The sequence below is a fragment of the Streptomyces sp. NBC_00012 genome (assembly GCF_045040875.1).
In the GTDB taxonomy this organism is placed as follows: domain Bacteria; phylum Actinomycetota; class Actinomycetes; order Streptomycetales; family Streptomycetaceae; genus Streptomyces.
Genome location: NZ_CP108309.1, coordinates 1,372,327 through 1,603,012, shown reverse-complemented (window position 1 = coordinate 1,603,012; position 230,686 = coordinate 1,372,327). Strand labels below are relative to the sequence as shown.

The following is a 230,686-nucleotide window of genomic DNA, read 5'->3' as shown; positions in this document are numbered from 1 at the left end:
CGCGTATCTGCTCGCCTCCACGATCGGACTGCCGATCTACGGAAAGCTCGGCGACCTCTTCGGCCGCAAGGGCGTCTTCCAGTTCGCCATCGTCGTCTTCGTCATCGGCTCCGCGCTCGCCGGCTGGTCCCGCACCATGGACGAACTGATCGCCTTCCGTGCCGTCCAGGGCATCGGCGGCGGCGGGCTGATGATCGGGGTCCAGGCGATCATCGCGGATGTCGTGCCGCCCCGGGAACGCGGCCGGTTCATGGGGCTCATCGGCGCCGCGTTCGGCCTCGCGTCCGTGGCGGGCCCGCTGCTCGGCGGATTCTTCACCGACCATGCCTCCTGGCGCTGGTGCTTCTACATCAACGTCCCGTTCGGTCTGGTCACCCTCGCCGTCATCACCGTCGTACTGAAACTGCCCAGGCCCATCGTCCGGCCCCGGCTCGACGTCCTCGGGGCGCTGCTGCTCGCGGCCGCCTCCACCTGCCTGGTGCTGCTGACCAGTTGGGGCGGGACCGAGTACGCGTGGGGCTCGCGCACCATCCTGGGGCTGGGGGCCGGAGCCGTCGGAACGGCCCTGCTGTTCCTGGTCGTCGAGCACCGGGCGGCCGAACCCATCATCCCGCTGCGGCTGTTCCGCGACTCGATCTTCAATGTCACCGCGCTCGTCGGGGCGATCGTCGGGGTGGGACTGTTCGGCGCCGCCAGCTATCTGCCGACCTTCCTCCAGATGGTCGACGGGGCCTCGGCCACCGAATCCGGGCTGCTGATGCTCCCGATGATGGGCGGCATCGTCATCTCGTCCGTCGTCTCCGGCCAGCTGATCTCCCGCACCGGCCGCTACCGCGTCCACCCGATCCTCGGCAGCGCGATCTCGGTGGTCGGGATGTGGCTGCTCTCCCGCCTCGAAACCGACACCCCACGCCTCGAATACAGCATCGCGCAGGCCGTGCTCGGCATCGGGATCGGGCTGATCATGCCGGTCCTGGTGCTCGCGGTGCAGAACTCCGTCGCGCCCGCCGACATCGGCTCCGCCACCAGTGCCAACAACTACTTCCGGCAGATCGGCGGCAGCGTCGGCGCCGCAGTCTTCGGAACGCTCTTCGCGGGGCGCCTCGCGGACGCGCTCGCCGTCCGCCTGCCGTCCGGCGCAGACCTCCCCGACCCCGAGTCGATCACCCCGCAGCTGGTCCACGCGATGGAGCCCGCGCTGCGCGACAGCTATGTCCAGGCGTACGCCGACGCGATGCCGCGGATCTTCCTCTACCTCGTGCCGGTGCTCGCGCTCGGCCTGTTCTTCGCCTTCTTCCTCAAGGAGAAACCGCTGGTGTCCCATCACAGCCCCGAAAGCGCCGCCGAGTCCGTGACCGTTCCGGCCGCCCGCACCACCATCACGGCCACGGCCACCGAGGCCGCCGTTCCGCCGCCGCCCGTCTATCTGTCGGGAGTGCCGGTGTGCGGCAGCGTCCAGCACCCCGACGGCACGAAGGTCCCGCGCGCCGCCCTCACCCTCATCGATGTCCAGGGCCAGCAGGTCGGCCGGGGTGCGAGCGGCGACGACGGGCGGTACGCGCTGAGCGTGCCGGGCGCCGGATCGTACGTGCTCATCGCCGCGGCCGGCGGGCACCAGCCGCAGGCGGTCAGCGTCACCGTGGGCGAACGTCCCGTCGAGCTCGACGTGGTGCTCGGCGGGGCCGGACGCCTCGCCGGGACCGTGGTCACCGCCGACGGCATCCCGGTGCGCGACGCCGCCGTCACCCTCACCGATGTCCGCGGCGAGGTCGTCTCGTCCACCCGCAGCGGTCGCGAAGGCGGCTATGTGATCTCGGAGTTGGTGGCCGGGGAGTACACCCTCGCCGCCAGCGCCCCGGCCTTCCGGCCCGCCGCGCTGCCGGTGAGTGTGCAGGCGGCCAGGGAGACCCGGCAGGACATCGAGCTGGCCGGCGGCGCCGTGCTGCGGGGCATCGTACGGGCGGGTGGCGGCCGGCCCGTCGAGGACGCCCGGGTCACGCTCCTGGACGCGGCGGGCAATGTGGTCGACACCCTCACCACCGGCCCCGACGGAGCGTTCCGGTTCGTGGACCTGTCCACCGGCGAGTACACGGTGATCGCGGCCGGGTATCCGCCGGTGGCCACCGTTCTCCAGGTGGCGGGCGGCGGACGCACCGAACGCGACCTCCAGCTGGGTCACGAGGACTGACCGTCCGGAGGGGCGACGGGCCGGCCGGCGGCTTGACCGGCCGGTCCGGCACCGTGGCCGGGCCGCTCCGTGCGCGTCCCGGTGCGCCGGGCGCACCACCTCTTGGAGCGATCCCGCCGATGACCGGCGGACGCCGGACACGGAGCCGTACCGTGGAGCCACGAACCGCAGAACGTCGCGGTGGGGAAGGAGCCTTCCAGCCATGGAGCCCCAGGTGCCGCCGCAGCGGACACCGTCGCCGCGCGACGCAATGACGGGCCGGGTGCCACTGGCCGTCGCGGTGGTCGACGCGGACGGCCTCGTCTCCCACTGGTCGAGCGGTGCGAGACGGCTCTTCGGCGTCACCAGGCACGAGGCGGTGGGTTGCCCTGCCGGTGAACTGCTTCCCATCTCCGGTGTGTTGGGGCGGGTGGAGGAAGAGGGCCGCTCCGGGTCCAACCCCGGACCGCCCGGCGGGCTCGGCTCCGGACTCGACGGACCGCCCGGCGGGAACCTCTCGTACCCGGCGTCGGGCCGGGCCCGGATCGATGAACCGGGAAGCGGCCGGATCGACGTGTTGTGGTGGGCCTATCCACTGGTCGGCCCCGGTGCCGAGCGACTCCTGGTGCTCGCCGCGGACGCCGGCCGGCTGGGCGGGTGCGACAAGGAGGACGGCCGGGACACCGGGACGGTCGTCCCCGCGTTCGCGCTCCACGCCGATTTCCCCGGCTACCGGGAGCTGGCAGGCCGGCTGCCCGAGATCCTGCCCAGCATGAGTGTCGGCGAGGCCACCAGGATCGTCGCCCAGGTACTCGAACTCGGCTACCCCGTACTGGAGTTCATTCATAGCAGCCAGGTCCCGGTCACCTCCGACTGGGGTGTGCCGCGACGCACCTTCGCACTCCCCGCCCGGCTCCGGGGCGGCGACGGCGGCGGTGGACCGCCCGTTCCCCGCACCGTTCCCCCGCCCCGAACCGGACCTCGAATACGCGGCGGTCCGCGAGCGGTTGGAGTTCCTCGACGAGGTCAGCGGCCGCATCGGCACCTCCCTCGGCCTGGAACGCACCATCCGCGAGGTCACCAGCGCCGCCGTACCCCGCTTCACCGACTTCGCGGGTACGCATCTGCGTGCCGCGGTCCTGGCCGGCGAGGGCTTCCCGGACGGGCCGCCCGACGTCACCACCGTCTGGCACCGGGTCTGGGTCGAGCACAACGACGAGCCGGGCCGCTGGGACGACACCGTCCCGGTCGGCGAGTCCATCGCGTTCCCCGAACACACCCCGTTCTTCCGGTGCATGGTCACCGGCGAGCCCGTCCTCGTCCCGTACGTCAGCGAGGAGATGAGCAACCGGATCTCCGGCGAGTTCGAAAAACGCGACCTGCGCCCGCTGATCACCCACCGCTCCCTGCTGATCGTGCCGCTCAAGGCCCGCGGCGTGGTCCTCGGCTTCATGGTCCTGATGCGCCGCCCCGGCCGTGAGCCCTTCGACGACATGGACCGCACCACCGGCGCCGAACTGGCCGCCCGCGCCGGGCTCGTACTCGACAACGCCCGGATGTACACCTACCAGGAGAACGTCGCGGAGACGCTCCAGGACAGCATGCTGCCCCAGGTCGCACCCCGGATGGCCGGCTGCGACATCGCCACCCGGTACCTGCCCGGCGCCCGGCTCGGAAGGATCGGCGGCGACTGGTTCGACTCGGTGAAGCTGCCCGGCTCCCGGACCGCGCTCGTGGTCGGCGATGTGATGGGACACGGCCTCAACTCGGCAGCGATGATGGGGCAGTTGCGTACGGCCGTGCTGACCATGGCCACGATGGAGATGCCACCGGCCCGACTGCTGCGCAACCTCGACGACCTGGCGCAGCGCCTGGGCGAGCAGTATCTGGCGACCTGCCTCTACGCCGTCTACGACCCGATCCGTTCCGAGGTCCAGATCGCCAACGCCGGGCACATCCCACCCGTGCTCGTGCGGGCCGAGGACGGCCGGGCCGAACTCCTCACCCTGCCCACCGGTGCCCCCATCGGAGTGGGCGGCGTCGCCTTCGAGACCGCGACCGTACGGGTGCGGCCCGGCGACCGTCTGATCCTGTGCACCGACGGCCTGGTCGAGGTGCGCGGCCAGGACATCGGGGCCGGGCTCGCCGCGCTCTGTGCCTCGGCGGCCCATCCCGCCGCCTCCATGGACGACGCCTGTGACACGATCATCCGCGCTCTGAACCCGAGCGGTGGACGCAAGGACGACGTGGCACTGCTGATGGCCCGGCTGAACGGCATCCCGGACGGCGACGTCGCCGAGTGGCAACTGGCGCTGGACCCACGCGAAGTGGCGCGGTCGCGACGCCTGGTGCGCGGGATGCTGCTCGACTGGGAGCTGCCGGACGCGGTGGAGGCGGCCGAGCTGATGGTCAGCGAGCTCGTGACCAACGCCGTGAAGCACGGCCGGTCCCATCACATCGTGCTCCGACTGGTCCGCACCGGCGCCCTGCTGTGCGAGGTCGGCGACGACGAACCCGCCCCGGCCACGCTGCTCGACGCCGCCTCCCACGACGAGTCCGGCCGTGGCCTGCTCCTGGTGAGCAGCCTCGCCCGCGAGTGGGGCACCAGCGCCACGGCGTACGGCAAGACCGTCTGGTTCGAACAGGCACTCGGCGGGATCCCGGGCCCCAGGGCCTGACGCCGAACTGCCGCGCAGTGTCCGGCGGTTTGACGACGGGCCCTGGCTCGCACACCCGGTGAAGTCCTCGTCATGAGCGGGTGGATGCTGTCCGGGGACTTGCCGTGACCGTCCCCGGACGGTAGTCCGGTCCTGAGCGGAACACCGCACGACGAACGGACCCGGGAGCGCGCATGGACGTGTCACAGCACTACCGCGAGGCGTGGGAGGGTTTCTGGTCCGCCACCTCGGACATGCCCGGCGAGGTGATCTGGGACTCCGACCCGTCCCTCACCTCCGTACCCGACACCGAACTCCTGCTGCCGCACGCCGACACCTCGCTGCCCGTGGCCGACCTCGGTTGCGGAAACGGTACGCAGACCCGCTACCTCGCGACCCGGTTCGCCCGTGCGATCGGTGTGGACCTCGCGCACGCGGCCATCGCGCACGCCCGCCGCGCGGACTCCGCGGGCGTCGCCGAGTTCGCCCAGCTCGACCTCGTCGACGCGGAGGCCGTGGCGGCCCTGCACAAGCGGATCGGCGACACCAATGTGTATATGCGTGCGGTGATCCACCAGAGCGAGCCCGAGGCCAGGCCCGCCGTCGCCGGGGCGGTCGCGGCGCTGCTGGGGGAGCGGGGGCGGGCCTTCGTCGTCGAGCCGACCCCGGCCTCCAAGGACGTGCTCCAGCTGGTGGCACAGGGCCCGGACGGCCCGCCGGAGAAGCTGCGCCGGGTCCTGGCCCACGGGCTCAAGCCCGCGAGCGCCACGGAGGAGGAGGTGCGGCGGCTGCTCCAGGAGGCCGGCCTTGCCATGCTGGCCGAGGGCACGACCGCCCTGGCCCAGACCGAGTACCTGCCCGACGGAACCCGCGTCGGGCTGCCGTCACGCTGGTTCGTGCTGGCGCCTGCGGAGCGCCGGAACGGGGACCGGCGGTAGCGCGGCGGACCCGATTCCGGCCCGTTGGGGGAGGCGGGCCGCGGCCGGTCAGCCGGTGGTCCCGCGCCGCCGCGCCGCGGCGGCCAGGGCCGGCCTGCGGTAGTCGGCGTCCAAGGGATTGAGGGTGACCCCGGGCGGGACGATCTTGTCGATGCGGTCCAGGATCTCGTCGTCGAGAGCGAGCTCGGCGGCGGCGAGCTGGTCGGTCAACTGGTCGATGGTGCGTGGCCCGAGGATCACCGAGGTGACGGCCGGATGGGTCGCCGCGAACGCCAGCGCCAGGTGCGTCAGCGAGACGCCCGCGTCCCGTGCCACCACCAGCAGTTCCTCGACGGCTTCGGCCTTGCGGCGGTTGCCGGGAAGTTCGAGGTCGAACTTGTAGGCCACCACGCGGCGGAACGCGTCCATTTCGATCGGCTCGCCGTGGCGGAACCGCCCCGTGAGCCAGCCGCTGTTGAGCGGGCTCCAGGTCAGCACGCCCAGTCCGTGCTTCTGCGCGGTGGGCAGCACGTCGTTCTCGATGCCGCGTACGAACAGCGAGTACGGCGGCTGCTCGGTGTGGAAGGGAATGTGGTTGCGCCGGTCCGCGGCCCACTGGGCCTCGACGAGCTGCTCGGCGGGGAAGTCGGAGGTGCCGATGGCCATGATCTTGCCCGCGCGCACCAGGTCGGACAGTACGGACAGTGTCTCGTCGATGTCGGTGGCCGGGTCGGGGCGGTGTACCTGGTAGAGGTCGATGTGGTCGGTGCCCAGCCGCCGGAGGCTGCCCTCGACGGCCCGGGTGAGCCAGCGCCGGGAGTTGCCGCGCCGGTTCGGATCGCTGTCTCCCATCCGGACCGGGAAGTGGCCCTTGGTCGCCAGCACGACCTCGTCGCGTCGGCCGTGAATGGCCTTGCCGATGATCTCCTCGGCCTCGCCGCCGGAGTACTGGTCGGCGGTGTCGATGAAATTGATCCCGCCGTCCAGCGCCGTGCGGATCAGCCGGATCGCTTCGTCGTGGTCGCTGTTCCCCCAGGCACCCAGGCGCAGGGTGCCCAGGGCGAACTTGCTTACGGAGATGCCGGTGCGGCCGAGAATCCGGTGCTGCATGACTGCCCCCTGATGTCGTGTCCCCGTGGAGGGATTGCAGAGTTGCAACCCCGTCGACGCCATGAAGGTATTACATGCAACATTGATGTTGCAAGTAGTGGCTTTAATGGAGTGTTGATGTAGCGTTTCGCCATGACGGTGCAGAAGCAGCAGACGAAACGGCCGCTCAGGGCGGACACCGAACGAACGGTGCGGGCCATCCTGGAAGCGGCCGAGCGGGTCCTGGCCGCCAACCCGGCGGCGACCATGGAGCAGCTCGCCCGGGCCGCCGGGGTCGCCCGAACCACCGTCCACCGCCGGTTCGCCACCCGTGAGGCGCTCCTGGACGAGCTCACCGGCTGGGCCGCCCGCCAGTTCGCCGAGGCCGTGGACGCCGCCCGCCCGGACGCCGCCCCGCCGCTCGTCGCTCTCTACCAGGTCACCGCCAACGTCCTGCGCGTGAAGACCGACTGGTCGTTCGCCATGAACCGCACCGCAGGGGACGGTCACCCCGAGGCGGCCCGTATCCACGCCGAGGTCCGGGCCGACTGCGCCCGGCTCTTCCGCCGCGCCCAGGAGGCGGGCGTGCTCCGCCCCGACATCGATCTCGACTGGACGCGGCGCGTCTACTACGCCCTCATCCACGAGGCGGCCAAGGAAGGAGTGGCGGGCGGGGACGCCGACACGCTCGCCACCCGTGTCGTGGACACCCTGCTGCGTGGCGCCGGGGATCCGGGCGGACTCGCGGGAGCCTGATCGGCTCCGGCGGGAATCACGGGCGAACGGCTGCCGTGTTCGCATGGTGACGTCATGGGGGAGGAGCCGGGCAGCGTGCCCCCGCGGGTGGGCGGCGAGCGCGCGTCCCTGAACGGCTTCCTCCAGCACCGGCGAGCAGCCCTTGCCGTGAAGTGTGCCGGGCCCACCGGCGCGCAGCCGGACCGCGCCCGGGGCCCGGCGGTGGCGGTCAGGTCCGGTCCGTCGCCGGTGTCCGTCCCTCGGCCCGGTCGCCGTAGCGGTGGGCCCACGGCAGGGCCTCCTCCAGTTGGGCCGACACACCGAGCAGGAGATCCTCGCGACCCCATCCGGCCGTGAGCGAGACCCCGAGCGGCAGGCCCTGCGAACTCCAGCCCAGCGGAAGGCTGATGGCCGGGAAACCGGTGGCGTTCGCCAGGACGGTGTTGCCCGTGAAAGCGGTCATCGCGGCCAGCTCGGCCGCCGGGTCCGCGTCGTTGCGGAGCCGGCCGACGGGCATCGGCGGAGCCGTCACGGTCGGGGTGATCACCACGTCCGCGTCCGCGTAGCGGAGTGTCCAGGCGCGGGCGCGGGCCTGCACGACACCGATCGAGGCGGCCAGCTCGGCCGAGGTGAGCTCCAGTGCGCGGGCGCGGAGATGACGGACGATCGGACGCAGGGGCGCCCCGTCGAACGCCATGGTCCTGGACCCGACCAGCGCCGTGAACATCACCCGGAATCCCTCGGTGAGCTCGGGGTCCGGCGCCTGGTCCCGGGCGAACACCTCATGGCCCAGCCCGGCCAGCGTACGGGCGGTGAGCTCGGCGGCGGCGGCAACCTCGGGATCCACCGAAGAGCCCGAGACCGACCCCTGGGCGAGCGCGATCCGGAGCCGTGGCACGGGTGCGTCGCAGGCGCGCTCGTAGCTGTCGACCCGGGGCGGATGCACGGTGCCGACGCCGGTACGGGTGGTCAGCGCGTCCAGGAACGCGGCGGTGTCGCGGACCGTGCGGGCCAGCGGGCCGCGCACGGAGAGCCCCATTCCGTCGTTGCCGGCCGGGCCCGCGGTGACGAGCCCGCGGCTGGGCTTGAGTCCGACCACCCCGCAGGCGCTCGCGGGGGAGCGCACCGAACCAGCGGTGTCGCTGCCCTGCGCGATCGGAACCAGGAGCGCGCCGACCGCCGCGGCCGCGCCTCCACTGCTGCCGGCCGCGCTGCGGGTCGGGTCGAAGGGGCTGCGCGCCGGGGCGGACACCTCGGGCTCGGTGTAGCAGGCCGCCCCGAACTCGGGCACGGTGGTCTTGCCGAGGCTGATCAGCCCGGCATCGGCCATGACCTCGACGATCTCGTCGTCGTGCCCGGGAACCCAGTCGCGGAACAGTGCGGAGCCCAGCGTGGTGCGCACCCCCGCGGTGGCCTCCAGGTCCTTGATCGCGGTGGGTACGCCGAACAGGCGCGGCAGTCCGGCGCGGTCCGTCGAGCGCAGGACGCGTTCGGCCCTTGCCGCCGCGGTGTGGGCGCGGTCGGCCGACACGGTCGTGAACGCTCCCACCCGGTCGCCGTCCCCGATCCGGGCCAGCAGATGGTCCACCACCTCGGTCGGGCTCGTTCCTCCGTGCTCGAAGGCGGCGGCCAGCTGTAGAGCCGTGAGGTCGTGCAACTCCGTCATGCGCGCTCCCATTGAAGTTTCGTTACGCGTATCGATATGGTGCGGGCATGGTGGTCGAGAAGGCAAGCACTCCCAAGAACGGCCGTCCCCGGGCGGTGACGCCCGACGCGATCCTGGACGCGGCGACCGAGCTGGCCGACGACCGGGGGCTCGACGCGGTGACCTTCCGCGCGCTGGCCGACCGGCTGGAGGTGTCACCGATGGCGATCCACCGCACGACGGGCGGCATCGATGCGCTCCAGCACGCGCTGGTGTCCCGGATCGTCGGCGAGGTGACCCGGTCGGTGGACTGGCCGGACGACTGGCGTGGCGTGGTCCGGCTGTTCGCCGACACGCTCCACGACCTGCTCATGCGGCACCCCGTCATCCTCGAGGCGCACCGCCGCGCCTCCCTCGTCGGGCCCGGAGCCGACGATGTCGCGTACCGGGTGGTGGCCGCGCTGCGCAGCGCGGGGCTCGACGAGGAGGCCGCCGCGTACGCGTACGGCACCCTGCACGACTTCGTCACCGGCCATGTGGCGATCCGCCTCGGCCGTGGCGATCTGGAACTGCACCAGCTCCCGCCGGAACGCCGGGCCGCGTCGGTGTTCGCGGACCACCACGACTACGACCGCCGGTTCTCCTTCGGCCTCGACTTCGTCATCGGCGGGATCGCCGCTGCCGCCACCCCCGTATCCCCCGAGGAGCAGAGATGACCCCCTCCCCGCAGGACCTGCCGAAGACGCCGGGCGCGCCGGAGACGGAACGGCCCGAGGCGGAACTGTCCGAGACGGAACGGCCCGAGACGCACCGTCTGACGGCCTCTGGCGGGCGCCGCATCGCGTACTGCTCGTACGGCGACCCCGCCGCCCCGCCCGTGATCGTGCTCCACGGCACCCCCGGCAGCCGCTACGAGGGGCTCGCGCTGCGGCGGGCGGCGACGGACGCGGGCCTGCATCTGGTCTTCCCGGACCGTCCGGGCTATGGCGAGACCGATCCCGTACCCGGTCGCGGCTTCCACCGCTGGAACGACGACTTCGTGGCCCTGCTCGACCACCTCGGCCACGAGCGGGCCACGCTCGTGGCGATCTCGGGCGGCGGCGGGTACGCGCTATCGGCGGCCCAGAAGCACCCCGGGCGGGTCACGCGGCTGATCCTCGCGTGCGCCGCCGTCCCCGGAGCGCCCCGCGCGGCGTACGCGCGCCGGATCCCGCTGGTCAAGTGGCTGAACCGGATCGTCGTCTGGGCCCCGGCGATCGCGCGGCCGATGCTCGCGGGGAAGGGGATCTTCAAGAAGGCGAGGCGCGAGCCGAACCTCGACGCCTGGCCCCGCTCCGACCGGCTGATCATGAGTACCCCCGCCTTCCGGGCCCTGTCCGACGTGGACACCGCCGAAGGCCAGCGCCAGGGTGTGGACGCGGCCATCACCGACCTCGCCGGCTACTCCCGTCCGCTGCCGGACCCGCTGGGCTCGGTCTCCGTACCGACCCTGTTCCTCCACGGCGAGGCGGACGGCAACGTGCCCGTCGAGGTGGCGCGCTGGGCGCACGCGCAGATTCCCGGCGCCGAGCTGCGCACCGTCCCCGAGGGCGGGCACCTGTTCCTGCTCGCGGACCCGGAGCCGCTTCTTCGGGAACTGACCTGAGCGGTGGGCCCCGTGATGTGAGGATGGCCGCCATGACATGGACGGCACCTCGCATCGAACGTACGACGGCAGACGGCGACCAGCTGAACGTCCCGGGCACCGCGGACGAGCGGGTCATGCTGGAGGGCTGGCTCCAGTGGCACCGGGAGACGCTCCTCACCAAGTGCGCCGGGCTGACCGCGGCGCAGCTCGCCCGCACCGCCGTCGAGCCCTCCGGCCTCACCCTCCTCGGCCTGGTGCGGCACATGGCGGAGATCGAACGCTGGTGGTTCCGCCGGAGCTTCAACGGGGAGTCCGTCGGTGACGTCTTCACCGGTCCGGGCGACGGCGACGAGGGCATCGAGGGCGTCGACGCCGCCCACGCCGAGCGCGACTTCGCCGCCTTCCGCGCCGAGATCGAGGCGTGCGAGGCCGCCGTGGCGGGACGCGGACTCGACGAGACCTTCGGGTACGCCGCCCGTGGCCGGACCGTCAGCCTGCGTTGGGTGTATCTGGTGATGATTCAGGAGTACGCCCGCCACAACGGCCACGCGGACCTGCTGCGCGAGCGGACAGACGGCGCCACGGGTGACTACCCCGCACCGGAATGACGGTGTCCGGTCCCCCGCCGGGGGACCGGACATTCTCCGCCGACGAGGCGTACGCGCCGCGCCTCAGATGCCCCGGCCGGGGTCCGCCTCGGCCGGATACACGGCCGCGAAGGCCGACCGGAACACGGCGTCGACCTCCGGGCCGCTGAGGCCCTGCGCCCGCGCCTGGTTCAGCCACTCGGCGAGCGAGGTGCGCAAGGGGGAGTCCGCGCCGGCCTGGGCCGGAGCGAGGGAGCGGGTGATGAAGGTGCCCGCCCCCTGCCGGACCTCGGCGAGCCCCGCGCGCTCCAGCTCGCGGTACGCCTTGAGCGTGGTGTTCGGGTTGACCTTGGTCTCGGCCGCGACCTGAGCGGCCGTGGGCAGCCGGTCACCCTCCTCCAACGCGCCCATGCGCAGCGCCTGTTCGACCTGCCGCACGATCTGGAGGTACGTTGCCACCCCGCTGCGCCGGTCGATGCGGAATACGACCACTGCCTTCACCTCCCGTTCGGCTGCCGCGATCCTGTGAACCTGCCGCGGCAGGCCCCAGTGCCTCTCGTTTGGATCATGCCGGGCTCGCGTGCCCCGCTCCCTGATCCGGCCTGATCCAAACGAAAGACCCTAGAGGGGGCGACGGGACACCCGCCACAGGACGAACGCGGTGAGTACGGCGGTACCCGCGAGCAGGATGCCCGCACCGGTCCACTGCATGGCCGGCATCTGGTCGAAACCGAGGTACTCATAGACATTGTTGACGATGCCGTGCTCCTTGACGCACGCGTCGGAGGCCTTCTCGGTCTCCTTGGCGCACAGGCCCCAGCCGTAGAGATGGCCGTCGGCGGAGCCGATCCAGCGGTCCACCTCCATCGACTCGTTCAGCCGCGAAGGCATGTCCGCGTCGAGCGGGTAGGTGATCGTGCGGGTCGGGGCGAGGTGGACGATCATCATGTCCCAGGCGACCCCGAAGGCCCCGGCGAAGACGAAGGTGATCGCCATGGACATCAGGACGCGGCGGGCCAGCACGCCGATGGTGATGCCCGCGGCGGTCATGAAGAGACAGAGCGCGGGGAGCACCGGGCCGGTGGCATCGAACATCGATCCGTCCGACCACTGGCTGGGGAACACCGAACGGTAGGGCTTCCACCACCAGGTGAACAGCGCCGAGAGCACCACGGCGGTGACGAGCACGGCCGCGTAGGTCCAGGCGAACTTCGTCGCCACCCAGCGGCCGCGCGACACGGACTGGGTGGTGACCAGCTGCGCGGTGCCCTGCTCCTGGTCTCCCGCGATCAGCGGGGCGCCGACGAAGACGGCGAGGATCAGCGGCAGCCCGCCCAGCACGGTGATGATGAGACCCGGACCGTCCGAGTCGAACGTCGGCTGCGCCAGATCCTTCCCCGGCCAGCCCGCGGCGTCCAGGACGTCCTTCATGCGGCTGCGCTCGTAGACGATCCAGATCGGGCCGAGGACCGTCACGGCGAGCAGGGTGAGCAGCGCGGCCCGGTGCTGGCGCACGACGAGCCAGCTCAGCCCGCGCAGCATGCGGGGCCCGGGGGTGCGCCCGGTCCGGGGCGCGTCGGTCAGGGTGGTGCTCATGAGGTGTGGCTCCCTTCGGCCTGGATGCGGGCTCCGGGCGTGAACAGCGGGGGCGTGCCCGGCGAGCGGAGATGCGCCAGCAGCACCTCCTCCAGGCTCGGTTCGGCGACCACCCAGTCACCCGACAGCGGGCCGCTCGGGCGGACCAGCGCATGGAACTGCCGGCCCTGGACGCGGTACTCGATCACGGTGTGCGGTGCCAGCGCGGCGGCCGGGTCCCCGTCCGGGGCGAGCCCGGTCACCAGGGCGTGGGCCGGGACGAGCGCGTCCGCGTCGCCCGCCATCCGGATCCTGCCGTCGGCGAGGACGAGCAGGTAGTCGCACATGTCCTCCAGCTCGGAGAGCATGTGGGAGGACATCACCACGGTGGTCCCGCGCTCGACGGCCTCCGACATCAGCAGGGTGCTCATGTCGTGGCGGGCCAGCGGGTCGAGGTCGGACATCGGCTCGTCGAGCAGCAGCAGGTCGGGCCGCTTGCCGAAGGCCAGTGCGAACGCGACCCGGGTGCGCTGGCCACCGGAGAGCGTGCCGACCCGGGCGTCCATCGGCACCTGGCCGGACCGCACGATCCGTTCCGCCGCCGCCATGTCCCACCCGGGGTTGAGCTCGGCGCCCATGCGCAGCGTCTCGGCCACGGTGAACCGCTTGAACAGCGGCTTGTCCTGACCGAGGAACGCGAACTTCGGCATCGCCTCGGGGTCGTCCACGGGCACACCGAAGATCCGGAGGTCGCCTCCCGTGGGCTGCACCTGCCGGGTCGCGATCCCCAGCAGGGTGCTCTTCCCGGCTCCGTTGGGGCCGACGAGTCCACAGATCCGGCCGGCCGGCAGCCGGAACGAGATGTCCTGCAGCGCCCAGCCGCGACGGTAGCGCTTACCCAGGCCGCGGGCCTCCAGGGCCCAGGCACCGGATGTGCCGTCCGGGGTGAATGCGTCTGCCATGCACTTCGCCTCAATTCCATTAGTCAATTAATGGAATCATGGTCTGGGGTGGTGGAAAGTGTCAAGGCGCGCCGGGTGGCCTACCCGGTGGGATGTCCGTGATGCGCCCGTTCGGGGTGTGCGTCGCACTCTCTTCGGAGGACTGGACCATTGAACGTCTCTGCGGCTCTGGCCTGGCGGTTCCTTGGCGCGTAGCGTGACTCGGCATGAAGATCCTCATCAGCGCGGACATGGAAGGCGCCACCGGTGTGACCTGGCCGGGCGATGTGCTGCCGGGCACTCCTCAATGGGAGCGGTGCCGTTCCATGTTCACCTCCGACGTGAACGCGGCGGCACTCGGCTTCTACGACGGCGGCGCCGACGAGGTCCTCGTCAACGAGGCCCATTGGTCCATGCGCAACCTCCTGCTGGAGCGGCTCGACGACCGGGTCCAGATGCTCACCGGCCGGCACAAGTCCCTCTCCATGGTCGAGGGCGTCCAGCACGGTGACGTCGACGCCATCGCCTTCGTGGGCTACCACACCGGCGCCGGCGCGGAGGGGGTCCTCGCCCACACCTATCTGGCGAACTCCATCACCGGGGTCTGGCTCAACGGAGCCCGCGCGAGCGAGGGACTGCTGAACGCGCACGTCGTGGCCGAGTACGGCGTGCCCGTCGTCCTCGTCACCGGCGACGACCTGACCTGCGTGGACGCCGAGGGCTACGCGCCCCGGGCCCGCAAGGTCGCCGTCAAGGACTACGTGTCGCGGTACGCGGCGGTCTGCCGCACCCCGGCCCGTACCGCCGCCGACATCCGTGCCGCGGCGAAGGACGCCACCGCGCTCGCCGTGCGGCACACACCGGTGGAGGGTGGACCCTTCACCGTGGAGCTGGAGTTCGACGCCGAGCACCTGGCCCAGGCGGCCACCGTCGTCCCCGGCGTGGCACCCGGCGGCGAACGGCGCGTCGCCTACACCAGCGCGACGATGTACGAAGGAATCCGCACGTTCAAGGCGGTGACGACGATCGTGTCGTCCGCCGTGGAGGAGCAGTATGGCTGAGGCGACCGGTCCCCGGGAGAGCGTCGACCAGCAGGCACTCGACGAATCGGTGGTGTTCACCTCCGAGCTGATCCGGATCGACACCACCAACCGCGGCGGCGGCGACTGCCGGGAGCGCCCGGCCGCCGAGTACGTCGCCGAACGGCTGGCCGCCGCCGGTCTTGAGCCCACCCTGCTGGAGCGCACCCCCGGACGCACCAATGTGGTCGCCCGGATCGCCGGCACCGACCCGTCCGCCGACGCCCTGCTGGTCCACGGCCACCTCGACGTGGTCCCGGCCGAGGCGGCCGACTGGACCGTGCACCCCTTCTCCGGCGAGGTCCGCGACGGAGTCGTCTGGGGACGCGGCGCCATCGACATGAAGAACATGGACGCGATGGTCCTGGCCGTCGTACGCGCCTGGGCGCGGGCCGGCGTCCGGCCCCGCCGCGACATCGTGATCGCGTACACCGCCGACGAGGAGGCGAGCGCGGAGGACGGCTCCGGCTTCCTCGCCGACCGGCACGCCGGGCTCTTCGAGGGCTGCACGGAGGGCATCAGCGAATCCGGCGCCTTCACCTTCCACGCCGGACCCGGCCTGCCGCTCTACCCGATCGCCGCCGGTGAACGCGGCACCGCCTGGCTGAAGCTCACCGCACACGGCAAGGCCGGGCACGGCTCCAAGGTCAACAGGAACAACGCGGTCAGCTCGCTCGCCGCCGCCGTGGCCCGGATCGGCAAGCACGAATGGCCCGTCAGGCTCACCCCGACGGTCCGCGCCGCGCTCACCGAGATCGCCGCGCTGCACGGCATCAGCCCTGACCTCGACGCCCCGGACTTCAACGTCGACGAGCTGCTCGGCAAGCTCGGCCCCGCCGCCGACCTGGTCGCGCCGACCGTCCGCAACAGCTCCAACCCCACCATGCTGGAGGCCGGGTACAAGGTCAATGTGATCCCGGCCCACGCCACCGCCTTCGTGGACGGCCGGATGGTGCCCGGCGGCGAGGACGAGTTCCACGCCACCCTGGACCGGCTGACCGGCCCCGACGTCGACTGGGAGTTCCACCACCGCGAGGTCCCGCTCCAGGCCCCCGTCGACTCGCCGACCTTCGCCAAGCTGCGCGCCGCGATCGAACGCTTCGACCCGGCCGGCCACGCCGTCCCGTACTGCATGTCGGGCGGCACGGACGCCAAGCAGTTCTCCCGGCTCGGCATCACCGGCTACGGCTTCTCACCGCTGAAGCTGCCCGTCGGCTTCGACTACCAGGCGCTGTTCCACGGCGTCGACGAACGCGTCCCCGTCGAGGCCCTGCACTTCGGCGTCCGGGTCCTCGACCACTACCTGCGTACTGCCTGACCGCTACAGGGGGAATCGATCATGCTGCCCACCGGGGCTCACGGAACCTGGCCGTCGCCGATCGACGCCGCGCTCGCCGCCTCCCACGACGGACGCCCGGAGTGCGTCGGCACCGTCGGCGACGAGGTGTGGTGGACGGAGCCGCGCCCGGCCGAGGGAGGCCGCCGCGCGCTGGTCCGCCGCCGGGCGGACGGGAACACCGACAGCGTGCTGCCCGCACCGTGGAACGTACGGACCCGGGTCGTCGAGTACGGCGGAGTGCCCTGGGCCGGGACCGCACGGACCGAGGGCGGCCCGCTGATCGTCTTCGTCCACTTCGCCGACCAGCGGCTCTACGCCTACGCCCCCGACGGGCCCGGCGAACCCGTGCCGCTCACCCCGGCCACGGCCACCGGCGGCGGACTGCGCTGGGCCGACCCGCAGCTCCACCCCGACCGGGGCGAAGTGTGGTGCGTCCTGGAGGAGTTCACCGGCGAGAGCCCCACCGAGCTGCGCCGGGTGATCGCAGCCGTACCCCTGGACGGCTCGGCCGCCGACGACCGTACCGCGGTACGTGAACTCACCGACGACAGCAGCCGGTTCGTCACCGGGCCGAAGCTCTCGCCCGACGGGCGGCAGGCGGCCTGGATCGCCTGGGACCATCCCCGGATGCCGTGGGACGGCACCGAGGTGATGATCGCGGACGTCGCCGAGGACGGCACCTTCCACCACCCCCGGTCCTTCGCCGGCGGCCCCGAGGAATCGGTGCCGCAGATCGAGTGGGGCGCCGACGGGCAACTGCTCCTCGCCAGTGACCACAGCGGCTGGTGGAACCTCTACCGGGCCGATCCGGACCGGGGCATGGTCGCGCTCTGCCCCCGCGAGCAGGAGTTCGCCGGACCGCTCTGGAAGGTCGGGCTCAGCTGGTTCCGGCCGTTGGACAACGGGCTGATCGCCACCATCCACGGCAAGGGCACCACCACGCTCGGCGTCCTCGACCCGCAGACCGGCGAACTGGCCGATGTCGCCGGCCCCTGGACCGAATGGGCCGAGACGCTCGCCGTGCACGGCAGCCGGGTCGTCGGCGTCGCGGCGAGCCCGTACAGCGCGTTCGAGGTGGTGGAGCTGGACACCACGACCGGCCGCACCCGCGTCATCGGGGCACCGCACCGGGACGCCGTCGACCCCGCGTACTACCCGCGCCCCGAGGACCGCACCTTCACCGGGCCCGACGGACGCGAGATCCACGCCCACATCTACCCGCCGCGCAACCCCGACCGGACCGGCCCCGAGGGCGAGCGGCCGCCCTACGTGGTCTGGGCACACGGCGGCCCCACCAGCCACGCCGCACTCGTACTCGACCTGGAGATCGCCTACTTCACCTCGCGCGGCATCGGCGTCGCCGAGGTCAACTACGGCGGCTCCACCGGCTACGGCAGGGCCTACCGCAACCGGCTGCGCGAGCAGTGGGGTGTCGTCGACGTCGAGGACTGCGCGGCCGTCGCCTCGGCGCTGGCCGACGAGGGCACGGCCGACCGGCGGCGGCTCGCCATCCGGGGCGGCAGCGCCGGCGGCTGGACCACCGCGGCCTCACTGACCGGCACCGACGTCTACGCCTGCGGGACGATCATCTACCCCATCCTCGATCTGACCGGCTGGGGAACGGACGAGACCCACGACCTCGAGTCGCGGTACCTGGAGTCCCTGGTGGGCCCGCTCGCCGAGGTCCCGGAGCGCTACCGCGAACGCTCGCCGGTCAGCCGCGTCGACCGGCTGACCTCCCCCTTCCTGCTGCTCCAGGGGCTGGACGACCCGGTCTGCCCGCCCGTCCAGTGCGAGCGGTTCCTGAGCGCGCTCGACGGACGTGGTGTCCCGCACGCCTACCTCACCTTCGAGGGCGAGGGACACGGGTTCCGGCGCGCCGACACCATGATCCGCGCGCTGGAGGCCGAACTCTCCCTGTACGCACAGACCTTCGGGATCGACCGGACCGACGTACCGCGGCTGGAGCTGAAGAAGTGACCCTCGCACCGCTGACCCGCCCGGCCCGGCTGCGCGAGGGGGCCAGGGTCGCCGTCGTGTCACCGAGCGGGCCGGTGCCCGCCGACCGCCTCGAAGCGGGCCTGGACATCCTGCGCGGTTGGGGCCTGGAACCCGTCGTGGCACCGCATGCCCGCGACGTCCACCCGGAGCTGGACTACCTCGGCGGCACGGACGGGGCGAGGGCCAGGGACCTTCAGGAGGCCTGGTGCGACCCGGCCGTGGACGCGGTGATCTGCGCCCGGGGCGGGTACGGCGTGCACCGGATGGTCGATCTGGTCGACTGGGCGGCGATGCGCGCGGCCGGGCCGAAGGTGTTCGTCGGCTACAGCGACATCACCGTGCTCCACGAGGCGTTCGCGCAGCGCATGGGGCTCGTCACCCTGCACGGTCCGATGGCCGGCACCGAGACCTTCCTCAAGGACCCGGACACCCAGGAGTCCCTGCGGGCCACCCTGTTCGAGCCCGAATCGGTACGGAGCCTCGGCCTGCCCACGGCGCGGGCGCTGGTCCCCGGCAGGGCCCGCGGGGTCACCTACGGCGGGTGTGTGAGCCTGCTCGCCGCCGACCTCGGCACACCGCACGCCCGGACCTCGGCCCTGGGCGGGCTGCTGGTGATCGAGGACACCACCGAGGACCCGTACAGCATCGACCGCATCCTCACCCAACTGCTGCGGTCCGGTGCGCTCGACGGCGTGGTTGGGGTGGCCTGCGGCTCCTGGGCGGGCTGCGGTCCGTACGAGAAGGTCCGGGCGGTGCTCGCCGACCGGCTCGGCCCGCTGGGCGTACCCGTCGTCGAGGAACTGGGCTTCGGACACGGACCGACGGCGCTCACTATCCCGCTCGGCGTGCCCGCCGTGCTGGACGCCCCGGCCGACGGTGGCCCCGCCACCCTGACGGTCGAGGTGCCCGCACTGCTCTGAACGGGCCGGAGCGGCAAAGAAGTTGAGCAGTGTTCACGAAACGCCCCGTCGGGCGTTGACATCACTATGACACGTGTCACAGCATGAGCGCGGTCCATTACTTACCGGTTGGTAAGTCGCCCTCGGTGTGGAGGTCTTCGTGTCGCGTGCTGTTTCCCGCCCCCGGTCCGGGTACCGGACGCTCACCCGGAAGTCGGCAGCGTACGTGGCCGGAGCCGCGCTCGCCGCACCGCTGGTCCTCACCGGTGCGGCGCGCGCGAGTGCGGCCGAACCGCCCCAGCACACCGTCACCCCGCTGAAGTTCACCATCCAGGCGGGCGGCCGTTCCTGCACCGTCGACGCCGATCTGTACCGCCCCGCCGGGGTCGACGCGCAGCATCCGGCCCCCGCCGTGCTCGCCACCAACGGCTTCGGCGGCAGCAAGTCGGACGGCAGCACCGACGCCATCGGCAAGGCCTTCGCCTCCCGCGGCTATGTCGGCCTGGTCTACTCCGGCCTCGGCTTCGGCAAGTCGGGCTGCCTCATCACCCTCGACGACCCGGCCATCGACGGCCGGGCGGCCGCCGGGCTCATCGACTTCCTCGCCGGGACCCGCGCCGCCGACGACGGCACGAAGGCGGACTACGTCACCGGGGACGGCAAGGGCGACCCCCGGGTCGGCATGATCGGCGGCTCGTACGGCGGCGCCATCCAGATGGCCACTGCGGCCGTCGACCGGCGCGTGGACGCCCTCGTACCGCTGATCACCTGGAACGACCTCGCGTACGCGCTCGCCCCGAACAACGCCGGTACCCGCGAGGGCGTCTCGTCCGACACCGCCGGGGTCTTCAAATGGCAGTGGACCAACGGCTTCTACCTCATGGGGGAGGGGCAGACGATCCTCAACGCGAGCCTCGACCCGTCCCGGTTCAACAACCTCACCTGCCTGCACTTCGCCTCCCGGGCCTGCGAAACCATCCGGCTGCTCAACTCCGGCCGCTACCCGGCCGACCGGACCGCCGAGATGCTCGAATACGCCCGCAGCGTCTCGCCCGTCGACTACCTCGGCAAGGTCAAGGCGCCCACGCTGCTCGTCCAGGGCCAGGCCGACAGCCTGTTCAACCTGAACGAGGCCACCGCCACGTACGAGACCCTGAAGGCGCAGGGCACCACGGCCAAGATGATCTGGCAGGCCTGGGGCCACAACGGCGGGCAGGTGCCCGGCGAACTCGACCTGGGCAAGGGCAATCTGGAGACCAGCTACGTGGGGCAGCGCGTCCTCGCCTGGTTCGACCGCTACCTCCAGCACCGGCAGAACACCGACACCGGGCCCGACTTCGCCTACTACCGCGACTGGCGCAGCGGATACGGCACCGCGGACTCCGTGCCTGCTCTCTCGCAGAAGGTGTACCTGTCCGGCGACGGCAAGCTCGTCGACAACCGGTCCAAGGTCGCCCGGGGCAGCCGCCAGTACGCCAACTGGCTCATCCCCACCAGCCATTCGGAGAACTCGCTCGCCGGACTCCTCGGGCTGCCCGACCCCAAGCCCTATGACACCAAGGGCACCTACCTCGGCTGGACCAGCGCCCCGCTGACCTCGCCCCTCGATGTCGTCGGCGCCCCGAAGGCCACCCTGAAGGTCGTCTCGCCGAAGACGGAGCGGGTCCAGAACAGCGGTGACGCCGCAGACAAGCTCGTCCTGTTCGCCAAGGTCTACGACGTCGCCCCGGGCGGCGGCAGGACGCTCGTGAACCGGCTGGTCTCCCCGGTACGGGTGCCGGACGTCACCCGCCCGTTCACCGTGCAGCTGCCGGGCGTCGTCCACCGGTACGAAGCGGGCCACCGGCTCGAATTCGTGATCGCGGCGAGCGACAGCGCCTACTCGGGCAACCGGGGGATCAAGCCGGTCACGCTGGTCAGCGCCCCCCAGGACACCGGTGTGCTGGAGCTTCCGGTGGTCGGCGGCCGGCTGAAGTGACGTGGACCGGTCGGGTTCAGGCGGGCCCGGCCCGTCCGGACCGGCACTGCGACATCAGCCGCGACGGACGCCGGGCCGTCGTCGACACGACCGGCCCCTTCGACGCTCCGGGCCGGGGCTGGCAGGACGCGGGACAGGTTTCCGACGTGGTGCTCGTCGACATGGCCACCGGCGCCCGGACACCCCTGGCGCGGACGGAGGCCGACCGGCACCCGAGGCACCCGCACCCGGTATTCACGCCCGACGGCACCGCTGTCCTGTACAACCACGGCGATCCGTCGACCGGCGAGGTCGCGGTGGCCCGGGTTCCGCTGCCCCGGGAGGATTCCAGCCCTTAGGCTCGCCGTATGTCCGAGAACCACAATCTGGCCGAGGGGCGCCGGGTGGCGATCCGCGCCTACACCCCGGCCGACGCCGAGGAGTTCACCACCCGGACGCGGGAGAGCCGGGACATGCACAGCCCCTGGCTCTTCCCGCCCGACGACCCGCGCGCGTATGCCGCCTACGCGGGGCGGCTGATCGACGACCCCACGAAGGCGGGCTTCCTGGTCTGCGAACACGGTGGCGGCAGCGGGGCCGCCGGTGGGATCGCGGGGTTCATCAACATCAACAACATCGTCATCGGCGCGTTCCGCTGCGGCGCGCTCGGATACGGGGCCTTCGCCCACGCGGCCGGACGCGGTCTGATGGGCGAAGGGCTCGGCCTCGTCATGCGGTACGCCTTCGGGCAGCTCGGGCTGCACCGTCTCGAAGCCAACATCCAGCCCGGCAACGAGGGCTCGCTCGCCCTCGTCCGGCGGGCCGGGTTCCGTCTCGAAGGTCTCTCGCCGGACTTCCTCTTCATCGACGGATCCTGGCGCGACCACGAACGGTGGGCCATCACGGCCGAGATGGCCGACGAGAAGTCCTGAGCGCGCCGGGTGCCGGCCAGGCCCCGTCCACCGTCGTGGAGACGATGGCGCCGGCTTCCGGCCCGGCCTGCACGACCGTTCTTCCGTCCTGCGCCCAGACCCCCGAGCCGCCCGATGTCCGGTCGTACGTCCCACTCGGGCCCGCCGAGGTGGCCGGCACCGCCCATACCCCGTGGGTGAGCGACGCCCGGCTCATGTGCCCGTCGCGGCGGGCGGCCTGTGCGGGCCCGGGTCCGAAGAGGGGGCTCGCCACATAGGCGTCGATGCCCGGCGCGGCCGTGTCGGCTGCTGCCCGCACGGGTCCACTCCACCGGCCGACCCCGGGTTGGGCAAGTCTTTGCCGATGGCCGATTCGGGATGCCCGCCGGGCCCACGAGCCGTTCCCCGCATGGGTTCCGGAGCATGGCTCTCCGTACAGGAAGCGGAAAATCGCGGCCGAAAGTATGGGGGCGCGCCGCCGTCCGGGTAACGACCGTGTTGACCGTACGCAATCCCAGGCAGACGCTCGTCATATAGCTGCTAGATGCAACTGGTTCTGCCGGGCTTCGCCTTCGGCACGCCGTCCGGAGTGCGCGGGCGGCACCGTGCGTACGAGGCTCTCCCGGGCGGACCGGATCGGGAGGACGCACATGTGTGGCATCACCGGCTGGGTCTCCTTCGACCGTGACCTACGGGCGGCGGAGGCGGCCGCGACGCTGGACGCGATGACGCAGACCATGGCCTGCCGGGGCCCCGACGACCGGGGGACCTGGACCGTCGCCCACGCCTCACTCGGACACCGGCGGCTCGCGATCATCGACCTCCCCGGCGGACGCCAGCCGATGACCGTCGACACGCCGGAGGGAGCGGTCGCCCTCGTCTACTCCGGCGAGGCCTACAACTTCACCGAGCTGCGCGGCGAACTGACCGCCCGCGGGCACCGGTTCACCACCGACTCGGACACCGAGGTCGTGCTGCGCGGCTACCTGGAGTGGGGCGAGGCCCTCGCCGAGCGGCTCAACGGCATGTACGCCTTCGCGCTCTGGGACGGCCGCCACGACCGGCTCGTCATGATCCGCGACCGGATGGGTGTCAAGCCCTTCTACTACTGGCCCACCTCCGACGGTGTGCTCTTCGGCTCGGAGCCCAAGGCTGTCCTCGCCAACCCGCTGGCCAGGCCCCGGGTGACGCTCGACGGGCTGCGGGAGCTCTTCAGCGTCGTCAAGACCCCGGGCCACGCCGTATGGGACGGCATGCACGAGGTGGAGCCCGGCACGGTCGTCACCGTGGACCGCGGCGGCCTGCGCCGGCACGTCTACTGGCGGCTGGAGACCCGACCGCACACCGACGACCGGGACACCACGATCGCCACCGTACGGTCACTGCTCGACGACATCGTCCGCCGGCAGCTGGTCTCCGACGTGCCCCGCTGCATCCTGCTCTCCGGTGGACTCGACTCCTCGGCCGTCACCGCGCTCTCCGCCCGGCAGCTCGCCGAGAGCGGTGAGAAGGTCCGCACCTTCGCCGTCGACTTCGTGGGACGCACCGAGAACTTCATCGCCGACGAGCTGCGCACCACCCCCGACACCCCGTTCGTGCACGACGTGGCCCAGCAGTCGGGCACCCTGCACCGGGACATCGTGCTCGACCCCGAGACCCTCGCCGACCCGGAGGTACGGGCCCGGATGATCCGGGCCCGGGACCTGCCCATGGGCTTCGGTGACATGGACGCCTCGCTCTATCTGCTCTTCCGGGCCATCCGTGAACACTCGACCGTCGCACTGTCCGGCGAGTCCGCCGACGAGGTCTTCGGCGGCTACCTCCAGTTCTTCGACGAGCGGGCCCGCAGCGCCGACACCTTTCCCTGGCTGGTACGGATGGCCGAGCACTTCGGCGAGGACTCGGACGTGCTGAGGGAGGACCTCGGCCGGGCCCTCGACCTGGAGGGCTACGTCCGCCGGAGTTACGAGGCCGCCGTCGCCGGCATCGAATGGCTCGCCGGTGAGAGCGACTTCGAGTACCGGATGCGCAGGATCTGCCACCTCCACCTGACCCGGTTCGTGCGCGTGCTGCTCGACCGCAAGGACCGGGCGAGCATGGCGGTCGGCCTGGAGGTCCGGGTGCCGTTCTGCGACCACCGGCTCGTCGAGTACGTCTACAACGCGCCCTGGGCCCTCAAGTCCTTCGACGGCAGGGAGAAGAGCCTGCTGCGCGAGGCCACCGCCGATGTGCTGCCCCGGTCCGTGTACGACCGGACCAAGAGCCCCTACCCGTCGACCCAGGACCCCAAGTACGCCATGGCCCTGCAGGGGTACGCCCGTGAACTGCTCGCCCGTCCGGACCACCGGGTGTTCGAACTCGTCGACCGCGACCGGCTCCGCCGGGCGGCCGACCACCACGCGCCCCAGGTCACCTCGGCGTCCCGCCGCGGCCTGGAGCGCACCCTGGACCTCGCCACGTGGCTGGACCTGTACGACCCCGAACTGATCCTCGGCTGATCGGCCCGCCCCGGGCAGGCGCTATCCGCCGGCGCCTCCCCGCCCACGGTCCAGCCAGGCGCCGAACTCGCTCTCCCGGACCAGCCGGCCGAGCTTGCGGTACTCCTGGATCACGGCCGAGACGATCTGCTCCATGCCGATCGGACTCTCCGATTCCGCTGCCAGATAGGCGGCGGTCACCGCGCAGGCGCGGATGGACCCGCCGGCCAGCTCGAAGCGGCCCGCGCAGAACTCCAGATCGAGCCCGGCCCCGCGCGGGACCGCCGTCCCGAGGCAGCGGTCCCACAGGGCCAGCCGCTGCCGGGCGTCCGGCATAGGGAACTCCGCGATCACATCGAGGCGCCGGGTGAACGCCTCGTCGAGATTGCCGCGCAGATTGGTGGTGAGCACCGCGATCCCGTCGAAGGACTCCATCCGCTGGAGCAGATAGGCCGACTCCACGTTGGCATGCCGGTCGTGCGCGTCCTTGACCTGCGAGCGCTTCCCGAAAATGGCGTCCGCCTCGTCGAACAGCAGGATGCCGTTGACGTCGGAAGCCTCGACGAAGATCCGTTCCAGGTTCTTCTCGGTCTCACCGACGTACTTGTCCACCACCGTCGACAGATCCACGACATAGAGCTCCATGCCGAGCTCCGACGCCACCACCTCGGCGGACATGGTCTTGCCGGTGCCGGACTCACCCGCGAACAACGCGATGATGCCGCGCCCCCGGCCGCCCCCCGGCCGCATCCGCCACTGACCGAGCACCTGCTCGCGGTGGCGGGCGCGCAGGGCCAGTTCGGACAGCTCGCGGCGGGTCGCGGCGGGCAGTACGAGGTCGTCCCAGCCGACCGCCGGCTCGATGCGACGGGCGAGCCGTTCGAGTCCCGCACCGTTCTGTGCCCGGACCGCGGCGCGCAGGTCCCGCACGTCCACCGGGCGGTCCTCCAGCACAGCCAGCCGGGAGGCCACCGTCGCGGCCTTGCGCACCTGCTCGGAGTCGAGCCGGTACGAGGCGGTGGCCTCGATGAGATCCTCGTCGGCCGCCCCGCCCCCGGCGGGCAGCCCGACGGACGTGCCGGCCTCCGTGAGTGCCTGCCGCCACCGCCGCGCGAGGCCCGCGGGGCCGGGGGAGTGGACCTGGACCGGGACCGGACTCTCCCCGGCCCACAGGGGGTCCCAGCTCTTCTTCCCGTACGCGACCAGCGGAGCACCGCCGACCGCCGCGCACAGGCCCCCCAGCAGCCGGGCCCGCTCGGGGCGTTCGGGGGCGAGCGCTTCGAGCGGCCCGAGGACGATCCCGCCGTTGCCCAGCCGGGCCTCGGCCGCCAACGTCCGTACGGCTTCCGCCGCTTCGGGAAGGGCGGCGAGCTCCGCGATGTCGACCACCAGGGGACGGCGCCCTGCGGCGAGCAGCGCCTCGACCGCCAGCCGGCCGGGGTCGCCGCCCCGGTCGAGCAGATGCACCAGACCGCTGCCCGTGCCCAGCGCCGCCGCGACCCGCAGGACCTCCGGTCCGGTGTCCGCCCCGGTACCGGGGCCTTCGCCGGGGCCGACCGCGCGGACCAGGCCGCGCAGCCTTCCGTCGATCTCGTCGTCGCCGAGCAGATACGCGCTGATCCGGTCCGGCACCCGCAGCACCCGCGAGAGCAGCGGGCGGTCGGCATCGCGGATCTCCAGCAGCCCGCCGGTGACCAGCGGTGCGGACGGCGAGAAGCGGAAGCGGCCGGAGCTCGCGGCGGGCAGTCCGCAGAGTTCGAGCGCCAGGCCGATGGTGGGCCTGCGCCGGGTGAGGTCGTCGTTGAGGTATCCGTAGAGCTGCTCGAACCGGCTGTCGATGTCCGGGGCCAGTGCGACAAGCAGGAGGTCCACGTCCAGCTCCACCAGGCCGAAGCTCTCGGCGAGCCGCCGGATCCGGCTCCCGGGCGGGGACTGCGGAGACGGCCCGGAGCCGTACTCCGGTACGGGCGCGAACGCGTCGCGGGCCGCCGCGATCCGCCCGGCCGCCTCGGGGGTGAGGTACTGCCCCCGGTACGGATCGTCCGGCTGCGGGTCGGCGGCCCGCCGGACGGCCACGGCGTTCCTGACCCGCTTCTCGACGTGGACCAGCCGCTCCCAGAGGTCCTCGATCGCCGCCGTCGGGGCGTCGGCCGGTTCGCGGACGGCACGGGTGCCCTGTGCCGTGGTCACCGGGCCGCGCCTCCGCGCCTGCGCCGACCGGGCGGCAACTGCCGTTGTCGCTGCGCCGCGAAGCCTTCCTGACCGCCGGGGTCGGACGCCCCGTCGTATCGCAGCCGGCGTCCCGGTTCCGCACCTTCGCCGTCCCGGCCGGGCGTGCTCCGCACCACCAGCCCCTCGGTGACCGGCGGTCCCGCGGACGTGCGTTCACCGGCCAGCGGCGCCCACACCCGCAGGTCGATCGCGGCCTTGAGCTCACCGCCGAGCGCCGACCAGACGTCCGAGGCGGACGGACCGTCGATGCCCGGACCCGCCGCCTCGATCTCCACGGTCAGCCCCAGCTCGGCGAGGCTGCCGGTGTGCATATGGGCGGGCAGCGCGTCCGACCGCACGAGGCAGCGCAACGCCTCGGAGAGCAGCCGGTGTTCGTCCTGCGGGTGATTGGTCCAGGCGGTCACCAGGTACGTCAGCTCGTACCAGCGGGGCGGGGTCCGCCGGCCGATCACGACCCCCTCGTCGTCGTGCTCCTCGGCCGCGCCGGTACGGCGGCGGCCCGCGTCCTCACGGATGCGATGCAGGAAGACGCTGATCGTGGGGGCGTTGCGCCGGGCGGACCAGTCCTTCGTCGGCGCGTCGAAGACCAGGTCGACGCCGCTCTCCTGGAGTCCGGCCTCGACCAGCAACAGCCGCAGCCCCTCGTCCACTTCGTGGATCATCGGCGCCCCACCTCGTCCGGCGGGACGATGGTCCCGGCCACCACCAGGAAGGGCGTGGTGACGGAGCCGAACCCCGGTCCCGAGGCGGTGATCGTGCGCGGCCCCGTCTGGTCCTTCGCCAGGATCAGCAGCTGCGCGATGAACGTACCGTCGCGGCGCGGGAAGGCGGGCGGCGCGGTCGCCGTGATCCCAGGTTTCCAAGTGAGCTTCACCGGTGCGCCGGGCGGGAAGTCCTTGCCCCGTACAGAGGTGACGAACCCCGGCTTGCCGACGGCGGGCACCGCGATGATCCGGGGCTGCAGGATGCGCAGCGGCTTCCTGGAGACGTTGTCGCGGGTGTCGGCGTCGGTGCCGGTCGTCGTCAGCGTTCCGGTGATGGTCGCCCGCAGCGCCCGGTCGGGCTTGAGGACGACACGGACGACCGTGGAGGCACGCGGTGCCAGGTCGGGCAGTGTGCACACACCGGCCGTGCAGCCCGGCGGCAGCGGACCCGCCGGGATCCGTGCGGGCAGCCCGAGCCTCAGCCGCAGGCCGGTGGCGAGCGCGTTGCGGCCGTTGCGCACGGTGTACGTCACCACCACCCGGCCGCCGACGTAGCCGGGGCTGGGCTGTGCCCGCACCGTGACGCCGGGCCCCGCCTCGGGCTCGGGCGGCTGGGGAGCCGGCGGCCGGGGCGGTGTGGGCGACGGGGTGGGGGTCGTGGGCGCGTCCTGGACCGGGACGACGGTCCCGGTGGCGTTGTCCGTGGGGTTCGGGTCGACCACGGCTCCGGTGACCGACCAGCCGATCCGCTGGTCCCCGCTCGTCACGCCGGTCAGCCGGGCGGTGACCTCGATGCTTTCCCCGGGCCGGAGCACGCCCAGGTCGCACTGGGGCGATGCGGCGGCGCAGGTACCGTCCGGGGTGGTGAGCTCCTCCAGGCGCACGCCGGGCGGGACGTCGGCGGTGAGCACGGTGCCGGGCGATGCGGCGGGGCCCCGGTCGGTGACGGTGACCGGCACCGTGACGGAGGAACCGACCTCCACCGAGGGGCCGGTGGGCGGCGCGGTCAGGGCCAGGTCGACCGACTGCTGGAAGGCGGGCTCCTTCTGCCGCCCGCCGAGCCGTTCGCCGAACGGCGTCAGGGTGCCGGAGGCGAGGTCGAGCATGGACAGCTGCTCCGGGGAGTTCGGCGCGACCTCCCTGCGCGAGCTCAGCACCAGCCGTTCCGCGTCCGGCGACCAGGCCACGTCGCGGGGCTGGAAGGGCCCGGTCAGCGTGGTGTCCGGGATCTCCTGATGGCAGGCGTCGGGGTTGTTCCGCTGGACGGACGGCAGTACGACCCGGCAGTCGTCGCCGCTCAGCGAGGTCACGACGACGCCGGAGCGCTCGTTGACCCGGCCGCCGCCGTCCTTGCGGTTGAAGGCGATCCTGCTCCCGTCGGGGGAGAAGGCGGGGCTGTCGTCGATCTTCTTGCATTCGCCGGGGCAGATGGTGACGCTGAGGTCCCGCTGCTGGTCGAGCGCCGCCACCGGCACCGTCCAGACGTGCTTGATGCCGCCCAGGCCCCGGATCACATGGTTGCGGGTGAATGCGAGAGTGGTGCCGTCCGACGACCAGGTCGGCTGCGCGTCACCGCCCGCCAACTGCCCCTCCGGCGGCACGATCCTGCCCGTGATTTCCCCCGTGGTGGCGTCCGCGATGAGAATGCTGCTCGGCCCCGCGGCCTCGCCGACCCCGCCGGGCGAGGTCCTGGTGAACGCCAGCTTGGTGCCGTCCGGCGAGAAGGTGGGGTCGGTGTCCCAGTCGCGGGGACCGCGTCCCGCGAGTGGCATCACCTTCTCGTTCTCGCCGTCCGCGTCGACCAGCCAGATCCGTTCGACCCGCTTCGTCGGCTCCCCCTCGAAGCGGGTCACGACGATGCGTCTGCCGTCCGGTGTGTAGTTCTGCCGCTCCGTCCACGGGTCGTAGTCCGCCGCCGGGTTGAACAGGGGGTCCTTGGCGGGGTCGGTGTTCTCATTGGCCGCCGGGTCCTCCTTCAGGATGGAGCGCCCGAGGTCCCGGGGGTCCGAACCGTCCTGCCTGACGTCCTGGAGCGTCACGTCGTTCGCCAGGAGAGGGGTCCGCCGGGCCACGACGACGGTCCCGGAGTCCATGGATCCGGTCCAGGTGGGCGATTCGACCGCCCGGTCCTCGCCGAGCCGCAGGCTCGGCTCGTTCCCGTCGAAGGCGGTCGTCCGGTAGACGTGGTCGTAGTCCTTGCACCCGCAGGTCGTGTCGGGGCTGAGGAAGACCAGGTCGTTCCCGTCCGGCAGCCAGGCGGCCGAGCGGGTGCGCCAGCCGGCCTGGACACCGGCCAGCAGGGGACGGTCGGTCCCGATCCCCTCGGTCACCCGGAGCCGGGGCCCGGTCTCCTCGTCCGCGGTGAGGGTGTACGCCACCCGGGCGCGGTGGGTGTCGTCGTCCACCGGGTTCCACGCCGGCTCGGTCGCGTCGCCGGCCGGGCCGTCACTGATCACCCGCGCCGCGCCGCCCGCCACGGCCATTTCGAATATCAGCCCGTTCCGCCCGGGACCGGAGTCGCAGGAGTACGCGATCCGTGAGCCGTCCGGGGAGAACGTCGGGGAGGTCTCGTTGTTGGGGGTGTCCGTCAGCCGCCGCAGGCCGGAGCCGTCGATCCCGACGGTCCACAGCTCACGCTGGACCACATCGCCCGGCCCCCGTTCCGCGGAGTCGAACACCACGGTCCGCCCGTCCGGGGAGAGTTCGGGATGTGCCGCGTCCCGGTCGGTGGTGAGTCTGCGCACCGCTCCGCCCGCGTCGCGCACGTACACCTGCGGCCGCACACTGTCGCGCAGGCTCGTGAAGACCACCACCTCACCGCGCGCGGAGGGATCCTGGTCGTAGTGGGCCGGTCCGGGGCCGAACAGCGGTGCGGTGGTGGCCGGGTCGGAGACCCGGCCGAGGCTGCGGTGTTCGGTACCGGCGTAGGTGATGCGTCCGGCATCCGCGGGGCTTTCGTCCGCCGCCGCCGCGATTCTCGGCGCACCCTGGGGGGCGGACGCGGAACCCGCCACCAGCAGCGGTGCCAACAGCACCACAGCGCCTGTCAGTCGGCCCAGCCGGGTATTCCTCGCCGGGCCAGCGGTGCCGGTCACGGCCCACCTCACAGTTCTGTCGATGACTCTCCACCACGAGCATCCCGCTCGCGCGGCGGCAAATACAGGTCCCGAGTACCCGGCCGGGGGGAAGGGACGGTTGCCCTTTGCGGCGCCTTCCTGCCCCGCCCGGCCGCTCCTGCCGCCGGAACCGGCGCGCCCCCGTGCGGCGACGTCGCCACGCCGTCCGCCCGGGAGCCCGCACCAGGGCTCAGATGAGTCCGTGTCGCATGGCGTAGCCGACGGCATGGGCCCGGTTGCGCAGTTCGAGCCGGGTCGCCACCTCGTGCAGCACGTTCTTGACGGTGCGTTCGGAGTACGAGGTCTTCTGCGCGATCTCCGCGGTGCCGTAGCCCTCCGACACCAGCCTGATCATCTCCGCCTCCCGCGTCGTGAGGGTGGAGAGCGAGAGTCCCCGGGGGTCGAGGACCGTGCGCTGGAGGCTGCTGACATGGGTGAGGAGCTTTCCGAGCAGGTCGCCCGGCAGCACTCCTTCTCCGTTGGCCATCGCAGTCACCAGATGGACGAGACTGTCCTGGTCGGCCTCCCCGCGCCTCAGCACGGCTGCGACACCGCACTCGATCATGGTCTGGAGCGCACCCGATTCGAAGAAGCCGACGACGAGTCCGGTGCGGGTCGAGGTGTTGCGCTGGAGGCGGTTCAGAAGCTGGACGGTGGGCTCGTTCACCATGTCCACCACCACCAGGGAGACTTGGGCCCGGTCCGCCTCGGACTCGGCTATCAGCTCTATTTCGGGCCGTGGACGTAATTGATGCACCACACCGGTCTGCAGGATCAGGTCCTCCGCGTAGACCGCCACGGAGACTCTGCCCCCGGAGGCCGCGGGGGTGCCCCCACCGGGGGCGTACGCCGACGCGGCGGACCTGTGGAACAGGCCGCTGCCCACTGCTCGGTCGTTCGTTTCTGCTGCTGTCGTCGTCATTCTTCTACGTGCCCGTCTTCCTCGGCTGCTTCCGTCCGATACGCCTGGTTCCGATCTCGACCGCGTCGCCCTCCGGCAGGGTGACCGGGCCCGGGGAGGGCTCGCCGGGGCATCGTGCCGTTGGGCCGCCGGGGCACCACCCGTGCCCGTTCGTTGCCCTCGCGTCTCTGCTGCACCGCCGGGGGTTCGGCCTAACGTCGCATCGTGACCACATCTGCCGAACTCGAAACGCCCACGGTGACGGTGTCGCCCGGCACCGAAGCGACGACGACCCTGACCGTGCGCAACGACGGCGACATCGTCGAGGCGTACACGCTCGAAGTGGTCGGCGACTGCGCCGCTTGGAGCACCGTCGAGCCGGCCCGCGTGTCCCTGTACCCGGGCACCTCCGAAGTGGTGACCGTACGGCTCGCGCCGCCCAGATCCCACGAGGTCCGGGCCGGCGAGATACCCCTGGGCGTCCGCGTCCTGCCCGCCGAGCACCCCGAGTCGGTGGCGGTCCCCGAGGCCACGGTGATCGTCGGGCCCTTCCACGAACTCCGGGCGGAGCTCGATCCGCGCCGCCGCTCCGGCTGGCTGGGCGCCCGCTTCCGGGCCGCGGTGCAGAACAGGGGGAACACCGCGGTCGATGTCGCTCTCGTCGGCAAGCAGGCCGGGGAGGAACTCCGCCTGTCCTTCACCCAGGGCCAACAGCGCCTGGAACCCGGTGAGTCCGCGGAGGTGGGCCTGCGGGTGCGGGCCCGGAAGCTGATCTGGTTCGGGAAGCCGGTCGCCTGGCCGTTCGAGGTCGAGGCGGCCGAGAGCACCGAACGGGACAGCGACGGCGAGCAGCCCGGCCGCACCGAGACGCTGCCCGGTGAGTTCGCTCAACTGCCGGTGCTGCCCCGGTGGTTGCTGATCGTCCTGGCCGCGCTGCTCGCACTGCTGCTCGCGTGGTTCGCGCTGGTGAGGCCCGCGGTGCGGAGCACCGCGAAGCAGGCGGCGAACGAGGCCGCGCAGGAGAAGACGCCTCCCGGCGGGAAGCAGGATGCGACAGCGGGCGGCACGGGTGACCCGACCGGTGGCCAGGGCCAGGACAAGGGTGACGGGAAGGGCAAGCCGAATTCCTCCGGGGGCGCCGGCTCGGGCGGTTCCAGCTCGGGATCGGACGGTGGGACCGGGGACACCCAGCAGAGCTCGGCGACCATCGACGTGCAGACCGGGTCCGGGGCCGAGAAGAAGGGGACCTACCGGGTTCCGGAGGGCAAGGTGTTCGGGATCACGGACATCGTGGTGGCGAACTTCCAGGGCGACGAAGGAGTGCTGACCATCTCCTTCGGTGAACGGAAGATCACCACCATCGCTCTGGAGACCTTCCGCAACCAGGACTATCACTGGGTCACCCCCATCCAGATTCAGCAGAACGACACCGTCACCGCGTCCGTGACCTGTAACAAACCTGGCACCCCGGCGACCGGAACCCAGGCTTCCAAGTGTCATCAGGTGCTCAATGTCAGCGGTGTGCTCAGCGACCTCGCACCGTAGAAACAAAGCGTCCGTCCTCCTGCTTCCCCCGCGGGGGAAGACAACAGCAGGATTCCCGATCGAGGAAACCTGGTCTGCCGGCCTTTGGCAGTTTCTCTTTCCTGTGCACACAAGAGGCGGACCAGGTCGTCCGGGTTCCCGTGACACCGGCAGTGGATGAGGAGTTTCACGTCACAGACCCCTCGGGGAACGCCGGAAGGTCAGGGTGCGCAGGTCGAGGGCGAGTTCGGTCGCCTGATCCCGAACGGACAGGTGGTTCCTGCGAATTCTGGCTGATTTTCGTCGATTTCCCTGCCGGTCGACATCTTCCATAAATACGGCGTTCATGTCGCTGTCACGCGGCCGGAGCCGGAAATGCGGCGACCGCCGAGCCCCGCCCGCAAAGGGAAGAATTTCCTGCCCCACGGGTGCCTGGGAAGGCAGCACCCTTGCCCCGTGCCCAGGACTTTGAGACCTACTGTCCGCCACCACCGCCGGGGAAGACTCGGCGGCGAACGAATGACCACGCGAAGGAGCAAGCATGCCGTCGTACCTCACCCCGGGTGTTTACGTGGAGGAGGTGCAGTCCGGTGCGCGGCCCATCGAGGGAGTCGGCACCGCGGTCGCAGCCTTCGTCGGTTTCGCGGAGTCCGGCCCTTTCCACCAGCCGACGCTGGTGACCAACTGGGACCAGTACGTCCAGACCTTCGGCACTTTCACCGCCGACACCTATCTGACCCCCGCGGTCTACGGCTACTTCGCCAACGGCGGCGGCGCGGCCTACATCGTGCGCATCGGCGGTCCCGCGCAGGACCAGGCGCAGCAGTCCGTCTCCGGGTCGGCCGCGCCCGCCGCCCTCGGGGGGTTCCAGGTCTCCGCGCGGCCCGGCGCGAGCGCGGACCTCTCCGTCGAGGTCGCCGACGCCGAGGGCGAGAATCCTCCGGAGGACCGGTTCCGGCTGCTGGTACGGCAGGCCGGCAAGGTGGTGGAGACCTACGACGCCTCCAGCCGCAAGAACGTCAAGGGCTACCTCGTCACCCAGGCCCGGCAGTCCAAGCTCATCAAGGTCACCGAGCAGCCCGGCGCGGCGCAGACCCGCCCCGAGAACCAGAGCGTCTCCCTCGCGCCCGCCGCTGCCGCCCCCGGAGCCGGTGTCGCACGGCTCGACCCTTCCGAGTACGTCGGCGACGCCGCCGCCCGCACCGGGTTCGCGGGGCTCGAAGCCATCGACGAGATCACCATGGTCGCCGTCCCGGACCTGATGAGCGCCTACCAGCGCGGGGACATCGACGCCGACGGCGTCAAGGCCGTCCAGCTGGCGGTGATCTCGCACTGCGAGCAGATGGGCGACCGGGTCGCCGTCCTGGACACCCCGCCGGGCATGAACGCCCAGCGCGTCCGTACCTGGCGCAACGAGGACGCGGGATACGACTCGCGCTACGCCACCGTCTACTACCCGTGGGTCAAGGTCTTCGATCCGGCTACCGGCCAGAACTCCCTGGTGCCGCCGAGCGGGCACGTGGCCGGCGTCTGGGCCCGCAGCGACGGCGAGCGCGGTGTGCACAAGGCCCCCGCCAACGAGGTCATCCGCGGCGCGCTGGACCTGGAGATCCGCCTCAGCAAGGGTGAGCAGGACCTGCTGAACCCGATCGGCGTCAACTGCGTGCGCGCCTTCCCCGGGCGCGGCATCCGGATCTGGGGCGCGCGAACCCTCTCGTCCGACCCGGCCTGGCGCTACCTCAACGTACGCCGCCTCTTCAACTACCTGGAGGAGTCGATCCTCTTGGGCACCCAGTGGGTGGTGTTCGAGCCGAACGACGACCGCCTGTGGTCGAGCATCCGGCGCAACGTCACGGCCTTCCTCACCGAGGAGTGGCGCCGCGGCGCACTCTTCGGCCGCACGGCCGAGGAAGCGTTCTACGTCAAGTGCGACCGCGACAACAACCCGCAGGAATCGATCGACCTCGGCCAGGTCGTGTGCGAGATCGGCGTGGCTCCGGTGAAGCCCGCGGAGTTCGTGATCTTCCGCCTCGCGCAGTTCTCCGACAGCACGAGCCTCGTCAACGAGTGACCCGACAGGGTCCGCAAACGGAACAGGTGACACAGAGTCATGGCAGAGGGCGACGCTCTTTCCACCCACGTCTTCGGCGTGCAGCTCGGCGGCTATCTCGTGGAGTCGATCCAGGAGATCAGCGGCCTGACCGTCGAGGAGGAAGTCGTCGAGGTCCGTCAAGTGACCGCCGAGGGCAAGCAGATCATCCGCAAGCAGCCCGGCGCACGCCAGGCGGGCGAGGTGACGATCACCCGAGGACTCGACAAGAGCAGCGAGTTCACCAAATGGATCAAGGAGACGCTCAACAACGGTGCTGTCGACACCGCGCGCCAGAACCTGACCATCGAGATCAAGGACTCGAAGGGTGAGACGGTCCGGCGCATCCAGTTGATGCAGGGCTGGGCCAGCAAGTGGGAGGGCCCCTCGCTGAAGGCCGGCGAATCCAGTGCCGCGACGGAGACGGTGACCATCACCTTCGAGGAGATCGTGGTCGAATGAGGCGCAGGACCGTTACGTCGGGCGGGCTCGACGAAGTCCTGGACAGCCTCGCCTCCACCCCGTCCGCCGCGCAGGAGGAGACTCCCGCACCGGCCGCGGCACGGGCCCGGGAGCGTGACCGGGACCAGCAGGAGCTGCGTACGGAGTTCGAGTTCGAGCTTCCGCGCGGCTACGTCGACGACGAGGGCCAGGTCCATCGGCACGGTTCGATGCGGCTCGCGACGGCACGGGACGAGCTGCGCCCGCAGATCGACCTGCGGGTGAAGGAGAACCCGGCGTATCTGTCGGTGGTGTTGCTGAGTCAGGTGATCACTCAGCTCGGCAGCATCACCGATGTGCACGCCGGGGTCGTCGAGCGGATGTACGCCACGGACGTGGCGTTCCTCCAGGACTTCTACCGCCGGATCAACAGCGAGGGCCACACGCACGCCGCGGTGACCTGCCCGCTGTGCCACGGATCGTTCGAGGTGGATCTCTCGGGTGGGCGCCTGGGGGAATCGTGACGTACGCGCTTCCCCGGCTGCGGGAGGAGATCGCGTACGTCGCCTACCACTTCCATTGGCCACGAGAGGACATTCTCGACCTCACCCACGCCGAGCGTCAGGAGTGGGTACGGGAGATAGCGCGGATCAACACCCGCGTCAACGAAGGCGGGTGATCGTGTGGGTCTCGGGAACTGGTTCCGCCGGGGGGACCGCCGGCAGCCTCCGGCGCCCTACCGGGACGGGGCCGGAGCCGGTGCCGACCCCGGACCCGTTGCTGCCGTCACTCCGGAACCGGAGGCCGACCGGAGCCACAGCGTGGCAGGTCGGCCGGACGGTGCCGGGGACGGCGGCTGGGACGGCGGCTGGCGGCGGGTCGCACCGCCGGCGGTGACCGTCGCCCGGTCCACGATCGGGGTGAGCGACGGTCTGCGGTTCCGGGACGGACTCGCCTCGTGGCAGAACCTCGCGTTCGCGGGCGAACTCGGCCATGCCGTACTGCCGTCCGCGCCGGTGGGCCTGATTCACGGCGTCGCCCGTCCGGGCGGCGCGCGGTCCACGGCCCCCGGCGGACCGCTGCTGCTGCGTGCCGCCCGGACCGGGACGGACGGGGAGACGGAACCCGCGGCGGGCCCGGCAGCCGCGACGGCGGGCAACACGACCCGCAGCGGCAGGGCAGGCGGGCGGCCGGCCCCCGCGACCGTCCAGAGGTACGGCGCCACGACGTCCACTCCGTCCTCCGGGAACGGGGCACCGGGGCGGCACAACCGTGGCGACGCTGCGACCACGCGGGAGACCACGTCAGGGGCGACCCGGGCGAGCGGTACGCCATCGGCTCCGGAGCCCGACGCGGCGCGGGGACCGGCCACCTCGTCGGCGTCGCGGCAGACCGCGGGCACCGCACCGGCACCGGTTCCGCTCCAGCAGGCCCGGCCCGCCGCCGTACGTCCTCGGCGTACCGCTCCGCCCCTGATCATCGCCCGGCGCCCGGCGATGGCCTTGCGGCGGATCGCCGGGGTCCTGCCGCCCATGGCTTCCGCACCGGCCACCCCCGTCACCACCGTCGGCACCGCGTCCACCGCCGCCGTGCCGACGGACCTCGCCGTCGATCAGCCTGCTGCCACTGCCACTGCCACTGCCACTGCTGCCGCTGACAAGCCGACTGCCGCAGCGGTACGTCCCGCTCTGGGCAAGCCCCTGCGGGAGCTGCCCATCGGGGCGGTGGCCGCCGGCGCGACGGCGCCGGGCGGGGTTGTGCCGTCCGCCCCGGCGGGGCAGGAGGCAGCCGGCATGCCCGTGCTGCAACGCCAGGCGTCGTCGGACGCGGCGGCTCCTGCTGCGATCACGCCGTCGCCGGAGGCGACGAAGCCATCGGTGCGTCAGTCGCCGTCCTCGGACGGTCGGGTCCCGAAGGCCCAGGCTCCGCAGCCGTCTCAGCCGTCTCAGCCGTCTCAGCCGGATTCGTCCGGCCCACCGGCTCGCGCCCGTGGCGGGATCGGCGCCCCGCTCACCTCGCTTCCGTCGACCGCCAGGCTCGGGAGCGACGCACCGCTGCTCGGTGACCGCCGCAGGGCGCAGCCGGAAAGCACGGGCCCTCGGCGGAACACGGCGTCGGCGGGAGGGCCCGGAACGGCCCCGCTCCAGCTCTCGCCCTCGGTATCGGCCGAGCCGGCGTCGAAGGCCCTGAACGCGCCCGCCGAGATGCCGGTGCGCTCGCCAGGCGTGCCCGCTCGGCCGGGCGCGTCCACACCGGAATCCGCCGCCGTCCAGCGCGCGGCGGACCCCACACGTCCGAACACGCCCCTCGTTGCCCCGTCTCCGTCCGCACCCGCTGCGCCGGTACGTGTCCGGAGGATCGCCCCGGAGCGGGAGAAGGGACGGTCAACCGGACCCGCGGCCGGCCCCGGGGGATCGACGCCGGCCGTTCAGCGGTCGCGGGCCCTCCTCGCGGCCAGGGCCCTGGACGTGAGCACCGGCTCGGCCGAGGGCTTCTCGGGACCGACGGCGGCGGGCGGCAGCACGGCCCGGCCGGTCGTGGCAGCCACCTGGCGTCGTGATGCACCGCAGTCCGGACATGATGCTTCGCCGTCGCAGGGGCCGGCGCCGTCACCGGGGCGCGGGAGCACGCGTACCGGGGAGCACCGCGCACAGCCGGACGCAGCACCCGGGCGATCGGCTCCTCACGCACCCACCCGCCCCGCCGGACCCACTCCGCCCCACCGGCCCCGTGGGACCGGCCCAGGTCCGGCGCCCGGTGGGTCGAGCGCCGGCGGGCCGGCACCCCGGGGCGCGGTGCCGGGTGGCACCGTCCAACGTCTCGTGTCCGGAAGCCCGTCGCCCGGCACCATCCGGAGCAGCGGGACGCCCTCGGGCCGCACGTCCGCCGGTGACCCCGGCCGCGTCACACGACCCGGAGCGGGAGCCGGAACCGACCGGAGCCCCGGCCGAGGACCGGCGGCAGCCCGCTCGCTCCTGCGGCTCGTACAGCGTTCGCCACGCGGCGGCGTGACGACGCCACCGTCGTCGCCCGGCGTACTCCCTCCGGGGCAGGGCCCCGCGGAGTCGCAGCCCGCACCGCCGCCCCCGGCACCCCGCAGCCCCGTACCCGGCACCCCGCCCGGGGCGCCCACCATGACGTCCGCACCGTCCGCCACCCGGCCGGTCCCGGTTGTGCGCCCGCATCCGCCCGGGACGGGCCGGCCAGGAGCAACTGCTGTACCCGTCCAGCGAATGGCATTCCCGGTGGTGCCGGAATCGGCTGCCCCCGCGACCACCGGACCGGTGCCCGAGTCCGTCATGTCCGCGACCACCGGACCTCCGCCCCTCGCGGTACGGATTCCACAACGCACACCGAACCCGAACCCGCCCCCGACGCCGGTCGCGAGTCAGCCTCCGGCCGCCGGGGCCCGCGCCTCCTCCGCCACGGCCGAGGTGCTTCAGCGCGCGGCGGCCGACGCCGGGATCACCGGCGTTCCGGTGCGGGCGGCCCCGGTGCAGCGCGCCGAGCCGCCGGGCAGGACCAGGCCGACCGGACCGGCGGCCACCGCGGAGCCGCCGGCCGCGCACCGGGTCACCGGGGCGGACATCGAGGAACTGGCCCGTCGGCTGATCGATCCGGTGAGCCGGCTGATCCGCGCGGACCTGCGCAGAGGGCGGGAACGTACCGGACGGCTGCACGACGGCCGCCGCTGACAACGGTCCGGCTCCCTCCGCAACGTACGTGGCAACAGCAGAGAAGAAGAGAAGCACATGACGGACAACATCTTCGCGACGAGTGTGTTCTTCAAGCTCGTCATCGGAGGAAGCGACCTGGGGGCCTTCCACACCTGCTCGGGTCTGGGCGCCGAAGTGGAGATGGAACAGTACGCCGAGGGCGGCAACAACGGTTTCACCTGGCAGTTGCCGGGGCGGATCACCTGGACCAACATCACACTGACCCGCCCCGTCACCGCCGACACGCTCAAGATCGCCCGATGGCTGAACGAGACGATCCAGCGGGTCGAGCCCAAGGACGGCGAGATCGTCGCGCTCCGTCCGGACCTCAGCCGCATCATCAGCTGGCAGGTGCACGGCATCGTGCCGGTCCGCTGGCAGGGGCCGTCCTTCGACCCCGCCAGCTCCCAGGCGGCGATCGAGACCCTGGAGATCGCGCACGAGGGTCTGGAACCGTCCTGATGTGTCGTCATGTCCCGTGCCGCACAAAGGCCGTAGTCACAGGTAGCAGAGAAGATCGGGAAGGAGGAGCGCAATGTCACCCGCTGTCCGTACGAGCCGTGCTCGCGCCCAGCTGACCATCATGGAACCGCCGACCACCGTCGGCGCCAAGCCGGGCGGGAACCTCGCCCGGCTCACGTTGCAGTTCAACCCCGCGAAGCTGTCGCTGAGCAAGAGCACCGAGTGGCGGCGTACGCCGTCCCGGATGGCCGGGCAGTCCGCGCTGCCCGAATTCGTGGGCAGCGGGCCCCGGTCGTTGTCCCTGGAAGTCTTCCTGGACTCCACCGCCACCCATGACAACTCGGTGGAGAAGGCGGTGGAACAGCTCATGACGGCATGTGTCCCCACCCCGAGCAGCCTGGCCCGCAAGACGCCTGCCAGCCCCTGGGTCCGCTTCGACTGGGGCACGTCGAAGACGACCTCGTTCGACGGCGTGATGTCCAACCTCTCCGTCTCGTACACCTTGTTCGACGTGGACGGGAAGCCACTGCGCGCCACCTGCTCGCTCTCGATCGAGGAGGCGAGCGTCGATCCGGCCGGCCAGAACCCCACCTCGGGCTCGCGGGAGGCGCGCCGTACCCACCGGGTGGTCGCCGGTGACAGCCTGCCGCTGCTCGCCTGGCGGGAGTACGGCGACGCCACCGCGTGGCGCACCATCGCCGAGGCCAACGACGTCGACGACCCGATGCAGTTGATCCCCGGCAGGGAGCTGGTCGTGCCCGGACTGGAAGACCACGCTCCGGAGGGTGGCCGGTGACCGCCGCCGGCCGTTCCTTCGCCGCGGACCCGATCGTCGAGGCCCCCGGTGAGCTGCCTGCGGCCTGGGCGGCCCAGCTGGTGAGCTGTGTGGTGGACGAGAACGTCGGCCTGCCGGACACCGCCGTGCTGATGTACCGGGACCCCGATCACAAGCTGCTCACCGCCACCGGAATCACCATCGGCACTCCGCTGAAGATCTCCGTGGTCACCGTGCAGGAGCGGGTGCGCGAGCGGCTGTTCACCGGCGAGGTCACGGCTGTCGAGCTGGACAGCGACACCACCGGTTCGTTCACGGTGGTGCGCGCCTTCTCCAAGGCACACCGGCTCCAGCGCGGCCGGAAGGTGGTGGCCTTCCGCAACATGAAGACCGCCGACATCGTCCGCAAGGTCGCCTCGGGTGCCGGGCTGGCCTGCGGAAAGATCGAGGCCGCCCCGATCACGTACAAGCAGCTGACCCAGCCCAACGTCTCGGACTGGGAGTTCCTCCAGTACCTCGCGGGCGAGAGCGGTGCGCACGTACGGGTGGACGACAAGGGCCTGTTGCAGTTCGTGAAGCCGAAGCCCGCGTCGTCGGCACCCTCGCCGTCCACTTCCGCCACCCGCCACCCGATGGTCCTGGAGTACGGGCGCAACCTGCTGGCCCTACGGGCCGTGCTGACCGGTGCGGACGGGGCGGACAGTGTGGAGGTGCGCGGCTGGAACGTCGACACCAAGACGCGGCTGGTGGCCCGCGAACAGTCCATCCGCAGCGACACCGTGTCCCCCGGGATGAGCCCGTCGGTGGCAGCCGGAGCGTTCGGCCCGAACGCGCGGATGACGGTCGCCGACACCCCGTACCGGACCCAGGCCGAGGTCAGGGCCGTGGCCGGATCGGTGGCCGCCTCGGTGAGCTCCGGATTCGGCGAGATCGAGGCCGTCGCCGAGGGCAACCCCCAGCTGCGGGCGGGCCTGCCGGTGGCGCTCGGCAACGTCGGGCCCGCGTTCGCCGGGCGCTACACGGCGACCGCCGTGCACCACGTGCTCGAACCGCACGGTGGTTACCGCACCACCGTGCTGGTGAGCGCGGCGCCCGACCGCTCGCTGGCGGGACTGACCAGCGGCTCCGACGCGCCCGCGCGCGGCCCGCGCATGCCGGGGCTCGCCATCGGCGTGGTCACCGACATCCGCGAGGGCAAGACCGAACGGGGCTGGGTTCGGCTGAAGTTCCCCTGGCTCGACGACACCTATGTGACCGACTGGGTCCGGACGGTGCAGTGGGGCGGCCAGGGCGGCGGCGGGGTGTTCAGCCCCGAGGTCAACGACGAGGTGCTCGTCGGGTTCGAGCAGGGGCTGCTGGACAGCCCCTATGTGCTGGGCGGCCTCTACAACGGGGTCGACAAGCCCTCGCCCCACGACGTTCCGCTGGTCGACCCGACCAGTGGCAAGGTCAACCGCCGTTCACTGGTGTCCCGTTCGGGCAACCGGCTCGAACTGCTGGACGCCCCGCGCGGACCGTCCGGTGTCCGGCTCGCCACCGGCGACAAGCGGCTCGACATCACACTGGACGAACGGCGGGGCGAGATCGCCCTGACGGTGTTCGCCCGCGGCGGCACCCGCGCGTTGAGCTCGGTGACCCTCTCCTCGTCCGGGATCACCCTCGACGCCGGTACGGGGGACGTGAACATCAAGGGCAGCTCGGTGACCGTCAACGGCAAGACGGGCGTCACGATCGACGGCGGACTGCTCGGCGTGCTCAAGGCCAAGCTCATCAGGATCAACTGACACCCCCACCAACTCTCCGACACCCCCATCAACCCTCCGACACCTCCAGAAGTCCCTTTCCCAGCAAGGAGAAGACCGGCCATGCCCCCCGCAGCCCGCACGGGCGACAGCACCGCCCACGGCGGCCTCATCGGCACCCCGCCCCCGGGTGCGGTGGCCGTCGCCACCGTGCTGATCGGCGGCCGGCCGGCGGCCGTCACCGGGAGCCTGCACGTGTGCGTCGTTCCCCCGCACGCCGCGCTCGGACCGGGGAACGTGATCATGCCCAACCCGGCCGCCGCGGTCACCGGCCAGGTCCTGATCGGCGGGCTGCCCGCCGCCCGGATGAGGGACAACACCAGCTGCGGCGCGCCCATCATCAGCGGTGCGCTGAACGTACTGATCGGGGGCCCGGTGTGAGTGGCGGCGGATTCATCGGACGCGGCTGGGGCTTCCCGCTGCGGGTCGGCGCCACGGGCGGCATCGGCATGGTCGAGCGGGACCGGGAGATCGAGGAGGCGATCGGACTGGTCCTCGGTACGGCGCCGGGCGAGCGGCCGATGCGCCCGGAGTTCGGCTGCGGCATCCACGACTACGTCTTCGCGCCCGGTGACGGCGCCACCGCCGGGCGCATCGCCCAGGAGGTCCGCACATCACTGGAGCGGTGGGAGCCGCGCATCGAGGTGACCGACGTGGTGATCGCGTTCGACGCCATCGAGGAGGGCACCCTGTACATCGACGTGCACTACACCGTGCGGGCAACTAACGACCTGCGCAACCTCGTCTTCCCCTTCTACACCATTCCGTCCTCCGAGGGCTCCGAAGAATCGGGAGTGCGCTGATGGCCCTGCCCGCACCCAACCTGGACGACCGGCGCTTCCAGCAACTCGTCGACGAGGCCAAGCGGTACGTCCAGCAGCGCTCTCCCGAGTGGACCGACCACAATGTGTCGGACCCCGGGGTCACGCTCATCGAGACCTTCGCGTACATGGTCGACCAGCTGCTGTACCGGCTGAACCGGGTCCCGGACAAGAACTACTCGGCCTTCCTCGACCTGCTGGGCGTCACGCTCTTCCCGCCGACGGTGGCGCGGGCGGAGGTCGACTTCTGGCTCTCCGCGCCGCAGCCGGAGACGGTGCGGCTCCCGGCGGGTACGGAGGTCGCCACCTCACGCGGCGAGGCCGAGGAAGCGGTGGTGTTCTCGACCTCCGAGGAGCTGCCGGTCGTGCCGAGTTCGCTGATCCGGCTGGTCACCGCTCCGGTGTCGGGCGATCAGACCGACCGCACCGCACCGCTCGGCGCGGGCAAGGACATCCCGTGCTTCCAGCCACGGCCGGAACCCGGTGACGCCCTGCTGTTCGGGCTGCCCACCGCCGTCCCCCGGTGCATCGTCGCGGTGCGTCTGGACAGCCGGGTGGAGGGCGTCGGCGTCGACCCGCGCCAGCCCCCACTGGTCTGGGAGGCGTGGGACGGGGCCCGTTGGGTCACCTGCCGGACCGGCACCGACAGTACCGGCGGGCTCAACAGGCCCGGCGAGATCATCGTGTTCGTCCCCGCCGGGCACACCGCCTCGGTGACCGCGGGGGTCCGGGCGGGATGGCTGCGCTGCCGGGTCACCGCGCCGGAGCCGGGCCAGCCGTTCTACTCCGAGTCGCCGACGATCCGGGAGGCCGAGGTGTTCACCGTCGGCGGCACGACGGGCGTGGAACACGCGGAGACCGTCCTCGACGTTCCGCTCGGCACGTCCGAGGGCGTCGCCGGGCAGCGGTTCTCCGTGAGCCGGGCGCCGTTGCTGCTGGACGGGGAGCCGCCGGTCGTCCAGGTGTCCTCCGCGGAGGGCTGGCAGGTCTGGACCGCCGTGGAGCACTTCGGCGCCTCCTCGCCGCACGACCGGCATGTGCGGATCGACGCCGCCTCCGGCGAGTTCGCGTTCCCGCCGGAGGTGCGCGAACCGGACGGCACGATGCGCTCCTACGGTGCGGTGCCCGAGAAGGGCGCACAACTGCGGGTCCCCCGCTACCGGACCGGCGGCGGGGCGGCCGGGAACGTCGCCCGCGGCGCCATCTGCGTACTGCGCAGCTCGGTGCCGTACGTGGCGGGCGTGGACAACCGCGAGGCGGCCCGGGGCGGGGTCGACGGCGAGACCGTGGAGAACGCGAAGGTCCGGGCGCCCAACATCCTGCGGGTGCAGGAGCGGGCGGTCACGGCCGGGGATCACGAGGCCATCGCCCGCGAGGCCGCACCCTCCCTGCGCAGGGTCCGGTGCGTGCCCGCCGTCGCGGGGGAGGGGGGCGCGGTACGGGTACTGGTGGTGCCCGACGCGGTCATCGACGAGGGCGGTCAGCTGCGGTTCGAGCAGCTGATCCCGTCCGACTCCGTGCTCTCCACGGTCACGGCACGGCTCGACGAACGGCGCCTGGTCGGCACCCGGCTGGTGGTGGAGCCGCCCGCGTACCAGGGCGTCACGGTGGTCGCCAGACTGGTGGCGAACGGAGCTGACGTGGACCGGGTCCGCGCGGACGCGATCGCGGCGCTGTTCGGCCACATCGACCCACTGCGTGGCGGGGCGGACGGGACCGGGTGGCCCTTCGGCAGGCCGGTGCAGTACGGCGAGATCTTCGCCGTGCTCCAGGGCGTGCGGGGGGTGGGCCTGGTGGAGGAGGTGCGGCTGTTCCCCGCGGACCCGATCACCGGCCGGCGCGGGGCGGCGGTCGACCGGATCGATGTCGCCCCTGGCGCCCTGGTCTTCTCGCACCAGCACCAGGTCGAGGTCATCGCGAGCACGGCCGGTGACGGCTCATGACCAGGGCTGCGGTACCCGGGCTCGCCAGCCGCTATCCGATCGGCGGGCTGCTGCCGGCGCTGTACGCGGACGACGACCTGGCCCAGCGCTTCACCGCGGGCCTCGACACCGTCCTGGCACCGGTCCTGTCCACCCTGGACAACCTCCCGGCCTACTTCGACCCGTCGCTGGCCCCGGCCGACTTCCTGCCCTGGCTGTCGTCCTGGGTGGCGGCCGAGGTCGATCCGGCGTGGCCCGAGGAGCTGCGGCGGGCCGTCATCGCCCGCGCCGTCGAGCTGCACCGGTGGCGCGGCACCCGCCGGGGCCTGATCGAACAACTCCGGCTCTGCTTCGGTGTGCACGCCGACATCCGGGACGGCGGCGGCGCCGTGTGGTCGTCACAGCCGGGCGCCGCGCTGCCCCCGGCCCCGACCGGGGAACTGCTGGTACGGGTCTGGGCGCCGCGCGGCGGACCTGTGGACGCGAACCGCGTCCGGGACGTCGTCGCCGCCTCGTGCCCCGTACACCTCACATGCCGGGTGGAGATTCTGCCGGGCCCACCGGACGAGACAGGAGGCTGACACGATGCGCTCGTGTCCGGCGTGCGGTACCGCCAACCGCGAGGACGACGAATTCTGCGGGAACTGCGGCTCCTACCTGGGCTGGTCCTCCCGGACGCCGCGAACCCCTCCCGCCACGACGGAACCGGCCGCCCCCGGGGCGGAACCTTCCGCACCCGTGACGGGACCGGCAGCCCCCATATCGGGACCGGCAGCCCCCATATCGGGACCGGCAGCCCCCGTGACGGGACCGGCCGGCCAAAGGGCGCAACCTTCCGGCCCTGCAACGGGACCGGCCGCCCCGGCAGCGGATCCTGCCGGTCCGTCAGCACCGGCGCGCCCAGCCGCCGAGCCCGCGACGGTCACTCCGCCAGAGCCCGCGACGGTCACTCCGCCTGAGCCCGCGACCGGCACGGTCCCGGCGACCGGGACCCCTGCGGCCGGAGCCTCGCCCTCCGCACGCCCGGAGCCGCCGGCGCCGGAATCCGCCGCACCGCCCGCACCGGTACCACCCGATCCGGTACCACCCGCAGCGGCACCGGCACCGCCCGCGCGACCGGTCCAGCCGGCCCCCGTGCGCCCGGAACCGCCCGCGCAGCCGGCCCCCGTACGTCCGGAACGACCGGCTCCGGACGAGTCCGTGGGCGCGGTGCAGCCGGCCGAGCCGATCACCCGGCGGCCCGTCGTGCGGCCCGTGACGGCGGACGAGGAGCCGGACGGGCCGCCGTGCCCGGCATGCGGCACCCCGAACCTGCCCGGACGCAAGTTCTGCCGTCGCTGCGCCGCACCGTTGCAGAGCAGGGAGCAGTCCGTGCCGCTGCCGTGGTGGCGCACGGTGTGGCCATTCCGCCGCCGGGTGAGGAGCGGATCGGGCCGGGCGCTTCGGCGGACCGTGCTGGCGCTGGTGGTCGTCGGGCTGCTGTTCGCGGGTTTCCTGCTCGTACCGGCCGGGCGCTACGTATTCGAGGACGTGCGGGACAAGCTCGGCGGAACGGCGGAGATCAGCCCGGCCAAGGCCACCGCGAGCGCCCAGGCCCCCGGCCACCCGGCATCCGCCGCCATCGACGGGCTGACCAACAGGTACTGGGGCGCACCCGCACTCGGCTCGTCCCTGACGTGCGCCTTCGACAAGCCGTTCAGGCTGGTGGGCGTCGTGGTGTACACCGGTGTGTCGACGAAACCCGAGGAATTCCGGCAGGGCGCCAGGCCCACCGAGGCCGAGCTGATCGTCACCACGAAGGACGGCGAGGCCCGGAAGAAGGCGGTGACGCTCACCGACAAACCGGGCCGGCAGACGGTACGGACCGGCATCAGCGATGTCGTCTCCGTCCGGCTCGTGCTGAAGGCCGCCGCGGGCCAGGGCGAGGGACGGCCGATCGCGGTCGGGGAGATCGAGTTCTTCAAACGCACCTGAACGACACCGCGCGGACCTGAACGACACCGCGCCGAACCGGATGAAGAACAAGCTCAGGCCGCGGCGGAGCGGGGCTGTCCGGTGGCGCGGTCGTCGAGCAGCGCCACGCCCATGGGTGTCAGCGCGTGCCGCACACAGTTGCGTTGACGACTGCTGGAGATCAGACCGGCATTGCGCAACACAGCCGCGTGCTCGCTCGCCGAGGACAGTGAGACTCCTGCCCGCCGGGCCAGTTCGCTGGTCGTGCAGCTGCGGCCGAGGGATTCCAGTACCGCTGCCCGGGTGTGCCCGAGAAGCCGCGCAAGGGCCTCCAGGCGCGCGTGCGTCGGCCCGGTGAGCGGCGCGGACCGCGGCTCCGGGATCCGCGCCGGGTAGACGAGGGTCGGCGGCAGCGAGGCGTCGGCCAGCGCGACCGGGGTCCGCCGGCAGAAGTACGACGGGATCAACAGCAGCCCCCGGCCCCGCAGGTGCACTTCCTTGTCGACCGGATAGTCCGCCTCCAGCACCGGCGGCCGCCAGCGCATGACGGGTCCGAAGGTCCGGAGCATCCCGCCGAGACGGTGCCCGCGGGTCCTGCGGCGCCGTCGCGCGACTTCGGCCGATCGCGGACCCTGGCCCTGTTCCTGGTCCTCGTCGTCCTGATGGCCGGGACGGTCTCGTACGACAGCGGTCGCGAAGGCCGCGGCAGTCCGGTCCGCGGCGTCTCCGTCGGAGAACCGGGCGGCCGGCAGCGGTTCGAGGGTCCCGCCTGGGCGCTGTCGCCGCGCCGCGTCCCCGAGGAGTTCTACGGTCTGACGCTCAACACCGACACGGGGGAGATGCCCGGTTCCCGCGCGGGATCCGTCCGGCTGTGGGAGAGCGGAACCCGTTGGGGCAGCATCGAGCGCCGCCGGGGACGCTACGACTGGACCACGCTGCAGCGCCTGGTCGACGCGGCCGAACGAAAGCGGCTGCCCGTGCTGTTCACCGTCGCGGGCACCCCGCTGTGGGCCGCGAAGAACGGCCGCAGGTCCGCATACAGCGACTCGCTCGCATCGCCCCCGGACGACCTGACCGTATGGGACCGCTTCGTCGAGGAGCTCGCGACGCGTTACCGCGGCCGTATCGAGGCGTACGAACTGTGGGACTACCCGAGCCACCGGCTCCACTACGCCGGAACCATCCGGACCCTCGCGGAGATGGTCGAGCGCGCGGCCCGGATCATCCGCCGGGCCGACCCCGGCGCCACGGTCGTCTGTCCGTCCTTCGGGGATCTCAGGCAACCGCGTGGTGAGCGGTTGCTGCGGGAGTTCGCGCGTACGGGTGCCTACGAGACGTGCGACGCGGCGGCGCTGAAGATGCCGCCGCGCAAGGCCGACGGGCCTCCCGAGGAGATCATCGATCTGGCCGCGAGCGTGCAGCGCACGCTCTTCGAGGAGGAGCAGTCGGATGTCGCGCTGTGGAACACGGGCCCCGACAGAAGCGTCGCCCTGAGCGCGCCGCTCAGCGCCCGGCGCGCCCGTGACTACGCGGTGCGCTTCTATCTGTCCGGGCTCTACGCCCGCAACTTCGGCATCCGGCGGATGTACTTCTACAGCTGGGGCAGCTCGACGGTCCCCCTCGTGGTTCAGCCGGTGGGCGGCCCTCCGACGGAGGCGGGACGCCGCATCGCACGCCTCCAGCGGCGGCTGGACGGTGCCCGGATCGTGTCCTGCGGCCGCGGCGCCGGCATGGGCCTCGCGCAGAGTGCGTACACCTGCCGCTTCGAGCGGGACGGCGCCGAGCTGGCCGTGTACTGACCACGAAGGGGCGGACCGAGGTGTCCCTGCCCGATGGCGCGGGCGCGTGGCGGCTGCATCACATGGACGGCAGCACGGCAGCACGGCCGACGGCCGCGGCGGCACCCGGATCGGCTTCGGCGAGGAGCCGTTGTTCGTGGAGCACCGCGCGGCGTGACAGCCGCCGGGGCGCTGCGCGCGACCCGGGCGTCAGGCGGCCCCCGAGCCGAGCCGCCCCTTGTAATTGATCTTCATGGTGTCCATGTCCGTCACCGTGGACCGCAGTGCGCCATGGCCGTACCCGTGCTCGTCCAGGTAGGTCTCGGCCCGGTCCTCGGCGATCGCGGCCGCCAGCTCCTCGCCGTCCTCGGCGTCGGAGACGACCACGTACCGGAAGCTGAAGTGCTTCAGCACACGGTCGTACGTGAGCGAGCCCTCCTCGCAGAACTGCATCGCGGTCAGGCCGTGTTCGTCCACCTCGGACAGCAGCCGGGCGCGGGCCTCGTCCGTCAGGCCGTCCCAGGTGCCGCGCACGATCACTCGGTAGGTGTGCTGTGTGCTCATCGTGTTCCGCTCCGCGTTCCGTCCGGGCATGCCGCACCGGCCACTGCCACCGATACCCGTCGAGGGCCAAGGTTACGGTGACGCGGGCGGGGCGCACCCGATTTTTCGGGCGGGGCGGGGCGGGGCGCGGGCCCCGAAGCCGCCCCGGTGCGTCTTTGCCGAAGTCTGACAGCGAAGCCCCTGGCCGGAGCGTTGCCGAACGTGTTCCATGGTCATCGGGGGCGCCCGGACCTGTGGCGGCCCGCGTGAGGGAGCGAGGTTGCCTTGGCCACGACCGTACGACGTGCCGTACTGACCCTGCCCGCCGGGCCGCTGGGTCCGGAGAATCCGTTGCCCGCGTTGCGGCCGCTCGACGAGATGCATGTGGTCGACGAACGCGACCGGGCCGCACTGCCACGTGACATGGCACGCCAGATCGGTTTTCAACCGCTGTCCACCGTGCTGCCGGTGCGCATCCTCGACGGCTACGGGCGTGAGCGCACCCCCACCGCACTCGACGCGATCGTCATCGAGAACGACCGGCTGCGGGCCACCGTCCTGCCCGGTCTCGGTGGCCGCGTCCACTCGCTCCACCACAAGCCGACCGGCCGGGAACTCCTCTACCGCAACCCCGTTCTGCAGCCCGCCGACTTCGCGCTCAACGGCGCCTGGTTCTCCGGCGGCATCGAATGGAACATCGGCGCCACGGGCCACACCGCACTGTCCTGCGCCCCGCTCCACGCGGCCCGGGTGCCCGCGCCCGACGGGGGCGAGATGGTCCGCCTCTGGGAGTGGGAGCGGCTGCGCGACCTGCCGTTCCAGGTGGACCTGTGGCTGCCCGAGGACTCCGACTTCCTGCACGTCGGCGTACGGATCCGCAACCCGCACGAGCACACCGCGCCCGTGTACTGGTGGTCCAACATCGCCGTACCCGAAGGCGAACGAACCCGGGTCCTCGCCCCCGCCGACGAGGCCTGGCACTTCGGGTACGAACGGACCCTGACCCGGGTCCCGGTCCCGGTGTCCGGCTCCGTCGACCGGACGTACCCACTGCGCGGCGACTTCCCCGCCGACTACTTCTACGAGGTGCCCGACGGCGCCCGCCGCTGGATAGCCTCGCTCGACGAGGACGGTCACGGGCTCGTCCAGACGTCGACCGATCTGCTGCGCGGCCGCAAGCTGTTCCTCTGGGGCGCCGGCGCGGGCGGGCGGCGCTGGCAGGAGTGGCTCACCGAGCCCGGCACGGTCGGATACGCCGAGATCCAGGCCGGACTCGCCCGTACCCAGCTGGAGCACGTCCCGCTCGAACCGGGCGCCGAGTTCAGCTGGCTGGAGTCGTACGGGCCGCTGTCCGCGGACCCGCTCACCGTGCACGGCGAGGACTGGGCCGCGGCCCGTTCCGAGACCGAACAGCGGCTCGCCGAGGCGCTGCCGCGCGCCGATGTCGAGGCCGCCTACGCCGCCTGGCGCCCCTGCGCCGACACCGAGCCCGGTGAGTCGCTCGCCACCGGCTCGGGCTGGGGCGCGCTGGAGGTCAGGCGGGGCAAGTACGAGCTTCCCGGCACCCCGTTCGCCGACTCCACCCTCGGCGAACAGCAGGGGCCCTGGCTGGAGTTGCTGGACCAGGGCACGTTTCCCGAGCCGCGCCGGGTGGTCCCGCCCGGACCGTCCCTGGTCTCCCCGCACTGGCGGGACATGCTGGAGACCGCCCCCGCCGAACCCCTCACCGAGTACCACCTCGGCGTCGCCCAGTGGCATGCCGGTGACCGCGCCCAGGCGGTCCGCAGCTGGGAGCGCGGGCTGGTTCTCGCCCCGTCCCGCTGGCCGCTGCTGCGGTGTCTCGCCGTCGCCGCCGAGGAGGGCCGGCAGTGGGACCGGGCCGCGGACCTCTACGGCGAGGCCTTCGACGACCTGTGCGCGGAACGCCGCGACGACGGCGAGGCATGGACGGCGGCCGCGGCGGCGCTGGGCCGGGAGGCGGTGGAGGCGCTGCTGACGGCCGGGCGCACCGCCGCGGCCCGGTCCGTATGGGCCGGCCTGCCTCCGGCTGTCCGGCAGCGCGGCCGGTTCCGTCTGCTGGAGGCCCGGCTGCTGATCGCCGAGGACGACCGGGCCGCCGCCCGGGCCGTCTTCGACGAGGGCTTCGAGGTCGAAGATCTGCGCGAGGGCGCGCAGATCCTGGACGAGGTATGGGCGCGGCTCACGGACGAGCCGTTGCCCGACAGGTACAACTTCCGTATGCGCCCCAAGAGTTGACGGGGCGGCACTGCTGCCGTCCGGCCGTCACGGGCCGGACGGCAGGGTCCGGTCGACGTACTCGAAGACCGAGCCGTCCGGGTGCACGGCGATCAGATTGCGGCCCACCGGCGTCGGTACCGGTCCCGCGATGACGCGGGCACCGACGCGGGTCAGGGAGGCGTGCGCGTCGTCGACGTCCTTGACCGCGATCGTCGCCGTCACCTTGCGCAGGATCTCCAGCTCCGACTCCGGGCCGCTCATCAGGAGAAAGCAGCTGATCGCGGCGACCGAGACCCCACCGCGCTCGAAACGGAGCGCCGAACTGCCCGTGAGGTCCTCGTAGAAGGCCACCGCGGCCTCCAGGTCGTCGACGCAGATACGCAGCGTGGTTCCCAGAATGTCCATGCGGACAAGGGTAGTTGGAGGCACCTGGGTGCGTGATCGATTCGGCCCGGGGCGGCGTGCTCAGGCCCGGCAGAGCACCTCGCCGTGCGGGACCATGAACCAGGCGTCGTCCCTCGTGCCCCACTCGCGCCACGCGGCGGCGATCTCCGCCAGCTCCTCGGTGCTCGCACGGCCGCCCTCGACGGCGATCTTCGCGTACACCGAGCCCACCGTGCGGTCCGCCCACAGGCCGCTCCACCAGACCCTGCTCTCCGGGGTGGCGAAACACCAGTTGGCGGCGGTCGGGGTGATGTCGGTGAAACCCGCCCGGCGGGCCCAGGAGAGCAGCCGGCGGCCCGCGTCCGGCTCGCCGCCGTTGGCGCGGGCGACCCGGCGGTACAGATCCAGCCAGTCGTCCAGGCCGGGTGCCTCCGGGTACCAGGTCATCGCCGCGAAGTCGCTGTCGCGGGCCGCGACGATGCCGCCGGGGCGGCAGACGCGCCGCATCTCGCGCAGCGCCTGCACCGGGTCGCCCACGTGCTGGAGCACCTGGTGGGCATGGACGACGTCGAAGGAGTCATCGGGCAAGTCCAGGGCGTGCACGTCGGCGGTGGTGAACTCGACGTTTTCCAGGCTCCGTTCGGCCGCGACCGCGGCCGCCTGGGACAGGATCTCATCGGTGGTGTCGACGCCGGTCACCCGGCCGGGAGCCACCAGCGCGGCCAGATCCGCGGTGATGGTGCCCGGTCCGCAACCCACGTCCAGCACGGCCAGACCTGGGCGGAGCTCGTCGATCAGGTAGGCCGCGGAGTTGGCGGCGGTGCGCCAGCGGTGCGAGCGCAGCACCGACTCGTGGTGGCCGTGGGTGTAGACGGCGGTCTCCTTCGGCATGGCCGTGGATCCTTTCTCGGAACGCGACCCGAAGCGTTCCGGGCGTGCCGGAAACGCGAGCCGCGAAGCGGTGATCGGTACGGCAAACGGTACGCCGGAGTGTCGGAGTTTGAGATACCCGTCTCGGTATATGGGCGATGTGCACTCGCGTCCTGACTCCGGGACGGGGAGAGTGGACGCATGGCATCTGCTTCCGTCAGCGAAATCCTCGAACGCCACGGCGAGGCGCTCCGGCTCTTCACCGACCGGGTGCACGCGGTGCGCGAGGACCAGTGGTCCGCACCGACGCCGTGCACCGAGTGGACCGTCCGTGACCTGGTCACCCATCTCACCTCCGAACAGCTCTGGGTGCCGGCGCTCGTCACCGGGCGCCGCACCGTCGCCGAGGTCGGCGACGCCTTCGACGGCGATGTGCTGGGCGACGACCCCGTGGCCGCGTGGGACCGGGCGGCGGGCGGGGCGCGCAAGGCGTTCGAAGCACCGGGTGCGCTGGAGGGAACGGTGAACCTGTCGTACGGGGACAGCGCCGCCGACGCCTACTGCGCGCAGATGGTGGCCGACGCCGTGGTGCACGCCTGGGATCTGTCCCGGGCGATCGGTGCCGACGAGCGGCTGCCCGCCCGGCTGGTCGACTTCGCCCGCCGTGAGGTCGGACCGTACGCGAAGGACCTCTCGCAGAGCGGTCTGTTCGCCGAACCCGTGGAGACCGCGCCCGACGCCGACCCGCAGACCCGACTCCTCGCACTGCTCGGCCGACAGGCCTGAGACCTGCCGGGCGGGCGGCAAGGCTTGTGCGTGAGGTCCTGGTGCCGTGCCTGCCGTGCCTGCCGGGCCACGGACGCCGGCCGCCTGCCTCTCTCCCGTCTCCAGGACGCCCTGTGCCTGGAGGTGCCCGGCGATGACCGTGCCGACGACGGCTGTGAGTGCGACGTACGTGGGCGCGTGCGTCCGAAGGTGATTACTCAACTGAGTGGCTGTCAGCATGAGTTGAACGTACCTCTCGGACGGGAAAGCCTTTGTCGCCGAGTCGGCAGGCTCCTCGAACCACGCCGCTCAGCCGGGCGCTCGACAGGCCCGGCCCCGGACGACCACCCGGCACGAGGAACCGGAGCCGGGCACCCCGCCACGGCGTGGGCGGAACCGGCCGACGGGAGAGCACACTCATCGCCCTGCGACTGTCGAGCGGCCGGAGAACGGGATTAGTGTGTGTGCGATATTCCGGTCACGAGAGGCAGAAGTGAACACACCGCACCTGGACGTCGCCGTGCACGAGCGGGCCGAGCTCGGCGAGGGCCCGACCTGGGACCCGGCCACCGGCCGGCTGATCTGGGTGGACATCGTCTCCGCGCGCGTGCACACCTACGACCCGGTGAGCGGCCGTCGTACGGTGATGGCGACCGAACAGCACGTCGGTGCCGCCAAACCGCGCACCGGCGGCGGGTTCGTGGTCAATCTGCGCGACGGCATCGGTCTGTACGACGCCGACGGCGCCTTCCGCTGGCTGGTCCACGATCCGGCGCCGGGCCGGCGCGGCAACGACGCGGCGGTCGCGCCGGACGGGGCGCTGTGGGTGGGCACCATGCGCTACGACGCGGCCCCGGACGGCGGCAGCCTCACCCGTGTCGCGGCGGACGGCGCGGTGACCGCCGTGCTGCCCGCGGTGGCGTGCGGCAACGGCATCGGCTGGAGCCCGGACGGGCGGCTGATGTACTTCATCGACACGCCGACGCGCCGTATCGACGTCTTCGACTTCGACGGGGAACACGCGGTGAACCGGCGCCCGTTCGCCACCGTCGAGGAGGGCGCGGGATTTCCCGACGGGCTGACGGTCGACGCCGAAGGGGCCGTCTGGGTCGCGCTGTGGGACGGTGCGGCGGTGCGCCGGTACACGGCGGACGGTGCCCTGGACCGGATCGTCGCAGTGCCGGTCAGGCGCCCGACCGCCTGCGCCTTCGGCGGCCGGGACCTGAACGACCTGTACATCTCCACCGCCCGCACCGGGCTCACCGCCCCGCACCCGCTGTCCGGTTCGCTGCTGGTGCTGCCGGACGCGGGGCGCGGAACGTTCCAGGCGGCCTTCGCCGGCTGACCCCGCCCCATCGGGGCCCCGCCGCTCCGTCGGCGGGCGCGGTCGGCCGAACCCTCGTATAAAGGGCCCTGAGTGCGAGACGGCGCGACAGGGTGACGGGGCGGCGGCGAAGGAGGCCCGGATGGCGCGGCAGCGGACCGAACGGCCCGGACGGGCCGGGGACGGCGCGCGCTCCGTACGTGAGGACCGCGGCCCCGTCCGGTACGGGCCGCCCGCCCCCGATCCGGGTCTGCCGGTGCTGCCGGAGCTGGCGGAGGTGCTCGCCGCGGCGGCGGGCCGGGGTGAACCCGAACCGACCGGTGGAGGCCGGGACCTGCGCACAGCCGCGGCCGCCTACTGGGAGCGGCGCGGGCTGCCCGGCAGCCCGGAGCGCATCGCCGCGGCCCCGGGCGCATCGCCGCTGCTGCTCGCGCTGATCGCCGCGCACGGCGGCGACGTACTCATGCCGCGCCCCTGCCCCGCCACCTGGATCCCGCAGGCCCGGCTGCTCGGCAGGCCCGCCTATCATGTGCCGACCCCGGCCGAGTGCGGTGGCGTGCCCGATCCGTACGCGCTCCTGGAGACCGTGCGCAGGGTGCGCGCCGAGGGCGGCCGGCCCCGGCTGCTGCTGATCTCCGTCGTCGACGACCCGACGGCCACCGTCGCCCCGCCGGAGCTGGTGCGCGAGGCGTGCGAGGCGGCGATCGCCGAGGGGCTGCACGTCGTCAGCGACGAGACCTGGCGCGACACACTGCACCGGCCGCACGACACGGTCCTGCTCAGCCCGGCCGAGATGTGCCCCGACGACGTCACGGTCGTCTGCGACCTCGCCGGAGCGCTGGCCCCGTCCGCCTGGCCGGTCGCGGTCGCCCGGTTCCCGGACACCGAACGGGCGGCGGTGCGCCACGCCCGTACGCTCGACATCCTCACCGCGCTCGGCGCGCTCGTCGCGGGGCCGGTCGCCATGGCCGCCGCCCACGCGCTGCGCGAACCGGCTTCCGTGACGGACCGGGTCCGCCGGGCCGCCGCGCTCCAGGCGCGGATCGCCGGCGCGGCCCACCGCGCGGTCCTGGCGGCGGGCGCGCTGGCCAGGCCGCCGCAGGCGGGCCGGCACCTGTACGCCGATCTCGGCCCGCTCAGATCCCGGCTGGCGGGCCGTGGCGTCACGGACTCGCTGGAGCTGGAGGAGTACCTGACGGAACGTCTCGGCGCCCCGGCACCGGGCGGGCACCGGTTCGGTGACGAACTGGGGGCGCTGCGGGTGCGGCTGGGCACCGGGTCGCTGCTCGGGTCCGCCCCGGAACAGAAACTGGAGTCACTCACCGCTGTGGCGCCCCTGGAATTGCCGCATGTGGCCGAGGCCCTGAGCATTTTCGCAACGGCCCTCGACGAACTCCGATGAGAACTGCGAGACGGGAGTCTCTCGATGACGGAACAGACCGAGCGCTCCCGCACCGGGACCGCGCAGCCGCACCGCGCAGCCCACGGCCGGATCGTCGGACCGCGTCCGCTCGGTGAGGTCCGGGAATGGCCCAGGAGCTTCGCGGACCGGCTCACCGCGCCGCTCCCGGGTGTCATGGGCATGTCCCGGCTGGCCCGTGAGCACGCCCTGCGGCCCAACGCCGAAGGACTGCGCGGCATCCACCGGCTCCCGTACGCCCCCGAACCGCTTCCGGCCATGCCGACGGGCGGCACGTCCGTCACCTGGGCCGGGCACGCCAGCTGGATCATCCGTGCCGGCGGACTGACCGTCCTCACCGATCCCGTCTGGTCCCGGCGGATCCTCGGGACCCCGGCCAGGATCACCCCGGTCGGCGTCCGCTGGGAGGACCTGCCGCCGGTGGACGCCGTCGTCATCAGCCACAACCACTACGACCACCTCGACGCCCCCACCCTGCGCAGACTGCCCAGAAACACCCCGCTCTTCGTCCCCGCCGGGCTCGGCCGCTGGTGCCGCCGTCGCCGCTTCACCTGTGTCACCGAGCTCGACTGGTGGGAATCGGCGGAGCTCGACGGGGTCCGCTTCGACTTCGTGCCGGCCCACCACTGGTCCAAACGGACCCTCACCGACACCTGCCGCTCCCTGTGGGGCGGCTGGATCATCACCGCCCCCGGCCCCGACGCCCGGCGGATCCACTTCGCCGGGGACACCGGTTACGGGCACTGGTTCGGCGAGATCGGCGGCCGGTACCCCGGGATCGACCTGACCCTCCTGCCGATCGGGGCGTACGAACCACGCTGGTGGCTCGGTGACGTGCACACCGATCCGGAGGAGGCCGTGCAGGCGTACGAGGACCTCGGCGCACGTGCGATGGCGCCGATGCACTGGGCCACCTTCCTGCTCTCCGCCGAACCCGTGCTCGAACCGCTGACCCGGCTGCGTACCGCCTGGCAACGGGCCGGGCACCCCCGCGACCGGCTCTGGGACCTGCCGATCGGCGCCTCGCGGGTGCTGGAGCCGGCCCCCCGCACGATCAGTGGCTGAACCGTGTCCGCATGTTCCGCCACACCGCGGGCGCCGCACTGATGAGCAGCGTCAGACCCACCGCCGCGACCACCCCCTGCCACGGCTCGGGAAAGAGCGAACCGCCCAGGATCCCGATCAACTGGTACGTCGCCGCCCATGCCAGACACGCCGGCACATCACCACGGGCGAACCGCCGCAGCGGCATCCGGCCCAGCAGGCAGGCCAGCATCACCGGAATCCGCCCGGCGGGCACCAGCCGGGACAGCACCAGCACCATCGCCCCGTGCTCGTCCAGCTTCCGCTGCGCCTGCGCCAGCCGCTCCGGAGCGGCCCGGTCCCGGATCGTCCGCAGCCACTTCGAACCGTTCTTCGACCGCACCCCTCGCTGGCCGAGCCAGTACAGACAGACGTCACCGAGGAACGCCGCGGCCGAGGCCACCGCGAAGACGATCAGCAGCGAGAACGGCGACGACTGATGCAGCGCCACCACCGCGGCCGAACTCACCAGCGCACCCGTCGGCACCACCGGCACCAATGCCCCCAGCGCCACCAGCAGGAACAGGGACGGGTAGCCGACCGCCTGCTGCGTCGACTCCGGGGGCAGCTGGCTCACGACCTCCTGGATCACCTGGCACCCTCCGGCCGCACGTGCTCGCCGTGGGACAGCCGGTGCACGGCCACCTCCGGAGCCAGCAGCGCCGCCTTGCGAACGAACTCGTCACCCGGCGAGTGGAACTCGTGCGGCCGGATCCCGTCCATGCCGATCGGCCAGTACGTGCCGTAGTGCACCGGTACGGCCGACCGCGGTGCCAGCCAGGTCAGCGCCTGCGCCGCCCGGCCCGCGTCCAGATGACCGTGGCCCAGATACGGGCCCCAGCCGCCGACCGGCAACAGCGCCACGTCCACCGGCCCGACGGCCTCGGCCATGCCGTCGAAGAGCCCCGTGTCCCCGGCGAAGTACGTCCGCGCCTCGCCCTCGACCACGAAGCCGAGCGCGGGGGAGCGGTGCGGGCCCATCGGCAGCCGCCTGCCGTCGTGCATCGCCGGAACCGCCCGTACCCGCACCTCGCCGACCCGGACCTCGTCACCCGCGGCGACCTCGGTGATCCGCAGCCCGCGCTTCGAACCCAGGCCCCGCAGCCCCGGCACCGAGCGCACCGCGCCCAGCGGCACGATCAGCCTGCTGCCGGGGGCGAGCCGGGCCAGGGACGGCAGATGCAGATGGTCGGAGTGCAGATGCGAGACGAGCACGACATCCGCGACCGTGGCCTCGGGACCGGGCAGCTCACCGCGGCGGCGGCGCAGATGCGCCATGCGTCGCACGAAGAGCGGATCGGTCAGCACCCGGACCCCGGAGTCCTCGATGGTGCAGGTGGCATGACCCCACCAGGTGACTTCCACCGGCACGCGACGCCTCCTCGTTCCCGGGCTCCGGAATACTGCCCCCGGCACCGAGCCTAGGGCCTCTCGTTCGGATCACGCCGGGGGCCGGGGGCCGGGGGCGCGCAGGCGTCCCGGGCCCGCGCTCCGCACTCCTGCCGTCCCGGCACGCGCCTTCTTGCGCCGGGGGCCGGGGGGTAGGGTCGTCGGTACGCCTAGCACGGGGGGACGGTCATGGGGGACGTGACGGACGTACGGGTGGCGGCCATCGCCAGCCTCACACCGCTGGAGGAGCTCGACAGCGACCCGTTCCTCGTGGACACCCGGGGCCAGCAGGACATGTGCGCCCGCTGGGCCGCGGACAAGGGCTACGTCGTCACCCGGCAGCTGCGGCTCTACGGACTGCGCCCCGACCACCACGCCCTGTGGGCCGATGTCGAGAGCGGTGACGTCGAACTGTTCGTCGCCGCCAACGACCGCGTGCTGGCACGGGCACTCACCTCGGTGCCGGAGTTCGCCGCGGAGTGTGAGCGGCGCGGCGTGCGCCTGGAACTCGCCGGGCTGGACGAGCCGCCGTACACCGCCCGTACGAAGGCGAGCGTGCACCGCAGGCTCTCCATGCCGACCGCCGGCTACGACGGCTGCTGACCCTCCGGCCGCCGTGACCCGCGGCCCCGCTGTGAAAGGCTGGGGCCGAGGCCCGGAACGGCGGGGGCCGGACGTGAGGTGGAAACGGCGTGGGTGACGGGCGATGGCGAACAGCCGGCAGCGCCCTGATGCGAGTGGTAGTGGTGTGGGCGGTCTCGACGCTCACGATGCTGGCACTCGCCGGGATTCTGCCGGACTTCCAGCTCCAGTCGGACGACGGCGACAGCATCACCAAGACCGCGTTCACCGCCGCCTGGGGCGCCGGAGCGTTCGGTCTCCTCTCCGCTCTGGTCTGGCCGGTCGTGGTCAGGGCGCTGCTCATCGTGCCCGCGCTGGTCCTCGGGCTGCTCGTCTTCTTCCTGAACGGCTCGCTGCTGCTGCTCGCCCTGCGGCTCATCCCGGACGGGCGCGGCGCCGCCAACCCGGAGACGGCCGTCGTCGTCGCGGCCGTGATGTCCGCCGTCGCCTCGGCGACCTCCACGGCGCTCGCCGTCCGCGACGACAACGCCTACCGGCGCAGGCTCTCCCGGCTGGCCGTCCGCCGCCGGCGCCGCACCGGAACGGACTGCGGGCGCAGCGGACCGCCGGGCACCGTCTTCATCCAGCTCGACGGCGTCGGCCACGACGTGCTCGCCCGCGCCGCCGACGAAGGGCTGATGCCGACCGTCGCGCAGTGGCTGGCGGACAAGGAGGGGCACCGGCTCACCCCGTGGCGCACCGACTGGTCCAGCCAGACCGGGGCCAGCCAGCTCGGCATCCTGCACGGCAGCAACCACGACGTTCCCGCCTTCCGCTGGTACGAGAAGGAGACCGGCGACGTGATGGTCTCCAGCAGACCCGCGAGCGCCCTCGAACTCCAGCGCAGGGCCATCGCACGCACTCACGACGGCGGGCTGCTCACCCTGGACGGCGCCAGCCGCGGCAACCTCTTCAGCGGCGGCGCCGACCAGCTGGCGCTCGTCCTGTCCATGGCGGCCCGGTTCGGCAGGGGCCGACGCTCCAGGGCCGGATACTTCGCGTACTTCTCCGACCCCGCCAACGCCGTGCGCACCGCGCTGTCGTTGGTCGCCGAGGTCTGCCGCGAGATCGGCCAGTCGACCCGGGCGCGGATACGGAAGGTCACGCCCCGGATCAAGCGCGGCGGGCTGTACCCCTTCATCCGGGCCTTCGCGACCGTCGTCGAACGCGATGTGGTGGTCTCCGCCGTCATCGGGGACATGTTCGCCGGCCGTACCGCCGTCTACGCCGACCTGGTCGCCTACGACGAGGTGGCGCACCACTCCGGACCGAACAGCCGCGACGCGGAGAAGGTCCTCGCACGCCTGGACCGCTCGCTCGCCCTGATCGTCAAGGTCGCCGAACACACCCCGCGCACCTACCGGATCGTCCTGCTCTCCGACCACGGGCAGAGCCCCGGGGAGACCTTCGCGGGGGCGTACGGGCTGACCCTCAAGGACCTGGTGCGGGCCGGCTGCGGGCTGCCCGTGTCTCGACGGGCGCAGCGCACCCGCAGCGCCTCGGAGGCGCGTGACGCGGTACGGATCGCCCTGCACCGGCCGGTCGCCGAGGGCGTGGCGGAACCTTTCGCGACGCCGTCCGACCCGGTGGTCCTCGCCTCCGGGAACCTCGGCCTGATCTCCTTCCCCGACATCGGGGGACGCGCCTCGCGCGAACAGCTGGACCGCAGCCACCCCGCCCTGCTCGGCACCCTCGCCAACCATCCCGGCGTCGGCTTCCTGCTGGTCCGCAGCGAACGGCACGGATCGTTGGTGCTGGGCCGCGGCGGGGCACAGATCCCGGTGTCGGAGCTGGTGGACGGGGAAGGGCCGCTGGCCCCGTTCGGCCCCGGAGCGGCCGCGGCGGTGCGGCGGACCGATACCTTCCCGCACGTCGCCGACATCATGGTCAACTCGATGTACGACGGCGCCACGGGCTGTGTGCACGCCTTCGAGGAGCAGATCGGCTCGCACGGCGGCCTGGGCGGCGAGCAGTCCAGGCCCTTCCTGCTGTGGCCGGCCGACCTGTCCGCTCCGGTGGCACCGGACACGGAACTGGTCGGCGCCGAACAGGTGCACGAGGTGCTGCGGCGCTGGCTCCGGGAGTGCTCGGGACCGCAGATCCCGCTGTCGGCGCCGGGCGCGGTGGCGGGCGCCGACGAGGAGGACGGAACGGCTCAGGCAGCCGGCTGAGGGGCGTTGTCAGTGGTGGGCGGCAGGATGGGGGCCATGACGAACTCAGCTGTTGCGCTCGCCGACACCGCCGCCTACGCCGCCGCCGTCGAGGAGGCCTCGCGGGCCGCCGCCGCGTACTACGCCACGGGCGAGAGCACGCTCGACGACGACGCCTACGACCGGCTGGTGCGGGGGATCGCCGCATACGAGCAGCAGCACCCCCAGGAGGTGCTGGACGCCTCCCCGACCGGCAAGGTGGCGGGCGGCGCCGCGACCGGGGACGTGCCGCACACCGTTCCGATGCTGTCGCTGGACAACGTGTTCTCGGCCGAACAGTTCGTCACCTGGACGGCGTCGCTGGAGCGCCGGATAGGCCGCCCCGTCGCCGCCTGGAGCGTGGAGCCGAAGCTCGACGGACTCGCCGTCGCGGCGCGCTACCGGGCGGGCCGCCTGGAGCAGCTGATCACCCGGGGCGACGGCACCGCGGGCGAGGACGTCTCGCATGCGATCGGCACCGTGGTGGGCCTGCCCGAGCAGCTCGCCGAGCCGGTGACGATCGAGATGCGCGGCGAGATCCTCATGACGACCGAGCAGTTCGAGCAGGCCAACGCCGTACGCACCGAACACGGCGGCGCCCCCTTCGCCAACCCGAGGAACGGCGCCGCGGGCACCCTGAGGGCAAAGGACCGCGCGTACACGGTCGAGATGACGTTCTTCGCCTACGGAGCCCTGGCCCTGCCCGACTCCGGCGAGCTCACCGACACCCTCGCCGAACTCCCGCACAGCGAGGTGCTCGCCCACGCCGCCCGGCTCGGCGTGCACACCGCGGCGGACACGGACGTGGCGCCGCGCACCGTCACCACCGTCGAGGAGGTGCAGAGCCGGGTCGAGGAAGTCGCCGCCCTGCGTGCCTCGTTGCCCTTCGGCATCGACGGCATCGTGATCAAGGCCGATCTCGCCGCCGACCGGCGCGAGGCCGGATCCGGGACCCGGGCGCCGCGCTGGGCCATCGCGTACAAGCTCCCGGCCGTCGAGAAGGTCACCCGGCTGCTGGCCGTCGAGTGGAACGTGGGCCGGACCGGCATCATCGCGCCCCGCGCCGTCCTGGAACCGGTCGAGATCGACGGCTCGACCGTCAGCTACGCCACGCTGCACAACCCCGCCGACATCACCCGCCGCGATCTGCGCCTGGGCGACCGGGTGATGGTCTACAAGGCGGGCGACATCATCCCCCGGATCGAGGCCCCCGTCGCCCATCTGCGCACCGGCGACGAGAAGCCCGTCGAATTCCCCGAGTCGTGCCCGCAGTGCGGATCGGAGATAGACACCAGCGAGCAGCGCTGGCGCTGTGTCCGGGGCCGCGACTGCCGGCTCGTCGCCTCGATCTCGTACGCGGCGGGCCGCGACCAGCTCGACATCGAGGGCCTCGGCGCGACCCGGGTCGTCCAGCTCGTCGACGCAGGTCTGGTGGCCGACTTCGCGGACCTGTTCACCCTCGACCGGGAGCAGCTGCTGGGCCTGGAGCGGATGGGCGAGACCAGCACCGACAATCTCCTGGCCGCCATCGAGACGGCCCGGACCCAGCCGCTCTCGCGGGTCTTCTGCGCGCTGGGCGTACGCGGCACCGGCCGCTCCATGTCGCGGCGCATCGCCCGGTACTTCGCGGACATGGACCGGATCAGGGCGGCCGACGCCGAGGAGCTCCAGCGGGTCGACGGCATCGGCAAGGAGAAGGCCGCGGGCGTCGTCGCGGAGCTGGTGGAGCTGGCCCCGCTGATCGAGAAGCTGGTGGCCGCCGGGGTCAGCATGACCGAGCCCGGCGCGACGCCGCCGCCCGCGCCGGGGGAGGAGAGCACGGATGCGACCGCCGCTGCGGACGGGGAAGGCACCGGTCTGCCGCTGGCAGGGATGACCGTGGTGGTCACCGGAGCCATGACCGGCGCACTGGAGAAGCTCTCCCGGAACGAGATGAACGAGCTGATCGAGCGGGCCGGCGGGAAGTCCTCGTCCAGCGTCTCCAAGCGAACCTCGCTCCTGGTCGCCGGGGAGAAGGCCGGATCCAAGCGCACCAAGGCCGAGGACCTCGGCGTCCGGATCGCCGCGCCGGACGAGTTCGCCGAACTGATCGCCGCCTTCCTGCCGTCGGGGGTGTGACGCACGGCAGCCCCCGGCCCTTGGATTTTGCTCGGGAGTGGCTTTCTTTGCCTCCCTATTGCATAGTGAGGGCTCGGCCATGCCTCGCTATCAGTGGGTTCATGGGTGGTTTGCGTGGCTGCGGTGACAGGGCGGGGAGGGACGATGCGTTCTCTGCACGACGGACGGCGACCCGTCCCGTCCGTCCGCCGGGACCACCGGGGCATCACCCGTGGCCTCGCCCTCGATCTCGGCAGCTCCCGCACCAGAGCCTGGGTGCCCGGACACGGCGTCCTGGCCGACACCGACGTCCGCGGCGACTTTGGCACGGAGTCCGGGCACGGCACCCCGGTCCGGAGGGGGCGCATCGTCGACCCCGAGTCCTGCGGCCGGCTGCTCGGCCGTATCGCCGACACGGCACTGGGTACGGACCGCACCGGCTCTGTGATCGTGGTCAGCCACCCCGTCCTCGCCGGCGCCCGGCACCGTGCCGCGGCGGCCGAACTGATCGCCGCCCTGGGGCCGACGACCGTCATCGCCCTCGACAGCGCGCGGGCCGCCGCCGCATCCGCCGGGCCACCGGCCGGCGGGCCCCTGCTCGTCGTCGACATCGGCGCCGGACTGACCGAGGCGACCGTGCTCGTCGACGGGCAGGTCCGCGACGCCCGCCAGGCCGAGACCGGACTGGACGACCTCGACCCGGCCCAGCCGCCCACCGCCGTCGTCCGCACCGTCCTGGACCTGGTCATGGAGATGTGGAAGCAGGACCGGCACGGCGCCGTCCTCGGAGCCCTGCGCAAGGGCCCGTTGCTCGCCGGGGGCGGTGCCGCCCGGCCCGACATCACCAACCGGATCGCGGTCCGCCTCGGCGTACCGGTCCGCCTCGCCGACGACCCGGCGACCGCGGTCGTACGCGGCGCCGGCCTGGTGCTCAGCTCCGTGCTCCGCCAGGCCGGCGCGGCACCGGCCCTGACCGGCCGAACCGGGTGACCCCCCTCCCGGGGCCGCCCCCGGGGAATGTGCCCCCGAGGGCACGGCCGGGCGCCCCGGCACACCGCGGCACCGCGCTGGCCGCCCGGCTGCTCCTCGCCGCCCTCCTGCTCGCCGTCCTCACCGTCGTCGGCGGCACCCCCGCAGCCGCCGCATCCGTGCTTCCCGCCCGGCCGGCCGCAGGGGTGCCGCCCTCCGCCGCGTACACACCCGGCGCCCATCAGCCCACCCAGCACACCGACCGGACCGCCCGCACCGGAACCGGCGCGGCCGGCACTGTCCACGACACCCGGCGCAGCCGCACGGCCACGGCGACCGACCACCACCGCTCCCAGCCGCCGCCCGCACCCCGGCCCCGGGCCGGCAGCGACCAGGCCCGCACCGCACACCACCTTCCGCCGCCCGGCCCCGACCTCCTGCTGCCCGGCGCACCCGGCGTCCACGCACCGCACCGGACCCACCGCCCGGCCCCCGCCGCACCCCCTCGTGCCACCGACCGCTCCCGCGTCACGCTCCCCGGCGTACGCGGGCCTCCGTGGACGGCCGTTCACCGGCCACCGGTCCTGCCACCGGTCCCGTCCCGCTGAACCGCCGTCCCGTCCTCGCCGAGGTGAGGGCGCCCGGCGCCCCCTCGGAGGAAACCCATGACTCGCGCCACCACGGTGCGAGCGGTTCTGGCTGCGGCCGTGCTGCTCGTCTCCGTGCTCATCACGCTGACCATGTCACCCAGACTCGGCCTCGATCTTCAGGGCGGCACCAGAATGGTGCTCCAGGCCAAGGACTCGGACACCGCGAAGGCGGACCGGGACAGCACCGACCGCACCCTGGAGGTGCTCCGCCAGCGCATCGACTCCCTCGGCGTCGCCGAACCCACGCTGACCCGCTCCGGCGAGGACCGGATCATCGTCGAACTCCCGGACGTCCAGGACCCGCGCAAGGCCGCCGAGGTCATCGGCAGAACCGCACAGCTCAGCTTCCACGCCGTGCAGGGGCCGGGCGCACAGGCCGAGGAGAAGCCCGGCGCCTCCCGCACACCCAGCGGCGAGAAGTCCGGCGACGGGCCGACGCTTCCCGATGAGCAGGGCCGCGCCCTCGACCTCGGCCCGGCCAGGCTCTCCGGCGCGGGCGTCAAGGACGCCACCGCCGCGTTCGACGCCCAGCAGGGCGCGGGCTGGACCGTCTCCCTCGACTTCCACAAGGAGGCGGGCCGGGACTGGACCCGGCTGACCGGCGAAGCCGCCTGCCACCCGGTCCAGGACGACCGGCGCCGCGTCGCCATCGTCCTCGACCAGCAGATCATCTCCTCGCCGCAGGTCTCGCCCACCGTCGGCTGCAACGCCGGCCTGCCCTCCGGCTCCACCCAGATCACCGGATCGTTCAGCGCGGACGAGGCCCGCGAACTGGCCCTGCTGATCAAGGGAGGCGCTCTGCCGCTTCCCGTCGAGATCGTCGAGCAGCGGACCGTCGGTCCGACGCTCGGCGCCGCCGCCATCGACGCCAGCGCACGGGCCGCCCTCATCGGCGCCGCCGCCACCGCGCTCTTCATCACCGTCGTGTACCGGCTCTTCGGCGCCCTGGCCGCCGTCGCGCTCGGCGCCTACGGACTGATCTCCTACGCGGCACTGGTGGCCCTCGGCGTCACCCTCACCCTTCCGGGCCTCGCCGGATTCGTCCTCGCCATCGGGATGGCGGTCGACGCCAATGTGCTGGTCTTCGAGCGGGCCAGGGAGGAGCACACCGAGCATCCGGGCCGGTCGCTGCGCTCCTCGCTGACCGCCGGATTCCGCGGCGCCTGGAGCGCCGTGGCAGACTCCAACGTGACGACGCTGATCGCGGCCGGACTGCTCTTCTTCCTTGGCTCGGGACCGGTGAAGGGCTTCGGCGTCACCCTCGCCATCGGTGTGCTGGCCTCCATGTTCTCCGCGCTCGTCATCGCCCGCGCACTCACCGAGATCGCCGCGGGATCCCGGTTCGTCGGCGACTACCGGGGCGTCAACGGCATCTCCGGCCCCGGCCGGGTGCGCACCTGGCTGACCCGCCGCGACCCGCAGCTGATGCGGTCCCCGCGCCGCTGGCTGCTGATCTCCACGGCACTGGTCGCCGTCGCCGTCCTCGGCATCTTCGTGCGCGGCGTCAACCTGGGAGTCGAATTCACCGGCGGCCGGCTGGTCGAGTACTCGACCAGCCGGCCCGTCGACGTGGAGCGGGCCCGCACCGCCCTGGCCGGTGCGGGTTTCGGCGACGCGGAGGTCACCACGGCGGGCGCGGGCGACCTCTCGGTACGGACCGGGAAGCTCGACAACGACGGCGAACACGCCCTGCGCGCCGCCCTCGCGGAGGAGGGCGGCAAGACCACCAAGGTCCGCGACGAACTCATCGGCCCCAGCCTCGGCGACGAGCTGCGGCGCAACGCCCTGATCGCGCTCGGCATCGCCGTCCTCGTCCAGCTGGCTTATCTGGCGGTCAGGTTCCGCTGGACCTTCGCGCTGGGCGCGGTCGCGGCACTGGTCCACGACGTCATCGTCCTGGTCGGCGCCTTCGCCTGGCTGGGGCGCACCGTCGACGGCATCTTCCTGGCGGCACTCCTCACCGTCATCGGATACTCCGTCAACGACTCGGTGGTGGTCTTCGACCGGGTGCGGGAACTGTGGGCGAAGGCCCGTCGCGTACCCGTCGACGAGGTCGCCAACCGGGCCGTCCTCCAGACGGTCCCGAGAACGCTCAACACCGGCATGGGCGCCCTCTTCATCCTCACCGCGCTCGCCGTGCTGGGCGGTGACTCGCTGGCGGACTTCGCGCTGGCCCTGCTGATCGGCATCTGTGTGGGCACGTACTCCTCGGTGATGACCGCAGTCCCGGCCGCCCTGGTCCTGGAACGGAGCAGCAAGGCACCGCCCCCCGCCCGGAAGCGGGCCCCGGGCCGCCGCTCCGGTACGAGAACGGCGCGTCGGGACCCGCTGGACAACGGAGCACGCGTGTAGCGCCGCTGCGCCTCCCGGCCCGCCGTGCCGGGAGGCGCACTTGCGTCGGTCGTGGTGTTCCACCAGACCGGGGCGCAGAATTCCGGGCAGACGCCCCCGTGATCGGAGTGTGCCCGTGCCCATGCCCGTCGTGCTGCGTGAGGCATGGTCCACCGTCGTTCCGGACCTGGACGACCGTCATGGACCGCTGCCGCCCCTGATGCTCGCCCTGACCGTCGTCACCGGTCTGGTCGACGCCGTCAGCTATCTGGAACTGGGCCGGGTGTTCGTGGCGAACATGACCGGCAACGTGGTCTTCTCCGGCTTCGCCATCGCCGGAGCCCCGGGGTTCTCGCTCGCCGCTTCACTCGTCGCGCTCGCCGCGTTCGCGGTCGGGGCACTGCTCGGCGGCCTGATCGTGCACCACACCCTGACGCACCGCGGCCGGATGCTGCTGTACGCGCTCTCCGTGGAGACCGCCTGTGTCCTGGCCGCGCTGATCGTCACCGCCGCCTCCGGCCACCCCTTCACCGGCGGGGTCCGCTTCGCGCTGGTGGTGCTGCTCGCTCTGGGGCTCGGCGTGCAGAACGCGGTCTCCAGGGCACTGGCGGTTCCCGACCTCACCACGACCGTGCTGACCCTCACCATCACCGGCATCCTCTCCGACAGCCGGTTCGCCGGTGGGGGCGGCAGCCGGGCCGGACGGCGGGTCCTCTCGGCCGCCGCGATGATGCTCGGCGCGGTCGCCGGCGCCATGGCCGTACTGCACGGGCACCCGAGACTTCCGCTGCTGCTCGCGGTGGCCGTCCTGGCCTGTGTGACCGTCGCCGCGATCGCACCGGCGCGCTCCGGGGCACCGTGGACCGTTCCGGTCGTCAGGAAGTGAGCGAGCGCAGACGGTCGGCGGTGGCCCGGTCGGCGGGCAGCAGCGTCTCGATCGCCAGCTCGGCCACCGTCACGTCCATCGGTGTGTTGAACGTCGCGATGGAGCAGACGAAGGAGAGCACGTCCCCGTTGTGCTCGATCAGCAACGGCAGCGCGAAAGGAAGCGACGGAGCCGTCCCGGAGCCGGCGCCGCCGGCGCTCTCCGGTACCGGATAGCCCGCGACCTCCTCGTACACCTCGCGCAGTTCCGCCGAACGGGCCAGGGCGATCTGACGCTCCATCTGGGCCAGCAGATCGGCCCGCCATTCCCGCAGATTGCGGATGCGCGGGGCCAGGCCCTCCGGGTGCAGGGTGAGCCGCATGGCGTTCAGCGGCGGTACGAGCAGGTGCTCGGCCACGCCGTCCATCAGCATCGCCATGCCTTGATTGGCCGCCACCACGTTGTACGTACCGTCGACGACCAGCGCCGGATACGGGTCGTACGCCTGGAGCAGCCGCTCCATCCCCTCGCGCAGCGTGTCCAGCGCCGGGTCGTCGAACGCGGTCTGCGCGTAGCGGGGTGCGTAACCACCCACCAGCAGAAGGGCGTTGCGTTCCCTGACCGGGACGTCGAGATGCTCGGCCAGCCGCAGGATCATCTCCTCGCTGGGGCGGGAGCGGCCCGTCTCGATGAAGGAGATGTGCCGGGCCGAGGAATCGGCACGGAGCGCCAGCTCCAGTTGGCTGATCCGGCGTTGCTCCCGCCAGCTGCGAAGCAGCGGCCCTACCCCCGTGTCAATCGCCACAGTCGTCATACCCAGACCGTAACGTCACCGGCACCGCCGACCGGCACCGATCGTCGATGAGGAGTCGCCTTATGCCCGCCGCACCGCTGTCGCAGCAGGAGATCGAGGACCATCTGGGTGAACTGCCCGGCTGGTCGCTGGAAGGGGACCGGATCACCTGCACCTACCGGCTCCACAGCCACTTCGCCGCGCTCGGGCTGACCGCGCACGTCGCCGCGATCCAGGACGAGCTGAACCACCACTCCGATCTGACCCTCGGCTACAACACCGTTTCCCTCTCCGTGAACACGCACGACGCGGGCGGCGTGGTCACCGAGAACGATCTGCGGCTGGCCGCGCGGGTGACGGCGATCGCCGACGGGCACGGGGTGCGGTAGCCGCGGCGGTGCTCGGCGCACCCGGCCAACTCCCTGGCCGCGCGAGCTCCCCGCGGGAACCACGGCGCCCGCGGCCCCGTCCCGGATCCGGCTTCGCGTGTTCCGGGACGGGGCTGTGACGCGGGTCGGCGCCACGGGGATGGTTGCCACCCCCGACACGTGCGGATTGCGCCGGCGCCGGCGTCACCCCGATCGCGGTCGTCTCCACAGCAGGGCGATCGCCAGGAGGCCTGCCAGGCAGGGTGCCATCCCGGCCCAGCCCAGCACCGGCGGCAGGCCTGTCGCGCCGGAGGTGTCCTTGGTGAGCAGCCCGGTCAGCCCGAAGCACATGCCGAGCGCGAACATCGCGGTCGCGGCGGGGCGGGCCCACCGCTTGCCCGTCCTGACGGCCCAGGCCGTCCCGAGCCGGGCGAGGACGCCCAGCGCTCCGACGGCGGGCAGCAGGACCAGGTAGGTACTGACGGCGGAGTCGACCCGCGCGGGGGTGTACGTGGGATAGCCGGCCCGAACGTGGTCGGCCAGCAGGTGGGTGGTGGCGCGGTCGGCGTATGGGGCGAGGACGGTGAGGCCGAGCCCCGCGCACATCGCCGCGACGGCACCTCGCTCCGCGGATGTCGTGGTCATCAGAGTGCGTTCCTTTGTGTCGTGCCGGGTCGTGCGGCGCCGGCGTTCCGAGGACCTCGGAGAGGGCCCGCGAGCGGTGATGATCACCGTCCCTCCGTCACTCGGCCAGAGCCGCGCGGAGGAACTCGTGGATCTCCGCCCGGGCTGCCGCTGCCTGCTGCTCCACGCCCGGCATGGAGAGGAACGCGTGCCTCGCGCCCGGGTATTCGGTGAGCCGCACGGACGTCCCGGCCGCCCGCAGCCGCTCGGCGTAGCGACGGCCGTGATCGGCCACCGCGTCCTGGGTCGGCACCACCAGGAGTGCCGGGGCGAGCCCGCCCAGGTCGTCCGCGTACAGCGGTGGGAATGCGCGGGCGTCGGTCCCCGGTGGGACGGCGAGCCGCTGGAGGAGCCGCAGTTGCGGCAGCGCGTGGGTCGGACTGTATGCGTACTCGGCGATCGACGGGTAGTCGTACATGGTCCCGGTCACGTCGACTGCGGGATTGACCAGCACCTGCGCCTTGAGCCGCAGGCCGGCCTCCCGGGCCCGGATCGCGGTCAGGGCGCTGATCAGCGCGCCGAAGCTCTCGCCGAAGACGGCCGTGCGCGCCGGGTCGACGCCCCACCGCGCGGCGTGCCGCACCATGTGCCGGAGCACGTCCCAGCCGTCGTCGGCGGCGTTCGAGAGCGGGCTGTCCGGTGCGACGAGGCGGTGCTCGACCGAGACGACGAGCGCGGGCAGGTGCGCGGCGAGGTGGCTGTTGGTCCAGTCGCACTGCACCGCCGTGCCCACGAAACTGCCTCCGTGCACATGGACCACGAGCGGCAGGCCGGTTCGGGTGCCGGCCTCGCCGTCGCCCGTCGACGCCGGCCGGTACACCCGGACCGGAAGGTCGCGGCCCGGCAGTGCTAACTCCTGCCACTCGATGGCGGCGGCGGGGTCCGGCTCGCCGGTGATCGCCCGAGCCGCACCGGACGCCCGGAAGCGGTTCTCGGCGTCGCGGTAGGCGATCAGTTCCTCGGTCGTCATCGCCGGGAAGTCCGGCTCCGGCGGCCGCTTCACAGCCGTGGTCTCACTCATGCCTCCGTCTCTCCTTCTCTCTTTCCTCTTCCGGCCGGGCCTTGGGCCAGCATGTGTCCTTAGTATGCACGCACTGCGTGCATTGGCAAGTGCATTGCTAAGCGCATGGGCAAGTGCGTGGACTAGACTGAGCCCGGACGAGAGGGGCGAGATGGCAGGCCGAAGGCGTTGGTCGACCGAGGAGATCCTGGACACGGCGGCGGAGCTGCTGCGAACGAGCGATGCCGAGCTGTTCAGCGTGCGCAAGCTCGCCGCGGTGCTCGGGACCGACTCCTCCAGCCTCTACCGGCACTTTCGCAACAAGACCGAGCTGCTGCGCGCGGTCGCCGACCGGATCCTGGCGGCCGCGATGGAGGGCTACCGCCCCGAGGGCGACTGGAAGCAGCGCATCACCGCGACGGCCCTGCGCCTGCGGGAGGCATTCGGCCGGCACCCCCAGCTCGCCGCGGTCTGGGGGTGCTACGCGTCCGGCGGCACTGGTTCCCGGCTGGTCATGGAGGAGGTGCTACAGGCATTGCGGACCTCGGGCCTGCCCGATGAGGAGATTCCGCTCCGCTACCACCGGATCGCGATCCTCCTCGCGGCGCTGATTTCCTCCGAGGCCGGCATCGGCACCCTCACCCCCGGCGAATACGAACAGGGCATGGAGCAGTTCCGTGTCGCGGTCCTGGGCGCCGACCCCGACCGCTTCCCCGCCCTGGCCCACTTCGCCCGCGAGATCCGCCCCCTCGGGGCCGACCGCCGCGCCGCATTCGAAGAGATCCTCGCCGCCCACCTCGCCCGGATCGAGGCCGCGATTCCCTGACGCGCCCTCGCGCACCAGCGGCCGCCTGGCGGCGTCGCGGCGCACCGGCACGGGTGCCCATGACGGCTGAGCTCATGGGCGTCGGTGTCCGGGGCTGCCTGGCTGAACGTGCAGAGGTCCGCGCCCCTGCGGGAGGCCGTGTCACATCGCCGCGCCGAACCGTGGATGCGCGGCGAGCCAGCGCGTGTAGCTCTCGCTGAGCTCGACCGCCTCCGCGTAAGCCGCCCGGGTGTGCCCGCTCACCGCGCCCGCCGCCGCGTCGGCCGCCGCCGACCGCGGATGCCAGCCCAGCAGATGGCGCCAGCTGAGCGGCGAGCCGGTGATCGGCCGTGTCACCACCCCGGGCGTCGGCGGGAACGTCGCCCGGCACAGTCCGACCGCCCGGCCCACCTGTACGAGGTGGACGACGGAAGCCGTGTCCGTCTCGTACACCGAGACCGGACTGAAACCGGCCCGTGCGCAGGCGCTCACGAAACAGTCGGCGAAGCAGCCCTCGCCCGGTACGTCCGCCCAGCACTCGTCCGCCAGGGCGGAGAGGCTGAGCTCCTGCGCACCGGCCAGCCGATGGGATTCCGGCAGCATCACGAAGACCGGGTCGATGCCGATCACCTGCCAGGTCAACCGGTCGGGCACGGGCGGCGGGCTCTCCCCACAGGCCCCGATGAGCGCGAAGTCGAGCCTGCCGTCCACGAGTTGGGAGGCGATCTCGCCGACCGACCAGGAGGTGTACGTCGACACGGGTGCGGCCGGGTGCGCGGCGGCCAGCCGGTCCACCAGGCCGCCCAGCAGCGGTCCGTGCGTGCCGCCCAGCCGGAAGCGCTCCATGGTCCCCCAGGCGTTGGCGAACCGCACCGCCTCCGCCTGGAGTTCGCTCACGGCGGGCAGCACCACCCGGGCCCGCTCCAGCACCAGCTCACCGAGGAGCGTGGGCCGGGCGCCGGTGTGGTCCCGGTCGAAGAGCGGGCCGCCGAGCGCCTTCTCGATCCTCCGCAACTGTGCGCTCAGCGCGGGCTGGGCGAGCCCGAGGGCCGCGGCGGCCTTGGTCAGGCTGCCGGTGTCGGCGATGGCACGTACGGTTCGCAGATGGCGCAACTCCACCTCCATAAACGCAAGTTATGGGTCCGGAGGCCTACCGGCAATATGCAGGTGTCCATTCGGTGGCGGAGTGTCCGCAACGGAGGCGTACTCGGCCCGGCCCGGCACCTCGTCCACCTCCGGTCAGCCGTCGGTGAGCTTGACCAGCTGCACGCCGCTGTATGCCGGTGTCCCGTCCCGGGTGACGACCGCCCGGACGGTGACCCACCCGGTGGCACCGCCGGGGTCGGGGGCGAGCCACACACTGCCGTCGGCGTCGGTCACGAGGTGAGCGACCGGCCGGCCCTCGACTTCCCAGTCGATGTCCGCACCGGTCAGGTCGACCGGTGTGCCGTCCCAGGCGGCGAGGGTCAGCGCGGCCCGGGCGGTGCCGGCGGCGGGGAGCTCGGCGGGCGTGGCGGTGAGCCGGAGGTCGGCGTGGATCGTGTCGGTCCGGTACCCCGCCAGATCCGCCGGGTACCAGGCGAGTTCGGGAACGAACCGGCCTTCCGTCCAGCGCGCGAGATGACCGGGCCGGTGGTGCGCGTCGTCGATCAACGCGTACGTCGGGGTTCCGTGCTCGGAGGCGACGAAGCCGTGCGGCGCGACGGTCACGGTGCCCAGGGTGCCGGGCAGCGGCAGCGCGCGGGGCTGGAGGTCGTGGCTGGCGACGATCTCCACGCCCCCGTCGAACACGGTCCGCGACACCTTCAGATCCTCGGTGAGGTACCGGAACGCCGTCATCCGCCGTCCGAAGTACCGCCCGGCCACCCGTCGCTGGACCAGCGAGAGACCCTTGAGCATCTCGAACCCGCGCCCCGCCCGGAAGTCTCTCTCCATGTGCTGTGCCTGGTAGTGCAGATTGAGGCCGAAGGCCAGCGCCCAGCTCAGGTTCTCGGTGGTGTCGACGCCGCGGTCGAGGTTGTGCGGGTAGAACGCGACCTTGTCGTGCAGGACGGCGGTCCCCAGCGGCCACTGCTGCACGACCGTGCCGTTGCGGTTGGGGCCGTCGTACGTGCCGGCCCGGTCGCCCTGCATCGTGTTGAGGAAGAAGCCGAGGCTCGACGTCAGGGTCTGGAAGAGCCGGTCGCCGCCGACCCCCTCGGTGCCGATCGGCAGGATCGCGGCGGACTGCGCGGTCTGCTCCACCAGCTCCTCGCAGTACGCGTACGGCGGAGCGCAGAAGTCGGCCGAGTAGTCGTACTCCCGGCGCGCGATCTCGTCCTGGAACATCATGTCCAGTCCGTGGGTGTCGCGGAACGTACGGAGCTGGTCGAGGATCAGCGCCCGGGGAGCCTTGCGCCAGCCGCCGATGAGGTACCCGAGGTTGTCGGTGTGCGTCTTGGTGACCAGCTTGCCGCGCCCGTCGCGGATCCCGATCCGCTCGACGCCGCCGAGTTCCGCCACCGCTTGGCTGTCCGGGTGCCACCACGTGGGGTTGGTGTAGGCGCTGGCGTAGTGCCCGCGGTCGTGGATGGTGTCGATGAGGCGCTGGAACCCGGCGGGCCCGCCGAGGTAGTCGAAGGTGAGGAAGTCCGGGTAGTGGTGGTCGTGCTGCCCGTCGGAGTAGTAGCTGGCCAGCTCGACGCTGTACGGCCCGCCGGGCACGGCACGCAGGTAGTCGAGCGCCGCTTCCGGCCGGCCCGTCGCCCAGGTGCCGCCGGTCGGCTGCCACAGGTCCACCTTGAGGTGCACCGCGTCGGGCAGCCCGGCGTGCAGCCGCGGGCCGAGCTTGTCCGGCAGTCCGCGCCAGGAGTCCATCCCGTTGTCCGCCCGGTAGGCCGCGAACAGGTCGAACGCGGTGCCCCCGGCGGCCAGCCGGGTAGCGGGCAGGCCCCCGGAATCGCCGGGCGCGATCCAGGCGTCCACCCGGTGCATCAGCCCGGTCAGGGCCTCCTCACGGGCGCGGGCACCTACGAAGCCGAACTGCGTCGGCCGGTAGGGCTTCACGCTCGCGGGCTGTACGGAGTACACGCCGAGCGCGGAGTCTTCCTCCTCGAACAGGATCAGGTCGTGGGTCGCGGTGGGCATGCCGTAGTTGGCGTAGAAGCCACCGGCGAGCATCGTCCGGGTGTGGGCGAGCCCGCCCCACTTCGGCGCGATGCCGAGCATGGTGCCGTCGGCGGGGATCACCCGGTGGGCCACCTCGGGGCAGGTGACCCGGAGGATGGGGCGGGACCAGAGGTTGCGGACGGCGGTGGGGCGCAGTTCGAGGTGTCCCGCACGGAGCCGTACCGCCACCTCGGCGGCGAAGAACCCGGGCACGGTGAGCCTGACCCTGGCCTCGTCGGCGGCGACCCGGGCGACGTCGGCCGTGGCCTCGTCGGAGAAGACTCCGGTGCCGTTGTCGTAGTGCACGGCGAGCGGCAGCACACCGGGGGACTGGACCCGGCCGCCGGACGTCCAGTCGAGCAGCCGGCCGCGGCCGTCGATGAGGACCCGGTCCGTGCCGTTGGTCAGTTCCAGCGCGCCGGCCCGGCTCCAGCCGGCCACCGGCCCGCCGTCGCCGGCCACCTCCACGGAGTCCACGTCCAGCACGAGTGGATCGGCCGACTGCTTGTCGTCGGGGAAGAACACCAGCACGAGCCGGCGCAGCGGGTGGGTGAGTCGGCCGTCGCCCTTTCCGCTCCACGTCATCCGGGCCAGCCGCTGCGGCTCGAACGTGACCCTGGTCCGCCCGTCGAATCCGGCCGGGTCGATCCTGCTGGCGAGCGTCCCCCACTCCTCGCTGTCCCCGTCGAAGAGCTTCAGCCAGAGGTTGCCCTTCTTCGGCGTGACCCCGGTGAGCCAGACCGACACCCGGCCGAGGCCGGGCACGTACGGGCTCGGGAAGGCCACCGAGAACTCGCTGTACGTGCCGGCCATGGTGACCCGGGCCTGCCCGGCCGTGCCGGTGGCCGCGAACGTGGTGTTGTGCAGCGTGGTCGGCGGCAGATCGTGCGTCACGCCGTCGATGACGAGGCGCACGGTCCCGGCGGAGGAGGCGTCGTCGCCGGGGGCGGGCGCGGCGACGGCGGGCGCGGCCGCGGACAGGCCGACGGCCGGTGCGGACACGGCGGCGGTTCCGGCAAGGAAGGTGCGGCGCTTCATGGGTACGCTCCGGCGTCGGCTCGATGGGGGCGGGCGAGTGCACCGTATGGGCTCGGGTATGACGCGTCAACACTGTTGCCGGGCAAGCTTATTGGGCGATGCATTAGTGCGCTAAGGCTTGTCCGGCGGTAGTGCTCGTGGCATCGGTCCGGCGGCTGCCCCGCCCATCAGGGGAAAGGGTCCTCGGTCGGAGATCCGTCACGCCTCGGGAGCGGTCTCGATCCTGTGGCGCTTGACGCGTGAATGTTTCGCCGTGCGGCACGGGTATGACGCGTCATGTGTGCGACTTGCTGAACCGGCAAGGGAACTTGCCAGGTGGATTGGAGGAGGTGAGGCTGTCCCCATGAGTCAGCACACCGATCACGGCCGACACCAGCACGCCTCCCACGGCCACCGCCACGGCGCGGCCCATGGGCACCACCACGACAACGGCGACCTCGACTGGGACGTCATGGGGCCGATGCTGGAGCAGGAGGCCGAAGTCAGCCGACCGCAGTACGAGGAGGCCGCCCGCTGGATCGCCGGGCTTCCCACGGCACCGAAGGTGCGCAGGGTGCTCGACATCGGCAGCGGACCGGGCGTGATCTCCTGCCTGCTCGCCGAGGAGTTCCCCGAGGCGGAGGTCGTCGCCGTCGACGCCACCCCGGCGCTGCTGGAACGCACTCGTGCCCGCGCCGAACGGCTCGGCCTCGGCGACCGGGTCCGTACCCGGCACGCCGACATCCCCGGCGACCTCGAGGGGCTCGGGGAGGCGGATCTCATCTGGGTGGGCAACGCCCTGCACCACATGGGCGACCAGCGCGCCGTCCTCGCCGGATTCGCCGCACTGCTGCGCCCCGGCGGAACGGTCGCCCTGGCCGAGGGCGGTCTGCAGCCCCGCCGTCTTCCGCGCGACATCGGCATGGGGCGGCCCGGTCTGGAGGCCAGGCTGGAAGCGATCAACGCGGACCGGTTCGAGAACATGCGGTCCGCGCTGCCCGGCACCAAGCGGGAGGCCGAGGACTGGAGCGCACTGTTCACCGCGGTGGGGCTGGAGCCGCAGGGCACCCGCAGCTTCCTGCTCGACCTTCCGGCACCGCTCCCCGGCCCGGCACGCGACCATGTCGTCGCCGAGCTCACCCGTCGCCGCGAGATGTTCGAAAAGGACCTCTCGGCCGAGGACATCGCCGTACTCGACCGGCTGCTCGACCCCGAGGACCCGGCCGGACTGCGTCGGCGCCCCGATGTCTTCCTGCTCTCGGCGCGCACCGTGCACCTGGGCCGCCGGAGCTGACGCCGACCGGATCCCCGGCTCACGGCCCATCGACGGATTGGAGTGGTACCCGGGGTCCGGACAGGACATCTCGTCCACTGGCACGGGGTGTGCGGCATGCCCAGGATGAGGCTTCGCGATCGCGGCCATCAGCGGCCCGGTGCGTGACAGGCCTTGTCGAGAGGGAGCCGAATGCAGCACACCCCAGCCACCCCGGACACCGGAGCGACCCCGGCGGCCGCCCCGTCGCAGACGCGCATTCCGGACGGTCGCCCGGTGGGAACGCCCGTTCCCGGCCCCCTGTCGGGTGTCGTGGTCGCCGACTTCGGGCGGGTGCTGGCCGCTCCGTACGCCACGATGCTCCTCGCCGACCTCGGCGCCGACGTCATCAAGGTGGAGCGTCCCGGCGCGGGCGACGACACCCGGGCCTGGGGGCCGCCCCACGCCCATGGGGAGTCGACGTACTTCCTGTCCGTGAACCGCAACAAACGGTCCTTCGCCATCGATCTCGGCACACCGGAAGGGCGCCGCGACGCCCATGCACTGGTGCGCCGGGCCGATGTGCTCTTCGAGAACTTCCGTCCCGGCACGATGGACAAGTACGGACTCTCCTACGCGCAGGCCGAGACGCTCAACCCCGGCATCGTCTACTGCTCGGTGACCGGATTCGGATCCGGCGAAGGCGCCGGGCTGCCCGGCTACGACTTGCTGCTGCAAGCGGTCGGCGGGCTGATGAGCGTCACCGGGCCCGCGCCGGGACAGCCCGTCAAGACGGGTGTGGCGCTCGTCGACGTGCTCACCGGACTGCACGCGGCCGTGGGCGTCATGGCGGCGCTGCGCCACCGCGACGCGACCGGTGAGGGTCAGCACGTCGAGGTCGATCTGCTGTCCTCGCTGCTGTCGAGCATGGTGAACCAGGCGGGTGGCTACACCCTGGCCGGTCAGGTGCCGGGCATCCTCGGCAATCGTCACCCGTCCATCGCTCCGTACGAGGTCTACCGGGCGGCGGACCGGCCACTGGTCGTCGCCGTGGGCAACGACCGGCAGTTCCACGCTCTGTGCCGGGGCCTGGGCGCCGAGGAGCTGGCCGCCGACCCCCGGTTCGCGTCGAACGCGGACCGGGTCGCACACGTCGACGCGCTGGCCGGGGAGATCTCCACGCGGCTCGCCCCGCGCACCGCGGCCGAGTGGTTCGACCTGCTCACCCCGCTCGGTGTGCCCTGTGGCCCGGTGAACGACCTCGCGGGCGCCTTCGATCTCGCCGAGCGCCTGGGCCTGTCGCCGCAGGTCACACCGGCCGACGCGGACCCCGACGACCCCATGCGCCTGGTGGCCAACCCCATCGGGCTGTCCCGCACCCCGCCGCGCTACGAACGGCGGCCGCCGCGTGTCGGTGAGCACACCGAGGACCTCAGGCGCTGGCTGGACGACTGACCTGGGCATTTACGGCATCAGTGTCTTGCCCGGCCCGTGTCAAGGCAAGACACACTGCCGCCAGGGTGAGTGGGCATCAGAAAGTCCCCTGTGCAGGCTAATGGCAATTCAACGCACCTGCGAACAGGGGCAGTTGGAACTCATCTAATGATGTGAAAATCGCATATTGCGTATTTCATGTAACCCGACTGGCGCTCGGGCGCCGGCCTTCGACGTGTCTGAAATGACACGTATTCGGATCGTCAGTAATTTCATCCGCAGATCGACCGCATCGGTCGGTCTCTCTGAGACAGGAGAAGCGACATGATTACGCGTTCCACGATCGTTACGGCTGCCGTCGCGGCCGCCGCGGCCCTGGCCGCCACCGGCATCACCTACGCTTCGGCTGCCACCACCGAGCCGGCTCAGGCGGCTGCCCCGGCCGTCCAGCAGGCTGCTCCCGTTTCGGCTCTCGGCGGCGGCGACGTCGGCAAGGGCAACGAGGGCAAGGGTGGCAACGAGCGAGGTGGCGGCGGCTACGGTGGGGGCCGGGACCACTACGAGGGCCGCATCCACATCAACGAGCGGACGTACAGTGACGAGCGCGGCGGCTGCGTGACCGTGGTCAGCGGCCTCGGCTCCAAGACGCTCAACATCCGCAACGACAGCCGCCACACCGTCGAGGTGTTCCGCGGGGTCACCTGCGACAACGGCGCCCCCATCGCCACCGTCGGACCGCACAGCGACAGCAACGGGGTGCACCCGGGCCACGTCGAGGGCGGTGTGTGGGTCAAGAACGGTGTCGTGGGCAGCTTCCGAGTGATCGAGCGTCACTACGACGACGACCGCGGTGGCAGGGACTGGTAAAACCGAGTCACTCAGGTGACGTAGAACCCCGGCCCGCCGTAATCGGGCCGGGGCTCCATTCAGGCTATCCGACCGGGTCGCCCCGGTCGGATAGCCTCACCTGAACGACCACCACAGGTTCGAACACCTGCTAGGCCATATTAAAGCCGGACGGCGAGGCTCTGCCAGCCGGCCGGTACGGCCCTTGGCAGGGCCCGGCGACCGGGCGGCAGAACGTGGCGTCGGCGCGGCAGACGCCGCCCATGTCCCAGCCGCCGGGGGGTCGGCGGGTCGTCTTGACCCAGGCGAGTGACGGCCCGGGGCGGGACGGCCCCGAAGGGCCGCCGGAACGGCGGTCCGTACTACGCACAGCCGCACATGTCCCCGTGCGGGCCTGTATCCGGCCTATGCACCGGTGGCGTCCCGCACCGGCTCCAACCGCCACCACTGGCCGGGGGAGTCGGTGTCCTCCCACTGCTGGACACGCGCGCCGCCCACCTTGCTGCCGTCGGCCACTTCGAGGACGAGCCCGCTGATGAAGCTGACCAGGGTCACCACCCCCGGCGCCTCCAGATGTCGCTCGATCAGCCACTCCTGGGCGCCGTAGTTGTTGGCCCGCCACTGCTGGATCACGGCGCCGTTCTCGGTGGAGGCATTGGCGACGTCCAGGCGCTTTCCGCTGTGGACATTGACCAGGTAGTGGAGCGCGGCGCCCTCGTGCACGGGCGAGAGCTGCCAGTGCTGGGCCGCCGAACCGCTCTCCGCGCCCTGCTGGACCGGGGCGCCGCCGCCCTTGGCGGAGTCGCGCACCTCCAGCAGCAGCCCGCTGGCCACATTGCGCAGCCGGTAGTGGCCCGCCGCGACGACGGGCGCGGTGTCCCCGTTCATTTTCCGGTCCCTTCAGCCCCAGGGCTGTCCCGTGGCGGACCGCCGCCCGGCTCGGCAGCCGGGCGGCGGTCCGTTCCGCTGTGTTTCAGGCGCCGGCGTTGAACTCACCGGGGTTCGGGCCGAGGCGCTTGCCCTCGTCCAGTGCGGCGAACGCCGCCAGGTCGTCGGCGTCCAGCTCGAAGCCGAACACATCGAGGTTCTCCACGATCCGGGACGGCGTCACGGACTTCGGGATCACCACATTGCCGGTCTGGAGGTGCCAGCGGAGCACCACCTGGGCGGGCGTGCGGTCGTGCTTCCGGGCGATCGCGACGACCGTCGGGACCTCCAGGAGGCCCTTGCCCTGGCCCAGCGGCGACCATGCCTCGGTCGCGATGCCGTGCTTGGCGTGGAAGACGCGCGACTCGGCCTGCTGGAGCTGCGGGTGGAGCTCGATCTGGTTGACCGCCGGGATCACGGAGGTCTCGCCGAGCAGCCGCTCCAGGTGCTCGGGGAGGAAGTTCGACACACCGATGGCCTTCGCGCGCCCGTCGGAGTGGATCTGCTCGAACGCCTTGTACGTGTCGACGTACGCGTCCTTGGCCGGGGTCGGCCAGTGGATCAGGTACAGATCCACATAGTCCAGCCCCAGCTTGTCGAGCGAGGCGTCGAAGGCGCGCAGGGTCGAGTCGTAGCCCTGCTCGCTGTTCCACAGCTTCGTGGTGACGAACAGCTCTTCGCGTGCGACACCGGAGGCCGTGATCGCCCGGCCGGTGCCCCGCTCGTTCTCGTAGATCGCGGCGGTGTCGATGCTCCGGTACCCGGACTCGATGGCGGTGGCCACCGCCTTCGTGGCCTCGTCGTCCGGCACCTGCCAGACACCGAAGCCGAGCTGCGGCATCTCGACGCCATTGTTGAGAGTGATGGAGGGGACCTGGCTCACGAGCGGTCGATCCTTACGTCGTCGGTTGGTACTCGCAAGGTCAACGATCAACGACGGCCAGGCATTCCCCCCGCAGCCCGGGCGTCCACGGCCTGCGTCACCGCCCCTTCGGCGCCCCGCCACACCCTCCGGCCTCTTCTCCGCACGGGCCATTGACCGGGGCCCACCAGCACGCAACCCTTGAGCGCGTCACTGAACTACGGACACTCTTGTGAACGCGGCAACGCCGAGACCCTGAAGGAACGACTCCGAGTGAGGTCGAAGTGACGAACCCATCCAGGCGTGCCCTGCTCGGTGCGGCCATCGGCGGCGCCGTCGCCGCCACCGCCGGGCTCCCCGCCACCGCGCACGCGGCGAGCTGGAAGCTGCGCTGGTCGCCCTCGGCGGGCAGCGGCGGACTCGGCGCCTTCGAGACCATCGAGGACGACCGGGCCGATTCCCATCCGGCCGGGCAGCCGCACATCCTCGCCGAGGGCGACAACTTCCGGTTCAACATGCACACCGTCGACCGCGACACCTCGACGGACCGTCAGCGCCAGGAGGTGACCGGGCTGCGCACCGGGGCGAGTTCGTACCTCAAGTGGCTGCCCGGGGAGACCTGGCGGGTCACGTACCGCATGTACATTCCCGGCTCGCTGAAGGCGACCACCAGCTTCACCCACATCATGCAGATGAAGCAGCCGGGCACCGGCACCTCGCCGATCGTCGTGCAGTCCCTGCGCCGGGTGAACGGCGTGCAGACCATCGAACTCAAGCTGGCCGTCGCCGACATCCTCGTCGGTCGCACCGACCTCGTACCGCTCCAGAACAAGTGGATCGACGTCGACTTCCGGATCGCGATCGGTGACGGCGCGGCGGGGTCGGTCCGCTGGATCCTCAAGGACGGGGCGACCACGGTCGTCGACGGGTCGAAGTCCGGCGTCGACACGCTCCTCGCCGACCGGGTCCGGCCCAAATGGGGCATCTACCGGTCGCTCGGCGACACCTCGGGATCCTTGCAGGACACCCATCTCCTGCTCACCCGCATGCGCGGCTACCAACTGCTCTGACCGGCCCGTCCCGATGCCGGGCTGCCCGCATCCGGCCCGACCGGAGTGCCCCGTCCGGGATTTGGGCCCACGCAGGGCATTGACAGAAAGCTCCGCAGGGAATCCTATGCAGTGTCGGTTAGGAACCTTTCCTAACACCGAACCGGAAGGGATCACCGTGCACCCTGCCGCACCCCCACGCCGCTTGGCTGCTGCTCTCACAGGCCTCAGCTGCCTGCTCCTGCCTCTGCTGGGACATCTCCCGAACGCCTCCGCCACCGGGACCGACACCGTCCGGGCCGCCGCCGACGGCCCCGCAGTGCCTTTCGGCAGCCACCGATTCCCCTACGCCACAGGGACGCTGAAGCCCTCCGGTACGCAGCCGGCGCTCGACCAGGCCGTGATCAAGACGTACAACGCCTGGAAGTCCGCGTTCGTCAGGAAGAACTGCGGGAACGGCTGGTACGAGGTCATCTCGCCGGACGCCGACCACCCCTACGTCGCCGAGGCCCAGGGCTACGGGATGGTCGTCACCGCGACGATGGCGGGCGCCGACCCGGAGGCGAAGACCGTCTTCGACGGCATGGTCAAGTACGTGCTTGCGCATCCCTCGGTGAACAACGCCAATCTGCTCGCGGCCGAACAGGACGCCTCCTGCAAGAGTGTCGACGGCTCCGACTCGGCGACCGACGGGGACCTCGACGTCGCCTTCGGGCTGCTCCTCGCCGACAAGCAGTGGGGCTCCACCGGGACGTACGACTACAAGAGCCTCGCGGTCAAGCACATCAACGCCATCAAGAAGAGCGAGGTCAACCCGACCACGCACCTGACGCTGCTCGGTGACTGGTCGGACTCGGGGGAGTCCCACTACTGGATGACCCGCTCCTCGGACTGGATGATCGACCACTTCCGCGCCTTCAAGACCGCCACCGGTGACAGCACCTGGGACACCGTGCGCACCGCACACCAGAACCTGATCACCTCCCAGCAGTCCAAGTACGCATCCGCGACAGGGCTGTTGGCCGACTTCGTCGTCAATACCAACACCACCGCCAAGCCCGCCCCGGGCGAGGTGCTGGAAAGCCCCAACGACGGCGACTACTCCTGGAACGCCTGCCGCGACCCGTGGCGCATCGGCGCCGACGCCGTCACCAGCGGGGACAGCGCCTCGCTCGCCTCGGCCCGCAAGCTCAACTCCTGGATCAAGACCAAGACGGGCGGGAACCCGGACAAGATCGCCAGCGGTTACCACCGGGACGGTTCGGTGTTCGACAGCGGCAACGACATGGCGTTCACCGCCCCGTTCGTCGTGACCGCGCTGACCGACTCCGGCTCCCAGGCCTGGCTCGACGCGCTCTGGAACAAGCTCGCCGCCACCTCGATCGACCCGGATCTCTACTACGGCGGGAGCGTCCAGCTCCAGTCGATGATCGTCGCATCCGGCAACTACTGGGTCCCCTGAGGAGGCCGGGATGCAGATCGCGACGCTCACCACGCAACGCCGGAAATCAGCCGCCCTCACGGCCGTGCTGCTCTGCACCGCCCTGGTGCAGGCGGTCCCGCAGCAGGCATCCGCGGCCGCCACCCGGTACGAGGCGGAGTCCGCGTCGATCGTCGAGGGCGCCGCCGAGTCCAACCACTCCGGCTACTCGGGCACCGGATTCGTCAACGGCGACAACGTCGCCGGCAGCTATGTGGAGTTCACCGTCACCGCGGCCTCCGCCGGCACCGGAAAGATCGCCATCCGCTACTCCAACGGCACCGCGGACGCCAGGCCCGCCGATGTCGCCGTGGGCGGCACGGTCGTCTCGGCCGCCCGCGCCTTCGACGCCACCACCGACTGGAACACCTGGGCCACCTCCACCCTGACCGCCGCCCTCAAGGCGGGCAGCAACAAGATCCGGCTGACATCCACGACGGCCAACGGGCTCCCCAACCTCGACTACCTCGACGTCACGGTCACCCCGTCGGACACCGAGGCACCCACCGCACCCACGGCGCCCAGCTGCTCGGAGATCACCGAGAACAGCCTCACCCTCAGCTGGGGAGCGGCCACGGACGACGTGGGTGTCGTCGCGTACGACATCTACGAACACGGCAACAAGTTCGGCGAGGCACCGGGCACCGCCACCACGAAGAGCCTCACCGGGCTCACCGCCGACACCACGTACAACCTCACACTGTTCGCGCGTGACGCGGCCGGCAATGTGTCGTCGGTCAGCCCCATCGTGGACTGCACCACCTTGAAGAGCGACGACACCACCGCACCCTCGGCACCCGGCACCCTGTCCGCCTCGGGCCTCACCGCGAACAGCGTCGCACTGAGCTGGGGGGCGTCGACGGACGACAAGGCCGTCACCGCCTACGAGGTACGCAGCGGCAGCACCGTCTACAGGACCGTGACCGGCACTCCGCCCGCCACCACGACCACGCTCACCGGGCTCGCCTGCGCCAGCCCGTACAGCCTGGACGTCGTCGCCAGGGACGCGGCGGGCAACGCCTCACCGCCGAGCAACACGGTCACCTTCACCACCCCGGACTGCGCCACCGACGGCGGGGTGCCCTCCGGCATCGCCACCGTCTCCGGCGGCTGGTCCATCCCCTGGGGCACCTACTGGATGCCCGACGGCAAGACCGCGCTGGTGACCGAACGGGACAGCTTCAAGGTCCTCAGGACCACCCCCGACGGCACCAGGACCCAGGTCGGTACCGTGCCCGAAGCCGTCACGACCGACGGCGAGGGCGGCCTGCTCGGCGTCGCCGTCGACCCGAAGTGGTCCACCAACCACTACGTGTACTTCATGCACACCGCCTCCGAGGGCAACCGGGTCGCCCGGATGACCTACGACGGCAGCTCGCTCAGCGGGTACACGGTCCTGCTCCAGGGGATCAAGAAGAGCAGGTACCACAACGGCGGACGGCTCGCCTTCGGCCCCGACGGCTTTCTGTACGCGTCGACCGGCGAGGCGCAGACGCCCGACCTGGCCCAGGACAAGAACTCGCTGAACGGCAAGATCCTCCGGATGACCACGGACGGCAAGGCGGCCCCCGGCAACCCGTTCGGCAACTACGTCTACAGCTACGGACACCGCAATCCGCAGGGCCTCGCCTTCGACCGCAACGGCCGTCTGTGGGAGGCGGAGTTCGGCGACAGCAAGAAGGACGAGCTCAACCTCATCAAGCCGGGCAAGAACTACGGATGGCCCGTCTGCGAGGGCACCTGCACCACCACCGGCATGACCAACCCGAAGAAGACCTGGAACATCTCCGAGGCCTCACCCAGCGGGATCGCCATCGTCCGCAACGTCATCTACATGGCCGCGCTGAAGGGCGAACGGCTGTGGCGGGTGCCGATCACCGGTGACACCGAGAACCTGGGCACACCGAGCGCGTACTACGTGGGTACGTACGGCAGGCTGCGCACCGTCACCAAGGTGCCCGGACAGGACCAGCTCTGGCTCTCCACCACCAACTGCGACAACAAGGGGAACGAGCCCGACGGCTCGGACAAGCTGTTCCGCGTCTCGATCACCTAGCGCGTACGCCGGACGTTGTACGCGCTGTACCGCCGGGGCACGCCACGTCTCAGCGGTACAGCGCGTCGACCTCCGCCGCGTACGCCGTCTCGATCGCCCTGCGCTTCAGCTTCAGCGACGGGGTGAGCAGACCGTGCTCCTCGCTGAAGGGAAGCGCCAGGATCCGGAACGTACGGATCGACTCGGCCTGGGAGACCGCCGTGTTGGCGGCCACCACCGCCCGCCGGACCTCCATCTCCAGGCCCGGATCGCGCACCAGCTCCTCCGGCTTCAGCGGCGCCCGCCCCTGCATCCCGAGCCAGTGGTCCACCGCCTCCTGGTCGACCGTGACCAGGGCCGCGATGTACGGCCGGTCGTTGCCGACCACGATGCACTGCGAGACCAGCGGATGCGCCCGCACCCGCTCCTCCAGACCGGTCGGCGAAACGCTCTTGCCGCCCGATGTCACCAGGATCTCCTTCTTCCGCCCGGTGATCGTCAGATAGCCGTCCTCGTCCAGCGAGCCGAGATCCCCGGTGGCCAGCCAGCCCTCGCGCAACACCGCGTCGGTGGCCTTCGGATCGCCGAGATAGCCCCCGAACACATTGCCGCCGTGCAGCCACACCTCGCCGTCCTCGGCGATGTGCACGGTCGTCCCCGGGATCGGCAGCCCGACCGTGCCGTACCTGGTGCGCTCCGGCGGATTGGCCGTCGCCGCGGCGGTCGACTCGGTCAGCCCGTAGCCCTCGTACACCGTGACACCGGCGCCCCCGAAGAACAGGCCGAGCTGACGCTCCATCCCCGAACCGCCGGACATGGCGTGCCGGATCCGGCCGCCCATCGCATCGCGCACCTTCTTGTACACGACCTTGTCGAAGAACTGGTGCTGCATCCGCAGCCCGGCGGACGGCCCCGGACCGGTCCCGAACGCCCGCGCCTCCAGCGCCTCCGCGTACTTCACCGCGATGTCCACGGCCTTGTCGAACGGCCCGATCCGGCCCTCCGCCTCAGCCTTGCGCCGGGCGGCGTCGAAGACCTTCTCGAAGATGTACGGAACCGCCAGGATGAACGTCGGCCGGAACGACACCAGGTCCGGCATCAGCGCCCTGGCCGACAGCTCCGGCTGGTGGCCCAGCTTCACCCGGCCCCGGATCGCCGCCACCTCGACCATCCGGCCGAAGACATGCGCCAGCGGCAGGAAGAGCAGGGTCGCCGCCTCATCACCCGGCTTGGAGTGGAAGACCGACCTCCAGCGGGCGACCATGGTGTCCGTCTCGAACATGAAATTGGCGTGCGTGAGCACACAGCCCTTGGGGTGTCCCGTCGTCCCCGAGGTGTAGATGACGGTCGCCACCGACTCCGGCGTCACCGCGCGGCGGTGGCGGTGCACCACCTCGTCCTCGACGTCCGCCCCCGCGTCGGTCAGTTCGGACACCGCGCCGGCGTCCAGCTGCCAGAGCCGCTTGAGTCCGGGGAGACGGTCGATCACCGAGGCGATCGTCATGGCGTGGTCCTCGTGCTCGACCATGACGGCCGACACCTCGGCGTCGTGCAGCATCCACAGCACCTGCTCGGCCGAGGACGTCGGATAGACGGGTACGGACTGGGCGCCGACCGTCCACAGCGCGAGGTCGAAGAGCGTCCACTCGTAGCGCGTGCGCGACATCAACGCCACCCGGTCGCCGAATCTGACGCCGTGCGCGATCAGCCCCTTGGCCAGCGCCAGCACCTCGTCACGGAACGCCGCAGCGGTGACATCCCGCCATTGTCCGCTCGCGTCTTTCCGGCCGAGCGCGACCCGGTCCGGGTCTTCCTCGGCATGGTCGAAGACCACATCGGCCAGGCCGCCCACGAGGGGCGCGGCCGCCATGGGTGGGACAGTGAACTCGCGCAATGACCTGCTCCTTGTGGCGCTCCGCACAGCGCCGTGACGCTACCCCACCGGGCGGCGCGGCGGGAGAGCCACGCACCGGTGGACAACCTGGCATATGCACAGGTCAGTCACCTAAATCCGGCCAGAAGGGCAAGCCTCGGGCGTGGCCGGGACCGTAGGGTGAGCGGCGGGCGCCGGAATCTCCACCGAATCTGTACGCCACTGCCACTCCCGTTCCGGACGCATGCGCCGTGCTCTGCCCTCATCCGTCCCGAATCGGATGGTTCGGTCACATGACCTCTGCCGTCCATGGCTTCCCGTACGCACGGGCGGTCATGCGCTCTCCCGGCCGTTGACCGAACCGATCGTGCCGACGCCCCGGATCAGCCGGTCGCCGCCCGCCAGGATCGCCGCCGCCAGGGCGTCCGCGGCCTCGTGCGTCCCGTCGCGACGCGGGCCGTGCGACAGCACGAAGTCCACCCCGCCCAGCTCCGGCAGGCCCGCTCTGGAGGGCACCGGGGCCAGGCCCGGCGGGATCAGCCCACGGCTGTGCGCCATCACGCCCAGCCCCGCGTGGGCCGCCGCGATCAGCCCGCTCAGGCTGGTGCTCGTGCAGGCCACCCGCCAGGACCGGCCGTGCTCCTCCAGGACCTCCAGAGCACGGGCCCGGGTGATGCCGGGCGGTGGAAAGAGGACCAGCGGAACCGGGCGGTCCGGGTCGATCCGCAGCTGCGGTGCGCCGATCCAGGTCAGCGCGTCCTGCCAGACCAGCTCGCCGTGCGTGTCACCGGCGCGCCGCTTGGCGAGCACCAGATCGAGCCGGCCGGCCGCGAGCCGCTGGTGCAGCGTCCCGGAGAGCTCCACCGTCAGCTCCAGCTCGACCTCCGGGTGGTCGCGGCGGAACGACTCCAGAATCTCCGGCAGCCGGGTCTGCACGAAGTCCTCCGAGGCCCCGAACCGCAGCCGCCCGCGCAGCCGGGTGCCGGTGAAGAAGGCCGCGGCCCGTTCGTGGGCCGCGAGTATCGTCCGGGCGAAGCCGAGCATCGCCTCGCCGTCCACGGTGAGATCGACCCGGTGCGTGTCCCGGGTGAACAGCTGCCGCCCCGCCGCGTCCTCCAGACGCCGCACATGCTGGCTCACCGTGGACTGCCGTACCCCCAGCCGACGGGCGGCCCGGGTGAAGCTCAGCGTCTGGGCGACGGCGAGAAAGGTACGGAGCTGTGCGGGGTCGTACATGGCACCAGGCTATCGCGCACCGTGATGACAGTGAGAGCGGTGTACGGGATTCCCGATCGCCCCGATCAGGAGCAGCATGGACCGGGCACGACCAGAACCAAGAGAACATGTGGAGCACATGAGCCGCCGCACCCTGAAGCCGCCGTCCTGGCTGCCGCTCGACCCGTACATCCTGGCGCTGATCGGCACCGTCGTGCTCGCGGCGATACTGCCCGCGTCGGGGGCCGCCGCCCAGGTGGCGGGCGGTGCCTCGACCGGAGCGGTCGCCTTCCTCTTCTTCCTGTACGGCGCCCGGCTCTCCACCGCCGAGGCGCTGGACGGACTGAAGCACTGGCGACTCCATCTCACCGTGCTGATCTGCACCTTCGTGGCGTTCCCGCTGCTCGGGCTGGCGGGCCGGGGACTGGTTCCGTACGTCCTGACGCCGCAGCTCTACAGCGGCTTCCTCTTCCTCTGCCTCGTCCCGTCGACCATCCAGTCGTCGATCGCCTTCACCTCGATCGCCCGCGGCAACGTGCCCGCGGCGATCTGCGCGGGCTCCTTCTCCTCGATCGCCGGGATCTTCCTCACCCCGCTGCTCGCGGCCGCCCTGCTCGGCAACGACGGCGGCGGATTCTCGGCGGACGCGCTGCTGAAGATCGGTGTCCAGCTGCTGCTGCCGTTCGTCGCCGGGCAACTGCTGCGCCGCTGGATCGGTGGCTTCATCACCCGCCACAAGAAGGTCCTCGGCTATGTCGACCGCGGCTCGATCCTGCTCGTCGTCTACACGGCCTTCAGCGAGGGCATGGTCTCGGGCATCTGGCACCAGGTCACCCCGGCCCGGCTCGGGGCGCTGCTCGGCGCCGAAGTGCTGCTGCTCGCGCTGATGCTCGCGCTGACCTGGTACGGGGCGAAGCGGCTCGGTTTCGACCGGGAGGACCGGATCGCCATCCAGTTCGCCGGTTCGAAGAAGAGCCTGGCCTCGGGACTGCCGATGGCGAGCGTGCTGTTCGGGGCGCAGGCGTCCCTCGCCGTGCTGCCGCTGATGCTCTTCCACCAGATGCAGCTGATGGTGTGCGCCGTGATCGCCAAGCGACGCTCGCGCGACGCGGTGCGGGAGGAGCGGCCGGCCGGCGGACCGGTGGCGCCGGAGCCCGCCGTCGCGAGCTGACGGCGCGGCCCGCCCGGGGGCGCTGTGCCGGGCGGGCCGGTCGCCTCAGTCCCGTCCGGCCGTCGCCTCCAGGGCGATGCGGTGCTCGCCCGCGTACACGTTCATCGACGGGCCCCGCAGGAAGCCGACCAGGGTCAGTCCGGTCTCGGCCGCCAGATCGACGGCGAGGGACGACGGCGCCGAGACCGCCGCGAGCATCGGGATCCCGGCCATCACCGCCTTCTGGGCCAGCTCGAACGAGGCCCGCCCCGACACCAGCAGAATCGACCGGGACAGCGGCAGCCGGTGGTCGGTCAGGGCCCGGCCGACCAGTTTGTCGACCGCGTTGTGCCGGCCGACGTCCTCCCGGATGTCGAGCAGTTCGCCCGTCTCGGAGAACAGTGCCGCCGCGTGCAGCCCGCCGGTCCGGTCGAAGACCCGCTGGGCCGCGCGCAGCCGGTCGGGGAGGGCGGAGAGCAGCGCGGGTCCGACCCTGAGCGGGGGAGTGTCGGCGACCGGGTGCCGGGTCGTGGTGCGTACCGCGTCCAGGCTCGCCTTGCCGCAGAGCCCGCAGGACGAGGTGGTGTACACATTGCGTTCGAGCGTTATGTCGGGGACCGCGACCTCGGGGGCGAGCTTCACGTCCACCACGTTGTACGTGTTGACGCCTTCGGCCGTCGCTCCGGCGCAGTAGACGATCGACTGCACCTCGGAGCCGTCACCGATGACGCCCTCGCTCACCAGGAACCCCGCCGCCAGTGCGAAGTCGTCGCCCGGCGTGCGCATGGTGATGGCGAGCGGCCTGCCGTTCAGCCGGATCTCCAGGGGCTCCTCGGCGACCAGGGTGTCGGGGCGGGTGGAGACGGCCCCGTCCCGGATGCGGATGGTGCGGCGACGCTCGGTGACCCGTCCCATTGCGGTTGAATCCGATTCTGTACGTGGTGGAAGCCGGGCCGGGCTGGAAGCCGGACCGGCCCTTGTCCTGCTTGTCCTGCTGTCCTGCACATGGAGTGTGACATCGCAGCCGGTGTCGCAGCATGCGCAGGGAGCGGTGATCTTCGCCTGAATCTGCTGGTAGACAGAATATTGTCTACAATATGCCTTCCGAAGCGTCGGGGCTGTCGTCAAGTCTCCAACGGTCGGGCGCTATTCCTGTGGGAACACGTGCACGTGTACCGGGCGGTAGCGACCAAGACTGGATGGTTCCTGCCATACGTAGCGAGGGGACCCCGTACATGACCGGCTCACGTGTCGTGGCGCTCGGCCACTATCAGCCCGCCAAGGTGCTCACCAACGACGATCTGGCGGCCATGGTCGACACCAGCGACGAGTGGATCACCAGTCGCGTCGGCATCAAGACCCGCCACGTCGGTGGCCCGGACGAGCCGGTGGACGAGATGGCCGCGCAGGCGGGGGCCAAGGCGCTGGCCGCGGCGGGGCTCCAGCCGGCCGAGGTCGATCTGGTCCTGGTCGCCACCTCGACCGCGATCGACCGCTCGCCGAGCATGTCGGCGCGCGTCGCCGCCCGGCTCGGGATGGGCTCGCCGGCCGTGATGGACATCAACGTGGTCTGCTCCGGCTTCACCCATGCCCTCGCCACCGCCGACCACGCGATCCGGGCCGGGGCCGCCGAACGGGTCCTGGTCATCGGCGCCGACAAGATGGCGGACATCGCCGACTGGACGGACCGCAGCACCTGCGTCCTGCTCGGTGACGGAGCCGGTGCGGCGGTCGTCGTCGCGGAGCCGCACGGGGAGGGCCGGCCCGGGATCGGACCCGTGCTGTGGGGTTCGGTGCCGGAGATGGGGAACGCCGTACGGATCGAGGGGACGCCGCCGCGGTTCGCGCAGGAAGGGCAGTCCGTCTACCGCTGGGCCACCACACAGCTGCCGCCGATCGCCCGCAAGGTGTGCGAGAAGGCCGGTGTGACGCCCGAGGACCTCGGGGCGGTGGTGCTGCACCAGGCCAACCTGAGGATCATCGAGCCGGTCGCCAGGAAGATCGGCGCGGTCAACGCGGTCATCGCCAGGGACGTCGTGGTTTCCGGCAATACCTCCGCCGCCTCGATCCCGATGGCCCTGTCCAAGCTGGTGGAACGCGGCGAGGTCCACAGCGGCGCGCCGGTCCTGCTCTTCGGCTTCGGCGGGAATCTCTCGTACGCGGGTCAGGTGATCCGCTGTCCCTGAGGGGCGTGGCGTGCTCGGTAGCCTGTAGCCGACGAGCAATGGGTGCTCGTCGGCTGGAGGGGGACCGGGATGGTGTCCGCAGGACTGCCGCAAGGGGCTGTGCCGAAGCTGGAACGGCCCGGTCCGTTGCGCGAACGCGTCTATGAGACGCTGCTCGAACTCATGACGACGCGTGCGCTCCGCCCCGGCCAGCACTTGGTCGAGAGCGAGTTGGCAGGCCATCTCGGGGTGTCCCGTCAGCCGGTGCGCGAGGCGCTGCAGCGGCTGAACACCGAGGGCTGGGTCGATCTCCGGCCCGCCCAGGGCGCGTTCGTGCACGAGCCCACCAAGGAGGAGGCGGACCAGCTGCTCTCGGTCCGCACCCTTCTGGAGGCGGAGGCCGCGCGTCTCGCCGCGGCCGACTGCGACGAGGCCGGCGTCGCGGCCCTGGAAAAGATCTGCGCCAAGGGCGAGCAGGCCGTCGCCGACGACGACGTGGACCTCGCGGTCGCCACCGACGCGGCCTTCCACGCCAAGGTCATGGAGCTGGCGGGCAACGCCGTCCTCGCCGGGCTCGCGGGCCAGGTGGACCGCCGCGTCCGCTGGTACCGCACCCCGGTGGCACGTCAGCGCGGTATCCGGTCCTGGATCGAGCACCGCTCGCTCATCGCGGCGATCGCCGCGCGCGACGGACAGCGGGCCACGGAGATCGTGCGCTCCCACATGGAGAACACGCACGAGACGTACCACCGGCACGACGAGAGCTGACCGCCCCGATCCGCCGGACAGGCCCTGGCCGGGTCCGGCCCGTCGGGGCGTGTGCGTCGGGCAGCAGGCAGACTTGCCGGTGTGACGACACTGAGCAAAGGCGCCAACATACCGGTCGCGGCCCGCGAGGTCAGGGCCGTACTCGACTGGCCGGCGGGGTCCGGGGTCCCGGACGTGGACGCTTCGGCCCTGTTGCTGACCCGCGACGGACGGGTGCGGTCCGATGACGACTTCGTCTTCTACAACCAGCCGCGGCACGCGTCGGGCGCCGTGAGCCACCTCGGCAAACAGCCTGGCAGCGAATCGCTGGACGTCAGGTTGGGCGCGCTGGGGCCGGACGTCGACCGCGTCGCCCTCTGCGCCTCCGCCGACGGCGGCACGTTCGGCCAGGTGCCGGGGCTGTGTCTGCGACTGCTCGACGCGGCGTCCGGCGCCGAGCTGGCACGCTTCGACATCGCCGCAGGTACGGAGACCGCGCTGGTCGGCGGCGAGCTCTACCGCCGCGACGGCGGCTGGAAGTTCCGTGCGGTCGGCCAGGGCTACGCGAGCGGACTGGCCGGACTGGCGACCGACTTCGGGATCAGCGTGGACGAGGAACCGCCCGCGACCGTGCCCGGCCCGAAGCCCGTGACGACTCCGGGCCCCGCCCCCGCGCCGCCGTACACTCCTCCCGCGCCGCCGTTGCCTCCTGCCGCGCCGCCGTCGTGGCCCGCGCCGGAGCTCGCCGGGGGCGGCGGATCCGGCCCCCGGCTCACCAAGGGTGAGGAGCGGCTGCCCGTGGACATGCGCAAGCGCCTGTCGCTGCGCAAGCAACAGGTTCTGGTCAGCCTGAGCAAGCAAGGCGTACCGGACCTTCGGGCACGCGTCGTCCTCGTCCTCGACGCATCGGGTTCGATGGGCGGCCTCTACCGGAGGGGCACGGTGGCGGCTGTCGCCGAGCGGATGGTGGCCGTCGCGGCGCAGCTCGACGACGACGGCGAGATGCAGGCGTGGACGTTCGCCACCAACCCGGCCCGGCTGCCCGACCTGGCCGTGGGTGACCTGCCCGAGTGGCTCGGGCTGCACGTACGGGTGGGCCAGACCTTCGGCTTCGGCCGCAGGAAGCCGCCGAAGGGACTGGTCCCCGGTCAGATCGACATGCGTACGGTCGGCATCCAGAACGAGGAACAGAAGGTCATCGCCGAAGTGCGCGCCTTCGTGCGGGCGCATCCGGTGCCCGACCCGACGCTGGTCCTGTTCTTCTCGGACGGCGGTGTCCACCGCAACCGGGAGATCGAGCAGGAGCTGCGGGCGGCCGCCGAGGAGCCGGTGTTCTGGCAGTTCGTCGGACTCGGCAGCTCCCAATACGGTGTGCTGGAACGATTCGACACCATGCCGGGCCGCCGGGTCGACAACGTCGGCTTCTTCGCCGTCGACGACATCGAGAAGATCTCCGACCAGGAGCTGTACGACAGGGTCCTGTCGGAGTTCCCCTCCTGGCTGCGGGCCGCCCGGCAGGCGGGAATCCTGCGCTGAGCATCCGGCCGGCGGGCGTCGGCCCCACCGACCGGCTTTGTCCTCGGTGTGGAGAAAGTTGTAGTGGATTCCTGCGCAACTTCTTCCCACTCCCGGCAACCGCTGCTACGTTCCCCTCGAAAGCCCGACGTACAGGCCGATGTGGCGGGGAGGGGCGCGTGAGACGTATGACTGCACGACCCGCGAATGCGCATCAGGCGCGACTGCTGCGGCTGTTGCGTGACGGCGGGCCCAACTCCCGGGCACAGCTGGGGGATCAGGTGGATCTCTCGCGCTCCAAGCTCGCCGTCGAGGTCGACAGACTGCTGGAGACCGGACTCGTCGTGGCCGACGGCCTCGCCGCATCCCGCGGCGGGCGCCGCTCGCACAACATCCGGCTCGCGCCTCAACTGCGGTTTCTCGGCGTCGACATCGGGGCCACGTCAGTCGATGTGGCCGTAACCAACGCCGAGTTGGAGGTACTGGGCCACCTCAACCACCCGATGGACGTACGCGAGGGGCCCGTCGCCATCTTCGAGCAGGTGCTGTCCATGGCGGCCAAGCTCCGAGCCTCGGGGCTCGCCGAGGGTTTCGACGGCGCGGGCATCGGCGTACCCGGCCCGGTCCGCTTCCCCGAAGGCGTACCGGTCGCACCGCCGATCATGCCCGGCTGGGACGGCTTCCCGGTCCGCGAGGCGCTCAGCCAGGAACTGGGCTGCCCCGTCATGGTCGACAACGATGTGAACCTGATGGCGATGGGGGAGCAGCACGCGGGCGTCGCGCGCTCCGTGGGCGACTTCCTCTGCGTCAAGATCGGCACCGGAATCGGCTGCGGCATCGTCGTCGGCGGTGATGTCCACCGCGGTACGACGGGCAGCGCCGGTGACATCGGCCATATCCAGGTGGAACCCGAGGGCCGCGCCTGCGCCTGCGGCAACCGGGGCTGTCTGGAGGCCCACTTCAGCGGTGCCGCGCTCGCCCGCGACGCCGAGGACGCGGCCCGCTCCGGGCGGTCGGCGGAGCTCGCCGGCCGTCTCGAAGCGGCCGGGAGACTCACCGCCGCCGATGTGGCCGCCGCCGCGGCCGCCGGTGACGCCACCTCGCTCGACCTGATCCGTGAAGGCGGCAACCGGGTCGGCCAGGTCATCGCGGGACTCGTCAGCTTCTTCAACCCCGGTCTGGTGGTGATCGGCGGCGGTGTGACCGGCCTCGGCCACACCCTCCTCGCCAGCGTCCGGACCCAGGTCTACCGGCAGTCGCTGCCGCTTGCCACCGGGAATCTCCCCATCGTGCTGGGCGAGTTGGGACCGGCCGCCGGAGTGATCGGCGCCGCCCGGCTCATCAGCGACCACCTCTTCTCACCGGCCTGACCCCCGGGCCGGCAGCACAGGGGCGCACCCCCGGAAACACCGGGAGCGCCGGGAACACCCGCACCACCGCACCTGGTACAGCCCTGCCCGCTCATCGGCCTTCCCCGAGCTCCCGGCCGCGTCCCAACAGGCGCGTCCGGACAGGGGAGACCCCATTCGCCGAGGGGATTCGTCATGGCACCAGAACCACCCCTGCTCACCATGTCCGGCATCACCAAGTCGTTCCCCGGAGTGCGCGCCCTCGACGGCGTGGACCTGGAGGTCCAGGCCGGCGAAGTCCACTGTCTCCTCGGGCAGAACGGCGCCGGCAAATCCACCCTCATCAAGGTGCTCGCCGGGGCCCACCAGCCCGACGACGGCGAGATCGCCTGGCGCGGCGAACCGGTCGCGCTGAAGTCGCCCATAGCCGCCATGCGGCTGGGCATCGCCACCATCTACCAGGAACTCGACCTGGTCGAGGGCCTGTCCGTGGCCGAGAACGTCTTTCTCGGCCACGAACCCACCACCGCCCGCTTCGTCGTCCGCATCCGTGAGGGCCGCACGGCCGCCGCCGCGCTGCTGAAGCGGCTCGGCCACCCGGAGATCGACCCGGCCCGCCCGGTCGGCGAACTGTCCGCCGCCCAGCAGCAGATCGTCTCCATGGCGAGAGCGCTCTCGCACGACGTGCGGCTCATCGTCATGGACGAGCCGTCCGCCGCACTCGACCCGGACGAGGTCGACAACCTCTTCCGCACCGTCGCCTCGCTCACCGCCGACGGCGTCGCCGTCGTCTACATCTCGCACCGCCTGGAGGAGATCCGCCGGATCGGCGACCGGGTGACCGTGCTCAAGGACGGCCGGGCCGTGGCCGTCGGGCTGCCCGCCGAGTCCACTCCGACACGCGACATCGTTGCCATGATGACCGGCCGCAAGGTCGAGTACGTCTTCCCGCCCCGCACCACGGACCGTGCGGGCACAGCCGGGGCGGAGCCCGTACTGAAGGTCGAAGGGCTGACCAGGAAGGGGGAATTCGCCCCGGTGGACCTGGAGTTGAGGCCGGGCGAGATCGTCGGCCTGGCCGGACTCGTCGGCTCGGGGCGCTCCGAGATCCTGGAGACCGTCTACGGTGCCCGCAGGCCGAGCGCCGGACGGGTGACCGTGGCCGGCAGGCAGCTGAAGCCCGGCAGCGTCCGCGCGGCCGTCGCCGCCGGAATCGGCCTCGCCCCGGAGGAGCGCAAGGCGCAGGCCCTGCTGATGCTCGAATCCGTCACCCGCAACGTCTCCGTCTCCTCGATGTCCCGCTTCTCCAGGGCGGGCTGGATCGACCGAGGGGCCGAGCGCCGGGCGGCCCGCGAAGCCACCCGCGAACTCTCGTTGCGTCCCGACAACCCGGACACCCCCGTCCGTACGCTCTCCGGCGGCAACCAGCAGAAGGCGGTCCTGGCCCGCTGGCTGCTGCGCGGCTGCCGGGTCCTGCTGCTCGACGAACCTACCCGCGGTGTCGACGTCGGAGCCCGCGCCGAGCTGTATGCCGTGATCCGCCGGCTGGCCGACGAAGGCCTCGCCGTCCTGCTCGTCTCCAGCGAGGTGCCCGAAGTGCTGGGCCTCGCCGACCGGGTGCTGGTGCTCCGCGAGGGCCGCGTCGTGCACACGGCCGACGCCCGGGAGCTCGACGAGCATCGCGTACTCGACCTAGTGATGGAAGGGAGCCCGACGTCATGACGCAGCCCGTTTCCCCGACGCAGCAGGGCGGGCCGGACAAGGGGGCCGTCGCCCCGGTCTCCGGCCCCCGGAAGAAGGACGGCCCCGCACGCACCGGTGGCCTGCGCCCGGACGTCCGTAACCTCTCGCTCCTCGGCGTCCTCGCCGTACTGGTCGTCGTCGGTGGATTCACCGAGCCCGACGCCTTCCTGGACACCGGGAACCTTCAGCTGATCCTGACCCAGTCGTCCGTCATCGGTGTCGTCACCGTCGGGATGACCTTCGTCATCACCAGCGGCGGCATCGATCTGTCGGTCGGCGCGATGGTCGCACTCGCCTCCGTCTGGGCGACCACGGTCGCCACCCAGGAGTACGGCTTCGCGGGGATCCTGTTCACTGCGGTGATCGTCGGACTCGGTGCCGGGCTGGTGAACGGGTTGCTCATCGCGTACGGGCGGATGGTGCCGTTCATCGCGACGCTGGCCATGCTCGCCTCGGCCCGCGGGCTCGCCCTCCAGATCACCGACGGCAGGACCCAGATCGTCACCGTCAAGTCCGTCCTCGATCTGGGCCTGCCCGACTCCTACGTCCTCGGCATTCCGCCGCTGGTGATGATGTTCGCCGCGGTGACCGTCGTCGGCTGGCTGGTGCTGAACCGTACGACCTTCGGACGGCGCACGGTCGCGGTCGGCGGCAACGCGGAGGCCGCCAGGCTGGCCGGCATCGACGTACGGCGCCAGCGGCTCTTCCTCTATCTGCTCTCCGGGCTGTGCTGCGGCATCGCCGCCTTCATGCTGATCATCCTCTCCGGCTCCGGCCAGAACACCAACGGCAATCTGTACGAGCTGGACGCCATCGCGGCCGCGATCATCGGCGGCACCCTGCTCATCGGCGGCCGCGGAACCATCGTCGGCTCCGTGCTCGGTGTCCTGGTCTTCACCACCATCACCAACATCTTCGCGCTCAACAATCTGCAGAGCGACGTCCAGCAGATCGCCAAGGGCGCGATCATCGTCGCCGCCGTCCTGGTCCAGCGCCGCACATCGGCGCACGGCGAGACCTGACCCGCCACCGCCCCCACCACCCCTCCCGTTCGTCACACGCCACAACGCCACGCACCGGATGAAGGGTTCGACAGCCATGCCAGAAACCAGCCGCAGACGACTGCTCTTCGGCACCGCGGCCGTCTCCGCGGGCGCCCTGCTCACGGCCTGCACCAGCAACGACCCCAAGACCGAGGACACCGCCAAGAACACCGGTCCCGCCGCCGACGACAAGCCCGGCAAGCCCGTCACCATCGGTTTCGCGGGTCCGCAGGCCGACCACGGCTGGCTCAACGCCATCAACGAGAACGCCAAGTCGCGGGCGGGCAAGTACTCCGAGGTGACACTGGAGTCCACCGAGGGCTCCAACGACACCGCCGCCCAGATCGGCCAGGTCAAGACCCTCATCAACAAGAAGGTCGACGTCCTCGTCATCCTCCCGGCCGACGGCAAGGCGCTCACCCAGGTCGGCCTGGAAGCCATGCGGGCGGGCATCCCCGTCGTCAACCTGGACCGGATCTTCGCCTCCCCGCAGGCCTACCGGTGCTGGGTCGGCGGCGACAACTACGGCATGGGCCTCAACGCCGGCACGTACATCGGCGAACAGCTCAAGGACAAGGCGGACGCCAAGGTCGTCGAGCTCGCGGGGATCGACAATCTGGAGCTCACCAAGCAGCGCAGCCAGGGCTTCGCCGACGCGCTGAAGAACTACCCCAACATCAAGCTGGTGGCCCGTCAGGCCGCCGACTTCACCGTCGAGTCGGGCCAGGCGAAGATGGCCCAGCTCCTCCAGGCGCAGAAGAGGATCGACGCGCTGTGGAACCACGACGACGACCAGGGCGTGGGCGCGCTGCGCGCCATCCAGCAGGCCGGCCGTGACGAGTTCCTGATGGTCGGCGGCGCCGGGGCCAAGTCCGCGATGGACGCCATCAAGGCCGACAACAGCGTGCTGAAGGCCACCGTTCTCTACCCGCCGACGATGGCCGCGTCCGCCATCGACCTGGCCCGTGCGCTGGCCCAGGGCAAGGGCGTCGGCGGCCTGGCCGAGCTGGAGATCCCGACCGGCCTCACCCTCTACTCGGCCGTGGTCACCAAGGAGAACATCGACCAGTACCTGCCGACGGGCTTCAGCTGATCCGCCCCGCAGGGGGGTGCTGACCGACCCCCCTGCCGTATTCATCGAACGACCGACGAGGAGGAAGCCCCGATGGCCCGTAGGGAAGAGACGGATCAGGAGGCCGCAGCGCCACCGACGCGGCGGCCGGCGACGAGCGCGCCCGTGCTCGGAGTCGGCATGGTCGGATACGCGTTCATGGGCGCCGCCCACTCACAGGGCTGGCGCACCGCGGGACACGTCTTCGACCTGCCGATGAGGCCGGCTCTCGCCGCGATCTGCGGACGCGACCGGGCCGCGGTCGACGCGGCCGCCGCCCGTCATGGCTGGGCGGCGGCGGAGACCGACTGGCGCGCCCTCATCGCCCGGGACGATGTGCAACTCGTCGACATCTGCACCCCCGGCGACAGCCATGCCGAGATCGCCATCGCCGCCCTGGAGGCGGGCAAGCACGTGCTGTGCGAGAAGCCGCTCGCCAACACGGTCGCCGAGGCCGAGGCGATGACCGAGGCCGCGGAGCGCGCGGCGGCCCGCGGCCAGGTCGCCATGGTGGGCTTCAACTACCGCCGGGTGCCCGCGATCACGTACGCCCGGCACCTGATCGCCGAGGGGCGGCTCGGCACCCTGCGGCACGTTCGCGCCGCCTACCTCCAGGACTGGCTCGTCGACCCCGAATCGCCGCTCACCTGGCGGCTGGAGCGGGAACGCGCCGGCTCGGGCGCACTCGGCGACCTGGGCGCCCATATCGTCGACCTGGCCCAGTATCTGGCGGGGGAGCCGCTGGTCGGGGTGTCGGCGGTCAGCGAGACCTTCGTACGCGAACGGCCCCGGCTCGCGGGCTCGTCGGCCGGGCTGTCCGGAGCGGCGGACGCCGGTGCGCGAGGGGCGGTGACCGTCGACGACGCGGCGCTGTTCACCGGCCGGCTCGCCTCCGGGGCGCTGGCCTCGTTCGAGGCGACCCGGATGGCCGCCGGACGGAAGAACGCACTGCGGCTGGAGATCAACGGGGAGCGCGGCTCGCTCGCCTTCGATCTGGAACGGCTCAACGAACTGTCCTTCCACGACCACACCGAACCAGCCGCCACCGCGGGGTTCCGGCGCATCCTCGTCACCGAACCCCAACACCCCTACCTGGAGGCGTGGTGGCCGCCGGGCCACGCCCTCGGCTACGAGCACACCTTCGTCCACCAGGCCCGCGACCTGGTGCGGACGATTGCCGAAGGGACCTCCCCTGAACCGTCGTTCGCGGACGGACTCCAGGTGCAGCGGGTGCTCGCAGCGGTGGAGGCGAGCGCCGAGCAGAACTCCGTACACACCCCCGTGGTTCTCTAGGAGGCCTTGCCCATGCCCCGTCCCTTCACACTGTTCACCGGCCAGTGGGCCGACCTGCCGCTGGAGGAGGTCTGCCGGTACGCCCGGGACTTCGGCTACGACGGTCTCGAACTCGCCTGCTGGGGCGACCACTTCGAGGTCGACAAGGCGCTCACCGACCCCGGCTATCTGGACGGCCGGCGGCAGCTGCTCGACAAGTACGGACTGAAGTGCTGGGCGATCTCCAACCACCTGGTCGGCCAGGCCGTCTGCGACGATCCGATCGACGAGCGGCACCGGGGCATCCTGCCCGCGCGGATCTGGGGCGACGGCGAGCCCGAAGGGGTCCGCCGCCGGGCCGCCGAGGAGATCAGAGACACCGCGCGGGCGGCCGCCGCCTTCGGGGTGCGTACCGTCGTCGGCTTCACCGGCTCGTCGATCTGGCACCTGGTCGCGATGTTCCCGCCCGTTCCGCCGCACATGATCGAGCGGGGCTACGAGGACTTCGCCGAGCGGTGGAACCCGATCCTGGACGTCTTCGACGCGGAGGGCGTGCGGTTCGCCCATGAGGTGCACCCCAGCGAGATCGCGTACGACTACTGGACCACGCACCGCGCACTGGAGGCCGTCGGCCACCGGGCGGCGTTCGGGCTGAACTTCGACCCCAGTCACTTCGTCTGGCAGGACCTGGACCCGGTCAACTTCCTGTACGACTTCCGGGACCGGATCTACCACGTGGACTGCAAGGAGGCACGCAAGCGCCTCGACGGCCGCAACGGCCGGCTCGGCTCGCATCTGCCCTGGGGCGATCCCCGGCGCGGCTGGGACTTCGTCTCGGCCGGGCACGGTGACGTGCCCTGGGAGGACGTGTTCCGGATGCTCCGGTCCATCGACTACGACGGGCCGGTCTCCGTGGAGTGGGAGGACGCCGGGATGGACCGGCTGGCCGGTGCGCCGGAAGCGCTGGCCACGCTGAAGCGGTACGACTTCGATCCGCCCGCGGCGTCGTTCGACGCGGCCTTCGGGGGCAGCGACTGACGACCCGGCAGAGGGAGTTGTAGCCCCGGACCCCCGGTCCGGGCAGGGGCGGGGCCGGGAGGGAGCTCCACGGCCGCCCCGCGCTCACACCTGCCCTCGCCCCGCTTTGTCCTGACGCAGGAAAAAGTTGACCGGACCGCTGCGCAAGGGCTTTCCGTCCCGGACGAACAGGTCTACGGTCCACAACGTGTACACGACATGACTCGGGTCGCCGGTGTCCCACACACACCCCGGACGACCCGCGCGGCAGTCCCCGCGCAGCACGGCACGGCAGCACCCCGCCCGTACAACCGGCACACTCCGGAGGACACTCGTGCACAGAACCACCACCCGAAACAGGGACAGAACACGGCTCCGCGTCCGCAAATCCCTAGCGCTGTTCACGGGCGGTCTGCTCGCCGCGGCCACCCTGGCCCTGGGCGCCACGCCCGGAGCAGCCGCGACAGGTCCGTCCTCGCCGGCCGCCACCGACGCGGCGGCCGAGGAATTCCAGCAGGTCACCCTCGCCAAGGGGGTGGCGGAGACCGGCGAGCCCATGACGCTGGCGGTGCTTCCCGACCGCAGCGTCCTGCACACCGCGCGCGGCGGCGAGCTGTGGCTCACCGACAGCGGCGGCGACACCACGCTCGCCGGTGTCCTGCCCGTCTACTCCCACGACGAGGAGGGACTCCAGGGCGTCGGCGTCGACCCGGACTTCAGCAAGAACCGGGCGATCTACCTCTACTACGCGCCCCCGCTGGACACCCCGTCCGGCGACGCCCCCGAGAACGGCACCGCCGCCGACTTCGCCAAGTTCGACGGAGTGAACCGGCTCTCGCGCTTCGTCCTCAAGGAGGACGGGACGCTCGACACCGCCAGCGAGAAGAAGGTCCTCGACATCCCGGCCTCGCGCGGCATCTGCTGCCACGTCGGCGGCGACATCGACTTCGACGCGCAGGGCAACCTCTACCTGTCGACCGGCGACGACTCCAACCCGTTCGCCTCCGACGGCTACACCCCGATCGACGACCGGCCCGACCGCAACCCCGTGTTCGACGCCCGCCGCAGCGCCGGGAACACCAACGACCTGCGCGGCAAGATCCTCCGTATCAGGGTCGCCGACGACGGCACGTACACCGTCCCCGAGGGCAACCTCTTCGCCCCGGGCACCGACAAGACCCGGCCCGAGATCTACGCGATGGGCTTCCGCAACCCCTTCCGCTTCACCGTCGACAAGCCCACCGGCATCGTGTACGTCGGTGACTACGGGCCCGACGCCGGTGCGGCCGACCCCAAGCGCGGACCGGGCGGCCAGGTCGAGTTCGCCCGCGTCACCAAGGCAGGCAACTTCGGCTGGCCTTTCTGCACGGGCAAGAACGACCCGTTCGTCGACTACGACTTCGCGACCAAGACCTCCGGCGCGGCCTTCGACTGCGCCGCGCCCAAGAACACCTCCCGGTACAACACCGGTCTGGTCGACCTGCCTCCGTCCCAGCCCGCGTGGATCCCGTACGACGGCGCGTCCGTGCCCGAGTTCGGCACCGGCTCGGAGTCCCCGATGGGCGGACCCGTCTACCACTATGACGCCGCACTCGACTCTCCGGTGAAATTCCCCGAGGCCTACGACGGCAACTTCTTCGCCGGTGAGTTCGGCCGGCGCTGGATCAAGCGCATCGACCAGGACACCGACGGTACGGTCAAGTCCATCAACGCCTTCCCGTGGTCGGGAACCCAGGTGATGGACATGACCTTCGGCCCGGACGGCGCGCTGTACGTCCTGGACTACGGCACCGGCTACTTCGGCGGCGACCAGAACTCGGCGCTCTACCGCATCGAGAACGCCACCGGCGGACGCTCACCGATCGCCGAGGCGAGTGCCGACAAGACCTCGGGCACCGCACCCCTCAGGGTCGCCTTCTCCTCGGCCGGAACCACCGACGCCGACGGCGACACGCTCGGCTACAGCTGGGACTTCGGCGACGGCGGCACATCGACCGCCGCCAACCCCACGTACACGTACAAGAAGAACGGCACCTACACCGCCACCGTCACCGCCACGGACCCCACCGGCCGCACCGGCTCGGCCAATGTCCATGTGACGGTCGGCAACACCGCTCCCAAGGTGAAGCTGGAACTCCCAGGCGACGGGCAGCTGTTCTCCTTCGGCGACGAGATTCCGTTCAAGGTCACCGTCACCGACCCCGAGGACGGAACCATCGACTGCTCGAAGATCGAGGTCCGCTTCATCCTCGGCCACGACAGCCATGGCCACCCCATCACCTCGGCCCACGGCTGCACCGGCACCATCAAGACGGAGATGGACGGCGGGCACGACCCCAACGCCAACATCTTCGGCGTCATCGACGCCTCGTACACGGACGGCGGCGGAGGCGGCCAGGCCCCCCTGTCCGGCCACGACCAGTCCGAGCTCCAGCCCCGTCACCGGCAGGCCGAGCACTACAGCGACTCCCAGGGCGTCGCCCCGCAGAACAAGGCGACCGCCCACGGCGGCAAGACGGTCGGCGACATCCACAACGACGACTGGATCTCCTTCAAGCCGTACCTGCTCACCGGATCCACCAAGCTGACCGCGCGGATCTCCTCCGGCGGCGCCGGTGGCTTCCTCGAAGTCCGGACCGGCTCGCCGACCGGCAAGATCCTCGGCTCCGCACCCGTCCCGGTGACCGGCGCCTGGGACAACTTCCAGGACATCGATGTACCGCTGCGCGGCGCCCCGAAGACGTCCACCGAACTCTTCCTGGTCTTCAAGGGCGGTGCCGGAGCGCTCTACGACATCGACGACTTCGAGCTGTCCAACAGCGCCCTCGACAGGACCGCCAAGCGGGTCCTGGTCTTCTCGAAGACGGCCGGCTTCCGGCACGACGCGATCCCCGACGGCATCGCGGCGCTGAAGGAACTCGGCAAGGACAGCAACATCACCGTCGATGCCACCGAGACGGCCGGCCAGTTCACCACCAGTAACCTGGCCCGCTACGACGCCGTGGTCTTCCTCTCGACCACCGGTGACGTGCTCAACGCCGACCAGCAGAAGGCCTTCGAGAACTACGTGGCCACCGGCGGCGGTTACATGGGCGTCCACGCGGCGGCGGACACCGAGTACGACTGGTCCTTCTACGGCGGACTCGTCGGGGCGTACTTCTCCTCGCACCCCGCCATCCAGCCCGCCACCGTCCGCGTCGAGGACCACAGCCACCCGGCCACCGCGGACCTCGGCGACGAGTGGAACCGCACCGACGAGTGGTACAACTACCGCACGAATCCGCGCGGTCAGGCCAAGGTCCTCGCCACCCTCGACGAGACCACCTACACCGGCGGCACCATGAAGGGCGACCACCCCATCACCTGGTGCCAGACATACCAGGGCGGCCGCTCCTTTTACACCGGCCTCGGCCACACCAAGGAGTCCTACGCCGAACCGGACTTCCGCAAGATGCTCCTCGGCGGCATGCGGTACGCGGCCGGGCAGGTGAAGGCCGACTGCAAGCCCGACACCGGCTACCGGTCGATCTTCAACGGCAAGACGCTCGAAGGCTGGAAGCAGGCGGGCCCCGGGAAGTTCGACGTCGTCGACGGTGAACTCCGCTCCGAGGGCGGCATGGGCCTGCTCACCTACCAGGCCAAGGAGCTGGGCTCGTACTCGCTCAAGCTCGACTGGAAGATGCAGGGCGACGACAACTCCGGTGTCTTCGTCGGCTTCCCGGAGTCCGACGACCCGTGGTCCGCAGTGAACAACGGCTACGAGGTCCAGATCGACGCCACCGACGCGGCCGACCGCACCACGGGCTCGATCTACACCTTCAAGGCGGCGAACGCCAAGGCCCGTGACCAGGTCCTGCGGCCGCCCGGCCAGTGGAACAGCTACGAGATCAAGGTCCAGGGTGAGCGTCTCCAGGTCTTCCTCAACGGAGTGAAGATCAACGACTTCACCAACACCGATCCGGTCCGGAGCCTGAAGAGCGGCTACATCGGCATCCAGAACCACGGTGCCGCCGACCATGTGTCCTTCCGCAACATCCAACTGAAGGAACTGCCCTCGGCGTAGGGCACCCACCCCGGCGACGGCGGGCGAGGAAGGAACACCCTCTCCCGAGTAAGGGGCACGCTCCTGCGGGACAGGGCCCCCTCCTCCGAGGCAGGAGAACGCCTTCCCCGGAGGAAAGAACGCCCTTTCCCGAGGCAGGAGCACCCTCCTCGCCCGCCGATACCCGACCGGTCCTGTCCCTCCGCCGTACAGCGCCACCCGCTCTGCCCAGCCAGCACCCCCAGCCAGGGAGGCAGCCCGTGTCAGCACCCGCCGTACGTACCGGAGTCTGGTTCATCGGAGCACGCGGCTCCGTCGCCACCACCGCCACCGCGGGGTGTGCGGCGGTCGCGGCAGGGTTCCACCCGGCGGCAGGCATGGTCACCGAGACCCCGCCCTTCACCGGCAGCGGGCTGCCCCCACTCACCTCACTCGTCTTCGGCGGACACGACACGGCCGGCTGCCCACTGCCGAAACGAGCCGAGGCACTGGCCGCCGGGGGAGTGCTGCCGCACGGACTCCCGTCGGCGGTGCACTCCGAACTCGCCGCCGCGGACGCCGGGATCCGGCCCGGCGGACCACTGCCCGGCGACACCCGCAGCGACGAGGAACTCATCACCACCTTCGCCGCCGACCTCACCGACTTCACCCACCGCAACCACCTGGCCAGAACGGTCGTCATCAACGTGGCGTCCACCGAACCCCTCCCGGACCCCGGCGAACTACGGCTGCCCGCCAGCTCGCTCTACGCGGCCGCGGCGCTGCGGGCCGGCTGTCCCTACATCAACTTCACCCCCTCCACCGGGCTGCGCACCCCCGCTCTCCAGGACACCGTCGCGGACTGCGGACTTCCTCACGCGGGCCGCGACGGCAAGACCGGCCAGACGCTGCTCCGCTCCGTGCTTGCCCCGATGTTCGTGCAACGCGCCCTGCCCGTACGGGCCTGGTCGGGCACCAACCTGCTGGGCGGCGGGGACGGAGCGGCGCTGGCCGATCCGGGCGCGGCGGCCGCCAAGAACGCGGGCAAGGAACGTGTCCTCGCCGACACCCTGGGAACCGCGCCCGAGGGCGAGGTCCACATCGACGACGTGCCGGCCCTCGGCGACTGGAAGACCGCCTGGGACCACATCGCGTTCGACGGATTCCTCGGCGCACGGATGGTGCTCCAGACCACCTGGCAGGGCTGCGACTCGGCACTGGCAGCGCCCCTGGTCCTGGACCTCGCCAGGCTGGTGGCCCGCGCCCATGAGCGCGGGCTGAGCGGCCCGCTGCCGCAGCTCGGTTTCTATTTCAAGGACCCGGACGGTGGTCCGGCCGCGCTCTTCGAGCAGTACCAGGCGCTGCTGGCCTTCGCGGAGACGCTGCGGGAGGAACGATGACGGCAAGCGCCTGGGCGGAACTGCTTCGGGTGTCCGCGCTGTTCACCGTCCCCGGCGACGCGCTGGCCGGGGCGACGGCGAGCGGCCGGCGCCCCGACCGGGCGACCGCGCTCGCCGTCGGCGCCTCGCTCTGCCTGTACGAGGCGGGCATGGCACTCAACGACTGGGCCGACCGCGAGGAGGACGCCGTCGACCGCCCGCACCGGCCCATTCCCTCGGGGCGGATCGCACCCGGAGCGGCCCTCGCGGCGGCGGGCGCGCTGACCGCCACCGGGCTGGGGCTCGCCGCGCGGGCCGGCCGTCCGGCCCTCACGGTGGCCACCGGACTGGCGGCCACCGTGTGGGCGTACGACCTCCGGCTGAAGCACACTCCGGCCGGGCCCGCGGCGATGGCCGCCGCACGCGGACTGGATCTGCTGCTCGGGGCCACCGCCACGGGAGCGACCGGACGGACGACGGGGCCCGGGACGGCGCCGGATCCGGCTGCGCGCGGCTCCGTTCTCGCAGCCCTTCCGGCCGCCGGTCTGCTGGGTGCGCACACCTACGCCGTCACCGCCGTCTCCCGGCACGAGGCGCACGGCGGATCGACCACCGCACCCCTCGCCGGACTCGCGGCCGTCGCCGCACTGGGCGCGGCGGCCCTGCACTCCCGCCACGGGCGGCGCGAAGCCCGGGAGCCGGCTCCGCACACCGGACCCGGCGGACAGGACGAGTCGCCCCCGCCCCGCCCCCGGCGCCGCCTCCGTCCCCTGCCCCGCCTCCGTCCCCTGCCCCGCCCCCTTCCCCTCCCTCGTCCCCTTCCCCTCCCTCGTCCGGTGTTCCGCTCGCCGGAGGCGCTGTCCTTGCCCGTGCCCGGCTCCGGCCCTCGTCCGGTGTTCCGCTCACCGGCGCCGCTCGCCGTCACCGCCCCCGGCCTCGTGCGCACCGCGCTCATCGCCTCCTACGTCCGGACCGCCGCGGTACCGCTGCTGCACGCCGCGCTCAACCCCTCCCCGCCGCTCACCCAGCGCGCCGTCGGCGGCGGCATCCGGGCGATGATCCCGCTCCAGGCCGCCCTCGCCGCCCGCACGGGAGCGGTCGGCACGGCGCTCGCCGTCATGGGACTCGTACCGATCGCCCGCACCCTCGCCCGGAAGGTGAGCCCGACATGACGATCCGCCTCGGCTACGGCACCAACGGGCTCACCGACCTCCGCCTGGACGACGCCCTCGGACTCCTCGCCGACCTCGGGTACGACGGGGTCGGCCTGACCCTCGACCACATGCACCTCGACCCCCTCGCCCCGGACCTCGCCGCCCGCACCCGCCACGTGGCGTCAAGGCTCCAGGAGCTGGGGCTCGGTGTCACCGTCGAGACCGGCGCCCGCTATGTCCTCGACCCACGCCGCAAGCACGGTCCGTCCCTCCTCGACCCGGACCCGGAGGCCCGCGCCGCCCGCACCCGGCTGCTCGTCCGGGCCGTCCGCGTCGCCGCCGACCTCGGCGCCCACGCCGTGCACTGCTTCAGCGGCATCACCCCACCGGACACCACCCCCGACACCGCCTGGCAGCGGCTCACCGATTCCCTCGCCCCGGTCCTGGACGCCGCCGACCGCTCCGGCATTCCGCTGGCGATCGAACCCGAGCCCGGACACCTCCTCGCCACGCTCGCCGACTTCCACCATCTGCGCGTCCTCTCGGGAGACCCAGCACCGCTCGGGCTGACCCTCGACATCGGCCACTGCCAGTGCCTGGAACCCGCCATGCCCGTCGACTGCGTCCGCGAGGCCGCGCCCTGGCTGCGCCACGTCCAGATCGAGGACATGCGCCGCGGAGTCCATGAGCACCTCCCCTTCGGTGAGGGCGAGATCGACTTCCCGCCCGTACTCGAAGCACTCGACACCCTCTCGGACACCGGCTACCGGGGCCTCACCGTCGTCGAACTGCCCCGGCACTCCCACGCAGGTCCCGAACTCGCCCGCAAATCCATCGAGTTCCTCCGCAAGCACACTCCGTCGAGCCGCTGAACCGCCGAAGGGAGCGACGCCATGCCGATATCCCCGACGAACCCCCCGCTGCTGGCCCGCAAGGAACTCGACGCACAGCTCGGCGGAGCCGCGCGCGCCTGGCTGGACGAGGCGCTCGCCGAGGCCGAACACGCAGCCTCCCACCAGGACACCGAGCAGCCCGGCAGCCCCTTCGCCGTCCGCCCGTGGGAACTGCGCTACGCCACGGCCGGCCGGCACTGCGGACTCGAACACGCCGACTCCGTACGCGCCCTCCTGCTCATCGAAGCCGGTGCCACGCTGCCGGCTCTGACCAGGCTCTACGAACAGGGCACCGCCGCCGAACGACGCGCCGTACTGCTCACCCTGCACCGGCTGGACCTCGGCCCCACCGCCCTCCCGCTCGTCGAGGACGCCCTGCGTACCAATGACACCCGGCTGATCGCCGCGGCAGTCGGCCCGTACGCCGCCACCCATCTCGATGCGCACAACTGGCGCCACGCCGTTCTCAAGTGCCTTTTCACCGGGGTCGATGTCGAAGCCGTCGACGGACTGGCCCGACGCGCCCGCGGTGACGCCGAACTCGCCCGCATGCTCGGTGACTTCGCCGCCGAACGCATCGCGGCGAGCCGCAGTGTCCCCGCCGACCTCACCCGTGTCCTCGAACTCACCACCCCCGGTGCCGCCGCCCCCACGGAGGAGTCCTGATGCGCATCTTCGACCCGCACATCCACATGACCTCCCGCACCACGGACGACTATCAGGCGATGTACGACGCGGGGGTCCGCGCCCTGGTGGAACCCTCCTTCTGGCTCGGCCAGCCCCGCACCTCGCCCGCCAGCTTCTTCGACTACTTCGACGCTCTGCTCGGCTGGGAACCCTTCCGCGCCGCCCAGTACGGCATCGCCCACCACTGCACGCTCGCCCTCAACCCCAAGGAGGCGAACGACCCGCGCTGCGTCCCCGTCCTGGACGCCCTGCCCCGCTATCTCGTCAAGGACTCCGTCGTCGCCGTCGGCGAGATCGGCTACGACTCCATGACCCCGGCCGAGGACACCGCCCTGGCCGCCCAGCTCCAGCTCGCCGCCGACCACGGCCTGCCCGCCCTCGTGCACACCCCGCACCGGGACAAGCTCGCCGGGCTGCACCGCACCATCGACGTCATCCGAGAGTCCCGCCTTGCCCCGGAGCGGGTCCTGCTCGACCACCTCAACGAGACGACCGTGAAGGACGCCCTGGACAGCGGCTGCTGGGCCGGCTTCTCCATCTACCCCGACACCAAGATGGACGAGGAACGCGTGATCGCGATCCTCAGGACCCACGGCACCGAGCGGATCCTGGTCAACTCGGCCGCCGACTGGGGCCGAAGCGACCCGCTCAAGACCCGCAAGGTGGGCGACGCGATGCTCGCCGCCGGGTTCGGCGACGACGACGTCGACAAGGTGCTCTGGCGCAACCCCGTCGAGTTCTACGGGCAGAGCGGCCGGCTCCAGCTCGGCACCGCCACGCCCGAACCCCTCCACGAAGGAAACTCCATCCTGCGCGGCGGGGAGTGAGGCGATGCGCTTCCGCCACCCCGACGGCTCCACCGTCCACCTCTCGTACTGCACCAACGTCCACCCCGCCGAGACACTCGACGGTGTCCGCGCCCAACTGCGCGACCACTGCGAACCCGTCCGCAGACGCCTCGGCCGCGACCGGCTCGGCATCGGCCTCTGGCTCGCCAGGGACGCGGCCCGCACCCTGATCAACGACCCGGCCGAACTGCGGTCCCTGCGCGCCGAACTGGACCGCCGCGGCCTGGAGGTCGTCACCCTCAACGGCTTCCCGTACGAGGGATTCGGTGCCGACGAGGTCAAGTACCGGGTGTACAAACCGGACTGGACGGACCCGGAGCGGCTCGCCCACACCACCGACCTCGCCCGGCTCCTTGCAGGCCTGCTTCCCGACGACGCCACCGAAGGAACCATCTCCACCCTCCCGATCGCCTGGCGCACCCCCTTCGACTCGGACCAGGAAGCGGCCCGCACGGCACACACCGCGCTCACCACCCTCGGCGAACGCCTCGACGCACTCGCCGAACTCACCGGCAGATCCATCCGCATCGGCCTCGAACCCGAGCCGGGCTGCACCGTCGAGACCACCGCCGACGCCATCGCCCCCCTCACCGCCATCGGACACCCACGCATCGGCATCTGCATCGACACCTGCCACCTCGCCACCTCCTTCGAGGACCCCGACACCGCCGTCGACGCGCTCGGCGCGGCGGGCATCCCGATCGCCAAGGCACAGCTCTCCGCCGCCCTGCACGCCGAACACCCCCACCTCCCCGAGGTACGCACCGCACTCGCCGCCTTCGCCGAACCCCGCTTCCTGCACCAGACCCGCACCAGCACCGCTGCCGGACCGCGCGGCACCGACGACCTGGACGAGGCCGTCACCGGCCGGGCCCTGCCGGACGGAGCCCCCTGGCGCGCCCACTTCCACGTCCCCCTGCACACACCACCCGCACCACCGCTCACCTCCACCCTTCCCGTACTCCGATCCACACTGACCCGCCTGGTGGGCGGCGGACGCCCCCTCACCAGGCACCTGGAGGTCGAGACGTACACCTGGCAGGCGCTCCCGGCCGCGCTGCGCCCCCGTACCCGGACCCAGCTCGCCGACGGCATCGCCGCCGAACTCACCCTCGCCCGCGACCTCCTGGTCGACCTCGGCCTCAAGGAGCTCCCATGACCACCGCCGAGCAACCCACCGGGACCGCCACACCCACCCCTCTCCTCGTCATCGACGTCGTCGGCCTCACCCCGCGGCTCCTCGATCACATGCCGCACCTGAAGGCCCTGGGGCAGTCCGGCACCCACGCCCCCCTCGGCACCGTCCTTCCCGCCGTCACCTGCGCGGCCCAGTCCACCTTCCTCACCGGCACCACCCCCGCCGAGCACGGCATCGTCGCCAACGGCTGGTACTTCCGCGAGCTCGGCGACGTCCTGCTCTGGCGCCAGCACAACGGACTGGTCGCGGGCGACAAACTCTGGGACGCCGCCCGTCGTGCCCACCCCGGCTACACCGTCGCCAACATCTGCTGGTGGTACGCGATGGGCGCCGACACCGACATCACCGTCACGCCGCGCCCCGTCTACTACGCCGACGGCCGCAAGGAACCCGACTGCTACACCCGGCCGCCCGCACTGCACGACGAACTCACCGAGAAATTCGGCACATTCCCCCTCTTCCACTTCTGGGGCCCCGGCGCAGACCTCGTCTCCTCACAGTGGATCATCGACGCGACCCGGCACATCCTCGGCACCCGCCACCCCGACCTGGCTCTGTGCTACCTCCCGCACCTCGACTACGACCTCCAGCGCTACGGCCCCGACGACCCGCGCTCCTACCGGGCCGCGGCCGAACTCGACCGCGCCATGGCCCCCCTCCTGGACGACGCCCGCCGCGAAGGCCGCACCGTCGTCGCCCTCTCCGAATACGGCATCACCCGCGTCGACCGGCCCGTCGACATCAACCGGGTTCTGCGCCGCGCCGGCCTCCTGGAGGTCCACACCCAGGACGGCATGGAGTACCTCGACCCGATGGCCTCCCGTGCCTTCGCCGTCGCCGATCACCAGCTCGCCCACATCTACGTACGCCGCCCGGAGGACCTCGAAGCCACCCGCGCAGCCCTCCAGGATCTCCAGGGCATCGAGCAACTCCTCGACGACGAGGGCAAGAAGGCACACGGCCTGAACCACCCACGCTCGGGCGAACTGGTCGCCGTCGCGGACCCGGACGCCTGGTTCACGTACTACTACTGGCTCGACGATGCCCGCGCGCCCGACTTCGCGCAGCTCGTCGAGATCCACCGCAAACCCGGCTACGACCCCGTCGAACTCTTCCTGGACCCCCAGGACCCGTACGTCCGGGTCAAGGCCGCAGCGGCCGTCGCCCGCAAGAAGCTGGGCCTGCGCTACCGCATGGCGGTAGTGCCGCTGGACCCGTCACCTATTCGCGGCAGCCACGGCCGCCTTCCGCGGAGCGACGAAGAAGGTCCGCTCATCCTGTGCTCCACCCCCCACGCTTTCACCGGCCCCGTCCGGGCCACCGAAGTGAAGTCCTTGCTTCTCGATCTTGCCGGACTGCACTGACAACGTCCCGCCCCCAGAAGGAGTTCCCCCATGAGTCGCCGCACCCCCGTCGACGCCGAGCTCGCCCACAGGCTCAGCCGGCGCTCCATGCTCGGCGTGGCAGCCGGAGCCACCGCGGCCGCCCTCCTCGGCGCCGCCGCCCCGGCCGCCACCGCCCAGGGCCGGCCCCAGGGCGATCCCCTGCTGCCACCCGGCCGTCTCGGAATCCAGCTCTACACCCTTCGCGACAAGGTCTCGACCCTCGGCTTCGACAAGGTCTTCGCCGAACTGGAGGCGTACGGCTACGACGAGGTCGAGTACGCCGGCTACACCCAGGGCTCGGCCGGCGCCATCACGCTCGCTCAGCTCAAGCAGCTCACCCGCGACCACGGGCTCAAGGGCATCGGCAGCCACGTCGGCTACTACGACAACAACAACCCCAACGCCTACACCTTCGCGCAGAACCTCACCAAGGTCCTCGACGACGCCCAGGCCCTCGGCCTCAAGCACGTCGGCACCGCCTCGGGACCGTTCCGCTACGGATCGACGGTCGACGCCTGGAAACGCGCCGCAGCCGACTTCAACACCTACGGCGCCGCGGCCAGGGAGCGCGGCATGAAGTTCTACCAGCACAACCACGCCGAGGAGTTCTCCTTCGCCACCGACCGGCCCGACGTCCGCCTCTACGACGTGCTGCTCGCCGAGACCGATCCCGATCTGGTCTTCCTGGAGATGGACATCTACTGGGCCTACGTCGGCCAGTTCCGGTTCGGCAAGCGGGCCGACGGCACCCCCGACACCTTCGACCCGCTGCACTACGTACTGAAGCAGCCCGACCGCTACCCGCTCTTCCACGTCAAGGACGGCGAGCACGACATAGCGGCCCGCGACGGCTACCGCATGGTGGACGTCGGAGACGGCGACATCGACTACAAGAAGTTCCTCTCCGCCGTCACCAGGACCCACGGCGGCCGCCGTGACCACCACTGGCAGGTGGAACACGACCAGCCGATCGTCGACTCCTTCACCACGGCCCGCCGCTCGGCCGCCTACCTTCACACCCTGCGCCGGAAGGGCTGCTAGGCCATGGGCGCGCGGCGGCCCTCCTCACGAGCGGAGGGGGAGGGCCGCCGTCGCTCGTCCCACGGCGTCGCGGCAGCGGTCGACGAATGACGGAATGCCGCACGGACTTCGTCGTCCCGCACCCGGTGGGTGCCGTCCAGGGGGTGCGCGGCGCCGGCGCAAGCCATGACCTGCCTCTGGGCTCGCACTGTGCGTACGGTCGCGAACACGGTCCGTGGCTCAGGCGGATCCGGTGCCGCAGGAGTGCGCCGGGTGAGGCCGACGCGCCGCACTGACCACCGGAAACGCAGGTGAGAGGCACGCCGAACCCCTGGTATTGTTTTCCATGTCGCCGCGGGAAACCGGGGCCGACCACCTGGTCCGGGTGGCGGAATGGCAGACGCGCTAGCTTGAGGTGCTAGTGCCCTTTATCGGGCGTGGGGGTTCAAGTCCCCCCTCGGACACCAGTAGGAAATCAGTCAAGTGCCGGTCGGGAATCTTCCCGGTCGGCATTTTGCGTTGCCGGGCCTGTCCCGCCAGGGATCACGCGGCAGCCCCCAGCGCCTGGATCTCGCGCGTGACGCCGCGTCCGCACTCGTGTACCCAGTGTTCCTTCCTCTCGGCCGCCTCATCTTCCGTCGCGCTCGTCACGATCCGGTCTCGGACAGCGGGTGGGGTCTTGTTTCCGGCCGTGTAATCGTTTCCAATCTTCCGTGTAATCGATTCCACGGGTTCGGCCCGCTGGTTTCGAGGCTCACGGAAACCACAAGGAGGTGGTCCGGACATGACGAGCATCAAGGACGTCGCGGCTCAGGCAGGGGTCTCTGTCGCCACGGTCTCCCGTGTTCTCAACAGTCATCCCTCCGTCAGCCCGGACGCGCGGACCCGGGTCCGCGCCGCCGTCGACGCCCTCGGCTACCGGCCCAACGCCGTCGCCCGTTCGCTGCGCACCGATCAGACGCGCACCCTCGGCCTGGTCATCAGTGATGTGCTCAATCCGTACTTCACCGAACTGGCCCGCTTCGTCGAGGAGGAGGCCCGCGCCCTCGGCTACAGCGTCATCATCGGCAACGCGGACGAGCGGCCGGAGCTGCAGGACCACCACGTCCGCGCGCTCCTCGACCGAAGGATCGACGGGCTCCTCGTCTCTCCCGCCGACGGCGACTCCCCGCTGATGGCGGACGTGGCACGGGCCGGAACCCCGATGGTCTTCGTGGACCGCTGGATGCCCGGAGTCGACGTCCCCGTCGTACGCGCCGACGGCCGCCACGCGATCCGGGACCTGGTCGCCCATCTGCACGCGCTGGGCCGCCGCAGGCTCGCGATCATCGCCGGCCCCGCGGCCACCACCACGGGCGACGAGCGCGTCGAGGCCTTCCGCGAGGCGCTGCGCGCGTACGAGCTCGACCTGCCCGAGGTCTACATCGGCCAGGGCGACTTCCAGGCGGACAGCGGCCGGCGTGTCACCGAACGCTTCCTGGCGCTCCCCGAACCGCCCGAGGTCGTCTTCGCCGCCGACAACCTGATGGCGCTCGGCGCGCTGGACGCCATCCGCGCCGCCGGCCTGCGCGTCCCGCAGGACATCGGGCTCGCCGCCTTCGACGACATCCCGTGGTTCGTCCACACCGACCCGCCGATCACGGCGATCGCCCAGCCGACCGGCGAACTCGGCCGCGCCGCCGTCCGCGCACTGGTCGACATCGTCGAGGGCCGGTCCCCGCAGTCCGTCACCCTTCCCGCCCGCCTCGTCGTACGCCGTTCCTGCGGCGAGCCCGCTTCGGACCAGAGGAGCAACTTGTGAGCAAGCCGGACGAGTTGCTGCGCATCGAAGGCGTACGCAAGACCTTCCCCGGTGTGGTCGCGCTGGACAGCGTGGACTTCGACCTGCGCAGCGGCGAGGTACATGTCCTGCTCGGCGAGAACGGAGCGGGCAAGAGCACCCTCATCAAGATGCTCTCCGGTGCCTACCGCCCGGACAGCGGGCGGATCTTCGCCCGAGGGCGCGAGGTACGCATCCACGGCGCGCAGGACGCCGAACGGCTCGGCATCGCCACGATCTACCAGGAGTTCAACCTGGTGCCCGATCTGACGGTGGCCGAGAACATCTTCCTCGGCCGTCAGCCGCGCCGTTTCGGGATGATCGACCGGCGCCGCATGGAGGCGGACGCCGAGGTGCTGCTGCGCCGGGTCGGCCTGCACGTCTCGCCGAAGGCCAAGGTCCGTGAACTGGGCATCGCCCGGCTCCAGATGGTGGAGATCGCCAAGGCGCTCAGCCTGGACGCACGTGTCCTGATCATGGACGAGCCGACCGCGGTCCTCACCTCGGAGGAGGTCGACAAGCTCTTCCGGATCGTGCGGCAACTGCGCGAGGACGGGGTCGGGGTCGTCTTCATCACCCATCACCTCGAAGAGATCGCGGCACTCGGCGACCGGGTCACGGTGCTGCGCGACGGCCGGAGCATCGACCAGGTGCCGGCCTCGACGCCCGAGGCGGAACTCGTACAGCTGATGGTGGGACGCAGCATCGACCAGCAGTACCCCCGTGAGCGCCCGGACACCGGCGATGCGCTGCTCTCGGTGCGCGGTCTGACCCGCAACGGCGTCTTCCACGACATCAGCTTCGAGGTGCGCGCGGGAGAGGTGGTCGGCCTCGCCGGTCTCGTCGGCGCGGGCCGCACCGAGGTCGCCCGCGCCGTCTTCGGCGCCGACCCCTACGACGGAGGCACCGTCGACGTGCTCGGCGAGCGGCTGGCCAAGCACGACGTCACGGCCGCTATGGGCGCCGGAATCGGCCTCGTCCCCGAGGACCGCAAGGGGCAGGGCCTGGTGCTCGACGCCTCGGTGCAGGAGAACCTCGGGCTGGTCACCCTGCGCTCGGCGAGCCGCTCCGGGCTCGTCGACCTCAAGGGGCAGCGTCTGGCCGCCGCCCGGATCGCAAAACAGCTCGGCGTACGGATGGCGGGTCTCGGCCAGCACGTCCGTACGCTCTCCGGTGGCAACCAGCAGAAGGTCGTCATCGGCAAGTGGCTGCTCGCCGACACCAGAGTGCTGATCCTCGACGAGCCGACCCGTGGTATCGATGTCGGCGCCAAGGTCGAGATCTACCAGCTCATCAACGAACTGACCGCATCGGGTCACGCGGTCCTGATGATCTCCAGCGATCTGCCCGAAGTCCTCGGCATGAGCGACCGTGTGCTGGTCATGTCCCAGGGCCGGATCGCCGGAGAGCTCCCCGCACACGAAGCCACTCAGGACGCCGTGATGGCCCTCGCCGTGAGCGCGGCCCCCACGACCGCGTCCCCAACACATCCACCTGCAGACCTGACAAACCTGGCAGACCTGACCGGTTCGACCGGTCCGACCGATCCGGCAGTGAACGAAGAGGAGAGCCCTCGTGGCCACTGACACGCTCAAGAGCAATACGGGCGCCAGTGGCGCCGCAGGGCGCACGGTCCGCCGGCTCCTGCTCGACAACGGCGCTCTGAGCGCGCTGGTGGTACTCCTGGTGGCGATGTCGCTGCTGTCCGGCGACTTCCTGACCACGCAGAACCTGCTGAACGTCGGTGTACAGGCCGCCGTCACCGCGATCCTCGCGTTCGGCGTCACCTTCGTCATCGTCTCGGCGGGCATCGACCTCTCCGTCGGCTCGGTGGCCGCACTCTCCGCGACGGTCCTCGCCTGGTCGGCCACCTCACAGGGGCTGCCGGTCTGGCTGGCGCTCGTCCTCGCCGTCGTCACCGGCATCGCCTGCGGCTTCGTCAACGGGGCACTCGTCTCGTACGGCAAACTGCCGCCGTTCATCGCGACCCTGGCGATGCTGTCGATCGCGCGGGGTCTGTCCCTGGTCATCTCCCAGGGGAAGCCGATCGACTTCCCCGGCTCGGTCTCCGTGCTCGGCGACACGCTCGGTGGCTGGCTGCCCGTCCCCGTCCTCGTGATGGTCGTGATGGGACTGATCGCGGCGCTGATCCTGGCCCGTACCTACATCGGCCGTTCGATGTACGCCATCGGCGGCAACGAGGAGGCGGCGCGGCTCTCCGGGCTGCGCGTCAAGCGGCAGAAGCTGGCCATCTACGCCCTCTCGGGGCTCTTCGCCGCCGTCGCGGGCATCGTTCTCGCGTCCCGTCTGACCTCCGCGCAGCCGCAGGCCGCGCAGGGGTACGAGCTCGACGCGATCGCCGCGGTCGTCATCGGCGGCGCCAGCCTCGCCGGCGGTGTCGGCAAGGCGTCCGGGACGCTGATCGGTGCGCTCATCCTCGCCGTGCTGCGCAACGGGCTGAACCTCCTCTCCGTTTCGGCCTTCTGGCAGCAGGTCGTCATCGGTGTCGTCATCGCCCTCGCGGTGCTGCTGGACACCGTCCGCCGCAAGGCCGGATCCGGAGCCGCCGTACCGGGCGGTTCGTCCGCCGCGCCTGGCTCGCCGGGATCCGGCCGCAAGGGGGCGGGCGCGGTCAAGTTCGGCATCGCCGCAGTGTGCGTGGCTGTCGTCGTGGGCGGGGTGTCCTACTTCAACTCCGGCCCCTCCGGCGGCAACACCAAGGTGGGCATGTCGCTCTCCACGCTCAACAACCCCTTCTTCGTACAGATGAAGGCGGGCGCGCAGGCGGAGGCGAAGGCGGCCGGTGTCGACCTCACCGTCACCGACGCACAGAACGACGCCTCGCAGCAGGCCAACCAGCTCCAGAACTTCACGAGTTCGGGAGTGAAGTCGATCATCGTCAACCCGGTGGACTCGGACGCGGCGGGCCCGGCGGTCCAGGGCGCCAACAAGGCGGACATCCCGGTGGTCGCCGCCGACCGGGGGGTCAACAAGGCGCGGACCGCAACGCTGGTGGCCTCCGACAACGTCGCAGGTGGCAGGCTTGCCGCCAAGGCACTGGCCGATCGGCTCGGCGGCAAGGGCAGCATCGTCATCCTGCAGGGGACGGCCGGCACCTCGGCCAGCCGGGAGCGCGGTGCGGGCTTCGCCGAGGGCCTCAAGGCGTATCCGGGCATCAAGGTCGTGGCCAAGCAGCCGGCGGACTTCGACCGCACGAAGGGCCTGGACGTCATGACCAACCTGCTCCAGTCCCAGCCCGGGATCACCGGTGTCTTCGCCGAGAACGACGAGATGGCGCTCGGTGCGGTCAGGGCGCTCGGCAGCAAGGCGGGCAAGTCGGTGTCCGTCGTCGGATTCGACGGAACGCCGGACGGCCTGAAGGCGGTCGGAGCAGGCACGCTGTACGCGTCCGTGGCCCAGCAGCCGAAGGAACTGGGCCGGATCGCGGTGCAGAACGCGGTGAAGGCCGCGGAGGGCAAGAAGGTCGACAGCATGGTGAAGGTGCCGGTCAAGGTCGTCACCAAGAACAACGTCGCCGATTTCTCCTGACGCCGACGGCGAGTGAGCGGGTCCCGCCAGGACCCGGCGGGACCCGAGCAGTGCCTGAGCACGGAAAGCAGGAACCATGCACGAGAGCGAACACGATCACGACCGGTACGACCTGCTGGTCGTGGGCTCCGCCAACGCCGACCTGGTCGTCGGCGTCGAACGCCGCCCCGCCGCCGGTGAGACCGTGCTCGGCTCCGATCTGGCCGTCCACCCGGGCGGCAAGGGCGGGAACCAGGCGGTCGCCGCCGCCCGTCTCGGGGCTCGCACGGTACTGCTGGCCCGGGTGGGCGACGACGCGCACGGCCGACTGCTGCTGGAGTCGCAGAAGGCGGCGGGCGTCGAGACCGCCGGTGTCCTCGTGGGCGGGGCCCCCACCGGCGTGGCGCTGATCACCGTGGACCCCTCGGGTGACAACAGCATCGTGGTGTCCCCGGGGGCCAACGCCCGCCTCACCCCGGAGGACGTCCGGGCGGCCGGCCCGCTGTTCGATGCGGCCCGGGTCGTCTCCGTGCAGCTGGAGATCCCGTCGGAGACCGTTGCCGAGGTGGCCGGTGCGATGTCGCCCGGCAGCCGGCTGGTGCTGAACCCGTCCCCGCCCGCGCCCCTGCCCGACCGCGTGCTGGCCGCCTGCGACCCCTTGGTGGTCAACGAGCACGAAGCGCGCTACATGCTGGGCGAGGGCGCGGGCGGCACGCCCGAGGAGTGGGCGCGAGCGCTGCTGGGCCTCGGCCCGCAGTCGGTCGTGGTCACGCTGGGGGCGGCGGGAGCGCTCGTCGCGGACGGCCGCACGGGCGATGTCGTACCCGTACCGAGCCCCAGGGTCGAAGCCGTGGACACGACCGGGGCGGGTGACGCCTTCACGGCCGCTCTGGCCTGGCGGCTCGGCCTGGGCGAAGGGCTCACGGAAGCGGCCGCGTTCGCCGTGCGGGTGGGGGCGGCGGCCGTCACGAAGCGGGGCGCGCAGGCATCCTTCCCGACCGCACAGGAAGTCTCCGCGCTGTGAAGAAGGCAGGAATCCTCAACCGCCATCTCGCCGGAGCGCTGGCCGAGCTGGGCCACGGCGACGGCGTACTGATCTGCGACGCGGGCATGCCCATTCCGGCCGGCCTCCGTGTCGTCGATCTGGCCTTCCGGGCCGGTGTCCCGTCGTTCGCCGAGGTGCTCGACGGGCTGCTGGACGAACTGGTGGTGGAGGGCGCGACAGCGGCCCACGAGGTGCGGGAGGCCAATCCCGGGGCCGCCCGTCTCCTGGAGGAGCGCCTCCCGGCACTGGCCCACGTACCCCACGACGAACTGAAGGTCCTCTCGGCGGACGCCCGGCTGGTGGTGCGGACGGGGGAGGCGAGGCCGTACGCGAATGTGCTGCTGCGGTGCGGAGTCTTCTTCTGAAGGAGACTGCCGGCGAAGGGACACTCCATCAGTAACCCACGGCCGAGGTTGCCTTGGGGCGGACGTGACGTAGCGTTGCCCTTTTGGTGGTGTTCTAAGGAGCACCGCGCGGCACCGTTGTGCCCCATCTGCTGTGGGGCACCGAGGGGTTTTGGGATGAAGCTATGCTTCCTCGTCGAAGAGCTGTACCGGCATGACGGCATGCCGCTCGACGTCGTCCGGCAACTGACGTCGTGGGGGCACCAGGTGGATGTGGTGCGCCCCGGCGGTTCACTCCTGCGGATCTCGGAGGAGGTGCGGGCGGGGACCCACGACGCCTGGGTACTCAAGACCGTGTCCGGCGGTCCCGGGCTCACTCTGCTGGAGGCCGCGGCGGCGGTGGGCCTGACCACGGTGAACGACGCGCGTTCGATCCGCGCGGTGCGTGACAAGGTCCTCACCTCGGTCATCGCGCGACAGCACGGGCTGCCGGTCCCGGTCACCTATTCGGCACCGAGGGCCACGCTGTTCGCGGATGTGCCCGACGAGCTCTTCCCCCTGGTGGTCAAGCCCGCCGACGGCAGCTCGGGGCGCGGGGTGCGGCTGGTGTCGGACCCCGGGCGGCTGGCGGAGGCGGAGCAGGCGGACGAGGGCCAGCTCATCGCACAGCCCTACGTGTCCAATCCGGGCTCCGACCTGAAGGTCTACTGTCTCGCCGGTGAGTTCCACGCGACCGTGCGCCGCTCCCCGCTCCACCCGGACGCGTCGGTCGACGAGAGGGCCGTCCCCCTGTCCCCGGAGGTCGCCGCGGCGGCGGCGAAGGTGGGAGCGGTCTTCGGCCTCGATCTGTACGGCATCGACGTGGTGCTCGGCCCGGACGGCCCCGTGATCGTCGACATCAACGACTTCCCGAGCTTCCGCCAGGTGCCGGACGCCGCGTCCCGGTTGGCCGGAGCCGTCCTGGAGCTGGCCAGGACGGGCGGCGCCGGCCGGACGGGCGTGCTCGCTGCCGCCCCGCGCGTTCCCGTGCAGCCGCAGGCCGCCCGCGAGCGCTCCCATCCGCACCCCGTCGCCGGACTTGGTCTCGGCATCGAAGCGGACATGGTGGCAGCGGTGCCCGAAGGCGCGCAGATATGAGGGTGTGCCTGCTGACCGACAAGCCGGATCATCCGCTGCTCGCCGCGGTCGCTTCCGCGCTGGCCGAGGCGGAACACCGGGTGACGTTCCTGGACCCGGACACCGGAGCCGCGTCCCCGTCGCAGCTGGTGGCCCCGGACGATCTCGCCGATGTCTACCTCCTCAAGGCCCATACACCCCGGGCACTGGCGCTGGCCCACTTCCTCGAAGCGCTCGGCGCCCGGGTGGTGAACTCCGCTGCCGCGACGGAGCTGTGCCAGGACAGGAGCCGGATCGCCGCCGTGGCGGAGGACGCCGGCCTGCCGATGCCCCGGACACGGACCCTGGACGCGCTGTCCGAAGCCCTCCACGGGGCGGATCCGGCCGAGAGCGGCTATCCGCTCATGGTCAAGAGCCGCCACAGCCGACGCGCGGACCTGGTCGCCCGCGTGGACGGCCCGGACGGGCTCCGGGACCTGGCGTCGAAGTGGTCCGACGAGCCCGTCGTCCTGCAGGAGTTCGTCGCGAACAGCGGCTGGGACCACAAGCTGTGGGTGATAGCGGGAGAGGTGTTCACGGGGGTACGTCCCGCCCCGGTGGGCGCACCCCCGGACGGCGCGCGGCCCGCGCCGCTGGTCCGCGACCTGCCGCCGGACTGGACCCGGCTCGCCCTCCGTACGGGGGACGTCTTCGGCCTGGATGTCTACGGTGTCGACCTGCTGGACCGCGAGGGGGCGCCCGTCATCGTCGACATCAACGCCTTCCCGGGCATCCGCGGCCCGAAAGGCGCCCCCGAGGCGCTGGCAGCCCTGGCACTGAAATGTCCCGGCCGCCCAGCTCGGCACGCCTACGGTGTCTGACACACCCCGGCCTCCACCAGGAACTCGCTCGGCGCGCCCGACCACGACACATGCAGTCCGTCGCGGGCCCGCGTGCACGCGACGAACAACAGGCAGCGCTCCGCCAGCAGGTCCGATTCGTGCTGGAGCCGGTCGATGTCGGCCGGGGTCACCGCACGCGGATACGGCAGCGCACCCTCGCGCACGCCGATGACAGCGACGCACCGGAACTCCAGCCCCTTGAAGGAGTGCATCGTGCCGACCTGTACGGCGTCCGCCCCGGAGGGCGCATCGCCGCGCAGGCGCGCGACAGGGATGCCCGCGGCCGTGAGCCGCTGCACAGCCTTGTCGCAGTTCTTGTTGAACCGGGCGCTCACCCCGATCTCGCCCGGAGAGATCCCGCTGTCGAGCCAGCCACGGACGCGTGCGACGAGTGCGTCCAGTTCGGCTTCTTCCGATTCCGCCCCGTACGCCTCGGGTCCCTTGCCGTGCAGGGCCGAGCGATAGCCCAACAGGGTCTCGTTCGCGGAGTCGTCCGCCAGCTGGTCGAAGGGCCGGCCGACGAGCAGGGCGGTGGACCAGGAGAGGATCTCGTGCGTGGAGCGGTAGTTCTTGCGCATCTTCGCCGACCGGCCGGTCACCTTGATCCCGACGGCCTTCAGCGACACCTTCGAGTCGTAGATACGCTGGTGGGGGTCGCCCGCGATGAAGAGATCGTCGGGACGGGCCGGAGCCGCCGCACGCAACAGCCGCCACTGCGCGGGGTGCAGGTCCTGTGCCTCGTCGACGACCACGTGCCGGTATCGCGGACCACCGGCCTCCAGCAGATCCGCTGCCTCCGCGCACGTGTCGAGGTAGGTGCGAAGCCCATCGGCGGCGAGCCGATTGCTGAACTCCTCGATCGTGCGCCACACCAGCGCGCGGGCCGACGTGGGCAGCCCGCTGCCGCGTCCGCGCCGCTCGCAGCTCTCGTATTCGTCCAGGGTCCGCAGATTCTGCGCGAGGACGACGTGCTTGTACTCCTGCCCGAGAAACTGCGCAGTGCCGGTGAACCCGGTGGCCTTCGCGGCCTGCGCCCACCGAGTCTCCTCCTCGCTGCCCCGGAGCGGCCGCCGCGAGGTGGACACGACGCGGCCCGCGAACGCGTCGACGGTCATGATGTCCACTCGGTCCCGCAGCGCTTCGTCCTCCACCAGGGTGGCGAGCCCGGTCCGCAGCGCGCCCACCAGTGTGTTGGTGTACGTGGTCATCAGAATGCGGTCGCCGTCGCGCAGGTACCACAGCAGATGGCGCACCCGGTGCAGAGCGACGACCGTCTTGCCCGTTCCGGGACCGCCGGTGACCTGTGCCGGCCCGGAGTACGAGGCCCGGTAGGCGACCTTGTGCTGGGAGGGGTGCAGAAAGACCCGCCAGGCCGCGAAAGGCTTGTCGAGGATGTCGCGCAGCTCCTCGGACGCGGTGACGAGTGCGATCCGGGTCCTGGTGCGGTGGATGGCGGTCGCGAAGTCGCCGGTGTCCACGGGCGTGGTGTCGGCGGGTGAGGCGGAGAGGCTGACGGACACCACGTCCCGCCACACCTCCTCCACGGTGAAGCCTGCCGCGAGATATTCGAGGACTTCGCGCTGGTCCTGCGGGAAGTACGGCGCGAAGACCTCCAACTGTTCGGGTTCGGTGAGGGCACGGGCCTGGCGCAGGGTGGTTTCGTCGATGCCGAGCGCCACCAGGTCCCCGTCGGACACCTTCGCGAACAGCCGTCGGTCGGGAGCGGGCGCGATGCTCTCGTACACAGGGGTGAGCTCGTCGAGCATCGCGATGTCGCGGATCTCGACGGCCCGGGTCACGGTGTTGATGCTGGCCTTCTGCTTGACGGCCCAGTCGATCGCCTTGTCGTGCGGCATCACGCGCAGCAGTACGTAGGTGTCGCCGCTGTCGGGTGCGAGGACGACACCCCGCGTCCCCTGGTCGATCCGGATGGTCCGGATATGAGGATCACGGGCTCGCTTCAGACTCTCCAGCTTCAGCCCGGGATCCTTGAACAGCTGGTCCAGGGTGAGGCGTTCGAACTTCTCCCACGCGTCGAACACCCCCTGCTTGACGCTGCCCTGGAGCTTGCCGAGCTGGGCGCAGAAACCGATGTCGAACGCGAGATGAGGCATGGGGCGGACTCTCCGGGAAAGCGGGCGGAACGGGGAGGACGAAGGTCAGGTGGCCGGACCGTCGAGATCGAGGCCTATCAGAGCCAGCGCCTCGCCGACCTCTTCGGTCATCTCGTCGCCGGGTCCGAAGACCAGACACAGGTCGTCGTGCAACGGCCGAAGAATCCGATGGGCCTCGACCGCCTGCCCCTGGGCGAGCAGCAGCATTCCGATGTCGCGGCGCAGCTCGACGGCTTCCTCACTGAGATCGCCGTCGACCGTTCGTACGACGTCGAGGAGGCCACGCAGCGCGGCGAGTGCGTCGGTGACCTGGCCGAGTTCGGCACGGCACCGCGCGGCCTGGGCGCGGCAGGCGCGTGCGGGCTCGCCGGTGGGGCCGTTGGTGCGAGCGTAGGCGTCCGCCAGAGCGTCGAACTCGGGCAGAGCCGCCCGGTAGTCTCCGCCGAGCAGTTGGATCGCGGCCCGGCGGGTCCGCAGCTCCAGGACCTTCCGGCTCTCCGCCCCGAGGGCGCGTGCGGCCGGCTCGATGATCTCTCCCAGCACCTCGGCGGCCTGCGCGAACCGTTCCTCGTCCAGGAGCGCGTCGGAGTGTGCGTACGCCTCGTCGATCTCCGCACGCAACTGCGCGGGCACGGGTACGGGCGCGGCTTGTCCGGCAGCCGGGTCGGCGGCCACCGGCGCGGACCGGCCCGCACCCGCGCGGGCGCGGGGCGCGTACGGGTTGCGGAAGAGTCCGGTCGGGTCGGGCACCCCCGCCGGTCCGGCCTCGCCGGGCCCAGGTGTCCGGCCGGGCGGCGGCAGGAACGGCCGCAGCCGCTCGTACACCTCCTGCACATCGGCGGGCCGGGCCTCGGGCGCCTTGAGCAGCAGATGCAGGACGAGGTCCTCCAACTCCTGCGGCACCTCGGGACGCAGCACCCGCAGCGGAGTGGGAGCGGCGTTGACGTGCTGGTACATCACCATGTACTCGCTGTCCGCCGTGAACAGCAGGCGTCCGCCGAGCAGTTCGTGCAGCACGCAGCCGAGGGCGTACAGGTCGGTCTGCGGAGTGGTGCGCCCGCCGCGCACCTGCTCGGGCGCCATGTACTGGTAGGTGCCGATGGGGGTGCCGGTCGCGGTCAGCTTGGTGACGTCGGTCCGCAGGATTGCCGCGATCCCGAAGTCGAGGACCTTCACCGTCCCGTCGCGGGCGACCAGGATGTTGCTGGGCTTGAGGTCGCGGTGGATGACCGGTACCTCGTGCGCGTACGACAGCACGGTGGCGACCTGCGCCGCCACCGCCACCGCCCAACTGACCGGAAGCAGTCGATCCGGATGGATGTACGCGGACAGGGAGACCCCGTCCACCAGCTCCATGACCAGGAACAGCCGCTCGTACGTGTCGTCGAGCACCGCGTCGTACACCTGGGGCACGCCGGGGTGCTGGATCCGTGCGGTGATGCGGGCCTCACGGCGGAAGCGCTTGGCGAACTCCTCCGCCAGCTGCGGCGAGCCGCCGACGGCCTGCTGCCGGATCAGCTTCACGGCGACGGGCCGGTCGAGCACGGCGTCATAGCCGCGCCACACGTCCCCCATGCCGCCGTTGTCGAGCGGCTCCAGAAGCTCGTACCGGCCCGCGATCGGCTGCTGTTGCGGCACATTGCCCCCGTGTGTGCGTGCGCTGGCCGGTGCGCGCTGCTGGACCGGCTTTCGGCGTGGTGGAGCGCAAGTGTCCCTGGTGGGGCGATCTTCAGTCCAGCGACGACGGCCCGGATGCGCTCGGGGCGCCTCTTTCCGGTCACGGGGCGCCCGGGGCAGGGGGCGCCGGCCGTTCTACGGCGAGGGCTCCGCCACAACGCCCACCGAGCACACGGCCCACACCGTCTTGCCCGGCCCGTCCGCGCACGGATACCAGCCCCAGCGGTCCGCGAGCGCGGCCACCAGGAGCAGGCCGCGGCCTCCGATCGAGGAGTCCGACGGGTCGGTGAGGGCAGGAACCTTCTCGCCGCGGGTGTCGGTGACCTCGACGCGGACGGTGGAGCCTTCGGCGGACAGCAGCAACCGGAAGTCGCGGCCGGGCACGAGGCCGTGACGTACGGCGTTGGCGCTCAGCTCGGCGACGACCAGCGTCACCGTGTCGTGGGTGTCGCTGCCGTACGGGATGCCCCACGCGTCGAGCCGCTCACCGGCCAGGCGCCGGGCGAGACGGGCACCGCGCGGTGTGGAGCTGAAGCGCATCGAGAAGTGGTGCCAGGGGAACCGGGGTTGGTTGGTGCGAAGGGGGCGCACGGGGAGTGGCGAATTGCTGGTCATGGCTCCACGGTGCCGTTCGGTGGCGTAGCGTGACCAGAGGTGACGCGCCGTCGCGGGCTGCTTGTACGCGGGGGCGTTCGGCTTGTACGTGCGTGGGACAGGCGGTGGCGATGACGGTGACGCGGGGCGATACGGACGGGGACATGGGGTCGGGTTCCATTTCGGGCTTGGGTGTGGAGTCCGGGAAGCAGCCGGAGGACGAGCCGGGGTCCGGGGTGATGGCCGCGTTCGGACGGCAGTTGAAGCTGTTACGTCTGCGGGCAGGGCTGGACCGGACGGAGTTCGGGAAACGGGTGGGCTACGCGGCACAATCCGTCGCGTCGTTCGAGCAGGGGCGGCGGATTCCGCAGCCCGAGTTCATCGACAAGGCGGACACGGTGCTGGAGGCCGGGGGCTTGTTGCTGGCCCTGAAGGAGGAGGTTGCGCGGGCGCAGTATCCGCCGTTCTTCCGGGACGCAGCGCGGTTGGAGGCCAAGGCGCTGGAGCTGTTTCTGTACGCGGTTAGCGCCGTCCCCGGACTTCTCCAGACTGAGGAGTACACCCGCGCTCTGCTCGCGATGCGGCGGCCACTTCTGGACGAGGACACGATCGAGCAGCGTGTGTCAGCGCGTGTCGCTCGACAGGAGATTCTCAATCGGTGGCCGGCCCCCTTGATGAGCTTTGTGATCGAGGAGGCCGTTCTACGGCGGCCGTTCGGCGGAAGGCCAGTGCTGCGTGGAGTCCTTGAGCAGATTCTGCTTGTCGGTCATCAGCGCAGCGTCGAGATTCAGGTCATGCCGACCGACCGCGAGGACAACGCCGGACTGGATGGGCCGTTCACCCTGATTACTCGCAAGGGCGGAGACCAGATTGCATACCTGGAGGTGCAGGGGCGCAGCATCCTGCTGACGGACAGGGATGAGGTGCGCTCCGTAGCGGCGCGCTATGGGATCATCCGATCGCAGGCTCTCACTCCGCGGGAGTCGTTGGGATTCATCGAGAAGTTGCTGGGAGAACTATGAACACCACCGATACTCCTACCACGCGGGAGCTGGCTTGGTTCAAGAGCAGCTACAGCGGGGCCGAAGGCGGCGAGTGCGTGGAGGTCGCCTGGCGCAAGAGCAGCTACAGCACCGGCAATGGCGGTGAATGCGTGGAGTTCGCCGCTGCGGCCACGCACGTGCACATCCGCGACTCGAAGCAGCTCAGCGGCCCCATGCTGACCGTTGGACCAGGAGCATGGGCCGGATTCATCGGCCTCGTCGCCGGTTGAGGCACACAACGCCGGGAGGGCCCCGCTGCGCGCCGCACAGGTGCAACGGCGGGACCCTCCCCGTGTGCTGCGGGACTATTCGTCCACGCCCTCCTCGCGGCGGATCATCCGCCATGCCGCCCGGCGCGCACTGCGGTCCAGGCTGGACTTGAATCCCTTGTCGGGCCCGAAGTACTGCCGTCCCATGCCGGCGATCGTGTCGATGTGGTCGGCCATCTTGTCGGCGAAGACCTTGTCGAAGACCTTGCCGAAGTTGTCCTCATCGTTGGCGACGGCTGCCAGCCGGACCTTCTTGTCGGCCTTGGCCTCGTTGAAGGGCTGGATGACGTCCTGCTCGGTGAAGTCGGTGCCGAACTTGGCGTTGAACTTCTCGATCAGCTCCGACAGCAGCGACTTCTCGGCTTCCGCGGCGCCGCCCGCCCCCTCTCCGAACCCCTTGAGTTCTGCCGGGCCTTCGGAAGTGAGCGACTTGTCGTGCTCGCCGGTCTTCTCCACCCGCAGGTGACTGAGGTCGATCTCGCCTATGTCGACGCCACCATCGGCGCGGCGCGGGAGCCGGTTGAGGAGGTAACGGCCGTAGAGATGCAGCCGTTCCAGCTCAGCGTCGCGGTAGGGCACGATCTGGGCGAGGAACCCGTACTTGCGCACGTAGTCGTTCAGATCGGCGCGGAAGTCCTCGGCGGTCTCCACGTCGTCGTCCTCCTCGCTCTCAAGGAGCGGCGTGAACCGGGCGACGGCGGGGGACAGCAATCGGTACAACTCGGCGTGCAGCTTCTCCCACTTGGCCTGCGAGCCGGCCGCCTTCTCCTTCGCCGCGAAGTAGGCGGCGGCGAACTCGTCCATCTCCTGCTCGGAGATGATCGGCGCCGACATGACACGGCTCTGTGCGGTGTAGAGCAGGTTCGGGTCGGAGGGGAGCGTTGTCGCCTCCTCGAAGTACGGACGGAAGGCGTCTTGTATGTCCTGGGCGTCGTTGGCGAAGTCCAGGACCGCGAGGTCGGCCTGGGACTTGCGATCGGCGGTGCGGTTGAGACGAGATAGTGTCTGCACGGCGGAGATACCGGTCAGCTTCTTGTTGACGTACATGGTCGTCAGGAGCGGCTGATCGAAGCCGGTCTGGTACTTCTCCGCGACCACCAGGATCTTGTACTCCTGCTGCCCGCGCCCACCGGCCGCCACGGCCTTGTCGTCGGCACGGGTGTACGCGAACGCCTTCGGCAGCGCGCTCTCGGCGATCCCGCCGTTCTCCTTCGGCTCGGTCGTCTCCTCGTCGTCGATGGTGAGCGAGCCGGAGAACGCGACCAGGACCCCCAGGTCCGGGTACTTGGTGTCGTACTCCTGGTCCTTGATGTAGCTCTTGATCGCCCGTGCCATCTGTGCGGCGGACTGCCGTGAGGCCGTCACCACCATGGACTTGGCGCGGCCGCCGAGCCGGCCGCGGGAGTGCGCGAGGAAGTGCTCGACGATCACCGTGGCATGCTGCGAAACGGTGTGCTCGTGGGTCAGCGCGTACCGGGCGAGCAGGCTGTTGGCCTTGGCGGGGTCGACTTCGATCTCGTCCGGATTCTGGTTCACCAGCTTCCAGTACGTGTTGTACGTGACGTAGTTGCGCAGCGGGTCGAGGATGAAGCCTTCCTCGATGGCCTGGCGCATGGAGTACGTGTGGAAGGGGCGGTAGACGGCCTTGCCGTCGACGGTGTGCTCCGTGCCGAAGAGTTCGAGGGTCTTGGCCTTCGGGGTGGCGGTGAAGGCGAAGTAGGAGAGGTTCGCGGCCTGCGAGCGCTCTGTGGCCTTCTTCCTCAACTTCTCGTCGACGGTGACGGCGGTCGCGCCCTGATCTGCCGAATCGGAGTCCAGACCGAGGTCACGGAGCACGGCCCGCACGTCCGTGGCAGCGCCACCGGACTGCGAGGAGTGCGCCTCGTCCACGATGATCGCGAAGTTGGTGCCCTTGATCTCGGTCGGGTTGCGCACGATGTAGTCGATGAGTGCCGGGAACGAGTGCAGGGTGACCGTGACGATCTTGCCGGTGTCGCGTGACAGCGCGCGGGCCAGCTGCTCGCTCTTCGCCCCGTTCCTTTCGTCGACCTTCACGACCAGGCCCTCGGTCTGCGAGAAGCTGCCGACGGTTTCCCGGAGTTGGGCGTCCAGGTTGCGGCGGTCGGTGATGACGATGACCTTGTCGAAGACGGGTGCGCCGGGCTTGATGCGGCCCTTCTCCACGGCTTCCGGGTCGAGTACGCGCGGGTCGGTGTCCGCGTGCAGATCGCTGAGGCGGTGGGCGAGCCAACCGATGGTGTTGGACTTGCCGGAGCCGGCGGAGGCCATGACGAGATAGTTCTCGCCTACACCGTGGGTCGCCGCGTGCGCGGTCAGCTTCTTCACCACGTCCCACTGGTGGAAACGCGGGAAGATCGTCGACTTGGTGGTGCCGCCGCCGGGCGTCTTGGACTTCTGCTGGTGCACATAGCGCTGGAGCAGGTCGAGCCAGTTGTCCCGTGCCCAGACCTGTTCCCACAGGTAGGAGGTTGAGTACGTGCCGTACGCGGTCGGGGCCGGGTTTCCGGCACCACCCGGCAGGCCGGCGTCGTTGGAGCCGGTGTTGAAGGGGAGGAACCGGGTGTTCTTGCCCCGGAGCTGCGTTGCCACGAAGACGAGATCCGGGTCCACGGCGAAGTTCGCGATGACACGGCGCGTGAAGATCAGCTCGGTGGGGTCACGGTCGGTTCGGTACTGCTTCTTGGCATCCTCGACGCCCTGCCGGGTGAGCGGGTTCTTCAACTCGGCGGTGGCGACGGGGATGCCGTTGAGAAACAAAGTCAGATCGAGCTTGTTGCCCCAGTCGGCCTGCTTGGTGGCGTAGACGAGTTCCCGTACGACGGTGAGGCGGTTGGCGCGGTAGCCGTCGAGGACGGAGTCGTCGGCGACCAGATTCGGCTTGAAGTAGGCCACGCGGAGGCGGACGCCCCGGTCCTTGACGCCGTTGCGGAGCACGTTGAGCAGACCGTCCTCGCTGATGGCCTTGTCCAGGCGCCGCGCGAAGCCGTTCTGCGCGGCGTTGACGTCCTTGCCGTAGACGGCGAGTAGTTCGTTCCACTCGTTGATCTGCGTCTTGCCGAGGAAGGTGAACAGCTCGTTGGTGTCCAGCCCGAGATCAGCCTGGTAGTCCTCGGGCTGCGCCTCGCGCCAGCCGCGCTCGGTCATCGCGGCGACGATGGCGTCCCCGAAAGCGGCCTCGTTGTGGATGGGGCTCATGCCCGTACTCCGTCCGTTACGTAGCGGCCGCTGGCGGTGGAGACGTCGAACTGGCCGGTTACGGCGGCGGTGATGAGGGCTTGGCGGCGTTCGGCGAGTAGTTGTACTTGCCGATCCACGCTTGATGTTGCTTTGACACTCCATGCATCGATTTCGTCGCAGCGTCGCGAGGCAGTCGCCTGCTCGGCGGGGTCGGGCAGCAGCAACGGCATACTCAACAGGATTCCGGTATTTAGGTTCGGCATCGTGCTGCCGATTGCCTGCAGCCGGAAGTAGTGGCGCACTGCAGAGATTGTCAGATAGCGTCGCAGATATCCGGAGTGGAATGCGTTGTCTCTGAACCTCACTCGCAATGATCCTGTGCCGCAAACCCAGCCCTCTTGTTCAGATTGGACGATGCTCGCTCTCCCAAGTTCGCCGCGCCGCCCGAAGATCACATCACCCTCGCGCAACACATGGCGTGCCAGTCGGTCGCGGACTTTGGTTGGAACTGTGATGCTTGGGTCGGCAATTAGGCCGGCGGGTGTAATGTTTGCCGGATTAATTACAGGCCATGCGCCCTCGACGTAATCTTCGGCGTGCAATTGGCTACCGAAGGGGCCAGTTTGTACCTCGCAGTCGATTGATCGGAGCCGGGCTTCCAGCCAGTTGCTGGGGATCTCCCCGAGTGGGGTGTAGTCGGCCCGCTTGGTGCGCGGAGCCGGCAAGCCCCTTACTGCGAGGTCCATCTGGCTGGCTGCTCGCTCGGAGAGCAGGCTGAAACTCCGCTTGCGCAGCGCAGAGAGTTGCTCGATATGAGTGGTCTCTGCGTCGAGGAAGTCGGCAATGCGGCGCTGCTCCTCCAGTGGCGGCAGCCACGTCTGGTAGCCCCCTACCAGGTCCCAGGATGTGCGTGGCATTTTGGTTCCGTAGGCCGTGGTGTTCGCCCATTCCACCCATGGAGTTGACAGCGTTACATGCAGCAGGAAGCGGCTATCGATTTCCGGTCCGGGCCGTAGAACTAGTAGTTCGCTGGTGTTCGTACCCTCTGCTGTCGGTAGGTGAGACTTCGCCAAGTATGGGCGGAGCTTGCTGAACAACACATCTCCTGGGCGGTGGCAGATGCTGTCGTCTGCCGTTTTGACAGGTAGATCCTCGACGAGAAGTCGGCCGGTGCCACCTTCTATGTCTTCGAGGCCGAGAAATGGGTGCTGCTCGCCATCAGATTTTTGGATAACATTTCGGACGACCGATTTGAGGCGAACGTTCGTCATTCTGTCACCTCCGCCAGCAGCGCCTGGATCTCCGCCTCAAGCGACTTCAGTTCCGCGTCGATCTCCGCCAACGGCCGTGGCGGCTCGTACACGTAGAAGTGCCGCGTGAACGGGATCTCGTACCCCACCTTCGTCTTCGTGTGGTCGATCCACGCATCGGCCACATGCGGGTGCACCTCCCGCTTCAAGTACTCCTCCACGTCCTCACCCAGAGGCACGTTCTCGAAGTCGCGCAGTTCGCTGTCCGGTTCCGACACACCCTTGGCGGTCTGGACCTCCCCCTCCGGGTCCCGCACGCCCACCGCATCCCGCAGCGCCTTCGTGAACGGCGCCCCGGTCGGCCCCTGCACGCCGGCCTCCGCCATCGCGTTCCGTACCGCCACCTGAGCCTCGGACTTGGTTGCCCACTCCGAGCCCAGCAGCGGGCTCAAGGCATCTCCAAGCACTTGCGCCTCAGCGTCTGCCAGCTTCTGGGACTGCGCCTCTTCCTCTTCCGTCAGCTTCCGCCGGGCCTTCGCCTTTGCCGCCAGCTCCGGCTCACGTGGCAGGAATCGCTCCTCCGCCCACTTCTGCACCGGCTTCGACGCGAGCAGCGCCCCCAGCGTCTCCTCCGTCAGCTCGAACCGCAGCTTCAACGGCCGTTCCACCGTGATGCGCTGGTAGCCGAACGCCGAGTTCTCGAAGACCTTCACCTTGCCGTGCAGTGGGTGTTCCGCATCCGCCGCAGCTGCCACCGCGTCCCCGTACAGGCGGGTGATGTCGGCGATGTGGTTGGGCTTGTTGCCGGTTCCGTCGCCGAGTTCCTTGCGCTTGTCGCCGAGGGACTTGCGCATCTTCACCCACTGGTCGCGCGCGTCCAGCAACACGACCTTGCCCTTGTGCTGGGCGTCCTTCCGGTTGGTCAGGATCCAGAAGTACGTGGAGATGCCTGTGTTGTAGAAGAGTTGGTCCGGCAGGGCGACGATCGCCTCCAGCCAGTCGTTCTCCAGGATCCAGCGGCGGATCTCCGACTCACCCGAGCCGGCCGCGCCGGAGAAGAGCGGGGAGCCGTTGAAGACGATGGCGATGCGCGAGCCGCCCCCGCCGTTCACGTCCACCGGCTTCATCTTCGAGATCATGTGCTGGAGGAAGAGGAGCGAGCCGTCGTTGATGCGGGGCAGGCCCGCGCCGAAGCGGCCGGAGTCGCCGAGGTTCTTGTACTCGTACTCGACGTCCTCCTTGACCTTCTTCCACTCCACGCCGAACGGCGGGTTCGCAAGGAGGTAGTCGAACTTCACCCGCGCGTGACCGTCGTCCGAGAAGGAGTTGCCGAAGGCGATGTGTTCCGGGTCCTGCCCCTTGATCATCAGGTCGGACCGGCAGATCGCCCAGGATTCCGGGTTGAGCTCCTGGCCGTACACCTCCACCGTGGCGTCTGGGTTCAGGGCCTTGATGTGTTCCTCGGCCGCGCTGAGCATGCCGCCCGTACCGCAGGCCGGGTCCATGACCGTGCGCACGACGCCCGGCAGGCTGAGTGCGTCGCCGTCCGGGGCGATCAGCAGGTTGACCATCAGCTTGATGACTTCGCGCGGGGTGAAGTGCTCACCCGCGGTCTCGTTCGACTGCTCGGAGAAGCGGCGGATCAGCTCCTCGAAGATGTAGCCCATATTGTGGTTGGGGACGACCTCGGGGCGCAGATCCAAGTCGGTGAATTTGCCCATGACCTGGTAGAGCAGGTTCGCGCTGTCGAGCTTTCTGACCTGCTGATTGAACTCGTACTTCTCCAAGACCTCGCGGGCGTTGTCCGAGAAGGAACCGACGTACCGCTGAAGGTTCGCCGCCGCGCCTTGCGGATCGCCGACGATCTTCTTCAGGGTCAGGTTGCTCTTGTTGTAGAACGAGTGGCCCGATGCCCGCCGCAGGAAGTGATCCGTGTCGATCTCCTGGCCCTCGAAGCGGGCGGCCGTCTCCGCGACCTTCTCGCGCGTCGGCTCCAGGACGCACTCCAGGCGACGCAGCACCGTGAACGGAAGGATCACCTTTCCGTAGTCCGACTGCTTGTAATCGCCGCGCAGAAGGTCGGCGACGGACCAGGCGTGGTTCGCCAGCTCCGTGTGCTTGCTGCTGTTCAAGGGATTCCCCGGTTTCCTTTCGGACCCGCCCACTCCAACCGGAGCGGGTTCGGACAAGTGTGATGGATGCGTGAAGGCGGTGGTGTCGTTCAGGCCGAGCCGGACGGGACGGAAGTCTCGGCGCCGGTCGACGTCGGGACCAGGCCGCCCCCCGTCAGCCCGCCCGCCAGCAGGCGGGCCGTCTGCTCGGCCAGCTCCGTCGCGCGCCGGGCCTCCGCTCTCAGTTCGTGGACGCGGCGAAACGCCTCCCCGTACTGGCGCTGCTCCTCCAGCGGCAGGAGAGGGACGCGTAGCCGGCCCGGACTGACGTGCAGGATCGTGCTGCCTGTCGACGCACCGGCGAGGTTCTCCTCCGCACTCAGGAAGCCCGCGAGGAACCACGGGTCGAGTCGCGCCGGATCGGGGCGGAAGAGGTGGACCTGCCGGCCGAGGAGTGCCCCTTGGTCCGCCTCGCCCGCCACCCGGACCATCGGCCCGCTGCCGCCCGCGAGCGACCGGACGAGCACATCGCCCGCTGCGATCACTGGGCTGGAGTCCGTTCGCAGTCCGGACGGGGCGCCCGTCGGGCCCGTGCCGAGCGCGATGTCCTCGCCGGTCAGGACGGCGGTGGTGGTCGGTGCGGAAAGTGTGCCCTGTGGTTCCTTGGGCTCCTTCGAGTCGGGGGCCGTGCGCAGCAGCGTGAGCGCGCCGCCCCGTGCCAGGTCGGACGCCGTTGCCGTACGCCACTCCCGTGCTGCCGGGACGGCCGCCTGCCAGCCGACGTAGCCCGCTGCCCTGCTCAGCGAGTCCGCGGCGGCGACGAGGCGGAGGCGGCTGTCGTCCGTTTCCCGGGCGAGCTCCGCCGGTGCGATGTCGGTGCGGGAGACACGTACATGCCGGGCGGGGGACAGGTCGATGAGGTCGCCGATGAGGTCGACCACCGGGACGGCGCGCGCGATGCCGGGCACGTCGGTGAACTCGTCCGGGGCGTCCGCGAAGGCTGCCCACGCGGTGAGTACCCGGTCCGCCAGGGCCGTCCAGTCCAGGGAAGCCCGGCCGCTGCTCCGTGTGCCCCCGCGAGAGCCGGCCTCCGTCGCGCCCCCGGCCCGCGCCGTGCCGGGCTCCTCGGACGTATCGACGAAGAGCACGGATCTGTGATCCGGGCCGCTCGGCTCCGGCCGCTGCAGGACCCAGATCTGCAGCCCCACGTGCAGCGGGGCCGCCGCTCCGGCCGGCAGGGCGACGACCGCGCGCAGGGCTCCGCTGCGTACCAGCTCCATCCGCACGCGGCGGCCCGAAGCACGGGAAGCGGTGGCAGGCGGAAGGATCAGGACGGCATGGCCGCCCGGTACGAGATGAGCGAGTGCGTGCTGGACCCAGGCCAGCTCGGACTCGGCGCGCGCCGGTACGCCGTACGCCCAGCGCGGGTCGTAGGCCAGCTCGTCGTGGCCCCAGTCCCGGTCGCCGTAGGGCGGGTTGCACAGAACGGCGTCGACGGCGAGCCCGCCGAAGGCGTCGGCGCGGAGGCTGTCGCCGGTACGGACGGTCACCGTCGCGTCCGGGACGGTCAGCATCAGGGCCACCGCGCTGCGCCGGGCCTGGACCGGCACGCTGTCCTGGCCGTACAACTCCGTCGCGCCCCGCCCGGCGGCCGCAGTGAGCAGCGTTCCGCTGCCGCAGGCCGGGTCGAGAACCCGGGACAGCGACCCCGGTACCAGCCGGGCCACGAGATCCGCGAGCGGGGCGGGGGTCCGGTAGGTGCCGCTGGTGGTGCTGTCCTCCAGCTCCCGTTCCGCCAGCACGCCCAGCGCGGCTTCGCCGCCGTCGTGGCGTACGCACCGGACCAGAGCCCGCAGCGCCGGGGCGTCATCGGCCGAGAAGCGGGAGGCCTCCGCACCGGGGACGGTCTTGGCGAGCGTGGGGATCGCGTCGTTCGCGTGGGCGGCGAGATCGGTGTCCGGCAATTCGGCCAGGGCCGTCAGCTCGTCCGGCCTGCGACGGGCGGTGGTGAGGACGAGGGGGAGGAGGCGTGCTGCCGCGCCACTGCCCTGCGGGTGCAGCCTCAGCGAGGTGCGCAATTCCTCCAGCGGGCTGACCGCTGCCGTGTGACCCCGTGCGTCGAGCCAGGCGCGCACGGCCGGCAGGTCGTACAGCGGGCTGCTCTCGGTGCCTCCCGAAGGGGCGGGAAAGTCGTCGTGACGTCGGCGCCAATTGCTGACAGTGGCGCGTGTGACCCCCGCGATGCGTGAGATCTCGGCGGCTGTCACCTGTGCGGATGGCTGGGGCATGGCGCGAGTCCTGAGCCTCTCGGTAGGGAGCTGTTAACAAACTACACCAGCCGTCAAATCCCGCTAGCTGTTTGACAGTGCTTTCGCTGAGATGCTTATCTGGCGACGCTTCCGGGTGGTGGTCGCCATTCGAGCGACAAGCGATCCCTGCGGCCTGCCTGCCTGTCCGCCACCTCACCGATCCCTTGGGGGAACTGCCATGCGCCTCACCATGCCGACCGCCGTCGTCGAGGGAACCCAGCTCACCGTCATGCCGTTCCGTGCGGACGCCGTGATCGGGACCATGTCCGTACCGACGCTCGTCCAGCTCGTTCCCTCGCCCCGCCGAGAGGAGGACACGAAGACGCTCAAGGCCGCGTCCGGCGCCGTGCGCCGCCACGCCGAACTGCGATCGCTCGTGCAGCGGGCGCTGAAGTCCACGCAGAAGGGGAAGAACGTCGGCTCGTACGCCGAGTACATCGCAGACGGGGTGAAGGGCGAGCTGGGCGCCGGTTGGTCCACTCCGCCGATCACCTTCTGGCACGCCGGACCGCTCGCCGCGCTCAGTGACGAACTGCTGCCCGGCACCGGGTTGCGGACCTTGACCATCACGCCGGGCACATCCGTGGTCGCCATCGACGGCGAGACACAGACGACCGCATGGCACGAGCTGTACGACGACCCCGAGCGGTACGGGCTCACGTATGCCGAACTCGCTCAGGTGCGCGTGCCGTTCGAGCTGTACGTGGACCTGACCGTGGCCGATGCACGGCAGATCTTCTACGACCGCAACGTGCAGGGCGTCGTCGTCGCGAAGAACTTGGCCATGTCCATGGACCAGCGGGACTTCGCCACCCGCCTCGCGCACCGCGTAGCCGAAGCCGTCAAAGTCGACATCGACGGCAAGCCGGTACCGTTCACCAAGCTCGTCAACGCCAGTAAGCGGCAGGTGGGGAAGACCGATGCGGAGGTCATCACCCTGTCCGCGCTCCGGGCACTCGTGATCACGGCGATCTACGGGCGCGGCGGGCTGTCCCGCTCGGCAGAAACGGTCCACGAGGACGAACTGCCCACGGGGGCGAGCGCCGAGCAGGTCGAGCAGTGCGTCGTGCCGTTGCTGGCCCGCCTGATCGCCGACCGCAGCGAGCACTTCGTCTCACGCAGTGCCCTCACAGCACCGGCCGTGCTCGCCGGGCTCGGCATCGCCGTGCACCACACCGCGCCGTGGACCGACCCGGTGAACGCCCTGGGCGCCGACGAACTGCACCGACTTCTCTCCGACATCCGGTGGGAGCGCGAGGCCTGCTACTGGGACGGTGTGGCAGCGAAGTCGGGTGCCTCCGGACGACTCAACTTCAGCGGTGGTGTGAAGGACTCCGGCGGCCGGGTCGCCGACGCGATCCTCTACCCCGGAACCGAAGCCGGGCGCCGGATCCGCGGCCAGTAGGCGCTGGACCGCGCCGGCCCGCGCGGAGCTCGCGCGCCACAGCTCCGTGGCGCGTCGAAGGGGCAGAAGTACGGGAATGCGGGGCCGCGCGGCCGTCAGTTCCGGTTCGCGTAGACGATGAGGTTGTCCACCGGGTGGCCCCGGTCGTCGAAGGCGCCGTCGCAGGTGATGAGGCGCAGGGTGCGTGCGCCGGTGGCACCGTAGACCTTCTCGGTCGGGAATGCCTTCTTGCTGACGGTCTCGGTGGCGGTGACCCGGAAATGGAGTTCCGCGCCGCGGTTGTTGCGGACGGCTATGTCCGCCCCCTTGCCGATTTTCTTCAGGTCGTGGAACACGGCCTTGCCGTAGCGGGTGTTGTTGTGCCCGATGATGACCGCGGCACCGGGCTCGCCGGGAGTGGCGCCGCCGGTGTACCAGCCGGCGGTCATGCCCTTGTCGGCGGGTGGGACTTCGACGGTGCCGTCCTGGTTGAGACCGAGGCGCATCAGCTCGCTGTCGATGCCGAGCGACGGGATGCTGACGCTGACGGGGACGGCTGCCGGAGAGCGGGGACTGCCGGACTTGCCCGTCCCCTTCGAACCGGCCTGCCGCGGGGCGTCGGAAGCGGGGCTCGCGCTCTTGCCGGGTGCGGCGGCGGACGAGCCGTTCACGGACTCGGCGGAGCAACCGGCGAGAACGAGGCAGGCGAGCACCGGAAGCAGGGCGTGCCGGAGCGAGGGCGTGGTGTAGGACATGGGGGGCTCCAGGTCTGGGCGGAGAGCGGCAGTGGCGCCGCCCGGGAACGGACGGCGCCACGATGCGAAGCGAAGGGTGGTCGGTCAGCCGTTGCGCTGTGCGGCCGAGCGGCGGCGCAGTACGACGGTTCCCGCTCCGGCGAGCAGCAGCGCGGCGGCGGCGGATCCGGCGATCGTGGCGGTGCTGTCGCCCGAGGTACTGACCGTTCGCTCACCCGCGGCCACACCACCGCGCGGCGCGGGCACTGCCGAAGCCTTGGCGTCGGCCTTTTCGCCCCTGGTCACGGCGGGAGCGGGGCTGTCGCCGGCGGCCACACCGCCACGGGGCGCCGCGGACGGCCGGGCGCTCCTGGCGGGAGCGCTGTCGGACTTGTCGGCGGCCGCCGCGGCGGACCGCTTGACGGACGGAGCCGGCGAGGGCGCGGAGTCGGCGAAGGCCGCGGCGGACGGAACGAGCACCGCGCCCGCCGCGACGGCGGCGAGGACGGCGGTGCGCAGGGACAGACGGTTGGGCATGGGGATGACTCCATTCCAGATCGGCCTCGGTGGCGCCCGGCGTCCGGTTCGCCGTGGCTGGTCCGCGGTGGCTGGTCGCACCGGGCGCGAGGCATGCCGACAGGCTGGCGTGAAGTTATGAAGAAGCTGTCAGAATGCTGTCGTCATCGCATCAGAGCTGATCAGAGCCCGTCAGAGTCAGTCAGTGTCGGTCAGTCGGAGCTGGGCGGTGCCGGGCGGAGCTGGTCAGGGGCGTTCCGTTCCCCCGCTTTCCTGACCCACTGCTCCGGCTGCGCTCCTCCTGTCCGTCACATCAGCCGCATCCGCCGGCAGGCGGAGTGTGAACACCGAGCCCTGCCCCTCGACGCTCGTCGCGCTCACCGAACCCCCGTGTGCCTCCACCAGTTTCCGAACGATCGCCAGCCCCAGCCCGCTGCCCCCGGTGCGGCGGCTGCGGGACTTCTCGGCTCGCCAAAAGCGGTCGAAGATGTGTGGCAGGTGCTCGGCGGAGATGCCGCTGCCGGTGTCCGCGACCTCGACCACGACTTCCCCGCCGGACGACGCCCCGTCCGCCGATGCCTCTGCGCCGTACGCGCGCACCGTCACACGTCCGCCCGACGGGGTGTGCCGTACGGCGTTGGAGACCAGGTTGCCGATGGCCTGGCGCAGCCGGACCGGGTCGGCCCACAGCGCGGGGGAGGGGGCGTCGGCCACCGCCGGGAGCGCCGTGAGCGCGACCCCCGCGGTCTCGGCCCGTCCCTGGTGTGCCGCGGCGACCTGTGCCAGGACGTCCTCGATACGTACCGGTTCGGGGTGCAGACGCAACGCGCCCGCGTCCGCCGCGGCGAGATCCTGGAGGTCGTCGATGATGTGCTGGAGCTGAACGGCCTCCGTGTGCAGCGAGGCGATGAACGCGGGATCGGGCTCCGCCAGGCCGTCCTGTGCCGCCTCCAGCCACCCCCGGATGTTGCTCAGCGGGGTGCGCAGTTCGTGGGCGACGTCGCTGACCATGTCCTTGCGCTGCGCCTCCAGGCGCGCGCGGTGGTCGGCCATGTCGTTGAAGGCCGCGGCGAGCCGGCCGATCTCGTTGTCGTCGGTGACCAGCACGGGTGCGGAGTCCTCCCCGTCCCGCATCCGCTGCGCCGCGCCCGTCAGGGCGTGCAGCGGCCTCACGAGCCGGGATCCGGCGAGCACCGTGGCTCCGACGGTGAGTGCCAGGACGAGCGCCGCGGCGCCCGCGATCTTCGCGGTGTTGGCGGGCGAGAGGTCGAAGCCGGGAACGGTCGTGCCGCCCTCGTCGCCGATGAACAGCAGCGCGGGCGAGGCGACATAGGAACCGAGCTGTTCCCGGCGCGCCGTGTCCACGCACGAGGCGGCGGCACGGTCGTCCTCGCCGGTCCGGACGCTCGGCACGGGGCTGGGAGCTGCGCCGGAGACATCGGCGGCGACCTTCTGTGCGGAGCGGTCGCCCCAGGACAGATCACGATTGAGCCGTATGCCCGCGCGGCCCTGGCGTTTCAGGCAGGCGTCGGCGAGTGCGTTGAGTGTGGCCAGGGCCTTCCGCTCGGTCGCCGTCGGGGCGTCCAGGTCGTCGGACGCGCACCGGGTGTCCTGGACGCGGTCCGGGTCATTGCCCACGACCTGCACGCGCGGGCGTCCGCTCGGGCCGCGGACGACGTCCGCCGCGATTCCGACCCGGCTCAGGCACTGCGCGTTCCGGTCGGCGGCGCGCTGCAAGGCCGTACGTTCGGCGGCGGGCAACCGGAACGGGCCGACCGCGCGCGGGTCGACACGGTCGGCCGCGCCCCCTGTCCGGTCCACCGTCCGGGAAAGGGCCGTGTCCACGGACAGCGGGTCGACGATCGCCGACGCCTGGGGTGGCAGCGCGGGCGGTGACGGCAGGGAAGCGGAATCCGCCAGCGGACGGCGCTGCTCGGTGGTGAGTGCGATCCGCCGGCCGGACTGCCGTGCCAGATCGCGCACGGTGCTGTCGACGCCCTCCCAGGTGGGGTGGCCCGCGGCGTAACCGAGCAGGGTGTTGTAGATCCGGGCGTCGGCGGTGAGGTTCTGGCCCTGCTCCTGTTTGATCGCGCCGGAGGTGGTCTGCACGGCGAGCCAGGCCGTGGCGGCCACCGAACAGGCGGCCACCAGCGCGGACACCGCCAGCAGCCGGCCGAACAGGCTCTTGCGGAGCGGCGGCCTGGTCCGCCGCCGGTCACGACGCACGCGAAGCGTTCCTCGCCGGGTCCGTCAGCTTGTAGCCGACACCGAAAACGGTGAGCAGCCGGGCAGGCCGACGCGGCGCGGGTTCGATCTTCTTGCGCAGGTTCATGATGTGCACGTCGACCGTGCGGAAGCTGATGTACCGGTCGAAGCCGTGCAGTTCCTCCAGGAGCCGCTGCCGGGTGAAGACGCGATCGGGCTCGGTCGCCATGGCGGCCAGGATCCGGAACTCACCGGGTGTGCAGTCGACCGGCCGGCCGTCCACGGACACCTCGTGCCGGTCCGGGTCGACGACGAGCGCACCGACTCTCAACGCCCGGTCCGCCGCGGCGGGCCCGGTGACCTCCGCGCTCCGCCGGCTGCGCCGCAGCAGCGTCCGTACCCGGGCCATGAGCTCACGCGGGCTGTACGGCTTCGTCATGTAGTCGTCCGCGCCGAGATCCAGCCCCAGCAGCAAGTCGTCCTCGGTGCTCCGGGCCGTCAGCATCAGCACCGGAAGCTCCCGGTGCTCGGCGCGCAGCACGCGTACCACGTCCAGACCGTCGGCCCGCGGCATCATCACATCGAGCACCAGCAGATCGGGCTCCCGGTGCCGGACCTCGGCGAGCGCCGCGAGGCCGTCACCGACGACCGTGACCGCGTGGCCCTCGTGTTCGAGATAGCGGCGTACGAGTTCGGCCTGCTTCTCGTCGTCTTCCGCGACTATGACGTTTGCGCACACGCGGTTGATCGTAGATGACCACACGGAGACCACTCATGGCACCGGACGGCGCGGTCCGGTCTCATGCCTGCCGCACCGCTCATGGGGGCGGCAGTGGGAGTCCGGCGTGGGCGGCATCGAAATGCTCGGGCCTGAGCGCGTCCTCGCCGTGCTCGGCGGTGAACGCCCGGATGCGCCCGAGCGGGGACGACGGGGCGGGCGGATCGGTGCTCACGGTGGCGCCCAGGATCATCGCGCCGAACGCGATGCCCACCTCCTGCGGGTCTCTCATGTCCATGAACGCACCGTACAGCGGGGCACTGACAGCGCTCGTCCGGCGTCCAGGGGCGGAACGCCGGACGGACGCGGTGCGGGAAACCCGCACGGCGGCCGGTCTCCCCGGCTCGCTCCGGAGCGCTACCGGACCGACGCGACCACCGGGTAGTGGTCGGAGAGGTTGGTGTATGTGTAGCTCGTGCCCCAACTGGACACGGTCCAGGGCGCGCTCTCCTCCTTGACCACGTCGTTCGTCCAGCCGGACGGCTTGGCGTGCCCGGCGCGGTGCAGCACGTGATCGAGGTCCTCCCGGGGGTCGTCGGGGTAGCGGTCGGCGGCGATCGAGTTGTCCTGGGTGTCGAACGAGTACGGATGCCCGGTGCGGGTGGCGGCGGTCAGCCCCGCGTCGGAGAGCATCGAGGCGTACTCGGCGGAGCGCGAGTCGACGTTGAAGTCCCCGGCCACGATGACCTGTTCGGAGGCCGGAATGTTCTTGGCGTCGAGGAAGGCGCCGATCTGCTTGAACTGCAGGCTGCGCTTCGCGGCCGCCTCGCCCGCCTTGCAACCGGAGTCGGTCGACTGCGTGTGGGTCCCCACGACATGGACCCGTGCGCCGCCGACGTTCAGCTCGGTGTAGGCGAACCCCTTGTTGGACCAGCTGTCGCTGCCGCAGGCGTCCTTGTAGATGTGCTGCTCCTTGCGGACGATGGGCCACTTGCTCAGCACGGTGACACCCCCGTCCTCCGGAGTCACCGCCGAGTACGCCCCACTGGTCGCGTCCCAGCCGCTCTTGCTCCGGCCCACCACTGGTGTCTGGTACGGGTACTGGGCGGACGCGTTGCGCAGCAGTGCGTCGGACGCGGAGTTGTCGAACGCCTCCTCCAGCACGACGACGTCGTTGCCCTGGAAGAACGACGTCTTCGGTATCTCCGCGGCACGGTGGTCCTGGCCCCAGTTCGGGTACAGGTTCTCGCTGAAGATGAACGTGTTGTACGTGAGGACGCGCAGCGACGGAGTCTCGGCCGCCGATGCCTGCGGTGCGTTGGCGGCCAGCGTCGCCGCGGCGAGCGCGGCGGCCAGCGTCGCGCCGGAGATGCGGCGGATCGCGGGATTCGGCACAGGATCTCCTTGTGCGGGGGGAGGGGCGGAAGTGGTGGCGCCCATCAAAGCAGGGGGAGTTACCTGTGGGTAGACATCGGGTGCCGCCAGACTTGCCGCAACCGTACGAATGGGCACCGGCGCGCGGACGCACTGGCTCGCCCGGCTCAGCGCGGCGAAGGGCGCCGATCGGTTCCGTGGGGCTTCGGCCCTTGTCGCAGCCCCTGCCACCTGGTCTTCTGTACCACGGGCGCCGTGAGGCGACCCGGAAACCGAGCCCACGGGTGGGTTGTTCACATCCGGGCGGGCCGGTTCGGCCGAAGCGGGGAGAAACGTGGAATCAGTGACCGGACACGACGCACGGGGCACACTGCCCGCAGGGCTCGGCGACGCCCTGCGGTCCACCGCCGAAGAGATCGCGGCGGTGGTGCGCGGCTTCGCCGACACGAGCGTTCCCGTGCCCCGGTCGGAGTGGACCGTCGGGGAGGCCGCGGCGCATCTGGCGCAGGCCAACGAGCTGATGGCCGACCTCGCAGCCGGGCGGGAACGCCGTTACGGGGACGGGACGCCGCAGAGCCTGGCCGCCGCCAACGAACGTGCGCTCGCGGAATTCGACGAACGGGCTGCCGAGCCACTGGCGGAGCTGATCGTGGCGCACACGGACGCCTGCCTCGCCACCCTCGACGGGTGCGCGACGGAAAGCACCGGGGCCGATGGCGCGGCCGGGGCCGTGGTCACACCGCTGGGGCCGATGAGCCGGGCGGAGCTGGGCTCGTACCTGCTGACGCACATGCTCGGCCACGGCTACGACCTCGCCCGTGCGCGCGGTCACCGTCACATGATCGACCGCACCCGCGTCGAACTGTCCCTGCCGTTCCTCATCACGGCGATGCCGAGGGTCACCGATGCCACCGCCACGGCAGGGCTCAACGCCGGCTACACGATCCGGCTGTGGGGCGGCGCCCGATTCGGTGTCACATTCACCGACGGCGCCGCGACCGTCACTCCGCGACCGCCGGCCCGCCCGGACTGCACCATCCTCATCGAGCCGGTCACCTTCTTCCTGATGGCGCTCGGCCGCATCGACCCGTACGGCGCCATGGCCCGGGGCCGGGTGTTCGCCTGGGGCCGCAAGCCCTGGCTCGCGCCCCGGTTCCCGAGGCTGTTCAAGGCGCCCTGAGAACCGTGCTCAGGGCGCCCCGAGTCCTACGCCGGGTTCCCGTGGGACTCCATGAGCTCCTGGTGGGCGGCCATCACGTCCTGGGCGAGTACGGTGACCATCTCCTCCCTGGTGGGCGTCGTCCCGCCGGAGTGTTCGGCGTACAGCCGCAGATCCCGTTGCGCGGTGGCCTTCTGGCAGAGCTCGCGGGCGAAGCGGGCATTGCCCAGGGTGTCGGCCCTGCCCTCGTCCACGGCCGAGGCGAAGAAGCCGCCGAGTGCGGCCGCCGCCGCCTCGTCGGGCTCGTCCCCCTGACCGGACAGGACGGACCGGGCGATCAGGAGCAGTTCCTGCGCGGAGTAGGAGGGGAAGTCGACGCGGGTGTTGAACCGGGACACCAGGCCCGGGTTGGCGGCGAGCAGACCGGTCATCTCCTCGCGGTATCCGGCGAGTACGACGACGAGCCGGTCCCGGTCGTCCTCGGCCCGCTTCAGGAGCACCTGGAGCGCCTCGTCGCCGAACGCGTCGCCACCGCTGTACCCGCTGTTGGACAGCGCGTACGCCTCGTCGATGAAGAGCACGCCGTTCAGGGCGGAGTCGATGACCTTGCTGGTCTTGATCGCGGTGGATCCGAGGTGCTGCCCGACGAGGTCGACGCGCTGGGCCTCGATGACATGGCCGGAACGCAGCAGCCCCAGACCGGCGAAGACCTTGCCGATGATGCGGGCGACGGTGGTCTTGCCGGTGCCGGGCGGTCCCGCGAAGACGAAGTGCCGGGGCCGGGCGCCGCTGGGCAGGCCCTGCTCCTCGCGGAGCGCCGCCATGCGCAGTTGCGCGATCAGCGTCAGCACCTGACGCTTCACCGGCTCCAGGCCGATCATGCCGTCCAGCGCCTGCTGGGCCTGCGCGAGCAGGCGCGCCATCTCCTCCCGCGACAGCCCCTCCGTCCCGTCCGTCTCCGCCGGCCCCGAGTCCGGCCCGGCGCCCGGAGCGGCCACCGGGGCAGCGGGCACGGAAGGCGGCGCGGCCGTACGGGGCGGCGGGGGGCCGGCCGGGGCAGGGGCCGGGGAGGAAGGAGCGGGGGAGGAGGACGCGGGTGACTCCCCGGCCACGGACGAAGCCGTCGGAGCCGTGGAACGCGCCTGCGCCCGTACGTTCACGTCCAGGAGGTTCGGCGCACACCGGAACGCGTACTGGTACCGCCTCAGCGCCTCCTCCGGCCGGCCCAGCGACTCCAGGGACCGGCCCATGAAGTACTTGACCTCCGCGTCGAAACGGCTCCCCTGCTCCAGCTTCTTCGGCAACTCCGCCAGCACGTTCAGGGCCTCGTGGCAGACCCCCTGCGCGAACAGCGCCGCCCCCACGTACAGCTGCGCCTCGTCGTGCAGGAAGGCGTCACGGATGCCCGGGGCGAAACGGAGCACGAGGGCCCAGTCCTCCTTGAGGAAGGCATACCGCGTACAGACGAACCGGGTCTCGTCACAATCCAGTTGGGCCGTGGACAGCCCGGCCCAGGCCTCGTCGAGCTTCCCGGTGTCCAGCAGCGAGGTCATGGCCGCCACCCAGAGGTCACGGGCGTTCTCGAGCCGGAACGTGACGTAGTGGCCGAGCTGGAACCGGGAGCGGAGCGGCATCCCGAACTTCGAACGCAACGCGCCGAACGAGCCGGAAGCCCGGACCATGCCGTCCAGCGCCTCCTTCTGACGCTCTCCGGTCGCATGCAGCCCCAGCCATGCGTCCGCGGCCAGAGGATCGTGTGCGGCGGCGACCGAGAATCGTTCGGCGGCGGCCGCGTTGTTGCCCTGGTTCAGCAGGGCAACCGCCTGCTGCCAAGCCTGCTCGGCCTTCCTGGGCGAACCCCGGCCTGCGGCTGTTCCCTGCACAGTTACTCCCCTCGACGGGCCCCGGCCCGCGCGCCGACGGCCGACGGGGCTCGCCGTGACGACCTGGAACAACCGCCAGGATATCCAATACGAAGTGTCGGCCGGTGAACACACTCGGCGTCCCTTCGGCCGTGTGGACCGTCAATCCGCGATGTCCGGGGGAGAGCGGCCCGTCTGGCGCTAACGTTGATCCGCACGGTGACAGCGACGGTGCCGGGGAGGGCGCACCGCGCGGAACACCGGGAACGAGGAGTGCGCGACATGCTCGATCCCACTTCGGTGGCGGCGATTTCGGCGGTACTCGGTGCGGTCGGCTCGGGGATGGCCAACGAGGCCGGCAAATGGGCCTGGGAATCCACCGGAGGTGTCGTGCGGAGAATCGTCGGCCGGGAGGTCCCCGCACCCGTGGCCCCGGACGAACGGGACGATGTGGCCCGCATGGTCCACGACCGGATCCGCGCCGATCCGCAACTCGCCTCCTCCTGGGCCGCGTTCGCCACCCGGATGCGCCGCGACCCCGCCCCGCCCCGGGCCGCGCGGTCGAACCTCCCCGCCTCCATAAGGTTCTTCACGGATCGCAAGGAGGCGATGAAACAACTCCGGCGGGAAGCTTCCCGCCGCGCCGACGGTCGGCCCCGGCTCGCCCTGGTGCACGGTCCTGACGGCATGGGTTCCAGCACCCTCGCCGTGCACTTCGGCGCACAGCCGACCCGCCTCTTCCCGGACGGCCAGATCTACGCCGACCTCGGAGGCCGTGGCGCCGGTGGCGCGCGCGACGTCGGAACCGTACTGCGTGCCCTGCTGCGCCAACTGCGGGTGCCGGACGAGGAGATGCCGAGCGGGACCGACGAGCTCGGCGAGTTCTTCCGCCACCGAGTTGCGGACCTGGGACTCCTGATCGTCCTCGACCACGCGTACTCGGCCTCGCAGGTGCGGCCGTTCCTCACCTCCGCACCCGGGGTGTTCACGATCCTGGTCGCCCGCGCCCCCTTCCCCGGCATCGACGCCGTACGGGTGCCTGTCGGCCCGCTCTCGGACCGGGACGCGGTGCGGCTGCTCACCGACATCACCGACAAGTCCACGGTCGCCGCGGCCCGTGCCACCCTGCCGTCCCTGCTCCAGCGCTGCGGCGGGTCGCCGTACGCCCTGCGTGCCGCGGCGTACCAGCTCTCCGCGCCCACACCCCCGACACGTCGTGGCGAAGCGGCCGGAGACCCGGTACGCGGCGCCGCCGAGGACAACTACCGGCTCCTGACAGCGGAGTCCGCCAGGCTGTACCGGCTGATGGCGCTGCGTGACTGGCCCGCCTTCGACGTCGCCACGGCCGCCCGGACCACCGGCCCGGACCCCGACGCGGCGGCCGGGCTCCTGGAGGACCTGGCCGACCGGATGCTCCTGGAACGCGGCCCGGGCAGCGGCCGCTACCACTACCGCCACGCCGTCCGCGCGCACGCCGAGGCGGCGGCGATCCGGGACGACGGGATCGCGGCGTGCTCCGCGGCGCTCGCCCGCACCCTGAGCGCCTTCGCCGATCTGGCCGAATCGGCCGCCCACCAGGCGCTCCCGGAGAGCTGGCGTGTCCCCGCACCGGCCGAGGACCGCGCCGGGCAGACATACGCGGACCGGGGCGCCGCCCTCGACGCGCTGCTCGCGGAATCGGGCAACCTGGTCGAGGCGGTGCGCTGCGCCGAGGAGTCCGGCGACCCGGACACCGCCGTACGCCTGTGCCGCGCCCTGTGGCCGCTGCAGCTCAAGGCCGGCCACCACGAGATGCTGCTGCCGGCGCTCCGCATCGGCACCCGCCTCGTCGACACCCATCGCCCGATGAGCCCCGACGCCGGCGCGCTGCACGCGCAACTCGCCCACTCGCTCACCGAGTTGAAGCGCTGGCAGGAGGCGGGGACTCAGGCGCGGGAGGCGGCGGGGGCCGAGGCGGCGGCGGGCCACAGGAGGGGCCATGCCTCGGCCGTCGAATTCCTGGGGCTGCTGCGCCTGCGGCAGTGGCGGTACCAGGAGGCGTACGACTGCTTCGAGGAGGCAGGCGCCATCCTGGCCGCCATGGACGGGCAGGACGAGGGGATTGCCGACGTGCCGCGTGCCGTGGCCCTGCTGGAGCGTCATCGCGGACGGGCGCTGCGCGGGCTGGGGCGGCGCGAGGAGGCCCGGCGGAAGCTGGAGGCCGCGCTGTCGTGCTTCCGGTCGAGCGGCGACACGTACAACACGGCCCGGACGCTCACGGATCTCGCCGAGACCTGGCTGGACGAGGAGGACACCGAGGCGGCGCTTCCGCTGGTCGAGGCGGCGATCACGACCCTCGACGGCCAGCGCGCGACGTACCACCTGGCGCATCTGCGAAGCATGCAGGAGCGCTGCGTGGCCCCCTGATCCGGTGGACGCGTCCTCCTCAGCCGGCCGGGTCGGTCGGCGTCAGAGGATCGACGCGTATGCGATGGAGCTGGTCGCCCGTCCGCAGGACCAGTCCGTCGGCCATTGCCCGCGCCGGCCGCGCCCGGGCAGTGACCGCCTCCCGGCCGTCCGCGGCCAGCCAGGAGTGCAGGGCGGAGGCGTATGCGGCGGGGTCCGCGCCGGACACCTCCGCCGTATCGTCGTCGGGCACCGCCCTCATCCGGAGCGGTTCCTCACCACGTACCCGGACCACGCACTCGGACGGGCCGGTCACATAGGCCGCCACGGAGCAGCCCCGATGACGGCGGAGCACCTCGGCGGTCCAGAGCGACGGCGAACCGAAGCGCGGATCGTCGGGTTCGCCGTCCCGGAAGATGACGTCGGCCAGCTCCAACGAGTCCACCTCGCGGGTGTCCTCGTGCACGGCGACGTGCAGTTCGCCACCGTGATCCGGACCGGGACCGGACCGCTGCCCCGCCCAGCGGCTGACCGCGACCTCTTCCGGCCCGAGAACCCGGGTCAGGACCCGCAACGGCACGGTGACCGTACCGGCCTCGTACCCGGGCAGCGGGAGCGGTTCGAGCGTGGCGGGCCGGCTGGGCTCCGGCGCCCCCATCATCGAGTAGAAGAGCTTCCGGAGCCGGGCCGCGGATTCGCCCGGCACCGAGGTGGTGAACCCGGCCGGTCCGGGCAACGGCCGGTGGCAACGGATGAGTTCATCGATCTGCGCCGCCAGGGACGCGTCGGGGTCGAGCCTCGGTGCCTCCCGCATGAAGGCGGAGATCGGCGCGTCGGGGTCGAGGGCGTGGAGCGGCACGGCGCCCAGGAGCACCGGGGTGCCGAGGGCAGCCGCGTAGTAGGTGACTGATCCGTGGTCACCGATCACGGCATCTGCTGCCAGGAGGGCCTGTCGCCACCCCGTCAGTGGATCGATCAGCGCCAGCCCGCCGCGCCGTGCGCGATCGAGCCAGGCACGGATCTGACCGGGGCCGTGCCCGTGCCAGATGTTGGGATGCAGTACGGCGGCGAACCGGTACTCGTCCACGGGGAACTCGTCGGCGACCCGGGCGAGCAGGGCGGCGACGACATCGCCTCCGCACCAGCCGTCCCCCGGGACCTCCGTCCCGTCACCGAAGAGCGACTCGGAGTTCCAGGTCGAGTTGAGCACGACGAGCCGCTGACCGGGCCGGACTCCCAACGCGCGGCGGAAGCGTTCGCGGCGGGGCCGTGCGGCGAGCATCCGGTCGAAGCAGGGATCCCCGGCGAGCACGGCGGTCGGTGCGGCCTCGGGACAGGCGATGCGCAACCGCTCGAACTGCTCCGGGTGGGAGAGCACCAGGGCGTCCGCCACGGGGGTGCCCCGGCTCGACAGCAGCCACGGAGGCGCGAGCCCGAACACGGGCGCAGGCACCGCCCCCGCCCTCGATCCGGTGTCCGGTGTCCGGTGTCCGGTGTCCGGTGTTGCCAGCCTCTTAGTGTAGCCAATGCCGTGCGAAAGGATGGCCAACTTCCCGGTGAGAGCGTCCAGTTGACCGCCGAAGCTGGCGGAGACGACCAGGTCCGCCTTCGTCTCGGCCGCCTGCTCCCACGGCAGCACCGGCACTCCGGTGTCGGCAAGGAGCTCGGCCGTGCCGGCCGCGAACGCCGAGGAGCCTGTGCAGGTCACCAGCAATTGGACCCGCAGATCGTCGTCGAACAGAGGCAGCACATCGAGGAGCCGCGTCGCGGCGGTCACGTTGTGCACGACCACCAGCACCCGCAGGCACTTCCCCCGGGTCGCCCACCGCGCCGCGTCGTCCCCCACCGGCACCCGGACCCGCCCGCCCCGCCCGTACTCCATCCGCACGCCCCTCATCCGCCCCGGCCCACCCGCGGGCTCCGTGTCGCCCGTGCGACCGGCCACGCCAGTCAACCAGCACGGCGCCGTGCCGACCACCGAGGGGGGCGTCACACGGCCATCGCCACCGAGGACTTGCGCAGCGCGTCGGCGCGCGAGGCCCGACCGTGCCCGCTCCGGCTCCGGTTCCCGAAGACGATGACCCGCAACAGCGCGAATCGTCCGACCCCCGCCAGAGCGGACGCCGCCAGATAGACCGTCTGCGCGGCCAGGGGCGAGGGATGGGGCTGCACGGCGAACAGGCAGAGCAGCGCCCCTGTGGTGAACGCGTAGCTCACGGCGACCGTCGCCCCGGACCGGAGATGGACCCCCCACCCCTTGCGTTCGCTCCGGAACGAGATCCGTCGGTGCAACTCGGTCGCGACGACCGTGGAGGCGACAGTGACCAGCGCGTTCGCGACGGCCATCGGTATGCGCGCGCTGAGCAGCACGACCGCCGCGCTCGACACCAGCCCGACCCCGCCACCGCACACGACGAATCGCGCGAAGGCCGCGACGAGTGGCCGAACGGCGCGCGTCTGCCGACGCGTTGGGGCGGTCACTGACGGGCCTCCGGAAGGTCAGGGGGAACGGTGATTCGAATCCGCCCCAGAATCTACGGAGTCGGAGCCGTTCGAGCGACCCGATAACGGCCGGCTCCAGTGGGGGACAGCCCGGAGCCCGGCCCGGCCGGCCACGGGATCCACGCTCGGTGACGTATGCGGTCATAACTCTTGCGACGCCCAGGTAGGTTAAGGCCATGGCTTGATCACTTTCGCGTCCGGAGGTCTCCATGAGTGAGCAGCAGTCGTCCGTAACTCCTCCCGCCAGGCCGGTGTCGGACCGGATCGACACCACCAGGCCTCATTCCGCGCGCTTTTGGAACTACTTCGTGGGCGGCAAGGACAACTACGAGGTCGACCGTGAGGTCGGTGACCAGATCAAGGCCTTCTTCCCCGGGCTCGTCGACGTGGCGGTGGCGGGCCGGCAGTTCCTGCGGCGTTCGGTGAGCCACCTCGTTCAGGAGCGGGCTGTCCGGCAGTTCCTGGACATCGGGACCGGCCTGCCCACCGCGGACAACACCCACCAGGTGGCCCAGGACATCGCGCCCGAGTCGCGCATCGTGTACGTGGACAACGACCCGCTCGTGCTGACGCATGCCCGTGCGCTGCTGACCAGTTCGCCCGAGGGCGTCACCGACTACATCGACGCCGACCTCTACGACCCGGACGCCATCCTGGCCGAGGCGGCGAAGACGCTGGACTTCGACCGGCCCGTGGCCCTGATGCTGCTCGGCATACTCGGTCACGCGGGCGACTTCGCCAAGGCCCGCGAGGTGGTCGGCCGGCTGATGGCGGGGCTGCCGGCGGGCAGCTACCTCGTGATGTACGACGGAACGCGCACCAGCGAGGGCATGATCGCCGCGGAGAAGGCGTACATCGAGAGCGGCGCGGTGCCGTACTACGTGCGCGAGCCGGACGAGATCGTCACGCTCTTCGACGGGCTGCGGATCCTCGACCCCGGCTTCGTCCGGCTAAGCCAGTGGCACCCCGACGCCGACAGCGCGACCGTGCCCGCGGACGTCGACGCCTTCGGGGGTATCGGCGTCAAGGAGTGACGTGCTCCGGAGCCCGTTGCGGCTGGCCGGCCGTCGGATCACGTGTGTCCGCGCGGCCGGCCGGGCGTCTGCTGCGAGATGCTGGGGCAGGCAGCTGATCAGTACCAGGGGGAGTGCCGGATGACAGGACACGGATCCGGTGCGGACCGCATCGACACCACCAGGCCGCATCCCGCGCGGGTGTACGACTGGTTTCTCGGTGGGAAGGACAACTATCCCGTCGACGAGGAGCTCGGGAGACAGATCGCCGGGCTCTCACCGCACACGAAGCGCATCGCGCGACACAACCGGTGGTTCATGCACCGTGCGATGCGCTGGCTCGCGGGCGAGGCGGGGATGCGGCAGTTCCTCGACATCGGTTCCGGCATTCCCACCGAGCCCAACCTGCACCGGATCGTCCGGAACACGGCTCCCGACGCCCGGGTCGTGTACGTGGACAACGACCCAATCGTCCTGACCCATGCCGAGGCGCTGCTGAGCGGGGGTGCCGCAGGGGCGACGGCATACCTCGAAGCCGATGTGCGGGAGCCGGCAAGAATCCTCGAACTCGCCGCCGATGTCATCGACTTCGAACGGCCCGTCGCACTCTCCCTCATCGCACTCCTGCACTTCATCGACGACGGCGACAGCGGCGGTGAGGGGGAGGGGATGCGCGACGGGGCGTACGCGCTGGTGGAGCGGCTGACGGACCGGCTCCCCGCCGGGAGCTGCCTGGTGCTGTCGCAGCTCACCGATGACTTCGACCCGGAGAGCGTGGAGAAGGGGGTGGCCTCGTACGCGGCGGGTGGTGTGACGCTCGTGCCGAGGTCGCACCGGGGCGTCAGCCGGTTCTTCGACGGGCTGGAACTGGTCGAGCCCGGTCTCGTACCGGTCGTCGACTGGCATCCCGAGCTCAGCCTCGGGGAACTTCCGGTGGAGACGCAGCCGGTGCCGATCTACGGTGCGGTCGCCCGCAAGCCGTAGCGTGACGGACGCGGGGGCCGGGGACCGTCCGAAGACGGCCCCCGGCCCCCGCGCTGCCGGGCTTGTCGGCTACTTCCGCGGCTCGACCGTGAAGCCGCGCCCGGTACGTCCCGGAAGCCTTCGGGATGACCGCGGACTCGGGGTCGGCGGTGCCTGCGCTGGAGGCCACCTGCTTGCCGGCCGAGTCGTAGATGTACATGTCGAAGTCGTCCGTGGGCGTCTCCCATTGGATGGAGACGGGGACGCCGCCCTCGGGGTTGTCGTCCCACTGGCCCTCGGGCGGGTCGACGGTCAGGTCGAACCGGGCGCAGACCGCGTTGTCGGGGTCCTCGGCGGCCGTGCCGCACTTGGCGGGCGAGTCGACGGTTCCCTTCGCGTACACCGGCTCTGCCACGTCACCGTGTTCGTGGTGCCGTCCAGGGTGCCCGAAGGCGTGGCCGCGGCATGGGCCTGCGGGGCCGGGGCGGTCAGGGCGGTGAGGGCGAGGACGATCACCGACAGCGTGCCGACGGCTGCCTGGCCGGGACGGTTCTTGAGTATCCGCAAGCTGCCGGTGATGACGCAGAACGACCTGGGCGTCCGGCTGTACGGCCGGGAGCCCGCACGGCCGGGAGCCTGCACGGCCGAGAAACTGACCCCCCGTCGGGCGCCGTCGTTCGTGGGATACAGTTCCGGCAGGTCATGAGTTCCAGTGCACAGCCCCGGCTAACTGGACGGCACCCCGCTCCGCTGCGGGTGCTCCGGGTGACGACCGGCCCCGTGCGCGGCGCATGGGGAACAGCGGACCATCGGGGCAGAGCACCTGGGGTCCATGATCTCGGGAAGGCGAAGAACCATGCTCCCCCATCTCGTCCAGAACGACGACTGCACCGGCCATGGCCCCGGTCACCACGTCCACTGGATCCACGCCAAGAAGTGCCACCAGGAGCCCGGTCAGGCCGTGGAGCTCCTGCTCACCTCCGGTGACGTCGGCGCCGACGGCTGGATCGGGCTGCGCCCCGCGTTCGACCATGCCGAGGACCTGCCGAAGGTGTGGACACACGCTCCGGCGGCCCTCACGGAACTGCTCACGGAGCACCGTGGACGGGTCTTCTGGCTGCCGCGGTGGCACGCCCTGAAGCTGGTGGACTCCGCGGGCAGGGCCACGGCCCTGGTCAACGTCGGGTTCGAGGGCGGCCCGCTCTGCGCGACGACGGCCCCCGACCCGCGGCGGACCGTCGGCGGCACGAGTTACGGTCTGTAGCCGCCCTTCGCCCCGGCGTGCCCCTCACCGGCGCGTGGATCACCCCAGGGCGTCCGCCAGCACCCTGTCCGCCGCCGCGCGCGACTCCTGCCAGAGGGTGGTCACCGGCACCCACACATGGACGCCCTCCGGCATGCCCACGGAGGCCGCGCCGAACGTGACGCCCAGATGGGAGGGGTCCGCGGCCACGGAGAGGCTGCCGACGACGTGGCCCTCGGTGGCCGCCGGGTCCGCGGTCCGTACGGCGGCGTACGCCCGCTCGCCGGGGGCCAGCTCGTAGGGGCCGCTCCCGGCGGGCGGGACGGCCTCGGCGGAGCCGTCGAGGCCCCGGAAGGTGATCGTGGGGATCCGGTCCACCACGCAGGTCCGGCCGCCGTTGTTGACGACGTCGATCCGGGCCGTGTTCCGCTGTCCGCCGGGTGCGGCGTGCACGTCGAGGGCCTTCTCCTGGCAGGTCGCGAGGCGGCTCACGGTGCCGGTCGTCGCCGATGCCGTGGTGCCCGCCAGTGGCAGGGTGGCCGCGACGGCGAGTGCGGCGGTGAGAGCGGGGCGAAGACGCATGTTGTTTCTCCCGTTGGATCGACAGCCTGCGGGTACGGCCGGACGGCCCGCCGACCGGTGCGGCGGCCGACATGGACAGTGTGAACCGTATGACCTGATCTCCGCGACAGATCGGACATATCGGTTCGGTATATCCGGCGCGCAGCCGAGCCCCAGCCGCAGCCGCAGCGGAGTGCCGTATCCCGGCGACGCCCCGACGGCGCGGCGGACCGGCGCGGCGGGCGTGTGGCGGCTTCGGGCCGGAACAGCGGGCGTGTGGCGCTTCGGGCCGGAACCGCTCAAGGGGCGGGCCCGCGGAGGACCGGCTCGGCCACCGGGCCCGCCCCGTGCGCCGTCACCGTGTCCGGACCGTCGCCATCACTTCCCGGTCAGGTTGCAGCGTGAGCGATGGGACCGGCTCGATGACGCCCGGGTCCACGTCCAGCTCGAAGCGGCGGGCCAGCACGGCCAGGATCAGCACCGACTCGACCATCGCGAACCGGGCGCCCAGGCAGACCCGGGGGCCGCCGCCGAACGGGAACCAGGCGTACTCCGCGATGCTGTCGCCGTTCTCCGGGTCCCAGCGCTCGGGGCGGAACTCCTCCGGTTCGGGGAACCACCGCGCGTCACGCTGTGTCGCCCACTGGCTGGTCCACACCCGGGTGCCCTCCGGCATCGGCACACCACCGATTCGGGCACCGGCCTTCGCGACACCGGTGACCAGCCAGATCGTCGGGTAGAGGCGCAGCGTCTCCTTGACCACGGACTGGGTGTACGTCAGCCGCGCGTAGTCGTCGAACTCCGGCTCCCGGTCGCCGAGAATCCGGTCCAGCTCCTCGGCGAGCGCGGCACGCACCCGCGGATTGCGGGACAGCAGATACCAGGCCCACACCAGAGTGGAACTGGTCGTCTCGTGCCCGCCGATGTACAGCGTGACCGTCTCGTCGCGGATCTCCTGGTCGGTGAGGTGCTCACCCGTCTCGTCGACCGCCGTCAGCAGCCGGCTCAGCAGGTCGGGGCGTTCGTCACCGCCGTCGCGATGACGGGCGACGACCCGGCCCACCTCGGCGTCGATGACCGCCGCGGCCTTCTTGATCCGGGCCCGGCCGGGGGTCGGCACCCAGTCCGGCAGCAACGCGCCGATCCCGGCGAACTCCTTGCCGATCTCCTGCTGCGCCACATCCATCGCCCGGCCCATCGCCTCGGCGTCGGCCGCCGTGTCGACACCGAAGATGGTGCGCACCGCGATCCGCTGGGTCAGCGCCGCCATCTCCCTTTTGATGTCGACGCGTTCACCGCCCGACCAGGTGTCCGCCAGTTCCACCGTGCTGCTCGCCATCGTCGCCGCGTACGACCGCACCTGCTTGGGCCGTACGGAGGGCTGCACCAGCGACCGCTTCCGCCGCCAGTCCGTGCCGCGGGCGACCACCACGCCGTTGCCCATCACGGTCCGGAAGGCGATTCCCAGGGCCGGCTGGTCGAAGGAGCGTTCCGTCTCGGTGAGCAGCTCGCCTATGCAGTCCGGATCGGCTATGTACACACAGGAGTTGGGGCCGAATCGCCAGCCCACCATGTCCCCGTGGGAGCGCAGCCGCTCGAAGAAGGCGAGGGGGTTCTTTCCGAACTGCGGCAGACTCCCGAGGAAGGGCAGCCCCTTCGGGCCCGGCTCGATCCGGTGGCTCCGCGGCTCGGCGTCGATGGCCGGGCCGGTCTCCGTGGACATGAATGTCTCCGCTCCCTTGTGGCGCACCTGATTCGGTGCGCGGCGACCTGACTTCAGTGGTACCGCACGCCCTGGAATGAGTCATCGGCCTTGTGCGGTGCGTGAGTTGTCGAGAGTAGTCGCTGTCCGCCACCTCCGGCCGGGCCCGGGAGCCGGGGCCCGGCCGGAGGTGTGCCGGGCCCCTGTCGGGAGGTGCCCGGCGGTGCGTGGGTCAGACGCCCGGCGGGACCCGGGACGGGCGGCCGCCGCCGCGCGTGAGGGAGTAGCCGAACACGGCCGCGAGCGCTCCGAGCACGCCGCCGCCGACTGTCCACAGCCAGCGGTCGGTCCACCAGCCCGACGCCCAGCCGTCCTCCGGCTCGCTCCCGAGCGAGACCTTGGACGAGCTGTCGTCGTCACTGTCGGCCGAGTCGTCCGAGGCCTGCGCGACGGAGGACACGCCGGGGACCAGCGGCTCGGAGAGCGTGCCGTCCACATCGGCGGCGCCGCCCTTGTCGGCGGCCGTGACCTCGATCTCGGTCTTCACCGGAAGGCCCAGGTCGGCCGACGGGAGGTCGACGACGGTGAGGCGTACGTAGTAGCTGCCCGGCAGCGGGTCGTTGGCCCACGGCTCGGACCAGGCCCGGACGGTCCGCAGGACACAGGTCAGCTCGACCGCCGGAGCGTCGGCCGCGGCCTTGCCGGTCTGGCGTCCGTACATGCAGGCCTGGCGGCGCCGCAGCCCGTCGTACACATCGACCTGCCAGGTCGACGCGCCGTGCCGGGTGGCGCTCTCGGGCAGGGTGATCTTCGCCTTGACGGTGGCCCGCTGGCCCGCGTCGGCGGGGAACACCCAGTACAGGTAATCACCCGTGGACGCCCCGGCGGTGGCGAGCTGGTTCTGCTCGACCGCCGTCGCCGTGCGGAAGGTGGTGCCGGCCTCGGTGGGGCCGGAGCCCTCCTCGGAGGCGCTCGGGCTCGGGCTCGCCGACGGGTCGTCGGCCACCGCGGCGCCCGCCGACGTCAGAAGGGCGAGCCCGGCGAGCAGCGTGCCGGCCAGTACACGTGTCGTACGCATCATCAGTTGGTCCTCCAGACGGCGACGCGCCAGCGCGAGATCCAGCCGAAGACCAGGCCCGCGACCAGCCCGGTGAGCACCAGCACGCCCAGCAGCCACCAGCCGCGGCCGAGCCCGAACGCGGCCGCGTCGGCGGCGTCGTCCGGAGCGTCCACCAGGTCGACGGTCAGCTCGACCGGCATACCGGGCGAGGTCTTCACCGAGGCGGGCGCCGAGAAGGAGTTGCTGACCTGGAGACACACGGTCTCGGCGGCCGGCTTGTCGCTGTCCGCGTCGTCCACCAGGGGCTTCGGGTAGCGCAGGCCGGAGGAGATCGCGTCCGTACGGCCGGTGCCCGACTCGGAGCCCCGTACGATCTCCCGTCCGTGCACGGTCAGTGCGCGCATCAGCACGCCGTAGTCGTTGTTCACGGCGCGGTCGGCGAAGACGCTGACCGAGGCGCGCAGTTCCTGGCCGGGCAGCACGTCGACCCGGTACCAGCGGTGCTGGCCGAGCTTCTCGCGGTCGGTGTAGAGGCCGGCCTTGAGCTGCGGTGCCGAGGAGCAGCTGTCCGCACCCTCGGTGGCCACCGGGGTGACGACGGGCTCGGCGGCCCGGTCGACCAACTGCTTGACGCGGCCGGAGAGTTCATCGGCGTGCTGGACGGCGGTGTACGTTCCGCCGGTGGCCTCGGCGATACAGGTCAGCTGTTCGCGGATCTTCGCGTTGGGCACCAGGCCCAGGGTGTCGATGACGAGGTGGATACCGCGGGCCGCGATGTCACGTGCTACCTCGCACGGGTCGAGCGGGCCGCAGGTGTCCTCGCCGTCACTGATCAGCACGATCCGGCGGGTGGCGTCGCCGCCCTCTAGGTCGTCGGCGGCGCCCAGCAGAGCCGGACCGATCGGGGTCCAGCCGGTGGGGGCCAGGGTGGCTACCGCGGTCTTCGCCTCGGTGCGGTCCAGCGGGCCGACCGGGTAGAGCTGCTTGGTGTCCTTGCAGCCGACCTTGCGGTCGTCGCCCGGATAGTCGGCGCCGAGCGTGCGGATGCCGAGCTCGACCTGCTCGGGCACCGCGTCCAGCACCTCGTTGAACGCCTGCTTGGCGGCTGTCATCCGGGACTGGCCGTCGATGTCACGGGTCCGCATGGAGCCGCTGACGTCGAGCACCAGCTCGACCTTGGGGGAGGCTTTGGCGGGGGCTTCGTCGGCGGCGGCGGGGAGTGCCGTGCCGAGCCCGGCGGTCAGGGTGGCGAGCAGGATGCCCACCCCGGCCGTCAGCCTTTTTCTTATGATCATCGCCGGATACTAGTGAAGATCGCCGCGCTTCCCCAAACCGGTCCGGAGACCGCTGGGGAACCGTCAGAAACCGGCGAGCAGGGGCCCGGAGGCCCGTTCCAGTACCGATCCGACCCGCTCCCAGGTGGCCGAGTCCCGCCGGACGGGCGGCAGTCGGACGTCCTCGCCGGTGCCCCAGCCGGCGGCGATCGCGACCGGGTCGGAGCCGGTGGCCGCGGCGGCGGCCAGTGCGGCGGCGCCCAGGGCCACCGGTTCGCCGCTCCCGGGCACGATCACGGGACGCCCGGAGAGCCGCCGTACCGTCTCCACCCAGGCCCGCCCACGGGCGCCGCCGCCGATCAGCCGCAGTGGGCGCGCGGCCACCTCGGGATCGGCCGGGTCGAGACCGCAGGCCCGCAGCAGTTCGTCGAGTGCGCGCAACACGGTGACCACTGCGCCTTCGTAGGCGGCGCCGAGGAGCTGACGGGGTGTGGTGTCGTGCCGCAGCCCGGTGAGCAGGCCGGCGGCTGCGGGCAGGTCGGGGGTGCGTTCGCCGTCGAGGTAGGGGAGCAGCACCGCCTCGCCGCCGGGAGAGATGTCGTCGCGGTCCAGGCCGAGCAGGGCGGCGACCTTGTCCACGGCGAGCGTGCAGTTGAGGGTGCAGGCCAGCGGGAGATAGGTGCCGTCCGTCGCGGCGAATCCGGAGAGTGCCGGGGACGCGGGCCGGGTCCGGGTCGCCGCGAAGACCGTTCCCGAGGTGCCGAGGCTGAGGACGGGGTGGTCGACGAGCCCGGCGCCGCCCAGCCCGAGGCCGACGGCGGCGCTCATGTTGTCCCCGGTGCCCGCGGCCACGGCGGTCGTGGTGGGCAGCCCGAGGTCATCGGCCGCCCCGGCGGTCAGCGAACCGACGTGGGTCGCGCCGGCCGGGGCCACCGTGGGGAGCGACGCGGCGTCCAGGCCGAGGAGTTGGAGGATTCCGGGATCGTAGGCACCTGTCGCGATGGAGTACCAGCCGGTGCCCGAGGCGTCGCCGGGGTCGGTGACGGCGGTGCCCGCGAGCCGTTCGGTCAGGAAGTCGTGGGGCAGGCGTACGGCCGCGGCCGCGGCGGCGACGTCCGGCTCGTTCTCCTGGAGCCACCGCCACTTCGACGCGGTGACGGCGGCCACCGGTACCGACCCGGTCCGCGCGGTCCAGGCGTCCGGGCCGCCGAGCGCCTCGGTGAGTGCGGCGGCCTGCGGGGCGGAGCGGGTGTCGTTCCACAGCATCGCGTGGCGCAGCGGACGGCCCGAACGGTCGAGGACGACCAGTCCGTGCTGCTGTCCGGCGACCGCGATGCCGGTCACCGCCGACGCGGTGACCCCGGATTCCTTCAGCCCGGCGGCGACGGCGTCGCGCAGTGCCCGCCACCACGCCTCCGGGTCGCTCTCCCGGGCCCCCAGCTCACCGCGGACGACGTGCGGCGCGCGGCCGACGGCGAGCAGCCGGCCGCTCCCGGCGTCGACGAAGGCCGCCTTGGTGGACTGGGTGGAACTGTCCACGCCGATGACGACGGTACGAGGCGGCATGGCGCCCTCATTCCTGTGCAGCGGGCCGGTGCGGCGGGGGCCGCGCGGGTTTTGGTCGTGTGCAAAACAAAATACGCGACCGAGTCCCCGACGGGCAGTGGAAGTGCGAGGGGTTACGCCTCGGAAGAAGCCCATGCATCATTAGTCATGACAGTGAACAAATAAGGTTCGGGCGGCTCGACCGACCCCGGGACCGACGGCACCGAAGGCGGCCACACGATGACGGAACGCTTCACGCCCACCCCCGAGGACAGGTTCACCTTCGGACTCTGGACGGTGGGCTGGCAGGGACGCGACCCGTTCGGCGACGCGACCCGCGCGGCGATCGACCCGGCCGACTCCGTGCGGCGGCTCGCGGAACTGGGCGCGTACGGTGTGACGTTCCACGACGACGACCTGATCCCGTTCGGCTCGACGGACACCGAGCGTGAGGGGATCGTGAAGCGGTTCAGGCAGGCGCTGGACGCGGCCGGGCTGGTCGTCCCCATGGCGACGACGAACCTCTTCACCCACCCGGTGTTCAAGGACGGCGCGTTCACCGCCAACGACCGCGACGTACGCCGGTACGCCCTGCGCAAGACGCTGCGCAACATCGACCTCGCCGTCGAGCTCGGCGCCACCACCTACGTCGCCTGGGGCGGCCGCGAGGGCTCCGAGTCCGGCGCCGCCAAGGACGTCCGGGTCGCCCTCGACCGGATGAAGGAGGCCTTCGACCTGCTCGGCGACTACGTCACAGGGCAGGGCTACGACCTGAGGTTCGCCATCGAGCCCAAGCCGAACGAGCCGCGCGGCGACATCCTGCTCCCCACCATCGGCCACGCCCTCGCGTTCATCGAGCGCCTGGAGCGACCGGAGCTGGTGGGCGTCAACCCGGAGACCGGGCACGAGCAGATGGCCGGACTGAACTTCCCGCACGGCATCGCGCAGGCCCTGTGGGCGGGCAAGCTCTTCCACATCGACCTGAACGGTCAGTCGGGCATCAAGTACGACCAGGACCTGCGCTTCGGCGCGGGCGATCTGCGCCAGGCCTTCTGGCTCGTCGACCTGCTGGAGACGGCCGGTTACGCGGGCCCCCGGCACTTCGACTTCAAGCCGCCGCGGACCGAGGACCACGACGGGGTCTGGGCCTCGGCCGCGGGCTGCATGCGCAACTATCTGATCCTCAAGGAGCGCGCCGCCGCGTTCCGGGCCGACCCCGCCGTCCAGGAGGCGTTGCGCGCCTCCCGGCTGGACGAACTGGCCCGTCGCACCGCCGAGGACGGTGTCACCGGCCTGCTGGCCGACCGGTCTGCGTACGAGGAGTTCGACGTGACCGCGGCGGCGGAACGGGGGATGGCGTTCGAGGCCCTGGACCAGCTGGCGATGGACCACCTGCTCGGCGTCCGCTGAACCCGGGGCGCGCCCGGCAGGTTCTCAGCCGGCCGGGCGGCCCGCGTACGCCACAGGGTCGGCCAGCACCCCCGTCAGCACCAGCGCCGCGGCGCCCCGGGCCGCGTCACCCGCGACGGACGAGGCGCGCAGCCGTCCGCTCCCCGGGGACCAGAGCCCCGACACCACACGGCCGGTCAGCTCCTGGTCGGCGGGCGGCGACAGCCACGGCATCAGGTTCCGGTAGATCCCGCCGAGCACCACCGCGTCCGGGTCGAGCAGATTCACCGCCCCGGACAGCACCCGCCCCAGCATCCGGCCGGCCTCCGCGACCGCGGCCACCGCCCGTTCGTCCCCCGCGCGGGCGCGCCGTTCCAGCTCGGCCACCCCGGCGCCGCCGCCGGACTCCGCGATCCCGGCGGCCCGCAGCAGCGCCGCCTGTCCCGCGTACTGCTCCAGGCAGCCGCGCGAGCCGCACCGGCACTCCGGCCCCTCGGCGTCCAGCACCACATGCCCGATCTCCCCGGCGAAGCCGTGCGCACCGCGCAGCAGCTCACCGTTGACGACCAGCGCACCGCCGACACCGATCTCACCGGTCAGATAGAGGAAGCTGCGCAGGTCGTCGAGTCCGCCGAACCAGAGCTCGGCCAGCGCCGCCAGATTGGCCTCGTTCTCGGAGGCCACCGCCAGCGGCTCGTGCCCCGGGCGGGCACGGGTGAGCGCGGCGGCGAAGAGGTCCTCGGCCGGAACGCGGTTCCAGCCCAGGTTGGGCGCCTGGCGCACCGTACCGCCGGAGACCAGTCCGGGCAGTGCGAGCGCCACCCCGACCGGGAGGAGTTCCTGCTCGCGCGCCGACTCCAGGGTGCGTGCGGCGATGGCGGCCGCCCGCGCCAGGACCTCCTCGGGGGGCGCGCCGCGGTTGTCGAGGTGCTCGGTGAGCCGCACCCGTCCGGTGCCCGCCAGATCCACGACACACACCGACACGTAGTCGATGTTGACCTCCACACCCAGCCCGGCGGGCCCGGTGCGTGCCACCTTGAGCGCGGTGCCGGGGCGGCCCGCCTGACCGCTGAAGGTCTTGCCGGACTCGGTGAGGAAGCCGATGGCGAGCAGCTGCTCGACGAGCGAGGACACCGCGGCCCGGGTCAGCCCCACCCGCGCGGCGACCCCGGCCCTGGTCGCACCGCCCTCGGCCTCGTCGCGGACGGCGCGCAGCACCAGACTGAGGTTGCTGCGGCGCACCGTGTCCTTGTCGGCCTTGGGCCCCAGCGGTGTGACGTTGCTCTTCATGTCGGGACCGAGCCTATGCGATCCCCTGTGCGACCCGGCGTGCCGGACTTTCCGGCCACCGGACGGCCCGTTCGCCAGGGGCGTGCCCCTGTCGCGAACGGGCCGTCCGGTGCATGCGGGCCCGAGGCACTCAGGCCTCGGCGCCGCGCTCCTCGAGCATGTCCGCCATGAGCGCGATCTCCGACTGCTGGCCGCGCACCATCCCCGCCGCCAGGTTCCTGATCGCATCCGTGTCCGCCGAGTTGGCCGCGGCCTGAGCCATCTCCACCCCGGCCCGGTGGTGCGGGGTCATCAGCTTCAGGAACAGGACCTCGGCGTCCCTGCCCTTCGCCGCCCGCAGCGCGTCGAGCTCGGTATCGGTCGCCATGCCGGGCATCAGCGAACCATCGCCCCTCGGGGTGAAGGGGTGATTCATCCACTTCATCGGCGCGGCCGAGGAGGACTTCGCCCGGCCCCACATCTCCAGCCAGCCGAGCATCATGCCCCGCTGATTGGCCTGCGTGTTGATGATGTCGTAAGCGAGCCGGCGCACCGCCTCGTCGGACGTGCGGTCCCGGACGATGAACGACATCTCGACCGCCTGCTGATGGTGGATCGACATGTCACGGGCGAACCCGACGTCGACCGAGGTGTCCGAGGGGGCGGCCGCGACGGAGTCGGAGCCCGCGGACGAGGACGGTCGTACCAGCATGAGTGCGACCAGGCCCACCGCCAGCAGCAGCACCACACCGCCGGCCAGCGCCATCGGACGCGAGGATCGGGCCGCGGACATCACTGGGCGACCCCGCCCGTGCAGGCCGCGCCCGGCTCCGGGGTCTGCGGGCCCTGCACGTACTTGGTGAAGAACTGCCCCACGCGTGCGTCGGAGGCACCGTTCACCGTGACCTGCTTGCCCCAGGCGCTGAGCATGACCGGGGCGGCCTGGTCCTCGACCGGGCTCATCAGGGAGTAGGGCGTTGACTTGACCCGCTCACTGAGCTTCTCGATGTCGGCCGGCTTCGCCTTGCTCGTGTACGTGACCCAGACCGCTCCGTGTTCGAGGGAGTGGACGGCGTTCTCCTTCGGTATCGCCTTGGTGTAGACGTCGGCGTTGCAGTTCATCCAGATCGGGTTGTGATCGCCGCCGACCGGCGGGTTCATCGGGTAGCCGACCTTCTTCTCGACATGGTTCTGGGTGAGCTTGTCCCAGGTCCGCTCGCCCTTCACCGGAGCGGACTTGGCCTCGGTCTCGGCCTTGTCCTTGTCGTCGGCGGCGGACATCAGATAGCCGCCGCCCGCGACGAGCGCGGCGACCACGGCGACGGACGCGGTGATGGTGATGATGCGGCTGCGCCGCTCGCGGGCCCGCTCCTTGCGGCGGGCCTCCTCCAGCTTGGCGCGGCGGGCGGAGGCAGAGCTGTTCTGTTGCTTGGCGGAAGCCATGGGGGTCCTTCGGTTCAACAAGACTGATGGAGCTGAGGGCATGCGGAGTGCGCCCCCCGGTGTCCCGGGGAACGGGTCCTGCCTCTAGATCCGCTGAACCTGCAGACGGAGGTGGTCGACTTCCCGCACGGCGTCGTTGGACGGGCCGCGGATCGCGGCCGCGCCGGTCAGCGGGGCGACGGGAACGGCGACGGGGGTACCGGGAAGGGCTGCCGGTGCGCTCTGGCCCGGCAGCACGACCGGGGTCGAGTGCTCGGACGGGCCGCGGCAGGAGCTGCCCGTGCCCCGGTCCTCGGGGGCGTCGGCCACCACGATCCGCGCGAGCGCGTGGTGCGTGGGTGTGATGGTCCGGGCGACGGTCGCCGGGTGGGGGGCGGAACCGTGCGCGGCCGGGGCCGTGATCGAACAGCACGAGACCATGGCGAGCAGTACGAACAGCCAGCCGAGCACGGCCGACGTGCAGGTGCCCCGCACTCGTCGGTGGATCCGTTCGCTCAGCCTGTTCATGCCGTCATCGTACGCGGTGTGTGAACTTTCAAAGAGGGGTGGGACGGGGCGGGCGGGGTGGATGTTGTGACGAGTGCCCCCGGCACGATCGTCCGTGCAATTCGTCTCGAAGAGGCGGCCCGCGGGGGAGTCCGTCACGAGCGTGTTGCCGTTGGGCAGCCGCTGGGCGCTGCCCATGAACGGGGCGAAGAACGACTCGCGCGCCGGGTCGTGGTACTCCCAGGCAATGGTGCCACTCGCGCGCTCGATCTCGATGACGCGGCTGAACGGGACGTCCCGGTGCGGGCGGAAGACGCCGTTGTCGTGCGGTCCTCGGCCCGGCACGGCACCGGCCCGAGGGGGCGGGTGCCGTGCCATGATGCGCCCATGCCGTACTTGGTGCCGCCGCTCATTCCCCGGGGCCGCCTCGCGGACTCCGCCCAGCCGGCTCTCGTCGTCGCCGACGACCTGCGTCTGCGGCCGTGGCGGCGCGAGGACGCACCGGCGGTCGTCGCGGCCTTCTCCGATCCGGCGATCCAGCACTGGCATCTGCGCCGCGCCGACAGTGAGGACGAGGCGCGCGGCTGGATCCGGCAGTGGCAGGACGCCTGGCACGGCGAGACCGCGGCGCACTGGGCCGCCGTACGTCCTCGGGGGGCGAGCGACGGAATCGGGGAAGTCCTCGGCCGGATCTCGCTCCGCTCCATGATCCCGGCGGTCGGTCTGGCGGAATGCGCCTACTGGGTGCTGCCGGCCGCCCGCGGACGGGGCGTGGCGCCACGGGCCGTCTCCGCGCTCGCGCGCTGGGCGTTCGACGCCATCGGGTTCGAGCGGCTGGAACTCGCGCACTCCGTGCTGAACGAGGCTTCCTGCCGGGTGGCGGCCAAGACGGGGTTCGCCCTGGAGGGCACCCGGCGCCACTCCCATCTGCACGCCGACGGCTGGCACGACATGCATCTGCACGCCAGGCTCCGCGGGGACGACGCGGAGGGCTGACGAGGGCTGACCGCGGCGGAGGCGGTTCAGGCCGTTCGCGTCGTCCCGGCGCAGCCGCGACGCTCAGTCCCGTTCCACGTCCACCTCGGTGAGCCGCGCGTACCGTTCGGGGTCGGCGCGCCGGATGCGCAGCGCGACCACGAAGCCGGCCACGAGCACCACCGGCAGTGGCACCAGCAGCGCCGCGTTGACCGCACCCGTGCGCCCGGTGAGCAGGTCGAAGTGGAGCATCGCCAGCACCGAAAGGAGCGCGAGACCCACGAACGCGATCAGCGGTGCGACCGCGACCCGCCAGACCGACATGGAGTGCCGGTCCCGGCGGAAGAAGAAGCAGACGGCGAGCGCGGCCAGCGCCTGCATGATCATGATGCCGAGCACGCCGGTGCTGTTGGTCCACAGGAAGATCTCGGAGTACGGATCCGCGCCGATCAGCGCACCGCCTCCCACGACCACCAGACCGAAGACGGTCTGCACGACGACCGCCGTCACCGGCGAGCCCTGCCGGGGCGACACCCGGCCCAGCCGGCGCGGCAGCAGTCCCTCGCGGCCCAGGGCGTAGAGGTAGCGGGCCGCGGCATTGTGGAAGGCGAGGGTCGCGGCGAACGCGCTGACCACGATCAGCACATGCATGGAGTCGGCCAGCCACGGCCCGACGAACCGGTCGGCCGCGTGGAACGTCAGCCGCGGGCCGTCCGAGGACCGGGCCATCGAGACCGACTCGTCCGTGCCGAAGCCGCCCATCAGGATCCACACCCCGGCGGCGTAGAACAGTGCCAGGAAGCCGATGGCGACAAAGGTGGCACGGGGCACGGTGCGGTCCGGGTCGCGCGCCTCCTCGGCGTAGATCGCGGTCGCTTCGAAGCCCGTGAACGCGCCGATTACCAGGACGAACATCCCCGCCATGCCACCCGAGGAGGCCAGCACCGACGGGTCGAAGGACGTGACGTCCAGAGCGGCGGTCCCGCGGTCCGCCAGCACCCCGACGTCCATCACCAGCAGCACCAGGACCTCCAGGACCAGCGCCACCCCCAGCACCTTCGCGCTCAGCGTGACCCGCAGCCAGCCCAGCACCCCGGTGCCCAGCACACAGAGGGTCGACAGCGGCCACCAGGGCAGTTCCGCACCGGTGAGATCGCTCAGCGTCGTCGAGGCGAAGTAGCCGAACCCGGCTGCGACACCGGGGGCGATGAGGTTGTACGAGAGCGTCGCCAGGTAGGCGGTGGCGACGCCGAGCGTACGGCCGAGGCCTCGGGCCACGTACGCGTAGAAGGCCCCGGCGTTGCGCACATAGCGGCTCATCGCGGTGAACCCGGCGGCGAACAGCACCAGCAGCGCACCGGAGACCAGATAGCCGAGCGGGGTGCCCGGACCGCCGATCCCGATGGCGAACGGTGCGACACCGGCCAGCACGGTCAGCGGTGCGGCCGCCGCCACGACGAAGAAGACCAGATCGAAGGTTCCGATCTGCCCTCCGGCGAGCCTTCCGGAAGGCTCGCCGGAGGGCCGGGTGGTATCCCGGATGGCTGAGGGGGTGGCGGAGGCGGGCGGCGGGACAGCCGTCGAGGGTTGCGTCATCGGTGGTTCCTCAGGTGCGAACGGGCGGCTGGATGCCGAAACCGATGCCTTCTTCAGGCATGGGGCAGCGGAAAAGGCCAGTTCAGGGGCGGCCGAATTAGGCGCGGCGCTCAAGCTATCTGGTATACCGAATGCCGAGCAAGGGGTATGGAAGGTTTATGGAATCTGCGATGATCGCGGCACGGGAGCCGGAAGAGACCGGCTCCGAAGGGCAGGAAGCGAGTCCATGAGCGGCAGCCGAACCGCCGGCCGGACCGCCACCGGCACCATCGGTGCGGCACATCGGTCGCTGCGCGACCAGGTCTATGCGGAACTGCGCGAGAGGATCACCGACGGCCGCTGCCCCTCCGGGCACCGGGTCGTCGAACGGGAACTCGCGGACGAGCTGGGGGTGTCCCGTATCCCTGTACGGGAGGCCATCCAGCGGCTGGAGACCGAGGGGTTCATCGCGGCGCAGGCGCGCAAGGGCGCGTTCGTCGCCCCGCTCGGCCCGGCCGAGGCCGCGGACTTCTTCGACATCCGGGAACACCTGGAGGCGCTGGCGGCCTCGCTGGCCGCCCGCCGCGCCGACCGGGCCGGCCTGCGCACCCTGGAAAAGCTCCTGGAGCAGGCCAGCCGTGCCGCCGACTCCGCCCGCCGGACCCGCGAACTGGGCTCGGTCCACGCCGACTTCCATCAGCAGATCGTCGTCATGTCCGGCAATCCGCTGCTCCAGGGGCTGATGGCATCGCTCGACGGCCGGCTGCGCCGCCTCTTCAGCCTCACCTCCGAGCCGGGCGACGGTCCCGTGATGTGCGGGGAGCACGAACTGCTCTTCGAAGCGATCCGGAGCGGTGACGCGGAGGCGGCGGAACGGATCGCCCGCCGTCATGTGGCCGGGACGCGCGAGACCGCGATGCGGATGCTCGCCGCCGGCACCCCGGACCGTGAAGCCGCCGGCACCCCGGACCGTGAAGCCGGACCGGCCGCCGCGGATTCCGGCCCCCGGCCCCGGCCCCGGCCCTGACCCAGACGACCGGACCCGCGCACGACGTCGCGCACCACCGAAGGAGACCCCCGCCCCATGGCGACGCCCGCCCCCGCCCGCACCCACGTCCTGTTCACCGCCGTCCGTTCTGCCGACGGGCGCACCCGTGACCTGCTGGTCTCCGACGGCCGGATAGCCGCGTACGACCCCGCGGAGCTGCCCGACGGCTGTGCGACCGTGGACGCCGCGGGTGCCCTCGCTCTGCCCTCGCCCGTCGACGCGCACATCCACCCCGACAAGTCGACCTGGGGCGGGCCCTGGCTGAGCCGCGAACCCGCCGACACGCTCCGGGACCTGATCGAGGGCGACGTACGGGCCAGGGCCGCCTTCAAGGATCCGGTGGTGGAGCGGGTCGGGGCGCTCATGGACCGGGCCATCGCCCGTGGCACCCGCGCCATGCGGGCCCATGTGGATGTCGCCCCCGTCCACGGTCTGTCCGCAGTGCACGGAGCCCGGGCGGCGGCCGATGCCCGCAAGGACCTCCTCGACGTCCAGATCGTCGCCTTCCCCCAGCTCGGCCTGTTGAGCCGGCCCGGCACCGGCGAACTCATGGAGCGGGCCCTGTCCGAGGGCGCCGACGTCGTCGGCGGCCTCGACCCGATCGGCATCGACGGCGACATGGAAGGCCAGCTGGACTTCGTGTTCGGGCTGGCCGCCCGCAAGGGCGTACCGCTCGACATCCATCTGCACGACGGCGGACCGGCAGGCATCCGTCAGGTCACCGAGATCGCCCGGCGTACCGTCGCGGCGGGGATGCAGGGACATGTCACCCTCGGCCATGCCTTCGCCGTCGCCGAGCTCGACGGCACCGAACGCGAGTCCGTCGCCACATTGCTGGCCGAGGCCGGCGTCTCCCTGGTCACCTGCGCGCTGGGCGGTGACCCGGTGCTGGACCCGGCACGGCTGACCCCGCACGGCGTGCGGCTCGCCGTCGGTTCCGACGGTGTGCGCGATGCGTGGACACCGTTCGGCGACGGCGACATGATCGCCCGGGCCCATCTGCTCGCGTACCGCACGGATGCCCGCACCGATGCCGAACTCGCCGCCTGCTACGAGGCGGTGGCCCAGGGCGGCGCCGCCCTGCTCGGGCTGCCCGCCTCCCGGCTGGAGACCGGCGACCCGGCCGACTTCGTGCTGGTGGCCGCGGGTTCGCTGCCCGAGGCCGTCGTGGACCGACCGGTCCCGGCCATGGTCGTACGCGCGGGCCGGGTCATCGCCCGCGACGGCCGGCTGATGCGATGAGGGCGGGCCCGGCGTGACGGGGCCGGTCAGCCGCGATCGAGTGCCCGGTCGGTGAGGGCGCCCGCGCAGCCGGTGTAGCGGGCCGGGTCGGTCAGTTCGCCCAGGTCGAGACCGGCGAGTTCGGGCTCCTCGTCGAGTACGTCGGCGAGGACGTCGGCCAGGTCCGTGGTCTCCGCGCGGGCCCGGTCTGCGGCGCTGACCAGAACCTCCTCGGCGCGCCTGCGGCCGATCCGTTCGGCGAACACGGCGGCCAGTCGCTCCGAGACGATCAGGCCGTCGGTGAGCTGGAGATTCTCCCGCATGGCGTAGGGGACGACGCGCAGTGCGCCGGTGAGTTCGGCGGCGCGGCGCGCGGCTCCGCCGACGAGCCGCAGCAGTTCGCGCAGCGGCTCCCACTCGGCGTGCCACGCCCCGGCCGGCCGCTCGTCCTCGGCGACGAGCGATCCGTACAGCGTCGCCGCCAGGCCGGGGGCGCGACGGGCGGCGGCCGCGATCAGCGTGGCGTGCACCGGACCGGCCCGGTGCGCCATGACGGACGAACCGTCGCCCTGCCCCTCGGTGACCTCGCCGATCTCGGTCCGGGAAAGGCTGAGCACATCGGCCGCCGTCTTGCCGAGCGCACCCGCGGTGAAGGCGAGCGCGCCCGCCAGGTCCGCGATCGGGGTACGCAAGGTGTGCCATGGCAACAGCGGTTCGGCCAGGCCGAGTTCGTTCGCGAACGCCTGGATCAGGGGCAGCCCCGGATCGATCGCGTCGATGTCCTCGGTGGGCGCGTACGCCTCGAAGGCGGCCAGTGTTCCCGCCACGCCGCCGAGTTGGGCGGGAAGCGACTCCCGTACGACCGAGAGACGGTCCCTTGCGTCGAGGACCAGCGCCCGCCATCCGGCCGCCTTGAGCCCGAAGGTGGTCGGCACGGCGTGCTGGGTGAGGGTCCGGGCGGCCATCGGGGTGTTGCGGTGCGAGGTGGCGAGCAGGGCCACCGCGTCCGCGGTCCGCGCCAGATCGTCCAGCAGCGGAGCCAGGGTCCGTGCGGCGACCAGCATGGCCGCGGTGTCGAGGATGTCCTGGCTGGTCGCGCCCCGGTGCACATACGGCCGGATGTCCGGTTCCACCGCGGCGACGAGCTCCATGACCAGCGGGATGACCGGATCGCCGCCCGCGCGGGCGCGCAGCGCCAGATCCCGTACGTCGAAACGGCCCACGTCGGCAGCCGCGGCCGTCACCGCCGCCCCCGCCCCGGCGGGGGCGAGCCCGCAGTCGGACTGGGCACGGGTGAGTGCTGCCTCGGCGTCGAGCATCGCCTGCAGAAAGGCGCTGTCGCCGGTGGCCGTCTCGGCGGGGGAGCCGGCCCGCCCGGGGGCGAGCAGTCCGGCATCGCTCTCGTACATCGGCTGAACTCCAGGGTGCCGTGCTCGCCGCCCGCTGCGGGCGGATGTCGGACCGGTGGGTACGAAGAGGTTTCCGCGCACCGGCTGTGTCGGATGCCCCGGCAAGGCGCAGAGGTGCGGCAGCCGTCAGCCTTTGCCGCCCGACCGGTGGATGCCGAACACCGCGCCCTGCGGGTCCCGTACGACCGCGATCCGCGGCCCTTGCGGGATGTCCGTCGGCGGCATCAGCAGTTCGCCGCCGGCGCCCTGAGCCGTGGCGGCCGTCGCGTCGACATCCGCCACGGCGAAGTACGGCAGCCAGTTCGGCGGCGCCTCCGGCGGGAACCGGTCGTCCATGATCAGCATGCCGCCGAAGTCCTCACCGGCCACGCCCCACTGCGTGTACCGGTCCGACGCGGCGTTCACCGTCCACCCGAAGACCGCGGGGTAGAAGGCGAGTGCCGGGCCTGCCTCGCGGGTGACGAGCTCGACCCAGCCGAGCGCACCGGGGTCGTTCAACCGCTCGGCACCGGCGAAGGCGCGCCCCTGCCACAGCGAGAACACGGCGCCGGACGGATCGGCGACGACCGCGAACCTGCCCTGGTCGAACACGTCCATCGGGCCGACCAGGAGCGAACCGCCCGCCGACTTCACCCGCTCGACGGTGCCGTCCGTGTCGTCCGTGGCGAACGAGACCGTCCAGGCGGTCGGCTGACCCGGCTGATAGACCGGGCTGAGCGCGGCCACCCGCGCGTCGCCGAGGTGCGCCATCGTGTAGCCGCCCGCCTCCTCGCGCGGATCGGTCTCCGGGCGCCAGCCGAATAGCGCCGTGTAGAACGACTTGGCGGCCGGGATGTCGGGGGTACTCAGCTCGATCCAGCAGGGGCCGCTGGGCACCGGTTCGGTGAGCTTCATTCGGGTTCCTCCGTGGATGCGTGGGCGCGTGGACGCGTGCCTGTGCCCGCACCTGTCCGCCCTCGCGCAGTTGAACGCTATGACCTCGCGCGGGGTGCGGCCATCGGGGAAAAATATTTTACGGGTGTAATACCTGCTAAAGTGTTTGGGTGAGTGATACAACTATCCGGCCCCGGCGGCCCTCCGTCCGCAGACTCCCGCTGGCGACCCCGCTGCGTCTCGCCCGGCCCTCGGACATGTGGTTCAAACCGGCGCTGAGCGTGGTCGTCGCCACCGCCGTACCGGATCTGGTGCTGCTCGCCCTCGGCCGGCTCGACCTCGTGATGTACACGATGGCCGGTTCGCTCTGTGCGCTGTACGGCCACAACCTGCCGTATGCCCGGCGGGCCCGGGCGGTCGCCGGAGTCGTCGTGTCCATGGTGATCGGCATGGCGATATCCCTGGTCGCGGCCTCTCTCACCGGTTCGACCGCCGTGCTGATCGCGGTGGGGGCGCTGCTCGCCGCAGGGCAGAAGACGCTCTGTGACGCCACCCGCATCGGCCCGCCCGGACCGGTGATCTTCACGTTCGTCACCTCCGCCGCCCTCTTCGCCCCACAGCGTCTCGGCCAGGTGCCCGGCCATGTCGTGCTGACCCTGGCCGCGGGCGCCATCGCCTGGCTGGTCACGGTGGGCCCCGCGCTCCTGCGCCGGGAGGGCCCGGAGCGCCGGGCGACGGCCCGCGCCCTCGACGCCGCCGCGGCGTACCTGGCCGACCCCGGCCACCGCACCCGGCACGCCGCGGCCGCCACCGTGCACGCGGCCTGGCAGACACTGCTGGCCGCCGGACGCCCCACGCCCGTACGCCGGTCACTCGAACGGCTGGTCGTACGCGCCGAAGCCGCCCTCGCCGGAGGCACCCTCGGCGCCGCCCCGGCCGTTCCGGACCCGGAACAGCTCCGCGCCTGGGCCCGGCAGGCCCGCGCCCGCGGCCCCGTCCCCACCCCGCCGCCCGCCCCGGGCACGGCCGAGGAGCTGTTCGGCATCGACGCCGAACGGGCCGCCCGGCGCGGCGCGAGCCGTCGCGAGGCCCGCCGCGCGCTGCTGCGCAGCCTCGCCCCGGGCTCCCCGCTGCTGCCCATCGGCGCCCGCGCTCTCGTCGGCTGCGCCCTGGCCGGATACGTATCCCAGGCGGCCGGTGTCGGCCGCCCCTACTGGGCGATCGTCACCGCCGCCTCCTTGTACCAGGCCAATGTGACCCTGTCCTGGAACCGGGCCCTCCAGCGCACCCTCGGCAATCTGCTCGGCGTCCTCGTCTTCGCCGCGATCCTCCCGGTCAGCCGCACCGGCCCGCTGGCCCTCATCGGCTTCTGCCTGTTCTTCGCCTTCGCGGCCGAGGCCCTGATCACCCGCAACTACTGGCTCGGCTCCGTCGCCGTCACCCCGATGGCACTGCTGGTCCTGGAATTCGGCGGCACCCACCCGGCCGGTGAGCTCATCGGCGACCGGGTCCTGGACACCGTCATCGGCGCGGGGGCGGGCCTGCTCGCCGCCATGCTGGTGACCAACCGCCGCGCTGCCGGACGCCTGGAGAAGGCACTCGCCGCCACCGACCTGGCCCGCGCCCACGCCGTACACGCACTGGCCGCCCCGCAGCCGACACCCGCCGCGCTCGAAGCCGCCCGCCGCAGGCTGACCGGATCGCTCGTGGAACTGCGCGAGGCCGACGACACCGCCGCGGGCGAATGGTGGCAGCGTGCCCTGCCCCAGGAGCGGGTCCTCGCGGCCGAGCAGGCCGGACACCGTACGCTCGCCGCGACAGCAACACGGCGGGGGTCGATCGCCCGCGCCCCGGAGAACGGAGCGGTGTGACCGACGACATCGTCGCCTCGGTGGTACGGCAGTGGCAGGCCGTCAACCCGGAACTGGACACCGGACCGATGGAACTCATCGGCCGCATCAACCGCTGCGCCGCCCTGCTCCAGCAGGCCGAGGACGCCCCGCTGCGCGAGGCCGGGCTGACCCGCGCGGAGTTCGACCTGCTCGGTGCCGTACGCCGCACCGACCGCGAACTCACCCCCGGTGAACTGGCCAGGGAGACGTTCTCGTCCGGCGCCGCCGTCACCAAGCGACTGCGGGTCCTTCAGGAACGTGGTCTCGTCGACCGCCGCGGCGACGACCGCGACCGCCGGGTCAATCACATCCGCCTCACCGAGGAGGGGCGCGCACTGGTGGACATGCTGCTGCCCCGGCAGCTCGCGTACGAGCGCGCGGTGCTCTCCGGTCTCGACGAGGACACGCGTACCCGGCTCAGCGCCCAGCTCAGTGAACTGCTGGTGCAGCTGGAGGGGCGGATCGGCGGCGGCCGGCGCTGAACCGGGGCGGGTGCGCGGGTCCGTACCCGCGGCGCGGAAAAGAAAACCGCGCGGACGCCGGTGCGCCGCTGCTAGTGTCCACCGCATGAAGCGCGCTGCCATGACGACGACGCCGGAGAGTGTCCCGGCGCGCTGACAGCTGTGCAGTGAGAAGCCCCGGGGCGAGTGCCCCGGGGCTTCGCCTTGCGGTCACCCGCCCGACGACCGCGAGGAGACCGCCATGCACGACCACCGCAAGCTCGGCCGCGAGCTGGGCCTTTTCGACACCGACCCGCTGATCGGCGCGGGACTGCCCTACTGGCTGCCGGACGGCGCCGCCGTGCGCCACACCCTGGAGGAGTACGTCCGCACCGCCGAACGACGGGCCGGCTACCGGCACGTGTACTCGCCGGTGCTCGGCAAGCGGGAGCTGTACGAGATCTCCGGGCACTGGTCGCACTACAGCGACGACATGTTCCCGCCGATGGACCTGGGCGGGGAACAGGTCGTGCTGCGGCCGAGCCTGTGTCCGCACCACGCCGTCATCTACCGCTCCCGCGCGCACAGCTACCGCGAACTGCCGCTGCGCATGGCCGAGCTGGGCGGCATGTACCGCTCCGAGCTCTCCGGAGTGCTCGGCGGACTGACCCGGGTGCGTTCCATCCAGCTGAACGACGCGCACATCTTCTGCACCCCCGACCAGGTGGCCGAGGAGGCGAGCGCCGCGCTGGAGCTGATCGGCGCGGCGTACCGGGCGCTGGGCATCAGCCCGGCCCGCTACCGGCTCTCCCTGCCGGGCCCGGGAGGCAAGTACGTCGACGATCCCGGGATGTGGCAGAAGTCCACCGCCCTGCTGACCGAGGTCCTCGACCGCTCGGGGGTGCCGTACGAGGCGGCCGAGGGAGAGGCCGCGTTCTACGGTCCCAAGATCGATGTCCAGGTCGCCGACGGCGCCGGCCGGGAGTCCACCCTCTCCACCGTCCAGATCGACTTTCATCAGCCGGGCCGGTTCGACCTGCGCTACATCGGTCGCGACGGTGCGAAACACCGGCCGGTCATGATCCACCGCAGCATCATCGGCAGTGTGGAGCGAGCCGTCGCCCATCTGATCGAGGTGCACGGCGGGGCCTTCCCCGCCTGGCTCGCCCCCACCCAGCTGGCGATCCTCCCGATCTCCGACGCGGAACTGCCGGACGCCGAGGCGTTCGCCCGGAAATGCACCGATCTGGGGCTGCGGGCCGAGATCGCCGGGCCGGAACGCGGCACCCTCGGCGCCCGCATCCGGGAAGCCCGCCTGGCGCCCTGTCAGGCGGTGATCGGAGCGAGGGAGGCCGCCGAGGGACAGGTGGCGCTGCGTCTGCGCGGCGGAACCCGGCTGGAGCCGCAACCCGCGGACGGCGTGCTCGCACGGATCGCCGGCCTGGTGGACGCACACGCCGTCGAACTCCGGCTGTAGACACTGCGGGGGAGGGGGTCACCGGAGCGGACCGCCGGAGCGGGGCGGCGCGCTCCGGCGGTCCGCTCCGGCGCACGCTCGTCCGTGGCCGCGCGTCCGTGGCCGCGCGGGTGGGACCGCTCAGACCGTGGCCGACAGCGCGACGGACACGCGGAGTTCTCCGGCGAGGCGGACGAGCGCCGTGTCGTCGCCGCGATCGGCCGGTGCCGACGCCATCAGGGCGAGCCGGTCGCGCCGGCTCGATCCCGCCAGCGCCACGGCCACGGTGTTCATGCCCCGGACCGATTCCCCGCGGCTGAGCGCGTAGCCGAGGGAGCGGATCTCCTGGAGTTCGTCGAGCAGCGCGGAGCGCGAGACGACGGTGGACGGCGTGGCCGCGTACAGCTCCTCGCCCGGGTAGAGGGAGCAGACCTGCTCCGGCGTCATCCGGGACAACAGCAACTTCCCGCCCGACGTGGCGTGGGCGGGGTGTGTACTGCCGGGTTCCGGCATCACCCGCACCGGCTGCGAGGACTCGCGGCCGTCGGTGACGATGATCCGGTCACCGATCAGCGCGATGGACTGCACGGTTTCGCCGGTGCGCAGCACCGCGTCGTCCAGCACCACCGTGAGCCGCTCACGGACGGCCGGACCGAATCCCGCCGGGCGGCCGAGCCTGACCAGCTCCGGACCGGCCGAGTAGCCGCGGCCCGAGAAGTCCCGCGTCGCGAAGCCGCGTCCTTCCAGGGTGCTGAGGACCCGGTGCGCGGTGGACCGGCCGACGGAGAGCAGCTCGGCGGCCTCGGAGACGGTGAGCGTGTCGTGAGTGAGGAAGAGCTGCATCAACCGGAGCCCGGTGTCCAGCGATTCGATGGTGTAGCCCCGATCAGGCCCCATGGTGTGTCAGTTCCCCTTCGTTTCCGGTGTGTTCGGCGACGCGCGCGATGCCGGCCGTGCCGCCCGTCAGTCCGGCGACCGCGCCGTCCACCCGCCCCTGAGTCATGAATGTGCTCCTTTCGATCTGGTTCGATCGCATGTACGCCTGTCCTGGAAGGCGGGACGGTTTGCGGGACCGACAGGACACTGAGATCACCGAAATCGCTCCGTATCAACAATATTTTGTCCCGCTCTCCGGTACGAGTGGCTCGTCCCTTCACCGAATCGCCCCGACTGTCACTCCTTGTGTGCGTGCGACGGCGGTGCGTGCAAAAACTCGTGAGTGTATTACCGCTGGAGCGCTCGCGCAGGGGGTTGGGTGAATGTGCCGAAGCACTGATTCGATCTGACTAAGCTCACGCGCAGTGAAGTCGAGTTGATATGAATTCGAGCGCTTGTTCCCGACTGTCCTGCAAGCGTGCATACCTCCCGAATCAACCGCCAGAGGTCTTAGATGGTTCGTGTTGAATCACCGCCGAGCGACCGAGATTCCTCCGTCGCTCGCGCCGTGTTCCTGCCCGTGCTCCTGATGGGCGGCGCCACCGCCGCCGCGGCGGCACTGGTTTCCACGGCCGCGCGGATACCAGTCGTCTGGTGCGGTGCCGTCGCCACCGTGGTGGTCGCCGCCCTGAGCGTCCAACTCGCCCGCCGGGCGCGCGATCTGCGTTCCCAGCGCGCGGTGTACGAGCGGCGCTTCGCCGACCTGGAGCGGCGCATCGCCACCCATGACGACGAGACCGTGCGGATCAGCAAGGAGCTCCTGCCGGCCGCGATCCACCGGCTGCGCGTGGGCAATTCGCCCGAAGAGGTGCTCCGTGACGTCGTCGACGCGGACGAGCTCTACCGCGACCTGCCCGATGCCCAGCGCACCCTCGTCTACACGGTTCTGCACATCATCGACAACGAAGAGGCGATGCGTGACTCCGCGCAGCGCGCCTTCGTCAACGTCGCCCGGCGCGTCCAGGCGATCGTCCACCGTCAGGCGAGTGAACTGCGTGAGATGGAGGAGCACCACGGGCGCAACCCCGACGTCTTCGACGACCTGCTCCGCATCGACCACGGCACCGCACTGATCGGCCGCCTCGCCGACTCCATCGCGGTACTCGGCGGCGCCCGGCCCAGCCGTCAGTGGCCCAAGCCCGTACCGCTGTTCAGCGTGCTGCGCGGCGCCATGTCACGGATCCTGGAGTACCCCCGCGTCGATCTGCACTCGATCGCCAAGGTCGCCATCATCGGCACCGCAGTCGAGCCGCTCATCCACGCCTGTGCCGAACTCCTCGACAACGCCACCCGCTACTCGCCCCCGCAGACCCGGGTGCACGTCACCGCCGTCGAGGTGCAGACCGGCATCGCCATCGAGATCGAGGACGGCGGCGTCTCGCTCAGCGAGGAGGCCCGCTCGCGGGCCGAGAACATGCTCGCCAGGGCCCAGGCCGGCTCCAACATGAACGACCTCGGCGAGTCCCCGCGGCTCGGCATGGCCGTCGTCGGCCGGCTCTCGCGGATGTACGACCTGCAGGTTTCGCTGCGGCAGTCCGCGTACGGCGGTGTCCGCGCCGTGCTCATCGTGCCCCGCGCCATGATCACCACCGGACCCGCCCCCGGCATCGCCCACGGCATCGGCGCCACGTCGAGGCCCACCAGCGACATCGACCAGGAGGCCATGAAGCACGTCGTGCCGGCCCGCCGCAAGCCCCGTACCCCCGTGGCCCAGCGACCCGCCACCGGGCCGGTCGCGCCCGCCACCCGGCCGGCCCTCCCCGCCGCCGCCATGGAGAACGACGTCCCCGTGGTGACGGAGTGGACCGCGGGCGGGCTCCCGCAACGCCGCAGCCGAGGCCGGGCACCCCTGGGCTCGCACAACCTCCCGGCCCAGCCCGTCGACCCCACCGCAGGCCGGCGCAACGGCTACGCGAACGGCCACACCAACGGCCACGGACCCGGCGGCGAAGGCGGCAAGGAGCAGCCCCCCGGGCTCTGGCTGGAGGCCTTCACCAACGCGGTCAACGGCGTGCCGCAGGATCCGAAGACCGACGAAGACTCTGACGATGCGTGGGACAAGGGAGACCTGAAGTGATCCAGCAGCGGGGAAACATGGACTGGATGCTCAAGGAACTGGCCGACGACGTACCGGACATCCACCAGATCGTGGTGCTCTCCGCCGACGGTCTGCGCATCGCCCGGCACGGCGGCGACCCCGACGTCGCCGACCGCCTCGCGGCGGCCTGTGCCGGACTGCAGAGCCTGGCCGCCGCCGTCGCCTCCGAAATCCCCTACAGCGACGGGCTCATGCGGCTGGTCGTCATCGAGGTCACCGGCGGCTTCTTTTACCTGATGGCCGCTGGAACGGGCGCGTACCTCGCGGTGCTCGCCGGTGAGACGGTCGACGCGGGGCTCGTCGGATCGCGGATGCGTGACATGGTCGTCAGGATCGGTGCCCACCTGACGAGCCCGCCGCGCCACGACGGGCAGGCCGGATGAACTCTCCCCGACGAGAACGCCGAAAAGCCGATCCGGTACTGAGCGATCCGGAACGGCTGTACGTGATCACCGGCGATCCCGACGGCAGCGAGCGGGCGCAGCTCGACCTGGTCACGATGATCGTCGCGCAGGCACAGCCGACACCGACGGTCCAGCCCGAGCAGGCCGTGATCCTGCGGCTCTGTCAGGCACCGTTATCCGTCGCCGAGATCTCGGCATACCTCGGTCTGCCCTTCAGCGTGGTGACCTCGCTCCTCACCGAACTCCTCGCTGCCGGGCTCATCGAATCGCGCGCACCCATCGTCCGCGCCACTCTCCCGGACAGGTCCCTTCTCGAAGCGGTGATGCATGGACTTCAGAAGCTCTGACACGATCACCGGCCCCCGGCGCGAAGACGTCCTTCCCACCACGGCGACAGCTGCGGTGAAGGTCGTGATCGTCGGAGGGTTCGGGGTCGGCAAGACGACCATGGTCGGTTCCGTCAGCGAGATCCGGCCGCTGACCACCGAGGAGACCATGACCCAGGCCGGTGTCGGCGTGGACGACAACTTCGGGGTGGAGAGCAAGACCGCCACGACCGTCGCCATGGACTTCGGCCGTATCTCCATCAGTGAGGAGCTGATCCTCTACCTGTTCGGCACCCCGGGCCAGGAGCGGTTCTGGTTCCTGTGGAACGGGCTGTTCGAAGGTGCCCTCGGCGCGGTGGTCCTCGTCGACACCCGGCGCCTCGAAGTCAGCTTCGACGTCATCGGGAGGCTGGAGGAGCGTGGCGTGCCGTTCGTCGTCGCCATCAACACCTTCCCCGGGGCCCCGAAGCACCCCGTCGAGGCGCTGCGGAGCGCACTGGACCTCCCCGACGAGGTCCCGATGATCGACTGCGACGCCCGACTGCGCGGCTCCAGCCGCGACGTGCTGATGACCCTGATGCGTTATCTGCACAGTCTGGCTCTCCCGCTCGCCTGACCGCAGGACCAACCCCCTCGCGCATCTCCATCCTTCCGGTACTTGGCCTGATCCCTGGAGCGATCGTGACAACCCCATTCCACTACGAGCCCGGAGCGGCCCAGGGGCCGGTTCCGCCCCCCGGATGCCCGGCCCACGGCCTCGGCATCGGCCCCGGCGGACTGCGCCGGTTCTACGGCCCGGAGGCCGAGCGGGACCCCCACGGGCTCTACGACAAGCTGCGCGCCGAACACGGCACCGTGGCCCCCGTGTTGCTGCACGGGGACGTACCCGCCTGGCTGGTTCTCGGGCACAGCGAGAACCTGCACATGACCCGGACCCCCTCGCAGTTCTCCCGCGACTCCCGGCGATGGCGGGCCCTGCAGGACGGCAGCGTCGCCCCGGACCACCCGCTGGCCCCGATCTTCACCTGGCAGCCGATGTGCGTGTTCGCCGACGGGGCCACCCATGAGCGTCTGCGTGGCGCGGTCACCGACAGCATGGGCCGGATCGACACCCGCGGCGTCCGCCGCCACGTCAACCGCTACAGCAACCGGCTCGTCAACGACTTCTGCCAGCAGGGCCGTGTCGACCTGGTCACCCAGTTCGCCGAGCGGCTTCCGATGATGGTGATGTGCGCGATCATCGGCATGCCCGAGGAGTACAACGACCGGATGGTCCAGGCCGCCCGCGACATGACCCGCGGCACGGCGACCGCGGTCGCGAGCAACGCCTACGTGCTCGACGCGCTGACCCGGCTCGTCCAGCGCCGTCGGCGCGACCCGGCGGACGACTTCGCCACCTGGCTCGTCGAGCACCCCGCCGGGCTGAACGACCAGGAGGTCAGCGAGCATCTCCGGCTGATCCTCATCGCCTCCTACGAGGCGACCGCCAACCTGATCGCCAACGTCCTGCGGATGGTGCTCACCGACCCGCGGTTCCGGGCCAGGCTCAGCGGCGGTCATATGACGGTCCCCGAAGCGGTCGAGCAGACGCTGTGGGACGAACCGCCGTTCACCGCGGTCTTCGGCCGCTGGGCGGTCGGTGACACCGAGCTCGGCGGCAAGCAGATCAAGGCCGGCGACGCGCTGATCGTGGGCATCGCACCGGCCAACTCCGACCCGGTGGTCCGGCCCGATACGGGCGCCGACATGGCGGGCAACCGCGCCCACCTCGCGTTCAGCGGCGGCCCCCACGAATGCCCGGGGCAGGACATCGGACGAGCCATCGCGGACGTCGGCGTCGACGCCCTGCTGATGCGACTGCCCGACCTCGAACTGGCCGTCGAGGAGACCGAGCTGAGCTGGGTCGGCAACATCATGGGCCGGCACCTGGTGGAGCTGCCGGCCGACTTCGCCTCCCGCCCGCCGCAGGACGACAAGGAACCGCCGTCCATGGGCAGGCCCAACCCGCAGCGCCAGGACTGGGAGCTCCAGCCGACGGTCCGGCACACCGCACCCACACCCGGACGTGCCTCGTCCACCGTGCCGACGGATACGGCGTCCACGGCCACCGCCGTGGACGAAACCGGGAGCCCTGCCTCCGCGTCCGCCCCGTCCGCCGTCGGCCGGATCCCGCAGCAGCGCGGTGAATCCGCACCGGCGAGGCTGTGGCGGGCCGTCTCGCGATGGTGGAGCGGCAGCTGACCCGGCACACCTCCTCGGGAGTGAAGACGCACCGGTATCCGGCCCGGTGGCCCAGGACCTCCGGGTTCGCGGCCACCGGGCCGGACGCCGTCCCAGGCAACCGGGTGGGCGCCGCCGACCGTGGTCGTTCGGCCCCGGACCGGGCCCGCCCCCGTACCATGCGGAAGCGTGAAGCTGACAATTCTGGGCGGCGGCGGATTCCGGGTTCCACTCGTGTACGGGGCGCTGCTCGCCGATCACGCCGAAGGCCGCGTGTCCGCGGTAACCCTCTACGACACCGACGCCGACCGGCTCACCGCCGTGGCCCGGGTGCTCGGCGAACAGGCCGCCGGCGTCCCGGACGCGCCCGCCGTCACCGCCACCACCGAGCTCGACGAAGCGCTGCGCGGCGCCGACTTCGTCTTCTCGGCGATCCGCGTCGGCGGCCTCGAAGGCCGGGCCGCCGACGAGCGGGTCGCCCTCGACGAGGGCGTACTCGGCCAGGAGACGGTCGGCGCGGGCGGCATCGCGTACGGACTGCGCACCGTGCCCGTCGCCGTCGACCTCGCCCAGCGCATCGCGCGGCTCGCCCCCGAGGCGTGGGTCATCAACTTCACCAACCCGGCGGGCCTGGTCACCGAGGCCATGTCCCACTACCTGGGCGACCGGGTCATCGGCATCTGCGACTCGCCGGTGGGGCTCGGCCGCCGCATCGCCCGGGTGCTCGGAGCCGACCCCGACCGGGCCCGGATCGACTACGTCGGGCTCAACCACCTGGGCTGGGTCCGCGGACTGTACGTCGACGGCCGGGACGAACTCCCGGGACTGCTCGCGGATCCGGCGCTCCTCGGCTCCTTCGAGGAGGGCAGGCTCTTCGGCACCGACTGGCTGCGGTCGCTGGGCGCCGTCCCCAACGAGTATCTGCACTACTACTACTTCAACCGGGAAGCGGTCCGCGCCTACCAGGACGCCGAGCAGACCCGCGGTGCCTTCCTCCGGGAGCAGCAGGAGGGTTTCTACGCCCGGATGAAGGACCCCGCCACCCCCGCCCTGTCCGCCTGGGACCGGACCCGCGCGGAGCGCGAAGCCACCTACATGTCGGAGAACAGGGAGGCCGCCGGGGTCGGCGAGCGGGACGAGAGCGATCTGGAGTCCGACGGCTACGAGCAGGTGGCGCTCGCCCTCATGCGGGCCGTCGCCCGCAACGAACGGACCTCGCTCATCCTCAACGTCCGCAACCGCACCACGCTTCCGGTCCTCGACGCGGACGCCGTCATCGAGGTGCCGTGCCTGGTCGACGCCAACGGCGCCCGTCCCGTCGCCGTCGACCCGCTTCCGTACCACGCCGTCGGGCTGGTCACCGCGGTCAAGGCCGTCGAGCGAGCGGTGCTCGACGCGGCGGCGAGCGGCTCCCGCACCGCCGCCGTGAAGGCCTTCGCACTGCACCCGCTGGTCGACTCGGTGACCGTGGCCGGGCGCCTCGTCGACGGTTACCTCAAGGTGCATCCCCAACTCGCTTATCTGAACCGCCCGTAGCCGTTCCGGGCCGACAGGGCTGGAGCCATTCCGGTGTCGCGGAATCTGTTCAGCAGGAGCGGAGTTCGCTGCTCACCAGGAGGTGGAGCTGGGCGTCCAGCCACGCCCTCGAACGGGCCGCGAGCGCCTCCTGGGCCGGCAGGGCCCCGTCGTCGAGTGCCTCGACGAAAGCGCGCAGCAGCGTCGCGGCACGCGTCAGGCCGGTCCGGGACAGCGCGGTCGCCGCTTCGCCGATCCGGGTGCGGGCAGGAACGTTCAGATGACGCAGTCCGCTGTGCGGCACCGCCGACATGGCGGATATCGCCTCGTCCAGCGCCGCCGTCAGCGGATCGGACGGTCGTCGCGCCACCGCCGCCAGGGCCGTGGAACCGTCACCCGCGGCGAGATCGGGCACGACCGTCCCCGCCGGGGTGAGCACCCCGAGCGGATCGATCCGCACCCCGCTGCCGGACCGGTGCACCGAACCGCTGATGTGCGTGGCGCCGCCCTCCAGCGCATCGGCCAGGGCGTCCAGCGCACCGGGGCACTCCGGGCGGTACTCCGACGTCACCAGCGCGCGGCCATCCGCCGCATCGCGCACCACGGCTTCGAGCCGTTGTTCGGCGGGGTCGTAACCGACGCTTTCCACCCCGGACAGCGCGACGACATGGACCGCCTCCGCCTCGACCCGCGGCCGGATCAGCCGCGGCGGCCTGCTGCTCCAGCCTTCTGTCAGGGCGGTCAGATTCCGTACCAGCAACGGCTCGGGAAGTTCCGTCCAGGCGGCGCCGACCGGGGTGATGGTTGTCGTGCCGAGCCTGCCCCGGGCGACCGTCAGGGCATGGCTCGGGGTGCGCCGGACGCTCTCGCTGACCAGGCTTCCGGTGGCCAGCGAGGCCAGCGGGGTGGCGAGGACCCGACGGGTGGCCAGCCGGTGCGCAAAGAGCTCCTTGCCCTCGGGGGCCGTCCAGGCCTTGCGCAGTACGAGGACGGTGCCCGCGTTGGGATGGGCGAAGTACACCTGGGAGATCAGTGACTGCCCGGTGCCGCGGACGCGGCAGCCGAGCGAGACCAGCCGGACCCGGCGCAGCGGGGTGTCCCCGGCCTCGCGGGCGCCGAGCACGCCGGGATGCGCGGCGGCCCGCCGCCGGGCGTGCACCTCGGTGAGCAGCGCGGCGACCGACTCCGGGCGGTATTGGGCGGTGCGGTCGGCGTACGCCGTGAGCTGGTCGGCCAGCTCGGCGATCGCGCCCGCGGGCCAGTGCATCGACTCGGCGGTCAGCGCGGCACCGGCACGCGCGAGGGCTCCGCCATGCACCGGTCCGACATGGGCCACGCCTTCCGCCAGCAGCTCGTCCGCCAGCCCGAGCGCCGCGTCGAGCGCGGGCAGTGCCGTGGAAGGCGCGGCGGCACGGCCGCCGACCTGGACGGGTACGGAGCGCTCGCCGGTGCCCGTGGCGTCGGCGGCGCGGAACGCCCACACCGCGAGCGCCAGCACCTCGCCGCGCAGCGCGGCGGCCGCGTCCGTCAACGCGTAGGCGATCTCGCCGGGGACCGGGAAACGCACCGTGCAGGTGGGGAGCTCGACCCGGGGATCGGGGTGATCGGGGGACGGACGGTGCACCACGGCGGCATAACCCCGGTCGAAGGTGCGCCGTGCCGAGGCGACCGGGCGGGTGCCGGCTGCGTCAGTGAGCGCGTCGTCGTCGGTGCTGCCCGGGGACCAGTCGGTGAACGCGGCGGGGGCACTGTCCGGATCGGCCCCGGCGCTGCGCTGATGGGCCAGGACCAGGGCGATGAGATGGCGGCACACGCCCGGCGCGGCGCAGCTGCAGTCGCCCTCGTCCAGGCCGGTGCCGGGCGGCAGCGCCGTGGTGGTGCCGTCGTCGAACCTGGCTCGCACCGTGGTGTCCGGATCGGCCGTCAGGACGGGCACCGTCCCCGCGTCCAGCTCCTTCGTGGCACGTTTGACCAGGCCCCGGTTGGCGAGTGCCGCGAGCGTCTCAGGGGTGAGGGCGAGCAGATCGGGGCGCACGGCGGTGCCGTTCCCCGTAGCGGTCATCGGCTCGGTCATCGGCCCAGCCTCTCGGCGACGAACTCGGCGAGCCGGCCCGGCGTCATCGCCCCGACATGTGCCCCGGCGGCGGCCAGCTTCCCGGCCGTCACCCGGTCGTACTCCGGGTCGGCGTCCTCGTCGAGCGCGGCCAGCCCCAGCACGGTCGAGCCCTGCTCCACCAGCCCCCGCACCGCCCGCACCAGCCGGTACGGGTCGCCGCCCTCGTAGAAGTCGGTGATGAGCGCGACGACGGTGCGCCGCGGGTTCTCCACGAGACCCGCGCCGTACTCCACGGCCCGCGCGATGTCCGTGCCGCCGCCCAGCTGGACCCGCATCAGCAGCTCCACCGGATCGGTCACGTCGGAGGTGAGGTCCACCACCTGGGTGTCGAAGGCGACCAGGTGCGTCTTGAGACCGGGCAGGCCCCACAGACATGCGGCGGTCACCGCGGAGTGGATGACCGATCCGGCCATCGAACCCGACTGGTCGACCAGCAGGATCAGTTGCCACTGCGTCACATGGCGCTGGGTGCGGGAGTGGAAGTGGGCGCGCTCGATGAGGAGACGCCGCTCGGCCGGCTGGTAGTGGGCGAGGTTGGCCTTCACGGTCTGCCGGAAGTCGAAGTCCCTTGCCATCGGGACGCGGCTGGGCTTGCGGGAGCGGGTGCCGTGGAACGCCCGGCGGATCTCCGGCTGGAGTCTGGCCAGGAGCTGTTCGACCACCGACTCGACGATGCGCCGGGCGAGCTGAAGCACCTGTGGGTTCATCAGATGCTTGGTGCGCAGCACGGCGCGCAGCAGCGTCTGGCTCGGCTCGACCCGCTCCAGCACCGCGGGGTCGGTGACGATCTCCTGGATGCCGTACTTCTCGACGGCGTCGCGTTCCAGGCGCTCGATGGTCTCCTTCGGGAAGAGCCGATGGATGTCGTCGAGCCAGTCGACCGCTGTCACCGGTGACGGTCCGTCACCGCCGGTCCGGGGGGCCGAACCGGAACGGCGCACCCCCCGGCGGGTGAGCTCGGGGTCGCGGCCGTAGAGCCAGTCGAGTGCGGCGTCCCGGCCGGCGTCGGCCGGACCCAGCTGTCCGGTGTGCCGCTCGGCGGCGGCGCCGAGGACCAGGCGCCAGCGTTCCAGCCCCGCGTCGGGAGCCGGGCCGGAGCTCTCCTCGGGCCCGGGTGCCCGGCCGGGTGCTTGTTCGGGCGTGGTCATGGGGTGGCTTCCAGTTCGTAGCGGGCCAGCAGTCGGGACACGGACTCCTCCAGGGCGCGGGCCCGGCCCATCAGCAGGGGGTCCGCGGTGGTCCGCAGCAGGGAACGCGAGGAGCCGCGCACCCCGCGCCGTTCCAGCAGGCGGGCGGCGATCCGGTCCCGCTCGCGCGGCGGGAAGAACGTGAACGCCTGACGCAGCGCGGGCAGCCCGGACAGGAACTCGTTGTCGGACAACGCACTGACCAGGCCGTCCAGCACATCGATCAGCGACTCGGCGCCACCGCCCGGCCCATCGCCGTCGTCGCCCACGGCGCCCGTCACCTCGTCGCGGGCGAGCGCGAACAGCCCCGCCAGCCAGTCGCCGAGCGCATCCGTACCGGCCATCGCCACCGTACGCACCGCCTCGGCCGGATTCCCGGAGGCGTCCGGGGATCCCGGGACCCGGCCGAGGGACCGGGCCAGCCCGAACGAGGCCCCGCGCAGATCGATCGGTGCCTTCGGATCCTCCGAGATCCGCCCGGCGATCCCGGCCGCGACCTCCCGGGTGACGGAGAGCAGCTCCGGTGCGTGCAGTACCGCGTCGCGCACCGCGACCACGGCCCGCAGACGGGGGAAGTCCACGCCCGACGAGCCGCGCGCACCCTCCAGGAGCCAGAGCAGCCGCTCGATTGCCCCGTCGATCACCGCGGCGAGCAGCGGACCGCGCGCCATGCCGAAGACCCGGTCGTGCCGCCACAGGCCGAGAGCCGTGGCGAGCACCTCCCCGAGCGGGCCGCTGACCTGCAACTCGCCTACGCAGGAGGAAAGCTCATCGAGCAGCTGCTCCGAGAATCCGTCCATGCCGCACAGCACGGCGTCGAACAGTGCCCTCGCCAGGCCGTCGGCCTCCGTCGCGCCGCTCCGCGTCCGCTCGGCGAGGGCGACGGCCGCCGCCTCCGCCAGAGTGGCCCCGTACGCCCCGGCTTCCACCAGCGCGGCCTCGCGTCCCAGGACGGGCTGTGCCTCCCAGCGCTCGGTGAACACCGGGTCGACGCCGTGCGCGGGACCGGCCGTCCGCACCTGGCCGGGGATCCCCAGCACCCGCAGCCGGTGGAGCACCCGGCTGCGTTCCAGGTCGACGGCGTCCGTCAGATCGAGGCGGTACGTCGCCTCCGGGCCGCCGTCCAGCGCCAGCGCGGCCAGCTGCGCCGCCACGTCGTGGACCAGAGGCGGTGCCGGGGTTTCGGGATGGAGCCGCCCGGTGCGGTCGCCGCCGCAGGCCGCGACCATCTCGACGACCGCGGGATGGGTCCCCGCAGTCAGCGTGCCCCGGCCCGTCCACGGCAGCGGCTGGTCCAGGTCGTCCGTGATCAGGGCGCCCGCCAGGCCGTCCAGCACATCGATCCGCGCGGGGCTCGGATGGCCGCGCAGCGCCGTGAGCCCTTCGGCCAGACTCCGGGCGGCGATCAGACCTGCGGTGGAAACCGGGTACTTCCGCGCCCGCAACCGCTCGACGACCCGCCGGAGCAGTCCGTCCGCCGCGGCCTCGGGGCCCGCCTCCCACACCTGCTGGTAGTAGCCGGGCGACGGCATCCCGGACTGGTACCCGGCGAACGCGTCGAGCTTCCGGAAGGAGTACGGCACCAGGAAGCTCCCGGCCAGGGCGTCGTCCGGCGGGGCCGGCACCACCGGCCACCCGTCCGGGCCCAGCTCCCAGCCGTCGTTCTCCGCACCCTTCCGCGCTCCGGACCCGGCGAGCGCGCGGAGTGCCGGCTGGTGGAAGCCCCCGGTGACCACCAGAACCGGCCGCTCCCCGGCCGCCTCCACCGCCGCCCGCACCCACGCGGCCATGTACGTCTCCCGCGCCCGGTCGCCCTCGTCGGCCTCCGCGTCACCGCGTACCAGCGCGAAGTACGCGTCGAGCCGCTCGGCGAGACCACCGTCCGGCTCGACCTCGAACAGGCGGTCCCACAGGGCGTCGGAGGAGTCCACCGCGAACCGCCGGCACAGCCGCTCCGTCGCCTCCGCGTAACGGGCCTCCGCGTCGGCGTAGCGGTTGGTGCGCTCGGCGAACGCCGGATGCCAGGCCGGCAGATCGATGAACCGGACCTCCGCCCCGGCGGCCCGCCCCGCCCGCAGCGCGACCCACTCCGGCGAGTAGTCGCACAGCGGGGCCCAGGACGTCGCGGCCCGCTGCCCGTCGCGGTAGTGGCTGAACACCGCGACCGGCAGCTCGTGCCCGAGCAGCAGCTCGTCCAGCCGGTCGTTCATCTCGGCGGGACCCTCGATCAGCACCTGGGCGGGCCGGAGCCCCGCGACGGTCCGCTCGACGAGCCGTGCGCAGGCGGGGGAGTGGTGACGCACCCCCAGGAACACCGCGGACATCAGTCGGCCAGCAGATGGCGTGCGTCGTGCAGGGCCTTCCACTGCGGTCCGCGACGGTGCGGCACCTGCTGTTCCAGATAGCGGCGCAGCCGGGCCAGGTCCTCGGGGCTGTCCTTCGCCGCGGTACCGGCCAGGCACGCCACCACATCGGCGGCACTGCCCGGCTCGCCGCGCAGGAACCAGCCGCGCACCCCCACGGCGTGGGCGACGGACACGGCCTCCGCCGTGCTCATCACCGCCGACGGGCGGTCCGAACCGGCGCCGCCCTTCTCCCCGGCCCCCGCACGCAGCTCCCGGAACGTCCCGACCAGGACCTCCAGAACATCCCGGTCCGGCGGCGGCTCCACCCCCGAGCGCCGCAGCAGGGTCGTCACCTCGGCCTCGACCAGAGCCAGTTCGGTGTCCAGGTCGGGGATCGGGAAGACCGTCTCGAAATTGAACCGCCGCTTGAGCGCCGCACTCATCTCGTTGACGCCCCGGTCCCGGGTGTTGGCGGTGGCGATCACATTGAAGCCCTGCCGGGCGAAGACCATGCCGTCCGGCCCGGTCAGCTCGGGGATGGCCACCACCCGCTCGGAGAGCAGCGACAACAGCGAGTCCTGTACCTCCAGCGGACAGCGGGTGATCTCCTCGAACCGGACGAGCCTGCCCTCCGCCATGCCGCGCAGCATCGGGGCCGGAACGAGCGACTGGGGCGAGGGCCCCTCGGCGACCAGCAGCGCGTAGTTCCAGCCGTACTTGATCTGGTCCTCGGTGGTGGCCGCGCCACCCTGCACCGTCAGCGTCGAGTCGCCGCTGACCGCCGCCGCGATCAGCTCGGAGAGCAGCGACTTGGCGGTACCCGGTTCGCCGACCAGCATCAGCCCACGGCTCGTCGCCAGTGTCACCAGTGCCCGTTCCACCAGCGAGGGATTGCCGACGAACTTCCGGCCGATGCCTGTGTCCGCGTCACCGATGATGAACCGGCGGGCCGCCCGCAGGCTCAGCTCCCAGCCCGGCGGACGAGGATCACGGTCGTCCGCCCGCAGCGTCGCCAGCTCCTCGGCGTACCGCACCTCGGCCGGCGGCCGCTGCACCGGCTCCGCCCCGCCGCCCGGCGCTCCGGCACGGGTCTCCTCCCTCGTGGTCATGGTGCGACACCCTCGGTGAGTTCGGCCAGGTCACCCAGGAACTCGGACACGGTCACCGCGTCCAGTCCGGTGAAGCGGAGCTGATATTCGCCCCGCCTCCAGTGATCGTCGGGCCGGCTGTCGAGCCAGACCGTCTCCAGGGTCTGGTCGGGGAACATGTCGACCACGCCGACCGCGATGCCCGGGTCCAACGCGATCACGAGATAGCGGTCGTCGCTCAGGCGCTTGGAGATCCAGCGTTCCACCCCGGCGTCCTGCGGCACCCCACGCTCCCAGCCGCGCCGCTGCAGCCCGAGAATCTTTCCGACCGGAACCTTGAGTCCCTCGAACCGGGTGAGCCGGTATTCGTCGGTCTCCTTCTCAAAGAGCGCGAGCACGCTCCGCCCGAGCTGCGGGAACGGCTGCAGGATCTCGTAGTCGGCGAACAGCTCGGACCAGGAAGCCAGTTCGTCGCCGAGGTGCAAGGGGTGCGCGAGCCGCACCGTCGCGTCATCGGCCAGGACGAAGACATCGTCCTCCGCGTCGGCGAACGTCCGGTCCTCCGCCACCCGGAACGCGGTGCCCGGCGCGTCCTTCGTCCCGCTCAGCCACACCAGCCGGCGCACCAGGTGCCACAGCAACGGATGCCCGACGAACAGCTCCTGGAACTCCCGGGCCGTCCAGGAACGACCGGTCACCATCGCGGCCTCCAGACGCCGCACCTGGTCGGAGGCGATCGTCCGGACATCCTTCTTGAGCGCCATGAACCGCTTGCGCTCCGCCGGGGCGAGCTCCTCGTCGTCGCGGGCGCCCGGCTTGGGCAGGTCCTTGCGGCGCTTGCCGTCACCGTCCAGCACGTACGGGCGCAACTGCTCATCGAAACCGACCGTGAACGAACGGGTGCCGTAGTCGATGACCGTCGAACCGTCCGCGTCCAGCGCGAGGTCGGGTACCAGACGGTCGGAGAGCTGTTCCCCGGTCAGCCCCAGACCTGCGGCCACCTCGGCGATCTTCTCCCCGGCCCGTACCTTGAGCGCCTTGAACTTCACCCGCTGCGAGATGCCGTGCAGATGCAGCAGCGCCACATCGCTGCCGATGGCGGCCAGCACGTCGAGGCCCTCGACGGCCCGGTGGTGCGCCGACTCACCGGGCCAGGACCGGATCACCGGAGTGAGCCGACGGACCGTCTCGTCATCGCCCAGCAGCCCCAGCGCGTGCAGTGCCCACGACTCCTTCGCCGGCATGTTCGCCAGTCGCCACTGCTCGAAGAGGCCCCAGGCGAACTCGGCGAGGGAGGCGGCTTCGGCCGTTTCGGTCAGCGAAGCGATTCCCGGGTACACCTCATCGGGCTTCGACAGCGCCAGCATCGTCAGGGCGTGGCGCACCGCCGCCACCGGCAGCGCACCGCCGGACCGGACCGTGATCTGCGGCAGCACCGAGGGCTCCGCCCAGCCCGGCAGCACCGGCATCCTGGCGGGCAGCGCCCGCTCCAGCGGGTCGGCGGCCAGCAGCTCGTCCACCGCTGCCGCGGCCTCGGCGCCGTACGCCCGCGCGGCCTCGCGCACCACCTCGTCGCCGTGCGTCGTGGCGATCGACGTCAGCGCCTGCTCGGCGGCGTTCCGGGCGGCGCCCGCCTTGCCCACGGCGGTCGGCACCAGGAGCGGGGCGGCCGCCGCACCGTGCCGGGCGAACCAGGCGCGGGCGGTCGAGGCGGTGGACTTGAGCCGCACCGACCAGTCCGCCATGTGCCGGGCGACGTCCGCGTCGACGAACGGGAGCAGCAGCGGCGCGAGCGCGCTCGGCTGCCTGGGCACGGCGCGCAGCAGCATCGGCAGCGCGGCCAGGCCGAAACGCGCGGCGACCGGCTTGAGCGTGTCCTCGCCGTCCCACAGATCGGTCGGGTTCCAGTTGGCGAGCAGCGGGGCGACCACTTCCTCGTCGCCGTGGACGAACACCCATGCCGGTCGCAGATCCTCCACGGCCGGACCGTGACGCAGGTCGTCGATGTACTCGTCCATGCCGTCGTTGTCGCGCTTGCGCGTGTACCAGGAGGAGGTGGCCGCCCAGGCGGCCTGCTCCTCGGGCAGCCATTCCAGCATCGACTCGGCAACCGCGGTCAGCCCGGTCACGGGCTTGGCCCTGACAGTGGTGCGGGGCCGGGACCACGGCGGAGCCGTCAGCACGGCCGGCAGGGCGTCCATCGGTGCGTCGGCGATCAGATCCACCGGATTGAGCAGCGGCTCGACGATCTCCACGGCCTCGGGGCCGAGATCGCCGAGCGCCAGTGACACCACCTCGCGGTGCGCACCGACATGACCCCGCAGCAGCTGCAAGGACAGCGAAGCCGCTGCAGAACCGCCGCCCGCCCCGGCGGCCAGCAGCCGCACCGCCCGCACCGGATAGCGGCGCATGGCTTCGAGGAGCGAGGGGCGGACGTGCTTGGAGTCCGCATGCGCCAGCAGGCCGAGGAAGGCCTCGTCCGTGGGCAGTTCCACCAGGCAGCCGGCGGCGAGCTTCACGCTGTCCGAGTAGTAGTGGTTGTCGTCGAGCGAGTCGGCCAGCGCCGGGGCGATGGCCGCGCCGACGCCCTCGGCGACCGTGGCGATGGTCGCGACACCGAGGGTGTAGTTCGGGCGGTAGGGCAGCAGCGCCAGCTGGTCGGCCGAGTACAGCGAGCTGAACACCATGGCACGCAGTGTGTGGTTCTGCTCCGCGTGCACCGCCGGGTCGGCGCAGAGGTCGTCGACCCAGCCGGTCTCACTCGGAACCAGGTAGGAGACGATGATCCTGCGCAGGGTGTCGGTGCGGCACTCCGCCAGCGCCTCGACCGCCGCCCGGTAGGTGGCTTCGTCGGCTGCTGCGAGCAGTGCACGGACCCGGTCGATCGGCGATCGGTGATGCCCGGCCCAGTACTGGTGGCGCGGGCCCGGGAGCGCCATCAGCTGGGGCGCGCCCCGCTTCAGGCCGCTCTGCTGCCAGGTGGCGTCGACCGAGAACACCTCCGTCGCGGCCCGTGCGGCGAACGGGAGGCCGTAGCGCTCGGTCCAGAAGTCCGCCCAGCCCGGAGTATCGGCGATCGCGTTCAGTGCGGCCGCACCGGCCGGTGTGGGGTCTCCGTCGAGGTGTGCGCGCAGCGCTTCGGCCACCACCGTGTCCGAGCGCGGCGAGTCCGCGAATTCCTCGAACCAGGCCGCGTCTTCAGCGAGCCTGGCCTCGATCGCGTCGACCGCGTCCCGGCGGACCTTGGACCCGCGGCGCACTCCGCCGCGCCGTGGGTGGAGCACCCGCTTCCAGTTGTCGGGCAGCGTGAAGGTGTCCTCGTCGGGGAGAACGGGCGCGTCAGGGGCGGTGGCGTCCCCTGCCGGAACCGCGTCGGGGGTGGTCGCGGCGTCCGGAGCAGCGGGGGCCGAGGCGGACGACCCGACCTCGCGGTATCCCTTCTTCTCCTTCTCCGCGATCGTCTTCACGACCTGGGCGGCAGCGGCCTCGGCCGACGCGTACTCCTTGGTCTGCGTACGTCCGTCGCTTCCGCACCGCCCGTAGCGCACCGTCACCGCGGTGCCCTCCGCCTCGGTCTCCCAGAACTTCGACGCAGTGCCCTCGACATACTCCCAGCGGCGCACAGCTCCGCCCCTTCCCACCCGCAGCCCGCTCCACCGCGGGCTTTTCGATCAGTGGTGCCACAGTAGAACGGAGCACTGACAACGCAGCGTGACCGGGATGTCCTGCGGGTGAATCCGCAGGTCAACTGCTGGCTCGGGGGCCAGCGGGGGCTGCACGGCTCCGGACGGTGACGAGCGGCCGTCACTCGGGCCGCACCGGAGAACCCGGTGACGCGCCCGGCCGTGTCAGGGCGCGGAGACGGCGCGCTCGCCGCCGGACGGCGCCCAGGACGGCGCGACGCCGGTGACCTGGCACACCATCAGGAAGAGCGGGATGGGCGGGGTGTAGGGCGTGCGGTTGTCGGGCTGGTGGATCAGGCGGGGCCGGACCGCGGGGACGTAAGCCCCCTTCGCGTAGAAGGCCTGCGCGGGCCAGTCCAGATCGAGGTCGGAGCCCGCGGGCACGACCCACCACCAGCGCTCGGCGTCCGCGAAGACGCAGCCGGTGCGCGGCAGGTGGGACATCAGGCGGAAGCCGTACCGGGCCGGCACCCCCACCGCGTCGCAGCCCAGGCTCGCCGACAGGGCGGGCGGCAGCGGCAGCGGCACCGTGCCAGCCACGCCGGAGGCGGGCCGCAGCTCACCGGGACGGCGCGTGCCGAGCAGATGGGACATCGCGTTCTTCAGCATGGCCGCTCCGAGCCGTGCGGCAGTTCCGCCCAGACGATCCGGCCCGAGCCGTTGCCCGCGTCGCGGGAACCCCAGGAACTGGACATCGCGTCGACGAGCAGCAGGCCGCGTCCGTGTTCGTCATCGGCGGTACGGCACAGCTGCGGCCCGCCGGGCTGGTGTCCCTGGTCCTGCACGGCTATCCGCAGCCGTCTGTCGAGGCAGCGCAGCTCGCACACGACGCGAGCGCTCATGGTGTGCACGACCGCGTTGGTGACCAGTTCGGAAACGATCAGGATCGCCGAGTCATGGGCGTCCGCGTCGAGCTGCCACAGGTCGAGCCGGGCCCGGGTCAGCCGCCGTGCACCGGCCACCGATTCGGGGTGCGCGGGCAGGGCGAAGCAGTACCGGAGCGCCTCCGTCCCGGGACTGAGATCCATGAGCCGGGGGATGAGCGCACTGCCAGGTGCCACAACCGATTCCTCACAGTGGGGGCTGCGTCACGCTCCGCGCACTCACGTGAATGAGGGCGGCCGCGACATCGTGAACTGGTTCACTCACCAACTCTCCCCCTGTCGTGAACACTTGGCAAGAGGCACTCTGAAAATTTCAGAGTGGCTGTGTTCTGGTCGGCCCGCGCATGGCACACTGCTCAAAAACAGCGCATGGGGAGGTCTGAAGTGAGCGAACCGCGGTCCGCCCCGACCGTGGGTCAGGTCGTTCTCGGCAAGCGCCTGCAGGATCTGCGGGAGCGCGTCGGCCTGAGCCGTGACCAGGCTGCCAAGGTGCTGCGGGTCGCACCTGCGACGATACGCAGGATGGAGACCGCCGAGGTCGCTCTCAAGATCCCCTATGTACAGATGCTGCTGAAGGCCTACGGGGTCTCAGACGACGAGGCCGACGCCTTCGTCGAGCTCGCCGAGGAGGCCAACAAACCGGGCTGGTGGCAGCGGTTCCACGACGTGCTGCCCGACTGGTTCAGTATGTACGTCAGCCTGGAGGGCGCCGCGAGCCTGCTGCGCATGTACGAGCCGCATTTCGTCCCCGGACTGCTGCAGACCGAGGACTACGCGCGCTCGGTGATGCGCACCGGCGCCGTGGGCCAGACCAGACCCGAGGACATAGAGCGCCACGTGGCACTGCGGATGCAGCGCCAGTCCCTGCTGACGCGGCCGGACGCCCCGAAGCTGTGGGTGGTGATGGACGAGACGGTGCTGCGCCGCCCCGTCGGCAGCGTCGAGGCCATGCGGAAGCAGATCGACCGGCTGCTCGAAGCGACCGAGATGCCGCATGTGACGCTGCAGATCGCGGAATTCTCGACGGGACACCACCCGGGCACCTACGGCCCGTTCGTCCTCTTCCGCTTCGGTGTCCCCGAACTCCCCGACATGGTCTACAGCGAGTACCTGACCGGTGCCGTCTACTTCGACGCGCGCCCCGAGGTGGCCTCCTACCTCGAAGTCATGGACCGCATGGCGGCTCAGGCCGCAACTGCACAACGCACGAAGGAAATCCTCCGGGACTTCCGCAAGGAGCTGTGATGGATCCCATATACAACGGCATGCCGGCCGCCGAACTCGGCTCCGAGGGCTGGCACAAGCCGTGGAGCGGTGGGAACGGGGGCAATTGCGTCGAAGCGATGAAGCTGTCCGACGGCAGAATCGCCGTACGCCAGTCCGCCGACCCGGACGGCCCGGCTCTGATCTACACTCCGCGCGAGATCGCCGCCTTCATCCAGGGCGCCAAGTCCGGGCAGGCGGACTTCCTGCTCACCTGATCCGCGGCCTCCCGCCCGGCCCGGCCCCACATCCGGACCGGCTTTCTTGTCCGAACCCGCGGCGCCGGAGCCGTCCCGGCCCCAGACTCTTGTTGTTCGCCGACCTCTGGACCCATGGAGCGCGCTATGACCGGGCACGACCCTCGAGCCATCGAGATCGACACCACCAAGCCTCATCCCGCCCGGATGTACGACTGGTTCCTCGGCGGCAAGGACAACTACCCGGTCGACGAAGAGATGGCCCGGCAGTTGCTCGCCCTCGATGCCCGGGGGCGGGACATGGCCCGGGTGAACCGCGCCTTCATGCACCGGGCCACCCGATGGCTCGCCGAGAACGGCATCCGCCAGTTCCTCGACATCGGCACCGGCATACCGACCGAGCCGAACCTCCATCAGATCGCCCAGCAGACCGCCCCGGACGCGCGCATCGTCTACTGCGACAACGACCCGATCGTCCTCGCCCACGCGGCGGCCCTGCTGCGCTCCAGCCCGCAGGGCGCCACCGAGTACATCCAGGCCGACGCCCGCAAGCCGGAAGCCATCCTCGAAGAGGCCGGCAGGGTGCTCGACTTCGACAAGCCGATCGCCCTGTCGCTCCTCGCCCTGCTGCACTTCCTGGACGACGAGGACGGCGCGGCCGAACTCGTCGACCGTCTCGTCGAGCGGCTCGCCCCCGGCAGCTATCTGGTGCTCTCGCACACCACCGGGGACTTCGACCCCGAGCGTGCGGCGGAGGCGTCCGCGATGTACCGGGCCCGGGGGATGACACTGTGTCTGCGCTCCCACGCAGAGGTCACAGCTTTCTTCGACGGCCTCGAACTCGTCGAGCCGGGGGTGTCGCTCTCCGCGGACTGGCACCCGGAGCTCGGCGAGGCGGTCGAGGTCGCCGGCGGCGAGCCGATCCCCGGCTACGCGGGCGTCGCCCGAAAGCCCTGACCTCGTTCTCCTGGTCCGGCCCGATCCGTCCCGATCCGGAGCAGGGGCCCCGGCCACCACTCACCGTCGGCCTCCGCCGCCCGTCACGGTGACGCGTCCGGCAGGACCCGCCGCGTTCAGCCCCCCGGCTCATGGCCGGTCGTCGCGTCGACATGACCGGGGACCTCGTCGTGCCCGTCGCAGGTCACAATGGACGTATGTCACGACGCACGAAACGACCGGGACGGCCCGCCCCCGCCGCAGCACGCACCCCCGCGGTCACCGCGGACTCGCCGTGCCCGTGCGGACTGCCCGCCACGTATGCGGACTGCTGCGGCCGACTGCACGCCGGTACCGCCGCCGCGCCGACCTGCGAGTCGCTGATGCGCTCCCGGTACGCCGCCTTCGTCGTCCGGGACGAGGGGTACCTGCTGCGCACCTGGCACCCCGACACCCGGCCGCCCGCCGTCGACTTCGACCCCGGGATGCGATGGGTGCGCCTGGAGGTGCTGGAGACGACGGACGGCAGCCCGTTCCACACCACGGGCACGGTCACCTTCCGCGCGCACTACACGGACAACGGGCGGCCGGACTCGCTCCACGAGAAGAGCCGCTTCGTCCGGCACGAAGGCGCCTGGGTGTACGCGACCGCGGTCTTCGTCGACTGACGCCCGATGCCTGACGCCCGACGCCCACGGGTGCGGTGGCCCGGTCCGCTCAGGCCGCGGCCCCGGCCAGGGCCCTCTCCGGCGGAAGATCCTGCGCCAGGTCCTCCGCCAGCAGCCGTTTGGCGATCACGTCGACCGCCGCCCGCAGCTGACGGTCGTCCGGGCGTGCCCCGTGCTCGTCCAGGCGCTCATTGAGCCAGCGCGCCCAGGCGTCGGTGATCGCCGCGGCCTCCCGGCTCCCGGCGGCGGTGTGCGTGAACACATGACCGTCGCCGGTGAGATAGCCCTCCTCGATCATCCGGTCGAAGACCGGCACCAGCACCTCGGGCGGCAGCCGGTGCCGGGTCGCGATCAGCCGCAGACCCGCGTGGCCCACCATGCGGGTGAACAGCTCGACCTGCATCACCGCCCAGGCGCCCGCCATGTCCAGCCGGGTGTCCGAGTCCGCGACGATCCGCCGGGCCGTGTCCGGGCCCGCTCCGTGCAGGATCTTGGCCACGGCGAATTCGAGCAGCTGGGCCGAGTCGCCGGTGCCGGGCTGGGCGAAGCCCTCGCCCATGTCCGTGGAGCCGACCCGGGCGGTGTCCCGCAGCTTCACCTGCTTCAGGAAGAGAGCGACGACGAACCCCAGCACCGCGACCGGCACCGTCCACAGGAACACGGTGTGCAGCGTGTCCGCGTAAGCCTGGGCCAGCGGCGCGGACTGCGCGGGGGGAAGCCCGTGCAGTCCCGCCGGGCTCTGTGCGGCCTTCGCCAGGGTCGCGGGGTCGCCGCCGGCCCGCGCCGCCGCCGCGACGCCGTCGGTGAGATTGGGCTTCAGAGCGTTGGCGTAGATCGTGCCGAAGACCGCCGTGCCGAAGGAACTGCCGAGCGTACGGAAGAACGTCACGCCCGATGTCGCCGTACCCAGGTCCGCGTAGTCGACCGTGTTCTGTACGGCGATCGTCAGCACCTGCATGGCCAGACCGATACCGGTGCCGAGCACCAGCATGTACAGCGACTCCAGCCACACCCCGGTGTCGGGGCCCATCCGGGAGAGGAGGTAGAGCCCCACCGCCATGACCAGCGAGCCCACGATGGGGAAGATCCGGTACTGGCCCGTCTTGGAGACCACGTTGCCGCTGAAGATCGAGGCGACGAGCAGCCCGAGGACCATCGGCAGCGTTCGCACGCCCGACAGGGTCGCCGAGTCCCCGTCCACGTACTGCAGATAGGTCGGCAGGAAGATCATCGCGCCGAGCATCGCGAAGCCCACGATGAAGCTCAGGACCGAGCAGACGGTGAACACCGGATTCCGGAAGAGCCGCATCGGCAGCATCGGCTCCTGCGCCCGGAACTCCACGAGGCAGAACAGCGCCAGCGCGGCCAGACCGCCCACGAAGAGACCGAGGATGACGGGCGAGCCCCACGCGTACTCGTTGCCGCCCCAGCTCGTCGCCAGGATCAGCGCGCTCGCGCCGACCGTGACCATCGCGATGCCCAGATAGTCGATGACGGGCCGGCCGGCGGCCTTGGCCGACGGGATCGTCCGGGCCGCGGCGATGACCACCACGATCGCGATCGGCACATTGACGTAGAACGCCCAGCGCCAGCTCAGATGGTCGGTGAAGAGCCCGCCGAGCAGCGGCCCGATCACCGTCGACACCCCGAAGACGGCGCCGATCGCGCCCTGGTACTTGCCGCGTTCGCGCAACGGGATCACATCGGCGATCAGCGCCATCGAGGTGACCATCAGTCCGCCGGCCCCGATGCCCTGCAGTCCGCGCCAGACGATCAGCAGCGTCATGTTGGTCGCGAGCCCGCAGAGGAACGAGCCGGTGATGAAGATGATCGCCGACAGCTGGAAGATGATCTTCCGGCCGAACAGGTCGCCGAACTTGCCCACCAGGACCGTCGCCACCGTCTCCGCGAGCAGATACGCGGTCACCACCCAGGACATATGGGCGGCGCCGCCGAGATCCGAGACGATCGTCGGCAGCGCGGTGCCGACGATCGTCTGGTCCAGGGCGGCCAGCAGGATCCCCAGCACGATCGTCGCGAAGACGATGTTCCGGCGGCGCGGATCGAGTACGGGCGGCGCGGCGGCACTCTGCGCGACGGTGGCGGTCTCGCTGGCAGTGGTCACGCTTGCACCCTCACACCGCCCCGCCCCTCCCGCATGTGGGGGACGGCCGGACGGGTCGTCAGGCCAGCAGATCCCGTACGGAAGCCTTCATCCTGGTCACGAAGGCCTCCCGTACGGGTTCCGCCACCAGGTCCAGCGAGAGATAGGGATTGAGGTCCTCCAACTCGACGAGCAGCAGCTCGCCCCGCGCGGTCCGGCAGGCGTCGACCCGCTGGATGCCGTGGTCGAGGGTGTTCCACTCCACGAAGCCGCGGGCGAACGCCAGATCCGCGGCGTCCGGCACGTACGGCTCCAGCACCCAGCGCCGCTCAGGGTCCGGTGCGTACAGCGCGTACTGGAAGTCGTGGTCGATGAAGTAGAAGGACACCTCGTAGCGGAAGTCGATCCGGGGCTGGACGAGCATCGTGCCGTCCTCGCCCTCCCGCAGCGCGGCCTCCCGCACGAACCGCAGCCCGGCCGAGTCCGCCCCCAGCTTCGGCTTGACCACGTACTCGGGTGCCTCGGGAAGCATCCCCAGGTCGGCGGCCCGGTCCACCGTGGGGATCACCGGGTGTCCGGCCCGGCTCAGATCGACCAGGTACTGCTTGCCCGCCATGTCCCCCCGGCCGTGCAACGGGTTGTAGACCGGGGTGCCCAGTTCCCGCGCCCGTGCGCGGAACGCGTCGTACGCCTCCTGGTAATGGAGCACCGGACCACTGTTGCGTATGACGACCGTGTCGAAGCCGTCCAGCAGCGCGGCGGCGTCCCGGGGGTGACAGAGCGCGACGTCGAACTCCTCCCGCAGCCGCGCGGTCAGCTGGATGTCCTCGTCGCAGTAGCGGCGGCCACGCGCCTCGTAGGCGAGGTCGGTGACGAACAGGACGGACGGTCGTGGGCCGGTGGGCATGGCGTTCCCCCAGGGGGTGTGTCGGTGGACAGCTGATCAATAACCTTGACGGCGTTGCCCGTTCACGACCCTGGAGCGTCATGACGTCTGCCCCGCACGAGCCGGCCGCATCGCAATCGCCGTCGCCGCCCGACATTCTCTCGCCCGCCTTCGCGGCCGATCCCTACGGGGCGTACCGGATCATGCGCGAGAGCGCGCCGCTGATCCGGCACGAGGCCACGAACAGTTACATCATCTCCCGGTACGAGGACGTGGAGCGGGTCTTCAAGGACCGGGCGGGGGAGTTCACCACCGACAACTACGACTGGCAGATCGAACCCGTCCACGGCCGGACGATCCTCCAGCTCAGCGGCCGTGAGCACGCCGTCCGCCGGGCCCTGGTCGCCCCCGCCTTCCGGGGCACGGACCTCCAGGAGAAGTTCCTGCCGGTCATCGAGCGCAACGCGCGCGAGCTGATCGACACCTTCCGGCACACCGGAGAGGCCGATCTCGTCGACGCCTTCGCGACCCGCTTCCCGGTCCTCGTCATCGCCGACATGCTGGGCCTGGACCGGGCGGACCACGACCGTTTCCACGGCTGGTACACCACCGTCATCGCCTTCCTCGGCAATCTGGCGGGCGACCCGGAGGTGGCCGCGGCCGGTGAGCGGACCCGCCGTGAGTTCGCCGATCACATGATCCCGGTCATCCGGCGGCGCCGGGACGAGCCGGGCGACGACCTGCTCTCGGCGCTCTGCGCCGCAGAGGTCGACGGGGTACGGATGAGCGACGAGGACATCAAGGCATTCTGCAGCCTGCTGCTCGCGGCGGGCGGCGAGACCACCGACAAGGCCATCGCCTCGGTCTTCGCCAATCTGCTCACCCACCCCGAGCAGCTCGCCGCGGTACGGGAGGACCGCGGCCTCATCGACCGGGCTTTCGCCGAGACCCTGCGCCACACCCCGCCGGTCCACATGATCATGCGCCAGACCGCGAAGGAGGTGGGGCTCAGCGGCGGTACGGTCCCGGCGGGTGCCACCGTCACCTGTCTGATCGGCTCCGCCAACCGCGACGGGTCGCGCTACCGCGATCCCGACCGGTTTGACATCTTCCGCACCGACCTGACCAGCACCACCGCCTTCTCGGCGGCCGCCGACCACCTGGCGTTCGCACTCGGGCGGCACTTCTGCGTCGGTGCGCTGCTGGCCAGGGCGGAGGTGGAGACGGGGGTGAACCAACTGCTCGACGCGATGCCCGGTCTACGGCTCGCGGACGGCTTCACCCCCACCGAGCACGGCGTCTTCACCCGGGGCCCGCGGTCGCTGCCGGTGCGGTTCACCCCGGTCGCCGGCTGAGACCGGGGCCCGTTCGGGATCGGCCGGCGGACGCGGTGGTCAGCGGATGCGGCGACCGGAGATGAGGGTGTGGCGCCCGGGAGATGCGGATGTGGCGACCGGAGATCGCGAACGCGATCGACTGGTTCCCGATCACGGGCCGGCGCAGGACGGATGCGGCGGAGGGCGTCACCAGGCGCTGCTGGGGCGCACCGCGAGCCGGGGGTGATGGGCGGCGAGGATCTTGTTGGCGCGGGCCAGTTCGGAGAGCGCCTGCTCGCGGTCGGCCCGGTCCTCGTCGCAGAGTCGCGGACCGCGGAACCTGCGCACCTCGCGCGCGGCGCAGTCGGCGTCGAATTCCGCCTGGAGGATGTGCGGCGGGATGCAGGACCCGATCAGTGCGGCAACCCGGTCCGGGATCGGCACAGGGACGAGGAGGTGCGAGGCGGTCATGGGGCCCTCTCGGAATGGTCGGCCAGGAGGCTGGTACTCGGCTCGGCCGCCGGGTGCGGCGGCCGATATCTCCATATGTACGGGACGCGGTTCCGGGTTTCTCGTTGAGAACGTCTCCGTGTGGCAACCGTTTGAGAGTGACCGTCTATTTCGCCTTACTCATAAGTAAGTTGACTCATGGTGAGGATCGTGATCCGGCCGAAAACCGACTCAGAGCGCTGTTTCATCGCTGCGGGCCCGCAATTGGAGCGCCCGCAGCACGGCCTCGGTGGAGAACCGGCTCTCGGGATCGGTCAGTTGCTCGCCGAAGATGGACTCCAGATTGCGCATCCGGTAGCGGACCGTCTGCGGATGGACGTCCAGCAGCTCGCCCATGTGGGCCGCGGTGCCGCGGGTGTCCAGCCAGATCCGCAGGGTCTCGACCAGCCGCTCCCGGCGGGTGGCGCTGATCCTGGAGATCGGGGCCAGTTCGCGCTGGGCGAGTTGGTCGACCAGTACCGGGTCGGAGAGCAGCCACAGGGTGATGAGGTGGTCCGCGCAGAGGATGACGGGCGTGTCGTCGATGATGTTCGTGTCGACGAGTTCGAGCACGCGCCGGGCCCAGCGGATCGAGTCCGAGGCCAGGGTGGTGGGCACGGTCAGGCCGATCGCGGCGTGGGTGCCGAGGAGTGCCTCGTCCAGCATGTGTCTTCGGGCGTCGTCGAACGCTCCGGGGATCAGTAAGTGTGGTTGGGGGTCACTGAGATCGGCCAGGACGTCGCGGTCCGCCACGGCCCGGTCCAGGGTGGCCGGGGAGCGGACGGCGACCAGGGTGACTTCCTCGGGAAGCGTCCATCCGGTCTGTTCGCAGAGCTCGGCGATGGCGGTACGGGGGGCCGGCCGGCCGGTGAGGAGCAGGTGCAGCAGACGGCGGCGCATGGCCTCGGTCTGTTCGCCGGTCTGCGACTGCACCACCTCCAGGAAGCCTTCCCGGGACAGGGATTCGAGCTCGTCGATGTAGGCGAAGAGCGCGTCGGCGAAGCTGAGCATGAGGGTCGGTGAGAAGTTGTAGCTCCGGCCGACCTTCTTCGCCCGTCGCAGCGCGACCCTGGCCCCGAGCCGGTAGGCGCCCTGGAGCGTCTCCATGGTGCGCCCTTCGTATGCCTCGAAGCGCCCGAACCGGCGGCACATGTCGTCGCGCAGCGAGGTCGAGGCGGACGGTTCGGCGACCAGGTCCACGAACGAGGAGAGGCTCTGTTCGACACCTACACGGATGGCCTGCCCGTTGGGGCCGCTGAGCAGCCGGGCGTACTCCGGATAGGCCCGGGTGACCTCGACGCCGATCTCCTTGATCAGGCTGGGCAGTTCGGGCCGCATGATGGCGGCGAATTCCTGGGGGAGCGGCCCCAGCGGATCCCCCGTGTCCGACGGCTGTATGAGTTCTGGCATGACTGTCCCCTTGCTCTCCGGCGCCCGGTGGGGGGTCAGGCGGTGGGGAAAGCGCTCCCACGAACCGACAGGTGCGTACCAAGTTCGCGATGAAGATAGACCAAGTCAGCGGTTGTGCCCACTGCTTGGGCAAGATCGAAGTGTATGGGGCACGCATTGCGGACCTGTTTCGGTGCTTAGGTGCAGGTGGGACGGGAGTGCTCACTTCCAGACAATATTTTTCGGACACCTACTCTCTCCACGACAATAAAGTAACCGTGGGTAACGAATGCCCGTCCGGGGGGTTGATGCGGGTTCGTGCAGGTGGTGCGCATTCTTCCGGAGCGCTGAAAAAGCAACGGACTGCCGCCGTCCGCTTTTTCGCAGGCCGGTGTATTCGAAGAGGGCTGTTCTTCAGTGAAGGGAAATTCTTCGATTCGCGGGCCGAAATCAGAACCGGTCGGCCGGAATGCATAACCCGTCATCCGTTCCGCGGTGGGCGCCGATCGGGCCGGCCGTGCCGGTGAGGTGGGTGGTCCGATCGGGCCGGTGGCTCGTGCGGCAGCTGTGTGAGGTGTGCGTGCCGGCCGGTCCGGCGGCGGGGTGCACTCCGCGCTCCCGAGAGTGGGTCCCCTGGTGCTCCGTGCAGTTCAGTGGTGTGGTGAACGCGGCGCGCCAGGGCGGCATTCGGCCGCGAGGGCAGCGGTCTTACCGACGAGTAAGCGGGGTGTCGGCGAGATGGCCCCTCGGTGGTGACTGCGCCCGGGGTGAGTGTCCGGCGGGCTCCCGGGCGCATGACACGGCCGTAACTACTCACTTTCGTATAGAAAATCGTGGTGATCTACTGAGTTCTCGCTAAGGCGGAATACGTTTATCGAGAGGGTGCGGGAATTTCTGCTTCGGGTATTGCCGCGTTGGGCTACTGGCTCGTAACGTTCGATCCGCACGGAGTTCGATCACGCAGTCGAGTCCATCGACTTCTGCGTTCCACGATGTGAGCCGCCCTCGTGCTGGACCCATTCCCAGGGTGTGGTGCGAGGCAATCGGGTACGTCCAACTCCACTCCCTCGGAGGCTGTTCCGTGAGAAGCATCATCAAGCGTTCCCTGTTCGCCACCGCTGTCGCCACCGCCGCGTTCGGCCTTGCGGCCACCTCGGCCTCGGCCACCGCGCAGGCGACCTGGACCATCTCCAACCCCAACGCGAACGGGTCGTTCTCGGCCCATCTGAAGGCCGGGACGACGGCGGACCTGCTGGACATCACCACCAGCCAGTCCGTGATCTGCTACGACGCCACCGCGAGCGGCGTCGCGCCCAACGGCACGCAGCCGGACGGGACCGACATCGCGCAGATCACCTCGGCCGCCTGGGGCGACGCGGTCACGTCCCCGTGCGACGGACCGCTCGGTTCCTCCTTCAGCGCCGTACTCACCGGCACCATCCACCTCAACGCCACCAGCTACAGCGGTGGTGTGACCCAGGGCAACCTGTCGGGTGTCGACGTGACGATTACCGGTGACACGCTCTTCGGCGAGTGCACCGCCAAGATCTCCGGCAGCGCGAGCAACGCCTCCTACACCAACTCCACGGGCGAGCTCAAGATCGACAACGGCACCGGACTCAGCATCTCCGCTGTCAACAACTGCGCCGACCTGATGAACAACGGCGACACCGCCTCGTTCTCGGCGACGTACGTGCTCGACAAGCCGATCACGGTCACCTCTCCGTGAGTCGCTGACCGCACCCGACACTCCCTCGCGTCGCCTGCTTCGGCGGGGCGGCGCGGGGGGTGTGCTTTCGCAGACGACCAGTCAGCTCCGAGACGACGGCAGGTTGCCGAGATGAGATTGAAGTCGAGCCGCTCGTACCGGGTGGGGCAGGTCGGTGCCGTCGGCGTGATGGCGTTGTTGGCCGGGCTCGTCCCGGGCACCGGTTCCGCGAGCGACAGCCATGTGGTCGAGACGGATCTCACCTATACCTGCGGATTTTCGGCCGGTCCCCAGCCCATCGCCGTGCGTGTGACGGCCGGGCTGCCGGTGACTTCGAGCGCCGAAACGGTGATTCAGCCCGATGACGTGTCCGTCTCGGTCGCACTGCCTCGCGCGGCCCTTGATGAATTCCTCGGTACCGGCTCCCCGCAGGTGACCGGCGCGACGCAACTCGTGACCGAGGTGACCCAGCGCGGCGAGTCGACCGAAGTGCCCTGGCAGGACCTGCGGATCGCCGAGACGACTGTCGCCGCGGATGGTGATGTGTCGTTGCGGGCGAGCGGGGCCGTGCCCACCATCACCCCGCGCTCCAGCGGAGACATCGTCTTCACCGCCGGACAGCTCGATCTCGAACTGTCCACGGTGCCGGCCGGCGACGCGGACGGTACGCCGACAACGCTCCCGGTGTCCTGCAAGCCGGCGGACGGCCAGGCGCTGGAGCTGGGGACTGTCGGTGTGCCGGACGGGACCGTGGAGACGCCCCCCGGTTCAACGGTGCCGGACCCAGCCGGTACCGGCATCATTACTCCCGGGGCGCGGCCGACGGCGATTGTCGCAGGGGACGACGAGGTCGTGCCGGGCAAGGTGCAGCCGCCGGAGGGCTGCTACTTCCTGCCGGGTCAGGAACCCAAGCCTTCGGGCGTGGGCGGCACACCGGGCTCGGGGTACATGGCGGGCTATTCGAATGCCAACAAGCTCAACGGTGCCATGCTGTTCAAGGAACCCGGTCTTCTCGATCTGAAGATGAACTATCTGGTGAGCAGCGGTCTCATGTGCCCCGAGGACAGAGCGGCCTGGCTGATGTCGAAGGGGACACTCGACTACCACGGGAAGCCGCAGATGCCGCCGACCGAGGCGACATTCCTCACCTTCGGATTCATGCCGACCACCGCGAAGGTCGAGATGACGCTTGAGGGGGACGTCGACATCGCCACCATGGGCTGGTCGAAGAAGACCCCCGAGAGGCGGGCCCGTGAGACGACCATCACCGCCGCGGACCTGTGGGTCCGCCTCTATGACGTGAAGGTGAACGGGGAGCCGCTCGACGTCGGCCCGCAGTGCCGCTCCGCGCGGCCGATGCGCCTGCAGCTCAGGGGCGACGGGATGACGGGGGGTGGCCTGCCGCCCTCCGGATACACCGTCTCCACCGGCGGACCCCTCACCGGTTATGCCGAGATACCCCCCTTCAGCGGATGCGGTGCCACCGAGGATCTGGACGGCCTGTTCACCGCTTCCGTGTCCGGCAAGGGCAACTACGTGAAGATGACGCAGGCTCCGCTGTGCGTGCCGAGCAACCCGAAGTCCCCCTGCCCGCCCGCCAAACCCACCCCCGAACGCTGAAACGAGCGCACCCGCGCGCCCGATCCCCGAACCGAAAGGCTGGACCATCAATGAGCGCTGCCCAGAACCGTGTCAGACCCGCTCTTCTCGGCGCCCTGGTCGCGGTGGCCGTCGGCATTCCGTTGAGCACCTCGCCGGCGAGTGCCGCCTCCGCCCAGGAGATGAACGGCAACTGGGCGCCCTTCACCCGGTGTCCGGTCGACGACCCGGCCATGCTGGCCGCGGACGGCAAGACGGACATCGCGATCTGCGTGGCCTCGCACTCGGAGAGCGGCTCCATCAAGCTGGGCAACACCGAGGCGACGACCGGTGCCAACGACCTCCAGTTCGGTGTGGTCCGCAACGCGACGACGGGTGTGTCGAAGATCGTGGCGCCCGAGGGCGGGGCGATCGTCGGAGCGCCGACGGAGATACCCGGTGGTCTGCTCGGCCTCATGTGCCCGAGCGGGATTCCGGTGATCTCGGACATCTGCCGGCAGCTCACGGACAACAGCCTCAACCGGGTCGTCGCCACCGTGCAGTCGGCGGGTACTCCCACCAACTTCGATCTCAGCGCGGGGATGCAGGCGGGCAAGCCGATCGTCGACATTCCGATCCGGATCCACCTGGAGAACCCGTTCCTCGGTTCGAAGTGCTACATCGGGACCGCCTCCAGCCCGGTCGTGCTGCGCCCGCAGAATCTCACCAAGCCGGCCCTGGCCAGCCAGCGCTTCGACGCGACCGGCACGCCGAACACCGCGGGTGTGCTCAACCGGGTCGCGCTGACCGGCAACGACCAGGGCGACGCCGCCTTCGCCGTTCCCGGCGTGAGCGGCTGCGGCCCGCTGACCCTCGGCGAACTGAACTGGGCCGTCAACCTGAAGACGGCACTGCCCTCGGCGTCCGGGAACAACAACCTGGTGCTCAACGACGCCGCCACCTACACGGCTGGTCTGACCTCCCCGGGTTCCGCGGTGCCCGACGCGGGCCGGCTGCTTTCGGAGAACTGGCACGCCGGAGTGGTGCGGTAGCAGAGGGCGGGGAGGAGAACCCATGAGACTTCTGTCCGGCCGGACCATGGGCGTGGTCGCGGCGGTTGTCGCCGCCGCGGCGGGGCCGGCGGTACCTGCGGCCTCAGCCGCACCGGCCCCGGTGCGGGCCGCCGGTGCCTGGACCGCGGCACTGGCCCCCGGATCGACGGCCGAGTTCCTCGACGTCGCCACCGACCAGCCGATCTCCTGCGACCGGAGTGCGGCCTCGGGTACGGACCATGTGATCCAGCAAGTGACGTGGGAGTGTGCGGGGGAACCGGGCTCCACCACCGACGTCGAACAGAGCGGTCCCATGGTCTTCGACCCGGCGAGTTCCTCAGGGGGCGTGATCTCCGGGAGTGTCTCGGGTGTCAACGTGCGATTCGCCATCGACACGTTGTTCGGTACCTGTTCGGGATCCATATCCGGATCGGTGAGCAACGCCGTGTTCAACACCGTTACCGGTGAATTCTCGGTGCCCGGCGGAACGGGTCTCAGCATATCGAACGTCGACAACTGTTCCGGTCTCCTCAATGATGGGGATCCGGCGGCGTTCACGGCCACCTATCGGGTCGTTTTCGCATAGCTCCGGTTGCTGCCTTCGCTCGTCCGCCCTGTCCGGATCACATTGCCGGGCGGGGCGGACGCATGTGTGACCTGCCCTCCGGTCGTGCTGCGGAAGGACTCACTTCTCGACAAGTGAATGGCGTCGAATACTCATTCGTTCACAAAAGCGATGCGAACGCAGGTCATCGCGCAGAAAGTTCAGGGACCGCTATTGCGAAGAAAGGTTACCGAGCCGTAGCGTCCCGGTTGAGCAGCGCGGAAACATATCCGTGACGGCTCGTTCGGTGCACTTCGGGTCTTCGTGGCTCCGGCCTCGCCGGCTGCGGGACCCGGTCTGTGCCCCGGAGAGTCTTGCGCAGATTCCGACAAAGCCTGCGCGTGGCTTTGTCACTCGGTGACAAGTGATCCTCACCGAGCCCCAGATTCGTCGATTTCCGCTGTTCAACGGCTTGTCCTGGCGGTTTCGGCGGACATAGCGTGCGCCTCCTGGTGCATGTGTGACGAGCCGCCATTGCATTTCTCAGAGCCGGAGCGCTGACAGATGACTTCGTTCACAACAACTTCGAAGGAGGACCGATGGGAATCGAAGTAGTCGTCGAGGGCCTCACGAAGTCCTTCGGTAAACAGAACATCTGGCAGGACGTCACCCTCACACTGCCCGCCGGTGAGGTGAGCGTGATGCTCGGGCCTTCCGGCACCGGAAAGACCGTCTTCCTGAAATCCATCATCGGTCTGCTGAAGCCGGAGCAGGGGCGCGTCCTCATCAACGGCGTCGACATGGTGAACAGCCCGGAACGCGAGATCATGGAGACCCGGAAGCTCTTCGGTCTCATGTTCCAGGACGGCGCCCTCTTCGGATCGATGTCGCTCTTCGACAACATCGCCTTCCCGTTGCGTGAGCACACCCGCAAGAAGGAATCGGAGATCCGGCGGATCGTCATGGAGCGGATCGATATCGTCGGTCTCCTCGGCGCCGAGGACAAACTGCCGGGCGAGATCTCTGGCGGAATGCGCAAGAGGGCCGGCCTGGCCCGCGCCCTCGTGCTGGACCCGCAGATCATCCTCTGCGACGAACCGGACTCCGGACTCGACCCGGTCCGCACCGCCTACATCTCCCAGCTGCTCATCGATCTCAACGCGCAGATCGACGCGACGATGCTGATCGTCACCCACAACCTCGACATCGCGGCCACCGTCCCGGACAACATGGGCATGCTGTTCCGCCGCAACCTCGTCACCTTCGGGCCGCGCGAGGTGCTGCTCACCAGCGATGTGCCCGTCGTCGCCCAGTTCCTCGCGGGCCGCCGCGAAGGGCCCATCGGGATGGCCGAGGAGAAGGACGCCGCCACCCTCGCCGCGGAGGAGATGAACGGCTACGGAGTCGGCATCAGCTCCGCCAACGGGCCGCGCACCGTCGTACCCCAGCTGGAGCCCTCGCCCGGCATGCCCGTCCGGCAGGCCGCCGTGCGCCGCCGGGAGCGCGTCCTGTCGATGATGGGGCAGCTGCCCGAGGCCGCCCGTACGGCCATTATGAAGAGCTACACGCCGGCCGTGGGTGGTGAACGCCTGTGACGGCCCCCATGCCTGTTCTGCCGCCCGAGCCGCCCGCGGCCGACGCGGCACCGCCGAAGGCGCCGGAGCGCAAGCCCCCGAACCGTCTGCTCTCCCCGCTCCGCGAGACCGGGAAGCTGTTCTCGCTCGCCGCGACCGTGAGCCGGGAGGTCTTCCGACGGCCCTTCCAGGTGCGGGAGTTCATCGAGCAGTTCTGGTTCGTCGCGAGCGTCACCATCCTTCCCGCGGCGCTCGTCTCGATCCCGTTCGGCGCGGTCATCGCACTCCAGGTCGGCTCGCTGACCCAGCAGCTCGGTGCCCAGTCCTTCACCGGCGGAGCCAGCGTCCTCGCCGTCATCCAGCAGGCCAGCCCGATCATCGTGGCCCTGCTGATCTCCGGCGCCGCGGGCTCGGCCATCTGCGCCGATCTCGGCTCGCGGAAGATCCGCGAGGAACTCGACGCGATGGAGGTCATGGGCGTCTCGCCCATCCAGCGCCTCGTCGTCCCCCGCGTCCTCGCGACCATGCTGGTCGCCGTACTGCTGAACGGGCTCGTCTCCGTCGTCGGGACGCTCGGCGGCTACTTCTTCAACGTGATCCTCCAGCACGGCACCCCCGGCGCCTACCTGGCCAGCTTCTCCGCCCTAGCCCAGCTCCCCGACCTGTACATCAGCGAGGTCAAGGCGCTGATCTTCGGCTTCATCGCGGGCATCGTCGCCGCCTACCGGGGACTCAACCCGCGCGGCGGCCCCAAGGGGGTCGGCGACGCGGTGAACCAGTCCGTCGTCGTCACCTTCATGCTGCTGTTCTTCGTGAACACGGTCCTCACGGCGATCTACCTCCAGATCGTCCCCGCGAAGGGGAGCTGACCGATGTCGATGCTCAGCTGGCTCGACCGATCCGGTGAACAACTCACCTTCTACGTACGTGCGTTGATCTGGGTTCCGCGGACCCTGCGCCGCTATCTGCGCGAGGTCCAGCGGCTGCTGGCCGAAGTGGCCTTCGGCAGCGGCGGTCTCGGTGTCATCGGCGGCACCATCGGCGTGATGGTCGCGATGACGCTCTTCACCGGCACCGTCGTCGGTCTCCAGGGGTACGCGGCCCTCAACCAGATCGGCACCTCCGCCTTCACCGGATTCATCTCTGCCTACTTCAACACCCGCGAGATCGCCCCGCTCGTCGCCGGACTCGCCCTCTCCGCGACCGTCGGAGCGGGCTTCACCGCCCAGCTCGGTGCGATGCGGATCAACGAGGAGGTCGACGCCCTGGAGGCGATGGGGGTGCGGTCCATGCCGTACCTCGTCTCCACCCGGATCATCGCCGGGGTCGTCGCGATCATCCCGCTGTACGCGATCGGGCTGCTCTCCTCGTACCTGGCGTCCCGCTACATCACGGTCCTGTTCAACGGGCAGTCCGCGGGCACGTACGACCACTACTTCAATCTCTTCCTCTCCCCGGACGACGTGCTGCTGTCGGTGCTCAAGGTGCTGATCTTCAGCGTGATGGTGATCCTCGCCCACTGCTACTACGGATTCCACGCCACCGGCGGGCCCGCCGGAGTGGGCGTCGCGGTCGGGCGGTCGGTGCGGAACGCCATCGTGCTCATCAGCGTCACCGACTTCTTCCTCTCCCTCGCCATCTGGGGCGCGACCACGACGGTGAAGGTGGCCGGCTGATGAACTCCCACCGGACGCAGACCGTCCGCCGCAGACTCGCCGGAGTCACCTTTCTCCTCGTACCCGCCGTACTCGTCTGGGTCTCGGTCTCGGTGTACCGCAAGGACTTCACCGACGACGCCACCGTGACCGTACGCACCGCGAGCGTCGGCAACGAGATGCACGACAACGCCGATGTGAAGCTGCGCGGCGTGGTCGTCGGCCAGGTCCGCGACATCGCGGCCGACGGGGACGGGGCCCGGCTCACCCTGGCCATCGACCCCGGCAAGCTCGACCGGATCCCGGCCGACGTGACCGCCCAGATGCTGCCCACCACGCTCTTCGGGGAACGGTTCGTCGCACTCGTACCGCCCGAGCTGCCGTCCACGCAGCCGCTGCGGGCCGGCTCCGTCATCCCGCAGGACCGTTCCAGCAACGCCATCGAGCTGGAGGAAGTCCTCGACAACGTCCTGCCGCTGCTGACCGCGGTCAAGCCGGAGAAACTCGCCGCCACCCTGGGCGCGGTCTCCCAGGCCCTCGAAGGGCGTGGCGAGAAGCTCGGCGACACCCTCGCCACGCTCGACGCCCACCTGGCGAAGTTCAACCCCCAGCTGCCCACGCTCAACGCCGACATCAAGGAACTCGTCAAGGTGAGCAAGGTGTACGAGGACGCCGCACCCGACATCCTCGACGCACTCACCGACTTCACCACCACCAGCGGCACCATCGCCGAACAGCAGGCACAGCTCGCCGGGCTCTACGGCTCCACGACCGCCTCCGCCCAGGACCTCACCTCGTTCCTGCGGGAGAACAAGGACAACCTGATCCGGCTCTCCGCCGAGAGCAGGCCGACGCTGGAACTGCTGGCGAAGTACTCGGACGAATTCCCCTGCACCCTGCGGACCATGGCCGGTTTCGTCCCGGCCATGGACAAGGCGCTCGGCAAGGGCACCGACCGGCCCGGACTCCACGTCACCATCAAGTCCGTGAAGTCCAAGGGCAAGTACGTGCCCGGCAAGGACACCCCGGCCTACAACTCGACCGGCGGACCGCACTGCTACTCCGTGCCGTACGTCGGCCGGACCGTGCCCACCGCGGACACCCGCGCGGCGACGCCGGTCACCGCACCCGCCAGCGAACCGGCCGGCGCCGCGCCGTCGGGCCCCCAGTCCGGTCTCGGCATGCCCAACTCCCCGCAGGAGAGCCAACTCGTCAACGAGCTGGTCGCTCCCTCACTGAAAGTCCAGCCGCAGACCCTGCCGGACTGGAGCAGCGTGCTCATCGGTCCGGCCTTCCGCGGTGCGGAGGTGAAGCTCAAGTGAAGCGCCGCTCTCTCGCCGCTCCGCTCGCGAAATCCATCGTCTTCATCCTGGTGACCGTGCTGGCCACCACCGTGCTGGCGCTGTCCATCGCCAATACGAGCGTCGGTGACACCACCACGTACAAGGCCAGGTTCACCGACGCCACCGGACTGGTCGTCGGCGACAGCGTCCGGATCGCCGGGGTCAAGGTCGGACAGGTCGAGTCCATCCGGGTGGCCGACAGGAGGCTCGCCGAGGTCGGCTTCGCCGTCCGCAAGGGGCGCAAGCTCCCCGCGTCGGTGACCGCCTCGATCAAGTACCTCAACATGGTCGGCCAGCGCTACATCGACCTCGACCAGGGGGCCGGACCGGTCGGCCGGAGCTTCGCCGCCGGAGCGACCATCCCGATCTCCCGCACCACCCCGGCACTCGACCTCACCCAGCTCTTCAACGGCTTCCAGCCGCTCTTCGAGGGACTCTCCCCGCCCGACGTCAACCAGCTGGCCGGTTCCATCGTCCAGGTGCTCCAGGGCGAGGGCGGCACCGTGGACAGCATCCTCTCGCACGTCGGCTCGCTGACCGGCACGGTCGCCGCCAAGGACAAGGTGATCGGCGAGGTGATCAAGAACCTCAACACGGTCCTGAAGACCGTCAACGACCGCGAGGCCGGTTTCGACGACCTCGTCGTCACCCTGCGGAAGCTCGTCACCGGATTCGCCGGCGACCGCAAACCGCTCGGCAAGGCGGTCACCGCCATGGGAGCGCTCACCACCGTCACCGCGGACCTCCTCGAAGACGGCCGGGCACCGCTCAAGAGCGACATCAAGCAACTCGGCCGCCTTTCCGACCAGTTGGGCAAGGGCACCCCGCAGATCGAGAACTTCCTCCAGAAGACCCCCGCCAAGATGGCGGCGATCAGCAGGCTCACCTCCTACGGCTCGTGGCTCAACCTCTACCTCTGCGAGGCCAAGGTCAGCGGAGTGACGACCGAGGACGGCAGCGCCCCGCCCACCGGCATCGAGGTCAGGAAGCCGAGGTGCCAGTCATGAGAATCAAACCCGTACGGGAACGCAACCCCGTCGCCGTGGCCGTCGTGGGGCTGGTCGTGCTCGCCCTCATCGGCCTGGGCGCCTACCGCGCCGACTCGCTGCCCTTCATCGGCGGTGGCACCACCTACAGCGCCGACTTCACCGAGTCCGCAGGACTGAGCGAGGGCGACGAGGTACGCGTCGCCGGTGTGAAGGTCGGCGAGGTCACCAGCGTCTCGCTCGACGGCCCCAAGGTGAAGGTCGGCTTCGAGGTCAAGGACGTCTGGATCGGCAACTCCTCCACCGTGGGCATCGCCATCAAGACCCTGCTCGGCGAGAAGTACCTCGCCGTCGACCCGCTGGGCGACGCCCCGCAGGACCCCGACGAGCGCATCGGGGCGAGCCGCACGACCTCCCCGTACGACGTCACCCAGGCGTTCAACGGACTCGGCGAGACCATCGGCGAGATCGACACCGCACAGCTCGCCAAGAGCTTCGAGACGATCTCCGCCACCTTCAAGGACTCCCCGCCGGACGTGAAGAGCGCGGCCGAAGGGCTCTCCGCCCTCTCGAAGACCGTCTCCGAACGGGACGCCCAGCTCGCCACCCTCCTCAAGGGCAGCAAGCAGCTCACCAAGACGCTCGCCGGCAAGAAGAGCAGCTTCGAAACCCTGCTGGAGGACGGCAACCTGCTCCTCGGCGAGATCCAGGCCCGCCGGGACTCCATCCACCTGCTGCTCACCGGCACCAAGAACCTGGGCACCCAGCTCACCGGCCTGGTGAAGGACAACAACAAACAGCTCAAGCCCACCCTGGACTCGCTCGGCCGGGTCACCGCGGTCCTGGTGAAGAACCGCAAGAGCCTCGACAAGGTGCTCTCGCTCGCCGGCTCCTACAGCCGGCTCGTCGGCAACACCCTCGGCAGCGGCCGCTGGTTCGACAACTACGTCTGCGGAGTGGTCCCGAAGGAGTACGTGCCCGCGGGCACCCCCGCGGGGGCCGAGTGCAAGCCACCCAAGCAGCAAGGCGGCCGCTGACATGAGAATGAAGCGCATCGTCGGCATCGGCGCCGGACTCGCCGTGGTGGCCGTCGCGGCCACCACCGGCGTGATGGCGATGGACGACGAGGGAACGACGACCGTCACCGCCTACTTCGACCGGGCCACCGGTGTCTACGCCGGATCGGACCTGCGGATCCTCGGCGTCAGGGTCGGCCGGGTCGAATCGGTCACGCCCCGGGGCAAGGAGGTCAGGGTGATCCTGCGCGTCGACAAGGGCGTCAAGGTCCCCAAGTCCGCGCACGCCGTGGTCGTCGCCCCCAGCCTCGTCGCCGACCGCTACGTCCAGCTCGCCCCCGCCTACGACGGCGGACCGGAGCTCGCGGCGGGCGCCGTACTGCCGGCCGCGAACAACGCCACACCGGTCGAGGTGGACGAGCTCTACGACTCCATCACGGAGCTGTCCAAGGCGCTGGGCCCGGAAGGAGCCAACGCCGACGGCGCGCTGTCCGGACTCCTCGACACCGGCGCCAAGAACCTGGACGGCAACGGAAAGGCCATCGGGGACTCCATCGAGCAGTTCGGCAAGGCCACCAAGACGCTCGACAGGAGCAGCGGGAACCTCTTCGACACGCTGTCCTACCTCCAGACCTTCACCACCATGCTGAAGAACAACGACGGCAATGTGCGCGCCGCCGAACAGCAGCTCAACACGGTCACCGGCTTCCTCGCCGACGACAAGGAGAACCTCGGCGCCGCACTGAAGGAACTCGGCACCGCACTCGGCCAGGTCAAGGGCTTCATCCAGAAGAACCGCAGCGCCCTGAAGGCGAACGTGGACGCCCTGGTGCCGCTCACCCAGACCCTGGTCGACCAGCGGACCTCGCTCGCCGAGTCGATGGACACGCTGCCGCTCGCCGCGGGCAACGTCGTCAACGCCTACGACCCGGTCAACCGCACTCTCAACGGCCGCACCAACCTCAACGAGATCTCCATGGGACCGCTCACCGAGGCCGCCGGACTCGCCGGCCTCACCCCCGTGGACAGCGCACGCCGCAAGACGCTGCCCACCCTGCCGCTCCCGGCCGTAGGCACCGTCTACGGCACCCCGGCGAAGACCGCCACGGAAAAGAAGGGGGCGAACCGATGAGCCGTACGCTGCGCAGACCCGGACCCCGCACGACCGGCATCGCCGCGGTGCTGGCCGTGGGCGTCGGCCTGGCCCTCGTCGTCACCTCCTTGGGCCTGCCCTCGTTCACCGGGATCGACCAGGTGCCGCTGCCCGGCGGCGCCGACCTCGGTGACCACCCGTACGAGGTCACCGCCGAATTCGCCGACGTACTCAGCCTCGCCCCACAGGCATCGGTCAAGGTCAACGACGTCGCCGTCGGCCGGGTCACCAAGGTCTCCCTGGGCTCGGGCAGCTGGAACGCCAAGGTCACCATGCGGGTCAACGGCAAGGTGAAACTGCCCGCCAACGCCTACGCCCACCTGGAACAGTCCAGCCTCCTCGGCGAGAAGTACATCCAGCTCGCCGCCCCCGCGCGCGGCACCGCGCAGGGCAGACTCGCCGACGGGGACCGGATCCCGCTGACCCGGACCAACCGGAACCCCGAGGTCGAAGAGGTCTTCGGCGCCCTGTCGATGCTGCTCAACGGCGGTGGAGTCAACCAGCTCAAGACCATCACCACCGAGCTCAACAAGGCACTCGCCGGACGCGAACCCCAGATGCGCTCCATGCTCGGCCGGGTCAACACCCTCGTCACCGACCTGGACGACCACAAGAAGGACATCACCGACGCCCTCGACGGGGTCAACCGGCTCTCCGCAACCCTCGCCACCCGCAAGCAGGACGTCGGCACGGTCCTCACCGGGCTCAGCCCCGGCCTGAAGGTCCTGGAGAAGCAGCGCGGCTCGCTCCTCACCATGTTGCGTTCGCTCGACACCCTCTCCACCGTGGCCGTCGACACGGTCAACAAGAGCAAGGCCGACATGATCGCCGACCTCAAGGCCCTCGCCCCCAGCCTCAAGGCACTCGCCGACTCCGGACGTGCCCTGCCCGACTCCCTCCAGGTGCTGCTCACCTACCCGTTCACCGACGAGGTGCTGCGCGGGGTGAAGGGCGACTACCTCAACGTCTACCTGGATGTGACGGCCATGCCCGGCACACAGATCATCCCGCCGATCGTCCCGGCGGCCCCGCCGGAGAGCGGGACCGGCGCCAGCACGACCGCCCGGGCGCTGCCGCTGCCCCTTCCCGCGGTCCCGACGGCGGGCACGGACGGGAGTAGCCGATGATCACCCTCGCCATCCGGCTCAAGAACATCTCCTTCCTGATCATCGCGGTGCTCGTGCTCGGCTATCTCGGAGTGCGGTACGCCGACCTCGGCCACTACGTCGGCCTGCGCAGCTACTACACGGTCAAGGTCCAACTCCCACGCACCGGAGGGCTGTACACCCACTCCAACGTGACCTATCGCGGTGTCTCGGTGGGCCGGGTCGGGCCGATCGAGCTCACCGACGACGGGGTCGAGGCCGAGCTGCGCATCGACAAGGACGCCCCGAAGATCCCGGACGGCCTCAAGGCCGTCGTCGCCAGCCTCTCCGCGGTCGGCGAGCAGTACGTCGACCTGCGGCCCACCCGCACCGAGGGCCCGTACCTGACGAACGGCTCCGTCATCGACCAGGCCGACACCACCGTCCCCGCACCCGTCACCAACGTCCTCACCAGCGTCAACGACCTCGCGGGCTCGGTCGACCTGGAGTCCCTGCGCACGGTCGTCGACGAGTTCGGCACCGCGTTCGAGGGACGCGGCGACGACCTCCAGGTGCTGTTGGACACCGGGAGCGAATTCGTCCAGGCGGCGGACGACGCACTGCCCGTCAACACCCGGCTGATGGCCGACGGACGGACCGTGCTGCGCACCCAGGCCGAACAGGGCGAAGCACTCAAGGGATTCGCCTCCGGAGCGGCGGAACTGGCCGCCCAGCTCAAGGGATCCGACACCGATCTGCGCAAGCTGATCGCGGTCGCCCCCGACGCGACCGGACAGATCAGCGGACTGCTGCGGGACCTCGACCCGAGCTTCGGTGTCGTCGTCGCCAACCTCCTCACCACCTCCGAGGTCGCCGTGACCCGGCAGCGCGGCATCGAGGAACTCCTGGTGAAACTGCCCGCGGTGGCGGCCGCCGGGGCCAGCGCGATCGACGAGAACGGCGCCCGGTTCGGCATGTCGGTCACCTTCTTCGAACCCCTGCCCTGCACCGCTGGTTACGGCGGCACCGTCTACCGCAGCGGTCTGGACACCTCGGCCGGACCCCCCGTCAACACCAAGGCCCGCTGCACCTCGTCGCCCGGCACCGGCATCAATGTCCGCGGCAGCGCCAACGCTCCCAAGGGCGGCGCCGTGCCCGAGCCCGCCAGACCCGGATCCATGCTGCTGGGGAACGGCTCCGCGAAACGGCTGCCCGGGGCGCTCGGTGTCACCGGCCGGAGCCCGGCGGCCGAGGACGGCATGGCCGGACTACTGGGCCTGGGGCAGGGAGGCGGCCGATGACGTCCCGGACCAGGACCCTGACCGGCTGGGCGGTGCTGTTCGCCGCGGTGCTGGTCTGCGCCCTCGGCGGCTGGTCCTACGCCCGGGCGCGCGGCGACGACAGCCTGGCGTACGCGAAGAGCCGCGATGCCGCGCTGGCCGACGGGAAGCACCACCTCGCCCGGCTGAACAGCCTCGACGCCAAGGACGCCAGGAGCGTGGACGCCGGCCTCGGCGCCTGGCTCGACGCCTCGACCGGGCCGCTCCACGACCAGCTGGGACGGACCCGGAGCAAGGATGCGGGGGAACTGACCAAGTCCGGTGCCACCGCGCGCGGCAAGGTCACCGACGCGGCGCTCACCGCGCTCGACGAGCGGACCGGAACGGCCGAGATGATCGCGACCGTCGACGTCGAGGTCACCCCGCGCTCCGGAAAGGCCGGCACCGAACGCAAGCGCTTCGAGGCCACGCTGTCCCGGACCGGGGACGGCTGGAAGATCAAGGCGCTCACGGCGATCCCGGTCGGGAGCGGCGCATGAAACAGCGGGGAGGGACGGCGGTCGTGAGCACGGACGTGGACGCGCGGGAGGTCGAGGAACGGGAAGAGGCCGCGGAGGAACCCGGCACGGACACCGACGAGGGGCGGACGGACCCGACCGCCGCGGCCCGTCGGTGGCCGCGCATCGCGGCAGCCGTCCTGGCCGTCGTACTGCTCGCGACCGGCGGCGTGCTCTTCGCCGAGGGCAGGGCGCTGCGTGACACCCCCGCCACATCGAACCTCGCACTGACCGACAGCGAGGCGACCACCCGGGTCGCGGGCGATGTCAGCAACGCGCTCGGCAAGGTCTTCTCCTACAGCCCGCAGGCCACCGCCGTCACCAAGGAGTCGGCGAAGCAGCTCCTGGCCGGCAAGGCGCTCCAGCAGTACGCCGCCCTCTTCGGCCAGGTCGAGAAGCAGGCCGCCGATCAGAAGCTGACCCTCACCACCCATGTCGTTCGCGCCGGGGTGACCCGGCTGACGGAGAACAGCGCCCATTTGCTGGTCTTCCTCGACCAGGTCTACGAGCGGGAGGGCAAGCCGCCCACCACGGCGGCCGCGCAGCTCTCCGTCACCGCCCGACTGCGGGACGGCCACTGGACCGTGGTCGAGATCGCCTCCAGATAGCAGTGCCCACACTCGCGCAACTCGGTACGGATCGGCCGGCAGGGGAGAGACAGCAATGGCACGGGTACGGATCACGAGGAACCCGCTGATGGCGGCGGCGGTCGTCCTGACGGTCGCGGCGGCCGGTGCGGCGGCCTGGGGCGGAGTGTCGTGGTACGACGCCGCGCACGAGGAGTCGGCACAGTACGCGCAGTCGCGCGACGAGGCGCTGGCCGCGGGCGAGCAGGCCGTCCAGAACATGAACACGCTCGACCACCGGAAGCTGGAGAAGGGCCTCGACAGCTGGGAGGACTCCACCACCGGCGATCTGCACCAGCAACTCGTCGACGGGCGGGACGCGTTCGTGAAGCAGATCAAGGAGGCGAAGACGGTCAGCACGGCCCAGATCCTGTCCGGGGCGGTGACCGAGCTCGACGACCGGGCCGGCAAGGCCGGAGTGATGGTGGCGCTGCGGGTCACCGTGACCGCGCCGAAGGGCAAGCCGGCGGTGAAGGAGAGCCGGATGCTCGGACGGCTCAGCCGTACCTCCGAGGGGTGGAAGCTCAGCGCCCTCGGCCAGGCACCCGTCGGCAACACGGCCGGCTGACGCCCCCGACGGCCTCCGCCGCCACCGACTCCCACCCCGTCACCGAGAGGACCCCCGGACATGTCGACGACCCGTCACCTCGTCAACCGTCAGCGCCGCCTGGCCACCGTCGCCGCGGAACGAGCCGCCGCCCCGGCGCGCGGGCCCGCGACCCCGGACACGGCTGTCGACGAGCCGGTGCCGGACCCGTCCGCGAAGGACACCTCCACCGACGACGAGGCCGCGGACGACGAGGCCGGGGACGACGGCGGTCCGGCAGAGGTCCGTGAGAAGACGGAACCGGGCGGCGCGGGGCGCTCCCGCCTGCGGGTCACGCTGCCCGCCGTTCTCTGCGCCCTCACCGTGCTCCTCGGGGCCTTCGCCGCCTGGGCGTTCACCTCGGCCGGCAGCCTGCGCGACGACCCGTCCCGGCAGAACACCGCCCTCACCGACATCGGCCGCACCAGCGAGGTGAAGGGCCAGATCGCCGACGCCGTGGGTGCGGTCTTCTCGTACAACTACGCCTCGCCCGGCAACTCCGAGGAGGCGGCCAGGACCCACCTGGTCGGCAAGGCGGTGCAGCAGCACAAGGACATGCTCGCCCAGGTCCGGGCCCAGGGGCAGAAGCAGAAGCTCGTGCTGACCACCACCGTCACCGACAGCGGCGTGGAGCTCCTGGACGGCGACCGGGCCCGGTTGCTGATCTTCGCAGACCAGAGCAACACCCGTACCGGCAAGTCGGACGAGACGACCTACGCGGCGGCGATGTTCGCCGTGGACGCCGTTCGCCGCGGTGAGACCTGGCGGATCTCCGCCATCGATACGTTCACCCGGTGACCCGGGGCGAGAGGGGAGCACGCATGAGGTTCAACGGCACGATGCGCCGCGGACTCGGCGGCACGGCGACCGCGGTCGTCGCGATGGCCGCGCTCACCGCGTCCCAGGCACCGGGAATCGCCGCTCACGAAGCGCCGTCGAAGGAGCGCCCGAAGACCGACGAGGTCAAGTGGTCGCACGTACCCAACGACGACTCGTACCACACCGAACTGCCGCCGCTGCAGTCGCCGAAGCCGCCGAAGGCCGGCCAGAAGCAGAGCCCGGCCGCCGCCCGGTCGTGGTCCGAGGCGGGCATCCCGGCCACGGTGCTCGCGGCCTACCGCAAGGCGGAGAGCGCACTGGGGAAGACCGACCCCGGCTGCCGGCTGCCGTGGCAGCTGCTCGCGGCGATCGGCAAGGTCGAGTCGGGTCAGGCGGGCGGAGGACGGGTCGACGCCCGCGGCACGACACTCACCCCGATCCTCGGACCGGTCCTCAACGGTGCCGGATTCGCCAGCATCCCGGACACCGACGGCGGAGCGTACGACGGCGACCGGAACTACGACCGGGCGGTCGGCCCGATGCAGTTCATCCCGTCGACCTGGGCCCACTGGGGGCAGGACGGGAACGGCGACGGGCGCCGCGACCCGAACAACATCTACGACGCCGCACTCGCCGCCGGGCGCTACCTCTGCGCAGGACCGCGCGATCTGTCGGTGAAGGCCGATCTGGACCGGGCGATCCTCAGCTACAACCACTCGGACACCTATCTGCGCACCGTGCTGTCCTGGCTGGAGTTCTACCGCAAGGGCATCCACCCGGTGGCCGACGGCAAGGGCACCGTCCCGAAGAGCCCCGGCGCGGGCGGACCGAACAAGCCGAAGCACCCGGTCGGCGGCCCCGGCGCCCCGGACGGCGGCATCATCGTGGGACCGCAGCCCGGCGGCTCGCCCACCTCCTCCCCGTCGGCCACCCCCAAGCCCTCCGGATCGCCGACCGGCTCCCCGGACCCCACCGACCCGGGCACCGGCTCACCCGATCCCACCGACAGCGGACCGGCCACCCCGGACCCCGGAACGACCCCCGACCCCGGCACCACGGAGCCGGGCTCCGGCTGCCCGACGGACTCGGCGTCACCGGACCCGACCGGGACGGCCGGAACCCCCGAGTCCCCGGAGCCCGACCCGACGACGAGCGAAGACCCGTGCGCCACGCCGTCGGGGTCAGCCTCCGCCGGCTGACAGCACCTCCGCGAGGTCGTACCGCACCACCTCTTCCAGCTGCGCGTAGGTGCAGCTGTCGGGGGTGCGGTCCGGCCGCCAGCGGCGGAACCGGGCGGTGTGCCGGAATCGGTCGCCCTCCATGTGGTCGTACGCCACCTCGCAGACCCGCTCCGGGCGCAGCGCCACCCACGACTGGTCCTTCTTCCCGGACCAGCGGCTCTGCGTCCCGGGCAGCCGGGCCCGCTCGTGCGCCTCGGCATCGGCCCAGGCCGCCCACGGGTGGCCGGCGAAATCGACGCGCAACGGCTCCAGCTCCGCGACCAGCTCCTCGCGGCGCTTCATCGAGAAGGCCGCACAGACCCCGACGTGCTGGAGCACGCCCGCGGAGTCGTACAGGCCGAGCAACAGCGAGCCGACGACCGGGCCGCTCTTGTGGAATCGGTACCCCGCCACCACACAGTCCGCGGTCCGCTCGTGCTTGATCTTGTACATCACCCGGGTGTCGGGGCGGTACGGCAGATCGAGCGGTTTGGCCACCACACCGTCGAGCCCGGCGCCCTCGTACCGCTCGAACCACTCCTGGGCGAGGGCCGGGTCCGTGGTCGCCGGGGCGAGATGGACGGGGGCCGAAGCACCGGACAGCGCCGCCTCCAGCACGGCGCGGCGGTCGGACTGCCGGGTGGAGAGCAGTGAATCGTCGCCCACCGCCAGGACGTCGAAGGCGATCAGGCTGGCCGGGGTCTGCTCGGCGAGCAGCCGCACCCGGGAATCGGCGGGGTGGATGCGCTCGCTGAGCCGGTCGAAGTCGAGCCGCCCGTCGTGCACGATCACGATCTCGCCGTCGATCACACAGCGCGGCGGCAGATTCTCCCGGACCGCGGTGACCAGCTCGGGGAAGTAGCGGGTGAGCGGTTTGCCGGTGCGGCTGCCGATCACCACCTCGTCGCCGTCGCGGTGCACGATCGCGCGGAAGCCGTCCCACTTGGCCTCGTACTGCATACCGGGCGGGATCCTGGCCACGGACTTGGCGAGCATCGGTTTCACAGGAGGCATCACCGGCAGATCCATGGCCCGATTCTGACCCACGACCGGGCGCAAGTCTCCCGATATGCGGCATATGTGAGCCCGGCCTACCGTGACCGTCATGGGCGCAGCGGTGAAAGCAGTGGAGCTCGAAGCCGACGGACGGGCCGTACGGCTCTCCAATCCGGACAAGGTCTACTTCCCGGAGAAGGGCTACACCAAGAGGGACGTGGCCGAGTACTTCCTGGCCGTCGGCCCCGGTATCACCCGCGCCCTGCGCGACCGGCCCACCACCCTCCAGCGCTTCGTGGACGGCGTCGAGGGCGAGTTCTTCTACCAGAAGCGGGCCCCGAAGAACCTCCCCGAATGGATCCCGACGGCCCGGATCGCCTTCCCGAGCGGCCGGCCCGCCGACGAGATCTGCCCCACCGGGATCGCCGCCGTCATCTGGGCCGCCAACCTCGGCACACTCACCTTCCACCCCTGGCCGGTCCGCAGCGCCGACACCGACCACCCGGACGAACTGCGCATCGACCTCGACCCGCAGCCGGGAACGGACTACGCCGACGCGGTGCGGGCCGCCCACGAACTGCGGTCCGTGTTGGACGACCACGGGCTGCGCGGCTGGCCCAAGACCTCCGGCGGCCGCGGCATCCACGTCTTCGTCCCGATCGCACCGGAGTGGACGTTCACCGAGGTCAGACGGGCCGCCATCGCCACCGGCCGGGAACTGGAACGCCGCATGCCGGACCGGGTGACCACGGCCTGGTGGAAGGAGGAGCGCGGGGAACGGATCTTCGTCGACTTCAACCAGACCGCCCGCGACCGCACGATCGCCTCCGCCTACTCCGTACGCCCAAGCCCGTACGCCCCGGTCTCCGCACCGCTGCGCTGGGAGGAGATCGACGACGCCGAACCGCGTGACTTCGACATCAGGACCATGCCGAAGCGCTACGCCGATGTGGGCGATGTGCACGCGGACATGGACGACCACGCCTTCCGGCTCGACGGGCTGCTGGAGCTGGCGGACCGGGACGAGCGTGAACGCGGACTCGGCGAAATGCCCTACCCGCCGGAGTACCCGAAGATGCCGGGCGAGCCGAAACGGGTCCAGCCGAGCCGGGCCCGGCACGACGAGGAAACCGAGGGATGAGCGCACCCGACCTGGAGCCCGCCGCCCCGCACGGCAGACCGCCGACCCGCGCCGAGAAATGGACCGCGTACAAGGAATCGCCGTACTTCCCCGCGACCGTCCTGGTGTTCATTCTCGCCGCGGCCGCCGGACTCTTCGCCGGTTCCTACACCTACGCGATGGCCAACCCGACCCCGCACCGGATCCCGGTCGCCGTGGTCAGCCGGCCGGCGCCCGAGGGCGCGAAGGCGTTCGTCGCCGGCATGGACAAGGCGCTCGACGCCTCGCTCGACATCCATGTGTTCGCGACCCGGGCAAAGGCACGTGAAGCACTGGACGAACAGGAGGTCTTCGCGATCATGCGGGCCGGCGACCGCGGTGTGTCGCTGGACGTCGCGGGCGCCTCCGGCGCCGCCGTGGCCCAACTGCTCGCGGAGTCCGCCGTGAAGGTGGGGGCCGAGCTCAAGGAGCCGGTCGTCGTGCGGGACATCAAGCCCCTGCAGCGAGGCGACCCGCGAGGTCTCGCCCTGTTCTACATCTCGCTCGCCGCCGTGATCGTCGGCTTCGTCGGCGCGATCCAGCTGAGTGTGCACGCCCGCGAGCTGATCCCGCTGGAACGGATCGCCTTCACTGTCGGCTACTCACTGCTGGGCGGTTTCGTCATCGCCGCGGTGGTGGACTGGTGGCTGGGCGCGGTGGACCTGCCGTTCTTCGAGTCCTGGATGATCCTGGCGTTCACGATGTTCACCTCGGGCATGGTCTTCACCATGTTCAACACCCTGATGGGGCGCTGGGCGATGCTCCCGACCTGGGGGGTCATGGTGCTCCTGGGGAACCCGTCGTCCGGCGGTGCGGTCTCCTGGCCGCTCCTGCCGTCCGTGCTCGGGCACATCGGACGGTGGCTGCCGCCGGGTGCGTCCGTCAACGCCCAGCACACCGCGGTCTACTACCAGGGCCATCAGCGGATCTTCCCGTATCTGGTGCTCGGGGCCTGGGCGGTGGTCTCCTGCACGGTGTTCTGGGTGTGGCGCCACCGGCACCCGGGTGGCCGTGACCACATGCCTCAGCATGCGGCCACGGCCACCTGATCCGGGTCCGGGCTACAGCTCCTTGATACGGATGTCGCGGTACGAGACCACGTCCGTGGTGCTGTGGACCTGAAGCCCGATGTAGCCGGAGGCGTACCGCCGGCCGTCGGTGCCCGGGTCGTCGCCGCGCGGCGGCTCGAAGACCTGACCGCCGTTGTTGTCGAACTCGTTCAGCAGGACACCGTTGCGGTAGACCGAGTAGTGCTGGTCCACCACCCGGATCTCGTAGTCGTTCCAGGTGCCCTTGGGGGTGACCCCGGCGCCGGCCAGACCGATCCGGTCGAAGCCGTATACCGAGCCGGTCTTGTACATGTCGCCGTCCGGCCGGTCGAGGATCTGCACCTCATGGCCGTACTTGATGGCGACCCACTCCGGACGTGACTCCTCCGGATTGTCGTGGACGTTCGGGAAGCGGACGAACACACCGCTGTTGGCGTTGCCGGCGCCCGGGGCGTCGTCGCGCCACTGGAGCTTGAGCGAGAAGTCGCCGTACTGCCGGCCCGGGAACCAGAGCATGCCCATGCCGTCGACGGCGGTGGAGCTGGTGATCGTGCCGTCCGGGTTCAGCCCGAACTTCCCGCCGCCGACCTGCTGCCACTTGGCGAAGGACTCCGCCGTGCCGTCGAAGAGCTTCTTGTAGCCCTCGTCCTGGCCCGGCATGCCGATCCCCGACTGCTTGGCCGCCCGGTAGATCTTCTTGTGCTCACGGGCGTCGATCACACCGGCGGCGAGCAGCTTGTCGAGGACACCGTCGACGTGCTTGAGGAACAGCGCGTGCGACGACCAGTCCTTCTCGTCCTCGATCAGCTCATTGATGGTGCAGCGGTTGCCCGTGATGCGGTTGGGGACCCCGGTGTCGACCGTGCCCACGATGACGGTGAGCCGCTCGTCGAACTCCGGGCAGTTCGGCGCCGGTACGCCGCCGCTCTCCGCGACGGTGAACGACACCTGCTTCGCCACGGAGGTGTTGCCGGCCTTGTCCGTGGCCCGGTGGGCGACGGTGTGATAGCCGACGCGGTCGACGATGACGGTGGTGGTGTACGCGAGGTACGGGCCGCCGTCGAGCGAGTACTCGACCTTGTCCACGCCCGATTCGGCGTCGGTCGCGGTGATGGTCACCTTGGCGCTGGTGATGTAGGCGTTGTCGGAGTTCTTGTCGCCCGCCACCTTCGCGGAGGTCTCCGGCGGGGTCTTGTCCTGCGTCGGCGGTGCGACGACGGTGAAGTCGGCCGATTTCTCGGCCGCCGTGTTGCCCGCCCGGTCGGTGGCCCGGTAGCGGACGGTGTGCGTACCGGTCTCGTGCACCATCACGGGCGCGGTGTACGGCTGCCAGGCGCCGTCCGCCCCGACCGCGTACTCGATGGTGTTGACGCCGGACCCGGTGTCGGAGGCGGTCACGGTGACCGTCGCCATGCCCAGGTAGCGCCCCTGGCCGTCCTTCTCGCCGGACACGGTCGCCGAGGTCTCCGGCGGGGTCTTGTCGTCCGTCGGCGGCGCGGCGACCGCGAAGTCGACCGATTTCCCGGCCGCCGTGTTGCCCGCCTTGTCGGTGGCCCGGTAGCGGATCGTGTGCGTACCCACCTCGTTCACCACGACCGGCGCGGTGTACGGCTGCCAGGCTCCGTCCGCCCCCACCGCGTACTCCACGGTGTCCACGCCGGAGCCGTCGTCGGTCGCCGAGACGGTGACCGACGCCTGACCGATGTACGCGCCGTCGGCGTTCTTGTCGCCGTCCACCTTCGCGGAGGTGGACGGCGCCGTGGTGTCCTCGCCGCCGCCGTCCTCGGTGACGACGAGAATGCCCTGCATCGCCTCGTGCCCCGGCATGGTGCAGTGGTAGAAGTACCGGCCGGGGGTGAGCGTGACCTCGGCGGTGTGCTTGCCGCCCTGGTCGTCGCCCGGGTTGGCAAGGATGTTCAGCGTGACGTCGTTGTTGAACTCCGGGTCCGAGACGCTGAAGGTGAGGGTGTGCGGCATCCCGGTGGTGTTGCCGGTCGCCGCGCTGTTCTCGAAGACGATGGTCGCCTTGCCGGCCACCGCGGTCTTCGGGGCGGACAGATAGCGGTCGATGGGGTCGCCCGCGGTCCAGGTGAGGACCTGGTCGGCCGCCGTGTCGGCGGAAGCAGCCGTACGGCCGTACGCCGCCGTCGAGGTCAGCCCCAGCACCATCAGGAACGAACCCAGCAGCGCGAGCCACAACCGGGCCGGACGGTACCGCCTTCGTGAGAGGACCGGACGATGTCTCACCGCACTGCCGCCTTCCTGGCCAGATCGCCGGCGGCCGGGGTCGGACCGCCGCCCTTGTACGTCACACGCCACAGCGCGGACTTGGAGTCCGAGGTGAAGAAGCCGCGCCCGTAGTCCAGGACGTACAGCGAACCGTCCGGGGCGAACTTCCAGTCCATCAGGTTGCGGATGCCGTCCGCCCCGACCGGGATGATCTTCCGCAGGGACTCGGCGTGGGTGGGCAGACCGCCCTTGCCGACCGTCCTCGGGTCGGTGAGCACGGCGTGCCGGGGCTGGGTGTCGTCGTAGAAGTCACCGACGAACCACTTGCCGTCCCAGTAGGAGGGCCACTTGTCGGCGCTGGTGTTCGCCGCGTCGTACCGGTAGAC

192 protein-coding genes, 1 tRNA gene, 2 pseudogenes and 1 riboswitch (2 of these 196 running past the window's edge) are annotated in these 230,686 nt (G+C 71.2%); of the genes and pseudogenes, 124 read left to right on the top strand and 71 right to left on the bottom strand.

The genetic code is table 11. The features are described 5' to 3' along the window. The 3 genes and pseudogenes from OHA19_RS07445 to OHA19_RS07435 all read left to right on the top strand — a co-directional run. A protein-coding gene (locus OHA19_RS07445; protein ID WP_405718428.1) for an MFS transporter crosses the window boundary here: on the top strand, positions 1–2,188 show its 3' portion. 290 nt of this gene lie to the left of the window's left edge; only the last 2,188 of its 2,478 coding nucleotides appear in the window; its start codon lies off the left edge, out of view; its stop codon occupies positions 2,186–2,188. A gap of 202 nt (positions 2,189–2,390) precedes the next feature. Beyond that, positions 2,391–4,845 (top strand): annotated as a pseudogene (locus tag OHA19_RS07440) (SpoIIE family protein phosphatase). Between the two features lie 173 nt (positions 4,846–5,018). Continuing rightward, positions 5,019–5,762 (top strand): methyltransferase domain-containing protein, encoded by a 744-nt coding sequence (locus OHA19_RS07435; RefSeq protein WP_405718430.1) that lies wholly within the window; start codon positions 5,019–5,021, stop codon positions 5,760–5,762. Between the two features lie 48 nt (positions 5,763–5,810). On the opposite strand, the gene OHA19_RS07430 is transcribed toward OHA19_RS07435, so the two are convergent. Beyond that, positions 5,811–6,851, bottom strand: coding sequence for an aldo/keto reductase (locus tag OHA19_RS07430; protein WP_405749722.1), 1,041 nt, complete (start codon positions 6,849–6,851; stop codon positions 5,811–5,813). Between the two features lie 132 nt (positions 6,852–6,983). Between OHA19_RS07430 and OHA19_RS07425 the strand changes: the two genes are divergently transcribed. Next, positions 6,984–7,586: a TetR/AcrR family transcriptional regulator gene (locus tag OHA19_RS07425; protein ID WP_405718432.1), complete on the top strand. Its 603-nt coding sequence runs from the start codon at positions 6,984–6,986 to the stop codon at positions 7,584–7,586. A gap of 208 nt (positions 7,587–7,794) precedes the next feature. On the opposite strand, the gene OHA19_RS07420 is transcribed toward OHA19_RS07425, so the two are convergent. Further along, the gene (locus OHA19_RS07420) at positions 7,795–9,231 is read right to left on the bottom strand and encodes an amidase (RefSeq protein WP_405718435.1); all 1,437 of its coding nucleotides are present in this window, start codon (positions 9,229–9,231) and stop codon (positions 7,795–7,797) included. A gap of 47 nt (positions 9,232–9,278) precedes the next feature. Here OHA19_RS07420 and OHA19_RS07415 point away from each other — a divergent pair, with 47 nt between their 5' ends. Genes OHA19_RS07415 through OHA19_RS07405 form a run of 3 tightly spaced genes read left to right on the top strand, consistent with a single transcriptional unit; the run spans position 9,279 to position 11,445 of the window. Further along, positions 9,279–9,926, top strand: a complete 648-nt coding sequence (locus tag OHA19_RS07415; RefSeq protein WP_405718437.1) for a TetR/AcrR family transcriptional regulator — start codon at positions 9,279–9,281, stop codon at positions 9,924–9,926. Beyond that, entirely contained in the window at positions 9,923–10,855 is a 933-nt protein-coding gene (locus OHA19_RS07410; RefSeq protein ID WP_405718439.1) for an alpha/beta fold hydrolase, read from the top strand. The genes OHA19_RS07415 and OHA19_RS07410 overlap by 4 nt, the downstream gene beginning before the upstream one ends. 32 nt (positions 10,856–10,887) lie before the next feature. Further along, the gene (locus OHA19_RS07405) at positions 10,888–11,445 is read left to right on the top strand and encodes a DinB family protein (protein WP_405718442.1); all 558 of its coding nucleotides are present in this window, start codon (positions 10,888–10,890) and stop codon (positions 11,443–11,445) included. A 63-nt stretch (positions 11,446–11,508) separates the two neighbouring features. Here the strand turns inward: OHA19_RS07405 and OHA19_RS07400 are convergent, their stop codons facing one another. The 3 genes from OHA19_RS07400 to OHA19_RS07390 form a co-directional block, all read right to left on the bottom strand. Then, positions 11,509–11,925, bottom strand: a complete 417-nt coding sequence (locus OHA19_RS07400; protein ID WP_405718445.1) for a GntR family transcriptional regulator — start codon at positions 11,923–11,925, stop codon at positions 11,509–11,511. A gap of 120 nt (positions 11,926–12,045) precedes the next feature. Beyond that, positions 12,046–13,020 (bottom strand): ABC transporter permease, encoded by a 975-nt coding sequence (locus tag OHA19_RS07395; protein WP_405718448.1) that lies wholly within the window; start codon positions 13,018–13,020, stop codon positions 12,046–12,048. Further along, on the bottom strand, positions 13,017–13,961 hold the full coding sequence (locus OHA19_RS07390; RefSeq protein WP_405718451.1) for an ABC transporter ATP-binding protein: 945 nt from the start codon (positions 13,959–13,961) through the stop codon (positions 13,017–13,019). Before OHA19_RS07390 ends, OHA19_RS07395 begins: the two co-directional genes overlap by 4 nt. 206 nt (positions 13,962–14,167) lie before the next feature. Between OHA19_RS07390 and OHA19_RS07385 the strand changes: the two genes are divergently transcribed. The 7 genes from OHA19_RS07385 to OHA19_RS07355 all read left to right on the top strand — a co-directional run bounded on the left by OHA19_RS07385 (position 14,168) and on the right by OHA19_RS07355 (position 22,147). Beyond that, the gene (locus tag OHA19_RS07385) at positions 14,168–15,001 is read left to right on the top strand and encodes a M55 family metallopeptidase (RefSeq protein ID WP_405718454.1); all 834 of its coding nucleotides are present in this window, start codon (positions 14,168–14,170) and stop codon (positions 14,999–15,001) included. Beyond that, on the top strand, positions 14,994–16,337 hold the full coding sequence (locus OHA19_RS07380) for a M20/M25/M40 family metallo-hydrolase (protein WP_405718457.1): 1,344 nt from the start codon (positions 14,994–14,996) through the stop codon (positions 16,335–16,337). Before OHA19_RS07385 ends, OHA19_RS07380 begins: the two co-directional genes overlap by 8 nt. Before the next feature lie 21 nt (positions 16,338–16,358). Then, a complete protein-coding gene (locus OHA19_RS07375; protein ID WP_405718460.1) occupies positions 16,359–18,338 on the top strand; it encodes a prolyl oligopeptidase family serine peptidase in 1,980 nt (659 codons plus the stop codon). After that, a complete protein-coding gene (locus OHA19_RS07370; protein WP_405749721.1) occupies positions 18,335–19,279 on the top strand; it encodes an LD-carboxypeptidase in 945 nt (314 codons plus the stop codon). The genes OHA19_RS07375 and OHA19_RS07370 overlap by 4 nt, the downstream gene beginning before the upstream one ends. A 127-nt stretch (positions 19,280–19,406) precedes the next feature. Further along, a complete protein-coding gene (locus OHA19_RS07365) occupies positions 19,407–21,236 on the top strand; it encodes a CocE/NonD family hydrolase (protein ID WP_405718465.1) in 1,830 nt (609 codons plus the stop codon). Further along, entirely contained in the window at positions 21,233–21,574 is a 342-nt protein-coding gene (locus tag OHA19_RS07360) for a hypothetical protein (RefSeq protein ID WP_405718467.1), read from the top strand. Before OHA19_RS07365 ends, OHA19_RS07360 begins: the two co-directional genes overlap by 4 nt. A gap of 9 nt (positions 21,575–21,583) precedes the next feature. Then, positions 21,584–22,147, top strand: coding sequence for a GNAT family N-acetyltransferase (locus OHA19_RS07355; RefSeq protein ID WP_405718470.1), 564 nt, complete (start codon positions 21,584–21,586; stop codon positions 22,145–22,147). On the opposite strand, the gene OHA19_RS07350 is transcribed toward OHA19_RS07355, so the two are convergent. Then, the gene (locus OHA19_RS07350) at positions 22,116–22,445 is read right to left on the bottom strand and encodes a hypothetical protein (RefSeq protein ID WP_405718473.1); all 330 of its coding nucleotides are present in this window, start codon (positions 22,443–22,445) and stop codon (positions 22,116–22,118) included. The two genes, OHA19_RS07355 and OHA19_RS07350, sit on opposite strands and share 32 nt — an antisense overlap. A gap of 331 nt (positions 22,446–22,776) precedes the next feature. Here OHA19_RS07350 and asnB point away from each other — a divergent pair, with 331 nt between their 5' ends. After that, entirely contained in the window at positions 22,777–24,624 is a 1,848-nt protein-coding gene (gene asnB, locus OHA19_RS07345) for an asparagine synthase (glutamine-hydrolyzing) (protein ID WP_405718475.1), read from the top strand. A 21-nt stretch (positions 24,625–24,645) separates the two neighbouring features. Here asnB and OHA19_RS07340 read toward each other — a convergent pair whose 3' ends face one another. The 4 genes from OHA19_RS07340 to OHA19_RS07325 all read right to left on the bottom strand — a co-directional run bounded on the left by OHA19_RS07340 (position 24,646) and on the right by OHA19_RS07325 (position 31,577). Beyond that, positions 24,646–26,793, bottom strand: a complete 2,148-nt coding sequence (locus tag OHA19_RS07340) for an ATP-binding protein (protein ID WP_405718478.1) — start codon at positions 26,791–26,793, stop codon at positions 24,646–24,648. Beyond that, positions 26,790–27,497 carry a DUF4255 domain-containing protein gene (locus OHA19_RS07335; RefSeq protein ID WP_405718481.1) on the bottom strand — a complete coding sequence of 236 codons (708 nt, stop codon included), beginning with the start codon at positions 27,495–27,497 and terminating at the stop codon, positions 26,790–26,792. Before OHA19_RS07335 ends, OHA19_RS07340 begins: the two co-directional genes overlap by 4 nt. Beyond that, positions 27,494–30,634 carry a hypothetical protein gene (locus OHA19_RS07330; protein WP_405718483.1) on the bottom strand — a complete coding sequence of 1,047 codons (3,141 nt, stop codon included), beginning with the start codon at positions 30,632–30,634 and terminating at the stop codon, positions 27,494–27,496. Before OHA19_RS07330 ends, OHA19_RS07335 begins: the two co-directional genes overlap by 4 nt. Before the next feature lie 211 nt (positions 30,635–30,845). Then, positions 30,846–31,577, bottom strand: coding sequence for a response regulator transcription factor (locus OHA19_RS07325; protein ID WP_405718486.1), 732 nt, complete (start codon positions 31,575–31,577; stop codon positions 30,846–30,848). Between the two features lie 204 nt (positions 31,578–31,781). On the opposite strand from OHA19_RS07325, the gene OHA19_RS07320 reads away from it, so the two are divergent. The 5 genes from OHA19_RS07320 (at position 31,782) to OHA19_RS07300 (ending at position 36,289) form a co-directional block, all read left to right on the top strand. Then, a complete protein-coding gene (locus OHA19_RS07320; RefSeq protein WP_405718488.1) occupies positions 31,782–33,101 on the top strand; it encodes a hydrolytic protein in 1,320 nt (439 codons plus the stop codon). Positions 33,102–33,621: 520 nt separating this feature from the next. After that, a complete protein-coding gene (locus OHA19_RS07315; RefSeq protein ID WP_405718491.1) occupies positions 33,622–35,151 on the top strand; it encodes a phage tail sheath family protein in 1,530 nt (509 codons plus the stop codon). A 39-nt stretch (positions 35,152–35,190) separates the two neighbouring features. Next, positions 35,191–35,631, top strand: coding sequence for a phage tail protein (locus tag OHA19_RS07310; protein WP_124720830.1), 441 nt, complete (start codon positions 35,191–35,193; stop codon positions 35,629–35,631). After that, on the top strand, positions 35,628–36,134 hold the full coding sequence (locus OHA19_RS07305) for a hypothetical protein (RefSeq protein WP_405718493.1): 507 nt from the start codon (positions 35,628–35,630) through the stop codon (positions 36,132–36,134). The genes OHA19_RS07310 and OHA19_RS07305 overlap by 4 nt, the downstream gene beginning before the upstream one ends. After that, the gene (locus tag OHA19_RS07300; protein ID WP_164495324.1) at positions 36,131–36,289 is read left to right on the top strand and encodes a DUF6760 family protein; all 159 of its coding nucleotides are present in this window, start codon (positions 36,131–36,133) and stop codon (positions 36,287–36,289) included. The genes OHA19_RS07305 and OHA19_RS07300 overlap by 4 nt, the downstream gene beginning before the upstream one ends. A gap of 348 nt (positions 36,290–36,637) precedes the next feature. Here the strand turns inward: OHA19_RS07300 and OHA19_RS07295 are convergent, their stop codons facing one another. Further along, complete coding sequence (locus tag OHA19_RS07295; protein WP_405749719.1) at positions 36,638–37,183, bottom strand: hypothetical protein; 546 nt, start codon at positions 37,181–37,183, stop codon at positions 36,638–36,640. Positions 37,184–38,894: 1,711 nt separating this feature from the next. Between OHA19_RS07295 and OHA19_RS07290 the strand changes: the two genes are divergently transcribed. The 10 genes and pseudogenes from OHA19_RS07290 to OHA19_RS07245 all read left to right on the top strand — a co-directional run bounded on the left by OHA19_RS07290 (position 38,895) and on the right by OHA19_RS07245 (position 47,082). Next, positions 38,895–39,305, top strand: coding sequence for a hypothetical protein (locus tag OHA19_RS07290; protein WP_405749718.1), 411 nt, complete (start codon positions 38,895–38,897; stop codon positions 39,303–39,305). Positions 39,306–39,362: 57 nt separating this feature from the next. Next, a complete protein-coding gene (locus tag OHA19_RS07285; RefSeq protein ID WP_266430804.1) occupies positions 39,363–39,788 on the top strand; it encodes a phage tail protein in 426 nt (141 codons plus the stop codon). A gap of 73 nt (positions 39,789–39,861) precedes the next feature. Then, positions 39,862–40,584, top strand: coding sequence for a LysM peptidoglycan-binding domain-containing protein (locus OHA19_RS07280; protein ID WP_405718499.1), 723 nt, complete (start codon positions 39,862–39,864; stop codon positions 40,582–40,584). After that, positions 40,581–42,347 carry a VgrG-related protein gene (locus OHA19_RS07275; RefSeq protein WP_405749716.1) on the top strand — a complete coding sequence of 589 codons (1,767 nt, stop codon included), beginning with the start codon at positions 40,581–40,583 and terminating at the stop codon, positions 42,345–42,347. Before OHA19_RS07280 ends, OHA19_RS07275 begins: the two co-directional genes overlap by 4 nt. Positions 42,348–42,428: 81 nt before the next feature. Beyond that, on the top strand, positions 42,429–42,746 hold the full coding sequence (locus tag OHA19_RS07270; RefSeq protein ID WP_266430811.1) for a PAAR domain-containing protein: 318 nt from the start codon (positions 42,429–42,431) through the stop codon (positions 42,744–42,746). Next, positions 42,743–43,168, top strand: coding sequence for a GPW/gp25 family protein (locus tag OHA19_RS07265; protein WP_405718507.1), 426 nt, complete (start codon positions 42,743–42,745; stop codon positions 43,166–43,168). Before OHA19_RS07270 ends, OHA19_RS07265 begins: the two co-directional genes overlap by 4 nt. Further along, positions 43,168–45,129 (top strand): putative baseplate assembly protein, encoded by a 1,962-nt coding sequence (locus OHA19_RS07260; RefSeq protein ID WP_405718510.1) that lies wholly within the window; start codon positions 43,168–43,170, stop codon positions 45,127–45,129. Before OHA19_RS07265 ends, OHA19_RS07260 begins: the two co-directional genes overlap by 1 nt. Beyond that, positions 45,126–45,689 (top strand): phage tail protein I, encoded by a 564-nt coding sequence (locus tag OHA19_RS07255; RefSeq protein ID WP_405718512.1) that lies wholly within the window; start codon positions 45,126–45,128, stop codon positions 45,687–45,689. Before OHA19_RS07260 ends, OHA19_RS07255 begins: the two co-directional genes overlap by 4 nt. A gap of 4 nt (positions 45,690–45,693) precedes the next feature. After that, positions 45,694–45,756: pseudogene (locus OHA19_RS07250) on the top strand (zinc ribbon domain-containing protein); the annotation flags it as partial. Positions 45,757–46,308: 552 nt separating this feature from the next. Beyond that, the gene (locus tag OHA19_RS07245; protein ID WP_405721989.1) at positions 46,309–47,082 is read left to right on the top strand and encodes an NADase-type glycan-binding domain-containing protein; all 774 of its coding nucleotides are present in this window, start codon (positions 46,309–46,311) and stop codon (positions 47,080–47,082) included. Positions 47,083–47,135: 53 nt separating this feature from the next. On the opposite strand, the gene OHA19_RS07240 is transcribed toward OHA19_RS07245, so the two are convergent. Continuing rightward, the gene (locus tag OHA19_RS07240) at positions 47,136–47,630 is read right to left on the bottom strand and encodes an ArsR/SmtB family transcription factor (RefSeq protein ID WP_405718514.1); all 495 of its coding nucleotides are present in this window, start codon (positions 47,628–47,630) and stop codon (positions 47,136–47,138) included. A 12-nt stretch (positions 47,631–47,642) separates the two neighbouring features. On the opposite strand from OHA19_RS07240, the gene OHA19_RS07235 reads away from it, so the two are divergent. Next, positions 47,643–48,860 (top strand): hypothetical protein, encoded by a 1,218-nt coding sequence (locus tag OHA19_RS07235; protein WP_405718516.1) that lies wholly within the window; start codon positions 47,643–47,645, stop codon positions 48,858–48,860. A gap of 189 nt (positions 48,861–49,049) precedes the next feature. On the opposite strand, the gene OHA19_RS07230 is transcribed toward OHA19_RS07235, so the two are convergent. Next, the gene (locus OHA19_RS07230; protein ID WP_405718521.1) at positions 49,050–49,403 is read right to left on the bottom strand and encodes a DUF6204 family protein; all 354 of its coding nucleotides are present in this window, start codon (positions 49,401–49,403) and stop codon (positions 49,050–49,052) included. 264 nt (positions 49,404–49,667) lie between these two features. On the opposite strand from OHA19_RS07230, the gene OHA19_RS07225 reads away from it, so the two are divergent. Next, positions 49,668–51,638 (top strand): DUF5107 domain-containing protein, encoded by a 1,971-nt coding sequence (locus OHA19_RS07225; RefSeq protein WP_405718523.1) that lies wholly within the window; start codon positions 49,668–49,670, stop codon positions 51,636–51,638. Between the two features lie 27 nt (positions 51,639–51,665). Here OHA19_RS07225 and OHA19_RS07220 read toward each other — a convergent pair whose 3' ends face one another. Both OHA19_RS07220 and OHA19_RS07215 read right to left on the bottom strand, forming a co-directional pair. Further along, positions 51,666–52,025, bottom strand: coding sequence for a VOC family protein (locus OHA19_RS07220; protein ID WP_405718525.1), 360 nt, complete (start codon positions 52,023–52,025; stop codon positions 51,666–51,668). A gap of 60 nt (positions 52,026–52,085) precedes the next feature. After that, complete coding sequence (locus tag OHA19_RS07215) at positions 52,086–52,895, bottom strand: methyltransferase domain-containing protein (protein WP_405718528.1); 810 nt, start codon at positions 52,893–52,895, stop codon at positions 52,086–52,088. Positions 52,896–53,075: 180 nt separating this feature from the next. Here OHA19_RS07215 and OHA19_RS07210 point away from each other — a divergent pair, with 180 nt between their 5' ends. From OHA19_RS07210 to OHA19_RS07195, 4 genes are all read left to right on the top strand, one after another. Continuing rightward, entirely contained in the window at positions 53,076–53,660 is a 585-nt protein-coding gene (locus OHA19_RS07210) for a TIGR03086 family metal-binding protein (RefSeq protein WP_405718530.1), read from the top strand. 472 nt (positions 53,661–54,132) lie between these two features. After that, positions 54,133–54,984 (top strand): SMP-30/gluconolactonase/LRE family protein, encoded by an 852-nt coding sequence (locus OHA19_RS07205; RefSeq protein ID WP_405718532.1) that lies wholly within the window; start codon positions 54,133–54,135, stop codon positions 54,982–54,984. 121 nt (positions 54,985–55,105) lie between these two features. After that, a complete protein-coding gene (locus OHA19_RS07200; RefSeq protein WP_405718534.1) occupies positions 55,106–56,365 on the top strand; it encodes an aminotransferase class I/II-fold pyridoxal phosphate-dependent enzyme in 1,260 nt (419 codons plus the stop codon). Positions 56,366–56,389: 24 nt separating this feature from the next. Continuing rightward, a complete protein-coding gene (locus OHA19_RS07195) occupies positions 56,390–57,448 on the top strand; it encodes an MBL fold metallo-hydrolase (RefSeq protein WP_405718536.1) in 1,059 nt (352 codons plus the stop codon). Here the strand turns inward: OHA19_RS07195 and OHA19_RS07190 are convergent. Together OHA19_RS07190 and OHA19_RS07185 are read right to left on the bottom strand one after the other, a co-directional pair. Next, the gene (locus tag OHA19_RS07190; protein WP_405718539.1) at positions 57,438–58,058 is read right to left on the bottom strand and encodes a DedA family protein; all 621 of its coding nucleotides are present in this window, start codon (positions 58,056–58,058) and stop codon (positions 57,438–57,440) included. The genes OHA19_RS07195 and OHA19_RS07190 overlap by 11 nt on opposite strands. Next, positions 58,055–58,837, bottom strand: a complete 783-nt coding sequence (locus OHA19_RS07185; protein ID WP_405749714.1) for an MBL fold metallo-hydrolase — start codon at positions 58,835–58,837, stop codon at positions 58,055–58,057. The genes OHA19_RS07190 and OHA19_RS07185 overlap by 4 nt, the downstream gene beginning before the upstream one ends. A 207-nt stretch (positions 58,838–59,044) precedes the next feature. On the opposite strand from OHA19_RS07185, the gene OHA19_RS07180 reads away from it, so the two are divergent. The 7 genes from OHA19_RS07180 to OHA19_RS07150 all read left to right on the top strand — a co-directional run bounded on the left by OHA19_RS07180 (position 59,045) and on the right by OHA19_RS07150 (position 68,598). After that, positions 59,045–59,458 carry a hypothetical protein gene (locus OHA19_RS07180; protein WP_405749712.1) on the top strand — a complete coding sequence of 138 codons (414 nt, stop codon included), beginning with the start codon at positions 59,045–59,047 and terminating at the stop codon, positions 59,456–59,458. An 89-nt stretch (positions 59,459–59,547) separates the two neighbouring features. After that, entirely contained in the window at positions 59,548–61,647 is a 2,100-nt protein-coding gene (locus tag OHA19_RS07175; protein WP_405718548.1) for an alkaline phosphatase family protein, read from the top strand. 27 nt (positions 61,648–61,674) lie between these two features. Continuing rightward, complete coding sequence (gene ligA, locus OHA19_RS07170; protein WP_405718551.1) at positions 61,675–63,783, top strand: NAD-dependent DNA ligase LigA; 2,109 nt, start codon at positions 61,675–61,677, stop codon at positions 63,781–63,783. Positions 63,784–63,927: 144 nt separating this feature from the next. Then, positions 63,928–64,752, top strand: a complete 825-nt coding sequence (locus OHA19_RS07165; RefSeq protein ID WP_405718554.1) for a rod shape-determining protein — start codon at positions 63,928–63,930, stop codon at positions 64,750–64,752. 29 nt (positions 64,753–64,781) lie between these two features. Beyond that, complete coding sequence (locus OHA19_RS07160) at positions 64,782–65,339, top strand: hypothetical protein (protein WP_405718557.1); 558 nt, start codon at positions 64,782–64,784, stop codon at positions 65,337–65,339. Between the two features lie 57 nt (positions 65,340–65,396). Continuing rightward, the gene (gene secD / locus OHA19_RS07155; protein WP_405718560.1) at positions 65,397–67,733 is read left to right on the top strand and encodes a protein translocase subunit SecD; all 2,337 of its coding nucleotides are present in this window, start codon (positions 65,397–65,399) and stop codon (positions 67,731–67,733) included. Positions 67,734–67,854: 121 nt separating this feature from the next. Beyond that, positions 67,855–68,598, top strand: a complete 744-nt coding sequence (locus OHA19_RS07150; protein ID WP_405753228.1) for a DUF1275 family protein — start codon at positions 67,855–67,857, stop codon at positions 68,596–68,598. Here OHA19_RS07150 and OHA19_RS07145 read toward each other — a convergent pair. Then, on the bottom strand, positions 68,588–69,391 hold the full coding sequence (locus tag OHA19_RS07145; RefSeq protein ID WP_405718563.1) for a helix-turn-helix domain-containing protein: 804 nt from the start codon (positions 69,389–69,391) through the stop codon (positions 68,588–68,590). The genes OHA19_RS07150 and OHA19_RS07145 overlap by 11 nt on opposite strands. A 62-nt stretch (positions 69,392–69,453) precedes the next feature. On the opposite strand from OHA19_RS07145, the gene OHA19_RS07140 reads away from it, so the two are divergent. Further along, on the top strand, positions 69,454–69,759 hold the full coding sequence (locus tag OHA19_RS07140; protein WP_405718566.1) for a 4a-hydroxytetrahydrobiopterin dehydratase: 306 nt from the start codon (positions 69,454–69,456) through the stop codon (positions 69,757–69,759). Between the two features lie 183 nt (positions 69,760–69,942). On the opposite strand, the gene OHA19_RS07135 is transcribed toward OHA19_RS07140, so the two are convergent. Together OHA19_RS07135 and OHA19_RS07130 are read right to left on the bottom strand one after the other, a co-directional pair. Then, complete coding sequence (locus OHA19_RS07135) at positions 69,943–70,383, bottom strand: hypothetical protein (protein ID WP_405749711.1); 441 nt, start codon at positions 70,381–70,383, stop codon at positions 69,943–69,945. A 97-nt stretch (positions 70,384–70,480) separates the two neighbouring features. After that, positions 70,481–71,443, bottom strand: coding sequence for an alpha/beta hydrolase fold domain-containing protein (locus OHA19_RS07130; protein WP_405749709.1), 963 nt, complete (start codon positions 71,441–71,443; stop codon positions 70,481–70,483). A 151-nt stretch (positions 71,444–71,594) separates the two neighbouring features. Between OHA19_RS07130 and OHA19_RS07125 the strand changes: the two genes are divergently transcribed. Beyond that, the gene (locus OHA19_RS07125; protein ID WP_405749707.1) at positions 71,595–72,248 is read left to right on the top strand and encodes a TetR/AcrR family transcriptional regulator; all 654 of its coding nucleotides are present in this window, start codon (positions 71,595–71,597) and stop codon (positions 72,246–72,248) included. Positions 72,249–72,389: 141 nt separating this feature from the next. On the opposite strand, the gene OHA19_RS07120 is transcribed toward OHA19_RS07125, so the two are convergent. Together OHA19_RS07120 and OHA19_RS07115 are read right to left on the bottom strand one after the other, a co-directional pair. Continuing rightward, positions 72,390–73,352, bottom strand: coding sequence for a LysR family transcriptional regulator (locus OHA19_RS07120; protein WP_405749705.1), 963 nt, complete (start codon positions 73,350–73,352; stop codon positions 72,390–72,392). A 114-nt stretch (positions 73,353–73,466) separates the two neighbouring features. Continuing rightward, positions 73,467–76,412, bottom strand: coding sequence for a hypothetical protein (locus OHA19_RS07115; RefSeq protein ID WP_405749704.1), 2,946 nt, complete (start codon positions 76,410–76,412; stop codon positions 73,467–73,469). Positions 76,413–76,755: 343 nt separating this feature from the next. Between OHA19_RS07115 and OHA19_RS07110 the strand changes: the two genes are divergently transcribed. The 3 genes from OHA19_RS07110 to OHA19_RS07100 all read left to right on the top strand — a co-directional run bounded on the left by OHA19_RS07110 (position 76,756) and on the right by OHA19_RS07100 (position 79,944). Continuing rightward, entirely contained in the window at positions 76,756–77,685 is a 930-nt protein-coding gene (locus tag OHA19_RS07110; protein ID WP_405718580.1) for a class I SAM-dependent methyltransferase, read from the top strand. A gap of 171 nt (positions 77,686–77,856) precedes the next feature. Beyond that, positions 77,857–79,098 carry a CaiB/BaiF CoA transferase family protein gene (locus OHA19_RS07105; protein ID WP_405749702.1) on the top strand — a complete coding sequence of 414 codons (1,242 nt, stop codon included), beginning with the start codon at positions 77,857–77,859 and terminating at the stop codon, positions 79,096–79,098. A gap of 303 nt (positions 79,099–79,401) precedes the next feature. Continuing rightward, complete coding sequence (locus OHA19_RS07100) at positions 79,402–79,944, top strand: hypothetical protein (protein WP_405718585.1); 543 nt, start codon at positions 79,402–79,404, stop codon at positions 79,942–79,944. Between the two features lie 384 nt (positions 79,945–80,328). On the opposite strand, the gene OHA19_RS07095 is transcribed toward OHA19_RS07100, so the two are convergent. Both OHA19_RS07095 and OHA19_RS07090 read right to left on the bottom strand, forming a co-directional pair. Next, on the bottom strand, positions 80,329–80,811 hold the full coding sequence (locus tag OHA19_RS07095; protein WP_405718588.1) for an RICIN domain-containing protein: 483 nt from the start codon (positions 80,809–80,811) through the stop codon (positions 80,329–80,331). Positions 80,812–80,896: 85 nt separating this feature from the next. Then, positions 80,897–81,733 carry an aldo/keto reductase gene (locus OHA19_RS07090; protein WP_405718591.1) on the bottom strand — a complete coding sequence of 279 codons (837 nt, stop codon included), beginning with the start codon at positions 81,731–81,733 and terminating at the stop codon, positions 80,897–80,899. 263 nt (positions 81,734–81,996) lie between these two features. Between OHA19_RS07090 and OHA19_RS07085 the strand changes: the two genes are divergently transcribed. From OHA19_RS07085 to OHA19_RS07075, 3 genes are all read left to right on the top strand, one after another. Continuing rightward, positions 81,997–82,782 (top strand): Tat pathway signal sequence domain protein, encoded by a 786-nt coding sequence (locus OHA19_RS07085; protein ID WP_405749701.1) that lies wholly within the window; start codon positions 81,997–81,999, stop codon positions 82,780–82,782. Positions 82,783–82,966: 184 nt separating this feature from the next. Next, positions 82,967–84,223: a glycosyl hydrolase family 8 gene (locus OHA19_RS07080; RefSeq protein WP_405749699.1), complete on the top strand. Its 1,257-nt coding sequence runs from the start codon at positions 82,967–82,969 to the stop codon at positions 84,221–84,223. Between the two features lie 10 nt (positions 84,224–84,233). Continuing rightward, on the top strand, positions 84,234–86,297 hold the full coding sequence (locus OHA19_RS07075) for a PQQ-dependent sugar dehydrogenase (RefSeq protein WP_405718598.1): 2,064 nt from the start codon (positions 84,234–84,236) through the stop codon (positions 86,295–86,297). 49 nt (positions 86,298–86,346) lie between these two features. On the opposite strand, the gene OHA19_RS07070 is transcribed toward OHA19_RS07075, so the two are convergent. Both OHA19_RS07070 and OHA19_RS07065 read right to left on the bottom strand, forming a co-directional pair. Next, positions 86,347–88,146, bottom strand: a complete 1,800-nt coding sequence (locus OHA19_RS07070; RefSeq protein ID WP_405718601.1) for an AMP-dependent synthetase/ligase — start codon at positions 88,144–88,146, stop codon at positions 86,347–86,349. Positions 88,147–88,482: 336 nt separating this feature from the next. After that, positions 88,483–89,385: a LysR family transcriptional regulator gene (locus OHA19_RS07065; protein ID WP_405718603.1), complete on the bottom strand. Its 903-nt coding sequence runs from the start codon at positions 89,383–89,385 to the stop codon at positions 88,483–88,485. A gap of 118 nt (positions 89,386–89,503) precedes the next feature. On the opposite strand from OHA19_RS07065, the gene OHA19_RS07060 reads away from it, so the two are divergent. Further along, a complete protein-coding gene (locus tag OHA19_RS07060) occupies positions 89,504–90,535 on the top strand; it encodes a bile acid:sodium symporter family protein (RefSeq protein ID WP_405749697.1) in 1,032 nt (343 codons plus the stop codon). A gap of 45 nt (positions 90,536–90,580) precedes the next feature. Here OHA19_RS07060 and fdhD read toward each other — a convergent pair whose 3' ends face one another. Continuing rightward, positions 90,581–91,429: a formate dehydrogenase accessory sulfurtransferase FdhD gene (gene fdhD / locus OHA19_RS07055; protein WP_405718609.1), complete on the bottom strand. Its 849-nt coding sequence runs from the start codon at positions 91,427–91,429 to the stop codon at positions 90,581–90,583. A gap of 320 nt (positions 91,430–91,749) precedes the next feature. Here fdhD and OHA19_RS07050 point away from each other — a divergent pair, with 320 nt between their 5' ends. The 26 genes from OHA19_RS07050 to OHA19_RS06925 all read left to right on the top strand — a co-directional run bounded on the left by OHA19_RS07050 (position 91,750) and on the right by OHA19_RS06925 (position 123,773). Continuing rightward, positions 91,750–92,700 carry a beta-ketoacyl-ACP synthase III gene (locus OHA19_RS07050; RefSeq protein WP_405749695.1) on the top strand — a complete coding sequence of 317 codons (951 nt, stop codon included), beginning with the start codon at positions 91,750–91,752 and terminating at the stop codon, positions 92,698–92,700. Between the two features lie 69 nt (positions 92,701–92,769). Beyond that, positions 92,770–93,447 carry a GntR family transcriptional regulator gene (locus OHA19_RS07045; protein ID WP_405749693.1) on the top strand — a complete coding sequence of 226 codons (678 nt, stop codon included), beginning with the start codon at positions 92,770–92,772 and terminating at the stop codon, positions 93,445–93,447. 81 nt (positions 93,448–93,528) lie between these two features. Beyond that, complete coding sequence (locus OHA19_RS07040) at positions 93,529–94,962, top strand: VWA domain-containing protein (RefSeq protein ID WP_405718617.1); 1,434 nt, start codon at positions 93,529–93,531, stop codon at positions 94,960–94,962. A gap of 167 nt (positions 94,963–95,129) precedes the next feature. Then, positions 95,130–96,311 carry an ROK family protein gene (locus tag OHA19_RS07035; protein WP_405718619.1) on the top strand — a complete coding sequence of 394 codons (1,182 nt, stop codon included), beginning with the start codon at positions 95,130–95,132 and terminating at the stop codon, positions 96,309–96,311. Between the two features lie 174 nt (positions 96,312–96,485). Further along, entirely contained in the window at positions 96,486–98,012 is a 1,527-nt protein-coding gene (locus OHA19_RS07030; protein WP_405749691.1) for a sugar ABC transporter ATP-binding protein, read from the top strand. Then, complete coding sequence (locus OHA19_RS07025; RefSeq protein ID WP_405749689.1) at positions 98,009–99,055, top strand: ABC transporter permease; 1,047 nt, start codon at positions 98,009–98,011, stop codon at positions 99,053–99,055. Before OHA19_RS07030 ends, OHA19_RS07025 begins: the two co-directional genes overlap by 4 nt. Before the next feature lie 76 nt (positions 99,056–99,131). After that, positions 99,132–100,169, top strand: coding sequence for a substrate-binding domain-containing protein (locus OHA19_RS07020; protein WP_405749687.1), 1,038 nt, complete (start codon positions 99,132–99,134; stop codon positions 100,167–100,169). Between the two features lie 72 nt (positions 100,170–100,241). Beyond that, positions 100,242–101,480: a Gfo/Idh/MocA family protein gene (locus tag OHA19_RS07015; RefSeq protein WP_405718631.1), complete on the top strand. Its 1,239-nt coding sequence runs from the start codon at positions 100,242–100,244 to the stop codon at positions 101,478–101,480. A gap of 12 nt (positions 101,481–101,492) precedes the next feature. After that, positions 101,493–102,497, top strand: coding sequence for a sugar phosphate isomerase/epimerase family protein (locus tag OHA19_RS07010; RefSeq protein WP_405718634.1), 1,005 nt, complete (start codon positions 101,493–101,495; stop codon positions 102,495–102,497). Positions 102,498–102,810: 313 nt separating this feature from the next. After that, complete coding sequence (locus OHA19_RS07005; protein WP_405718637.1) at positions 102,811–106,539, top strand: ThuA domain-containing protein; 3,729 nt, start codon at positions 102,811–102,813, stop codon at positions 106,537–106,539. 239 nt (positions 106,540–106,778) lie between these two features. Then, entirely contained in the window at positions 106,779–107,897 is a 1,119-nt protein-coding gene (locus tag OHA19_RS07000; protein ID WP_405718640.1) for an inositol-3-phosphate synthase, read from the top strand. Next, positions 107,894–109,048 carry an SCO3242 family prenyltransferase gene (locus tag OHA19_RS06995; RefSeq protein WP_405749685.1) on the top strand — a complete coding sequence of 385 codons (1,155 nt, stop codon included), beginning with the start codon at positions 107,894–107,896 and terminating at the stop codon, positions 109,046–109,048. The genes OHA19_RS07000 and OHA19_RS06995 overlap by 4 nt, the downstream gene beginning before the upstream one ends. After that, the gene (locus OHA19_RS06990) at positions 109,045–109,902 is read left to right on the top strand and encodes a sugar phosphate isomerase/epimerase family protein (RefSeq protein WP_405718645.1); all 858 of its coding nucleotides are present in this window, start codon (positions 109,045–109,047) and stop codon (positions 109,900–109,902) included. Before OHA19_RS06995 ends, OHA19_RS06990 begins: the two co-directional genes overlap by 4 nt. 21 nt (positions 109,903–109,923) lie before the next feature. After that, positions 109,924–110,589: an EboA domain-containing protein gene (locus tag OHA19_RS06985; protein WP_405718648.1), complete on the top strand. Its 666-nt coding sequence runs from the start codon at positions 109,924–109,926 to the stop codon at positions 110,587–110,589. Beyond that, positions 110,589–111,437, top strand: a complete 849-nt coding sequence (locus OHA19_RS06980) for a TatD family hydrolase (RefSeq protein WP_405749683.1) — start codon at positions 110,589–110,591, stop codon at positions 111,435–111,437. The genes OHA19_RS06985 and OHA19_RS06980 overlap by 1 nt, the downstream gene beginning before the upstream one ends. 4 nt (positions 111,438–111,441) lie before the next feature. Then, positions 111,442–112,617 (top strand): metabolite traffic protein EboE, encoded by a 1,176-nt coding sequence (eboE, locus tag OHA19_RS06975; RefSeq protein WP_405718654.1) that lies wholly within the window; start codon positions 111,442–111,444, stop codon positions 112,615–112,617. Continuing rightward, the gene (locus OHA19_RS06970) at positions 112,614–114,020 is read left to right on the top strand and encodes a nucleotide pyrophosphatase/phosphodiesterase family protein (RefSeq protein ID WP_405718656.1); all 1,407 of its coding nucleotides are present in this window, start codon (positions 112,614–112,616) and stop codon (positions 114,018–114,020) included. The genes eboE and OHA19_RS06970 overlap by 4 nt, the downstream gene beginning before the upstream one ends. Before the next feature lie 30 nt (positions 114,021–114,050). After that, on the top strand, positions 114,051–115,082 hold the full coding sequence (locus OHA19_RS06965; protein WP_405749681.1) for a sugar phosphate isomerase/epimerase family protein: 1,032 nt from the start codon (positions 114,051–114,053) through the stop codon (positions 115,080–115,082). Positions 115,083–115,440: 358 nt separating this feature from the next. Then, positions 115,441–115,528: transfer RNA gene (locus OHA19_RS06960), tRNA-Leu, on the top strand. 317 nt (positions 115,529–115,845) lie between these two features. Beyond that, positions 115,846–116,862, top strand: coding sequence for a LacI family DNA-binding transcriptional regulator (locus tag OHA19_RS06955; RefSeq protein WP_405749680.1), 1,017 nt, complete (start codon positions 115,846–115,848; stop codon positions 116,860–116,862). Beyond that, a complete protein-coding gene (locus OHA19_RS06950; protein WP_405718663.1) occupies positions 116,859–118,466 on the top strand; it encodes a sugar ABC transporter ATP-binding protein in 1,608 nt (535 codons plus the stop codon). Before OHA19_RS06955 ends, OHA19_RS06950 begins: the two co-directional genes overlap by 4 nt. Next, on the top strand, positions 118,456–120,429 hold the full coding sequence (locus OHA19_RS06945; RefSeq protein WP_405718665.1) for a substrate-binding domain-containing protein: 1,974 nt from the start codon (positions 118,456–118,458) through the stop codon (positions 120,427–120,429). The genes OHA19_RS06950 and OHA19_RS06945 overlap by 11 nt, the downstream gene beginning before the upstream one ends. A gap of 76 nt (positions 120,430–120,505) precedes the next feature. Continuing rightward, complete coding sequence (locus OHA19_RS06940; protein WP_405718667.1) at positions 120,506–121,432, top strand: ribokinase; 927 nt, start codon at positions 120,506–120,508, stop codon at positions 121,430–121,432. After that, positions 121,429–121,818, top strand: coding sequence for a D-ribose pyranase (gene rbsD / locus OHA19_RS06935; protein WP_405749679.1), 390 nt, complete (start codon positions 121,429–121,431; stop codon positions 121,816–121,818). The genes OHA19_RS06940 and rbsD overlap by 4 nt, the downstream gene beginning before the upstream one ends. Before the next feature lie 156 nt (positions 121,819–121,974). Next, positions 121,975–122,934 carry a RimK family alpha-L-glutamate ligase gene (locus tag OHA19_RS06930; protein ID WP_405718672.1) on the top strand — a complete coding sequence of 320 codons (960 nt, stop codon included), beginning with the start codon at positions 121,975–121,977 and terminating at the stop codon, positions 122,932–122,934. Beyond that, the gene (locus OHA19_RS06925; protein ID WP_405749678.1) at positions 122,931–123,773 is read left to right on the top strand and encodes a RimK family alpha-L-glutamate ligase; all 843 of its coding nucleotides are present in this window, start codon (positions 122,931–122,933) and stop codon (positions 123,771–123,773) included. Before OHA19_RS06930 ends, OHA19_RS06925 begins: the two co-directional genes overlap by 4 nt. Here OHA19_RS06925 and OHA19_RS06920 read toward each other — a convergent pair. From OHA19_RS06920 to OHA19_RS06910, 3 genes are all read right to left on the bottom strand, one after another. Beyond that, on the bottom strand, positions 123,761–125,908 hold the full coding sequence (locus OHA19_RS06920) for a UvrD-helicase domain-containing protein (protein WP_405749676.1): 2,148 nt from the start codon (positions 125,906–125,908) through the stop codon (positions 123,761–123,763). The genes OHA19_RS06925 and OHA19_RS06920 overlap by 13 nt on opposite strands. Before the next feature lie 45 nt (positions 125,909–125,953). Then, positions 125,954–127,546 (bottom strand): serine/threonine-protein kinase, encoded by a 1,593-nt coding sequence (locus OHA19_RS06915; protein WP_405749675.1) that lies wholly within the window; start codon positions 127,544–127,546, stop codon positions 125,954–125,956. 174 nt (positions 127,547–127,720) lie between these two features. Next, positions 127,721–128,200, bottom strand: coding sequence for an ATP-binding protein (locus OHA19_RS06910; RefSeq protein WP_405718682.1), 480 nt, complete (start codon positions 128,198–128,200; stop codon positions 127,721–127,723). Positions 128,201–128,343: 143 nt separating this feature from the next. Here OHA19_RS06910 and OHA19_RS06905 point away from each other — a divergent pair, with 143 nt between their 5' ends. Both OHA19_RS06905 and OHA19_RS06900 read left to right on the top strand, forming a co-directional pair. Beyond that, entirely contained in the window at positions 128,344–129,201 is an 858-nt protein-coding gene (locus tag OHA19_RS06905) for a helix-turn-helix domain-containing protein (protein WP_405721993.1), read from the top strand. Beyond that, positions 129,198–129,452 carry a DUF397 domain-containing protein gene (locus OHA19_RS06900; RefSeq protein WP_405718685.1) on the top strand — a complete coding sequence of 85 codons (255 nt, stop codon included), beginning with the start codon at positions 129,198–129,200 and terminating at the stop codon, positions 129,450–129,452. Before OHA19_RS06905 ends, OHA19_RS06900 begins: the two co-directional genes overlap by 4 nt. 75 nt (positions 129,453–129,527) lie before the next feature. Here OHA19_RS06900 and OHA19_RS06895 read toward each other — a convergent pair whose 3' ends face one another. From OHA19_RS06895 to OHA19_RS06880, 4 genes are all read right to left on the bottom strand, one after another. Next, positions 129,528–132,707, bottom strand: a complete 3,180-nt coding sequence (locus tag OHA19_RS06895; protein ID WP_405718688.1) for a type I restriction endonuclease subunit R — start codon at positions 132,705–132,707, stop codon at positions 129,528–129,530. After that, entirely contained in the window at positions 132,704–133,960 is a 1,257-nt protein-coding gene (locus tag OHA19_RS06890; RefSeq protein ID WP_405718691.1) for a restriction endonuclease subunit S, read from the bottom strand. Before OHA19_RS06890 ends, OHA19_RS06895 begins: the two co-directional genes overlap by 4 nt. Next, positions 133,957–136,071: an N-6 DNA methylase gene (locus tag OHA19_RS06885; protein WP_405718694.1), complete on the bottom strand. Its 2,115-nt coding sequence runs from the start codon at positions 136,069–136,071 to the stop codon at positions 133,957–133,959. The genes OHA19_RS06890 and OHA19_RS06885 overlap by 4 nt, the downstream gene beginning before the upstream one ends. Positions 136,072–136,160: 89 nt before the next feature. Then, positions 136,161–138,338, bottom strand: coding sequence for an N-6 DNA methylase (locus tag OHA19_RS06880; RefSeq protein ID WP_405718697.1), 2,178 nt, complete (start codon positions 138,336–138,338; stop codon positions 136,161–136,163). Between the two features lie 199 nt (positions 138,339–138,537). On the opposite strand from OHA19_RS06880, the gene OHA19_RS06875 reads away from it, so the two are divergent. After that, complete coding sequence (locus tag OHA19_RS06875) at positions 138,538–139,764, top strand: DNA sulfur modification protein DndB (protein ID WP_405718700.1); 1,227 nt, start codon at positions 138,538–138,540, stop codon at positions 139,762–139,764. A 95-nt stretch (positions 139,765–139,859) separates the two neighbouring features. Here the strand turns inward: OHA19_RS06875 and OHA19_RS06870 are convergent, their stop codons facing one another. The 6 genes from OHA19_RS06870 to sph all read right to left on the bottom strand — a co-directional run bounded on the left by OHA19_RS06870 (position 139,860) and on the right by sph (position 145,311). Continuing rightward, positions 139,860–140,498 (bottom strand): class F sortase, encoded by a 639-nt coding sequence (locus tag OHA19_RS06870; RefSeq protein ID WP_405749673.1) that lies wholly within the window; start codon positions 140,496–140,498, stop codon positions 139,860–139,862. Positions 140,499–140,582: 84 nt separating this feature from the next. Further along, the gene (locus OHA19_RS06865) at positions 140,583–141,014 is read right to left on the bottom strand and encodes a hypothetical protein (protein ID WP_405718706.1); all 432 of its coding nucleotides are present in this window, start codon (positions 141,012–141,014) and stop codon (positions 140,583–140,585) included. Between the two features lie 225 nt (positions 141,015–141,239). Then, complete coding sequence (locus OHA19_RS06860) at positions 141,240–143,219, bottom strand: sensor histidine kinase (protein WP_405718709.1); 1,980 nt, start codon at positions 143,217–143,219, stop codon at positions 141,240–141,242. Beyond that, a complete protein-coding gene (locus tag OHA19_RS06855; protein WP_405718712.1) occupies positions 143,209–143,937 on the bottom strand; it encodes a response regulator transcription factor in 729 nt (242 codons plus the stop codon). Before OHA19_RS06855 ends, OHA19_RS06860 begins: the two co-directional genes overlap by 11 nt. Before the next feature lie 79 nt (positions 143,938–144,016). Further along, the gene (locus OHA19_RS06850; RefSeq protein WP_405718714.1) at positions 144,017–144,214 is read right to left on the bottom strand and encodes a hypothetical protein; all 198 of its coding nucleotides are present in this window, start codon (positions 144,212–144,214) and stop codon (positions 144,017–144,019) included. A 119-nt stretch (positions 144,215–144,333) separates the two neighbouring features. After that, positions 144,334–145,311, bottom strand: a complete 978-nt coding sequence (gene sph / locus OHA19_RS06845) for a sphingomyelin phosphodiesterase (protein ID WP_405718717.1) — start codon at positions 145,309–145,311, stop codon at positions 144,334–144,336. Between the two features lie 313 nt (positions 145,312–145,624). Here sph and OHA19_RS06840 point away from each other — a divergent pair, with 313 nt between their 5' ends. Further along, entirely contained in the window at positions 145,625–146,470 is an 846-nt protein-coding gene (locus OHA19_RS06840; RefSeq protein WP_405718719.1) for a maleylpyruvate isomerase family mycothiol-dependent enzyme, read from the top strand. A 26-nt stretch (positions 146,471–146,496) separates the two neighbouring features. Here OHA19_RS06840 and OHA19_RS06835 read toward each other — a convergent pair whose 3' ends face one another. Then, the gene (locus OHA19_RS06835; RefSeq protein WP_405718721.1) at positions 146,497–148,332 is read right to left on the bottom strand and encodes an AAA family ATPase; all 1,836 of its coding nucleotides are present in this window, start codon (positions 148,330–148,332) and stop codon (positions 146,497–146,499) included. A 261-nt stretch (positions 148,333–148,593) separates the two neighbouring features. On the opposite strand from OHA19_RS06835, the gene OHA19_RS06830 reads away from it, so the two are divergent. Then, a complete protein-coding gene (locus OHA19_RS06830; protein WP_405718723.1) occupies positions 148,594–150,717 on the top strand; it encodes a tetratricopeptide repeat protein in 2,124 nt (707 codons plus the stop codon). Positions 150,718–150,736: 19 nt separating this feature from the next. On the opposite strand, the gene OHA19_RS06825 is transcribed toward OHA19_RS06830, so the two are convergent. Together OHA19_RS06825 and OHA19_RS06820 are read right to left on the bottom strand one after the other, a co-directional pair. Beyond that, the gene (locus OHA19_RS06825) at positions 150,737–152,578 is read right to left on the bottom strand and encodes a hypothetical protein (protein WP_405749671.1); all 1,842 of its coding nucleotides are present in this window, start codon (positions 152,576–152,578) and stop codon (positions 150,737–150,739) included. 107 nt (positions 152,579–152,685) lie between these two features. Beyond that, positions 152,686–153,177 carry a GtrA family protein gene (locus OHA19_RS06820; RefSeq protein WP_405718727.1) on the bottom strand — a complete coding sequence of 164 codons (492 nt, stop codon included), beginning with the start codon at positions 153,175–153,177 and terminating at the stop codon, positions 152,686–152,688. A 230-nt stretch (positions 153,178–153,407) separates the two neighbouring features. On the opposite strand from OHA19_RS06820, the gene OHA19_RS06815 reads away from it, so the two are divergent. Both OHA19_RS06815 and OHA19_RS06810 read left to right on the top strand, forming a co-directional pair. Then, the gene (locus OHA19_RS06815; RefSeq protein ID WP_405718729.1) at positions 153,408–154,232 is read left to right on the top strand and encodes an SAM-dependent methyltransferase; all 825 of its coding nucleotides are present in this window, start codon (positions 153,408–153,410) and stop codon (positions 154,230–154,232) included. 120 nt (positions 154,233–154,352) lie between these two features. Next, entirely contained in the window at positions 154,353–155,195 is an 843-nt protein-coding gene (locus tag OHA19_RS06810; protein ID WP_405718732.1) for an SAM-dependent methyltransferase, read from the top strand. Here the strand turns inward: OHA19_RS06810 and OHA19_RS06805 are convergent. Further along, on the bottom strand, positions 155,125–155,589 hold the full coding sequence (locus OHA19_RS06805; RefSeq protein WP_405718735.1) for a PPC domain-containing protein: 465 nt from the start codon (positions 155,587–155,589) through the stop codon (positions 155,125–155,127). The genes OHA19_RS06810 and OHA19_RS06805 overlap by 71 nt on opposite strands. Positions 155,590–155,872: 283 nt before the next feature. After that, positions 155,873–155,982, top strand: a riboswitch (SAM riboswitch). A 48-nt stretch (positions 155,983–156,030) separates the two neighbouring features. Between OHA19_RS06805 and OHA19_RS06800 the strand changes: the two genes are divergently transcribed. Beyond that, positions 156,031–156,438: a hypothetical protein gene (locus tag OHA19_RS06800; protein ID WP_405718738.1), complete on the top strand. Its 408-nt coding sequence runs from the start codon at positions 156,031–156,033 to the stop codon at positions 156,436–156,438. 39 nt (positions 156,439–156,477) lie between these two features. Here OHA19_RS06800 and OHA19_RS06795 read toward each other — a convergent pair whose 3' ends face one another. The 5 genes from OHA19_RS06795 to xylB all read right to left on the bottom strand — a co-directional run bounded on the left by OHA19_RS06795 (position 156,478) and on the right by xylB (position 162,580). After that, the gene (locus OHA19_RS06795) at positions 156,478–156,999 is read right to left on the bottom strand and encodes a DUF4232 domain-containing protein (protein ID WP_405718741.1); all 522 of its coding nucleotides are present in this window, start codon (positions 156,997–156,999) and stop codon (positions 156,478–156,480) included. 334 nt (positions 157,000–157,333) lie between these two features. Next, the gene (locus tag OHA19_RS06790) at positions 157,334–158,701 is read right to left on the bottom strand and encodes a cytochrome P450 (RefSeq protein WP_405718744.1); all 1,368 of its coding nucleotides are present in this window, start codon (positions 158,699–158,701) and stop codon (positions 157,334–157,336) included. A gap of 211 nt (positions 158,702–158,912) precedes the next feature. Next, entirely contained in the window at positions 158,913–159,758 is an 846-nt protein-coding gene (locus tag OHA19_RS06785; RefSeq protein WP_405718747.1) for a hypothetical protein, read from the bottom strand. 2 nt (positions 159,759–159,760) lie between these two features. Further along, complete coding sequence (locus OHA19_RS06780) at positions 159,761–161,035, bottom strand: VWA domain-containing protein (RefSeq protein ID WP_405718750.1); 1,275 nt, start codon at positions 161,033–161,035, stop codon at positions 159,761–159,763. 63 nt (positions 161,036–161,098) lie between these two features. Further along, positions 161,099–162,580, bottom strand: coding sequence for a xylulokinase (xylB, locus tag OHA19_RS06775; protein WP_405718752.1), 1,482 nt, complete (start codon positions 162,578–162,580; stop codon positions 161,099–161,101). Positions 162,581–162,799: 219 nt separating this feature from the next. On the opposite strand from xylB, the gene xylA reads away from it, so the two are divergent. Next, entirely contained in the window at positions 162,800–163,969 is a 1,170-nt protein-coding gene (gene xylA / locus OHA19_RS06770) for a xylose isomerase (RefSeq protein WP_405718755.1), read from the top strand. 24 nt (positions 163,970–163,993) lie between these two features. Here the strand turns inward: xylA and OHA19_RS06765 are convergent, their stop codons facing one another. The 4 genes from OHA19_RS06765 to OHA19_RS06750 form a co-directional block, all read right to left on the bottom strand. Beyond that, a complete protein-coding gene (locus OHA19_RS06765) occupies positions 163,994–165,238 on the bottom strand; it encodes an ROK family protein (RefSeq protein WP_405718757.1) in 1,245 nt (414 codons plus the stop codon). Between the two features lie 130 nt (positions 165,239–165,368). After that, the gene (locus tag OHA19_RS06760) at positions 165,369–165,983 is read right to left on the bottom strand and encodes a DUF305 domain-containing protein (protein WP_405718760.1); all 615 of its coding nucleotides are present in this window, start codon (positions 165,981–165,983) and stop codon (positions 165,369–165,371) included. A gap of 26 nt (positions 165,984–166,009) precedes the next feature. After that, a complete protein-coding gene (locus tag OHA19_RS06755) occupies positions 166,010–166,660 on the bottom strand; it encodes a DUF3105 domain-containing protein (protein WP_405718763.1) in 651 nt (216 codons plus the stop codon). An 84-nt stretch (positions 166,661–166,744) separates the two neighbouring features. Then, positions 166,745–167,524 (bottom strand): hypothetical protein, encoded by a 780-nt coding sequence (locus tag OHA19_RS06750; RefSeq protein ID WP_405749669.1) that lies wholly within the window; start codon positions 167,522–167,524, stop codon positions 166,745–166,747. 9 nt (positions 167,525–167,533) lie between these two features. Between OHA19_RS06750 and OHA19_RS06745 the strand changes: the two genes are divergently transcribed. Then, positions 167,534–168,142 (top strand): GNAT family N-acetyltransferase, encoded by a 609-nt coding sequence (locus tag OHA19_RS06745; protein WP_405718768.1) that lies wholly within the window; start codon positions 167,534–167,536, stop codon positions 168,140–168,142. Between the two features lie 63 nt (positions 168,143–168,205). Here OHA19_RS06745 and OHA19_RS06740 read toward each other — a convergent pair whose 3' ends face one another. Then, complete coding sequence (locus OHA19_RS06740; protein WP_405718771.1) at positions 168,206–169,717, bottom strand: APC family permease; 1,512 nt, start codon at positions 169,715–169,717, stop codon at positions 168,206–168,208. A 226-nt stretch (positions 169,718–169,943) separates the two neighbouring features. Between OHA19_RS06740 and OHA19_RS06735 the strand changes: the two genes are divergently transcribed. Next, positions 169,944–170,723, top strand: coding sequence for a GntR family transcriptional regulator (locus OHA19_RS06735; RefSeq protein WP_405718774.1), 780 nt, complete (start codon positions 169,944–169,946; stop codon positions 170,721–170,723). A 57-nt stretch (positions 170,724–170,780) separates the two neighbouring features. Further along, on the top strand, positions 170,781–171,986 hold the full coding sequence (locus OHA19_RS06730) for an amidohydrolase (RefSeq protein ID WP_405718777.1): 1,206 nt from the start codon (positions 170,781–170,783) through the stop codon (positions 171,984–171,986). Between the two features lie 26 nt (positions 171,987–172,012). Here OHA19_RS06730 and pcaB read toward each other — a convergent pair whose 3' ends face one another. Continuing rightward, positions 172,013–173,374, bottom strand: a complete 1,362-nt coding sequence (gene pcaB, locus OHA19_RS06725; RefSeq protein ID WP_405718780.1) for a 3-carboxy-cis,cis-muconate cycloisomerase — start codon at positions 173,372–173,374, stop codon at positions 172,013–172,015. 126 nt (positions 173,375–173,500) lie between these two features. Further along, positions 173,501–174,268: a VOC family protein gene (locus OHA19_RS06720; RefSeq protein ID WP_405718783.1), complete on the bottom strand. Its 768-nt coding sequence runs from the start codon at positions 174,266–174,268 to the stop codon at positions 173,501–173,503. 149 nt (positions 174,269–174,417) lie between these two features. On the opposite strand from OHA19_RS06720, the gene OHA19_RS06715 reads away from it, so the two are divergent. From OHA19_RS06715 to thrS, 3 genes are all read left to right on the top strand, one after another. Then, positions 174,418–176,118 (top strand): FUSC family protein, encoded by a 1,701-nt coding sequence (locus OHA19_RS06715; protein ID WP_405718785.1) that lies wholly within the window; start codon positions 174,418–174,420, stop codon positions 176,116–176,118. Further along, the gene (locus OHA19_RS06710) at positions 176,115–176,621 is read left to right on the top strand and encodes a MarR family winged helix-turn-helix transcriptional regulator (protein ID WP_405718787.1); all 507 of its coding nucleotides are present in this window, start codon (positions 176,115–176,117) and stop codon (positions 176,619–176,621) included. Before OHA19_RS06715 ends, OHA19_RS06710 begins: the two co-directional genes overlap by 4 nt. A 220-nt stretch (positions 176,622–176,841) precedes the next feature. After that, positions 176,842–178,056, top strand: coding sequence for a threonine--tRNA ligase (gene thrS / locus OHA19_RS06705; protein ID WP_405749668.1), 1,215 nt, complete (start codon positions 176,842–176,844; stop codon positions 178,054–178,056). Positions 178,057–178,176: 120 nt separating this feature from the next. Here the strand turns inward: thrS and OHA19_RS06700 are convergent, their stop codons facing one another. Continuing rightward, complete coding sequence (locus OHA19_RS06700; protein ID WP_405749666.1) at positions 178,177–178,932, bottom strand: IclR family transcriptional regulator; 756 nt, start codon at positions 178,930–178,932, stop codon at positions 178,177–178,179. A gap of 493 nt (positions 178,933–179,425) precedes the next feature. On the opposite strand from OHA19_RS06700, the gene OHA19_RS06695 reads away from it, so the two are divergent. The 6 genes from OHA19_RS06695 (at position 179,426) to OHA19_RS06670 (ending at position 185,555) form a co-directional block, all read left to right on the top strand. Next, positions 179,426–181,048 carry a sensor histidine kinase gene (locus OHA19_RS06695; RefSeq protein WP_405718793.1) on the top strand — a complete coding sequence of 541 codons (1,623 nt, stop codon included), beginning with the start codon at positions 179,426–179,428 and terminating at the stop codon, positions 181,046–181,048. Beyond that, positions 181,045–181,452, top strand: coding sequence for a roadblock/LC7 domain-containing protein (locus tag OHA19_RS06690; protein WP_093896207.1), 408 nt, complete (start codon positions 181,045–181,047; stop codon positions 181,450–181,452). The genes OHA19_RS06695 and OHA19_RS06690 overlap by 4 nt, the downstream gene beginning before the upstream one ends. Further along, positions 181,449–181,820, top strand: a complete 372-nt coding sequence (locus tag OHA19_RS06685; RefSeq protein ID WP_405718795.1) for a DUF742 domain-containing protein — start codon at positions 181,449–181,451, stop codon at positions 181,818–181,820. The genes OHA19_RS06690 and OHA19_RS06685 overlap by 4 nt, the downstream gene beginning before the upstream one ends. Continuing rightward, positions 181,801–182,415 carry an ATP/GTP-binding protein gene (locus tag OHA19_RS06680; protein WP_351259809.1) on the top strand — a complete coding sequence of 205 codons (615 nt, stop codon included), beginning with the start codon at positions 181,801–181,803 and terminating at the stop codon, positions 182,413–182,415. Before OHA19_RS06685 ends, OHA19_RS06680 begins: the two co-directional genes overlap by 20 nt. A 65-nt stretch (positions 182,416–182,480) precedes the next feature. Then, positions 182,481–184,040 (top strand): cytochrome P450, encoded by a 1,560-nt coding sequence (locus OHA19_RS06675; RefSeq protein ID WP_405718798.1) that lies wholly within the window; start codon positions 182,481–182,483, stop codon positions 184,038–184,040. Positions 184,041–184,208: 168 nt separating this feature from the next. Then, positions 184,209–185,555, top strand: a complete 1,347-nt coding sequence (locus OHA19_RS06670) for a 6-phospho-beta-glucosidase (protein WP_405718800.1) — start codon at positions 184,209–184,211, stop codon at positions 185,553–185,555. Between the two features lie 49 nt (positions 185,556–185,604). On the opposite strand, the gene OHA19_RS06665 is transcribed toward OHA19_RS06670, so the two are convergent. The 7 genes from OHA19_RS06665 to OHA19_RS06635 form a co-directional block, all read right to left on the bottom strand. Beyond that, entirely contained in the window at positions 185,605–187,608 is a 2,004-nt protein-coding gene (locus OHA19_RS06665) for a hypothetical protein (protein WP_405749665.1), read from the bottom strand. Further along, positions 187,605–188,798: a VWA domain-containing protein gene (locus tag OHA19_RS06660; RefSeq protein ID WP_405749663.1), complete on the bottom strand. Its 1,194-nt coding sequence runs from the start codon at positions 188,796–188,798 to the stop codon at positions 187,605–187,607. Before OHA19_RS06660 ends, OHA19_RS06665 begins: the two co-directional genes overlap by 4 nt. Further along, positions 188,795–191,161 (bottom strand): DUF5682 family protein, encoded by a 2,367-nt coding sequence (locus tag OHA19_RS06655; RefSeq protein WP_405749661.1) that lies wholly within the window; start codon positions 191,159–191,161, stop codon positions 188,795–188,797. The genes OHA19_RS06660 and OHA19_RS06655 overlap by 4 nt, the downstream gene beginning before the upstream one ends. Further along, positions 191,161–192,291, bottom strand: coding sequence for an AAA family ATPase (locus OHA19_RS06650; protein ID WP_405749659.1), 1,131 nt, complete (start codon positions 192,289–192,291; stop codon positions 191,161–191,163). Before OHA19_RS06650 ends, OHA19_RS06655 begins: the two co-directional genes overlap by 1 nt. Next, positions 192,288–195,893, bottom strand: coding sequence for a DUF4132 domain-containing protein (locus OHA19_RS06645; protein ID WP_405749658.1), 3,606 nt, complete (start codon positions 195,891–195,893; stop codon positions 192,288–192,290). The genes OHA19_RS06650 and OHA19_RS06645 overlap by 4 nt, the downstream gene beginning before the upstream one ends. A gap of 225 nt (positions 195,894–196,118) precedes the next feature. Beyond that, positions 196,119–196,562: a hypothetical protein gene (locus OHA19_RS06640; RefSeq protein ID WP_405718817.1), complete on the bottom strand. Its 444-nt coding sequence runs from the start codon at positions 196,560–196,562 to the stop codon at positions 196,119–196,121. Further along, positions 196,556–197,014, bottom strand: a complete 459-nt coding sequence (locus OHA19_RS06635) for an ATP-binding protein (RefSeq protein ID WP_405718820.1) — start codon at positions 197,012–197,014, stop codon at positions 196,556–196,558. The genes OHA19_RS06640 and OHA19_RS06635 overlap by 7 nt, the downstream gene beginning before the upstream one ends. A 207-nt stretch (positions 197,015–197,221) precedes the next feature. On the opposite strand from OHA19_RS06635, the gene OHA19_RS06630 reads away from it, so the two are divergent. The 4 genes from OHA19_RS06630 (at position 197,222) to OHA19_RS06615 (ending at position 199,901) form a co-directional block, all read left to right on the top strand. Continuing rightward, positions 197,222–198,082, top strand: a complete 861-nt coding sequence (locus OHA19_RS06630; protein WP_405718823.1) for a helix-turn-helix domain-containing protein — start codon at positions 197,222–197,224, stop codon at positions 198,080–198,082. Next, entirely contained in the window at positions 198,082–198,318 is a 237-nt protein-coding gene (locus tag OHA19_RS06625) for a DUF397 domain-containing protein (protein WP_072485026.1), read from the top strand. The genes OHA19_RS06630 and OHA19_RS06625 overlap by 1 nt, the downstream gene beginning before the upstream one ends. A 126-nt stretch (positions 198,319–198,444) precedes the next feature. Continuing rightward, on the top strand, positions 198,445–199,254 hold the full coding sequence (locus OHA19_RS06620) for an SAM-dependent methyltransferase (protein ID WP_405718826.1): 810 nt from the start codon (positions 198,445–198,447) through the stop codon (positions 199,252–199,254). Between the two features lie 197 nt (positions 199,255–199,451). After that, on the top strand, positions 199,452–199,901 hold the full coding sequence (locus OHA19_RS06615; RefSeq protein WP_405718829.1) for a YchJ family protein: 450 nt from the start codon (positions 199,452–199,454) through the stop codon (positions 199,899–199,901). 49 nt (positions 199,902–199,950) lie between these two features. Here the strand turns inward: OHA19_RS06615 and OHA19_RS06610 are convergent, their stop codons facing one another. Beyond that, entirely contained in the window at positions 199,951–202,026 is a 2,076-nt protein-coding gene (locus OHA19_RS06610; RefSeq protein WP_405749656.1) for an MDR family MFS transporter, read from the bottom strand. 58 nt (positions 202,027–202,084) lie between these two features. Then, positions 202,085–202,912 carry a hypothetical protein gene (locus OHA19_RS06605; protein ID WP_405718834.1) on the bottom strand — a complete coding sequence of 276 codons (828 nt, stop codon included), beginning with the start codon at positions 202,910–202,912 and terminating at the stop codon, positions 202,085–202,087. An 80-nt stretch (positions 202,913–202,992) separates the two neighbouring features. Between OHA19_RS06605 and OHA19_RS06600 the strand changes: the two genes are divergently transcribed. Beyond that, on the top strand, positions 202,993–204,246 hold the full coding sequence (locus tag OHA19_RS06600) for a cytochrome P450 (RefSeq protein WP_405718836.1): 1,254 nt from the start codon (positions 202,993–202,995) through the stop codon (positions 204,244–204,246). Between the two features lie 168 nt (positions 204,247–204,414). On the opposite strand, the gene OHA19_RS06595 is transcribed toward OHA19_RS06600, so the two are convergent. Further along, a complete protein-coding gene (locus OHA19_RS06595) occupies positions 204,415–204,678 on the bottom strand; it encodes a hypothetical protein (RefSeq protein ID WP_405718839.1) in 264 nt (87 codons plus the stop codon). Between the two features lie 210 nt (positions 204,679–204,888). Next, positions 204,889–206,106 (bottom strand): helix-turn-helix domain-containing protein, encoded by a 1,218-nt coding sequence (locus tag OHA19_RS06590; RefSeq protein ID WP_405718841.1) that lies wholly within the window; start codon positions 206,104–206,106, stop codon positions 204,889–204,891. A 1,060-nt stretch (positions 206,107–207,166) separates the two neighbouring features. Between OHA19_RS06590 and OHA19_RS06585 the strand changes: the two genes are divergently transcribed. The 18 genes from OHA19_RS06585 to OHA19_RS06500 all read left to right on the top strand — a co-directional run bounded on the left by OHA19_RS06585 (position 207,167) and on the right by OHA19_RS06500 (position 224,846). Next, positions 207,167–207,814: a hypothetical protein gene (locus OHA19_RS06585; RefSeq protein WP_405749654.1), complete on the top strand. Its 648-nt coding sequence runs from the start codon at positions 207,167–207,169 to the stop codon at positions 207,812–207,814. Between the two features lie 111 nt (positions 207,815–207,925). Beyond that, on the top strand, positions 207,926–209,413 hold the full coding sequence (locus tag OHA19_RS06580; protein WP_405749652.1) for a DUF6801 domain-containing protein: 1,488 nt from the start codon (positions 207,926–207,928) through the stop codon (positions 209,411–209,413). Positions 209,414–209,463: 50 nt separating this feature from the next. Next, positions 209,464–210,423 carry a hypothetical protein gene (locus OHA19_RS06575; RefSeq protein ID WP_405718849.1) on the top strand — a complete coding sequence of 320 codons (960 nt, stop codon included), beginning with the start codon at positions 209,464–209,466 and terminating at the stop codon, positions 210,421–210,423. 22 nt (positions 210,424–210,445) lie between these two features. Next, a complete protein-coding gene (locus OHA19_RS06570; protein WP_405718851.1) occupies positions 210,446–211,009 on the top strand; it encodes a hypothetical protein in 564 nt (187 codons plus the stop codon). 557 nt (positions 211,010–211,566) lie between these two features. Further along, on the top strand, positions 211,567–212,562 hold the full coding sequence (locus tag OHA19_RS06565; RefSeq protein WP_405718854.1) for an ABC transporter ATP-binding protein: 996 nt from the start codon (positions 211,567–211,569) through the stop codon (positions 212,560–212,562). Next, on the top strand, positions 212,559–213,410 hold the full coding sequence (locus OHA19_RS06560) for an MlaE family ABC transporter permease (RefSeq protein ID WP_405718856.1): 852 nt from the start codon (positions 212,559–212,561) through the stop codon (positions 213,408–213,410). Before OHA19_RS06565 ends, OHA19_RS06560 begins: the two co-directional genes overlap by 4 nt. Before the next feature lie 3 nt (positions 213,411–213,413). Continuing rightward, entirely contained in the window at positions 213,414–214,217 is an 804-nt protein-coding gene (locus OHA19_RS06555; RefSeq protein ID WP_072485014.1) for an ABC transporter permease, read from the top strand. Continuing rightward, positions 214,217–215,518, top strand: a complete 1,302-nt coding sequence (locus OHA19_RS06550) for an MCE family protein (RefSeq protein ID WP_405749650.1) — start codon at positions 214,217–214,219, stop codon at positions 215,516–215,518. Before OHA19_RS06555 ends, OHA19_RS06550 begins: the two co-directional genes overlap by 1 nt. Further along, positions 215,515–216,546, top strand: coding sequence for an MCE family protein (locus tag OHA19_RS06545; protein ID WP_405718862.1), 1,032 nt, complete (start codon positions 215,515–215,517; stop codon positions 216,544–216,546). Before OHA19_RS06550 ends, OHA19_RS06545 begins: the two co-directional genes overlap by 4 nt. Then, the gene (locus OHA19_RS06540) at positions 216,543–217,562 is read left to right on the top strand and encodes an MCE family protein (RefSeq protein WP_405718865.1); all 1,020 of its coding nucleotides are present in this window, start codon (positions 216,543–216,545) and stop codon (positions 217,560–217,562) included. Before OHA19_RS06545 ends, OHA19_RS06540 begins: the two co-directional genes overlap by 4 nt. Position 217,563: 1 nt before the next feature. Next, complete coding sequence (locus tag OHA19_RS06535; protein ID WP_405749648.1) at positions 217,564–218,673, top strand: MCE family protein; 1,110 nt, start codon at positions 217,564–217,566, stop codon at positions 218,671–218,673. Beyond that, on the top strand, positions 218,670–219,821 hold the full coding sequence (locus OHA19_RS06530) for an MCE family protein (protein ID WP_405749646.1): 1,152 nt from the start codon (positions 218,670–218,672) through the stop codon (positions 219,819–219,821). The genes OHA19_RS06535 and OHA19_RS06530 overlap by 4 nt, the downstream gene beginning before the upstream one ends. Then, positions 219,818–221,080, top strand: coding sequence for an MCE family protein (locus OHA19_RS06525; protein WP_405749644.1), 1,263 nt, complete (start codon positions 219,818–219,820; stop codon positions 221,078–221,080). Before OHA19_RS06530 ends, OHA19_RS06525 begins: the two co-directional genes overlap by 4 nt. Next, on the top strand, positions 221,077–221,598 hold the full coding sequence (locus OHA19_RS06520) for a hypothetical protein (protein ID WP_405718874.1): 522 nt from the start codon (positions 221,077–221,079) through the stop codon (positions 221,596–221,598). Before OHA19_RS06525 ends, OHA19_RS06520 begins: the two co-directional genes overlap by 4 nt. After that, the gene (locus OHA19_RS06515) at positions 221,595–222,224 is read left to right on the top strand and encodes a hypothetical protein (RefSeq protein ID WP_405718876.1); all 630 of its coding nucleotides are present in this window, start codon (positions 221,595–221,597) and stop codon (positions 222,222–222,224) included. The genes OHA19_RS06520 and OHA19_RS06515 overlap by 4 nt, the downstream gene beginning before the upstream one ends. Positions 222,225–222,312: 88 nt before the next feature. Next, positions 222,313–222,810 (top strand): nuclear transport factor 2 family protein, encoded by a 498-nt coding sequence (locus tag OHA19_RS06510; RefSeq protein ID WP_405721996.1) that lies wholly within the window; start codon positions 222,313–222,315, stop codon positions 222,808–222,810. Positions 222,811–222,870: 60 nt separating this feature from the next. Beyond that, entirely contained in the window at positions 222,871–223,626 is a 756-nt protein-coding gene (locus OHA19_RS06505) for a hypothetical protein (protein WP_405718878.1), read from the top strand. 23 nt (positions 223,627–223,649) lie between these two features. Next, positions 223,650–224,846 carry a lytic murein transglycosylase gene (locus OHA19_RS06500; RefSeq protein WP_405718881.1) on the top strand — a complete coding sequence of 399 codons (1,197 nt, stop codon included), beginning with the start codon at positions 223,650–223,652 and terminating at the stop codon, positions 224,844–224,846. Here the strand turns inward: OHA19_RS06500 and OHA19_RS06495 are convergent. Further along, entirely contained in the window at positions 224,829–225,896 is a 1,068-nt protein-coding gene (locus OHA19_RS06495; protein WP_405718884.1) for an ATP-dependent DNA ligase, read from the bottom strand. The genes OHA19_RS06500 and OHA19_RS06495 overlap by 18 nt on opposite strands. A gap of 76 nt (positions 225,897–225,972) precedes the next feature. Here OHA19_RS06495 and ligD point away from each other — a divergent pair, with 76 nt between their 5' ends. Continuing rightward, complete coding sequence (ligD, locus tag OHA19_RS06490; protein WP_405718887.1) at positions 225,973–227,004, top strand: non-homologous end-joining DNA ligase; 1,032 nt, start codon at positions 225,973–225,975, stop codon at positions 227,002–227,004. Further along, positions 227,001–228,071, top strand: a complete 1,071-nt coding sequence (locus OHA19_RS06485) for an ABC transporter permease (protein WP_405718890.1) — start codon at positions 227,001–227,003, stop codon at positions 228,069–228,071. Before ligD ends, OHA19_RS06485 begins: the two co-directional genes overlap by 4 nt. A gap of 12 nt (positions 228,072–228,083) precedes the next feature. Here OHA19_RS06485 and OHA19_RS06480 read toward each other — a convergent pair whose 3' ends face one another. Next, positions 228,084–230,318 (bottom strand): OmpL47-type beta-barrel domain-containing protein, encoded by a 2,235-nt coding sequence (locus tag OHA19_RS06480; RefSeq protein WP_405718892.1) that lies wholly within the window; start codon positions 230,316–230,318, stop codon positions 228,084–228,086. Then, a protein-coding gene (locus tag OHA19_RS06475) for a ThuA domain-containing protein (RefSeq protein ID WP_405749642.1) crosses the window boundary here: on the bottom strand, positions 230,315–230,686 show its end. Its footprint extends 2,121 nt past the window's final position; 372 of the gene's 2,493 nt are visible here — the last part of the coding sequence; its start codon lies off the right edge, out of view; the stop codon is at positions 230,315–230,317. Before OHA19_RS06475 ends, OHA19_RS06480 begins: the two co-directional genes overlap by 4 nt.

What these genes read in the sequence shown, in the direction of transcription:
- OHA19_RS07435 (WP_405718430.1), top strand. Translation starts at nt 5,019, where the DNA reads ATGGACGTGTCACAGCACTACCGCGAGGCGTGGGAGGGTTTCTGGTCC.
- OHA19_RS07430 (WP_405749722.1), bottom strand. Translation starts at nt 6,851, where the DNA reads ATGCAGCACCGGATTCTCGGCCGCACCGGCATCTCCGTAAGCAAGTTC.
- OHA19_RS07425 (WP_405718432.1), top strand. Translation starts at nt 6,984, where the DNA reads ATGACGGTGCAGAAGCAGCAGACGAAACGGCCGCTCAGGGCGGACACC.
- OHA19_RS07420 (WP_405718435.1), bottom strand. Translation starts at nt 9,231, where the DNA reads ATGACGGAGTTGCACGACCTCACGGCTCTACAGCTGGCCGCCGCCTTC.
- OHA19_RS07415 (WP_405718437.1), top strand. Translation starts at nt 9,279, where the DNA reads ATGGTGGTCGAGAAGGCAAGCACTCCCAAGAACGGCCGTCCCCGGGCG.
- OHA19_RS07410 (WP_405718439.1), top strand. Translation starts at nt 9,923, where the DNA reads ATGACCCCCTCCCCGCAGGACCTGCCGAAGACGCCGGGCGCGCCGGAG.
- OHA19_RS07405 (WP_405718442.1), top strand. Translation starts at nt 10,888, where the DNA reads ATGACATGGACGGCACCTCGCATCGAACGTACGACGGCAGACGGCGAC.
- OHA19_RS07395 (WP_405718448.1), bottom strand. Translation starts at nt 13,020, where the DNA reads ATGAGCACCACCCTGACCGACGCGCCCCGGACCGGGCGCACCCCCGGG.
- OHA19_RS07390 (WP_405718451.1), bottom strand. Translation starts at nt 13,961, where the DNA reads ATGGCAGACGCATTCACCCCGGACGGCACATCCGGTGCCTGGGCCCTG.
- OHA19_RS07385 (WP_405718454.1), top strand. Translation starts at nt 14,168, where the DNA reads ATGAAGATCCTCATCAGCGCGGACATGGAAGGCGCCACCGGTGTGACC.
- OHA19_RS07380 (WP_405718457.1), top strand. Translation starts at nt 14,994, where the DNA reads ATGGCTGAGGCGACCGGTCCCCGGGAGAGCGTCGACCAGCAGGCACTC.
- OHA19_RS07375 (WP_405718460.1), top strand. Translation starts at nt 16,359, where the DNA reads ATGCTGCCCACCGGGGCTCACGGAACCTGGCCGTCGCCGATCGACGCC.
- OHA19_RS07355 (WP_405718470.1), top strand. Translation starts at nt 21,584, where the DNA reads ATGTCCGAGAACCACAATCTGGCCGAGGGGCGCCGGGTGGCGATCCGC.
- asnB (WP_405718475.1), top strand. Translation starts at nt 22,777, where the DNA reads ATGTGTGGCATCACCGGCTGGGTCTCCTTCGACCGTGACCTACGGGCG.
- OHA19_RS07335 (WP_405718481.1), bottom strand. Translation starts at nt 27,497, where the DNA reads ATGATCCACGAAGTGGACGAGGGGCTGCGGCTGTTGCTGGTCGAGGCC.
- OHA19_RS07325 (WP_405718486.1), bottom strand. Translation starts at nt 31,577, where the DNA reads ATGACGACGACAGCAGCAGAAACGAACGACCGAGCAGTGGGCAGCGGC.
- OHA19_RS07315 (WP_405718491.1), top strand. Translation starts at nt 33,622, where the DNA reads ATGCCGTCGTACCTCACCCCGGGTGTTTACGTGGAGGAGGTGCAGTCC.
- OHA19_RS07310 (WP_124720830.1), top strand. Translation starts at nt 35,191, where the DNA reads ATGGCAGAGGGCGACGCTCTTTCCACCCACGTCTTCGGCGTGCAGCTC.
- OHA19_RS07305 (WP_405718493.1), top strand. Translation starts at nt 35,628, where the DNA reads ATGAGGCGCAGGACCGTTACGTCGGGCGGGCTCGACGAAGTCCTGGAC.
- OHA19_RS07285 (WP_266430804.1), top strand. Translation starts at nt 39,363, where the DNA reads ATGACGGACAACATCTTCGCGACGAGTGTGTTCTTCAAGCTCGTCATC.
- OHA19_RS07280 (WP_405718499.1), top strand. Translation starts at nt 39,862, where the DNA reads ATGTCACCCGCTGTCCGTACGAGCCGTGCTCGCGCCCAGCTGACCATC.
- OHA19_RS07270 (WP_266430811.1), top strand. Translation starts at nt 42,429, where the DNA reads ATGCCCCCCGCAGCCCGCACGGGCGACAGCACCGCCCACGGCGGCCTC.
- OHA19_RS07260 (WP_405718510.1), top strand. Translation starts at nt 43,168, where the DNA reads ATGGCCCTGCCCGCACCCAACCTGGACGACCGGCGCTTCCAGCAACTC.
- OHA19_RS07255 (WP_405718512.1), top strand. Translation starts at nt 45,126, where the DNA reads ATGACCAGGGCTGCGGTACCCGGGCTCGCCAGCCGCTATCCGATCGGC.
- OHA19_RS07240 (WP_405718514.1), bottom strand. Translation starts at nt 47,630, where the DNA reads ATGCTCCGGACCTTCGGACCCGTCATGCGCTGGCGGCCGCCGGTGCTG.
- OHA19_RS07230 (WP_405718521.1), bottom strand. Translation starts at nt 49,403, where the DNA reads ATGAGCACACAGCACACCTACCGAGTGATCGTGCGCGGCACCTGGGAC.
- OHA19_RS07220 (WP_405718525.1), bottom strand. Translation starts at nt 52,025, where the DNA reads ATGGACATTCTGGGAACCACGCTGCGTATCTGCGTCGACGACCTGGAG.
- OHA19_RS07215 (WP_405718528.1), bottom strand. Translation starts at nt 52,895, where the DNA reads ATGCCGAAGGAGACCGCCGTCTACACCCACGGCCACCACGAGTCGGTG.
- OHA19_RS07210 (WP_405718530.1), top strand. Translation starts at nt 53,076, where the DNA reads ATGGCATCTGCTTCCGTCAGCGAAATCCTCGAACGCCACGGCGAGGCG.
- OHA19_RS07200 (WP_405718534.1), top strand. Translation starts at nt 55,106, where the DNA reads ATGGCGCGGCAGCGGACCGAACGGCCCGGACGGGCCGGGGACGGCGCG.
- OHA19_RS07195 (WP_405718536.1), top strand. Translation starts at nt 56,390, where the DNA reads ATGACGGAACAGACCGAGCGCTCCCGCACCGGGACCGCGCAGCCGCAC.
- OHA19_RS07180 (WP_405749712.1), top strand. Translation starts at nt 59,045, where the DNA reads ATGGGGGACGTGACGGACGTACGGGTGGCGGCCATCGCCAGCCTCACA.
- ligA (WP_405718551.1), top strand. Translation starts at nt 61,675, where the DNA reads ATGGGGGCCATGACGAACTCAGCTGTTGCGCTCGCCGACACCGCCGCC.
- OHA19_RS07165 (WP_405718554.1), top strand. Translation starts at nt 63,928, where the DNA reads ATGCGTTCTCTGCACGACGGACGGCGACCCGTCCCGTCCGTCCGCCGG.
- secD (WP_405718560.1), top strand. Translation starts at nt 65,397, where the DNA reads ATGACTCGCGCCACCACGGTGCGAGCGGTTCTGGCTGCGGCCGTGCTG.
- OHA19_RS07150 (WP_405753228.1), top strand. Translation starts at nt 67,855, where the DNA reads ATGCCCGTCGTGCTGCGTGAGGCATGGTCCACCGTCGTTCCGGACCTG.
- OHA19_RS07145 (WP_405718563.1), bottom strand. Translation starts at nt 69,391, where the DNA reads ATGACGACTGTGGCGATTGACACGGGGGTAGGGCCGCTGCTTCGCAGC.
- OHA19_RS07140 (WP_405718566.1), top strand. Translation starts at nt 69,454, where the DNA reads ATGCCCGCCGCACCGCTGTCGCAGCAGGAGATCGAGGACCATCTGGGT.
- OHA19_RS07135 (WP_405749711.1), bottom strand. Translation starts at nt 70,383, where the DNA reads ATGACCACGACATCCGCGGAGCGAGGTGCCGTCGCGGCGATGTGCGCG.
- OHA19_RS07130 (WP_405749709.1), bottom strand. Translation starts at nt 71,443, where the DNA reads ATGAGTGAGACCACGGCTGTGAAGCGGCCGCCGGAGCCGGACTTCCCG.
- OHA19_RS07125 (WP_405749707.1), top strand. Translation starts at nt 71,595, where the DNA reads ATGGCAGGCCGAAGGCGTTGGTCGACCGAGGAGATCCTGGACACGGCG.
- OHA19_RS07120 (WP_405749705.1), bottom strand. Translation starts at nt 73,352, where the DNA reads ATGGAGGTGGAGTTGCGCCATCTGCGAACCGTACGTGCCATCGCCGAC.
- OHA19_RS07115 (WP_405749704.1), bottom strand. Translation starts at nt 76,412, where the DNA reads ATGAAGCGCCGCACCTTCCTTGCCGGAACCGCCGCCGTGTCCGCACCG.
- OHA19_RS07110 (WP_405718580.1), top strand. Translation starts at nt 76,756, where the DNA reads ATGAGTCAGCACACCGATCACGGCCGACACCAGCACGCCTCCCACGGC.
- OHA19_RS07105 (WP_405749702.1), top strand. Translation starts at nt 77,857, where the DNA reads ATGCAGCACACCCCAGCCACCCCGGACACCGGAGCGACCCCGGCGGCC.
- OHA19_RS07100 (WP_405718585.1), top strand. Translation starts at nt 79,402, where the DNA reads ATGATTACGCGTTCCACGATCGTTACGGCTGCCGTCGCGGCCGCCGCG.
- OHA19_RS07095 (WP_405718588.1), bottom strand. Translation starts at nt 80,811, where the DNA reads ATGAACGGGGACACCGCGCCCGTCGTCGCGGCGGGCCACTACCGGCTG.
- OHA19_RS07075 (WP_405718598.1), top strand. Translation starts at nt 84,234, where the DNA reads ATGCAGATCGCGACGCTCACCACGCAACGCCGGAAATCAGCCGCCCTC.
- OHA19_RS07070 (WP_405718601.1), bottom strand. Translation starts at nt 88,146, where the DNA reads ATGGCGGCCGCGCCCCTCGTGGGCGGCCTGGCCGATGTGGTCTTCGAC.
- OHA19_RS07065 (WP_405718603.1), bottom strand. Translation starts at nt 89,385, where the DNA reads ATGTACGACCCCGCACAGCTCCGTACCTTTCTCGCCGTCGCCCAGACG.
- OHA19_RS07060 (WP_405749697.1), top strand. Translation starts at nt 89,504, where the DNA reads ATGAGCCGCCGCACCCTGAAGCCGCCGTCCTGGCTGCCGCTCGACCCG.
- fdhD (WP_405718609.1), bottom strand. Translation starts at nt 91,429, where the DNA reads ATGGGACGGGTCACCGAGCGTCGCCGCACCATCCGCATCCGGGACGGG.
- OHA19_RS07050 (WP_405749695.1), top strand. Translation starts at nt 91,750, where the DNA reads ATGACCGGCTCACGTGTCGTGGCGCTCGGCCACTATCAGCCCGCCAAG.
- OHA19_RS07045 (WP_405749693.1), top strand. Translation starts at nt 92,770, where the DNA reads ATGGTGTCCGCAGGACTGCCGCAAGGGGCTGTGCCGAAGCTGGAACGG.
- OHA19_RS07035 (WP_405718619.1), top strand. Translation starts at nt 95,130, where the DNA reads ATGACTGCACGACCCGCGAATGCGCATCAGGCGCGACTGCTGCGGCTG.
- OHA19_RS07030 (WP_405749691.1), top strand. Translation starts at nt 96,486, where the DNA reads ATGGCACCAGAACCACCCCTGCTCACCATGTCCGGCATCACCAAGTCG.
- OHA19_RS07025 (WP_405749689.1), top strand. Translation starts at nt 98,009, where the DNA reads ATGACGCAGCCCGTTTCCCCGACGCAGCAGGGCGGGCCGGACAAGGGG.
- OHA19_RS07020 (WP_405749687.1), top strand. Translation starts at nt 99,132, where the DNA reads ATGCCAGAAACCAGCCGCAGACGACTGCTCTTCGGCACCGCGGCCGTC.
- OHA19_RS07015 (WP_405718631.1), top strand. Translation starts at nt 100,242, where the DNA reads ATGGCCCGTAGGGAAGAGACGGATCAGGAGGCCGCAGCGCCACCGACG.
- OHA19_RS07010 (WP_405718634.1), top strand. Translation starts at nt 101,493, where the DNA reads ATGCCCCGTCCCTTCACACTGTTCACCGGCCAGTGGGCCGACCTGCCG.
- OHA19_RS06995 (WP_405749685.1), top strand. Translation starts at nt 107,894, where the DNA reads ATGACGGCAAGCGCCTGGGCGGAACTGCTTCGGGTGTCCGCGCTGTTC.
- OHA19_RS06990 (WP_405718645.1), top strand. Translation starts at nt 109,045, where the DNA reads ATGACGATCCGCCTCGGCTACGGCACCAACGGGCTCACCGACCTCCGC.
- OHA19_RS06985 (WP_405718648.1), top strand. Translation starts at nt 109,924, where the DNA reads ATGCCGATATCCCCGACGAACCCCCCGCTGCTGGCCCGCAAGGAACTC.
- OHA19_RS06980 (WP_405749683.1), top strand. Translation starts at nt 110,589, where the DNA reads ATGCGCATCTTCGACCCGCACATCCACATGACCTCCCGCACCACGGAC.
- eboE (WP_405718654.1), top strand. Translation starts at nt 111,442, where the DNA reads ATGCGCTTCCGCCACCCCGACGGCTCCACCGTCCACCTCTCGTACTGC.
- OHA19_RS06970 (WP_405718656.1), top strand. Translation starts at nt 112,614, where the DNA reads ATGACCACCGCCGAGCAACCCACCGGGACCGCCACACCCACCCCTCTC.
- OHA19_RS06965 (WP_405749681.1), top strand. Translation starts at nt 114,051, where the DNA reads ATGAGTCGCCGCACCCCCGTCGACGCCGAGCTCGCCCACAGGCTCAGC.
- OHA19_RS06955 (WP_405749680.1), top strand. Translation starts at nt 115,846, where the DNA reads ATGACGAGCATCAAGGACGTCGCGGCTCAGGCAGGGGTCTCTGTCGCC.
- OHA19_RS06940 (WP_405718667.1), top strand. Translation starts at nt 120,506, where the DNA reads ATGCACGAGAGCGAACACGATCACGACCGGTACGACCTGCTGGTCGTG.
- OHA19_RS06930 (WP_405718672.1), top strand. Translation starts at nt 121,975, where the DNA reads ATGAAGCTATGCTTCCTCGTCGAAGAGCTGTACCGGCATGACGGCATG.
- OHA19_RS06925 (WP_405749678.1), top strand. Translation starts at nt 122,931, where the DNA reads ATGAGGGTGTGCCTGCTGACCGACAAGCCGGATCATCCGCTGCTCGCC.
- OHA19_RS06920 (WP_405749676.1), bottom strand. Translation starts at nt 125,908, where the DNA reads ATGCCTCATCTCGCGTTCGACATCGGTTTCTGCGCCCAGCTCGGCAAG.
- OHA19_RS06910 (WP_405718682.1), bottom strand. Translation starts at nt 128,200, where the DNA reads ATGACCAGCAATTCGCCACTCCCCGTGCGCCCCCTTCGCACCAACCAA.
- OHA19_RS06905 (WP_405721993.1), top strand. Translation starts at nt 128,344, where the DNA reads ATGGGGTCGGGTTCCATTTCGGGCTTGGGTGTGGAGTCCGGGAAGCAG.
- OHA19_RS06900 (WP_405718685.1), top strand. Translation starts at nt 129,198, where the DNA reads ATGAACACCACCGATACTCCTACCACGCGGGAGCTGGCTTGGTTCAAG.
- OHA19_RS06895 (WP_405718688.1), bottom strand. Translation starts at nt 132,707, where the DNA reads ATGAGCCCCATCCACAACGAGGCCGCTTTCGGGGACGCCATCGTCGCC.
- OHA19_RS06890 (WP_405718691.1), bottom strand. Translation starts at nt 133,960, where the DNA reads ATGACGAACGTTCGCCTCAAATCGGTCGTCCGAAATGTTATCCAAAAA.
- OHA19_RS06880 (WP_405718697.1), bottom strand. Translation starts at nt 138,338, where the DNA reads ATGCCCCAGCCATCCGCACAGGTGACAGCCGCCGAGATCTCACGCATC.
- OHA19_RS06875 (WP_405718700.1), top strand. Translation starts at nt 138,538, where the DNA reads ATGCGCCTCACCATGCCGACCGCCGTCGTCGAGGGAACCCAGCTCACC.
- OHA19_RS06870 (WP_405749673.1), bottom strand. Translation starts at nt 140,498, where the DNA reads ATGTCCTACACCACGCCCTCGCTCCGGCACGCCCTGCTTCCGGTGCTC.
- OHA19_RS06865 (WP_405718706.1), bottom strand. Translation starts at nt 141,014, where the DNA reads ATGCCCAACCGTCTGTCCCTGCGCACCGCCGTCCTCGCCGCCGTCGCG.
- OHA19_RS06850 (WP_405718714.1), bottom strand. Translation starts at nt 144,214, where the DNA reads ATGGACATGAGAGACCCGCAGGAGGTGGGCATCGCGTTCGGCGCGATG.
- OHA19_RS06830 (WP_405718723.1), top strand. Translation starts at nt 148,594, where the DNA reads ATGCTCGATCCCACTTCGGTGGCGGCGATTTCGGCGGTACTCGGTGCG.
- OHA19_RS06825 (WP_405749671.1), bottom strand. Translation starts at nt 152,578, where the DNA reads ATGGAGTACGGGCGGGGCGGGCGGGTCCGGGTGCCGGTGGGGGACGAC.
- OHA19_RS06815 (WP_405718729.1), top strand. Translation starts at nt 153,408, where the DNA reads ATGAGTGAGCAGCAGTCGTCCGTAACTCCTCCCGCCAGGCCGGTGTCG.
- OHA19_RS06810 (WP_405718732.1), top strand. Translation starts at nt 154,353, where the DNA reads ATGACAGGACACGGATCCGGTGCGGACCGCATCGACACCACCAGGCCG.
- OHA19_RS06800 (WP_405718738.1), top strand. Translation starts at nt 156,031, where the DNA reads ATGCTCCCCCATCTCGTCCAGAACGACGACTGCACCGGCCATGGCCCC.
- OHA19_RS06795 (WP_405718741.1), bottom strand. Translation starts at nt 156,999, where the DNA reads ATGCGTCTTCGCCCCGCTCTCACCGCCGCACTCGCCGTCGCGGCCACC.
- OHA19_RS06790 (WP_405718744.1), bottom strand. Translation starts at nt 158,701, where the DNA reads ATGTCCACGGAGACCGGCCCGGCCATCGACGCCGAGCCGCGGAGCCAC.
- OHA19_RS06785 (WP_405718747.1), bottom strand. Translation starts at nt 159,758, where the DNA reads ATGCGTACGACACGTGTACTGGCCGGCACGCTGCTCGCCGGGCTCGCC.
- OHA19_RS06780 (WP_405718750.1), bottom strand. Translation starts at nt 161,035, where the DNA reads ATGATCATAAGAAAAAGGCTGACGGCCGGGGTGGGCATCCTGCTCGCC.
- xylB (WP_405718752.1), bottom strand. Translation starts at nt 162,580, where the DNA reads ATGCCGCCTCGTACCGTCGTCATCGGCGTGGACAGTTCCACCCAGTCC.
- xylA (WP_405718755.1), top strand. Translation starts at nt 162,800, where the DNA reads ATGACGGAACGCTTCACGCCCACCCCCGAGGACAGGTTCACCTTCGGA.
- OHA19_RS06765 (WP_405718757.1), bottom strand. Translation starts at nt 165,238, where the DNA reads ATGAAGAGCAACGTCACACCGCTGGGGCCCAAGGCCGACAAGGACACG.
- OHA19_RS06760 (WP_405718760.1), bottom strand. Translation starts at nt 165,983, where the DNA reads ATGGCGCTGGCCGGCGGTGTGGTGCTGCTGCTGGCGGTGGGCCTGGTC.
- OHA19_RS06755 (WP_405718763.1), bottom strand. Translation starts at nt 166,660, where the DNA reads ATGGCTTCCGCCAAGCAACAGAACAGCTCTGCCTCCGCCCGCCGCGCC.
- OHA19_RS06750 (WP_405749669.1), bottom strand. Translation starts at nt 167,524, where the DNA reads ATGGCACGGCACCCGCCCCCTCGGGCCGGTGCCGTGCCGGGCCGAGGA.
- OHA19_RS06745 (WP_405718768.1), top strand. Translation starts at nt 167,534, where the DNA reads ATGCCGTACTTGGTGCCGCCGCTCATTCCCCGGGGCCGCCTCGCGGAC.
- OHA19_RS06740 (WP_405718771.1), bottom strand. Translation starts at nt 169,717, where the DNA reads ATGACGCAACCCTCGACGGCTGTCCCGCCGCCCGCCTCCGCCACCCCC.
- OHA19_RS06735 (WP_405718774.1), top strand. Translation starts at nt 169,944, where the DNA reads ATGAGCGGCAGCCGAACCGCCGGCCGGACCGCCACCGGCACCATCGGT.
- OHA19_RS06730 (WP_405718777.1), top strand. Translation starts at nt 170,781, where the DNA reads ATGGCGACGCCCGCCCCCGCCCGCACCCACGTCCTGTTCACCGCCGTC.
- pcaB (WP_405718780.1), bottom strand. Translation starts at nt 173,374, where the DNA reads ATGTACGAGAGCGATGCCGGACTGCTCGCCCCCGGGCGGGCCGGCTCC.
- OHA19_RS06720 (WP_405718783.1), bottom strand. Translation starts at nt 174,268, where the DNA reads ATGAAGCTCACCGAACCGGTGCCCAGCGGCCCCTGCTGGATCGAGCTG.
- thrS (WP_405749668.1), top strand. Translation starts at nt 176,842, where the DNA reads ATGCACGACCACCGCAAGCTCGGCCGCGAGCTGGGCCTTTTCGACACC.
- OHA19_RS06700 (WP_405749666.1), bottom strand. Translation starts at nt 178,932, where the DNA reads ATGGGGCCTGATCGGGGCTACACCATCGAATCGCTGGACACCGGGCTC.
- OHA19_RS06695 (WP_405718793.1), top strand. Translation starts at nt 179,426, where the DNA reads ATGGTTCGTGTTGAATCACCGCCGAGCGACCGAGATTCCTCCGTCGCT.
- OHA19_RS06685 (WP_405718795.1), top strand. Translation starts at nt 181,449, where the DNA reads ATGAACTCTCCCCGACGAGAACGCCGAAAAGCCGATCCGGTACTGAGC.
- OHA19_RS06680 (WP_351259809.1), top strand. Translation starts at nt 181,801, where the DNA reads ATGGACTTCAGAAGCTCTGACACGATCACCGGCCCCCGGCGCGAAGAC.
- OHA19_RS06665 (WP_405749665.1), bottom strand. Translation starts at nt 187,608, where the DNA reads ATGACCGAGCCGATGACCGCTACGGGGAACGGCACCGCCGTGCGCCCC.
- OHA19_RS06660 (WP_405749663.1), bottom strand. Translation starts at nt 188,798, where the DNA reads ATGACCACGCCCGAACAAGCACCCGGCCGGGCACCCGGGCCCGAGGAG.
- OHA19_RS06655 (WP_405749661.1), bottom strand. Translation starts at nt 191,161, where the DNA reads ATGTCCGCGGTGTTCCTGGGGGTGCGTCACCACTCCCCCGCCTGCGCA.
- OHA19_RS06650 (WP_405749659.1), bottom strand. Translation starts at nt 192,291, where the DNA reads ATGACCACGAGGGAGGAGACCCGTGCCGGAGCGCCGGGCGGCGGGGCG.
- OHA19_RS06640 (WP_405718817.1), bottom strand. Translation starts at nt 196,562, where the DNA reads ATGCTGAAGAACGCGATGTCCCATCTGCTCGGCACGCGCCGTCCCGGT.
- OHA19_RS06625 (WP_072485026.1), top strand. Translation starts at nt 198,082, where the DNA reads ATGGATCCCATATACAACGGCATGCCGGCCGCCGAACTCGGCTCCGAG.
- OHA19_RS06620 (WP_405718826.1), top strand. Translation starts at nt 198,445, where the DNA reads ATGACCGGGCACGACCCTCGAGCCATCGAGATCGACACCACCAAGCCT.
- OHA19_RS06615 (WP_405718829.1), top strand. Translation starts at nt 199,452, where the DNA reads ATGTCACGACGCACGAAACGACCGGGACGGCCCGCCCCCGCCGCAGCA.
- OHA19_RS06605 (WP_405718834.1), bottom strand. Translation starts at nt 202,912, where the DNA reads ATGCCCACCGGCCCACGACCGTCCGTCCTGTTCGTCACCGACCTCGCC.
- OHA19_RS06600 (WP_405718836.1), top strand. Translation starts at nt 202,993, where the DNA reads ATGACGTCTGCCCCGCACGAGCCGGCCGCATCGCAATCGCCGTCGCCG.
- OHA19_RS06595 (WP_405718839.1), bottom strand. Translation starts at nt 204,678, where the DNA reads ATGACCGCCTCGCACCTCCTCGTCCCTGTGCCGATCCCGGACCGGGTT.
- OHA19_RS06590 (WP_405718841.1), bottom strand. Translation starts at nt 206,106, where the DNA reads ATGCCAGAACTCATACAGCCGTCGGACACGGGGGATCCGCTGGGGCCG.
- OHA19_RS06580 (WP_405749652.1), top strand. Translation starts at nt 207,926, where the DNA reads ATGAGATTGAAGTCGAGCCGCTCGTACCGGGTGGGGCAGGTCGGTGCC.
- OHA19_RS06575 (WP_405718849.1), top strand. Translation starts at nt 209,464, where the DNA reads ATGAGCGCTGCCCAGAACCGTGTCAGACCCGCTCTTCTCGGCGCCCTG.
- OHA19_RS06570 (WP_405718851.1), top strand. Translation starts at nt 210,446, where the DNA reads ATGAGACTTCTGTCCGGCCGGACCATGGGCGTGGTCGCGGCGGTTGTC.
- OHA19_RS06565 (WP_405718854.1), top strand. Translation starts at nt 211,567, where the DNA reads ATGGGAATCGAAGTAGTCGTCGAGGGCCTCACGAAGTCCTTCGGTAAA.
- OHA19_RS06555 (WP_072485014.1), top strand. Translation starts at nt 213,414, where the DNA reads ATGTCGATGCTCAGCTGGCTCGACCGATCCGGTGAACAACTCACCTTC.
- OHA19_RS06550 (WP_405749650.1), top strand. Translation starts at nt 214,217, where the DNA reads ATGAACTCCCACCGGACGCAGACCGTCCGCCGCAGACTCGCCGGAGTC.
- OHA19_RS06540 (WP_405718865.1), top strand. Translation starts at nt 216,543, where the DNA reads ATGAGAATCAAACCCGTACGGGAACGCAACCCCGTCGCCGTGGCCGTC.
- OHA19_RS06535 (WP_405749648.1), top strand. Translation starts at nt 217,564, where the DNA reads ATGAGAATGAAGCGCATCGTCGGCATCGGCGCCGGACTCGCCGTGGTG.
- OHA19_RS06530 (WP_405749646.1), top strand. Translation starts at nt 218,670, where the DNA reads ATGAGCCGTACGCTGCGCAGACCCGGACCCCGCACGACCGGCATCGCC.
- OHA19_RS06525 (WP_405749644.1), top strand. Translation starts at nt 219,818, where the DNA reads ATGATCACCCTCGCCATCCGGCTCAAGAACATCTCCTTCCTGATCATC.
- OHA19_RS06520 (WP_405718874.1), top strand. Translation starts at nt 221,077, where the DNA reads ATGACGTCCCGGACCAGGACCCTGACCGGCTGGGCGGTGCTGTTCGCC.
- OHA19_RS06515 (WP_405718876.1), top strand. Translation starts at nt 221,595, where the DNA reads ATGAAACAGCGGGGAGGGACGGCGGTCGTGAGCACGGACGTGGACGCG.
- OHA19_RS06510 (WP_405721996.1), top strand. Translation starts at nt 222,313, where the DNA reads ATGGCGGCGGCGGTCGTCCTGACGGTCGCGGCGGCCGGTGCGGCGGCC.
- OHA19_RS06505 (WP_405718878.1), top strand. Translation starts at nt 222,871, where the DNA reads ATGTCGACGACCCGTCACCTCGTCAACCGTCAGCGCCGCCTGGCCACC.
- OHA19_RS06500 (WP_405718881.1), top strand. Translation starts at nt 223,650, where the DNA reads ATGAGGTTCAACGGCACGATGCGCCGCGGACTCGGCGGCACGGCGACC.
- OHA19_RS06495 (WP_405718884.1), bottom strand. Translation starts at nt 225,896, where the DNA reads ATGGATCTGCCGGTGATGCCTCCTGTGAAACCGATGCTCGCCAAGTCC.
- ligD (WP_405718887.1), top strand. Translation starts at nt 225,973, where the DNA reads ATGGGCGCAGCGGTGAAAGCAGTGGAGCTCGAAGCCGACGGACGGGCC.
- OHA19_RS06485 (WP_405718890.1), top strand. Translation starts at nt 227,001, where the DNA reads ATGAGCGCACCCGACCTGGAGCCCGCCGCCCCGCACGGCAGACCGCCG.